The organism is Nonomuraea purpurea, assembly GCF_042650645.1.
GTDB classification, from domain to species: Bacteria; Actinomycetota; Actinomycetes; order Streptosporangiales; family Streptosporangiaceae; genus Nonomuraea; species Nonomuraea purpurea.
Genome location: NZ_JBHSBI010000014.1, coordinates 57,087 through 282,493, shown reverse-complemented (window position 1 = coordinate 282,493; position 225,407 = coordinate 57,087). Strand labels below are relative to the sequence as shown.

General features: G+C 68.9%; 227 protein-coding genes and 2 pseudogenes (1 of these 229 only partly in view). 81 read left to right on the top strand and 148 right to left on the bottom strand.

The window, feature by feature from the left end:
• The 6 genes in view from ACFOY2_RS27950 to ACFOY2_RS27925 are tightly spaced (each overlapping or abutting the next) and all read right to left on the bottom strand, a layout consistent with a single transcriptional unit that may run on beyond the window.
• Nucleotides 1–418 carry the 5' end (the start) of an NADH-quinone oxidoreductase subunit N gene (locus ACFOY2_RS27950; protein ID WP_379531041.1) on the bottom strand. 1,103 nt of this gene lie to the left of the window's left edge, so the window shows 418 of its 1,521 coding nt (coding positions 1–418); the start codon lies at nt 416–418; its stop codon lies off the left edge, out of view.
• The gene (locus ACFOY2_RS27945; protein ID WP_379531040.1) at nt 415–2,055 is read right to left on the bottom strand and encodes a complex I subunit 4 family protein; all 1,641 of its coding nucleotides are present in this window, start codon (nt 2,053–2,055) and stop codon (nt 415–417) included. The genes ACFOY2_RS27950 and ACFOY2_RS27945 overlap by 4 nt, the downstream gene beginning before the upstream one ends.
• On the bottom strand, nt 2,052–4,004 hold the full coding sequence (locus ACFOY2_RS27940; RefSeq protein WP_379531039.1) for an NADH-quinone oxidoreductase subunit 5 family protein: 1,953 nt from the start codon (nt 4,002–4,004) through the stop codon (nt 2,052–2,054). The genes ACFOY2_RS27945 and ACFOY2_RS27940 overlap by 4 nt, the downstream gene beginning before the upstream one ends.
• The gene (gene nuoK, locus ACFOY2_RS54755; RefSeq protein ID WP_449290144.1) at nt 4,001–4,810 is read right to left on the bottom strand and encodes an NADH-quinone oxidoreductase subunit NuoK; all 810 of its coding nucleotides are present in this window, start codon (nt 4,808–4,810) and stop codon (nt 4,001–4,003) included. Before nuoK (ACFOY2_RS54755) ends, ACFOY2_RS27940 begins: the two co-directional genes overlap by 4 nt.
• A complete protein-coding gene (locus tag ACFOY2_RS27930) occupies nt 4,810–5,514 on the bottom strand; it encodes an NADH-quinone oxidoreductase subunit J family protein (protein WP_379531038.1) in 705 nt (234 codons plus the stop codon). Before ACFOY2_RS27930 ends, nuoK (ACFOY2_RS54755) begins: the two co-directional genes overlap by 1 nt.
• A complete protein-coding gene (locus ACFOY2_RS27925) occupies nt 5,511–6,881 on the bottom strand; it encodes a NuoI/complex I 23 kDa subunit family protein (RefSeq protein ID WP_379531037.1) in 1,371 nt (456 codons plus the stop codon). Before ACFOY2_RS27925 ends, ACFOY2_RS27930 begins: the two co-directional genes overlap by 4 nt.
• Before the next feature lie 210 nt (nt 6,882–7,091).
• On the opposite strand from ACFOY2_RS27925, the gene ACFOY2_RS27920 reads away from it, so the two are divergent.
• Nucleotides 7,092–8,273: a serine/threonine-protein kinase gene (locus tag ACFOY2_RS27920; RefSeq protein ID WP_379531036.1), complete on the top strand. Its 1,182-nt coding sequence runs from the start codon at nt 7,092–7,094 to the stop codon at nt 8,271–8,273.
• A gap of 42 nt (nt 8,274–8,315) precedes the next feature.
• On the opposite strand, the gene ACFOY2_RS27915 is transcribed toward ACFOY2_RS27920, so the two are convergent.
• From ACFOY2_RS27915 to ACFOY2_RS27895, 5 genes are all read right to left on the bottom strand, one after another.
• Nucleotides 8,316–9,284 carry a hypothetical protein gene (locus ACFOY2_RS27915; protein WP_379531035.1) on the bottom strand — a complete coding sequence of 323 codons (969 nt, stop codon included), beginning with the start codon at nt 9,282–9,284 and terminating at the stop codon, nt 8,316–8,318.
• Between the two features lie 68 nt (nt 9,285–9,352).
• A complete protein-coding gene (gene nuoH / locus ACFOY2_RS27910; protein WP_379531034.1) occupies nt 9,353–10,297 on the bottom strand; it encodes an NADH-quinone oxidoreductase subunit NuoH in 945 nt (314 codons plus the stop codon).
• A gap of 411 nt (nt 10,298–10,708) precedes the next feature.
• Nucleotides 10,709–11,275: an NADH-quinone oxidoreductase subunit C gene (locus tag ACFOY2_RS27905; protein WP_379531033.1), complete on the bottom strand. Its 567-nt coding sequence runs from the start codon at nt 11,273–11,275 to the stop codon at nt 10,709–10,711.
• Nucleotides 11,272–11,736, bottom strand: coding sequence for an NADH-quinone oxidoreductase subunit B (locus ACFOY2_RS27900; RefSeq protein ID WP_449290143.1), 465 nt, complete (start codon nt 11,734–11,736; stop codon nt 11,272–11,274). The genes ACFOY2_RS27905 and ACFOY2_RS27900 overlap by 4 nt, the downstream gene beginning before the upstream one ends.
• Nucleotides 11,737–12,170: 434 nt before the next feature.
• Nucleotides 12,171–12,542, bottom strand: coding sequence for an NADH-quinone oxidoreductase subunit A (locus ACFOY2_RS27895; RefSeq protein ID WP_357819023.1), 372 nt, complete (start codon nt 12,540–12,542; stop codon nt 12,171–12,173).
• A 446-nt stretch (nt 12,543–12,988) separates the two neighbouring features.
• Here ACFOY2_RS27895 and ACFOY2_RS27890 point away from each other — a divergent pair, with 446 nt between their 5' ends.
• The 4 genes from ACFOY2_RS27890 to ACFOY2_RS27875 all read left to right on the top strand — a co-directional run bounded on the left by ACFOY2_RS27890 (nt 12,989) and on the right by ACFOY2_RS27875 (nt 17,593).
• Nucleotides 12,989–14,461, top strand: coding sequence for a polysaccharide deacetylase family protein (locus ACFOY2_RS27890; RefSeq protein WP_379531032.1), 1,473 nt, complete (start codon nt 12,989–12,991; stop codon nt 14,459–14,461).
• A gap of 33 nt (nt 14,462–14,494) precedes the next feature.
• Nucleotides 14,495–14,581: a putative leader peptide gene (locus ACFOY2_RS27885; protein ID WP_357819317.1), complete on the top strand. Its 87-nt coding sequence runs from the start codon at nt 14,495–14,497 to the stop codon at nt 14,579–14,581.
• 128 nt (nt 14,582–14,709) lie between these two features.
• Nucleotides 14,710–16,554, top strand: a complete 1,845-nt coding sequence (locus ACFOY2_RS27880) for a 2-oxoacid:acceptor oxidoreductase subunit alpha (protein WP_379531031.1) — start codon at nt 14,710–14,712, stop codon at nt 16,552–16,554.
• Nucleotides 16,547–17,593 (top strand): 2-oxoacid:ferredoxin oxidoreductase subunit beta, encoded by a 1,047-nt coding sequence (locus ACFOY2_RS27875; protein ID WP_379531030.1) that lies wholly within the window; start codon nt 16,547–16,549, stop codon nt 17,591–17,593. Before ACFOY2_RS27880 ends, ACFOY2_RS27875 begins: the two co-directional genes overlap by 8 nt.
• A 29-nt stretch (nt 17,594–17,622) precedes the next feature.
• On the opposite strand, the gene ACFOY2_RS27870 is transcribed toward ACFOY2_RS27875, so the two are convergent.
• Genes ACFOY2_RS27870 through ACFOY2_RS27830 form a run of 9 tightly spaced genes read right to left on the bottom strand, consistent with a single transcriptional unit; the run spans nt 17,623 to nt 27,845 of the window.
• On the bottom strand, nt 17,623–18,318 hold the full coding sequence (locus ACFOY2_RS27870) for a hypothetical protein (RefSeq protein ID WP_379531029.1): 696 nt from the start codon (nt 18,316–18,318) through the stop codon (nt 17,623–17,625).
• The gene (locus tag ACFOY2_RS27865) at nt 18,315–19,265 is read right to left on the bottom strand and encodes an NAD-dependent epimerase/dehydratase family protein (protein WP_379531028.1); all 951 of its coding nucleotides are present in this window, start codon (nt 19,263–19,265) and stop codon (nt 18,315–18,317) included. The genes ACFOY2_RS27870 and ACFOY2_RS27865 overlap by 4 nt, the downstream gene beginning before the upstream one ends.
• Nucleotides 19,262–20,560: a nucleotide sugar dehydrogenase gene (locus ACFOY2_RS27860; RefSeq protein ID WP_379531027.1), complete on the bottom strand. Its 1,299-nt coding sequence runs from the start codon at nt 20,558–20,560 to the stop codon at nt 19,262–19,264. The genes ACFOY2_RS27865 and ACFOY2_RS27860 overlap by 4 nt, the downstream gene beginning before the upstream one ends.
• Nucleotide 20,561: 1 nt before the next feature.
• A complete protein-coding gene (locus ACFOY2_RS27855; protein ID WP_379531026.1) occupies nt 20,562–21,446 on the bottom strand; it encodes an endo alpha-1,4 polygalactosaminidase in 885 nt (294 codons plus the stop codon).
• Nucleotides 21,443–22,306, bottom strand: a complete 864-nt coding sequence (locus ACFOY2_RS27850; protein ID WP_379531025.1) for an NAD-dependent epimerase/dehydratase family protein — start codon at nt 22,304–22,306, stop codon at nt 21,443–21,445. The genes ACFOY2_RS27855 and ACFOY2_RS27850 overlap by 4 nt, the downstream gene beginning before the upstream one ends.
• Before the next feature lie 8 nt (nt 22,307–22,314).
• Entirely contained in the window at nt 22,315–23,040 is a 726-nt protein-coding gene (locus ACFOY2_RS27845; RefSeq protein ID WP_379531024.1) for a sugar phosphate nucleotidyltransferase, read from the bottom strand.
• A gap of 22 nt (nt 23,041–23,062) precedes the next feature.
• Nucleotides 23,063–24,472, bottom strand: a complete 1,410-nt coding sequence (locus ACFOY2_RS27840) for a hypothetical protein (protein WP_379531023.1) — start codon at nt 24,470–24,472, stop codon at nt 23,063–23,065.
• Nucleotides 24,469–25,881 (bottom strand): GT4 family glycosyltransferase PelF, encoded by a 1,413-nt coding sequence (pelF, locus tag ACFOY2_RS27835; protein WP_379531022.1) that lies wholly within the window; start codon nt 25,879–25,881, stop codon nt 24,469–24,471. The genes ACFOY2_RS27840 and pelF overlap by 4 nt, the downstream gene beginning before the upstream one ends.
• Nucleotides 25,878–27,845: an Agd3-related carbohydrate deacetylase gene (locus ACFOY2_RS27830; protein WP_379531021.1), complete on the bottom strand. Its 1,968-nt coding sequence runs from the start codon at nt 27,843–27,845 to the stop codon at nt 25,878–25,880. Before ACFOY2_RS27830 ends, pelF begins: the two co-directional genes overlap by 4 nt.
• 432 nt (nt 27,846–28,277) lie before the next feature.
• On the opposite strand from ACFOY2_RS27830, the gene ACFOY2_RS27825 reads away from it, so the two are divergent.
• The 8 genes from ACFOY2_RS27825 (at nt 28,278) to ACFOY2_RS27790 (ending at nt 35,837) form a co-directional block, all read left to right on the top strand.
• On the top strand, nt 28,278–29,063 hold the full coding sequence (locus ACFOY2_RS27825) for an AfsR/SARP family transcriptional regulator (RefSeq protein WP_379531020.1): 786 nt from the start codon (nt 28,278–28,280) through the stop codon (nt 29,061–29,063).
• A 26-nt stretch (nt 29,064–29,089) separates the two neighbouring features.
• Complete coding sequence (locus ACFOY2_RS27820) at nt 29,090–29,968, top strand: NAD-dependent epimerase/dehydratase family protein (RefSeq protein WP_379531019.1); 879 nt, start codon at nt 29,090–29,092, stop codon at nt 29,966–29,968.
• 77 nt (nt 29,969–30,045) lie between these two features.
• Nucleotides 30,046–30,720 (top strand): polysaccharide deacetylase family protein, encoded by a 675-nt coding sequence (locus ACFOY2_RS27815; protein WP_379531018.1) that lies wholly within the window; start codon nt 30,046–30,048, stop codon nt 30,718–30,720.
• A gap of 6 nt (nt 30,721–30,726) precedes the next feature.
• Nucleotides 30,727–31,626 carry a glycosyltransferase family 2 protein gene (locus tag ACFOY2_RS27810; RefSeq protein ID WP_379531017.1) on the top strand — a complete coding sequence of 300 codons (900 nt, stop codon included), beginning with the start codon at nt 30,727–30,729 and terminating at the stop codon, nt 31,624–31,626.
• A complete protein-coding gene (locus ACFOY2_RS27805; protein ID WP_379531016.1) occupies nt 31,623–32,645 on the top strand; it encodes a GNAT family N-acetyltransferase in 1,023 nt (340 codons plus the stop codon). The genes ACFOY2_RS27810 and ACFOY2_RS27805 overlap by 4 nt, the downstream gene beginning before the upstream one ends.
• Nucleotides 32,646–32,735: 90 nt before the next feature.
• Entirely contained in the window at nt 32,736–34,043 is a 1,308-nt protein-coding gene (locus ACFOY2_RS27800) for a nucleotide sugar dehydrogenase (RefSeq protein WP_379531015.1), read from the top strand.
• Entirely contained in the window at nt 34,033–35,202 is a 1,170-nt protein-coding gene (locus tag ACFOY2_RS27795; RefSeq protein ID WP_379531014.1) for a glycosyltransferase family 4 protein, read from the top strand. Before ACFOY2_RS27800 ends, ACFOY2_RS27795 begins: the two co-directional genes overlap by 11 nt.
• On the top strand, nt 35,199–35,837 hold the full coding sequence (locus tag ACFOY2_RS27790) for a class I SAM-dependent methyltransferase (protein ID WP_379531013.1): 639 nt from the start codon (nt 35,199–35,201) through the stop codon (nt 35,835–35,837). The genes ACFOY2_RS27795 and ACFOY2_RS27790 overlap by 4 nt, the downstream gene beginning before the upstream one ends.
• Here the strand turns inward: ACFOY2_RS27790 and ACFOY2_RS27785 are convergent, their stop codons facing one another.
• Nucleotides 35,838–36,662 carry a glycosyltransferase gene (locus ACFOY2_RS27785; RefSeq protein ID WP_379531012.1) on the bottom strand — a complete coding sequence of 275 codons (825 nt, stop codon included), beginning with the start codon at nt 36,660–36,662 and terminating at the stop codon, nt 35,838–35,840.
• 29 nt (nt 36,663–36,691) lie between these two features.
• On the opposite strand from ACFOY2_RS27785, the gene ACFOY2_RS27780 reads away from it, so the two are divergent.
• Together ACFOY2_RS27780 and ACFOY2_RS27775 are read left to right on the top strand one after the other, a co-directional pair.
• The gene (locus ACFOY2_RS27780) at nt 36,692–37,237 is read left to right on the top strand and encodes a dTDP-4-dehydrorhamnose 3,5-epimerase family protein (protein ID WP_379531011.1); all 546 of its coding nucleotides are present in this window, start codon (nt 36,692–36,694) and stop codon (nt 37,235–37,237) included.
• Between the two features lie 13 nt (nt 37,238–37,250).
• Entirely contained in the window at nt 37,251–38,222 is a 972-nt protein-coding gene (locus ACFOY2_RS27775) for a hypothetical protein (RefSeq protein WP_379531010.1), read from the top strand.
• Here the strand turns inward: ACFOY2_RS27775 and ACFOY2_RS27770 are convergent.
• On the bottom strand, nt 38,174–39,511 hold the full coding sequence (locus ACFOY2_RS27770) for an O-antigen ligase family protein (RefSeq protein WP_379531009.1): 1,338 nt from the start codon (nt 39,509–39,511) through the stop codon (nt 38,174–38,176). The two genes, ACFOY2_RS27775 and ACFOY2_RS27770, sit on opposite strands and share 49 nt — an antisense overlap.
• Nucleotides 39,508–40,248, bottom strand: a complete 741-nt coding sequence (locus ACFOY2_RS27765) for a hypothetical protein (RefSeq protein WP_379531008.1) — start codon at nt 40,246–40,248, stop codon at nt 39,508–39,510. The genes ACFOY2_RS27770 and ACFOY2_RS27765 overlap by 4 nt, the downstream gene beginning before the upstream one ends.
• Nucleotides 40,249–40,336: 88 nt before the next feature.
• On the opposite strand from ACFOY2_RS27765, the gene ACFOY2_RS27760 reads away from it, so the two are divergent.
• Nucleotides 40,337–41,212, top strand: coding sequence for a DUF6492 family protein (locus ACFOY2_RS27760; protein WP_379531007.1), 876 nt, complete (start codon nt 40,337–40,339; stop codon nt 41,210–41,212).
• A 5-nt stretch (nt 41,213–41,217) separates the two neighbouring features.
• Here the strand turns inward: ACFOY2_RS27760 and ACFOY2_RS27755 are convergent, their stop codons facing one another.
• On the bottom strand, nt 41,218–41,937 hold the full coding sequence (locus ACFOY2_RS27755) for a hypothetical protein (RefSeq protein WP_379531006.1): 720 nt from the start codon (nt 41,935–41,937) through the stop codon (nt 41,218–41,220).
• A 188-nt stretch (nt 41,938–42,125) separates the two neighbouring features.
• Between ACFOY2_RS27755 and ACFOY2_RS27750 the strand changes: the two genes are divergently transcribed.
• Nucleotides 42,126–43,268, top strand: a complete 1,143-nt coding sequence (locus ACFOY2_RS27750; protein WP_379531005.1) for an acyltransferase family protein — start codon at nt 42,126–42,128, stop codon at nt 43,266–43,268.
• Nucleotides 43,269–43,326: 58 nt separating this feature from the next.
• Entirely contained in the window at nt 43,327–44,139 is an 813-nt protein-coding gene (locus ACFOY2_RS27745) for a 2OG-Fe(II) oxygenase (protein ID WP_379531004.1), read from the top strand.
• Here the strand turns inward: ACFOY2_RS27745 and ACFOY2_RS27740 are convergent, their stop codons facing one another.
• The 9 genes from ACFOY2_RS27740 to ACFOY2_RS27700 are packed head-to-tail and all read right to left on the bottom strand — an operon-like array spanning nt 44,140 to nt 53,244.
• Nucleotides 44,140–45,006 (bottom strand): glycosyltransferase family 2 protein, encoded by an 867-nt coding sequence (locus ACFOY2_RS27740; protein ID WP_379531003.1) that lies wholly within the window; start codon nt 45,004–45,006, stop codon nt 44,140–44,142.
• The gene (locus tag ACFOY2_RS27735; RefSeq protein ID WP_379531002.1) at nt 45,003–46,454 is read right to left on the bottom strand and encodes an oligosaccharide flippase family protein; all 1,452 of its coding nucleotides are present in this window, start codon (nt 46,452–46,454) and stop codon (nt 45,003–45,005) included. The genes ACFOY2_RS27740 and ACFOY2_RS27735 overlap by 4 nt, the downstream gene beginning before the upstream one ends.
• Nucleotides 46,455–46,466: 12 nt before the next feature.
• The gene (locus ACFOY2_RS27730; RefSeq protein ID WP_379531001.1) at nt 46,467–47,435 is read right to left on the bottom strand and encodes a hypothetical protein; all 969 of its coding nucleotides are present in this window, start codon (nt 47,433–47,435) and stop codon (nt 46,467–46,469) included.
• Nucleotides 47,435–48,697 carry a DUF4910 domain-containing protein gene (locus tag ACFOY2_RS27725; RefSeq protein ID WP_379531000.1) on the bottom strand — a complete coding sequence of 421 codons (1,263 nt, stop codon included), beginning with the start codon at nt 48,695–48,697 and terminating at the stop codon, nt 47,435–47,437. The genes ACFOY2_RS27730 and ACFOY2_RS27725 overlap by 1 nt, the downstream gene beginning before the upstream one ends.
• Nucleotides 48,694–49,713 (bottom strand): NAD-dependent epimerase/dehydratase family protein, encoded by a 1,020-nt coding sequence (locus ACFOY2_RS27720; RefSeq protein WP_379530999.1) that lies wholly within the window; start codon nt 49,711–49,713, stop codon nt 48,694–48,696. Before ACFOY2_RS27720 ends, ACFOY2_RS27725 begins: the two co-directional genes overlap by 4 nt.
• A 2-nt stretch (nt 49,714–49,715) precedes the next feature.
• Complete coding sequence (locus ACFOY2_RS27715) at nt 49,716–50,366, bottom strand: PIG-L deacetylase family protein (RefSeq protein WP_379530998.1); 651 nt, start codon at nt 50,364–50,366, stop codon at nt 49,716–49,718.
• A complete protein-coding gene (locus tag ACFOY2_RS27710) occupies nt 50,363–51,139 on the bottom strand; it encodes a glucose-1-phosphate cytidylyltransferase (protein ID WP_357818961.1) in 777 nt (258 codons plus the stop codon). The genes ACFOY2_RS27715 and ACFOY2_RS27710 overlap by 4 nt, the downstream gene beginning before the upstream one ends.
• Nucleotides 51,136–52,344: a methyltransferase domain-containing protein gene (locus ACFOY2_RS27705; RefSeq protein ID WP_379530997.1), complete on the bottom strand. Its 1,209-nt coding sequence runs from the start codon at nt 52,342–52,344 to the stop codon at nt 51,136–51,138. The genes ACFOY2_RS27710 and ACFOY2_RS27705 overlap by 4 nt, the downstream gene beginning before the upstream one ends.
• Nucleotides 52,345–53,244, bottom strand: coding sequence for a hypothetical protein (locus ACFOY2_RS27700; protein WP_379530996.1), 900 nt, complete (start codon nt 53,242–53,244; stop codon nt 52,345–52,347).
• Nucleotides 53,245–53,284: 40 nt separating this feature from the next.
• On the opposite strand from ACFOY2_RS27700, the gene ACFOY2_RS27695 reads away from it, so the two are divergent.
• Nucleotides 53,285–53,863 (top strand): dTDP-4-dehydrorhamnose 3,5-epimerase family protein, encoded by a 579-nt coding sequence (locus tag ACFOY2_RS27695; protein ID WP_379530995.1) that lies wholly within the window; start codon nt 53,285–53,287, stop codon nt 53,861–53,863.
• Here the strand turns inward: ACFOY2_RS27695 and rfbD are convergent.
• From rfbD to ACFOY2_RS27635, 12 genes are all read right to left on the bottom strand, one after another.
• Nucleotides 53,845–54,702, bottom strand: a complete 858-nt coding sequence (rfbD, locus tag ACFOY2_RS27690; RefSeq protein ID WP_379530994.1) for a dTDP-4-dehydrorhamnose reductase — start codon at nt 54,700–54,702, stop codon at nt 53,845–53,847. The genes ACFOY2_RS27695 and rfbD overlap by 19 nt on opposite strands.
• Nucleotides 54,703–54,727: 25 nt before the next feature.
• Nucleotides 54,728–55,681, bottom strand: a complete 954-nt coding sequence (rfbB, locus tag ACFOY2_RS27685; RefSeq protein WP_379530993.1) for a dTDP-glucose 4,6-dehydratase — start codon at nt 55,679–55,681, stop codon at nt 54,728–54,730.
• Nucleotides 55,678–56,745, bottom strand: a complete 1,068-nt coding sequence (locus tag ACFOY2_RS27680) for a glucose-1-phosphate thymidylyltransferase (protein WP_379530992.1) — start codon at nt 56,743–56,745, stop codon at nt 55,678–55,680. The genes rfbB and ACFOY2_RS27680 overlap by 4 nt, the downstream gene beginning before the upstream one ends.
• A gap of 2 nt (nt 56,746–56,747) precedes the next feature.
• Nucleotides 56,748–58,202: a sugar transferase gene (locus ACFOY2_RS27675; RefSeq protein WP_379530991.1), complete on the bottom strand. Its 1,455-nt coding sequence runs from the start codon at nt 58,200–58,202 to the stop codon at nt 56,748–56,750.
• Nucleotides 58,203–58,472: 270 nt separating this feature from the next.
• Complete coding sequence (locus tag ACFOY2_RS27670) at nt 58,473–58,823, bottom strand: hypothetical protein (protein WP_357818946.1); 351 nt, start codon at nt 58,821–58,823, stop codon at nt 58,473–58,475.
• 114 nt (nt 58,824–58,937) lie between these two features.
• Nucleotides 58,938–59,570, bottom strand: a complete 633-nt coding sequence (locus tag ACFOY2_RS27665) for a GntR family transcriptional regulator (RefSeq protein WP_379530990.1) — start codon at nt 59,568–59,570, stop codon at nt 58,938–58,940.
• Entirely contained in the window at nt 59,567–60,439 is an 873-nt protein-coding gene (locus tag ACFOY2_RS27660) for a DMT family transporter (RefSeq protein ID WP_379530989.1), read from the bottom strand. Before ACFOY2_RS27660 ends, ACFOY2_RS27665 begins: the two co-directional genes overlap by 4 nt.
• 37 nt (nt 60,440–60,476) lie before the next feature.
• Complete coding sequence (locus ACFOY2_RS27655) at nt 60,477–60,854, bottom strand: hypothetical protein (protein ID WP_379530988.1); 378 nt, start codon at nt 60,852–60,854, stop codon at nt 60,477–60,479.
• A gap of 65 nt (nt 60,855–60,919) precedes the next feature.
• Nucleotides 60,920–61,456 carry a GNAT family N-acetyltransferase gene (locus ACFOY2_RS27650; protein ID WP_379530987.1) on the bottom strand — a complete coding sequence of 179 codons (537 nt, stop codon included), beginning with the start codon at nt 61,454–61,456 and terminating at the stop codon, nt 60,920–60,922.
• Nucleotides 61,457–61,476: 20 nt separating this feature from the next.
• The gene (locus tag ACFOY2_RS27645; protein WP_379530986.1) at nt 61,477–61,845 is read right to left on the bottom strand and encodes an MmcQ/YjbR family DNA-binding protein; all 369 of its coding nucleotides are present in this window, start codon (nt 61,843–61,845) and stop codon (nt 61,477–61,479) included.
• Between the two features lie 68 nt (nt 61,846–61,913).
• Nucleotides 61,914–62,333, bottom strand: coding sequence for a VOC family protein (locus ACFOY2_RS27640; protein WP_379530985.1), 420 nt, complete (start codon nt 62,331–62,333; stop codon nt 61,914–61,916).
• A gap of 272 nt (nt 62,334–62,605) precedes the next feature.
• On the bottom strand, nt 62,606–63,541 hold the full coding sequence (locus ACFOY2_RS27635; protein ID WP_379530984.1) for a hypothetical protein: 936 nt from the start codon (nt 63,539–63,541) through the stop codon (nt 62,606–62,608).
• 203 nt (nt 63,542–63,744) lie between these two features.
• Between ACFOY2_RS27635 and uppS the strand changes: the two genes are divergently transcribed.
• Complete coding sequence (gene uppS / locus ACFOY2_RS27630) at nt 63,745–64,503, top strand: polyprenyl diphosphate synthase (protein ID WP_379530983.1); 759 nt, start codon at nt 63,745–63,747, stop codon at nt 64,501–64,503.
• Nucleotides 64,500–65,915, top strand: coding sequence for an oxygenase MpaB family protein (locus ACFOY2_RS27625; protein WP_379530982.1), 1,416 nt, complete (start codon nt 64,500–64,502; stop codon nt 65,913–65,915). Before uppS ends, ACFOY2_RS27625 begins: the two co-directional genes overlap by 4 nt.
• Nucleotides 65,916–66,057: 142 nt before the next feature.
• On the opposite strand, the gene ACFOY2_RS27620 is transcribed toward ACFOY2_RS27625, so the two are convergent.
• Complete coding sequence (locus ACFOY2_RS27620) at nt 66,058–66,477, bottom strand: VOC family protein (protein ID WP_379530981.1); 420 nt, start codon at nt 66,475–66,477, stop codon at nt 66,058–66,060.
• Between the two features lie 195 nt (nt 66,478–66,672).
• Here ACFOY2_RS27620 and ACFOY2_RS27615 point away from each other — a divergent pair, with 195 nt between their 5' ends.
• The gene (locus tag ACFOY2_RS27615; protein WP_379530980.1) at nt 66,673–68,169 is read left to right on the top strand and encodes a serine/threonine-protein kinase; all 1,497 of its coding nucleotides are present in this window, start codon (nt 66,673–66,675) and stop codon (nt 68,167–68,169) included.
• A 207-nt stretch (nt 68,170–68,376) separates the two neighbouring features.
• Here ACFOY2_RS27615 and ACFOY2_RS27610 read toward each other — a convergent pair whose 3' ends face one another.
• Nucleotides 68,377–69,336: a TetR/AcrR family transcriptional regulator C-terminal domain-containing protein gene (locus ACFOY2_RS27610; RefSeq protein WP_379530979.1), complete on the bottom strand. Its 960-nt coding sequence runs from the start codon at nt 69,334–69,336 to the stop codon at nt 68,377–68,379.
• A 168-nt stretch (nt 69,337–69,504) separates the two neighbouring features.
• Here ACFOY2_RS27610 and ACFOY2_RS27605 point away from each other — a divergent pair, with 168 nt between their 5' ends.
• From ACFOY2_RS27605 to ACFOY2_RS27590, 4 genes and pseudogenes are all read left to right on the top strand, one after another.
• Nucleotides 69,505–71,121 (top strand): carboxylesterase/lipase family protein, encoded by a 1,617-nt coding sequence (locus ACFOY2_RS27605; protein ID WP_379530978.1) that lies wholly within the window; start codon nt 69,505–69,507, stop codon nt 71,119–71,121.
• 169 nt (nt 71,122–71,290) lie between these two features.
• Nucleotides 71,291–72,214 (top strand): SGNH/GDSL hydrolase family protein, encoded by a 924-nt coding sequence (locus ACFOY2_RS27600; protein WP_379530977.1) that lies wholly within the window; start codon nt 71,291–71,293, stop codon nt 72,212–72,214.
• A 463-nt stretch (nt 72,215–72,677) separates the two neighbouring features.
• Nucleotides 72,678–72,851: pseudogene (locus ACFOY2_RS27595) on the top strand (hypothetical protein); the annotation flags it as partial.
• 214 nt (nt 72,852–73,065) lie between these two features.
• Nucleotides 73,066–73,290 carry a hypothetical protein gene (locus ACFOY2_RS27590; RefSeq protein ID WP_379531068.1) on the top strand — a complete coding sequence of 75 codons (225 nt, stop codon included), beginning with the start codon at nt 73,066–73,068 and terminating at the stop codon, nt 73,288–73,290.
• Between the two features lie 17 nt (nt 73,291–73,307).
• Here ACFOY2_RS27590 and ACFOY2_RS27585 read toward each other — a convergent pair whose 3' ends face one another.
• From ACFOY2_RS27585 to ACFOY2_RS27550, 8 genes are all read right to left on the bottom strand, one after another.
• The gene (locus ACFOY2_RS27585; protein ID WP_379530976.1) at nt 73,308–73,553 is read right to left on the bottom strand and encodes a hypothetical protein; all 246 of its coding nucleotides are present in this window, start codon (nt 73,551–73,553) and stop codon (nt 73,308–73,310) included.
• A gap of 194 nt (nt 73,554–73,747) precedes the next feature.
• On the bottom strand, nt 73,748–74,380 hold the full coding sequence (locus ACFOY2_RS27580) for a GNAT family N-acetyltransferase (protein ID WP_379530975.1): 633 nt from the start codon (nt 74,378–74,380) through the stop codon (nt 73,748–73,750).
• Nucleotides 74,381–74,699: 319 nt separating this feature from the next.
• Entirely contained in the window at nt 74,700–75,650 is a 951-nt protein-coding gene (locus ACFOY2_RS27575; protein WP_379530974.1) for a class I mannose-6-phosphate isomerase, read from the bottom strand.
• Nucleotides 75,647–76,843: an ADP-dependent glucokinase/phosphofructokinase gene (locus tag ACFOY2_RS27570; protein ID WP_379530973.1), complete on the bottom strand. Its 1,197-nt coding sequence runs from the start codon at nt 76,841–76,843 to the stop codon at nt 75,647–75,649. The genes ACFOY2_RS27575 and ACFOY2_RS27570 overlap by 4 nt, the downstream gene beginning before the upstream one ends.
• Nucleotide 76,844: 1 nt before the next feature.
• Nucleotides 76,845–77,708, bottom strand: coding sequence for a ketose-bisphosphate aldolase (locus ACFOY2_RS27565; RefSeq protein ID WP_379530972.1), 864 nt, complete (start codon nt 77,706–77,708; stop codon nt 76,845–76,847).
• Between the two features lie 33 nt (nt 77,709–77,741).
• Nucleotides 77,742–78,587, bottom strand: coding sequence for a carbohydrate ABC transporter permease (locus ACFOY2_RS27560; protein WP_379530971.1), 846 nt, complete (start codon nt 78,585–78,587; stop codon nt 77,742–77,744).
• Nucleotides 78,588–78,592: 5 nt separating this feature from the next.
• Nucleotides 78,593–79,534: a carbohydrate ABC transporter permease gene (locus ACFOY2_RS27555; protein ID WP_379530970.1), complete on the bottom strand. Its 942-nt coding sequence runs from the start codon at nt 79,532–79,534 to the stop codon at nt 78,593–78,595.
• A 55-nt stretch (nt 79,535–79,589) separates the two neighbouring features.
• Nucleotides 79,590–80,846 carry an ABC transporter substrate-binding protein gene (locus ACFOY2_RS27550; protein WP_379530969.1) on the bottom strand — a complete coding sequence of 419 codons (1,257 nt, stop codon included), beginning with the start codon at nt 80,844–80,846 and terminating at the stop codon, nt 79,590–79,592.
• Between the two features lie 330 nt (nt 80,847–81,176).
• On the opposite strand from ACFOY2_RS27550, the gene ACFOY2_RS27545 reads away from it, so the two are divergent.
• Nucleotides 81,177–81,995 (top strand): DeoR/GlpR family DNA-binding transcription regulator, encoded by an 819-nt coding sequence (locus ACFOY2_RS27545; RefSeq protein WP_379530968.1) that lies wholly within the window; start codon nt 81,177–81,179, stop codon nt 81,993–81,995.
• A 16-nt stretch (nt 81,996–82,011) separates the two neighbouring features.
• On the opposite strand, the gene msrA is transcribed toward ACFOY2_RS27545, so the two are convergent.
• Nucleotides 82,012–82,677, bottom strand: a complete 666-nt coding sequence (gene msrA, locus ACFOY2_RS27540; protein WP_379530967.1) for a peptide-methionine (S)-S-oxide reductase MsrA — start codon at nt 82,675–82,677, stop codon at nt 82,012–82,014.
• A gap of 124 nt (nt 82,678–82,801) precedes the next feature.
• Here msrA and rarD point away from each other — a divergent pair, with 124 nt between their 5' ends.
• Nucleotides 82,802–83,740: an EamA family transporter RarD gene (rarD, locus tag ACFOY2_RS27535; protein WP_379530966.1), complete on the top strand. Its 939-nt coding sequence runs from the start codon at nt 82,802–82,804 to the stop codon at nt 83,738–83,740.
• Here rarD and ACFOY2_RS27530 read toward each other — a convergent pair.
• From ACFOY2_RS27530 to ACFOY2_RS27445, 18 genes are all read right to left on the bottom strand, one after another.
• Nucleotides 83,716–84,705, bottom strand: a complete 990-nt coding sequence (locus ACFOY2_RS27530; RefSeq protein WP_379530965.1) for a polyprenyl synthetase family protein — start codon at nt 84,703–84,705, stop codon at nt 83,716–83,718. The genes rarD and ACFOY2_RS27530 overlap by 25 nt on opposite strands.
• Nucleotides 84,706–84,716: 11 nt before the next feature.
• Nucleotides 84,717–86,303, bottom strand: coding sequence for an NADH-quinone oxidoreductase subunit NuoN (gene nuoN / locus ACFOY2_RS27525; protein WP_379530964.1), 1,587 nt, complete (start codon nt 86,301–86,303; stop codon nt 84,717–84,719).
• Nucleotides 86,300–87,859 (bottom strand): NADH-quinone oxidoreductase subunit M, encoded by a 1,560-nt coding sequence (locus tag ACFOY2_RS27520; RefSeq protein ID WP_379530963.1) that lies wholly within the window; start codon nt 87,857–87,859, stop codon nt 86,300–86,302. The genes nuoN and ACFOY2_RS27520 overlap by 4 nt, the downstream gene beginning before the upstream one ends.
• On the bottom strand, nt 87,859–89,709 hold the full coding sequence (gene nuoL, locus ACFOY2_RS27515) for an NADH-quinone oxidoreductase subunit L (RefSeq protein WP_379531066.1): 1,851 nt from the start codon (nt 89,707–89,709) through the stop codon (nt 87,859–87,861). Before nuoL ends, ACFOY2_RS27520 begins: the two co-directional genes overlap by 1 nt.
• 72 nt (nt 89,710–89,781) lie before the next feature.
• Complete coding sequence (gene nuoK / locus ACFOY2_RS27510; protein WP_090931987.1) at nt 89,782–90,078, bottom strand: NADH-quinone oxidoreductase subunit NuoK; 297 nt, start codon at nt 90,076–90,078, stop codon at nt 89,782–89,784.
• Complete coding sequence (locus ACFOY2_RS27505) at nt 90,075–90,854, bottom strand: NADH-quinone oxidoreductase subunit J (protein WP_379530962.1); 780 nt, start codon at nt 90,852–90,854, stop codon at nt 90,075–90,077. The genes nuoK (ACFOY2_RS27510) and ACFOY2_RS27505 overlap by 4 nt, the downstream gene beginning before the upstream one ends.
• Complete coding sequence (gene nuoI / locus ACFOY2_RS27500; RefSeq protein WP_357827088.1) at nt 90,847–91,362, bottom strand: NADH-quinone oxidoreductase subunit NuoI; 516 nt, start codon at nt 91,360–91,362, stop codon at nt 90,847–90,849. Before nuoI ends, ACFOY2_RS27505 begins: the two co-directional genes overlap by 8 nt.
• Nucleotides 91,349–92,650, bottom strand: a complete 1,302-nt coding sequence (nuoH, locus tag ACFOY2_RS27495; RefSeq protein ID WP_379530961.1) for an NADH-quinone oxidoreductase subunit NuoH — start codon at nt 92,648–92,650, stop codon at nt 91,349–91,351. The genes nuoI and nuoH (ACFOY2_RS27495) overlap by 14 nt, the downstream gene beginning before the upstream one ends.
• Nucleotides 92,647–95,031: an NADH-quinone oxidoreductase subunit G gene (locus ACFOY2_RS27490; protein ID WP_379530960.1), complete on the bottom strand. Its 2,385-nt coding sequence runs from the start codon at nt 95,029–95,031 to the stop codon at nt 92,647–92,649. Before ACFOY2_RS27490 ends, nuoH (ACFOY2_RS27495) begins: the two co-directional genes overlap by 4 nt.
• On the bottom strand, nt 95,028–96,317 hold the full coding sequence (gene nuoF / locus ACFOY2_RS27485; RefSeq protein WP_379530959.1) for an NADH-quinone oxidoreductase subunit NuoF: 1,290 nt from the start codon (nt 96,315–96,317) through the stop codon (nt 95,028–95,030). The genes ACFOY2_RS27490 and nuoF overlap by 4 nt, the downstream gene beginning before the upstream one ends.
• Nucleotides 96,314–96,970 (bottom strand): NADH-quinone oxidoreductase subunit NuoE, encoded by a 657-nt coding sequence (gene nuoE, locus ACFOY2_RS27480; protein WP_379530958.1) that lies wholly within the window; start codon nt 96,968–96,970, stop codon nt 96,314–96,316. Before nuoE ends, nuoF begins: the two co-directional genes overlap by 4 nt.
• On the bottom strand, nt 96,967–98,292 hold the full coding sequence (locus ACFOY2_RS27475; protein WP_379530957.1) for an NADH-quinone oxidoreductase subunit D: 1,326 nt from the start codon (nt 98,290–98,292) through the stop codon (nt 96,967–96,969). The genes nuoE and ACFOY2_RS27475 overlap by 4 nt, the downstream gene beginning before the upstream one ends.
• A 46-nt stretch (nt 98,293–98,338) precedes the next feature.
• Nucleotides 98,339–99,034, bottom strand: coding sequence for an NADH-quinone oxidoreductase subunit C (locus tag ACFOY2_RS27470; protein WP_379530956.1), 696 nt, complete (start codon nt 99,032–99,034; stop codon nt 98,339–98,341).
• Entirely contained in the window at nt 99,031–99,582 is a 552-nt protein-coding gene (locus tag ACFOY2_RS27465; protein ID WP_132608802.1) for a NuoB/complex I 20 kDa subunit family protein, read from the bottom strand. The genes ACFOY2_RS27470 and ACFOY2_RS27465 overlap by 4 nt, the downstream gene beginning before the upstream one ends.
• A 2-nt stretch (nt 99,583–99,584) precedes the next feature.
• The gene (locus ACFOY2_RS27460; protein WP_379530955.1) at nt 99,585–99,980 is read right to left on the bottom strand and encodes an NADH-quinone oxidoreductase subunit A; all 396 of its coding nucleotides are present in this window, start codon (nt 99,978–99,980) and stop codon (nt 99,585–99,587) included.
• A 64-nt stretch (nt 99,981–100,044) separates the two neighbouring features.
• Nucleotides 100,045–101,283 (bottom strand): geranylgeranyl reductase family protein, encoded by a 1,239-nt coding sequence (locus ACFOY2_RS27455; RefSeq protein WP_379530954.1) that lies wholly within the window; start codon nt 101,281–101,283, stop codon nt 100,045–100,047.
• A 298-nt stretch (nt 101,284–101,581) separates the two neighbouring features.
• Complete coding sequence (locus ACFOY2_RS27450) at nt 101,582–102,457, bottom strand: helix-turn-helix domain-containing protein (RefSeq protein WP_379530953.1); 876 nt, start codon at nt 102,455–102,457, stop codon at nt 101,582–101,584.
• 201 nt (nt 102,458–102,658) lie between these two features.
• Nucleotides 102,659–103,375, bottom strand: coding sequence for a demethylmenaquinone methyltransferase (locus ACFOY2_RS27445; RefSeq protein WP_379530952.1), 717 nt, complete (start codon nt 103,373–103,375; stop codon nt 102,659–102,661).
• A gap of 121 nt (nt 103,376–103,496) precedes the next feature.
• On the opposite strand from ACFOY2_RS27445, the gene ACFOY2_RS27440 reads away from it, so the two are divergent.
• Entirely contained in the window at nt 103,497–104,702 is a 1,206-nt protein-coding gene (locus ACFOY2_RS27440) for a hypothetical protein (protein WP_379530951.1), read from the top strand.
• On the opposite strand, the gene ACFOY2_RS27435 is transcribed toward ACFOY2_RS27440, so the two are convergent.
• Nucleotides 104,699–104,917, bottom strand: coding sequence for a DUF4229 domain-containing protein (locus ACFOY2_RS27435; protein ID WP_379530950.1), 219 nt, complete (start codon nt 104,915–104,917; stop codon nt 104,699–104,701). The two genes, ACFOY2_RS27440 and ACFOY2_RS27435, sit on opposite strands and share 4 nt — an antisense overlap.
• 256 nt (nt 104,918–105,173) lie before the next feature.
• Between ACFOY2_RS27435 and ACFOY2_RS27430 the strand changes: the two genes are divergently transcribed.
• The gene (locus ACFOY2_RS27430; protein WP_026214226.1) at nt 105,174–105,395 is read left to right on the top strand and encodes a BldC family transcriptional regulator; all 222 of its coding nucleotides are present in this window, start codon (nt 105,174–105,176) and stop codon (nt 105,393–105,395) included.
• Nucleotides 105,396–105,572: 177 nt separating this feature from the next.
• Here ACFOY2_RS27430 and ACFOY2_RS27425 read toward each other — a convergent pair whose 3' ends face one another.
• Both ACFOY2_RS27425 and ACFOY2_RS27420 read right to left on the bottom strand, forming a co-directional pair.
• A complete protein-coding gene (locus ACFOY2_RS27425) occupies nt 105,573–105,815 on the bottom strand; it encodes a hypothetical protein (protein ID WP_357827054.1) in 243 nt (80 codons plus the stop codon).
• 10 nt (nt 105,816–105,825) lie between these two features.
• Complete coding sequence (locus ACFOY2_RS27420; RefSeq protein WP_379530949.1) at nt 105,826–106,803, bottom strand: hypothetical protein; 978 nt, start codon at nt 106,801–106,803, stop codon at nt 105,826–105,828.
• A gap of 138 nt (nt 106,804–106,941) precedes the next feature.
• Between ACFOY2_RS27420 and ACFOY2_RS27415 the strand changes: the two genes are divergently transcribed.
• Nucleotides 106,942–107,235 carry a PLD nuclease N-terminal domain-containing protein gene (locus ACFOY2_RS27415; protein ID WP_357827048.1) on the top strand — a complete coding sequence of 98 codons (294 nt, stop codon included), beginning with the start codon at nt 106,942–106,944 and terminating at the stop codon, nt 107,233–107,235.
• A 1-nt stretch (nt 107,236) separates the two neighbouring features.
• On the opposite strand, the gene ccsB is transcribed toward ACFOY2_RS27415, so the two are convergent.
• The 14 genes from ccsB to ACFOY2_RS27345 form a co-directional block, all read right to left on the bottom strand.
• Nucleotides 107,237–108,226: a c-type cytochrome biogenesis protein CcsB gene (gene ccsB / locus ACFOY2_RS27410; protein WP_379530948.1), complete on the bottom strand. Its 990-nt coding sequence runs from the start codon at nt 108,224–108,226 to the stop codon at nt 107,237–107,239.
• Nucleotides 108,216–109,775, bottom strand: a complete 1,560-nt coding sequence (gene resB, locus ACFOY2_RS27405; RefSeq protein ID WP_379530947.1) for a cytochrome c biogenesis protein ResB — start codon at nt 109,773–109,775, stop codon at nt 108,216–108,218. The genes ccsB and resB overlap by 11 nt, the downstream gene beginning before the upstream one ends.
• Nucleotide 109,776: 1 nt before the next feature.
• Nucleotides 109,777–110,499 (bottom strand): cytochrome c biogenesis CcdA family protein, encoded by a 723-nt coding sequence (locus ACFOY2_RS27400; protein ID WP_379530946.1) that lies wholly within the window; start codon nt 110,497–110,499, stop codon nt 109,777–109,779.
• Nucleotides 110,492–111,058 (bottom strand): TlpA family protein disulfide reductase, encoded by a 567-nt coding sequence (locus ACFOY2_RS27395; protein WP_379530945.1) that lies wholly within the window; start codon nt 111,056–111,058, stop codon nt 110,492–110,494. The genes ACFOY2_RS27400 and ACFOY2_RS27395 overlap by 8 nt, the downstream gene beginning before the upstream one ends.
• An 82-nt stretch (nt 111,059–111,140) precedes the next feature.
• Nucleotides 111,141–111,782 carry a histidine phosphatase family protein gene (locus ACFOY2_RS27390; protein WP_379530944.1) on the bottom strand — a complete coding sequence of 214 codons (642 nt, stop codon included), beginning with the start codon at nt 111,780–111,782 and terminating at the stop codon, nt 111,141–111,143.
• Between the two features lie 47 nt (nt 111,783–111,829).
• Nucleotides 111,830–112,750, bottom strand: a complete 921-nt coding sequence (locus tag ACFOY2_RS27385) for a LysR family transcriptional regulator (RefSeq protein WP_379530943.1) — start codon at nt 112,748–112,750, stop codon at nt 111,830–111,832.
• Nucleotides 112,751–112,941: 191 nt separating this feature from the next.
• Nucleotides 112,942–114,234 carry a glutamate-1-semialdehyde 2,1-aminomutase gene (gene hemL, locus ACFOY2_RS27380; protein ID WP_379530942.1) on the bottom strand — a complete coding sequence of 431 codons (1,293 nt, stop codon included), beginning with the start codon at nt 114,232–114,234 and terminating at the stop codon, nt 112,942–112,944.
• A 34-nt stretch (nt 114,235–114,268) separates the two neighbouring features.
• Nucleotides 114,269–114,898: a bifunctional DNA primase/polymerase gene (locus ACFOY2_RS27375; protein ID WP_379530941.1), complete on the bottom strand. Its 630-nt coding sequence runs from the start codon at nt 114,896–114,898 to the stop codon at nt 114,269–114,271.
• Between the two features lie 108 nt (nt 114,899–115,006).
• The gene (locus ACFOY2_RS27370; RefSeq protein WP_379530940.1) at nt 115,007–115,936 is read right to left on the bottom strand and encodes a hypothetical protein; all 930 of its coding nucleotides are present in this window, start codon (nt 115,934–115,936) and stop codon (nt 115,007–115,009) included.
• A 146-nt stretch (nt 115,937–116,082) separates the two neighbouring features.
• Nucleotides 116,083–117,066: a porphobilinogen synthase gene (gene hemB / locus ACFOY2_RS27365; RefSeq protein WP_379530939.1), complete on the bottom strand. Its 984-nt coding sequence runs from the start codon at nt 117,064–117,066 to the stop codon at nt 116,083–116,085.
• On the bottom strand, nt 117,063–118,637 hold the full coding sequence (locus ACFOY2_RS27360; protein WP_379530938.1) for a bifunctional uroporphyrinogen-III C-methyltransferase/uroporphyrinogen-III synthase: 1,575 nt from the start codon (nt 118,635–118,637) through the stop codon (nt 117,063–117,065). Before ACFOY2_RS27360 ends, hemB begins: the two co-directional genes overlap by 4 nt.
• Nucleotides 118,634–119,548: a hydroxymethylbilane synthase gene (hemC, locus tag ACFOY2_RS27355; protein ID WP_379530937.1), complete on the bottom strand. Its 915-nt coding sequence runs from the start codon at nt 119,546–119,548 to the stop codon at nt 118,634–118,636. Before hemC ends, ACFOY2_RS27360 begins: the two co-directional genes overlap by 4 nt.
• Nucleotides 119,545–120,801, bottom strand: coding sequence for a glutamyl-tRNA reductase (locus ACFOY2_RS27350; RefSeq protein ID WP_379530936.1), 1,257 nt, complete (start codon nt 120,799–120,801; stop codon nt 119,545–119,547). The genes hemC and ACFOY2_RS27350 overlap by 4 nt, the downstream gene beginning before the upstream one ends.
• A complete protein-coding gene (locus ACFOY2_RS27345) occupies nt 120,798–121,475 on the bottom strand; it encodes a redox-sensing transcriptional repressor Rex (protein ID WP_379530935.1) in 678 nt (225 codons plus the stop codon). The genes ACFOY2_RS27350 and ACFOY2_RS27345 overlap by 4 nt, the downstream gene beginning before the upstream one ends.
• A 115-nt stretch (nt 121,476–121,590) precedes the next feature.
• On the opposite strand from ACFOY2_RS27345, the gene ACFOY2_RS27340 reads away from it, so the two are divergent.
• The gene (locus tag ACFOY2_RS27340; RefSeq protein ID WP_379530934.1) at nt 121,591–121,827 is read left to right on the top strand and encodes a glutaredoxin family protein; all 237 of its coding nucleotides are present in this window, start codon (nt 121,591–121,593) and stop codon (nt 121,825–121,827) included.
• Between the two features lies 1 nt (nt 121,828).
• Here the strand turns inward: ACFOY2_RS27340 and ACFOY2_RS27335 are convergent, their stop codons facing one another.
• A complete protein-coding gene (locus ACFOY2_RS27335) occupies nt 121,829–123,325 on the bottom strand; it encodes a putative quinol monooxygenase (RefSeq protein ID WP_379530933.1) in 1,497 nt (498 codons plus the stop codon).
• A gap of 178 nt (nt 123,326–123,503) precedes the next feature.
• Here ACFOY2_RS27335 and ACFOY2_RS27330 point away from each other — a divergent pair, with 178 nt between their 5' ends.
• The 3 genes from ACFOY2_RS27330 to ACFOY2_RS27320 are packed head-to-tail and all read left to right on the top strand — an operon-like array spanning nt 123,504 to nt 125,759.
• Entirely contained in the window at nt 123,504–124,157 is a 654-nt protein-coding gene (locus ACFOY2_RS27330; protein ID WP_379530932.1) for a sigma-70 family RNA polymerase sigma factor, read from the top strand.
• 59 nt (nt 124,158–124,216) lie between these two features.
• The gene (locus ACFOY2_RS27325; protein WP_379530931.1) at nt 124,217–124,864 is read left to right on the top strand and encodes a DUF5667 domain-containing protein; all 648 of its coding nucleotides are present in this window, start codon (nt 124,217–124,219) and stop codon (nt 124,862–124,864) included.
• A gap of 22 nt (nt 124,865–124,886) precedes the next feature.
• Nucleotides 124,887–125,759, top strand: a complete 873-nt coding sequence (locus tag ACFOY2_RS27320) for an HAD family hydrolase (protein ID WP_379530930.1) — start codon at nt 124,887–124,889, stop codon at nt 125,757–125,759.
• A 3-nt stretch (nt 125,760–125,762) separates the two neighbouring features.
• Here ACFOY2_RS27320 and ACFOY2_RS27315 read toward each other — a convergent pair whose 3' ends face one another.
• From ACFOY2_RS27315 to ACFOY2_RS27275, 9 genes are all read right to left on the bottom strand, one after another.
• Nucleotides 125,763–126,767: an LCP family protein gene (locus ACFOY2_RS27315; protein WP_379530929.1), complete on the bottom strand. Its 1,005-nt coding sequence runs from the start codon at nt 126,765–126,767 to the stop codon at nt 125,763–125,765.
• Nucleotides 126,768–126,769: 2 nt separating this feature from the next.
• Nucleotides 126,770–127,348 carry an RNA polymerase sigma factor gene (locus ACFOY2_RS27310; protein WP_379530928.1) on the bottom strand — a complete coding sequence of 193 codons (579 nt, stop codon included), beginning with the start codon at nt 127,346–127,348 and terminating at the stop codon, nt 126,770–126,772.
• A gap of 58 nt (nt 127,349–127,406) precedes the next feature.
• Nucleotides 127,407–128,201, bottom strand: coding sequence for an SDR family NAD(P)-dependent oxidoreductase (locus ACFOY2_RS27305; protein WP_379530927.1), 795 nt, complete (start codon nt 128,199–128,201; stop codon nt 127,407–127,409).
• A 70-nt stretch (nt 128,202–128,271) separates the two neighbouring features.
• Nucleotides 128,272–129,174: a lysophospholipid acyltransferase family protein gene (locus ACFOY2_RS27300; protein WP_379530926.1), complete on the bottom strand. Its 903-nt coding sequence runs from the start codon at nt 129,172–129,174 to the stop codon at nt 128,272–128,274.
• On the bottom strand, nt 129,171–130,166 hold the full coding sequence (locus tag ACFOY2_RS27295; RefSeq protein WP_379530925.1) for an NAD-dependent epimerase/dehydratase family protein: 996 nt from the start codon (nt 130,164–130,166) through the stop codon (nt 129,171–129,173). Before ACFOY2_RS27295 ends, ACFOY2_RS27300 begins: the two co-directional genes overlap by 4 nt.
• A gap of 22 nt (nt 130,167–130,188) precedes the next feature.
• Complete coding sequence (locus ACFOY2_RS27290; protein ID WP_018654693.1) at nt 130,189–130,287, bottom strand: 30S ribosomal protein bS22; 99 nt, start codon at nt 130,285–130,287, stop codon at nt 130,189–130,191.
• Between the two features lie 175 nt (nt 130,288–130,462).
• Nucleotides 130,463–130,666, bottom strand: a complete 204-nt coding sequence (locus ACFOY2_RS27285) for a helix-turn-helix domain-containing protein (protein WP_026214222.1) — start codon at nt 130,664–130,666, stop codon at nt 130,463–130,465.
• A 312-nt stretch (nt 130,667–130,978) separates the two neighbouring features.
• Nucleotides 130,979–131,758, bottom strand: a complete 780-nt coding sequence (locus ACFOY2_RS27280) for a phosphatase (protein WP_379530924.1) — start codon at nt 131,756–131,758, stop codon at nt 130,979–130,981.
• Nucleotides 131,759–131,773: 15 nt separating this feature from the next.
• A complete protein-coding gene (locus tag ACFOY2_RS27275) occupies nt 131,774–132,937 on the bottom strand; it encodes an acetoin utilization protein AcuC (RefSeq protein WP_379530923.1) in 1,164 nt (387 codons plus the stop codon).
• A gap of 117 nt (nt 132,938–133,054) precedes the next feature.
• Here ACFOY2_RS27275 and ACFOY2_RS27270 point away from each other — a divergent pair, with 117 nt between their 5' ends.
• From ACFOY2_RS27270 to ACFOY2_RS27255, 4 genes are all read left to right on the top strand, one after another.
• Nucleotides 133,055–134,182: a sensor histidine kinase gene (locus tag ACFOY2_RS27270; protein WP_379530922.1), complete on the top strand. Its 1,128-nt coding sequence runs from the start codon at nt 133,055–133,057 to the stop codon at nt 134,180–134,182.
• Nucleotides 134,179–134,832 carry a response regulator gene (locus ACFOY2_RS27265; RefSeq protein ID WP_379530921.1) on the top strand — a complete coding sequence of 218 codons (654 nt, stop codon included), beginning with the start codon at nt 134,179–134,181 and terminating at the stop codon, nt 134,830–134,832. The genes ACFOY2_RS27270 and ACFOY2_RS27265 overlap by 4 nt, the downstream gene beginning before the upstream one ends.
• Nucleotides 134,833–134,912: 80 nt before the next feature.
• On the top strand, nt 134,913–135,803 hold the full coding sequence (locus ACFOY2_RS27260) for an ABC transporter ATP-binding protein (RefSeq protein WP_379530920.1): 891 nt from the start codon (nt 134,913–134,915) through the stop codon (nt 135,801–135,803).
• A complete protein-coding gene (locus ACFOY2_RS27255) occupies nt 135,800–136,540 on the top strand; it encodes an ABC transporter permease (RefSeq protein WP_379530919.1) in 741 nt (246 codons plus the stop codon). The genes ACFOY2_RS27260 and ACFOY2_RS27255 overlap by 4 nt, the downstream gene beginning before the upstream one ends.
• A 57-nt stretch (nt 136,541–136,597) precedes the next feature.
• On the opposite strand, the gene proC is transcribed toward ACFOY2_RS27255, so the two are convergent.
• On the bottom strand, nt 136,598–137,392 hold the full coding sequence (gene proC / locus ACFOY2_RS27250) for a pyrroline-5-carboxylate reductase (RefSeq protein ID WP_379530918.1): 795 nt from the start codon (nt 137,390–137,392) through the stop codon (nt 136,598–136,600).
• 16 nt (nt 137,393–137,408) lie between these two features.
• A complete protein-coding gene (locus ACFOY2_RS27245) occupies nt 137,409–138,290 on the bottom strand; it encodes a proline dehydrogenase family protein (protein WP_379530917.1) in 882 nt (293 codons plus the stop codon).
• 61 nt (nt 138,291–138,351) lie between these two features.
• On the opposite strand from ACFOY2_RS27245, the gene ACFOY2_RS27240 reads away from it, so the two are divergent.
• Together ACFOY2_RS27240 and ACFOY2_RS27235 are read left to right on the top strand one after the other, a co-directional pair.
• On the top strand, nt 138,352–138,813 hold the full coding sequence (locus ACFOY2_RS27240; protein ID WP_379530916.1) for a hypothetical protein: 462 nt from the start codon (nt 138,352–138,354) through the stop codon (nt 138,811–138,813).
• A 116-nt stretch (nt 138,814–138,929) separates the two neighbouring features.
• Complete coding sequence (locus tag ACFOY2_RS27235) at nt 138,930–141,800, top strand: LamG-like jellyroll fold domain-containing protein (protein WP_379530915.1); 2,871 nt, start codon at nt 138,930–138,932, stop codon at nt 141,798–141,800.
• Between the two features lie 56 nt (nt 141,801–141,856).
• Here ACFOY2_RS27235 and ACFOY2_RS27230 read toward each other — a convergent pair whose 3' ends face one another.
• Both ACFOY2_RS27230 and ACFOY2_RS27225 read right to left on the bottom strand, forming a co-directional pair.
• A complete protein-coding gene (locus tag ACFOY2_RS27230; RefSeq protein WP_379530914.1) occupies nt 141,857–142,966 on the bottom strand; it encodes a CU044_5270 family protein in 1,110 nt (369 codons plus the stop codon).
• Nucleotides 142,959–143,510 carry an RNA polymerase sigma factor gene (locus ACFOY2_RS27225; RefSeq protein ID WP_379530913.1) on the bottom strand — a complete coding sequence of 184 codons (552 nt, stop codon included), beginning with the start codon at nt 143,508–143,510 and terminating at the stop codon, nt 142,959–142,961. Before ACFOY2_RS27225 ends, ACFOY2_RS27230 begins: the two co-directional genes overlap by 8 nt.
• Before the next feature lie 138 nt (nt 143,511–143,648).
• Between ACFOY2_RS27225 and dnaK the strand changes: the two genes are divergently transcribed.
• From dnaK to ACFOY2_RS27195, 6 genes and pseudogenes are all read left to right on the top strand, one after another.
• Complete coding sequence (gene dnaK / locus ACFOY2_RS27220; protein WP_379530912.1) at nt 143,649–145,514, top strand: molecular chaperone DnaK; 1,866 nt, start codon at nt 143,649–143,651, stop codon at nt 145,512–145,514.
• The gene (grpE, locus tag ACFOY2_RS27215; RefSeq protein WP_379530911.1) at nt 145,514–146,110 is read left to right on the top strand and encodes a nucleotide exchange factor GrpE; all 597 of its coding nucleotides are present in this window, start codon (nt 145,514–145,516) and stop codon (nt 146,108–146,110) included. The genes dnaK and grpE overlap by 1 nt, the downstream gene beginning before the upstream one ends.
• A 15-nt stretch (nt 146,111–146,125) precedes the next feature.
• Entirely contained in the window at nt 146,126–147,295 is a 1,170-nt protein-coding gene (gene dnaJ / locus ACFOY2_RS27210) for a molecular chaperone DnaJ (RefSeq protein ID WP_379530910.1), read from the top strand.
• Nucleotides 147,296–147,298: 3 nt separating this feature from the next.
• Nucleotides 147,299–147,622, top strand: a pseudogene (locus tag ACFOY2_RS27205) (heat shock protein transcriptional repressor HspR); the annotation flags it as partial.
• A gap of 34 nt (nt 147,623–147,656) precedes the next feature.
• Complete coding sequence (gene clpB, locus ACFOY2_RS27200) at nt 147,657–150,227, top strand: ATP-dependent chaperone ClpB (protein WP_379530909.1); 2,571 nt, start codon at nt 147,657–147,659, stop codon at nt 150,225–150,227.
• A gap of 182 nt (nt 150,228–150,409) precedes the next feature.
• Complete coding sequence (locus tag ACFOY2_RS27195; protein WP_379530908.1) at nt 150,410–151,120, top strand: hypothetical protein; 711 nt, start codon at nt 150,410–150,412, stop codon at nt 151,118–151,120.
• 207 nt (nt 151,121–151,327) lie between these two features.
• Here the strand turns inward: ACFOY2_RS27195 and ACFOY2_RS27190 are convergent, their stop codons facing one another.
• Nucleotides 151,328–151,858 (bottom strand): tetratricopeptide repeat protein, encoded by a 531-nt coding sequence (locus tag ACFOY2_RS27190; RefSeq protein WP_379530907.1) that lies wholly within the window; start codon nt 151,856–151,858, stop codon nt 151,328–151,330.
• A gap of 172 nt (nt 151,859–152,030) precedes the next feature.
• Here ACFOY2_RS27190 and ACFOY2_RS27185 point away from each other — a divergent pair, with 172 nt between their 5' ends.
• Complete coding sequence (locus ACFOY2_RS27185; RefSeq protein ID WP_379530906.1) at nt 152,031–152,360, top strand: hypothetical protein; 330 nt, start codon at nt 152,031–152,033, stop codon at nt 152,358–152,360.
• Between the two features lie 15 nt (nt 152,361–152,375).
• On the opposite strand, the gene ACFOY2_RS27180 is transcribed toward ACFOY2_RS27185, so the two are convergent.
• The 4 genes from ACFOY2_RS27180 to ACFOY2_RS27165 all read right to left on the bottom strand — a co-directional run bounded on the left by ACFOY2_RS27180 (nt 152,376) and on the right by ACFOY2_RS27165 (nt 156,820).
• On the bottom strand, nt 152,376–152,942 hold the full coding sequence (locus ACFOY2_RS27180) for a TetR/AcrR family transcriptional regulator (RefSeq protein ID WP_379531065.1): 567 nt from the start codon (nt 152,940–152,942) through the stop codon (nt 152,376–152,378).
• A gap of 134 nt (nt 152,943–153,076) precedes the next feature.
• Nucleotides 153,077–154,783, bottom strand: a complete 1,707-nt coding sequence (locus tag ACFOY2_RS27175) for an SDR family oxidoreductase (RefSeq protein WP_379530905.1) — start codon at nt 154,781–154,783, stop codon at nt 153,077–153,079.
• 42 nt (nt 154,784–154,825) lie between these two features.
• Nucleotides 154,826–155,932, bottom strand: coding sequence for a CapA family protein (locus ACFOY2_RS27170; RefSeq protein ID WP_379530904.1), 1,107 nt, complete (start codon nt 155,930–155,932; stop codon nt 154,826–154,828).
• Nucleotides 155,933–155,992: 60 nt separating this feature from the next.
• Entirely contained in the window at nt 155,993–156,820 is an 828-nt protein-coding gene (locus tag ACFOY2_RS27165; RefSeq protein ID WP_379530903.1) for a helix-turn-helix transcriptional regulator, read from the bottom strand.
• Between the two features lie 162 nt (nt 156,821–156,982).
• On the opposite strand from ACFOY2_RS27165, the gene ACFOY2_RS27160 reads away from it, so the two are divergent.
• Nucleotides 156,983–158,317 (top strand): MFS transporter, encoded by a 1,335-nt coding sequence (locus ACFOY2_RS27160; protein ID WP_379530902.1) that lies wholly within the window; start codon nt 156,983–156,985, stop codon nt 158,315–158,317.
• 58 nt (nt 158,318–158,375) lie between these two features.
• Here the strand turns inward: ACFOY2_RS27160 and ACFOY2_RS27155 are convergent, their stop codons facing one another.
• The 3 genes from ACFOY2_RS27155 to ACFOY2_RS27145 all read right to left on the bottom strand — a co-directional run bounded on the left by ACFOY2_RS27155 (nt 158,376) and on the right by ACFOY2_RS27145 (nt 160,088).
• Nucleotides 158,376–158,570: a hypothetical protein gene (locus tag ACFOY2_RS27155; protein WP_379530901.1), complete on the bottom strand. Its 195-nt coding sequence runs from the start codon at nt 158,568–158,570 to the stop codon at nt 158,376–158,378.
• Nucleotides 158,571–158,946: 376 nt separating this feature from the next.
• Nucleotides 158,947–159,171 carry a DUF397 domain-containing protein gene (locus tag ACFOY2_RS27150; protein ID WP_379530900.1) on the bottom strand — a complete coding sequence of 75 codons (225 nt, stop codon included), beginning with the start codon at nt 159,169–159,171 and terminating at the stop codon, nt 158,947–158,949.
• A 53-nt stretch (nt 159,172–159,224) separates the two neighbouring features.
• Nucleotides 159,225–160,088, bottom strand: a complete 864-nt coding sequence (locus tag ACFOY2_RS27145) for a helix-turn-helix domain-containing protein (protein WP_379530899.1) — start codon at nt 160,086–160,088, stop codon at nt 159,225–159,227.
• Nucleotides 160,089–160,745: 657 nt separating this feature from the next.
• On the opposite strand from ACFOY2_RS27145, the gene ACFOY2_RS27140 reads away from it, so the two are divergent.
• The 5 genes from ACFOY2_RS27140 to ACFOY2_RS27120 all read left to right on the top strand — a co-directional run bounded on the left by ACFOY2_RS27140 (nt 160,746) and on the right by ACFOY2_RS27120 (nt 164,212).
• Nucleotides 160,746–160,961, top strand: coding sequence for a hypothetical protein (locus ACFOY2_RS27140; RefSeq protein WP_379530898.1), 216 nt, complete (start codon nt 160,746–160,748; stop codon nt 160,959–160,961).
• 1 nt (nt 160,962) lies between these two features.
• Entirely contained in the window at nt 160,963–161,613 is a 651-nt protein-coding gene (locus tag ACFOY2_RS27135) for a hypothetical protein (RefSeq protein ID WP_379530897.1), read from the top strand.
• Nucleotides 161,614–161,810: 197 nt separating this feature from the next.
• Nucleotides 161,811–162,422 (top strand): HD domain-containing protein, encoded by a 612-nt coding sequence (locus tag ACFOY2_RS27130; RefSeq protein WP_357826898.1) that lies wholly within the window; start codon nt 161,811–161,813, stop codon nt 162,420–162,422.
• 120 nt (nt 162,423–162,542) lie between these two features.
• Nucleotides 162,543–163,364, top strand: a complete 822-nt coding sequence (locus tag ACFOY2_RS27125) for a Rieske 2Fe-2S domain-containing protein (protein WP_379530896.1) — start codon at nt 162,543–162,545, stop codon at nt 163,362–163,364.
• Between the two features lie 29 nt (nt 163,365–163,393).
• Nucleotides 163,394–164,212, top strand: a complete 819-nt coding sequence (locus tag ACFOY2_RS27120; RefSeq protein ID WP_379530895.1) for an NAD(P)H-binding protein — start codon at nt 163,394–163,396, stop codon at nt 164,210–164,212.
• Here ACFOY2_RS27120 and ACFOY2_RS27115 read toward each other — a convergent pair.
• The 4 genes from ACFOY2_RS27115 to ACFOY2_RS27100 all read right to left on the bottom strand — a co-directional run bounded on the left by ACFOY2_RS27115 (nt 164,205) and on the right by ACFOY2_RS27100 (nt 167,006).
• Nucleotides 164,205–164,426 carry a hypothetical protein gene (locus tag ACFOY2_RS27115; protein WP_379530894.1) on the bottom strand — a complete coding sequence of 74 codons (222 nt, stop codon included), beginning with the start codon at nt 164,424–164,426 and terminating at the stop codon, nt 164,205–164,207. The two genes, ACFOY2_RS27120 and ACFOY2_RS27115, sit on opposite strands and share 8 nt — an antisense overlap.
• A 23-nt stretch (nt 164,427–164,449) precedes the next feature.
• A complete protein-coding gene (locus ACFOY2_RS27110) occupies nt 164,450–165,205 on the bottom strand; it encodes a sulfite exporter TauE/SafE family protein (RefSeq protein WP_379530893.1) in 756 nt (251 codons plus the stop codon).
• Between the two features lie 11 nt (nt 165,206–165,216).
• Complete coding sequence (locus ACFOY2_RS27105) at nt 165,217–166,137, bottom strand: SPFH domain-containing protein (RefSeq protein WP_379530892.1); 921 nt, start codon at nt 166,135–166,137, stop codon at nt 165,217–165,219.
• An 80-nt stretch (nt 166,138–166,217) separates the two neighbouring features.
• On the bottom strand, nt 166,218–167,006 hold the full coding sequence (locus ACFOY2_RS27100; RefSeq protein ID WP_357826882.1) for an ABC transporter ATP-binding protein: 789 nt from the start codon (nt 167,004–167,006) through the stop codon (nt 166,218–166,220).
• Between the two features lie 67 nt (nt 167,007–167,073).
• On the opposite strand from ACFOY2_RS27100, the gene ACFOY2_RS27095 reads away from it, so the two are divergent.
• Complete coding sequence (locus tag ACFOY2_RS27095) at nt 167,074–167,790, top strand: hypothetical protein (protein WP_379530891.1); 717 nt, start codon at nt 167,074–167,076, stop codon at nt 167,788–167,790.
• A 6-nt stretch (nt 167,791–167,796) separates the two neighbouring features.
• Here the strand turns inward: ACFOY2_RS27095 and ACFOY2_RS27090 are convergent, their stop codons facing one another.
• Nucleotides 167,797–168,411 carry a response regulator gene (locus ACFOY2_RS27090; RefSeq protein WP_379530890.1) on the bottom strand — a complete coding sequence of 205 codons (615 nt, stop codon included), beginning with the start codon at nt 168,409–168,411 and terminating at the stop codon, nt 167,797–167,799.
• A complete protein-coding gene (locus ACFOY2_RS27085) occupies nt 168,408–169,523 on the bottom strand; it encodes a GAF domain-containing sensor histidine kinase (RefSeq protein ID WP_379530889.1) in 1,116 nt (371 codons plus the stop codon). The genes ACFOY2_RS27090 and ACFOY2_RS27085 overlap by 4 nt, the downstream gene beginning before the upstream one ends.
• A gap of 104 nt (nt 169,524–169,627) precedes the next feature.
• Between ACFOY2_RS27085 and ACFOY2_RS27080 the strand changes: the two genes are divergently transcribed.
• The 3 genes from ACFOY2_RS27080 to serB all read left to right on the top strand — a co-directional run bounded on the left by ACFOY2_RS27080 (nt 169,628) and on the right by serB (nt 172,581).
• Entirely contained in the window at nt 169,628–170,284 is a 657-nt protein-coding gene (locus ACFOY2_RS27080; RefSeq protein WP_379530888.1) for an SDR family oxidoreductase, read from the top strand.
• Nucleotides 170,281–171,291, top strand: a complete 1,011-nt coding sequence (locus tag ACFOY2_RS27075; RefSeq protein WP_379530887.1) for an S-adenosylmethionine:tRNA ribosyltransferase-isomerase — start codon at nt 170,281–170,283, stop codon at nt 171,289–171,291. The genes ACFOY2_RS27080 and ACFOY2_RS27075 overlap by 4 nt, the downstream gene beginning before the upstream one ends.
• Nucleotides 171,292–171,360: 69 nt before the next feature.
• A complete protein-coding gene (gene serB, locus ACFOY2_RS27070) occupies nt 171,361–172,581 on the top strand; it encodes a phosphoserine phosphatase SerB (protein WP_379530886.1) in 1,221 nt (406 codons plus the stop codon).
• Between the two features lie 41 nt (nt 172,582–172,622).
• Here serB and ACFOY2_RS27065 read toward each other — a convergent pair whose 3' ends face one another.
• From ACFOY2_RS27065 to ACFOY2_RS27050, 4 genes are all read right to left on the bottom strand, one after another.
• Nucleotides 172,623–173,093, bottom strand: coding sequence for a SixA phosphatase family protein (locus ACFOY2_RS27065; RefSeq protein WP_379530885.1), 471 nt, complete (start codon nt 173,091–173,093; stop codon nt 172,623–172,625).
• A gap of 229 nt (nt 173,094–173,322) precedes the next feature.
• Nucleotides 173,323–175,641 (bottom strand): sodium-translocating pyrophosphatase, encoded by a 2,319-nt coding sequence (locus tag ACFOY2_RS27060; protein WP_379530884.1) that lies wholly within the window; start codon nt 175,639–175,641, stop codon nt 173,323–173,325.
• Between the two features lie 765 nt (nt 175,642–176,406).
• Nucleotides 176,407–176,832 carry an ATP-binding protein gene (locus tag ACFOY2_RS27055; RefSeq protein WP_379530883.1) on the bottom strand — a complete coding sequence of 142 codons (426 nt, stop codon included), beginning with the start codon at nt 176,830–176,832 and terminating at the stop codon, nt 176,407–176,409.
• Between the two features lies 1 nt (nt 176,833).
• On the bottom strand, nt 176,834–177,184 hold the full coding sequence (locus ACFOY2_RS27050; protein ID WP_043629845.1) for an STAS domain-containing protein: 351 nt from the start codon (nt 177,182–177,184) through the stop codon (nt 176,834–176,836).
• A 411-nt stretch (nt 177,185–177,595) separates the two neighbouring features.
• Between ACFOY2_RS27050 and ACFOY2_RS27045 the strand changes: the two genes are divergently transcribed.
• The 4 genes from ACFOY2_RS27045 to ACFOY2_RS27030 all read left to right on the top strand — a co-directional run bounded on the left by ACFOY2_RS27045 (nt 177,596) and on the right by ACFOY2_RS27030 (nt 183,671).
• The gene (locus ACFOY2_RS27045; RefSeq protein WP_379530882.1) at nt 177,596–180,262 is read left to right on the top strand and encodes a DEAD/DEAH box helicase; all 2,667 of its coding nucleotides are present in this window, start codon (nt 177,596–177,598) and stop codon (nt 180,260–180,262) included.
• Between the two features lie 725 nt (nt 180,263–180,987).
• Entirely contained in the window at nt 180,988–181,302 is a 315-nt protein-coding gene (locus ACFOY2_RS27040; protein WP_379530881.1) for a hypothetical protein, read from the top strand.
• Nucleotides 181,303–181,582: 280 nt separating this feature from the next.
• Entirely contained in the window at nt 181,583–182,053 is a 471-nt protein-coding gene (locus tag ACFOY2_RS27035) for a hypothetical protein (RefSeq protein ID WP_379530880.1), read from the top strand.
• Nucleotides 182,054–182,930: 877 nt separating this feature from the next.
• Nucleotides 182,931–183,671, top strand: a complete 741-nt coding sequence (locus tag ACFOY2_RS27030; protein ID WP_379530879.1) for a class I SAM-dependent methyltransferase — start codon at nt 182,931–182,933, stop codon at nt 183,669–183,671.
• Between the two features lie 180 nt (nt 183,672–183,851).
• On the opposite strand, the gene ACFOY2_RS27025 is transcribed toward ACFOY2_RS27030, so the two are convergent.
• From ACFOY2_RS27025 to ACFOY2_RS27015, 3 genes are read right to left on the bottom strand one after another with little or no spacing between them, the layout of a single operon-like run.
• Nucleotides 183,852–184,253: an Rv3654c family TadE-like protein gene (locus ACFOY2_RS27025; RefSeq protein WP_379531064.1), complete on the bottom strand. Its 402-nt coding sequence runs from the start codon at nt 184,251–184,253 to the stop codon at nt 183,852–183,854.
• 19 nt (nt 184,254–184,272) lie between these two features.
• Complete coding sequence (locus tag ACFOY2_RS27020) at nt 184,273–184,656, bottom strand: TadE family type IV pilus minor pilin (protein ID WP_379530878.1); 384 nt, start codon at nt 184,654–184,656, stop codon at nt 184,273–184,275.
• Entirely contained in the window at nt 184,653–184,928 is a 276-nt protein-coding gene (locus tag ACFOY2_RS27015; RefSeq protein ID WP_379531063.1) for a DUF4244 domain-containing protein, read from the bottom strand. The genes ACFOY2_RS27020 and ACFOY2_RS27015 overlap by 4 nt, the downstream gene beginning before the upstream one ends.
• 537 nt (nt 184,929–185,465) lie before the next feature.
• Between ACFOY2_RS27015 and ACFOY2_RS27010 the strand changes: the two genes are divergently transcribed.
• A complete protein-coding gene (locus ACFOY2_RS27010) occupies nt 185,466–185,789 on the top strand; it encodes a transposase (protein WP_379531062.1) in 324 nt (107 codons plus the stop codon).
• A 107-nt stretch (nt 185,790–185,896) separates the two neighbouring features.
• Here ACFOY2_RS27010 and ACFOY2_RS27005 read toward each other — a convergent pair whose 3' ends face one another.
• Entirely contained in the window at nt 185,897–186,517 is a 621-nt protein-coding gene (locus tag ACFOY2_RS27005; RefSeq protein ID WP_379530877.1) for a TetR/AcrR family transcriptional regulator, read from the bottom strand.
• 69 nt (nt 186,518–186,586) lie between these two features.
• Between ACFOY2_RS27005 and ACFOY2_RS27000 the strand changes: the two genes are divergently transcribed.
• Nucleotides 186,587–188,329 carry a protein-arginine deiminase family protein gene (locus tag ACFOY2_RS27000; RefSeq protein ID WP_379530876.1) on the top strand — a complete coding sequence of 581 codons (1,743 nt, stop codon included), beginning with the start codon at nt 186,587–186,589 and terminating at the stop codon, nt 188,327–188,329.
• Nucleotides 188,330–188,369: 40 nt separating this feature from the next.
• Here the strand turns inward: ACFOY2_RS27000 and ACFOY2_RS26995 are convergent, their stop codons facing one another.
• From ACFOY2_RS26995 to ACFOY2_RS26955, 9 genes are all read right to left on the bottom strand, one after another.
• The gene (locus tag ACFOY2_RS26995; protein WP_379530875.1) at nt 188,370–188,858 is read right to left on the bottom strand and encodes a type II secretion system F family protein; all 489 of its coding nucleotides are present in this window, start codon (nt 188,856–188,858) and stop codon (nt 188,370–188,372) included.
• A 541-nt stretch (nt 188,859–189,399) separates the two neighbouring features.
• Complete coding sequence (locus ACFOY2_RS26990; RefSeq protein ID WP_379530874.1) at nt 189,400–190,107, bottom strand: type II secretion system F family protein; 708 nt, start codon at nt 190,105–190,107, stop codon at nt 189,400–189,402.
• Between the two features lie 140 nt (nt 190,108–190,247).
• Complete coding sequence (locus ACFOY2_RS26985) at nt 190,248–191,396, bottom strand: TadA family conjugal transfer-associated ATPase (protein WP_379530873.1); 1,149 nt, start codon at nt 191,394–191,396, stop codon at nt 190,248–190,250.
• 224 nt (nt 191,397–191,620) lie between these two features.
• On the bottom strand, nt 191,621–192,661 hold the full coding sequence (gene ssd, locus ACFOY2_RS26980; protein WP_379530872.1) for a septum site-determining protein Ssd: 1,041 nt from the start codon (nt 192,659–192,661) through the stop codon (nt 191,621–191,623).
• 134 nt (nt 192,662–192,795) lie between these two features.
• Nucleotides 192,796–194,268 carry a site-specific integrase gene (locus ACFOY2_RS26975; protein ID WP_379530871.1) on the bottom strand — a complete coding sequence of 491 codons (1,473 nt, stop codon included), beginning with the start codon at nt 194,266–194,268 and terminating at the stop codon, nt 192,796–192,798.
• A gap of 1 nt (nt 194,269) precedes the next feature.
• A complete protein-coding gene (locus ACFOY2_RS26970; protein ID WP_379530870.1) occupies nt 194,270–194,464 on the bottom strand; it encodes a helix-turn-helix transcriptional regulator in 195 nt (64 codons plus the stop codon).
• Between the two features lie 409 nt (nt 194,465–194,873).
• The gene (locus ACFOY2_RS26965; protein ID WP_379530869.1) at nt 194,874–196,352 is read right to left on the bottom strand and encodes a replication initiator; all 1,479 of its coding nucleotides are present in this window, start codon (nt 196,350–196,352) and stop codon (nt 194,874–194,876) included.
• 1,482 nt (nt 196,353–197,834) lie between these two features.
• Complete coding sequence (locus ACFOY2_RS26960; protein ID WP_379530868.1) at nt 197,835–198,110, bottom strand: hypothetical protein; 276 nt, start codon at nt 198,108–198,110, stop codon at nt 197,835–197,837.
• 547 nt (nt 198,111–198,657) lie between these two features.
• The gene (locus tag ACFOY2_RS26955) at nt 198,658–198,801 is read right to left on the bottom strand and encodes a hypothetical protein (protein WP_379530867.1); all 144 of its coding nucleotides are present in this window, start codon (nt 198,799–198,801) and stop codon (nt 198,658–198,660) included.
• A 525-nt stretch (nt 198,802–199,326) separates the two neighbouring features.
• Between ACFOY2_RS26955 and ACFOY2_RS26950 the strand changes: the two genes are divergently transcribed.
• Both ACFOY2_RS26950 and ACFOY2_RS26945 read left to right on the top strand, forming a co-directional pair.
• Entirely contained in the window at nt 199,327–200,664 is a 1,338-nt protein-coding gene (locus ACFOY2_RS26950) for a helix-turn-helix domain-containing protein (protein WP_379530866.1), read from the top strand.
• Nucleotides 200,665–201,344: 680 nt separating this feature from the next.
• Entirely contained in the window at nt 201,345–201,872 is a 528-nt protein-coding gene (locus ACFOY2_RS26945; protein WP_379530865.1) for a DinB family protein, read from the top strand.
• Nucleotides 201,873–202,550: 678 nt separating this feature from the next.
• On the opposite strand, the gene ACFOY2_RS26940 is transcribed toward ACFOY2_RS26945, so the two are convergent.
• A complete protein-coding gene (locus ACFOY2_RS26940) occupies nt 202,551–203,369 on the bottom strand; it encodes an oxidoreductase (RefSeq protein WP_379530864.1) in 819 nt (272 codons plus the stop codon).
• 369 nt (nt 203,370–203,738) lie between these two features.
• Between ACFOY2_RS26940 and acs the strand changes: the two genes are divergently transcribed.
• From acs to ACFOY2_RS26915, 5 genes are all read left to right on the top strand, one after another.
• Nucleotides 203,739–205,712: an acetate--CoA ligase gene (gene acs, locus ACFOY2_RS26935; protein WP_379530863.1), complete on the top strand. Its 1,974-nt coding sequence runs from the start codon at nt 203,739–203,741 to the stop codon at nt 205,710–205,712.
• A gap of 345 nt (nt 205,713–206,057) precedes the next feature.
• Nucleotides 206,058–206,213 (top strand): Na+/H+ antiporter NhaA, encoded by a 156-nt coding sequence (locus tag ACFOY2_RS26930; RefSeq protein ID WP_379530862.1) that lies wholly within the window; start codon nt 206,058–206,060, stop codon nt 206,211–206,213.
• A 69-nt stretch (nt 206,214–206,282) separates the two neighbouring features.
• Nucleotides 206,283–206,723: a phage holin family protein gene (locus tag ACFOY2_RS26925; protein WP_379530861.1), complete on the top strand. Its 441-nt coding sequence runs from the start codon at nt 206,283–206,285 to the stop codon at nt 206,721–206,723.
• Complete coding sequence (locus tag ACFOY2_RS26920) at nt 206,713–207,633, top strand: alpha/beta fold hydrolase (RefSeq protein WP_379530860.1); 921 nt, start codon at nt 206,713–206,715, stop codon at nt 207,631–207,633. Before ACFOY2_RS26925 ends, ACFOY2_RS26920 begins: the two co-directional genes overlap by 11 nt.
• Nucleotides 207,630–208,100, top strand: a complete 471-nt coding sequence (locus tag ACFOY2_RS26915; RefSeq protein ID WP_379530859.1) for a DUF309 domain-containing protein — start codon at nt 207,630–207,632, stop codon at nt 208,098–208,100. The genes ACFOY2_RS26920 and ACFOY2_RS26915 overlap by 4 nt, the downstream gene beginning before the upstream one ends.
• On the opposite strand, the gene ACFOY2_RS26910 is transcribed toward ACFOY2_RS26915, so the two are convergent.
• Complete coding sequence (locus ACFOY2_RS26910; RefSeq protein WP_379530858.1) at nt 208,051–208,665, bottom strand: TetR/AcrR family transcriptional regulator; 615 nt, start codon at nt 208,663–208,665, stop codon at nt 208,051–208,053. The genes ACFOY2_RS26915 and ACFOY2_RS26910 overlap by 50 nt on opposite strands.
• 33 nt (nt 208,666–208,698) lie before the next feature.
• Nucleotides 208,699–209,697 (bottom strand): aldo/keto reductase, encoded by a 999-nt coding sequence (locus ACFOY2_RS26905; protein ID WP_379530857.1) that lies wholly within the window; start codon nt 209,695–209,697, stop codon nt 208,699–208,701.
• Nucleotides 209,698–209,743: 46 nt separating this feature from the next.
• On the opposite strand from ACFOY2_RS26905, the gene ACFOY2_RS26900 reads away from it, so the two are divergent.
• Nucleotides 209,744–210,205 (top strand): hypothetical protein, encoded by a 462-nt coding sequence (locus ACFOY2_RS26900; RefSeq protein ID WP_379530856.1) that lies wholly within the window; start codon nt 209,744–209,746, stop codon nt 210,203–210,205.
• Here ACFOY2_RS26900 and ACFOY2_RS26895 read toward each other — a convergent pair.
• Nucleotides 210,190–211,377: a MarP family serine protease gene (locus ACFOY2_RS26895; protein ID WP_379530855.1), complete on the bottom strand. Its 1,188-nt coding sequence runs from the start codon at nt 211,375–211,377 to the stop codon at nt 210,190–210,192. The genes ACFOY2_RS26900 and ACFOY2_RS26895 overlap by 16 nt on opposite strands.
• Before the next feature lie 81 nt (nt 211,378–211,458).
• Between ACFOY2_RS26895 and ACFOY2_RS26890 the strand changes: the two genes are divergently transcribed.
• Nucleotides 211,459–211,971, top strand: a complete 513-nt coding sequence (locus ACFOY2_RS26890) for a HEAT repeat domain-containing protein (RefSeq protein ID WP_379530854.1) — start codon at nt 211,459–211,461, stop codon at nt 211,969–211,971.
• 3 nt (nt 211,972–211,974) lie between these two features.
• On the opposite strand, the gene ACFOY2_RS26885 is transcribed toward ACFOY2_RS26890, so the two are convergent.
• Together ACFOY2_RS26885 and nth are read right to left on the bottom strand one after the other, a co-directional pair.
• Nucleotides 211,975–212,622, bottom strand: coding sequence for an NUDIX hydrolase (locus tag ACFOY2_RS26885; protein WP_379530853.1), 648 nt, complete (start codon nt 212,620–212,622; stop codon nt 211,975–211,977).
• 40 nt (nt 212,623–212,662) lie between these two features.
• Nucleotides 212,663–213,385 (bottom strand): endonuclease III, encoded by a 723-nt coding sequence (gene nth / locus ACFOY2_RS26880; protein WP_379530852.1) that lies wholly within the window; start codon nt 213,383–213,385, stop codon nt 212,663–212,665.
• 84 nt (nt 213,386–213,469) lie between these two features.
• On the opposite strand from nth, the gene ACFOY2_RS26875 reads away from it, so the two are divergent.
• Nucleotides 213,470–213,925: a hypothetical protein gene (locus ACFOY2_RS26875; RefSeq protein WP_379530851.1), complete on the top strand. Its 456-nt coding sequence runs from the start codon at nt 213,470–213,472 to the stop codon at nt 213,923–213,925.
• A 122-nt stretch (nt 213,926–214,047) separates the two neighbouring features.
• A complete protein-coding gene (locus ACFOY2_RS26870; RefSeq protein ID WP_379530850.1) occupies nt 214,048–214,728 on the top strand; it encodes a Crp/Fnr family transcriptional regulator in 681 nt (226 codons plus the stop codon).
• On the opposite strand, the gene ACFOY2_RS26865 is transcribed toward ACFOY2_RS26870, so the two are convergent.
• The 4 genes from ACFOY2_RS26865 to ACFOY2_RS26850 are packed head-to-tail and all read right to left on the bottom strand — an operon-like array spanning nt 214,710 to nt 216,967.
• Nucleotides 214,710–215,501 carry an MBL fold metallo-hydrolase gene (locus ACFOY2_RS26865; protein WP_379530849.1) on the bottom strand — a complete coding sequence of 264 codons (792 nt, stop codon included), beginning with the start codon at nt 215,499–215,501 and terminating at the stop codon, nt 214,710–214,712. The two genes, ACFOY2_RS26870 and ACFOY2_RS26865, sit on opposite strands and share 19 nt — an antisense overlap.
• Nucleotides 215,498–216,310, bottom strand: coding sequence for an NUDIX hydrolase (locus tag ACFOY2_RS26860; protein ID WP_379530848.1), 813 nt, complete (start codon nt 216,308–216,310; stop codon nt 215,498–215,500). Before ACFOY2_RS26860 ends, ACFOY2_RS26865 begins: the two co-directional genes overlap by 4 nt.
• Before the next feature lie 46 nt (nt 216,311–216,356).
• Complete coding sequence (locus ACFOY2_RS26855; RefSeq protein ID WP_379530847.1) at nt 216,357–216,815, bottom strand: RidA family protein; 459 nt, start codon at nt 216,813–216,815, stop codon at nt 216,357–216,359.
• Nucleotides 216,812–216,967, bottom strand: coding sequence for a hypothetical protein (locus tag ACFOY2_RS26850; protein ID WP_379530846.1), 156 nt, complete (start codon nt 216,965–216,967; stop codon nt 216,812–216,814). Before ACFOY2_RS26850 ends, ACFOY2_RS26855 begins: the two co-directional genes overlap by 4 nt.
• A gap of 76 nt (nt 216,968–217,043) precedes the next feature.
• Between ACFOY2_RS26850 and ACFOY2_RS26845 the strand changes: the two genes are divergently transcribed.
• Both ACFOY2_RS26845 and ACFOY2_RS26840 read left to right on the top strand, forming a co-directional pair.
• Nucleotides 217,044–218,045, top strand: coding sequence for an ArsA-related P-loop ATPase (locus tag ACFOY2_RS26845; protein ID WP_379530845.1), 1,002 nt, complete (start codon nt 217,044–217,046; stop codon nt 218,043–218,045).
• On the top strand, nt 218,042–219,169 hold the full coding sequence (locus ACFOY2_RS26840) for an ArsA family ATPase (protein WP_379530844.1): 1,128 nt from the start codon (nt 218,042–218,044) through the stop codon (nt 219,167–219,169). The genes ACFOY2_RS26845 and ACFOY2_RS26840 overlap by 4 nt, the downstream gene beginning before the upstream one ends.
• Before the next feature lie 55 nt (nt 219,170–219,224).
• Here ACFOY2_RS26840 and ACFOY2_RS26835 read toward each other — a convergent pair whose 3' ends face one another.
• Nucleotides 219,225–219,521 (bottom strand): WhiB family transcriptional regulator, encoded by a 297-nt coding sequence (locus ACFOY2_RS26835; RefSeq protein WP_090771382.1) that lies wholly within the window; start codon nt 219,519–219,521, stop codon nt 219,225–219,227.
• Between the two features lie 242 nt (nt 219,522–219,763).
• Here ACFOY2_RS26835 and ACFOY2_RS26830 point away from each other — a divergent pair, with 242 nt between their 5' ends.
• The 3 genes from ACFOY2_RS26830 to ACFOY2_RS26820 all read left to right on the top strand — a co-directional run bounded on the left by ACFOY2_RS26830 (nt 219,764) and on the right by ACFOY2_RS26820 (nt 223,812).
• The gene (locus tag ACFOY2_RS26830) at nt 219,764–222,025 is read left to right on the top strand and encodes a transglycosylase domain-containing protein (RefSeq protein ID WP_379530843.1); all 2,262 of its coding nucleotides are present in this window, start codon (nt 219,764–219,766) and stop codon (nt 222,023–222,025) included.
• Between the two features lie 168 nt (nt 222,026–222,193).
• Nucleotides 222,194–222,541 (top strand): YciI family protein, encoded by a 348-nt coding sequence (locus tag ACFOY2_RS26825; protein WP_379530842.1) that lies wholly within the window; start codon nt 222,194–222,196, stop codon nt 222,539–222,541.
• Nucleotides 222,538–223,812, top strand: coding sequence for an RNA polymerase sigma factor (locus ACFOY2_RS26820; RefSeq protein ID WP_379530841.1), 1,275 nt, complete (start codon nt 222,538–222,540; stop codon nt 223,810–223,812). The genes ACFOY2_RS26825 and ACFOY2_RS26820 overlap by 4 nt, the downstream gene beginning before the upstream one ends.
• Before the next feature lie 161 nt (nt 223,813–223,973).
• Here ACFOY2_RS26820 and ACFOY2_RS26815 read toward each other — a convergent pair whose 3' ends face one another.
• Nucleotides 223,974–224,429, bottom strand: a complete 456-nt coding sequence (locus tag ACFOY2_RS26815) for a GatB/YqeY domain-containing protein (protein WP_379530840.1) — start codon at nt 224,427–224,429, stop codon at nt 223,974–223,976.
• 96 nt (nt 224,430–224,525) lie between these two features.
• Here ACFOY2_RS26815 and ACFOY2_RS26810 point away from each other — a divergent pair, with 96 nt between their 5' ends.
• Nucleotides 224,526–225,389, top strand: coding sequence for a metallophosphoesterase (locus ACFOY2_RS26810; protein WP_379531061.1), 864 nt, complete (start codon nt 224,526–224,528; stop codon nt 225,387–225,389).
• Nucleotides 225,390–225,407 lie beyond the last annotated feature (18 nt).

Here is a 225,407-nt window from a genome sequence, read left to right as displayed (position 1 = left end):
GGTCTCGGGACGCGGGCAGGGTCACGGCGCCCACGAGGGTGCAGAGCAGGAGGAAGTACCACTCTCCTACCGGAATGCCGCCGCCCGCCAGTTCCGTCATCGACATCAGGACGACCACCACGGCCGCCACGAGCACCAGAACCCCGAACGTCAGCGTGAACCCGTCCACGACGAACGAGCACAGCCCGCTCGCCCGCTCGGGAGGGACGCAGAACGTGGACCTCGGCCCGCCGCCTCCTGTCGCCTGGGCGATGACGAAGCCCAGGGAGATCAGGATGCCTGCCATCGTGACCAGCCCCAGGGCAGGCTTGGTGCGCGGGCGGGCCGGGAGGAACACGTCGAGCAGGAGGACGAGCCCCGCCACCAGGGCCAGCACCAGGGGAGGCGCGATCACGAAGTAGTCGATCTGCTGGATCATGAGAGGGCTCCCAGCAGGGTCTGGACGGCCGGGGTGGTCAGTGACAGGAGGAGGGCGGGCCAGAGCCCGAACAGCAGGGTCAGGACGATGAGCGGCGTCCACGACCCGAGTTCGTGAGATCTGATGTCGTCCGGGGTCGGTTGGGTGGGGTGCTCCTGAGCGATCGTCGCGGTGCGTTGTTCTGAGGAGCCGAGAAGGAGAGGGGCGCCGGAGGTCTCCGGGGTGGGAGTTGGTCGGCCCTGGGGGACGGCAGGGGTCTCCGGTGTGTGGGTTGGGCGGCCGTGGGTGACGCGGGAGAGCATGACGATGAAGTAGGCGGCCGTCAGGACGGCGCCCAGGCCGCCGATCACCATGTACGTGAGGAACAGCGGGCGTGGCAGCCCGTTCGCCGGTTGGAAAGCCCCGAGCAGCGCCAGCATCTCGCCCCAGAACCCGGCCAGTCCCGGCAGCCCGAGCGAGGCGATCGACGCGAACGTGAGCACCGATCCCAGCCTCGGCAGCGTCGCCAGCATGCCACCGCCCAGGGACGGCATGTCGACCGTGTGGTAGCGGTCCTTGATCGCTCCGGCCAGGAAGAACAGCAGGCCGGTGATCAGGCCGTGGGCGACGTTCGCGAAGAGGGCGCCGTTGATGCCCACCGGGGTCAGCGTGGCGAAGCCCAGCAGGACGAAGCCCATGTGGCCCACGGAGGAGTAGGCGATCATGCGTTTGAGGTCGCGCTGGGCGAGGCAGGCCAGCGCGCCGTAGACGATCCCGACCACGGCGAACGCGCCCAGCCATGGCGCCACCGCCGTCGCCCCCTCCGGCAGGGCGGGGATGGCGATCCTGGCGAAGCCGTACGTGCCCATTTTCAGCAGTACGCCCGCCAGCAGCACCGACCCGACGGTGGGAGCCTCCGTGTGGGCGTCCGGCAGCCAGGTGTGCAGGGGCCACATCGGGCTCTTGACCGCCAGACCAATGCCTATCGCCACGAACGCCAGGATCTGCACGGATCTGGACATCCCCGCGCCGTGGGCCGCGTTCAGCGCCTCGATGTCGAGCGTGCCGGTCTGGGCCCAGATGAGGAGCAGGCCGAGCAGCATCACCACGGAGCCGAGCAGGGTGTACAGGATGAACTTGACCGACGCCGCCCTGCGCCGCTCGCCGCCCCAGATGCCGATCACGAAGTACATCGGGATGAGGACGATCTCGAAGAAGACGAAGAAGAGCAGCAGGTCGAGGGCGAGGAACGTACCGATCATGCCGACTTCGAGGACGAGCAGCGTGAACACGAGCGCCCTCGGCCTGTCCCTCGTGAACTGCTCGCGGGCCCGGCCGTCGCCCCAGCACAAATAGACGAAGCACAGGAACGTCAGCAGGGCCGTGAGCGCGATCAGTGGCAGCGAGATCCCGTCCACGCCGAGGTGGAAACGGAGCCCGAGCCCGGGGATCCACGGCCGGTCGACCTCGAACTGCGGCTCCGCGGCGCGGCCGTAGTCGAACGTCGCCACCAGCAGTGCGGCCAGCGCCAGGGTGAGGCCGGAAAGGATCAGTCCGTACGTGCGGAGCAGCGGGCGCAGCGCGTTCGGGGCGATGAGGAGCAGGAGCGCTCCGATGAGCGGCACGGCCAGGAGGGCGATGGGGAGCCAGCTCGTCATGCGAACACCACCGCCCCCACCGCGATCAGCAGGACGCCGGCGAGTACGCCGCTGACGTAGAGCTGGACGTTGCCGTTCTGCGCCAAACGCAGCACTCCGGACAATCCGCGCGCTGTTCTGCCCGAGCCGCGTACCGCCCCGTCCACAACCTGGTCGTCCATTCTGACGACGAGCCTGGCCAGGGCCAGGACCGGACGGACGAACAGCGCGGCGTACAGGGTGTCCACATGGAACGCGCGCTCGCAGGGCAACCTGAGCGGGCCGAGCATGCGCGCCGGGTCGGCGACGGGGTCGATGCGCCAGAACGCGTACACGGCCCCGGCCCCGAGCGCGGCGAGGACGACGCTGGTGGCGGCGACGCCGGGGTTCAGGTGCGGTTCGCCGGCGAAGCCCAGCAGGAGGGCGGGGATCGCCAGGAGGATGAGCGGTACGAGCATCGTCCTGGGGGCCTCTCTGACGTCCACGACGTGTGCCGTCCCCGGCTCCGGTTCAGGGAGCGCCACGGCCCTCGGCCGGCCGAAGAACGTTCGCAGCCAGGCTCTGGCCGCGTACGCGCCGGTGACGGCCACGGTCGCGAGCGCGCAGCCGTACAGGAGGAGCGCCGCCGCGTCCGTCAGGCCGCCTGTGGACAGCGCCTCGTCCATGGCCAGCAGGACGCCGTCCTTGCTGAAGAAGCCGCTGGCCGGAGGAAAGCCCATCAACGCGGCGAAACCAATGGTCATCGTGATGAACGTGACCGGCAGTTCGCGGCGCAGGCCGCCCATCTGGGCCATCAGGTTGGAGCCGACGTGGTGGATCACCGCACCCGCGCAGAGGAACAGCAGCGCCTTGAACGCGCCGTGCGTCAGCAAGTGGAAGATCGCCGCCGTGTCGGAGCCCGCGGCAAGGGCGCCCGCCATGTAGGCGAGTTGGCTGACCGTGGAGTAGGCGAGCACGCGTTTCAGGTCATCTTGGGCCAATGCCGCCAGTGCGGCGCCCAGCATGCCGAGGGCGGCTATGACGGCCAGCACGTCCATCGTGGGGCGGGCCGCCTGGAAGGCGGGGAACAGTCTGGCCACGATGAAGATGCCGGCGGCGACCATGGTGGCGGCGTGGATCAGGGCGCTGATCGGGGTCGGGCCCGCCATCGCGTCGGGGAGCCAGGTGTGGAGGGGGACTTGGGCGCTTTTGCCCGCTACACCGGCCAGCAGGAGCATGGTCGCGGTCACCAGGGTTACCGCGGGCATTTCTGGCACTTTCGCCAGTACGTCGGTGATGCGGAAGCTGCCCGCGGCCGTGCCCAGGGTGAAGATGCCGAACAGGAAGCCGACGTCGCCCAGGCGGGTGACCAGGAACGCCTTGATCGCGGCGCGTGAGTTGCTCCGATCCTCCCACCAGTGGCCTATGAGGAGGTAGGAGCACAGGCCCATGATCTCCCAGCCGACGTAGAGGACCAGGAGGTCGCCAGCGTAGACGACCAGGAGCATGGCGCTGGTGAACAGGCTGATGAAGGCGCTGTAGGAGGGGTAGCGCGGGTCGTCTTTGAGGTAGCCGATCGAGTAGATCTGTACGGCCAGGGCCACGAGGGTCACCAGGACTCCCAGGAGGCTCGACAGGGCGTCGGCCTGGAGGGTCAGCGAGATCGGGATGCCGCCGGTGACTATCGTGCCGTGGGTGTGGGTTGTTGGTGGGGTGGTGGTGGGGGTGCCGGCGAGGTAGGAGAAGCCGGGGCCGGTCCAGGCCAGCCAGGTTGCCAGGATGGCTGAGGTTGTTGTGGGGAGGACGGCGATCCAGGCTGCTCTGAGGGTGGTGCCTCCCCGAGCTGACATGCCCTGTGTGGTGGTGGCGGATGTCGTGCCAGGCTTGGTGTTGAGGGGTTGGCGGTGGTGGGGCCAGCGGGAAAGCAGGAGGCCGGCGAAGACTGCTGCGAAGGGCAGGGCGATGATCAGGAGCGGGATCGACGTCGTCATTGCGTGCCACCTCGCTTGACGGGCTGCTCGCCCTCACGTCCGCCGTTGTCATGCGCTGCGGTCTGCTCCGATGGCTCTTCCCGGTCTTCCGTCTCCTCTGCCCGATCTGATCGGCCTGCCCGGTCTTTCACCCCGCGCCGTCGCGCTGCCTGGTCCTCCGGCTGCTCAGCCCCGCGCCGTCGCGCTCCCTGGTCTTCTGTCTGCTCAGCCCCGCGCGGTCGGGCTCCCTGGTCCTCCGGTTGCTCAGACCTGCGCGGTCGGCGCTCCTGCGTATCCGGCTGCTCGGCTTGGTCCTGTTGTGCTTTCCCCGCCTGCTCGGCCAAGCTCTGTCGGCTTTCTGCTGCCTGCTCGGTCCAGGTCGGGCCGTCCTCATGATCTCTGTGGTGATCTGCTTGGGTTTGCCCGACCTTCGGCGCACCAGTCGGCTCGAGGTCGGGGGTGCGGATCTCGATGCGGGGCTGGGAGCGTTCGAAGGCTCGCGGACTGTGGGAGTCGTCGGTGGGTTCGGCCAGGGCCCGGAGGTGGTCGATGTCGACGGTGCTGCGGTTTCTGTAGAGGGCCAGCACGATCGCGAGGCCCAGTCCGACCTCGGCGGCGGCGATGACGATGACGAAGAGGGTGAGGACTTGGCCGCTGTGCAGGCGGTCGCCCAGCCACACGTCGAAGGCGACCAGGTTGAGGTTGACGGCGTTGAGCATGAGCTCGACCGACATCAGCACGAGGATCGTGTTGCGCCGGGCGAGCACGCCGTACACGCCTATGGAGAATAGGAGCGCGGAGACGACCGCCGGATAGACGATGTGCACTAGTTCCCCCCGCTCTGGTCGGGTGGACGGCTGCCGTCGGCAGTGTCGCTCGCGGTCTTGTCAGAGCCGTCGGGCGCGCGGGTGCCGTCTGTCTCTTGGGGCGGTGGATGGGCTGTGGTTCGGGTCTCGTCGGGGCTCGGTGATGGGCTGCCGTTCTGATCGGTTGGGGAGCCTGCGGAGATGTCTGTGCGGGAGATCACGATGGCGCCGATCAACGCCGCCAGCAGGAGCACCGAGAGGGCCTCGAAGGGCAGGACCCAGGTGGCGAACACGCTGGCACCCAGTTCCTTCGCGGCTCCCGAGCCGGGGGTCAGCGGTGTGTACGCCGTTCGGAAGCCGTCGATCACCACTGTGACCAGGATGGCCGCCGTCGCTATGGCCACCACGGCCGCGATCAGCCGGTTGCCGCTGTCGAGGTCCGCGGACCGGCCGATGGGCGCGCGGGTCAGCATGATGCCGAAGAGCATCAGCACGACGACCGCGCCCACGTAGATGAGCACCTGGACCCATGCCACGAACTCGGCGGTCAGTACCAGGTAACCGCCCGCCAGCGCGCCGAAGCAGACCACCAGCCAGAGGGCGGCGTGGACGAGTTGTTTGGTCGTGACGACAAGCAGCGCCGATCCAACCGCTACCGCGCCCAGCAGCAAGAAGACGATCTCTTGCCCGGTGGGTGACAGGTAGGAGGGCACCGCCTCGGTCACGACTCCTCCTCGGACTCCCTTGTTTCGTCGGGGCCGAGCCGCCCCGGCGGTCGGATGGATCGTGGATCGGCCATCCTGCGCCGGCGGGGGCTCGCGGGAGAAGTTTGCTCCTCCGGATCGGGTGCCGGTTGCGGTTGGCCTGAGGCTGTGGACAACTCTTCTGGCGGTGGTCGTCCTGTGGATGAAGCCGGATCTCGGGGTTGCTGTCCGGACGGGCCAGTGCCCTTACCTGGTGGTGTGGGGCGGCTGGGGTCGTCCGTCTCTTCTGTTGTGGCTGTGCTGTTGTCGGAGGCGTCTGTCTGGCTTTGCGTGCTGGACTTGTCGCCCTCTGCTGGGGGCGGGGTGCCGCCCTCTGGGAGTTCAGGTGTGCGGGCTGTGGCAGGTGCGTCGGGCTGAGGGCGGGACGGCAGGGCGCCTGGGGGGCGGATTCCGCGTACGTTCGCCATCGTTCTGCGAGGGCGGCCGGTTGGCGTGGGTGATTGCCCTTCGCCGGGCATGTCCTTGGTCGGCTCGGCGATCGATGCGCCGGGCGTGGACGGCGGTTCTGTGGCGCTTGGTGTTGGTTTCGGATCTGCGGCGCCACTCGTCGCGTCTGGCCTTCTGGTGCCCGTCGTCGGCTTTGGCTGCGCGGTACCCGCCACCTGGTCTGACCCTGCGACGTCCGGCGCCAGGTTCGGCTCTGCGGTGCCCGGCACCTGGTCCGGCGCTGCGACGCCCGGCGTCGAGTTCGGCTGCGCGGTGTCCGTCGCCTGGTCTGACCCTGCGGTGCCTGTCGTCGGGTTCGGCTCAGTGGCGTCCGTCGCCTGGTCTGGTTCTGGAGGGCTCGGCTTTGCCGTACTCGGTCTGGAGGGGCGTGCCGGGCCGCCTGCTGGGGGCGTTTCTCCTGGGGCGGCCTTCTGCGCGGCCGGTTTGCCGGCACGAGCGGGTGGGCGGCGGGCGGCCGTGAGCTCCTTCGGGGGCTCTGCGCCGGGGTCGTGGGCCGGAGGTGGTGGGACTGTGGGGGCCCACGTGGCCAGCTTGTCCTTCTCGTGCAGGAGGTTACGGATGTCGCCGTCCGCGTACTCGAACTCCGGCGACCAGAAGAGGGCGTCAAAGGGACACACCTCAATGCAGATGCCGCAGTACATGCACAGGGAGAAGTCGATGGCGAAGCGGTCGAGGACGTTGCGCTGACGGGGGCGGCCACCCTCGGGGGCCGGGATCGTCTCCTTGTGGGAGTCGATGTAGATGCACCAGTCGGGGCACTCTCGGGCACAGAGCATGCAAGAGGTGCAGTTTTCCTCAACTAGGGCGATAACGCCTCGGCTGCGCGGCGGGAGGGCGGGCTTGACCTCGGGATACTGCTGGGTGACCGACTTGCGCAGCATGTGGCGAAGGGTGATGGACAACCCTTTCGCCAGACCTACTCCCGGTATCCGCCCCATGCCTCAACATCATGACGTACTTGGCCGCACAGGTGAATGATACAGAGCCTTGTCCCCAGGTTTTCCACAGTCATCCACAGGTTGGCCGGAGGTTATCCACAGGCTGTGTGCATGGGCGGATACGAAGGACGGTAGGGCGATAGTCTCTCGGCCATGCAGCGTAGCCATACGGTCCGTCCCAGTGCCGGGGCGTGGGCGGCCGCCGTCGTGTGGGCCTGCCTACCCCTGTTCACCTGCGGTTTGGCGACCCCGTTCACGATCGGGTTCGCGGCTTTCTGGATGCAGAGCGTCTGGCAGGTTCTCGCCGCGTCAGGCTACCTGGTGAGCATCGGGTCGTTCGTGATCGCGGTACTGGCGTACGGCGAGGACATTCCTGACCCTTTGTCCATGTTGGTGTCGCTGGGGCTTGTGGTCAGTTGGATCGGCGGGGTCATCCATTCCGGGATTCTGGTGCCGTTCATGGTGCGGGCACGGCTCAAGGCACCCACGTACCAGAAGGCAGTTCCGTACCAGCCGACCGACCTGCACCAGCGGACCACTTCGCCCTCCCACCAGCGGCGTCCCGGGGAGCCGGACTGGATCGGGCACTATCGGGTGCTCCAGTCTCTCGGGCGGGGCGGGCAGGGCGCCGTTTACCTGGCCATGGCGCCCAACGGGTCGCGGGTGGCGGTGAAGGTGCTGCATGATCTGGTCGACGAGATGGCGCGGGCCAGGTTCGCGCGGGAAGTGGACGCGGCCCGTCGGGTGGCGACGTTTTCCACAGCCCGGGTGCTCGATGTGAACATCACGGGGCAGCACGCGTACATTGTCAGCGAGTACGTGGAGGGGCCCTCTCTCGAGCAACTCGTCAAGAAGCACGGGCCGCGCGACGAGGACAGTCTGACTCGGCTGGCGTTGTCCACAGCCGGGGCGTTGGCCGCCATCCACAAGGCCGGGATCGTGCATCGTGACTTCAAGCCGAGCAACGTGCTCATCGGGCACGACGGGCCTCGGGTGATCGACTTCGGAATCGCGCGAGCGCTGGATCAAGTGACCATGACGTCCGGGAAAATGGTGGGGACGCCACCTTATATGTCGCCCGAGCAGTTGACCGGGGCGACTGTGGGGCCGGCTTCCGATGTGTTCAGTTGGGCTGTGACGATGATGTTCGCGGCGACGGGACGGCCGGCGTTCGGGGAGGATACCGTGCCCGCGGTGTTCAACCGGGTGCTCACGTTCCATCCGGACTTATCGCCGTTGCCGCCTGCGTTACGTGGGATCGTGGGATCTTGCCTGAACAAGCAGTCGGAGAATCGGCCTTCGGCCTCTGATGTGATGTTGGCGATCGTTCACTGATCGGGTTGATGTACGAAGATCGCGCTGCCGAGGGCTGGCGTGTCAGGGCGTTGCTTCCTGGGTGTTCTTGGTGAGGGCGAGGTACTCGTCGCGGGTCAGGCGGTGTACGGCCAGGATGAGTTTGTTGCGTTTGGCGAAGGTGTTGGCGACTTCCGGGGACCAGGGGCCCGGAAGGTGGTGGAGGGCGCGACCGGGTCTGTCGAGGATGAAGAGGCCGGTCAGGTCCTCGTGATAGTAAAGCAGCAGGCTGAATGCCTGGCCTGGCGATTCGCCCGTGCGTAGTTCGGTTATCACGTGGCTGCCGTGGATGATGCGGATTTTGTCGTACGGTTCGGTGCGTAGGTTGAGGCCCCATGGCAGGCCCAGGACGAATCCCCGTTTTGTGCGCCAGCGGTGCAACCTTGCCCGGACGGGGCGAATGAACAGCAGGGCCGGGCTGAATGCTACTCCCAGCCATTTGACGTGGAGGAGATCCAGGAACATCGAGCCGACCGCGGACAGGCCGCGCCAGGCGCCCCATAAGCCGACAGAGACCAGGTAGGCCATGGTGATCAAGCCGACGGCTCCGGCGCCGATGGCTGCCGGTTTCTGCCACTTACGCAGGGCGCGGTCTGGGAGGCCACGTAAACGTTGCCAGCCGGGAGCGCGGCTCGCCAGCGTCGTGCGTACTTGGTGCGGGGGCTGTGAGCGGGCGTCCACCAGCGGGATGCCGGACTTCGCGATGAACCGCTCCACGTCCGTCTTGTACCACTCGCCCGGTAAGTCGAGCAGGACGAGGCCGTCGGCGTCCAAGGCGGCCATGCCTTTGACAGAGGGGAGCTTAGGATCATGGCCGGATTTCGTGGTGGACTGCTGGACGTATTTATAGGTGTAGAGGGCGGCCGGTGTCACGCGTAGCGAATGGCCCGAAGCGTTGTCGGTGACGGTCAGAGTTGCTCCGTCAGAGATCAGAACGGTTTTGGGGCGTCTACTGCCCTTTGTTGCGCCTGCGATGGGACGGAGCTGATTCATTGGCCATTTCCCCCATTAAGTCGCTGTTCATGTATGACGAAGGAGGGAGATGCGGAGTTTCCGCTCCGTTAGAAGGCGACCTTGATGATACCCGTGAGGGCGAGTTGGAGGAGGGCCAGCGGGACGAGGACGGCCCAGGCGAGCTTTTGGAGCTGGTCCTCGCGCAGCCGCGGGTACGTCACGCGGAGCCAGATCACGACGAACGACAGCAGGAACACCTTGATCAGCGTCCACATCCAGCCGGGCAGGAACGGGCCGTGCCAGCCGCCGAGGAACAGGACGGTGGTCAAGAAGGACAAGACGACGATGCCGGCGTACTCGGAGAGCATGAAGAGGGCGAAACGCATGCCGGTGTACTCGGTCATCGGGCCCATGATGATCTCGGACTCGGCGATCGGCATGTCGAACGGGGGGCGACGAAGCTCGGCCAGACCCGCGAGGAAGAAGACGACGCCGCCGATGGCCTGCCACGGCAGCCACCACCACTGCCACGCTTCGACGATGCCGGGAATCGACAGAGTGCCCGCGGCCATCGCCACGGAGGAGGCCGCCAGGACGAGAGGCAACTCGTACGACATGAGCTGAGCGGCCGAACGCATGCCGCCGAGAACCGAATATTTGTTGGCCGACGCCCAACCGGCCATGATCGAGCCGAGCACGCCGACGCCCATGACGGCCAGGACGAAGAAAAGGCCGAGATCGAGGTTGACGGCGACGCGGCCGCGATCGATGGGGATGGCGATCAGGACGACAAGATAAGGGACCAGAGCCACGCCGGGGGCGATCATGAAGATGCGGCGGTCGGCCGCGGCCGGGATGATGTCCTCCTTCTGGGCGAACTTCACCCCATCGGCGATGAGCTGCGCCCAGCCGTGGAAGCGACCCGCGTACATGGGGCCCAGGCGTGACTGCATGTGGGCCATGACCTTGTGTTCGGTCTGACCGATGATCAAGGGCAGAACCAGGAACACGATGAGGATGACGGCGAAGCTCAGCACCACTTCAAGAAACATTTGGGCGGCTCCTCGGCTCCTAGTCGGTTGGCGAGGCGTGGGTTTGCAGGCAAAGGGCTATTGGTTGAAGCGGGCCTGGGTTGGGGCGGGCCTGGGTTGGGGCGGGCCTGGGTTGGTTTGGTCGCGGTGTGCCAGGCCGGGAATCCTGGCCGGTCGGAGCGGGCCAATCGCGGTGCGCCGGTTGGAGTGGACCAGGTGGCTGGGCTGGACGGGCTGGGCTGGACGGGCCGGACGCGGTGAGCCGGACGCGGTGAGCCGGACGCGGTGAGCCGGACGCGGTGAGCCGGACGCGGTGAGCCGGTTGGAGATGATTGGGGTGGGTGGGTGAGCGGGGTGGGTGTGGAGCGAGGCCCTGTTGGTGCGGAGAGCTTCGGTGGGATTGGAGCTTGGCGGGTTTGGGGTGAGGGAGGGTTAGACATTGGGGGTGCCCCAGTCGGCGGGGACTCCTGGGGGGAGGGTTTTGCGGCGGCTGGGGGCGCCGTGGCCGGATTCGCCAGGCTCTTTGGCTCCGGGCCAGGGTTTGGCGACGCGCGCCGCAAGGATGAAGTCTTTGCGGAGGGGGTTGCCCTCGAAGCCGTCAGGGAGCAGCAATGGGACGAGATTGGGGTGGTTGTCGAAGATGATGCCGAACATCTCGTACGTTTCGCGTTCGTGCCAATTGGCGCCCCGGTAGATCTCTACGGCGCTCGGCAGGTGTGGGGCCGTGCGGGGGACGCGGGTGCGTAGCAGCAGGCGGGAACCGGTGGAGAGGCTGTAGACGTGGGCCACCACCAGGAACGCCTCTGGTGGGTCGTCCACGCCCGTCAGCCAGTCGAAGAACGCGTGGTCGAGGTCGTCTCGGGCGAACGTCAGGAGTTCGAGCCAGTCGGTTGGGGCGACGTCAACGGTGATGTCGCCGTACGACTCCGAGAGTTGGGCTCGGTCACCGAAGTGGGAGGCGAAGCGGTCGGCTACGGGGGGTGCGGTGCCCGCGTTCATGCCTGCTCTCCCGAGGACGGCGGGATGAAGCGGTCGGCGAGATTCTCCCCCGCGATCTTCTCCTGCAGCTTCATGATGCCGTAAAGGAGGGCCTCCGGGCGGGGCGGGCAGCCGGGCACGTAGACGTCCACCGGGATGATCTGGTCCACGCCGTTGGTGACGCAGTAGGAGTCCCAGTAGGGGCCGCCGGAGTTGGAGCAGGCGCCGAACGAGATGACGTACTTGGGGTCGGGCATCTGCTCGTAGAGGCGCTTCACTGCCGGGGCCATCTTGTCGGTGACCGTTCCTGAGACGATCATCAGGTCGGCCTGGCGGGGGCCGTTGGCGAACGGGATCACGCCGAACCTGATGAAGTCGTGCCTGCTGGTCGAGGCCGCGATGAACTCGATGGCGCAGCAGGCCAGCCCGAAGTTGAACACCCACAGTGAGTAGCGGCGGCCCCAGTTGAGCACAAAACGCATTGGTTTGGGCGCCAGCCTGGAAATTGGGCCCACCGTGGGCATCGGGAGATCCGTTGCTGCCATGGTGTCCATTCTTGCCGCGAATCGCAGGTCAGGCAAAGGTTGGGCTGTTGGGTTCGCTCGGGTTCGCTCGGGTTCAGCGGTGGGGCGGCCGGTGGAGGGCCTGGAGTGCGGTGGTAGAAAGCTTGCTGGAGCGTGGGATTGGGCGTGATGGAGCGGGCGCCGCACGTTCACCGGCCGCCACAGGATCGCGAATGCGCCATACCTTCACCGGGCGCCGCACGTTGAGCGGGCGCCGCACGTTGAGCGAGAAGTGGGTTTGGGTCGTTTTAGGGCTTTGGGGGCTCAGTGGCTTCGTGGGGTGTGTGGTGGCGGGTGGCCGTGGTCGATGATGGTGGGAGTGCGGCGGTTGCGGGTTTGGCTCGGGGTGGTGGTCAGGTCCAGGTGAGTACGCGTTTGCGCCAGGCGTACACGATCCCCAGGGCGATGAAGCCCAGGAACACGAACATCTCCACCAGGGTGGTCAGGCCGTAGCCGGGGGCGTCGAAGACGGTGGCCCAGGGGAAGAGGAAGACGGCGTCTACGGCGAACACCACGTACAGGTACGTGAACACGTAGTACCGCACCTGGGACTGCGCCCATCCTTCCCCAACCGGGTCCACGCCGCATTCGTACGTGGTCAGCTTTTCTGGGGTTGGGCGGGAGGGGCGGAGGAGGCGGTTGGCCAGCAGGGCGCCGGCCACGATGGCGATGCCGATGGCGAGCAGTGCGGCGACGAGTACGTAAGACCCGAAGTAGCCGTCCATGACGTGATCGTAACTCCAGGGGCTTGGGTGAGGCCATGGACGGTTCCGGCCAGCCCGGACGGGCCATGGGCGGCGGCCCAGGATGATGCCGTGGGGTGGGTACCTCAAGTCCTCAAGTTAGGTGCAGGGCGACGCTGAGGGCCCAACTTGGGCGAGGGCGGCGTCGGAGACCCGAATTCGGCGCGGGCGATGTCGGAGACCCGACTTGGGCACGGGCGACGGCAGGGGGCGGCTTGGGCTCGGCCGACTCTCGGTTGGGCGGTTGGCCTCAGAGGGCTTGGGTGAGGGAGCTACGGGGGTCGGAGTGGGGTTGCCGAAGCATGGCTCCCAAACTCCAGTGAGTGCCCCCTTGGGGCGAAAGGTAAAACAAAGAGTCGGTCAAAGCCTCGCACCCCTTACCCCTAAAAGGGTGCAAACCGTAAGATCTCCGCCATACCCTGACATCCATGCACAAAATGCGATTCTTCTCAGGAATCGCTCTGCTGGCTTTCTCGGCCGCAGGCTGCTCTCTGGCCGCCACCGATCCCGGGAAGGACGTCGTGGTCCCGGCAGAGCCGACGCTGATCGACTTTGTCGACCCGGCGACCGTCGTCGGCCTGTCCACCGTGACCCTGTCCGAAGGCCACGCCCCCGCCGACAGGTACGTGCACATCAACTATCCGAAGCTGGCCGACGCCCCGGCGCTCAACCGGGTGCTGCGCGCCCAGGCCGAGCGGCAGGTGCGTGATTTCAAGTCGAGCACCAACCGCAAGGTCGGGCCGGAGATGCTCAGTCCGGAGCTGAACGTGGACTGGCAGCTCGCCGCCTCCACCCCGGAGGCCGTCGGGGTACGGCTGCGCACCGGCGAGTTCCTCGGCGCGAACTGGAGCTACTCCACGCGAACCTTCTGGTTCGACCCGCGCAACGGCAGGGCCGTCGGCTCCACGGGGCTGCTCAACGGCCGGGACGGCCTCGGGAAGCTCGAGGTTCTGGTCAAGAACCACCTGAAGAAGAACCACCTGAAGAAGAATCAGTTGACCGACGACCTGTTCGATTCGATGGCGTTCAACCGGAACGGGGATCTGGTGGTGGAGTTCGACCACTGCCAGGTCGGGCCGTGTTCGCTGGGCAGGCAGGCGGTGGCGGTCCCGGCCGCCAAGGCGGGGCCGCTGCTGTCGGATCTGGGACGGCGGGCGCAGCGCTCGGTGCGCGAGCGGGCGCTCACCGCTCTGCGGGAGGCGCCCGAGATGACGACGCGTCCGACGAGCCCGGACGCGGTCAGCAACCGGGCGGGCAGCGTGGACTGCGCCAAGGCCAAGTGTGTCGCGTTGACGTTCGACGACGGGCCAGGGCCCTATACCGGCAGGCTGCTCGACATCCTGTTGAGGAACCGGGCGCGGGCCACGTTCTTCACGGTCGGGATGAACGCCGCCGCGCAGCCGGGGTTGCTGCGCAGGATGAGCGCGGAGGGCCATCTCGTCGGCAACCACAGTTGGGCGCACACGGATCTGTCGAAGCAGCCCAGCAGCAAGGTCGCCGATTCGATCGCGCGTACGGAGGACACGATCTCGGCGGCGATCGGGCAGCGGCCGCAGCTCGTGCGGCCGCCGTTCGGGGCCATAAGCCAGGAGTTGTATGAGGTGGCACGCGAGCGCGGGCTGTCGCTGGTCACCTGGGATGTGGACGCGGGGGACCAGGTCGACGGCAAATCCGGCGACATCACGGACCGGGCGGTGCGTAAGGCGCATCCAGGTGCGATCATTCTTATGCACGACATCCGTCGGGAAAGCGTTGATGCGGTCCCGGACATCCTCAAAAGGTTGCGTGGGAAGGGATACAGCTTCGTCACCGTTCCTGAGTTGTACGGTTCTGCCGATCTGCAGGCCGGACGCCTGTACAGGTCAGGGAACGAGCTGCGGGGTAGGCCTCCCCTGACGTAGCGCACGTGTTGGGGGGACGTATAGTTGGCGCTCGTGACCCGAACCGTCCTGTTCGCCCGCCTGCATGTAGACCTCTGCAGGCTGGCGTCCGGGCTGTGTCGTCGTTGTTCTCCGACCTAACCCTTGACTCCGACCGCGTTTACCCGCTCTTTGCGGGCGGCAAACGCGTGACCTTCCGAGGATCTAGCATGGAAACAGAGAACGCGCCCAAGGCAACCGCGCATTGGCGCGTCGAGGAGGACTGAGCTGTGGCAAAGCAGGTCCAGCAACTCGACCGCGTGATCATCAGGTTCGCTGGAGACTCCGGCGACGGCATGCAGCTCACCGGCGACCGCTTCACGGCGGGCACCGCGGAGTTCGGCAACGACCTGTCGACGCTCCCCAACTTCCCGGCCGAGATCCGCGCGCCCGCAGGCACCTTGCCGGGCGTGTCGAGCTTCCAGCTCCATTTCGCCGACCACGACATCCTCACGCCGGGCGACGCGCCGAACGTGCTCGTGGCCATGAACCCGGCCGCGCTCAAGGCCAACCTGGGCGACCTGCCCAAGGGTGCGGACATCATCGCGAACACCGACGAGTTCACCAAGCGCAACCTGCAGAAGGTCGGCTACGAGACCAGCCCGCTGGAGGACGATTCGCTCAGTGAGTGGCGCGTGCACGCGGTGCCGCTGACCTCGCTGACCGTCAAGGCTCTCGAAAATTTCGAGCTGTCCAAGAAGGACGCCGAGCGGTCGAAGAACATGTTCGCGCTCGGCCTGTTGAGCTGGCTCTACCACCGGCCGACCGAGCACACGATCAAGTTCCTTGAGCAGAAGTTCGCCAAGAAGCCCGAGATCGCCAAGGCCAACATCGCGGCCTTCCAGGCGGGCTGGAACTACGGCGAGACCACCGAGTCCTTCTCCGTTTCCTATGAGGTCAAGCCGGCGCGGCTGGATCCGGGTGTCTATCGCAACATCTCGGGCAACCAGGCGCTGGCCTACGGATTGATCGCCGCCAGTGTGCAGTCGAAGCTGCCGCTGTTCCTGGGCTCGTACCCGATCACCCCGGCCAGCGACATCCTGCACGAGTTGTCGAAGCACAAGCGGTTCGGCATCCGCACCTTCCAGGCGGAGGACGAGATCGCGGGCGTCGGCGCGGCGCTCGGGGCCGCGTTCGGCGGCGCGCTGGGCGTGACGACCACCTCGGGTCCCGGTGTGGCGTTGAAGGCCGAGACGGTGGGCCTGGCGGTCACCACCGAGCTGCCGCTGATCGTCGTGGACGTGCAGCGGGCCGGGCCCAGCACGGGCATGCCGACCAAGACCGAGCAGACCGACCTGCTGATGGCCATGTTCGGCCGCAACGGCGAGTCGCCGGTGCCGATCGTGGCGCCGATGTCGCCGAGCGACTGCTTCGACGCGGCCATCGAGGCGGCGCGGATCGCGGTCAAGTACCGCACTCCGGTCATGCTGCTCTCGGACGGCTACCTGGCCAACGGTTCGGAGCCCTGGCGCCTACCCGAAATTTCGGAATTGCCCGACATTTCGCAGGAATTCACCAGGGAGCCCAACGGCGCCGACGGCGAGTTCCTGCCGTTCAAGCGCGACACCGACACCCTGGCCCGGCCCTGGGCCATCCCCGGCACGCCCGGCCTCGAACACCGCATCGGCGGCATCGAGAAGGCCGACGGCACCGGCAACATCTCCTACGACCCGAACAACCACGACCTGATGGTCCGCACGCGCGCCGCCAAGATCGCCGGCATCGACGTGCCGCCGCTGGAGGTGGACGACCCCGACGGCGACGCCGGCGTGCTGGTCATCGGGTGGGGATCGACGTACGGGCCGATCGCCGCGGCCGTGCGGCGCATCAGGCGGGCCGGCGGCAAGGTCGCCCAGGCCCACCTGCGTCACCTCAACCCCCTGCCGGCCAACACCGGCGAGGTGCTCAAGCGCTACGACAAGGTGCTGCTGCCGGAGATCAACCTCGGCCAGCTCGCCATGCTGCTGCGGGCCCGCTACCTCGTTGACGTGATCAGCTACAACCGTGTGCGCGGGCTCCCGTTCAAGGCCGAGGAGCTGGCCGGAGTCATCCAGGACGTGATCGACAGTGACTGAGCTCGTGAACGGGAAGGGCCTGTCGCTCGTTCCCAAGACGGACGGCAAGCAGACCCTGAAGGACTTCAAGTCCGACCAGGAGGTGCGATGGTGCCCGGGTTGCGGCGACTACGCGATCCTGGCCGCGGTGCAGAGCTTCCTGCCGGAGCTGGGGCTCAAGCGCGAGAACATCGTGTTCGTGTCGGGCATCGGGTGCTCCTCGCGTTTCCCGTACTACCTCAACACCTACGGCTTCCACTCCATCCACGGCCGCGCGCCGGCGATCGCGACCGGGCTGGCCGCTTCCAGGCCCGACCTGAGCGTCTGGGTGATCACCGGTGACGGCGACGCGCTGTCGATCGGCGGCAACCACCTGATCCACGCGCTGCGCAGGAACGTCAACCTGAACATCCTGCTGTTCAACAACCGGATCTACGGCCTGACCAAGGGCCAGTACTCGCCGACGAGCGAAGTGGGCAAGATCACCAAGTCGACGCCCATGGGCTCGCTCGACAAGCCGTTCAACCCGATCTCGCTGGCCATCGGCGCCGAGGCGTCGTTCGTGGCCAGGACCATCGACTCCGACCGCAAGCACCTGCAGTCGGTGCTGCGCGAGGCCACCGCCCACCGCGGCACGTCGCTGGTCGAGATCTACCAGAACTGCAACATCTTCAACGACAACGCCTTCGAGCAGCTCAAGGACCCCGACGTCCGCGACGACGTCACGCTGCGGCTGGAGCACGACCAGCCGATCGTGAGCGCCTCCAAGGCCGTTGTGCGCGCCGCCAACGGCGGTATCGAGGTGGTGGCCCGCGATGGCGTGGCCGAGTCCGACATCCTCGTGCACGACGCGCACAACCCCGACCCGTCCGTGGCCTTCGCGCTCAGCAGGCTGGACGAGCCGGCGTTCGAGCACGTGCCGATCGGCATCTTCCGCAGCGTCGACCGTCCGTCCTACGAAGGGCTGATGGCCGAGCAGCTCGAAGAGGCCGTGGCCCAGAAGGGGCCTGGCGACCTGAGCGAGCTGCTGCTTGGCGGCGACACCTGGCGCATCAACTGACCGGCGCGACGTCCCGGATCTGACGCCGATCAGATCCGGGACAACACCCGGTCGCTGACGAAGCAGAGCATGCCGAACTCCCGGGCGCGCCGGTAGGCGTACTCGGTCAGCTCCTCGTCCTCCGCGTAGTCGAGGGCGTAGACGTCGATGTCGAGGCCGAGCAGCCGCTCGGCCACCTCGGCGTGCACCTCCAGGACGTCGTCGGGCCAGGGCGCGTACGAGCCGGTGTCAACCCAGCGGGCGGAGAACGACTCGAACAGGATGCCGTCGACCAGGTCGGCGAGCTGCGGCAGCAGCCCGAACCCACGGTTGGCCAGCAGGTATTCCGGCCGCGCCTCCTCTCTGATGGCCGCGATCAGGTAGAGCAGGTGCGGCAGGTCCTCGGGGTAGTTGAACTCGATGTTCAGCGTGTCGAGGAACAATCCGCTGAAGCCGCCGGCGATGGCCCTCCTGGCCTGGTCGACCACGTGCGCGACCCACCGGGGGTCGCCGGTGTGGACGAACGAGCCGCCCCAGTCGGGGTTGCGCTCCGGGCGCTGCCAGGGGGCTTCCGGCCCGACGTCCTCGGTCAGCGACAGGTAGCCCAGCGTCTGCACGCCGCGCTCGCGCAGCAGGTCGAGCTCCTCCCTGCGGTAGAAGTCGGCCTGGAGCACGACCTTGTCGAAGCGGGACAACCGGTCCAGCTCGCCGTCCCCGTAGTAGAACGCGATGGGTTGCTGCGTCATGCCGTCCATGATTCCCGGTACCAGGTGTAGGTCTTGCGCACGCCCTCCTCCAGGGCGACGCGGGGCTCGTACCCGGTCAGTTCGCGCAGCACCGTGAGGTCGGGGCAGCGGCGCGCGACCGAGCCCGCGGGGGCGGGCACGTGCTGGATCGCGGGGCTGACGCCGGCGACACGCAGGACGAGCTTGGCCAGGTCGCCGATGTTGGTCTCGGCGTCGTTGCCGATGTGCACGATCTTGCCCATGGCCTGCGGCTCGGCCATCAGGCGGACCATCGCCTCGACGGCGTCGTCGACGTAGCAGAACGCCCTGCTCTGGTCGGCGCCGTACAGGGTGAAGGGGTCCTCGCCGCGCGCGGCCCGCAGTGACAGCTCGGGGATGACGTGGTCGGCGCCCATGCGGGGGCCGTACACGTTGTGGAAGCGGCCGATGACGGCCTCGAACCCCTTGGCCCGCGCGGTGTGCAGCACGGCCGACTCGCCGAGCAGCTTGCTGATGGCGTAGGTGTAGCGCGGCGAGCCCACGTCCTCGACCACCAGCGGGACGGTCTCCGGCGTGGGGACGGGCGCCAGTCCGACGCTGACAGAGCCCGCGTACGCCTCGCTGGTGGAGGCGAAGAACAGCCGCTCCCCCGGCCGCAGCCAGTCGAGCAGGTGCATCAGCGCCAGCGTGTTGACCCTGATCACCCTGGCCGGGTCGGACTCGACGTTGCGCACGCCGACGACCGCGGCCAGCATGTAGATCTGGTCCCAGCCGGGCTCGATGCCGGCGTAAGCGGCCGGGTCCGTGAGGTCGGCCGAGCGCACCTCGACGTCCAGTTCGGCCAGCGCCTCGTCGCGGCGCCCCCGGGAGAAGTCGTCGACGACGGTGACGGCGTGGCCGTCCGCGCTCAGCCTGCGGGCCAGGTGCAGCCCGATGAACCCGGCCCCGCCGAGCAGCAGGACTCTCATACGACGTTCTCCTTAGCGGTGTAGCCGATGCCCGCGTAGCGGACGCCGTTCCTGGTGACCGCGGCCTCGTCCAGGATGCGCCACGAGTCGAAGAGCACCTTCAGCCCGGACGAGGCGAGCCTGGCCTCGACCTCCAGTCCTCGGTAGTCGGGGTGGTCGTTGATGACGAGCATGGCGTCGGCGTCGGCGAAGGCCTTGTCGAGGCTGACGGGCTCGCCTCCGTACTGGCGGATCACCTCGTCGGTGACCATCGGGTCGTGGCCGAACACTTCGAGCCCGGCGGCCCTGAACAGCGGCATCATGTCGGCGATGGGCGTGCCGCGCATGTCGTCGGTCGCCGGCCAGCCCTTGTAGGCCCAGCCGAGCACCGACAGCCTGGCGCCCTCCGTGCGGCCGATCGTCGCGCGGATCAGCTCGATCACGCGCTCGGCGACGTGCGCGGGCAGTCGCTCGTTGAGCTTCCTGGCCTGTCCCACCAGGAACGGCTGCCGTTCGGTGCTGGCGATCATCAGGTAGGGGTCCTTCGACAGGCACCCGCCGCCCACGTACCCGGGCTTGGCCAGGTCGGGCCGGGGATAGTCGACGTTGGTGGCCCTGATGACCTCCAGCGGGTCCAGCCCGTGCTGCTCGGCGATGAGCGCGAGCTCGTTGCCGAAGGCGTAGATCAGGTCGGTGTGGCAGTTGTTGGACAGTTTGACCATCTCGGCCGTCTCCAGGCTGGAGACGGGCACGATCTGGTTGGCCAGGCCGGCGAAGACCTCGGCACCGGCCTCCAGGCTCTCCTGATCGAGCCCGCCGATCACCTGGGGCAGCTCGACGAGTTCGCGCAGCGCCTGGCCCTGGATGGTGCGCTCGGGCGCCATCACGAGCCGCACGCCCTCGCCCCAGCGGGCGGTGAGCGCGGGCAGCACGACCTTGCGGCTGGTGCCGATGGGCACGGTGCTGCGCACCACGACCAGGGTCTGCGGACGGGCGGCGACGGCCTCGGCGGCGGCGGCCAGGTTGCGCAGGTCGGGCGTGCCCGTGGACAGGTCGACCGGGGTGGAGACGGACAGGATCGCGGCGTCGAGCGGCTGCTCGGGCAGCGTGCCGGAGATGAAGATGGTGCTGCCGAGGTGCTCGGCGAATGCCTCCTCGACGCCGGGCTCGTACACGTGGATCCGCCCGTTGGACAGCGCCTCGACCACGTGGGGGCTGCTGTCGACGCCGTACACGGTGTAGCCCTTGCGGGCCAGGGCGGCGGTCAGCGTCAGGCCCACGTAGCCCATGCCGATCACGCCGACTGTCTTCGGCATTTCACGATCCTCTCTTGGAACAAGGCGAACTGACGCGGTCGAGGTCGACCACGGTCACGTTTCCGGCTATGCCGTGGCGGCGGTAGCGGGCGCAGGCCGCGGCGATGTTCGCCGGCCGCCTGGCGTAGTCGGTGGCGAGCACGGCCTTGCCGAGCCTGCGCAGGGCCAGGGCGTGCTCAAGGTTCTCCCGGCACCAGTCCTCGGTGCACGGTTTGTCGGTGGCCTTGAAGAACAGCTCCTCCATGCCGATGCCGTCGATGGCCTCGACGTAGCCGCGCTGGAGTCTGAGCTCAGGGGAGTTCTGGGGGACGATGAGGAAGCCGGGGCGGGCGCGTTTGGCGTACCGGCTGATCTGGACGATCAGGTCACTCATCTTCCTGGCCAGGCCGGCGCGGGTCTCGCCGGGCACGCGCTTGAGGTCGATCTCCTCGTAGGCCAGCGGCGTGTCCAGGTAGACCCCGTCGAACCCGGCGCGGATCGCCTGGTCGATGCGGGGTTTGAGCACCGTGTGCCACCACCGGGGCTCCCAGTAGCGCACGAAGTGCTCGTCGGGCCAGTCCGGCCAGACGTTGAGCTTCAGGTCGCGGGCCAGGGGGCGGTACTCGGTGCGGAACTCCTCGATCGAGCCGATCTCGAAGTAGGCCAGCACCCGCTTGCCACTGGCCCGCACCCGGGCGATCTCCGCGGGGGTGAAGTAGCCCTTGGTGGTACCGTCGCGGGAGAGGTCGATGATGGCGAGCTGGTGCGGGGCGCGCTCGATGGCGTCCAGGCGGCCCCCCGGGTAGCCCTGGAGGACGTACGTGAACGTCCGGACGTCCCGCAGCGGGACCTGGGGCGCAGCCCCGGTCAACGTCGCCAGGAGCGCGACCATCACGACCCCCTTCACAACATCGCCTTGACCGAGTCGGCCAGTGAGACGCGCGGCCGCCAGCCCAGCACCTTCCTGGCGCGGGCGAGGTCGGCCCTGCTCCAGCTCACGGCGCGGGATTTGGCGGACTCTGCGGCGCTCTCGCGGATCTCGCCGGTGAAGCCCGATTCCGCTGCCAGCAGCGCGACCGCGTCGCGGACGGCGACGGCCTGGCCGCTGCCCACGTTGACGACCCGCTCGGTGAGGGCCGGCGCGGGCGCGAACGCGGCGCGCACCACCGCATCGGCCACATCGCGCACGTCGACGAAGTCGCGCATGGCGCCGAGCGGGCCCATGTCGATGTGCCCGCTCGCGGTCTTCAGCAGGTCGCGGGCCCGGCCGAGCACGTTGTCGGCGGAGATGCCGGGACCGACCGGGTTGAAGATCCGCAAGGACAGGGCGTCGACCTCGTGGGCCTGCTCGACCAGCAGCGTCCCGGCCAGGTGGCTGATGCCGTAGGGGCTGGTGGGCCGCGCCTGGTCGGACTCGCGCTGGTCGTGGCCGTGCGGCACGGGGCCGTACTCGGCGGCCGAGCCGAGCCGGACGAACCTGGCCGAGGGCGCGGCGGCGGCGACGGCCTCCAGCAGCACGGCGCTCACCCCGGCGTTGCCGCGCAGCAGTTCGTCGTAGCCGCCCGACATCCGGCCCACGCAGTTGAGCACGACCGTCGGGCGGACCTCGCGCAGCAGCTCCGCCACGTCGCCGGGCGTCGCGGCCAGCAGGTCGAGGTCGACGCGTCGCGGGCACAGCAACCACGACACCCTCGGGTCACCCGCCAGCAGGTCCCTGACCTGGCTGCCGAGGAACCCCGTGGAGCCGAACAGCAGGACTGTGCTCATCGAACCGCTCATCGCACGTGTTCCCGCGATGGCAGCAGCAGCGGCCTGATCTCGTCGAAGCGGGCGTTGGCCTCGTCGTAGTCGTCGGGGCGGCCGATGTCGAGCCAGTAGCCCTCGAACTCGTAGACGCCGGGCGGCGTGCCGCGCGCGAGCAGTTCGAGCACCAGTTCGTCGAAGCCGAAGGGCATGCCCTCCTGATAGTGCGCGATCGTCTCCAGGGACAGCGCGTAGACGCCCATGCTCACCAGGTAGCTGAGCAGCGGCTTCTCCCTGAAGCCGACGATGTGGCCGCCCTGCGCCTCCAGCACGCCGAAATCGATCTTCACCACTCGCGGCGAGGTGGCCACGGTCAGCGGCGCGCCCGTTCCGATGTGCTGGGCCAACAGATCCGCATAGTTGAGCGTGGTGAGCACGTCACCGTTCATCACCAGGAAGTTCTCGGGTAACCGGTCCCTGATCGGGAACAACGGCCCGATCGTCGACAGCGGTGTGACCTCTTCGGTGTAGTCGACCTCCATCCCCCAGCGGGAGCCGTCGCCCACGAACGCGCGGATGAGCGGGCTCAGGTGCCCGACCGCGAGCGTGGCCGTGGTGAAGCCCTGGCCGGCGAGCTGCTGCAGGATGATGTCCAGGATCGCGTACTCCTCCCCGATCGGCACCAGGGGCTTGGGCAACGCGGACGTGTACGGCCGCAGCCGCACTCCCTTGCCTCCCGCGAGGATGACGACGTGCATGAATTGCCTCCCGGTCAAAGGATCAGCGGTACTGTCTGACGTCCCTGAGGCCGTGGCTCATCAGGGCGAGCAGGATCAGCAGGAACAGCGTCGCGGCGGCGGTGAAGAGCAGGACGTCGGCCAGCGCGGGGTGTCCCTCGGGCAGGAAGAGCCGTCCGACGGGGTGGACGGCCAGCGCCGCGGCCTGGGCCACGCACAGGTGCACGACCTTGGCCTGGTTGGCCAGCAGGAACGCCACGAAGTAGGCCCCGCCGACGATCACGTGGGCCGCGGCCATGGCCATGCTGGCGGCGGTCAGGTCGCCGGTGACGTACAGAAAGGTCAGCGGCAGCGCGGACAGTGCGGACAGCGCGGCGACGCAGATCAGCACGCCCTTGGCCAGCAGCCAGCGGCTGCGCCGGGTGAAGTCCTGCGGGTAGCGGACCTCCCTGATCGCCGCCCTGGTCTGGTCCTCGAACGCGTGCGCCCGGTACTCCAGGATGCCCATGCCGAGGACGAGCCCGGCGCCGGCCACGGCGATGTCGGTCCTGTCGAGCACGTAGCGGCCCTCGGCCTGGAGCAGAAAGATCGCGGTCAGCCCGGCGTACAGGAGCGACGGGAGCAGCGCGCTCGCCTCCAGGCGGGCGAGTTCGCGCAGCGGCGGCTCGGCGGCAGGGGCGTCCGGGCCGTGCAGGAGGGTCAGTCTGAGCGCGCCCGCCACGGTGGCGGCGATGCACGCCACGCCGACGCACACGGTCAGCAGGCCCACCCAGCTGTCGCCGATGACGATGTAGGCGACGCCGGCCACGACCGCAGGCATCATGATCACGCCGAGCCAGCCCTCGCGCCGATAGAGCAGCAGGATCCCCGAGGCGATCTGGAAGGCCATCTGCATGACGCAGAGGGCGACGAGCGTGACGGGGCCGTTCCTGACCACGGCGATCACGCCGGCCAGCAGCATGGCGCCCACGACGCCGACCACCAGCCCCGAGCGGAGCACGCGGCCCGCCGAACGCGGGTAGCCGCGCCCGATCAGCGAGTACGCCACCCGCGCCGCCACGCTGCCGAGCACCCAGCCGAGCCCCGTGGTCAGGACCAGGCCCGGCATCAGCCACTGCGTGCCGACGAGCCCCGAGGCGGCAGGCAGCAGGGCCGCGGGCATGCCGTAGAGCAGCCCGTGCAGCATCTGGGCGGCCGGCCTGGCCCGCTTGAGCACCCCGCCGGCCTGGGGGCGCGGCGGGGTGTTCATGGCCTTGATGTGCGAGTAGGCGGCCTCGGCCAGCGAGAAGACGTCGTCGTGGCCGTACCGCTCACGGGCGATCTTGTCGTTGAGCCCTTGGGACTCCAGCATCGCCGCGACCTGGAGGGGTTCGACGGCGCGGAAGACGCCGGTGCCCATGGGCTCGATGAGGTCGTCGATGGAGCGCTGCGGGGACGGCTCGACGGCGGTCATGCACGGGCCCCAATGAGCTCCCGATAGACCGCGCGGTAGTCGTCGAGGGACTGCCGGAGCGTGAAGCGCTCAAGCACCCGGGCGCGGGCGAGGGTGCCGAGCCTGCGGCGCAGTCCGGCGTCGCGCAGCAGGCGCACCATGGCGTCCGCGGCGGCCACGTGGTCACGCGGCGGCACCACGAACCCGGCGTCGCCCACCGCCTCGGCCACACCGCCGACGTTGGTGACCACCGTGGGCCTGCCGCACGCCATGGCCTCGACGACGGTGTAGGGGAAGCCCTCGGAGATGCTGGTCAGGGCGACGACCTGGCCGGCGTGGTAGGCGTCGACCGGGGTCGAGACCCGGCCCTCGAACCGGGCCGCGCCCTCCAGCCCCAGCTCGGCGATGAGGTCCAGGCAGCTCTCGTGGTAGCTCTCGTTGCCGGCGGGGACGCCGCCGAAGATGCGCAGCCGGGCGTTGGGGATCTTGCCGCGGACGAGGTCGAACGCGCGGATCAGCGTGTGCAGGTCCTTCAGCGGGTCCACGCGGCCCATGAAGACCAGCGTGGGCTCGTCGGGGTCCGACTCGGCCAGGGGGAAGTCCTCCGGGTCGACGCCGTTGTACATGATCCGGATCCGGTCGGGGTCGGCGCCGTTGTGGATCTGCCAGCGCCGGTTGTAGGACGAGTGGGGCGCGATGCGGTCGGCCGCCACATACGCCGCACCGGCCAGCCGTCTGAAGAAGCTGAGCAGCAGCACCCGCACCGCGTGCGAGACCGGCTCGTCCACGTACTGCAGGTAGCGTTCGCGCAGGTAGACGCCGTGTTCGGAGAGCACGATCGGGGTGCCGTGCTGCCATTTGGCGGTCATCGCCATCAGCATGCTCAGCCCGTTCATGGCGACGTGCATCAGGTCGGTACGCGGCGCCGGCTCGGCCAGCGGGCGCAGCATGTGGCCCATCAGGTCGCCGGCCGTGATCGCGTCGGCCAGGTTGAGCCCGTCGGTCCTGTTCCAGTACCAGGCGTCCATGAGCTGCGCCAGCGACTCATTGGCGGTCAGCGCGCCCACGAGGTCGCCGCCCTCGTGGGCGAAGCGGTGCAGCGACTCCAGCACCGACAGGAACTCCTCACTGCCGTGCCCCATGACGGCAGGCGTGAGGACGATCTCCAGGAAGCGCCCGTAGATCTCGCTGAAGGAGTCGCCTGGCGGCCGCGAGGAGCGCCGTCGGCGCACCTTGCCCCACAGCGGCACGGGGATGACCTGCTCCAGGTTGGGCGGCAGGTCCCACACGGGACGCTCGCCGCCGTCGACCGTCATGGTGACGACGTCCCACTTGTAGTCGGGCATGCCCCTGATGAGCTGGTCCATCCAGACGCTCACCCCGCCCATGGCGAACGGGTAGGTCCCCTCCGACACCAGAGTCACCTTCACGGCCGCACGCTCGCGGTGACCGTGACGGGAACGCCGGCGGTGAGCGTCAGCCGCGCGATCGAGTCGGTGCCGTAGGCCGTCGCGCCGGGGGCGGCGGCGTTGGTGGCGAAGACGGCGGCGTCGCCGTCCGCGGTGAACGTGACCGTGCCGGCCGCCCGGTCGTAGACGGCGCTCACGCCGCCGAGCCCGGCGAAGTGCTTGGTCCTGTTCTCGACGTACTGGGCGAGATCACCCCAGTTGGGGGTGAGCAGCGGGACGTTGTAGTAGCCGTTGTACTTGGCCATGACGGCGTTCAGCCAGTCGAAGACCAGGTTCTGGCCCGAGCCGTAGTCGCGCAGGTTGCCCTGGTGGAAGGTGTGCGAGTAGACCGAGCCCGACATGACGTGCTGCATCGCCACGTCGCTCTCGTTGTCCAGGATCTGGGCGTAGGTCTGGTCGGTGGAGAAGAACGGGAACTTGCCGTTCGGCCCGTAGTAGGAGTTGTAGAACAGCGTCTCCTCGGCGGGCGCCGTGGTGTGGTAGGCGATGTTGGTCGGCCAGTCGGGCACCACGAGGAGCGACGGCTGGAGCGGGTGGTTGATGCCGCAGTTGAAGCAGGACGGCTGGTGGCTGCCGAACGACATGTTGCCGTGCAGGTACTTCACGCCCAGGTCCTTGGCGGCCTGCAGCAGGTTCGGGTTGGAGGCGCCGAGGCCGTTGTCGGTGGGCGGGTCGATGTCGTTGTTCGGGTCGGGGTGGTAGACGCCGAGGCCGGAGTACTCGCCGGTCTTGAGCACGGTCGCATCGACGCTGAAGCCCAGCGCGGCGGCCCTGGTGAGGTTCTCCTGGATCTCGGCGTAGCTCGTCGCGTAGTCCGTGAAGTTCATCTTCGGGTGCGAGAACGTGTGGTTGATCCAGGTGAAGTCGGCGGCGCGGCAGCGCGAGTAGCTGGTGAGCCCGTCGTCCCAGGGCCACGGGGTCCCGCACGTCGCCGAGGAGGTCGGGCTGGCGCCCTCGCCGTTGTAGGCGATGTTCAGCTTGAAGTTCGCGGCCAGCGGGTTGGCGGCGCGGAAGCTCTGCTGCCTGTTGTACGTGGTCACCGCGTCGGCCCTGCTCATCCGGTAGCCGGGGTCGGTCTCCAGGGTGCCGTCCGGGTACAGGTGGTCGGTGGAGTTGAACCAGTCGTCGACGTCGGCGTTGAGGTAGTGGCGCTGCTCGCCGAGGAACAGGCCCCTGGTCGCCCACCTGAACAGCCCGAACGTCAGCAGGTCGGCCTGCGGCAGGTACTGGTTGGAGGTGAACGTCAGCGCCATGCGCTCGCGGCCGTCGGCGGACGTGCTGCGCACGCCGAGCACGTCGGACCCGCTGGTCATGATCACATCGGCCGAGCAGTCAGGGGCGACGGTGCTGCGGTAGACGTAGGAGAGCGAGATCGGGACGTTGACGCCGGTCTTGAGGTAGTCGAACACGCCCGCGCCCGCCGCGGTCAGCTGGGTGCCGATCGGGGTGTCGCCGACGCCGCCCTCGCTGCCGGGGCGCAGGCAGTAGTCCTCGGGCCACGTGCCGTAGCCGGCGTACAGGGAGACCTGTCGCACTCCGTAATCACGCTCGTACGCCCATAGAACGTTCCACTCGCCGGCGTCGAGACCACTGACGTATTCCGAGCCGTCGAAGTAGAGCAGCGCGTTGTTGGTCAGCAGAATGGCGTTGTATCTGCCGGTCCCGTCGGGCTGGACGAGATTTGCGGCGCTGAGCGACTGGCTCCTGCTGAGCAGGACGTCATATTGGGCGCCGACCCGGTTGAGCACGGATCTCCAGGTCGCGATGCCCCAGTCGTCCTGGTCCACGGCGACGACGAGAACGCGCAGCCCGACCCGGTCGTCGGCCGCGGCGTCCAGTGCCTTCGCGGACGTGGCGACCTTGGTCGAGCGCTTGACCGGTACGGTCCCCTTCTTCGCCTTGGGCAGCGGCCCTAGTTTGTCCACTTTCGGACGATCAACCGGGGCGCGTAAGGGGGCAGCGTGGCCGTGCGACCCCTCAGGTCCGGTCGAGGCGGCGTCGGTCCTGGCGGCGGACAGGGCCGAGACCAGAATCAGGGCGCTGACAAGCGCAAACACCCGTCGCGATCGGGTTCGCGACGGGACACGGAACTTCAGAAAAGAACTCACCATATCCCCCCATTCGGTGCTAAATCCCCGAATGTCGTAAACGGCCGCGCACGAGCACCACTGGCCGCTCTGCGAGTGTGCGGATGCCCCGTTTCACTTGAGTTTCAGCGCAGTTTCCGCATGAACGTTTCCCACTGCGCAAGAACGACATATGCTCGATCAGCTAGAAAGTCGGACACATGCAGCAGGAGGACGGCCATGCGGTTCGGCATTTTGGGCGCGCTTGAAGTCACGGTTGGAGCGCACCAATTGCCCCTGCGGTCCATCAAGCAGCGCAGCCTGCTGGCACTGCTGCTCTGTCACCACGGCTCCGTCGCGCACAGTGACGTTCTGATCGACGCCCTGTGGGGCGCCGAGGCGGGCGACGCCGGCGGGCAGCGCCTGCGGCTGCAGTTGCACCGGCTCAGGCGAATGCTCGGCGACAACGCCCCCATCGCGCACCGCTCCACCGGCTACCAGCTCCACGTGCCCTCCGACACGGTGGACGCGTGGAGGTTCGAGGACCTCGTACGACAGGGCCGCCAGGCGATCATGGCCGGGAACGTTACAAAGGGCAGCGACCTGCTACGCTCCGGACTCGACATGTGGCGCGGCCCCGCGCTGTCCGGCCTGGACGACATCTCCCTCCTGCACCGCCAGGCCACCCGGCTGGAGGAGCAGCGACTGGCGGCGTTAGCCGACCGGATCGACGCCGACTTACGGCTGCGCCGGCACGCCGACCTCGTCGCCGAACTGTTCGCCCTGGTACGCGAGCACCCGCTGCGCGAGAAGTTCCGCGCCCAGCTCATGATCGCCCTCTACCGCAGCGGCCGGCAGCCCGAGGCCCTCGACGTCTACCGCGACGGGCGGCGCATCCTCAGCAAGGACCTCGGTCTCGAACCCTCGCCCGACCTGCGCAGGCTGCAGGTGGCGATCCTGACCAGCGACTCCTCCCTGGCCCTTGGGCGGCTCCCCCAGGTCAAACGGCCGGTCCACCTGCGCGCCGGGCCCCGGCACGCCCGCGGCTGCCCACACTGCGCCAAGCGTGTCCACTGACTTCTCCTTGGCGAGGGAGGGCGTACATGAGTGGGGTGCTCGTTACGGGCGCGGCGGGGTTCATCGGCTCGCACCTGGTGCGGCGGCTCGGTCCCGGCACGCATGCGGTCAGCAGGCGGCCCATGGAGTCGGCGCACGGCGAGGTCTGGCATCGGGCGGACCTGCGCGACGCCGAGACGGTGGCCCGGCTGTTCGCCGAGGTGCGCCCGGAGGTGGTCTATCACCTGGCGGGTGAGGTCAACGGGGCCAGGGACGTCTCGGTGGTGGGCCCGACGATGGAGGGCGTGCTGGCGGGCACGGTCAACGTGCTGACCTCGGCCGTCACGACCGGCTGCCGGGTGGTGCTGGCGGGGTCGAGCGAGGAGCCGAGGCCGGGCAACGGGCACAACGCGCCGCCGTCGCCGTACGCGATGGCCAAGACGGCGGCGACCGGCTACGCGGAGCTGTACCACCGGCTGTGGGACCTGCCGTACACGATCGTGCGGCCGACCATGGTGTACGGCCCGGCCCAGCGCGACACCGCCAAGATCGTCCCCTACGTGACGCTGGCCCTGCTGCGTGGGGACAAGCCCCGGCTGACCAGCGGCGCCAAGCTCGTGGACTGGGTCTACGTGGACGACGTGGTCGAGGCGTTCGTGCTGGCCGGGCGGAGCGAGCGCGCGGTCGGGAAGGCGTTCGACGTGGGCACGGGGACGCGGGTCTCCGTCCGGGAGGCCGTCGAACTGCTGTACAGGATCGCCGGGGAGGAGTCGGCGCCGCCGTTCGGGACGGTGGCCGACCGGCCGCTCGACGTGCCGCAGACGGCCGAGCTGGGGCCCGCCCTGGAGCTGATCGGCTGGCGCCCGCGCACGGGGCTGGAAGAGGGGCTGCGCAGGACCGTGGAGTGGTATGGCTCACGGCGTTGAACCTGGTCTGACGGCCCTTGTAACGGTCCGAGGGGATTGCCGGATACACAAGAGCTGAGCCGGACTGGGGAGACGGTATGACGCTGACGGGGTCGATCATCAACCTCACGGTTCACGGCATCGGCGACACCGATCGTCCCCTCGACCCGGGCGAGGACACGACCTGGGTCAGCGTCGAGCAGTTCGAGCGGGTGCTGGACGCGGTCGTGGACCGCGGCGACGTACGCATCACCTTCGACGACGGCAACGCCTCCGACGTGGAGATCGCCCTGCCCCGGCTGCTCGAACGCGGCCTGCGCGGCGAGTTCTTCCTGCTGGCCGGGTTGATCGACGAGCCCGGGAGGGTGACGACCGAGGGCGTCACCGAGCTGATCAGGTCGGGCATGCGGATCGGCTCGCACGGCTGGGGCCACCGCGACTGGCGGCAGCTGGACCCTGAGCAGGTCGACGAGGAGTTATCCGGCGCCCGCCGGATGATCGGGCGATTGTGCGGGCATCCGGTGACCAGGGTGGCGATCCCGTTCGGCTCCTATGACAGGCACGTGCTCGGCCGGCTCCGCGAGACGGGCGTGACCTGCGCGTACACCAGTGACGGCGGCCGGGCGACGCCGGGCGCCTGGCTCCAGGCCCGCAACAGCCTGCGGCACGACCTGGACGACGGGTGGATCCACCATGTGCTCGACGACCATCCGCCCCTGGCGCACCGGGCCAGGAAGGCCGCGGCGCGCTTCTACAAGCGGGCGCGGGGCTGAGCCCGGATGCGCGTCGCGGTGGTGATCGTCACCTACAACAGCGCCGACGTGCTGGAGGGCTGCCTGCGCAGCCTGGCGTCGGGCGCGCGCGGGGTGGAGCTGGCCGCGGTCGTCGTGGCCGACAACGCCTCGGCCGACGACTGTCTGACCGTCGCCAAGCGGGTCGCGGACCTGCCGGTGATCACGGTCCAGCTCGGCAGGAACGCGGGGTACGCCGCCGCGATCAACGCCGGGGTGGACGCGCTGGACCTGGACGAGCTGGACGCGATCTACGTGATCAATCCGGACTGCCGGCTGGCCTCCGGGTCGATCGTGCCGCTGGCCGAGTGCCTGAAGACGCCGGGCCGCGGCATCGCGGTCCCCTACATGGTCAACCCGGACGGCTCCCTGCAGCCGTCCCTGCGGCGCAGGCCGTCGGTGCGCAGGGCCGTGGTCGAGGCGGTGATCGGCGGCGACCTGGCCGGGAGACTGGGCAGGCTCGGCGAGCTGGTGACCAACCCCCGCGAGTACGAGCGGCCCGGCCCGTTCGCGTGGGCGACCGGGGCGGCGATGTTGTTGTCCGTGCCCATGATCCGCGAGATCGGGCCGTGGGACGAGTCGTTCTTCCTCTACAGCGAGGAGACCGAGTACTGCCTGCGGGCCGCCGACAGGGGCTGGCTGACCTGGTACGAGCCCGCGTCGGTGATCGAGCACATCGGCGGCGACTCGGGGACGAACCCGGCTCTGGCGGCGCTGCTGATCGTCAACAAGGTCAAGCTGTTCCGCAGGCGCAGGGGCCGGCCGGCGGGCGCCGCCTATTACCTGGCCGTGCTGCTCGGCGAGGGCGCGCGGGCGCTGGCGGGCAGGAAGATCTCCAAGGCGTCGTTCGCCGCGCTGCTGCGGCCGTCGGAGGTGTGGCTGCCGTGAAGTCCTTCGACGAACTCACGAGTCAGGAGCTGGACGCCTGGCACCGGCTGCGGGCGGCCAACCCTGCGCTGGACAGCCCGTACTTCCATCCGGGGTTCGCGGCGGCGGTGCACGAGTTCGAGCCGGTGCGGGTGGCCGTCTCCAGGGACGCGCGCGGCGAGGTCGCCTCGCTGCTGCCCTGTCACAGGGACGGGGCGCTGCTGCGGCCCGTGGGCTGGCCTGGGGCCGACTTCCAGGGGCCCGTGCGCGCGCCCGGCACCCCTTTCCGACCGGTGGAGCTGCTCGGGCGCGGGGTGCGCGGGCTGGAGTTCGACCACCTGCTTGAGGCGGAGGGGTTCGAGCCGTGGATCGTCTCTCGCCGGGCCTCCCCGTACGTGGACGTGTCCGGCGGGCTGGACGGCTACCTGGGCCGCGCTTCGCGGACGGGCAAGGACAACATGGGGCAGGCCAGGCGGCGTACGGCCAAGGCCGAGCGCGCGTACGGGCCCGTCCGCTTCGAGGCGGACACCGTGGACGCCGAGGCGTTGCGGGAGGTCGTCCGGCTCAAGCGCGCCCAGTACGCCGCCACGGGCGCCAAGGACTATTTCGCCGCCCCCGGCCGGCAGGAGCTGCTCACCAAGCTGCTGCACACCCGCGACCCCGCCTTCCGCGGTGTGCTGTCCACGTTGCGGGCGGGCCCGCACCTGCTGGCCGCCCACTTCGGGATGTGCTCGGGCGGCGTGCTGCACTGGTGGTTCCCGGTGTACGACCCGGAGTACGCCAAGCTGGCCCCCGGCTGGATTCTGCTGCGTGAGCTGGTGGCCGCGGCCCCCGCGCTCGGCATCAGCCGCATCGACCTGGGCCGGGGCGACGACGAGTACAAGCGGCGGGCCAAGACCGGCGAGAGCGTCGTCTGCCAGGGGCTGGTCACGCGCAGCCCGGCGCGGCTGGCCCTGCGCAGGGCCCGTGACTCGCTCGCCGCGACAGCCAGACGCTCGGGGCTCCTGCGGGACCTCGTACGCAAGGTCAAGAAAATGTAACGCTCCAACCGAACAAACAAGGGTGAGCCGGGTTAGGCATGACAAATGCCTTGGGCCCGGCTCCTGACGCGACGGGGGAGGGCCCGGACCGTGAGAATCAGTGTCTTCGGACTCGGTTACGTCGGTTGCGTGTCGGCCGCCTGCCTGGCCTCGATGGGTCATGAGGTCGTGGGCGTGGACGTCAGCCAGGTCAAGGTGGATCTCATCGCCTCCGGGCGCGCTCCCGTGGTCGAGGAGCGCATCGGCGAGCTGACCGAGCGGGTGGTGCGGGCGGGGGCGCTGCGGGCGACCCCGGACGCCGCCGAGGCGGTGCGGGCCACGGACGTGTCGCTGGTCTGCGTCGGCACGCCGTCGGCCCCGAACGGCAGCCTGTCCACGCTCTACCTGGAACGGGTGGCCGAGGAGATCGGGGGTGCGCTCAAGAGCGGGCACACGGTGGTGTTCAGGAGCACGATGTTACCGGGCACCTGCGAGGGGCTGCTGATCCCGATCCTGGAGTCGGCCTCGGGGCTGCGGGCCGGGCGGGACTTCGGGGTGGCGGTGAACCCGGAGTTCCTGCGCGAGGGCAGCAGCGTGCGGGACTTCTTCGAGCCGCCGAAGACGGTGATCGGCGAGAGCGATCGCGCCACGGGCGAACGGGTGGCCGCGCTGTATGAGGGCATTCCCGGCGAGGTGTTCAGGGTGCCGGTAGCCGTAGCCGAAATGACGAAATATGCGGACAACGCGTTTCATGGGCTCAAGATCAGCTTCGCCAACGAGCTGGGAGCCGTCTGCCAGGCGCTCGGGCTGGACTCGCACGCGGTCATGGACGTGTTCCTGGCCGACGACAAGCTGAACATCAGCCCCGCCTACCTGCGCCCCGGGTTCGCCTTCGGCGGCTCGTGCCTGCCCAAGGACCTGCGCGGCCTGGTCTACGCCGCCAGACGCGCCGACGTCTCCGTGCCGCTGCTCTCCCACGTCCTGCCCTCCAACGAGGCGCACCTGCAGCGGGCGTTCGAGCTGGTCGTGGCCGCCGACAGCCGCAAGGTCGGACTGTTCGGGCTGTCGTTCAAGCCGGGCACCGACGACCTGCGCGAGAGCCCGCTGGTCGAGCTGGCCGAGCGGCTCCTCGGCAAGGGCTACGACCTGCGCATCTACGACGAGAACGTGACGTTGTCGCGGCTGATGGGCGCCAACCGGCACTACATCGAGCAGCGCCTGCCCCACCTGGGCGATCTGCTGACCACTTCGGTGGACGACGTGCTGGCCCACGCCGAGGTGTGCGTGATCGGCTCGCGCGAGCCGGCCGTGCTCGCCGCCGTCGAACGCGCGGGCACCCGAACGATCATCGACCTCGTCCGCCTCCCCGACGCCGCCGAGCGCCGGGCGACACAGGGATACGTGGGCCTTGCCTGGTAAACGTGCGTTGATCCTCGTCGAGAACCTCTCCGTGCCGCTGGACCGGCGGGTGTGGCAGGAGAGCGTCACCCTGCGCGACGCGGGCTGGGAGGTGCACGTCATCTGCCCGCAGGGGGCCAAACAGGACACCGAGCCCGAGGCGGTGATCGACGGCATCGCGATCCACCGCTACCCGCTCACGGCCGCCACCGGCGGGCCGCTCGGCTACCTCAAGGAGTACGGCTCCGCGCTCTGGCACACCTTCAGGCTGGCCAGGAAGATCGGACCGGTCCACGTGGTGCACGGATGCAACCCGCCCGACCTGTTCTTCCTGGTGGCCAGGTGGCTGCGGCGCAGGGGCACCCGATTCGTCTTCGACCAGCACGACCTGGTGCCCGAGCTGTACCTGTCGCGGTTCAACCGGGGCGAGGACCTGCTCTACCGGGCCGTGTGCCGATTAGAGCGGCTCACCTATCGGGCCGCGCACGTGGTGATCGCGACCAACGAGAGCTATCGCCAGGTCGCGTTGACCAGGGGCGGCAAGCGTCCCGACGAGGTGTTCGTGGTACGCAGCGCGCCCGCGGTCGAGCGCTTCCACCAGGTGCCGCCGGACGAGTCGGTCAAACGCGGCAAGCCATACCTGCTGTGTTATCTCGGCGTCATGGGGCCGCAGGACGGCGTCGACTACGCGCTGCGGGCGCTGGCGAAGCTGCCGCGCGACGACTGGCACGCGGTGTTCGTCGGGGGCGGCGACACGTTCGAGGCGATGGTCGCGCTGTCGCGGGAGCTCGGGCTGGCCGACCGGGTCGAGTTCACCGGGCGCATCCCGGACGCGGACCTGATGCGCTACCTGTCCACGGCCGACGTGTGCCTGTCGCCCGACCCGCTCAACCCGCTCAACGACGTCTCCACGATGAACAAGGTCATGGAGTACATGGCCATGGCCAAGCCGATCGTCTCCTTCGAACTGCGCGAGGCGCGGGTGTCGGCGGGCGAGGCGGCCGTGTACGCGCCGGCCAATGACGAGGCGGAGTTCGCGAAGCTGATCGCGTACCTGCTGGACCATCCTGACGAGCGACGCAGGATGGGCGAGCTCGGCCAGGCGCGGGTACACGGGCCGCTGTCCTGGGACGAATCCCGCAAAGCCCTCATCGCCGCCTACGCGAAAGTGATCGCATGAGTGCATACAAGTGGTTGCGGCGCAACGTCGGCCAGCTCCTGTACGAACGCAGGTACGGCGTGCGCACGGCCGAGCGCGTCGACCTGGCCGACATCGGGCTCGACGGCGAGGACCGCGTCTACTACGCCGCGCTCAACTGGCGGGCGCTGCGCAAGGCGCTGCCCAAGACCGAGGTGAGCGAGCGCGACGTGTTCGTGGACTTCGGCTCCGGCATGGGCCGGGTCATCGTGCAGGCCAGCCAGTACCCGTTCGGCAGGGTCATCGGGGTCGAGTTGTCGCAGGAGCTCACCGAGATCGCCAGGCAGAACGTCAGGAACATGCGGGTGCGCCGGCGCTGCGGCGAGATCGAGCTGATCGCCTCCGACGTGCTCGACTACGCCATCCCCGACGACGTGAGCGTGGCGTTCTTCAACAACCCGTTCCGCGGCAGGATCTTCAGCGAGGTCGTGAACCGCCTGATCGCCTCGGTGGACCGCGCCCCGCGCCGGGTGCGGATGATCTACGGCAACCCGCTGGAGGAGCCGTACCTGATGAGCACGGGACGCTTCCGACACCTGCGGACGATCGCCCTCAAACCAGACCCGCTCGGCCCGCCGTTCGGGACGATCAGAACCTACGACCTGCTGCCGAAGTGATCATTTACGGGTCGTCCCCCACGAGGCCCGCGCGGGGCGCCGGAAGGCGGTCAGCGCCCGGTCGAGCACCAGCACCGTCAGGTAGCAGAGCGCGTCCAGCGGGCTCACCCGGCCTCGGCGCACCAGATCGCCCACGGCCGACAGTCGCAGGCCGGTCCGCGTCACCGGGCGGCCGAGGGCGGCCAGTTGCCGGTTGCCGAGCCGCACCCGGATCCTGCGGCGCAGGTAGGCGGCGACGGTCGGGGCCGGGCGCACGAGCGACGTGGCCTCCTGCACCGGGACCCGCTCGCCGCCGGCGAAGCTCGCGTGCACCCAGCCGTCGTCCGACAGCACGTCGGGCAGTGGAAAGGCCCTGACGTGGCCCAGCTCGCCGAGCGCGTAGACGCCCGCCCCCGCCAGCACCCTGGTCGGCCCGACCATCAGGTCGTGCACGCGGTGCACCCGCCTGGCCGCCCACCCGACCGCGCCGAGGTCGAGCACGGGCACTGGCGCGCAGGCCAGCACCCCGGGACGCGCCAGCGCGGCCACGAGCGCCCGCGCCGAGCCCGTGGTCAACTCGACGTCGGCGTCCAGGTAGATCCTCGGAAACGTGCGGCAGGCCGCGTCACCGAGCCGCAGCGCGTTCGCCTTGCCGCCGACCGGCGTCTCGATCACCCGCACACCCGCCGCTCTGGCGACGGCCGCGGTCCCGTCGGCGCAGGCGTTGGCCACCACCACGACGTCGAACTCGCCCGGCGCCGCCGCGCCGAGCAGGGCGGAAAGGCCCGCGCCGATGACCGTCTCCTCGTTGTGCGCGGGGATGACGACGCTCGCGATCGGATCCACCGTCCGGTCCCTTCGCAAAGGAGGTTTCGATGAGAGTGGAGCGGACCCCGCTCGACGGGGTGCTGCTGTTCGTGCCGTCGCCGCACCGCGACGAACGCGGCCTGTTCACCCGGACGTTCGACGCCGGGATCGCGGCCGGGCACGGGCTCGACCCGGCCGCGTTCGCGCAGGACAGCCAGTCGCGCTCGCGCAGGGGCACCGTGCGCGGCCTGCACGGCAGGTCCGGGCGCGGCGAGGCCAAGCTGGTGCGGTGCGCGCGCGGGGCCGTGCACGACGCGCTCGTGGACATCCGCCCCGGCTCCCCCACGTTCGGGCGGCAGTTCTCGGTGCGCCTCGACGACCGGGACTTCGTCACCCTGTACGTGCCCGCCGGGTTCCTGCACGGCTTCCAGGCGCTGACGGAGGAGGCCGACACCTGTTACCGCATCGACAGGGAGCACGATCCGTCGGAAGATCTGTCGGTACGCTACGACGACCCCGACCTCAAGATCGACTGGCCGCTGCCCGTCACGGCCATCAGCCCACGTGATCTCCAGGCCGGCTCGTGGGCGCGGCTCGTCGAGCGGCTGACGTAGGGGAGGGCGGTCCATGCGCAGGCTACTGGTGGCCGGGGTCCTGCTGGTGTCGGCCTGCGGCGCGGGGGCGACACAACCCCAGGCGCGCGTGACGGTCACGGTGACGGCCTCGCCCTCCCCCTCGCCCGCCGCGACGTTTCCGACGCGGACGCCGCCCCCGATCCCGAAGCTGACCCCCCGCCCGGTCGTCGCCCCCGACGGCCGCCGCTGCCCCGACCACCCCACGCCCGCCTGCACGGGCCTGCCGCCCGGCACCAAACTACGCACGCTGGAGGCCAACGACGGCCCGGCGCACCGGGTGGTCAAGCCGAACACGGTGCTGGACGGCGTGCACGTCACCGGCGACCTGTTCATCGCCGCCGACGACGTCACCATCGTCAACAGCCAGATCGACGGCGCCATCCAGGCCGAGTTCGACGGCAAGGACCACGCCTACACCATCACCGACAGCACGGTGGGCCCGACCGACGAGTGCCAGACCGCGCCGGCCATCGGCGTGGCCGACTACAAGGCCGAGCGGGTGCTGATCAGAGGGCACGCCGACGGGTTCCGCGACTCGGGCGACAACATCACGATCAAGGACTCCTACGCCAGGCTCTGCTCCGAGGGCACCGAGAACTACGCCGACGGCATCCAGACCTTCAACGCCGGCAAGGGCCTCCTCCTCGACCACAACACGCTCGACATGCGCGGCGTCGTCAACTACAACTCGCCGATCTTCTTCAACGACCGGCCGAACGGCACCCGCGACGTCACGATCACCAACAACCTGGTGATGGGCGGCACCTACACCGTGCAACTGCACAACATCCACGGCTCCCTGGTCGTCAAGAACAACCTGATCGTCGACAAGACGTGGGAGCACGCGCCCATGTCGGGAGACTGTCTCGACACGATCCAGTTCGAGAACAACAACATCGTCACCATCGACGACGATTACCGGGTCACCTCCATCGTCCGGCCGCTCACCTGCAACGGCAAGTGAGCGGGGCGGCGCTCGTCGTTCGCCATCCGCAGCAGCGCCCCCGTGGCCCCGACCAGCAGGAACGCCAGGCCGCTGACGATCGCGAACGACAGCAGGTCGAACGTGGCCGCGCCGAGCACCGGGGCCACCAGGCAGGCCGCCAGCGTCAGGCCCAGCTCCCTGACGCCGGGCTCGGCGCTGAGGTAGCGGGCACGCAGCGCGCACACGAACGCGCAGACGAACATGCCCAGGAAGATCGTCACGCCGATGAGGCCGGTGTCGATGGCCCCCTGGATGTACTGGTTGTCGAAGACCTGGTACTTGGGGGCGTACCAGGTGCCCATGCCCCGGCCCAGCCACAGGTGCTTGGCCATCTCCTGGCCGGCGAAGGCGTAGTCGTGGGTGCGGTAGCCGATGCTGCTGTCGTTGAAGAAGTTGCCGAACAGGCCGAAGATCGTGCCGAGCAGCCCCGGCGAGACCACCTTCATCACGGCCAGGAAACCCGCCAGCACCACCACGGCCTGGATCCGCCGCCGCGCCGGCCAGCCGAGCATCAGCACGATCCCGACCCCTGCCAGGCCCAGGATGGCCGAGCGCGACACCGAGAACATCAGCCCCATGCCGATCGCGCCCGCGCACAACCACCAGCGCAGCGCCGGCCTGCCCAGTTCGCGGGCGCGGAAACCGTAGTGGACGGCCAGCGGCACGATCATGGCGCAGATCACGCCGAACTCGATCGGGTGGCCGGCCGTGGCCGCCACCCGGCGCATCGCGTTCCTGTCGAAGATGAACTTGTCCTCGATCACGAACCGCAGCCCCGGGATCTGCATGTACTGCGTCAGGTCGAGGTTGAACAGGAACTGGCCCGCGCCGACCAGCGACATGAGCGCGCCGGCCACCACGATGGCCTTGAGCACGAAGTCCAGCCGCTCCCGCACCCGGATGCCGTCGCACACGGCAAGGGCGAGCCCCGCGTTGGCCAGCACCAGCACGATCGCGTGGTCGGCCAGGTTGAGCTCGTCGGAGGGCAGGTAGCCGTAGGTGCCGTAGCCGTAGGAGGCCGCGCAGGAGGCCACGTAGAGCGCCAGCGCCGTCCTGACCGGGTTGCGGCCCTTGGCCGCGCCCAGCGTCCTGGTGAGCTGCGCGCACAACCACATCAGCGCGGCGATGAGCGCCAGCACGTTGGCCACCGACAGGGCCAGCGGCAGCCCGCGGATGATCATGCGGGCCGGGATCAGCATGAGCGTGACCACGAACAGGCAGACCACGGTGGCCGCGTCGGCCCGGCGCGGCAGCAGGGCCTGGGTCACGTCTGCTTGCCGTTCACGTGAGGGTCGGCGGCGATCAGCACCCGTTCGTCCACCTGAACGGGCGGGCTCGGCGCGGCGTCCTCCTTGCGGCGCCGGCGCATGTCGGCGAGGCTGTCGACGGCGTAGGTGGCGAACAGGGCGGCCATGGCGCCCAGCGCCAGCGCCACCACGGCCGAGCGCAGCTTGCGCCCCGGCTCGGGCTCCGGCGGCGTCGGCGCGACCACCTGGCTCAGCGTCATGAACGTGGCCGGCGGCGCGTCGACGACCTGCTGGCTCTTGACCAGCTCCGCCTTGGCCCTGTCGACGACCCTGCGCACGATGTCCTGGGCGGCCTCGGGCGTGCGCGCCTCGCCCTCGACGAACACGAACGGCCCCGAGGCCAGCGCCTCGGCGTTCGTGCTGCCGTTGTGGACCTTGTAGGCGACCTCGCCGTTCGGCACGATCCCCAGGTCGGCCGCCGTGTCGGCGGTGGTGAGCCGGGCCGTCAGTATCGAGGCGGTCATGGTCAGCCCGCGGTCGAAGTTGAGCAGCGGGTTGACGGGGGCGTTGGTCGTGCCGGGGTGGATCGGGAGGCTGGCGCCCGTGCGCGGCGTGGTGAGGACCATGGCCGCGTTGGAGGTCCACAGGGTCGGCACGGTCGAGTAGACGCCTGCGGCCACGCCCAGGGCCAGCAGGAACGCCGGGACGGAGACGTACCAGCGGCGGAACAGAACCAGGACCGTGAGCCAGAAGTCCATGCGCCCTCCCCCGTGACACACGAGTATCGTTCCAACGGGCCGGAGATGTTACGTAACGACTGGCCCGCCCGATGGCGATATGCCTTCCGTGACCAAGTTGGCAGTGGTGACGCCAAGCTTCGGCCCCGACGCGGAGCTCTTCGCGCAGTTGCACGCCTCCGTGCTGGAGCACACCACGGACGACACCGTCCACCACGTGATCGTGCCGCCGCGCGACAGGGCGCTGTTCGGGCGGTACGCGGGCCCCCGCTGCCGGGTTTGGACCGAGCCAGAGCTGCTGCCGCGCCGCTACGTCCGCGTGCCGCGCTCCGGCCTGTGGGTCAACACGCTGCGGCCGTGGCCGCCGATCCGCGGCTGGGTGATCCAGCAGGCGCTCAAGCTCTCGGCCACGGCCATGATCGAGGCGGACGCCGTGCTGATCGCCGACTCCGACATCGTCCTGGTCAGGCCGGTGGAGGCGGCCGCGTTCCGCGCCGGCGGACGGCTGCCCCTGCACCGGGCGGAGGGCGCCGTGCACGCGGGCATGACCAGGCACGTCCGCTGGCACCAGGTGGCCCGCGACCTGCTGGGCCTGCCGGACGCTCCCCCGCCGCCGCTGCACGACTACGTCAGCTCGCTGACGTTCTGGGACCCCGTGGTGGTGCGGGCCATGCGGGCCAGGATCGGCCAGGCCACCAAACGCCACTGGCTGGACGCGTTCACCTCGCGCCTGCACATCTCGGAGTTCATCCTGTACGGCGTGTACGTCGATGAAATCCACTGCCTGGACGACCCGCCCTCGGCCAACACCGCGCTGTGCCACAACTACTGGGACAGGACACCGCTCGACCACGACGCCGCCCTGGCCTGGGCCGACAGGCTCAATCCCGAGGCGATCGGGATGATGATCTCCGCCAAGTCCGGCACGTCGCTGCCGGTCAGGCAGGCCGCGGTGCGGCGCTGCGCGGAGGTGGCCGAGCGCTGATGACGTCACTTGCTCGGCGTCTCGACCTGGGGGAAGGTCTGGGCGTCGGCGGCGTCCTCTTCCGGAGCGTCGGCGGCCGGGCGGCCGGCCTGTTTGAGCCTCCAGGCGTAGGCGGCGGCGAAGCCCGCGAACACCGTGAGCACGGCCGCGATCGCGCCCGTCTGCACCTTGTCGCTGAGCTGCGCCTCGGGCGTGGACGGCGGCGTGACGTTGACCAGCGAGATGTAGAGGATCTCCGGCGCGCCCAGCTTCTTCTGCGTGGCGTCCAGCTCGTTCTCGACGCGTTTCTGCGTCCTGACGACAAGGTCGCGCGCCGTGCGCTCGTCCGGGCTGTCGGCCGTGATCGACAGGAACGGTCCACCGCTGCCGAACAGCGCCTGGTTGCTGCTTCCGTCGTCGATGACGAGTTTGTGCGGGCCCTCCTTGGGCGCGCCCAGTTCCTTCAGCACCTCGGGGGTGCTGGTCGCCAGGATCAGCGCCGCCGCCGTGGTGCGCAGCCCCGCGCTGTCGACCAGCAGCGGGTTGGTCCGGCCCGCCGCCGACAGGGGCTCGCCCGGCGCCGGCTGCGTGTTGCCGGGGCCGGTGAGCAGCAGCACGACGCCGGCCGTGTAGTGAGCGGGAACGATGAGGAACCCTGCGATCCCCGCCACCGCGGCGAGCGCCAGGATCGGGGGGCCGATGAACTTGTGTCGCGCCAGGCCGAAGACGGTTTTCCAGAACTCCAAGACTTCTCCGCCCCCTGCGACAATATTCGACATGTTCGAATGTGCGAAAATTAACATTCCCCCGGCACCCTGTACAGGGTTCATGTCGCCTATGGCACAACTGTTCATCTGAAAAAACGACTTACCTGTTACGCCCGCGCGGACCCGGACGATAGAACTATGGGCCGCACACCGGGGGGTTCCAGGGGATGAAGTCGGCTGAAATGCTCCAGACGGCGACCACGGAACGCCGCAGGGTGGCGGGGCTGGACGGAATACGGGGTCTAGCTGCGCTTTTCGTGGTCTTCCACCACGTCTGGCTGCTGTCCTTTCCCGGCTTTCCCCGCGACACCGGGCCCGGCTGGGCGAGCTGGATGATCTACGGGCACTTCGCGGTGGTGGTGTTCATCGTGCTGTCCGGTTTCTCGCTGGCCCTGTCGCCGGCCCGCGACGGCTGGCGGCTCGGCTCGCTGAGCGGGTTCGCCCGGCGGCGCGCCTGGCGGATCCTGCCGCCGTACTGGGCGGCGGTGGCGTTCAGCCTGGTGATCGCCTGGACGTTGGTGCCGCAGCCGGAGCAGGGTGTGCCCACGGCCAAGTCCGTGCTCGTCTACGGCCTGCTCCTGCAGGACGTCTTCGGCAGCCCGAGCCCCAACGGCGCCCTGTGGTCGATCGCCGTGGAGGCGCAGCTCTACGTCGTCTTCCCGCTCCTGCTGCTGGTCCTGCGCAGGATGGGCGCGCTCGCCATGGTGGGCGCGGTGACCGCTGTCGTGGTGGCCGTCGGGCTGCTCGCGCCCGTGGTTCCCGCGGTGGGCGCGCTGATGCGGCTGACCCCGCAGTTCGCGGCGCTGTTCGCGCTGGGGATGGCGGGCGCGGGCGTGGTCAGGCTGCGGCGGCGCGTGCCCCTGCAGTGGCTCGCGCTCGCGGCCCTGCTGCCGGTGCTCGCGTTGATCGTGGTCAACGGCTCGGTGTGGACGATCGCCAACCTCTACTGGATCGACCTGATCATCGGGCCCGCGACCGTGCTGCTGCTGGCGGCGGTGGCGACGGGGCGGCCCGGGCCGCTGGTGTGGCTGCTGGACACCCCTCCGGTCAGGAGCCTGGGCTCCTTCTCCTACAGCCTCTACCTGATCCACGCACCGATCGTGGTGAACGTGCACGCGCTGCTGATCGCCCCCCGGATGGAACAGGGCATTCCCGCCTTCCTGGTCTGCCTCGCGGTGGCCGTGCCGGTGACGGTGGTGGCGGCGCGGCTGTTCGCGGCGGTGTTCGAGCTGCCGTTCACGCGCAACAGGACGCCCGCCGCGCTACGGGCACGTTTCTCAAGGAAACCGGCGAAAACTGATCGAAAATAGCGTTTTCCGGAACGCTCTCGCAAAAGGCGTATGGACCACACAACAGATGGAGTCGAAAATGCAGGAAGTTCAGCAGTTCACGTTCCGCCGTGACGAACTGTTCCCGCTCGCCGACAGCCTGCGTCCGGAGTTTCTGACCGCCTCGCCGTTCCGGCACGTGGTTATCGACGACTTCCTGCCGGAGAACGTGCTCGATCCCGTGCTTGATGAGTTTCCCGAACCGAAGGACGCGAGCTGGCAGCGGTTCGACAGCTCCAAAGAGGTGAAACTGGCCCTGCAGGACACCGAGCAGATGGGCCCGGCCACCCGGCGCCTGCTCGCGGAGTTCAACGGGCAGGTCTTCATCGAGTTCCTGGAAAGGCTGACCGGCATCGAACGGCTCGTGCCCGACCCCCACCTGGAGGGCGGCGGACTGCACCAGATCAGGTCGGGCGGCTTCCTGAAGGTGCACGCCGACTTCAACCGGCACCGCAGGCTCGACCTCGACCGCAGGCTCAACGGGCTGCTCTACCTCAACAAGGACTGGGAGGAGAGCTACGGCGGCCACCTGCAACTGTGGAACCAGGACATGAGCACGTGCGAGCACGCGGTGCTGCCGGTCTTCAACCGTTTCGTGCTCTTCGCCACCACCGACGACGCCAACCACGGGCACCCCGACCCGCTGACCTGCCCGCCCGAGCGGGCCCGCCGGTCGATGGCGCTCTACTACTACTCCAACGGGCGGCCCGACGAGGAGATCAACGCCGACCACACGACGCTGTTCAAGCAGCGGCCCGGCGAGCGGTACAAGAACAGCCTCCGCCAGGTGATCAAGCGCTGGACGCCCCCGGCGCTGGTCGATCTGGCCGGGCGCCGGGAACGTGCCAGATGATCAATGGGGCAGGCGGGCGAGGCGGGCGATCTTCCTCCCGCCTCTGGCCGCCAGGCGGCGCTGGCGGGCGAGATACAGTTTGAGAACCGCCGTGCGCGCCCGCCGCCGCTGGTCGGGTGTGAGGCCGGCCTCGTCGAGGATGGCGAGCAGGACGCGGACCTGGATGAGCGTGGCGAAGTAGCCCCGCCAGGCAGGCAGCGACAGCTTGCCGCTCATCTTCACCGGGTTCGCGCCCGCCCAGGTGCGGTGCGAGAGCACCTCGGGCACGTGGGCCCACGGTCCCGCCAGGGCGTGCCGGGCCGCGGCGATCTCGTCCTCGCGCACCAGGACCGGGCGCGGGACGGCCCTGGCGACCTCGGTGCGGTGCACGCCGTAGAGGGGGTCCATGAGGACGTAGCTCTCGGTGAGCAGGCGGAGCATCTCGGCGAAGCGCTCGGCGGGGTCGTCGGAGTTCAGCGCGGTACCCTCGTACGCGCCCGTCTCGGTGACGCCGCCGGCCGTGTACGCGGTCTGCGCGGTGACCAGCACGAGCCGCTCGTCCGCGGCGAACTCCGCCAGGGAACGCGAGATACAGTGCGGTTCGAGTGTGTCGTCGTCGCCGACCCAGCGGAAGAACTCCCCCTTGGCCAGCGCGAGCGCCGTGGTGAAGTTGCCGATGGGGCCGATGTTCTCCGGCTGGCGGCGGTAGACGATCCTGCTGTCGGAGGCCGCCAGGTCGCGGCAGACCTCCTCGGTGTCGTCCGTGGAGGCGTTGTCGGAGATGATCAGCTCCAGGTTCCGATGGTCCTGGGCCAGCACCGACAGCACGGTCTTCTCCAGGTGGCCGCCGCCGTTGTAGGTGGGCAGGCCGATCGAGACCAGCGTCAAGGGGCTTCCTTTCTTCTCAACTGCCGAAGTGGCACGGCCAGCAGGACGTAGACGATCAGGCCGGCGCCGCCGGCGAGCAGCAGTTCCAGCAGCACGTGGCCGCCGACCGCCCGGTCCACCAGCGCCGTCGCCCCGGCCGCGACGAGCGCGGCCAGCAGCGGACGCACCAGCGTGGGCGCCACCGGCGCCAGCCGCACGCCCGCCCGGTGCAGGAAGTACGCCGCCACAGGCAGCGCCACGAACAGGCTGGCCACCACCTGGCCGAGCGCGGCCCCGCGAATGCCCTGCAGGTTCGTGCCCACGATCAGCGCGGGGACGAGAGCCACCCCATAGGCCAGGTTCATCCAGACCGTGGCCCTGGTGTCGCCCTGGGCGGACAGGATGTCGAGGGCCAGCGAGAGCAGCATCCTGATCACCATGACGACCGCCAGCCAGCGCAGCACACCCGCCGACTGATCCCATTTGTCGCCGTAGAGGAACTCGACGAGCGGGTGCGCGAGCACGGACATCACGACCGCGACCGGCAGGATGGCCGTCAGCAGCAGCGGCGCCGACCTGCGCACGCCCTCCGACAGCGCCTCGGAGGTGTGCTCGGCCAGCCGCGAGAAGCCCGGGATGGTGACGTTGCGCACGGCCTGCCCGATCAGCCCGGGCACCCAGCTCGACACGTTGAACGCCAGCAGGTAGAAGCCGAGGTGGACGTGCCCGAGCACATCGCCGACGACGATGTAGCCGGCGTTGAGCAGCACGCTCTCCAGCCCTATCCCGGCGGCCGACGGCAGCCCGAACTTCAGCAGCTTGACCGCGACGGCCCGGTCCAGGCCCAGCCGCACCGGCAGCCGGGCCGCGAAGAACACGATCACGCCGGTCACCACGGACTGCGCGACCTGCCCGAAGGCGAAGCTGAACGGGCCCGCGCCGTTCACCGCCAGCACGATCGCGACCACCGCGTTGACGGCGAACCCGATCCCGATGGCCAGGGTCAGTTTGTCCTGCTCGAAGCGGCGGATCAGGGTCGCCGAGCGCACCGCGGTGAACCCCTCGACGATGATGACCGCGGTCAGCAGCCTGACCACGGGCGCGGCCTGGGGGGTGCCGGCCATCGCCGCGAAGGCCGGCGCGCCGGCCCAGAACACCGCGTACAGCCCCATGGCCGACAGGAACGACAACACCGTGGCCGTCGGCGCCATCTCCTCCAGCCTGCCCCGCCACTGCATGGTCGCGACCATGATGCCGAGGTCCTTGACCGACATGACGAACGCCGTGGCCGCCAGCGCGACGGCGTAGACGCCGAAGTCGCCGGGCGCGAGCAGCCTGGCCAGGATCAGCCCCATCACGAAGGAGCCCGCCTTCGTGGCCAGGTTGCCCAGCAGGCCCCAGCGCAGCCCCCGCCCGGCTAATTTGCCGACGGAGCCGATCCGCTGCTCGGCGTCCTCAACTCGGTCCATCCCGCACCTTTCTCAGGAGGCAGGCTCTTCGACGCGCTCCAGCCAGATCTCCCGCCAGAACGGGACGAACTCGCGCGGGCAGTTGACGCTGTAGGCGCCCTCGCAGTGCACCGACTCCAGGGCGATGCAGGGGTTCTTCATCTGCAGCAGTTCGCCGGTGCGCTCGTCCAGGCAGCGTTCGACGCGGGCCACGACCCTGGCGGTCCTGCCGCAGTACCTGGCCATCTCCTCCTCGAACCCGAGCCCCCTGTTGAGCCGCTCGTGGTTGAGCGTGGCGACGATCTCCTGCCTGGGCCTGATCCGCACCAGCTCGCCCGGCTGCAGGTCGAGCGTCCCCGTCGGCGTCGGGCCCGGCTTGCCCTTGGGCACCCAGCCCCAGTGCAGGCCGTCCCTGATCCGCAACCATCGGGGCAGCAGCCGGCGGCTGATCGACTGGTAGCGGTTGAAGACGGCGAAGAACAGGCCGCGCAGCGTCTTCAGCGTGCCCGCATTGCCGGAGCGCACGTCGGTGACGTACTGGCGGACGTCTTTCAGCGGCACGCACGTCGGCGCGGCGCGGTGCAGCTCGGTGGCCTGACAGACGAAGCGCTCCTCGCCCTCGGGCCCCGGCGGCCGGTGCGTGTTGACCTCCAGCAGCGGCAGCAGCCTGCGGTCCTTCTCCGGGGTCACCGGCGGCTCGGTGATCTTCCTGAGCCAGGCGTCCTTCCAGTACAACGAGCAGGCCGTCTGGCAGCCCCCGTGCGCGGCGCCGTCGCAGCGGGCCCCGGTCAGGTGCACGGCGCGTTCCATACGCCGCATGCGGCCGTGGCCGATCGTGTCGCACGCCTTGTGCGCGACCTTGTGCACCGTCATCCGCTGCCCGCAGAAGCGCACCATCTCCGGCATGAACGGCAGCCCGTCAAGCTCGCCGCGCTCGTCCAGCGTGGCCAGGATCTCGGCTTGCCCCCGCACTTCCACGACGTCTCCGACTTTGAGCCGCATCACGCCTTCTCCTTCACCAGTCCGGCTTCGAGCAGCGCGTCGGCCGCCCCCTTCACAGCGGCGAACGGCAGCCGCGACCGCTGGGCGATGTCGAGGAGGCTGTGCTCCCCGTCGGACAGGTTCAACACCCATAACATCGCCAGCTGGGCCGCTTTCGTGTCACTCCTGCCGCCGAGAGATTCGTAGAGTCCGCGCCTGCCGAGTTGCGGCTCGCCGTACGGGCTGAGGTTGAGACAGGTACGGTTGCCCTCCAGCACCTCGACGACCTCCGTCAGCGCGTCGAGGGTGTCGGCCATGGCCTCCGGTGTGACGAACCCCGGGTTGTCCCCCGAGGTGTGATATTCCGGGTATCCGGCGTACGGCGTCCTGGTCAGGCTCCCGAACGGCAGGTTGAACCCCGGCGAGCAGAACTGCCGCTCGTCGTAGCCGTACGGCGAGAAGTCCAGCACCTGGTGCGGCCGGTCCCGCAGCACGTGCGTGACCGCGCGGTCGATTTCCGCGTCGCCGCGCCTGCTCCGCTTGTACGTCAGCGCCCCCGGATCGCCCGCGCACGCCAGCGTCAGCCCGGCCGCGATCAGGTGGGCCCGCTCCCTGTTGAGCGCCAGCCAGGTGATCGCCCCGATCGTCCCCGGCATGAACAGGAACCGGTAGGTGTAACGCGGCTCCTTCAACCGGCGGGCCAGCGCCACGGCCACCGCGATACCCGCCAGGTTGTCGTTGGCCAGCGACGGATGGCACACGTGGCAGGACACGACGACCTCGTCGGGCAGCCGGCCCGGCACGACGTGCTCGGCGAAGGTCAGCGAGCCGTCGGCCAGCGTCGAGTCGATCAGCACCTCGTAGGGCCCCTCGTCCAGGGCGTCGAGCGCGTTCTGGCTGAGGCAGAAACCCCAGGTCTCGGCGTAGTAGCTGGTCCGGTACGGGACCAGGTCCGGCTGGTCGGGCAGCGTGTGCAGCCTCGGCCGCAGCTCCTCCAGCGAGTACGTCCCCGACACCGGCACGCTGTAGCCCACGACGTGCAGGTTCGAGGCCCGGAAGTCGATCACCCGGCGGCCCGAGGGGTCCTTGACGTAGGCGTCGCGGATGTTCCACTCCTTGGGCACGTTCCAGTCGAGCACCTCCGTCCCGGTCGGCACCTCGGTCACCGTCAGCGGCAGGTGCTCGCCGACGATCTCCAGCGTCCTGCGCACGCCGTCGCCGGTGATGCTGCGGCAGATCGGATACAGCCGCTCGACGAGGGCGTGCAGCTCCGCACCCGTCATGGCCGCAGCCCGGCGTCGACCGTGCCGGCCTCGCGCCGGTCGGCCAGGCGGGCCAGCCGGGTGTAGCGCCGTTCGAAGTCGTGCTGGGTCAGCCCATATGTCCGGTACGCCGCCACGAGCTCGTCGGCCCCGGCCTTGACCGTCCAGGCGGCGTCGTAGCCGGGCAGCGCGGCCCTGATCCTGGCGAAGTCCACCCGGTAGGAGCGCGGGTCGCTGCCGGTCTCGCCGGTGATCAGCAGTTCGGCTCCCGGCACGGCCGCGACGACCTCCTGCGCGATGTCGGCCACGGTCACGTTGTTGCGCTCGGCGCCCACGTTGAACGCCCTGGCGTGCACGGCCTCGCGCGGCGCCTCGATCGCCCGCAGGAACGCCTCGGCGATGTCCTCGGCGTGCACCAGCGGCCGCCACGGGGTGCCGTCGGACAGCACGCGCACCTGGCCCGACAGCACGGCGTGGCCCACCAGGTTGTTCAGCACGATGTCGGCCCTCGGCCTGGGCGAGAACCCGAACGCGGTCGCGTTGCGCATGAACACCGGCGAGAAGTCCTCATCGGCCAGCTTCACCAGGTCGTCCTCCACCCTGACCTTCGACTCCGCGTACGGCGTCACCGGCCGCAGCGGCGCGTCCTCGTCCACCAGGTCGTCGCCGCCGGAGGCGCCGTAGACCGAGCACGTCGAGGCGTAGACGAACCTGCGCGCCCCCGCGTCCCTGGCGAGCCTGGCCAGGCGCACCGAGGCGTGGTGGTTGATGTCGTAGGTCAGCTCCGGCGCGAGCGAGCCGAGCGGGTCGTTCGACAACGCGGCCAGGTGGGCGACGGCGTCGATGCCCCGCAGCGCCTCGGCCGGCACGTCCCGCAGGTCCACCCGGTGGCCCGGCGGATCGTCCGGCTCGGGGCCGAGCACGCAGTCGGCGAACAACCCGGAGTCGAGGCCGATCACCTCGTGCCCCGCGGCGGACAGCACAGGGGCCATGACACTGCCCAGGTAGCCCTGGTGGCCGGTCAGAAGGATCCGCAAGGTCAGCCTCCCAGATCGATAGTCAGCTTGTCGGTGTGGAAGGCCTCGGCGTACCTGGCGCCGCACTCGATGCCGCGGATGCGGGCGAGCCCGAGGAAGGCCTCCCTGTCGTACCAGGGGCGGTGCCGCTGTGAGGGGTAGTGCTCCGCCAGCAGCCGCACCTTGGCCTCGGCGACCTCCTCGGACAGCGGCTGGTGGAGCGCGGGGCGGCCGAGGTCGCCGTCCCACTTGACGATCTCGTAGCCGAGCGTGAGGTGGTCGCGCCAGACCGTCGGCACCAGTTCTGCCAGGCCGCGATGGTCCTGGTGGGCGTCGCCCCGCCAGGGCGCGAAGATCAGGTCGGGGTTCGCCGCCCGCCTGCGGAGGTCCTCCAGGGCGTTCTTGGCCTCGTCCCAGTGCGCGGGCAGCCGTCCGTCGGGGATCTTGAGCAGGGTGAGGCTGAGCTCCGCTCCCGGGCAGAACGCCGTCAGGGCCGCCCGTTCCTCCTGCTCGCGCTCGGTGCCGCCGCCGGAGAGCACCAGCGCGTCCACCCGCAGCCCCGGACGGGCCCGGCAGAGCGTCAGCAGGCTCGCTCCCGCGCCGATCGCGATGTCGTCGCAGTGGGCGCCGAGCGCGACCACCGTGTCCCGCCGTGCGGGCCGCAGGCCGATCATGCTTCCCACAGCGCCCAGGGCCGCTCGCCTCTCGCCCAGGAACGATCCAGCTCAAGGCGCTGGTTGACGGTGTCGCTCGGCCGCCAGTAGCCCCGGTGCGGGTAGGCCAGCAGCCGTCCTCGCTTGGCCAGTTCCGCGCAGCCGTCCGCGACCAGGTCGCCGTTCTCGGGGATGTGGTCGAAGACGTCCTGGCGCAGCACGAAGAAGCCGCCGTTGACCCAGAGCGGCATCTCGCTGACCGGGGTGATGCCGCCGACGAGCCCGCCCGCGCTGACGTCGATGACGTGGAAGGTGTTGGTCGGCGGGACCACCATCATCGAGGCGCCGGCGTCGGAGCCGGTGAAACGGTCGATGATCTGGGGCAGCGGGGCGTCGGTGAGCACGTCGGCGTAGTTGGCCAGGAACATCTCGTCGTCCCCCAGGTGCGGGCGAACGCGGCGTAAGCGCTCGCCGATCGGGGAGTCGAGCCCGGTGTCGATCAACGACACCTGCCAGTCGGAGATGTCGGTGGACAGCAGTTCGATCTGCCCGTTGCGGAGGATGAAGTCATTCGACCCCGTCTCCTGATAAGTCAGGAAAAAGTCTTTTATGTGCTGCGCGCCGTAGCCGAGACACAGGATGAACTCCTTGTGCCCGAAGTGCGCGTAGTAGCGCATGACATGCCATACCAGCGGACGCGGGCCGACGAGCTGCATCGGCTTGGGCATGTCCCCGCCCGGCAGGTCGCTGCGCATCCTGGTGCCGCGCCCGCCGCAGAAGAGGACGACCTTCACGCGACGACCTCCAGACTCGGTATCGGGAAGACCAACCGGCCACCCCACTCACGGACGTACGAGAGCTGCTCCACCAGTTCCTCGCGCAGGTTCCACGGCAGCACCAGCACGTAGTCGGGCCGGTCGGCGGCGATGCGCTCCGGCGGGTGGATCGGGATCCGCGCCCCCGGCGTGAACCTGCCGTGCTTGTACGGGTTGCGATCCACCGTGTACGCCAGCAGGTCCGGCCTGATCCCACAGTGGTTGAGCAGCGTGTTGCCCTTGCCAGGGGCCCCGTACCCGACCACGCTCTTGCCCGCGTCGGCCGCGTCGATGAGGAACCTCAGCAGGTCCCGCCGCACCCGCGCCACCCGCCTGGCGAAGTCCTGGTAGCCCGCGAGCTCGTGCAGCCCCGCGGCCTTCTCCCGCGACAGCAGGTCGAGGGCCCGCTGCGTCATCGGCGCCTCTTCCGGCTGCGCCCACAGGCGGATCGACCCGCCGTGCGTCGGCAGCGGCTCCACGTCCACCAGGTGCAGCCCTCCGCCGGCCAGCGCCCGCCGCGCCGAGGCCACCGTGTAGTACTGGAAGTGCTCGTGGTAGATCGTGTCGAACTGGTTGAGCTCCATCAGTGTCAGCAGGTGCTGCACCTCGATCGAGACCCGGCCGTCGTCGGCCACCAGCGCCCGCAGCCCCTTGGTGAAGCCGACGACGTCCGGGATGTGCGCGTAGACGTTGTTGGCCACCACCAGGTCGGCGGGCCCGTGCTCGGCCCGCACCCGCTGCCCCACCGCCGGCGACAGGAACTCCGTCAGCGTCGGCACGCCCTTGTCCCTGGCGGCCGCGCCGACGTTGGCGGACGGCTCGATGCCCAGGCAGCGCACGCCCCGCTCGACCACGTGCTGAAGCAGGTAGCCGTCGTTGCTGGCCACCTCGACCACGAACGAGTCCGGCCGCAGGCCCGCGCCGTCCACGAACCGCCGCGCGTGCTCGACCCAGGAGGTCGAGTAGGAGGAGAAGTAGGCGTACTCGGTGAACGTCTCCTCCGGCGTGATCAGCGGCGGCACCTGGGCCAGCCAGCACTCCGTGCAGACCCGCAGGTGCAGCGGGTAGGTCGGCTCGGGCGCGTCGAGCCGGTCCGCGGTCAGGAACAGCTCGCACGGCGGGGTCGCGCCGAGGTCCACGACACCGGCGAGATCACCGGAGCCGCACAGTCGGCAGGTGGTCATTCAGCTCACTCCAGCCAGGGCGGCGGCCTCGTACTCCAGCGCGAGATCTTCGGGCATCGGGGCGAGATCGTTACAGCGCACGAAGTCCCGCAGCGTCGTGCCGGTGCACTCGGCGTCGACGTTCGGGGCGCCGCGGCGGGCGCGTATGTCGCCGATGTGCACGGTGCGGAAGTCGATGCTGAACCTGGTCCTGCCCGAGGTGTTCGGCACGGTGGAGTGGAGCTGCGCGCCGGAGAACATGAGCGTCCCGCCCGCCTCCGGCACCACCCTGACCTGCGGCTCCAGCTCGATGGGTTCCTCCGGGCGAGGCTGCACGCGGGTGTCGCCGCGCACGTGCGCGGCGGCGTCGCGCCGGCTCGTCCTGCTCCACTCGGCGTAGTCGTAGAGCTTGCTGCCGTTGCGCACCGGCCGGTCGAAGTAGCGCGGGTGGAAGGCCATCACGTTCTCCGGCACCACGCCGAAGACCGGGATCCACCAGTTGACCTGGCTGAACGGCGCCGAATACCAGCAGTCGCGGTGCGGGTGGAAGGCGTAGGAGATGCCGGAGACCAGGTAGTCGTCGGAGGTCGAGGTACGCAGCCTGGGCACGTCGAAGTAGGTCTCGCCGAGGTCGCAGCCGCGTTCCTCGATGACTTCCGGCAATAATTCCTTGCACCGGGGATGGTGGATGAAACGGGGTTTGAGGTCGGCGAGTAATTTCGCGAAGTCCTCGACCGGCATTTCGTGCTGCGCGGTCTCCGGATCCATGGCGCCGAACGCCTCGGCGATCAGCTCCCTGGCGAAGCCGATCAGCGCCCTCGTGGCCGGTGAGGCCGCGTAGACGAACACCTCGCCCTGGAAGAGCAGCTCACGGCGGCGTTCGTCGGTCACCGCGCTATTGGAGAAAACCGAGGTCATCATCAATATCCCTCCTCAGGGAAATATCTGGCATGCTGCGATCGTGGATCGCCTTTCGATCGACGGCTCGTGGCTTTACACGCCACGCGTCGCCGCCGACCCCCGTGGCACCTTCCATGAAGCCTTCCGCGCGGCCGACCTGCCGCAGCGGCTGGACGTGGCCCAGGTCAACTGCTCCGTCTCCCGGGCGGGCGTGCTGCGCGGCGTGCACTTCGCCGACGTCCCGCCCAGCCAGGCGAAGTACGTGACCTGCGTGTCCGGGCGAGTCATGGACGTCGTCGTGGACCTCCGGGTGGGCTCGCCCACCTTCGGCCGCTGGGAGGCGGTGACGCTGGACGACTCGGCCCGCGCCGCCGTGCTCATCGCCGAAGGGCTCGGCCACGCGTTCATGGCGCTGAGCGAGCAGGCCACGGTCGTGTACCTGTGCTCCCAGCCGTTCAACCCGGAACGCGAGCACGGGGTCAACCCGCTCGATCCGGACCTCGCGATCGACTGGCCGGCCGGCCTGGAGCCCGTCCTGTCGGACAAGGACGCCAAGGCCCCCACCCTCGAAGAGGCCAGAGCGGCCGGGCTGCTGCCCGACTACCTGGCCTGCCAGGAGTTCTACGCCACGTTGCACTGAGGACCCGCCTTCGCGGTCATGACGGGCCAGGCCGCGTGCAGGGCCGCCCGCCAGTGCCTGATCGGCTCCCAGCGGGTGTGCGCGAGCACGCTGTTGGCGGGCCGCCTGGCGGGGCGGAGCACGGCGCTGGTCGGCACGGGGCGAACGAGGTCGGCGTCCTCCCCGAGGAGCGTGAAGATCTCCTTGGCGAACCCGCACCACGTCGTCTCGCCCGCGCTGGTGCCGTGGTAGACGCCCGCGGGCAGATCCGACTGCGCCAGCCGGACGATGAAGTCGGCCAGGTCCGCCGCCCACGTCGGCTGGCCGCGCTGGTCGTCGACGACGTCCACGGGCACCTGCTCGCGCGCCAGCCTGATCATGGTGCGTACGAAGTTGCCGCCGGCCGCGCCGTACAGCCAGGCGCTGCGCACCACGTAGTGCCCGTACTCCAGCGCCGCGCGCTCCCCCGCCAGCTTGGTCCTGCCGTAGGCGTTGAGCGGCCCCGGCGGCGAATCCTCCAGGTACGGCGTCGCGCCGGCCCCGTCGAAGACGTAGTCGGTGGAGACGTGCACCAGCCGCGCCCCCGCCCGGTCGCACGCCTCGGCCAGCCAGCGCACGGCATGACCGTTGATCGCCAGCGCCTCGTCCTCGTGGGTCTCGGCGGCGTCCACCGCGGTCCAGCCCGCGCAGTTGACCACGACCCTGGGCCGGTAGGCGGAGACGAAGTCGCGTACCGCGCGTTTGTCGCACAGATCCAGCTCCGAGCGGCCGAGCCCGAGCACCGACTCGCCGGTCAACGCGGTCCTGTCGAGGACGTCAGCGGCCAGCATGCCCCCCGCCCCCGTGATGAGCCACCTCATGGCGCCTCCTGGTAAAAGCGGACGATCACCAGCTCCACCAGTCGCGGTGCTCGGCGTACCAGGCGACGGTGTCCTTCAACCCCTGCTCGAACGGGACCTCGGGCCGGTACCCGAGCGCCCGCAGCCTGGAGTCGTCCAGCGAGTACCGGCGGTCGTGGCCCTTGCGGTCGCGGACGTGCTCGACGTGGTCCCAGCCCCGGCCGCAGGCTTCGAGCAGGCGCGCGGTGAGCTCCTTGTTGGTCAGCTCGGCCGTGCCCGCGATGTGGTAGACCTCGCCGGGCTCGCCCTTCTCCGCCACCAGCCTGATGCCCGCGCAGTGGTCCTCGACGTGGATCCAGTCGCGCACGTTGCCGCCGTCCCCGTACAGAGGGACATTCCTGCCGCGCAGCAGGTTCGTGACGAACAGCGGAATGATCTTCTCGGGGAACTGCCTCGGCCCGTAGTTGTTGCCGCACCGGGTGATCGACACGTTCAGCCCGTGGGTGATCGCGTACGCCTGGGCGATCAGGTCGCCGCCCGCCTTCGAGGCCGCGTACGGCGAGCGCGGGCGCAGCGGCGCGTCCTCCTCCCACGAGCCTGCGTCGATCGAGCCGTACACCTCGTCGGTCGACACCTGGACGACCTTCGGGATCTCCGCCTCCAGGCACGCCTGCATCAGCGTCTGGACGCCGAGCGTGTTGGTGCGCGTGAACTCGTCCGCACCCTCGATCGAGCGGTCGACGTGCGACTCGGCGGCGAAGTTGACCACGAGATCGTGGCCGGGCAGGACGGTGCGCAGCAGCTCGGCGTCGCAGATGTCGCCGTGCACGAACTCGTGCCTGACGCCGTCGAGGTTGGCGCGGTTGCCCGCGTACGTGAGCTTGTCCAGCACGGTGACACGGGCGCCGGACTCGGGCGCAATTGGACGCGCGCTGGACAGGCCGTGGACGAAGTGGGAGCCGATGAAGCCGGCGCCACCCGTCACGAGAATTCTCGTCATGAACTGATCTGTACCTTGCTGTGATCGCCCAGCACGAGGCGGTGGGCTTTGGGGGTGTTGGGTGCGGGAGTGACCTCGACGTCGTGCCCGATCAGCGACGACTCGATGCGTCCGACTCCGGCGATGGAGGCTCTGGGCAGCACGATCGAGTACTCGATCTCGCTGTCGGTGACGGCGCAGCCGGCGCCGATGGAGGTGAAGGGGCCGACGTAGCTGTCATGGACGCAGGCGTCCACGCCGATGATCGCCGGGCCGACGACGCGGGAGCGTTCGACCACCGCGCCCCGCTCGACGACGACCCGCCCGACCAGTTCGCTGGCTGCGTCGACGTGCCCCCGCACCCGGGGCTCGACCGATTCCAGGACCAGCCGGTTGACCTCCAGCATGTCGGTGACGTTCCCGGTGTCCTTCCAGTAGCCGGAGATCACCGAGGACTCCACGCGTAACCCGGCCTCGATGAGCCACTGGATCGCGTCGGTGATCTCCAGCTCGCCCCGCCACGACGGTTTGAGCTCCGCCACGGCCTCGTGGATGGCCGGGCTGAACAGGTAGACGCCGACCAGGGCCAGGTCGCTCTTGGGCCGCGTGGGCTTCTCCTCCAGGCCGACGACGCGCCCGTCGGCGTCGAGTTCGGCGACCCCGAACTGGCGCGGGTCGCCGACCTCGGTGAGCATGATCTGGGCGGCGGGCCGCTCGCGGGCGAACCTGTCCACCAGGTCGTTGATGCCGCCCACGACGAAGTTGTCGCCCAGGTACATGACGAAGTCCTCATCGCCCAGGAACTCCCTGGCGATCAGCACGCCGTGGGCGAGGCCGAGCGGCGCCTCCTGCCGCAGGTAGGTCACCTGCAGCCCGAACGCCGAGCCGTCTCCCACGGCCGACTCGATCTCCGCCTGGGTGTCGCCGACCACCAGCCCGAGCTCCCGAATCCCGGCCGCCGCGATCGCCTCCAGGCCGTAGAACAGGACCGGCTTGTTGGCGACCGGGACCAGTTGTTTGGCAGAGGTGTGCGTGATCGGCCGAAGCCGTGTGCCCGACCCTCCGGCGAGCACGAGTGCTTTCACCGCTAGTACGCCCCTTCTCCACGGGTGACGACGGACCAGGTCTTCCAGAGGATCTGCAGGTCGAGGATGAGCGACCAGTTCTCGACGTAGCGCAGGTCGAGTCGTACGGACTCTTCCCACGTCAGGTTGGAACGGCCGCTGACCTGCCACAGGCCGGTCATGCCCGGTTTGACCACGAGCCTGCGGCGGACGTCGGCGCCGTACTGGCCGACTTCTTCCGGCAGCGGTGGTCGCGGGCCGACCAGGGACATCTCTCCCCGGAGCACGTTCAGCAGTTGGGGCAGTTCGTCGAGCGAGTATTTCCGCAGGAAGGCGCCTACGCGGGTGATCCTTGGATCGTTCCGAATCTTGAACAGCACGCCGTCGAACTCGTTCGCTTCGAGGAGGGCGCCCTTGAGCCGCTCCGCGTCCACCACCATCGTGCGAAATTTCACGACCCGGAATTCTCTGCCGCTTTTGCCGACCCTCGTCTGGTGGAACAGCGCGGGGCCCGTACTGGTGAGGCGGATCACCAGGGCGATGGCCAGCAGCGGCACGGCCAGCAGAAGCAGCGCCGCGGCCGCGACCAACCGGTCGAACACGGTCTTGAGGACCTGCCTGGTGCCGTCGAACTCGGGATGCTCCACGTGGAGGAGCGGCATGCCGGCGACCGGCCTGATGCTGATACGCGGCCCCGCCACGTCCAGGAGGGCAGGGGCCACGAAGAGATCCGTGCGGGACGTCTCCAGGCTCCAGGCCAGGCGCCGCAGCGCGGCCCCGTCCAGTTCGGGACAGGCCAGCACGGCCACGGCGTCGGCGCGCTGGCGTTCGACCACACTGGCCACGTCCGCGAACGAGCCGAGCACGGGAACGCCGTCCAGATCGACGTCCATGGAGTTCTCGGGAAGGCAGGCTCCCACCACCTGCATTCCGTGATAAGGCTGCCGCCTGAACTGCACGACCAGGTCGAGAATGGATTCCCGGTGACCGACGGCGATCACCTGACGCATATAGTCGCCCACCGCTCTCCTACGGTGAAGACGTTTACGCATCCTGTAGCGGTAGTAAAGCGTGGCGAGCAGCGCCAGAGGCAGCATCGCCATCACGAAACTCCGCGCGATCGCGGTCTGCGTGGCATAAGCCAGGATGGCGACCGCGGCCATCAGGCCGACGCCGCCGTTGAATACGGACTTGAACTCCTCCGTTCCCTCGCCGTTGGCGCGCTGGCGATACGCGCCGCCCATCATGAGCGCGATGGGCCAGGCGATGACGAGGCCGAATCCGAGCACGAACTCGACCACGGGAATGAACGCGCCGGTGACCAGCCGGATGCCCAGCACACATAGGCATGCGAGCATCGCGCACACCGTGTCTCCGCATAACAGGAGCCGTAAGTACGCCCTGGTCCAGATACTGGACGCAGGGCGTGGCACGGCCTGCAGGAGCACGACGGCGGACTCCCCAGTCCCCACCCTCATAGCACCACCCTGTGACAACTCTGTGCACCGCGATAACTTGACGTTCCTTGAACCACATGGGTTGACAAGTCCCACGCACAATCAAGGGCGGCGGCCCCCACTAAAGAGTAAAGATCGATTCCAGCCCGGGGAATAACGTCAAATGTCCACAACCGGACGAATGTAGGGTGGCCCAGGGGCTTGACGGAACGATCCACAAGTGCAGCGTTCCGTTGGGGAAATTGTGAGGTTTACGGCGGTATTTCAGCAGGTTGCCGCTTTGTGACGCTGCTAGTCGTACTCCAGATCCGGCAATGCGGACGGCGGATCCGGGCTCCGCCACACGACCACAACCCCGTCACGCGTGGAATCTGCGGCCAACGTCAGCCGGTCGAGGTCGAAGTCCGGCAGGTAGCGCAGGCGGGCGAGAAAGGTGGCGTCCGTGGCGGAGCGCGGGACCACGCAGCCCTCGCCGTCGCGATCGAGCAGGATGTAGAGGACGTCCTCCCCGGATTCGGTCACGACACGGACCTCCACCACGTCCTCCCACGCGAGGGCTTCGACGCTACCGTCCGCGTAGTGACGAGTGACGCCCTCTTCCGTGACATACACGTAGGAGTCCGGCATCGGATTGCCGTGCATGGGCGCGATTCTTGCGAGTTCCAGGGCTGGTCCGCAAGGGTTCGCGCGCAAAGGTACACATCCCCGGTCTCGCCACTGCCTCCTCGGGCGGTTACCAGGCATTTGTCCGGAACGTTAGCTTTGGTGGTCGCCGCCCCAGGAATGACTCAGATGCGCCGCCACCGCCGCCCTGGCGACCTCCTCCGGCCCCTCCGCGATCGCGTCGAGCAACTCGCGGTGTTCGCGGACGAGCACCTCCCTGTCCTTGTAGACCGCGCGCAGCCGGACCAGCCCGAGCCTCGTCTCGGCCGCCAGGGCGCCGTAGAGCCGTTCGAGCCGCGGGCTGCCGACGGCCTCCACCAGCGCCTGGTGCAGCGCCATGTGCTCGCCCACGACATCGGACCACGGGGCCTCGGCGGGCAGGGCGGCCATCCGGTGCAGCGCCGCCTCCGCCCCCGGGACCCGCTGCCCGATCAGGGCCCGGGCCATCAGGTCCTCCAGGGGCCGCCGGACGTACATGAGGTCGGCGAGGTCCGAAAGCGTCACTTCAGGGACATAGGCGCTGCGGTTGCGTTCGCGCCTGAGCAGCCCCTCGTGGACCAGGAGCGCCAGCGCCTCGCGCACGGTCGGCCTGGCGACGCCGTACGCCGCGGCGATCTCCTGTTCGGGCAGCGCGGTGCCGGGCTCGATCTCGCCGGAGAGCACCCTCGCGCGCAGGGCGTCGGCGAGCGCGCCGACGGTTGAGACGGGTCTGAGCGGCAACGTCACGGCTGTGACTCTAGTGCGCTTTCCGGCGTTCGTTCGGGCACGGCCACCGCGACGAGACTCAGCGCCAGCAGCACGAGCCCGGCGATCGACACCGGGGCCAACCGCTCGTTCAGCACCACCAGGCCGAGCAGCGCCGCGACGGCCGGCTCGGCCAGGGCCAGGGTGGCGGCCGTGGCCACGGGGGTGGTGCGCAGGCCCCGGCCGTACAGGACATAGGACAGGGCGGTGGCGCCGAGGCCCAGATAGAGGACGGCGATCAGCCCGTTCGGCTGACCCAGCCACCCGATCCCGCCCGTCAGCAGGACCGGCAGCATGATCAGCGCCGCCCCGCCGAACAGCACCCCCATCACCGCGTCCGACCTGGCCCCCTTCTCGATCGCTTCAGCCGCCATGACGGCGTAGAAGGCGTACAGCAGGCCGCCGAGCAGCGCGAACAGGATCCCGGACACCACCTGCCCGCCTGCCTGCGCGCCCCCTCCCACGATCAGCGCCGCACAGCCGCAGATGGCCGCCGTGGTGGCCACGCTCCAGCGCCCGCTGGGCCGGCGGCCGTGCAGAGCCCAGGACAGCAGGCCCGTGAAGACGGGGCCGCTGCCGATCGCGACCACGGTCCCGACGGCCACCCCCGTGCGGCTGACGGCGGCGAAGAAGCAGAGCTGGTAGGCGGCCACGGCCACGGCGGCCAGCAGCAGCCCCGGCCTGACTACCCGCCTGATGCCCGTGCCCGCCAGCAGGGCCAGAGCCGTCCCGCCGACGACCAGCCGGGCGGCGGCCAGGGCCACGGAGTCGGCGGAGACCAGCAGCCCGGCCGTGCCCGCCGTCCCCCAGAGCACGGCGGCGCCGACGACGGCGAGCGGTCCTGTTCTCATAGTGGACATTGTCCGACAATCAGACAGTGTCTGCCAACTAGGCGATCTCCTCCAGGAGTTGATCGATCATCCGCGCCGCCGGGGCCGCCACCTCTCCCGCGTAATCGTCCAGCACGGCCAGGCCGTCCTCGATGCTCGCGACGGTCGCGCGCGGGAGCTCCAGCAGCGCGTCGTCCTCCGACGTGATGGCCCCCTCGACATGGAAGGCGTTGGAGGAGGCGGCGATGGACACCTCGAACCGGACCTCCCGGCCGTCGGGCAGCACGAAGACGGCACCCGTACGGGCGCCCGCGGGTGGGAGGAAATAGGAGAAGCGCTCACTTCTCACGAAAGGATGGTGTAACTCCGCGAGAATCTCCGACGCCCGGCTCAGGGCCGCCAGCAGCCCGGCCGCGGCCAGACTCTCGCTGTCCACCCAAGAAAGGGTAGATCACTCTGACCAGGAAAGCGACCGACTCGGGCACCGCTCCGACTGGAACGTCACGGAGTGCCCGGAACGCAGCGAAGCATGGAGCCAAGGTCGGCACCAGGGGGGTCGGTGGCCAGGCGGGCGTGCCGTTCGACGTCGTACCGGAGGCCGTCATGACGGACCTTCCCGCGCTCGATCCCCTCGGGCAGGAACCCGGCCTTGGTCGCCACCCGGCACGATGCCCGATTGTTCGTCCGATGCCCGAGCTCAAGCCGGAAGAGCCCGCGCTCCTCGAACGCCCACCGCGCCAGCAGTTCGGTGGCCGCCACGGCGACCCCCCGCCCTCTGGCCTCGGGCACGACCCAGTAGGACACCCATCCGTTGTCGTGCGCGTCGATCCCGACGACCGCGACGTTGCCCACCACGACGTCGTCGAGCGTCACGGCGAAGGCGTGCCCCACCCCCGCCCAGGAGGCGATCCACCCCTCGGCGTCCTTCAGCGTGACAACGGGCCAGGCCGCCTGCGTCCGCAGGTCGGGCGCCTCGAAGGCGCGCAACACGGCCGGGGCGTCCCGCACGCGCCACTCCCGCAACCGAACATCCCGCACACCGATCACGCTGCCCGAGATTACCCAGTATGTGCCTGCCCGATTGAGTGGGCCGCCTCGAACTCGGCCACCATCTGGCTGGGCGCCGTCAGACACCAGGCCTCGGCCACCAACTCGAACAGCTCATCAGCGTCGATCTTGTCGAGGTGGACCACCACCCACCCGAACCGCCCCGCCGTGAACTGCACCTCGAACACGTCGGGCCGCTCGCTCACGAGCGCGATCTGCTCCTCGATCGTGGCCTTGAGCCCGACGGTCTCGGTGGCCTCCCACAGATAGCCGAACCCCTTGCCGCGCACCTTGATGCCGACCCACTCGCCACCGTGGTTCAGCCGGACGTCGGGGAACCTGTCCAGCAACTCGAGGAACTCATCCACGCTCACACCCATGCCGCAAGGTGTACCAGAACGCGGTGACACTTCCCGAGCCCCGTTCCCGCACCCACGGGGCTCCGGCCTCACCCGTAGTAACGAACCTCCAGCACGTTGCCATCCGGGTCAGGGAAGTACACGACCTCCGGCGCCAGCCCCCGCGCACCGAAACTGTTGGTGCCCGTGCCCGTGATCGCCACCCCGTGCTGCTTCAGCCGCACCTGAAGGGCGTCGAACTCCTCCTTGCTCACGGCCAGGCACAGGTGGTTGACCGGGTGGCCGGCGCTGCCCCTGACCCCGGTGCCCTCGTCCACGCCCCTGGTCATGTCGTACGCCATCAGGTCGAGAACGGTCTCCTCGGAGATCCGCACACTGGGAAAACCGGCCTTGCCATCGACGAACTCCTCGCGCCGCACCCCTGGCAGTCCGACCACCTGCTCGTAGAAGCGGAGAGATTCGAGCTGGTCAGATACCCAAATGACGAGATGATCAAGGCGAACGCCCATGAAATCCTCCATTCTCCTCCCAATATCTGCCGCGCGCATGCCTCTGTCCACCTGCGACCGCGCCCGCCCAGGAATGGCCGCCTCGACGCAAGACCAGGTTCACGGGGAATTCGCGGTTCCAGTGCCACCGATGCCGCGTAAGCTCGGCGCCGCCGACCGTTCGGGAAATGCCCGCTCTCTGTTCGCGACGGAAAGAGACTATTTCCCGAACGTCAGGGACGGGCAGAGGTGATGGAAGAAAGGCAGCAGCCTCAGAACGCCGGACGTGGTCATCACCCCTGGTCGCGCATCCAAAGGTTGAGGAGTTCCTCGGTCTCCGCGGTGAGAGGGGCGATGCTCTTCTCCTGGTGGTCCACCTCGACTCCGACTGGCCGCAGGTCTGGGACCTGGCCGCCGGCGAGCGCGTCCCGCTCGGGTTGCTGCTCGTACGCGCCGGGACGCCACCAGTACAGTTGCGAGCTGATGGCGTTGTCGCCCTTCTCGACGTGGGTTCGGGCGAGTGCCTGCATGGCTTCCATCGCCGCGACCAGATGGGTGCCGCCGATTTCGTGGACGACCAGATACTCCGGCAGCGGGAAAGAGACCAGCGCGCCGTATGGGGCGGCCCCGAGGTAGCGGCCGAGCACGTGGACGTGGGAGCCGACGTAGCGGTGGGTCTCCCCGATGTGCGTGATCGGAACGCCCCAGATCTCCTCGGTCTGGGTGTAGTGGGGCTCCCGGTTGAGAGAGGCGTGAAGCGCGGCGCCGAAGACCTGGCTCTCGGGCCTGTCACCGATGTCCCTGCGGTTGAGAGGGATGATCGAGTCCGGCGTGTCGATGACCACCGTCTCGACCAGCCCCGCTGCGAGCGGACGGGTCAGCAGGGACTCTCGCAGGCCGGGCGGCTCTGCCAGTGCGGCCTCAGGATAGATGCGCACCCGCAGCGCCTCGGCGTCGAGCAGGCCCTCGATATCGGCCGTCACGGCCTGCGCCTGCGCGGCCTGTCGGCGGAATCCCCGTGCGAACCCGCCGGCGAACTCCGCGGCGGCGGCGGGCAGGTCGGCTCGTGGGATGCGACTGGCTTCTGCGTACCACTCTCCGATGTCGGCAGTGAAGTCACTGCCACCCGGGAGACTGATGCTGACGTTCGTAGGCCCGATGAACCTGACGGGGTAACCCTGATCCGCGAAAGCCTGGATCAGGGCTTGGCCAACAGCGTCCTGGGTCATCTGTTCTCCGCTCACCATCAAAACATGGCACAAGCGACATAACCCTTGCAGGTGTTCCCCGGTATGTCGGGCCGGCTCCGGCGAAAGACAGCGCCGCCGCCTCGGTGATCAGGGGCGGAATCATGCGGTCACCCTACCCAGATCGGATCCCGAGCACCCGGCCCGCATGACAGTTGCCACGACGCTCGACAACACTATTGGTAATGATAGAGTCACTCTCAGCTATGGAAATCGTCAGCGGATTGCCGTGTCACGTGGCTTGCGTGATGGATGGGAACGGGCGGTGGGCCGCGCAGCGATCGCTGCCGCGCACCGCAGGCCACGAGGCGGCAGAGGCCGCCGTGGTCGACGTCATCGAGGCGGCGCGCTCAGCCGGCATCAAGTGGTTGAGCCTGTACGCCTTCTCCACCGAGAACTGGCGCAGGCCGACGGCCGAGGTCGACATCCTGATGAGGCTCGTGCGCCGGGCCATCCGCAAGCACGCGCCGGCGTTGCACGCGCGGGGCGTCCGGTGCAGGTTCCTGGGCATGTCCGATCCGCGGATCCCGCCTTCTCTGGTCCAGGACATCACCGATCTGATGACGCTCACCAGCGACAACAGGCGAATGACGCTGACGGTCGCCTTCGATCACGGGGGACGCCGCGACATCGTGGAGGCCGCCCGTTCGCTGATCCACGCCGCCGTGCCGGCCGAGCAGGTCACCGAGGCCACCTTCGCCCGTCACCTCCCCTACTCCGACACGCCGGATGTGGACCTGGTCATCCGTACCTCCGGCGAGCAACGCATCTCCAACTTCATGCTCTGGCAGGTGGCCTACGCCGAATGGGTCTTCCCTCAGGTGCTGTGGCCCGACTTCCGCGCGACTCACCTGTGGGAATGCCTTGAGGCCTACCGATCGCGCCAGCGCCGGTTCGGCGGCCTCCGCCGGCCGGCCGCCACTACGGGAGAGGAATCTCGATGACCCAGACCGCCGCGGACGAGAGCGTCGACATCTTCGGGCCTGACTCGATGCTGCGCCACCTCGTCAACGACGCTCGGTGGGGCCTTGCGGTGGTCCGCGCCACGGTTCTGGAGGCCGCGCACCCGCAGATCGGCACCGCGTTGATCGAAAACTCGACCTTCGTGACACATCCGTGGCGGCGTCTGCGCAACACCTTGGTGAGCCTTCAGCGGATCCTCGACCTGGACCATCACGTTCGCGACCGGGAGGCGGCCCGCCTCAACCGCCTGCACGCCCGCATCTCGGGCACCGACCCGCAGGGCCGCCGCTACGACGCGATGGACGCCGATGCACGCGCCTGGGTGGTGGCGACCCTGTTCGAATCCACGGTGACGATGTACCGGCTGAGCGGCGACGCGCTCGACGGACCCGCGCTCGATCAGCTCTACGCCGAGTTCCGTGCGTTCCTGGCCCTGATCGAGGGCGACAGCGACCGGCTCCCCGCGACGGTGCGGGAGTTCTGGCCCTACTTCGACGACACGATCGAGCACCGCCTGGAAAGCACCGAGGCGGTGCGCGTCATCCTCTACCGGCTCTTCGCCGATGTGCCCGCACCGCCCCTGCTGCGCAGCCATCCCTCGGTGTGGGCCGCGGCCAGGGCCGTGGCAGGCCCGGCAGCCGCCGCGATCACCATCGCGTCGCTGCCGGAGTCCTTCTGCCGGCGTGTCGCCCTGCCGGACCTCCCAGGGTCGCGGGCGCTCATGCACGGGGCCTACCTGACCGCCGGGCTCGCCACCCGCCTGCTTCCAGCCAATTGGGTGGACGTCAACTCGTTCATGAGCCTGCTGGACCCCAGCCACTCCGGCGGTTCCGCACCCTGGGAGACCATACGCCGGAAGGCGGGCCAGGCCGCGGCCATGGTCAGACTCATCACCCCGGCTCCCGACGAGGTCAACCAAGCCACACTCTCGGCCGACCGGTTCTTCGCCGAGGTCCTCGACCAGACCGGCGACGGCCACCTCGCCTGGCCCGACCTGGCCGCCATGGCAAGAGAGCTCGCCACCCGGCTCGACCTGCACGAACACGACGAGGAGCGGCTCTACAACGCCTACTCCGCCTGGTGGCGGGAGCTGCAGACCAATCTCGACGCCGACGACGACGGACGCGTCACGCGACAGGAATACGCCGCCGCGGCGGTCTCTCTGCCCGGCTCCGGGCTGATCAAGGTTGCCGACGTGCTGTTCGACGTCACCGACGTCGACGACGACGAGACGATCGACGCGCAGGAATACCAGAAGTTGTTCCGCACGGCCTTCCACCGCGATCTGACCGGCAGAGCCGGCAGCTACTCGCGGGCTGCTTTTGTCAGGCAGTTCCTGTCCTTCATGTCCGGGCAGCAACACTCGGTCGCCTACGACTCCCTCCTGTCCTAATTGTTTTGCGAGGTGACAATTCCGCTGTCTTTGGAGAGGGCGCGAGTGTGCGGCCGCGAGCGCTTCGCGACCGTCACGCCCCTGCGCGAACTCCTCAGCCCGGGCCGCTCCCCGCACGCCCAGGAACGCGCGGAAGGCGCCGTCAGTCGTAGTAGCGGACCTCCAGCATGTTGCCGTCAGGGTCGGAGAAATAAATGGTCTCCGGGGCGAGGCCCCGCGCGCCGAAACTGTTGGTGCCGGTGCCCGTGATCGCCACCCCGTGTTGTTTCAGCCGTACCTGCAGGGCGTCGAACTCCTCCTTGTTCATGGCCAGGCACAGGTGGTTGACCGGGTGCCCGGCGCTGCCGCTGACCCCGGTACCCTCCTCCACGCCCCTGACCATGTCGTACGCCATCAGGTCGAGAACGGTCTCCTCGGAGATCCGCACACTGGGAAAACCGGCCTTGCCATCGGCGAATTCCTCGACCCGCACCCCTGACAGTCCGACCACCTGCTCGTAGAAGCGGACGGATTCGAGTTGGTCGGATACCCAGCAGACGAGATGGTCAAGGCGAACATCCATGTAAAACCTCCATTTTCTTCCAATATCCGCTGTGCCGCAGGTCGCTGTCCACCTGCGGCCGCACCCGCCCGAGAATGGCCGTCTCGATGTCGCGTTCGACGAGTCGTACGCCATCGCGCCCCTCTAGTATCAGAATCTTCCCTGACATACCAGGAGGCAACGGATGGCGGAGGCCGAACTCTGCGGGGCAGTGCGATGACCCTGCTCGTAGGGCGCTATCGGCTGTTATCGCAGCTCGGCCAAGGCGGTATGGGCACGGTCTGGCAGGCGATGGACGAACTGCTGCGCCAGGAGGTTGCCATCAAGGAGGTCCGGCTGCCCCCGGACCTCGACGAGGCATCGCGTACCGAACTGACCGAACGCACCCTCCGCGAGGCGAGGGCCGCGGCGCGGCTGCGTTCGCATCCGTCGATTGTCACTGTTCTCGACGTCGTCCTCGACGGCGGGCGGCCGTGGATCGTCATGGAGCTGGTACGTGGCCGTTCGCTGGACCAGGCGGTACGCGATGACGGCCCGCTGCCGGTGCCCCAGGTGGCCTGGATCGGCCTGCGCATGCTGGACGCTCTCGGGGCCGCGCACGCGTCGGGCATCCTGCACCGGGACGTCAAGCCGGCCAACGTCATGCTCACCGACGACGGGCGGGTGCTGCTGACCGACTTCGGCATCGCGACCGTCGCCGGGGATGCCGCGATCACCCAGACGGGGTTGCTGACCGGTTCGCCCGGCTATATCGCCCCTGAGCGCCTGCGTGGGGAGTCCGATGGGCCGCCGGCGGATCTGTGGTCGCTCGGCGCCACGTTGTTCACCGCGGTGGAGGGCAGCGCTCCGTTCGCCCGTGCGAACCCGTCCGCGATCATGGCCGCCGCCCTCATGCAGGAACCTGCGCCACCCCGGCTGGCGGGCCCGCTCAGCCCCGTGCTGGCCGCGATCCTGGAAAAGGACCCGGTACGCCGCTGCCCATCGGACCGGGCGGCCGAGTGGCTGAACGCCATCGCGCAAGGCGTCCCCATGACCGGCCCGACCTTGAACCGGGAGCATCTCGAGCACACCGCTCCCGGTCACCGGCACAAGCGCCGCCGGACACCGATCGTCGTGGGGGCCGCGATCGCCGTGGCGCTGGCCGTCACGGCGGGAGTGGTGGTCCTGGTACAGGTCCTGCCGGACCGTAGCGTCGCGATCGGCAGCCCGGTCACACCCCGTGCCGCCTCCTCGGCGTCCGGCTCGCCGAAGGCACCGGTCCTTTTCGAGCGCGACATCGAGGCGTGTGAGCTGCTGACCACGGCCAAGGTGCGCGCGTTGTCAGACCGTCCGATGAAGCGCGATGCGTTCGTGGTCACGACCGCCTGTAGCTGGGTCAACGCGGCGGACATGACACGTCTGAACATCCAGGTGCTTCGTCTGAACACCGTCTCATCGGCCCGCACCTTCCAGCAGGAAATGGTCAAGTCCCTGAAGGCCCGGAAGAAACACACCCCGGGGTCGAGCCTCCGCAAGGGGCCGGACGTGGGCGACGAGGCGCACACCTTCGCCAAGCAGGAGACCGCGTTCGGCGCGATGATGTACTCCACCGAAATCTACTTCCGCATGTCGAACATGTGGGTGACCATCATCAGCCAACGCCGCCAACCCGGAGCCACCACCACCAATCAGACGGCCAAACTCGTCGAGGCGGGCATCAACAGGCGCCGCTGACCCTCCCCCTCCCGCCGGCAAAGCGTCTTCCACCTGGGCGAGGGCACCAGCGTGCTCACCCTGGTCAAGGCCGGCTGAGGGCGAGGGGAGTTTCATGATCGCCATAGCAAGCGACGACAAGCGAACACCGACATGCTCCGCGTCGTGTTCGGTAAGCAGTCGTCGGGCTACTCGTGCCCCGCGCCCACGTGCGGCCAGGTCTCTGGACTAGCGCCTGTCTGCACAGAGCGGTGCGATGCCGTCGAGCATGCGCTGGAGCCCGAATTCGAAGAGTGTGTCGATGGACAGGTCCACGTCGTCACGGGCTGACAGTCGGGACATGAACGGAAAGGATCCGGCGCGCATTGCCACGGCCAGGGCGTTGCCCTGGCCGCGCAGCCACTCGTCGTCGGTCAGGCCGGTGTCCTGCTCGGCCTCGGCCTCCCGCTCCAGATTGGCGGCCGTGCCGCGGACGAAACCGGCCACCGTGGCGGCGATGTGGATCATCGTGGCGAGGTCGAGTCCCTGGTCGGAGACCGCGCGCATGGTCCACTCGGTATGAGCGATCACGTTCGGTGCGAGCAGCGGCCTGGTCAGCGACACCACGTGCGCGAGCCAGGGATGCCGCCTGTACATGGCCCACTGGACTCGGCACACCAGTTCCAGCTGGGCGCGCCAGTCGCCGGTCGGCCGGGCCGGGAGACGGTTCTCGGCGAACACCGCGTCCGCCATCTGCATCACGAGGTGGTTCTTGCCACGGACGTGGCGGTGCAGCGCCATCGTCGCCACGTCAAGGTCAGTGGCGATGCGGCGCATCGTGGCGGCGGCCAGGCCCTCGGCGTCGGCGATCGTGGTGGCGGTTCGCACGATGCGGTCAGTGAAGACCTCGGTGTCGCTCCGTCCGGCGGCCCGCTCCCCCGATCGGGCCGTCCGGCGCCGTTCGCCGGACGTGACCACCGTGCCGACGCCGGGCACGGGTTCAACCAGCCCCTCGTTCCGCAACGCGGCGAGGACCTTGGACGCGGTGGCCATCGCCACGCCCCGTTCCCGAACGATCTGCCGCGTGGACGGGACACGGTCGCCGGGTTTGAGCGCGCCGGTGGCGATCCGCCGGCGTAGCTCCGCGGTGATCCGCGCGGACGCGGGCTCCGCTACATCCCTTACCGCGCCCTCGTCATCGTCCGCCACGTGATCTCCCGATCGTCCTAGTGCACCGGATTGCCGTGCAGCCTAGTCCGCCAGGCGTGCCGCCGTCGCCGAGCACCGGTGCACTAGTGCCGTCCTTGGCTGGACCCGCGCCGGCCCGGAAGCTGACGACCGAACACGTACCGGGTTCACACAACGCAGGAGGCGAGAATGGGCAAGGCGAAGCGGAACTGGATCGGTGCCGGCGCGATTGCGGTCGGGCTGATGGCCGTTCCCCTGACCGCGGCTGCGGGCACGACCGGCCGGGACGGGGATCCGGCCGTGGTCCGCACGGCCCAGGGCGCAGTACGGGGAACGGTCGCCGCTGACCACCGCTCGTTCCAGGGCATTCCGTACGCGAAACCGCTGACCAAGAAGCTGCGCTGGCAGTCACCGCAGCCCGCGAAGCCGTGGAAGGGGGTTCATGACGCCACGAAGCCGGCTCCTGGGTGTGCTCAGCCGGAAGGGCTGCCGATGGACCAGCCCAGCGAGGCCGAGGACTGCCTGTACCTGAACGTCACCACCCCGTCAGGACGTCCGGACAAGCGGCTGAAGCCGGTGCTGGTATGGCTCCACGGTGGGCACTTCTTCCTCGGTCAGGGGGACACCTGGGGTGGACGCAAGATGGCTGTGGAGGGCGACGTCGTCGTGGTGACGGTGAACTACCGCCTCGGTCCGCTCGGGTTCCTGACCCACTCGGGTCTGGGGCGCGCTCCGGGCAACTTCGGTATCGAGGACCAGCAGGCCGCACTGCGCTGGGTGCGGGCCAACGTGGCGGCCTTCGGCGGCGACCCGAACAATGTGACGCTCGCCGGGCAGTCGGCCGGTGCGACCAGCGTCTGCGCCCAGCTCGCGGCGCCCGGTTCCAAGGGGCTGTTCCACCGCGCGGTCCTGCAGAGCAACTCCTGCACCACCCCGCTGCGCACCCGCGAGGAGGCGGAGGCCGCCGCCGAAGCCCTCATCAAGAAGACCAAGTGCGGCCAGGATGCCGCCGGTGTGGCCGCCTGCATGCGCGAACTGCCTGCCCGGAAGCTGATCCAGGTCGCCGGCTTCCCGGGCGAGTCGGCATGGGAGGCCGCTCCGGTCGCCGGTGGGCCGGTGCTCCCGGTCGACCCGGCCAAGGCTCTGGCCACGGGACGGTTCCACCGCGTGCCGATCCTCATCGGCGCCACCCGTGACGAGTACCGCGCACAGGTGTGGGGCATGGAACGCACCCACATGCTGTGCGCGCCCGATCAGAAGCGTCCTTGCGCTCTCACCGACGACCAGTACCGGGAGCAGATCCGGGCCGCCTTCGGCGCGCGGGCCGCCAGGGTACTCGCCCGTTACCCGCTGAAGGACTACAAGACTCCCTCCGAAGCGCTGTCAGCGGCCCTGACCGACTTCCAGTACGCGCGGCCGATCCTGGACACCGCGCGGGCGTTCAGCCGTTATGTGCCGACCTTCATGTACGAGTTCGCCGACCGGGACGCCCCGTTCTTCACCGAGGCGGCACCGGTGACTTTCGCGACCGGCGCGTACCACACGGCCGAGCTGCCGTACCTGTTCGCCGTCGGCTACTCCAAGCCCCCGACGGCTGCGCAGGACGACCTCTCCGACACCATGGTCGGCTACTGGACGGGGTTCGCGCACAAGGGCGACCCCAACGGCCGCGGGCTACCGTCCTGGCCGAGGTTCGACACCCGGGCCGGTCACGTGCAGCGCCTCGCCACGGGACCTGGCGCCATCAGGCGCGCCGACTTCGAACGCGAACACCGCAGCGACTTCTGGCGGTCCCTAATGGGCTGATCTACGCAACCAACTGTAGATCGGGCCATCCATCAAGAATTGCCAGGTGGGCTGGAGTCGAAGGCGTCGGCCCGAAGCCGGCGCCGACCGCAAAGAGAAAACGGGCGAACCAAAACGTTGAAATATGCCCATCAGCGCACATGCGACATCGCCGCCATACGATTGCGACATGAGATCATTCCTGGCGGCGTTCGCCATCGGCACGCTGAGTGTGTTATCCACTACGGGCACCGCGCATGCCGAATCCATCACGTCACTGAACGTGGTGGCGATGGGCGACTCCTACGGATCCGGCACCGGCGCCGGCGACTACGAACCGGGCACCGAAGGCAGCTGCTTTCGCAGCGCGAACTCCTATTCCGAAGTCACTGTCGGCAAACTCCGTGAGCAGGGTAAACGTGTGAAATTCACGAACGTCACCTGCAGCGGCTCGGCCATCACAACCCTGAAGGAGTCGTTCAAAGGCGAGCCCCCTCAGTTCGACGCACTGAAGCGTGACACCAACGTGGTGATGCTGAGCATCGGCACCAACGATATCGAGTTCGCGGCATTCGGCGGACTGTGCATCCAGGCCGACTGCTCGGGCGCGCCTGCCACGGCGATCAGGGAACTGCTGCCTGCCATGGGCGAGAACCTGAAGACCCTCCTGAGCGACATCAAGACCCGCAGCCCGCGCGCCACGATCGTGCTCACCGGATACGGCCAGCAGGTCGCCCCCGGCGAGAACGCCGGGGGCGTGCCGCTGGACCCGATCTGCGACAGCCAGGTGTTCACCCCGCAGGAGCGGGTGGACGGCAATCAGGTCTCCAAAGAACTCGACGCGACCCTGCGGAATGCCACGAAGGCAGCCCAGGCACGGGGAATCGACGTCCGGTTCTTCAGCCCCTATGTGAATTCGGTGGATCTCCGGCCCGAGTTCGAGGGCCATTCGCTGTGTCAGGCCGAGCCGCCCTTCTACCGGGGATTCGACGCGCTCGCTCCCGGCCAGGAGGGAAACGACGCGGTTCTGCACCTCAACAAGCAGGGCCAGGCCGCCCTGGCCGACCTCCTCCAACGTAAGGTCCCCGCCCTCTCCGTCCCGGCGAGCCTCTGAAAGTCGCAGATCGGAGCACCTGCGACCTTGGGGGGCGGGTTGAGATGGCATGCGGCTGCCAATGAGATCAGTGGGCTGAGCCGCGATCGGTCCCCCGAGAGACCTCGGAACTAGGATCCCGACCAACGACGCACGACATGAAACTCGACCGCCCCGAATCCCGATGGGGCTCTCACGGGGCGGTCGAGATGCCGTTACAGCATGCCGTTGAGACGACAAAGGGACCACGAACTCAGTGCCGAGTAGTGCGATGGGCCACTGCCCCAGCCCAGGACGGAGATCAGCGGCGCGCAGTGCCGACGCCTTGACCCAGCAGTGAAGATTGTCACCGGAGACGGCTCTGGCCCACGATCGACACCGGATGAGCCGGGCGATCAAGGGCAGGTACAGACACTGCCACAATGAGCGACGGATCAAGTGCGTTCAGTGGACGATTCGATAATCATGAAGATATATTCGGAACATGCGAAGTGTCATGCCACCCGCGCTTCCCATCTTCCGTACCGAGACCCAAGCACGACTCCTGGCAGCCCTATACCTTCGCCCCGATCGTAACTGGACACTGGCTGACCTCGCCCGCGAGCTAGGCATCGGGGCGTCGACCCTGCACCCGGAAGTCCGCCGCCTGGAAGAAGCCGGGCTCCTCGCCGCTACGACAATCGGCCGATCGCGAGTGCTGAGCATCGACCAAAGCCACCCCGTCGCGAGACCATTGACGGAAATCCTGAACTACCTCTACGGCCCGCATGTCGTTATTGCTGAAGAATTCGGTTCCATCCCGAAGACCGAACTGTTGTTCATTTTCGGTTCCTGGGCAGCCCGCCATCACGGGCAGGCAGGGCCTCCGCCACATGACATTGACGTACTGGTGGTCGGTGACGCGGATCGAGCCGGTGCGCCAGTTCGGCCCCGCCTTCGAACCCTTCGGCAGTATGCGCCGCCGGAGAAACGAACTCGAATACCCCATCTTTCCCGACGAGTCAGTGGACCAGGCGGAAGCAAACCAGGCTCTGACCACCGCCGAATCAATCATCGAAGCGGCCCACAGGGTGATCGACTATCTAGGCTTCTTCTGACCATCTGTAAGGTCGCTCTAGTCAAACTCCACTTGTAAAGCCTCGCAGTACTCCTCCAGACCATCCCGAATGGTCAACTCATTGAGGTACTCGTAGACCGGGTAAAAGTCCTGGCCAGGCCACCCCTCCATGTCGTGAATCAAGTCCTCCCACCACTTGAGTGAGGACAGAACGCCATAGATCGGTTCCTCGGTCTGCCCCATCCGTTCAGGCGCGCTCTCCTTCTCCAGAGCGAGGCGCTGAAGATCGAGAACCCTGATCATCTGACGTTCGTCGGGAGTGAGGCTTCCGGCTAGAGCCTCTGTCTCACTCCCACGCCGCGAACCGCGAATCATCGCTCTCCGTCGCTGGTTGTCAGACCCACGGGGCAGGGCAGCCGATCCCGCAGTACCCATTGGGCAATCTGTACAGATGTTGCTGGTGGTAGCGCTCCGCCCCCGGCTACAAGTCCTTAGGACTAGAGGTTGTTGGAGAGATTGATCCGGATCTCCGTGTTGCGGTATCCGGCGCGCAGGAACGCGGCCGCCATCGGCGCGTTGCCCACGTCGGTGGTGGCGGTGATGCGCGGCTCTCCGTTGGCCGCGTGCATGCGGGTGATCTCGGCGAGTATCTCGTCCACGTATCCGCGCCCCCGAAACTCCGGGACCACCCCGAGATACCCCACGTTCACGCTGTAAGGCGTCGCCGAGGGGATCGCCATACCTGCTACCTCGCCCTCGTGCGTGTAGGCGATCCGCCACCACTCCCGCTTGCCCGGCGCTCCGAGATAGAAGTCCATCTCTTCGCGCGCAGTCACGTCCACGCCCTTGGACGCCACGCTCGTTCGGGTCTGGAAGTCCAGGCTACCCTCGGCGATTGTCGTGAACACCGCCAGGAACTTCTCATCGGACGCCTCGGCGAACCGCAGCGCCCCGGCCGCCGGGGGTACCCCATCGGTCGGCGCCCACTCGAACTGCAGCCGCTCCACCTCCTGGGTGAGGCCGGCCGCGTGTGCTGCCGCTCGTCGCCATTCCACGGCCTCCGAGGTGGCCGGATCGTCACGCCAGCCGCCGGCCGCCTTGATCGCGTACTGCACCGGCCGCGGGAACACTGCCAGTGCGGCCCTCCATCAGGCCAGATCACGCGCACGGGGACCCTCCGCCGCCCGGCCTCGGCCACCACGTCAGCAGTGCCGCCATAGCCTCGGGCGGGCTGCCCGTCCCAGATGGCGAACAACACATCGGCGTCGTCCAGCATGCGCGCGCTGGCCGTCATGTGGGACTCCGAGGTGGACTCCACAAAGTCCAGCCTGTGAGTCCAGACCGCCCGGCCAAGCAACTCGGGCCGCGGCGAACGGTTCGGCCAGTTCAGCTACGAGCCGGTCCAGATGATTGCGCGAGATGCCGGTGAAGGCAGAAGCGCTGTGGCAGTCAGGCGGACGCCGAGAGACGGATCACCTCGACCTGGCCGTCCAGAAGGACCGGGCCGGCGGCGTACGGAACCAGCAGCGTGTCTCCCCGCCGAAGCGACAGGTCGTCCTTGTCACCGATCAGCCTGCCCTCTCCGGCCACCACGACCAGCACGCTGAAGCCACGTTCCAGGCGTTCGCCGCCATACAGGCGGCGAACGGCGAAGAACTCGTCCGCAGCCTCGGGCAGCAGTCGCGCTGGAGTACCGCGGAGTTCGTCGAGGCGTGATGGCGTCCAGGCGCCGCGGTCGACGCACTGCAGCGCCAGGTCGTAGCCGAGGCCGAGGTGGCCGCCGGCGAGGCCGAAGCCTTCGTACTCCAGCAGCACCGAGAAGTCGGTCGGCTCCTGGACCTCGACTAGCAGAATGCCGTCGCCGATCGCGTGCGGAAGCCCTGCCGGGCAGAGGATCGCGTCGCCGGCCGCAACCGGGATTTTGTTGGTGGCGGCGAGCATCGCCTCAGTCTTCTGCCCGTCCACCCAGCCGGCCAGCTCGGCGGCCTCCACGTCACGGGCAAAACCCAGATGGACGTACGCGCCGGGCCGCGCGGAGACAATCACCCATGCCTCGGTCTTCCCGTACGGCGAGGCGAGGTGCGCGGTGGCGAAGCGGCGGTCAGGGTGCACGTGCAATGGCAGCCGCTGGCCGGCGTCGAGCAGCTTCACCAGCACGCCGGTGTCGGCGCGTTCCGGGCCGAGCCACCAGCGCGGGTCCGCGGCGATCGCCTCGGCCAGCACGCGGCCGTCGGCCAGGGTGGACAGCCCGGATGGGGCGAGCCCGAACCTGGAGGTCACCGAGCCCACCCAGTCCTCCGGGCGGTCGGGCAGCCCCGGCACGTTGCGGAACTCGGCGATCCGGCCGGCGCCGCGATAGAACGTCTCGGGCTGGTTGGCAGGCAGTACCTCGACGGTCATCGGTGTCCCTTCAGGGCTAGCTCGGCGAGGAAGCCGCCGACGAACGTGTCGCCGAGCCCGACGGTGGTGGGATTCTGGACGTCGAGTGCGAAGCCGGGGACACAGTCGACAGTCGCCCCCATACGCGAGCGCAGCGCCGCCGCGAAGGCGACGGACTCGGGCCGCCGGGCCAGTCGGCGCACCCGCTCGACGTCCTCCTCGCTGAATTCGTCGCCGTGGCAGTAGCGGGTGGCGGCCATGACCGTGCCGGTGTCGAGGGCGTCGGCGTAAACGCCTGCGCCGAGCGCCGCAGCCCAGTACTTCGTGTGCAGCACCAGCGTCGGCACCGGGATGAGCGCATGCACCGCCGTGAGGGCCTGCGCGACGTCCTCGGCCGAGAGCAGGTCGACCGGGCGCCCGATGTGCGACTGCAGCTCGTCCTCGTTCAGTCCGTACACGTTGATCTCGTCGAGCAGCGCATCCCGGACCCGGCGGCTGAAGGCGGGCTCGTGGTATGCCGCGTCCTCGAAGTAGGCTACCGCCCCGTACGGCAGTTGCCGTATGTGCTCTTTCAGGGAGGCGAGCCTCTCGTCGAGCTCCGCCTTGTCGCGCATGGCGTTGAATCCAGAGATCAGAAAGATGTCCGCCTTCCGCAACCGGTCGCCGAGATCGTCGGTGAGCAGCATGGCAGCGTTCGCCGGGTCGTTGACGTAGATCAGGCGGTTCGGGAACGGCGCGACGATGTCGATGTTGCTTGCCCGGATCCGCAGGCCCTTGTCGTACTGGACGATCAGGTGTGGATAGAAGGTCTCCCCGACACCGCTGTTGATGTACTCGCAGTCCGCCGGCAGCAGCCGGCGGAAGGTGTCGTTGACGCTGACCAGGTGCAGCGTAGACGGCACGCCGAGCCGGCTCATCACGATCCCGGCCCGCACCGAGGTGCCGCCCAGAGTTTCCCGATGCGGGAACCGGTTCGCGAAGGTCGACAGCGCCGGGGCGGAGGCGACGAAGTGTTCGCCGCCTCCGCCCCGGGCAACGTACCCGAGGATCGACACCACGAGGTCCCGCTCACTGGTCACCGTGGCCGGCGACGTCAGTTCCGCGGCCACGATGCCGTACTCGGCTACAAGCTGTTCCAGGACACTGGTGGTCAGCTTCAACTCGTAGTCGACGCAACCGCCGAGGCCCAGGATTATCTGGGACGCGTCGGCCATGTCAGTAGAGCGAGCCCTTACCGGCAGCGCCGAACAGCTCGATCTTCTGGGCGGCGACCACCTTCATGGCCTCGATGCAGGCGGGCTGGATGGCGTTCGGCTCGCGCACCTTCCGGTCGTTGCCCAGCACCTCGCGCATCTTGTCGTGGTAAGCGACCTTGATATCGGTGGAGATGTTGATCTTGTTGATGCCAATTCGCGCCGCCTCGCGGATCTCGTCATCCGGGTTGCCGGAGCCGCCGTGCAGCACCAGGGGGATCTGCACCCGGCTCTTGATCTCCTTGAGCAGGTCGAGCTTCAGCTCCGGCTTGAGGTGGGCCGGGTAGAGGCCGTGGAACGTCCCGATCGCGACGGCGAGGCTGTCCACGCCGGTCTGCTCGATGAAGGTGACCGCGTCGTCAGGGTCGGTGTAGATGATCTCGGCGGCGCCCGCCTCGGCGTAGCTGTCGTTCCCGCCGATCGTGCCGAGCTCGCCCTCCACCGACACGCCGAGAGCGTGCGCCGAGTCGGTGACCTTCTTGGTGATCGCGATGTTCTCCTCGAACGGCTTCAGCGACCCGTCGATCATCACGGAGGTGAAGCCGTACTGGATCGCCTGCAGGATCTGCTCATAGGTGGCGCCGTGGTCCCAGTGGATCGCGATCGGGACGCTCGAGTTGTGCGACCGCTCGACCATGCCGGTGATCATCTCGCGGCCGATGTGCCGAACCTCGTCCGGGTGGATCCCGACGATCAGGGGGGCGTTCGTCTCCTCGCTGATCTCAACGATCCCCTTGAACATCGCCCAGTCGCTGATGTTGAAGGCGGGCACGGCGAAGCTGTGTTCGTTGGCGACGTCCAGGATCGCCTTGCCGGTCGTCAGCATTTGTGCGTTTTCTCCTTTTGTGTGCTGGGTGTGTCAGGCCTTGACGGCGCCGGCGGTGAGCCCGCCGATGAACCGTCGCTGGAACAGGAGGAAGAGGAGGAGGACCGGAATGGACCCAAGGATGCTCATCGCCATCATCTGATTCCACTCGTACGAGTGCTGGCCCATGAGCAGTTGGATGCCGATCGGCACGGTGCGCATGTCGTCGGTACGGGTCAGAGTGAGCGCGAACAGGTACTCGTTCCACGAGATCATGAACGTGTACACGCCGACCGCGATCAGACCGGGCACCGAGATCGGTACCAGGATCCGCCACAGCGCGGTCCAGTTGGTGCCGCCGTCGACCTTGACGGACTCGTCCAGCTCTCGTGGCAGCGTGTTCAGGTACGCGGTGATCATGATGATCGCGTACGGGAGGGTGAACACCATGTGCGTGAGGATCAGACCGGGATAGGTGTTGTACAGCCCGAGCGCGACGACGAGCCCGAAGTACGGAATGACGAGCGTGATCGGCGGCACCGCCTGGACGCTGACGATCACGGCGTTGATGGTCTTCTGGAACGGGAACGTGAAGCGGCTGAATGCGAACCCGGCCAGGACGGCCACCAGCAGCGTCAGGATGGTCACCGCGAAGGCGACGATGTAGCTGTTGAGGAAGAACTGCAGCTGGGCACCGTTGCCCAAGATCTCCCAGTAGGCGTCGAACGAGAAGCTGCCGGTGATGAGCTTCGGCGGATTCTGGAAGACTTCTCCGTTGCTCTTGAACGAGGTGGACAGCAGCCACAGGACTGGCAGGCCGGCGAACAGCCCGCCGATGACGAGGCCGGTGATGACGCCGGCCTTGGCGAGGGTGCGACGGGTCTTGATGGTGGTGGCCATGCGTCTCACCGCTCCCTTTGCTGGCGTACGTAGAAGAAGGCCAGGATCATCGTCAGCAGCAGCACGATCACGGCGGCGGCGGACGCGGTCGCGAACTCGTACTCGCTGAAGGCTTGCTTGTAGGTGTAGGTGCTGAGCATCTCGGTGGCGTGCAGCGGCCCGCCGCCGGTCGTCATCCAGATCAGTGCGAACTGCTGGGACGTCCAGATCAGGTCGAGCACTCCCATGCTGACCATCACCGGTCGCAGTTGGGGCAGCGTTACGTGAATAAATCGCCGAACCCAGTTCGTCCCGTCTACCGCGGCCGCTTCGTACAGGTCGTTGGGGATGCCCTGCAGCGCGGCGAGCAGGCTGATCATGAAGAACGGGTAGCCGGACCAGATGTTGACGAACGTGACCGCCCAGAGCGCCTTGCCCGGGTCGCCGAGCCAGTTCACGCCCTCCTGAATGAGACCCAACGTGTGCAGGACGTAGTTGACCACACCGGACGGGTCGAGCAGCAGCCGCCAGATGACGGCGATCACCGCGATCGTGAACAGCCAGGGCAGGATGTAGACGATTCGGAAAACGGCCTTGGTGACCCCGCCCAGCAACTGGGTGTTGAGCATCATCGCGAAGGCCAGGCCGAGGACCAGGTGGGCCACGGTGCTGACCGTGATGAAGATGGCGGTGTTCGTCAGCGCCGCCAGGAAGTTCGGGTCGGTGAGCACCTTGGTGTAGTTGGCGAACCCGGCGAACACCGGGTTCTCCTGGACGATCACGTTGTCCTGGAACGAGTAGCTGATCACCATGACGATGGGGACCACCATCAGGACCACGATCAAAAGCACCGTGGGGGACAGATAGCCGTACGGGATCAGGCGCCTGGCCAGGATGGAGCGGGTCCGGCCGGGTGTGACCCGTTCCTCGGTGGGCGCCGCCGGCTTGGGTGCCGTCACGGATGTCATCGCTTTCTCCTTGATCGCGCGCCGCGCCTGGGGACCGGCACGGCGCCCAGGCGGGCTACCCGATCACCGAGGACCAGGACTCCTGCGACTTGGCGAGGGCAGCGTCGACACTCGTCTTGCCGGTCAGCACGAGCTGGAGCTGCTCGTCGAAGCTGCGCATCAGGTCCTCGGACTTGGGCAGGCCGACGAACTCGTTGGCGGGGTAGCCCTGCTGGTAGATGTCGAAAGCGGTCTTGAACAGCGGGTCACTGTTGCTGAAGTCGGGCTGGGCATTCTTGTTACCCGGGAAGCCGTTCGCGATCGTGCTCAGCTTCGCGTTGGTCTCCTGGCTGAGCAGGTAGGACACGAACTTGAACGCCTCGGCCTTGTGCTCGGTGGAGCTGGAGATGCCGATACCCCACGACGCGTACGGGATGCCGCGCTTGCCGGTGTAGCCGTCCTCGGCCGGAAGGGCCGCCACCTCGAAGTTCAGATCCGGCTTGTTCTTCTTGATCAGGTTGATGTGCGCGAGCGAGTCGATCATCATGCCGATCTGGCCGTTGGTGAACTTCTCGACCTTGTCCTGTTCTTTCATGGTGAGCGAGCCGGGGGCGATGACGCCCGCGTCGTTCAGGCTCTTCACATACTCGACCGCGCTCTTGACCGGCGCGCTGGTCAGGTTGGGCTTGCCGTTGGTCAGCATGCTGCCGCCGGACGCCCAGAGCCAGGACATGACGTCGTTCTGGATGCCGTTGGGGACGGCGGTGTCGAGCGGGAGCGCCCAGCCCTTCACGTCACTGCCGGTTGCGCTGATCTTCTTGGCCGCGTCGAGGAACTGGGTGCGCGTGGTGGGCACCTTGGCGACGCCGGCCTTGGTGAGCAGGTCCTTGTTGACGAAGAGTGGGTAGACGAAGTTGACCACCGGGATCATGTTGGTCTTGCCCTTGACCTGCACCTGACTGGCGAGCTGGCTGGCGTCGTAGTTCGCGTCGGCCATCAGCTTGGACAGATCGGTGATTGCGCCCTGCTTGGCGAAGTCGTTGACCCAGGCGCCGTCGAGGCCCACCACGTCGGGCAGGGTCTTCGACGCGGCGCCGGTGATCAGCTGCTGCTTCGTCGAAGCGTACGGCGCGCTCAGCAGCTTGATCTTGATCTTCGGGTTCTGAGCGGTGAAATCGTTAACGATCTTGTCGAACTCCCCGGCCGGGAGCTCGGCCCCCCACCACTGGGCGAACTCCAGCGTCACGCTGCCGTCCGAGGCGGTGTCGCTTGAGGCGCCCGAGCCACACGCCGCCACGAGCGCGACCGTCGCAGCCGCTGTCGCTACCCCCATCACTCGCCTCATCCGGGTTGCACCAACCGCCATGACGGGCTCCTTCTACATCGAGATCTTTCCGTCCTCTGCCGAGTTGGCCGTCACGTTAGCAGCGTGTTACGGATGCCGACAAGAGAAGAACAGCAAAAAGATGCGAAGTACGGCATAATGTGGTGCCATGAAGCAAGATCCGGCGCCCCACTGCCGCCCTCCGATCTGTAGATTTCCCCGCCGCTACCGGCCTTCGGCCAGCCCTGCCCACCACTGCGGCTCTTGGCAGTTCTATGCGGCATTGTGCCCAGTAGGCGCGGACTTGTGGAATACTGCCGCACTGACAAGGGGGAATCAGTGAGCGTTGACAAGGACGAGCGGCAGCGCCACCTACCCGCCGGGCGCAAAGCTCAGCTGGCCGCGTACGTGGCCGACACCGGCCAGGTCACGGTGGGCGAGCTCGCCGAGCGCTTCGGCGTCTCCATCGACACCGTACGACGCGATCTCGATCAGCTGGCCGCCGAGGGCATCCTCGTGCGTACATACGGCGGCGCTGTCAGCCTGTCCATGGTCTCCCGCACCGACCGCGCCGTCGACCAGCGGCTTGCCGTGCAGGAGCAGGAGAAGGAGAAGATCGGGGCACTGGCCGCGACACTGGTCGACGACGGCTCGACTATCATGATCAACGGCGGGACGACCACCCTTGCGCTCGCCCGCAGTCTGGGCCAGCACCGCGACCTCACGGTGGCGACGAACAATCTGCTGGTGCCGAGCGCGCTCCCGCCTACGGCCATCCGCGACATCTACGTCTTCGGCGGCGCGGTGCGCGCGCTCACCCTCGCCACGATCGGCCCGGTCAGCTTCCGCGCCAACGCCGGCGCCGAGCTGGACATCAGCTGCGATCTGGCGCTGATCGGCGTCGGCGCGGTCGCCGCCGACGCCGGCTACACGACGAGCAACCTCGCCGAGGCCGCGATGATGCAGGAGATGATCTCCCGTGCGGCCCGCGTGGCGATCCTCGCCGACTCCTCCAAATTCGGCCGCCGCCTGTTCGCCCAAGTATCGGAACTAGGCGCTGCCGACTACCTGATCACCGATGCCGCACCGCCACCCGACCTGCGGGGCGCCCTTAAGGCGAGCGGCGTGGAGGTGCTCACCCCCGCGGCCAAGCCCTAGCGCTCAGAAGAGCTTGTCAGGCCTCACCGGACGTCAACCCGACCGGGCAGGCGACGCCGGTCCCGCCGATCCCGCAGTACCCGTTGGGCACTTTGTACAGGTACTGCTGGTGATAGTCCTCCGCGTAGTAGAAGGGCCCCGCGGGGGCGAGTTCCGTGGTGATCTCGCCGTACCCCGCCGCCTTCAGCACCCCCTGGTACGCCTCCCGCGACGCCTCCGCCGCCTTCTGCTGCTCCGGAGAGTGGTAGTAGATCGCCGACCGGTACTGGGTACCGACGTCGTTGCCCTGGCGCATGCCCTGGGTGGGGTCGTGGGCCTCCCAGAAGACCTTCAGCAGTTCCTCGTACGAGATCTTCGCGGGGTCGAAGACGACGCGGACGGCTTCGGTGTGGCCCGTGAGGCCGCTGCAGACTTCCTCGTAGGTCGGGTTGGGCGTGTAGCCGCCCTGGTAGCCGACCGCGGTCGTGAAGACGCCCGGGGTCTGCCAGAACTTGCGCTCGGCGCCCCAGAAGCAGCCCAGGCCGAAGTCGGCGACTTCCAGAGAGGGCGAGGGGTACGGCGGGGCCAGCGGTGCGTCGAGGACGGCGTGGCGTGCCGGCACGGGGATGGGCTCAGGACGTCCGGGGAGGGCGTCCTCGCGTCGCACCATCGATGTCTTGTTGCCGCCGAACAGCCAGCCCATGGCAGTACCTCCATACCGGTCTTACAACAGCGTACATAGCGGGCAACGCTTTAGGACCGCTTCACATTTCCGTGCAGAAGATGAAATTTGTGTTTAAAGGTGGTAATGCTTGAAAATTGGGTTCATGCCTGACCTACGGCGCGGTGTGTTGTTCGGGATCGCCGCCTACTCCATGTGGGGCCTGTTCCCCCTCTACTGGCCACTGCTCAAGCCCTCCGGGGCCGTCGAGATCCTCGCCCACCGCATGGTCTGGTCGCTGCTCGTCGTCGCCGTCGCACTGACCGTCCGCAGGCACTGGTCCTGGATCAAGGAGTTGGCCAGGCAGCCGAGGAAGCTGGCGCTGCTGACCCTGGCGGCCGTGTTCGTGACCGTGAACTGGGGCACCTACATCTACGCGGTCAACACCGGCCACGTGGTGGAGAGCGCGCTGGGGTACTTCATCAATCCTCTGGTCAGCGTGCTGTTCGGGGTGGTGCTGCTGCGCGAGCGGCTGCGGCCGTTGCAGTGGGTGGCGGTGGGGTTCGGCGCGCTGGCGGTGCTGGTGCTGACCCTCGACTACGGGCGTCTGCCGTGGATCGCGCTCACGCTGGCGATGTCCTTCGGCGTGTACGGCCTGGTCAAGAAGCAGGCGAACGTGGCGGCCACCGAGAGCCTGGCGGTGGAGACGCTGGTGCTGCTGCTCCCGGCCCTCGGTTACCTGCTCTTCCTGCAGGGGACGGGCACGGCCACGTTCGCGCACGAAGGGGCCTGGCACGCGGTGCTGCTCGTCGGGGCCGGGATCGTCACGGCGGTGCCGCTGCTCTGCTTCGGCGCGGCGGCCATCAGGGTGCCGCTCAGCACCATGGGCCTGCTGCAGTACATCGCGCCGATTCTGCAGTTCGCCTGCGGGGTGCTAGTCGCCAAGGAGGTCATGCCGCCGAGCCGGTGGATCGGGTTCTCGATCGTGTGGGTGGCGCTGGCGATCTTCACGTTCGACGGTTTCCGGACGGCGCGGGCCGCCGCCCGGGTCAGGAGGAACGCGCTCGACCAGGTGGCCGATCAGCCGGAACGCTCGACCACGTAGTCACATAGCGCCGAAAAGGCATCCCTAGCCGGAATGTCGGGCAAGCCGGAAATGTCGTCGCGGGCCCGGTCCACCCACGCTCCCAGCTCCTCCCGCGCCCGCGCCATCCCCGTGTGGGCGCGCAGCAGGGTCAGCGTCTCTTCCACGTCCTCCTCGGCCACCGGGCCCGACAGCAGCGTGGTCAGGCGCGACTGCTCACCGGAGGCCAGCGCGTACAGGACCGGAAGCGTCCTGACGCCCTCGCGCAGGTCCGTGCCGGGCGTCTTGCCCGACTGAGCACCGGTGGAGGCCACGTCCAGCAGGTCGTCCCCAAGCTGCCAGGCCACCCCGATCGCCTCGCACGCACGGCTCAGCCGCTCCTCCACGTCCGCGGGAGCGCCGGACAGCAGCGCCCCGAACCGGCCGGAGGCGGCGATCAGGGAGCCGGTCTTGTCGGCCAGCACGCTCAGGTAGTGGGCGACGGGGTCCTCACCGTCGCGCGGCCCGACGGTCTCGCGGATCTGCCCCTGGACGAGGCGGGAGAACGTCTGAGCCTGGATGCGGATCAGCTCGGGACCGAGGTCGGCGAGCAGGTCGGAGGCCTGGGCGAACAGGTAGTCGCCGGTCAGGATCGCCACGGTGTTGTCCCACCGGGCGTTCGCGGACGGCGAGCCCCGGCGTACCGGGGCCTCGTCCATGACGTCGTCATGGTAGAGCGAGCCCAGGTGGGTCAGCTCGATCACCACCGCGCCGGGCACCACACCCGGCGCGGACGGATCACCGAACTGCGCGGCCAGCAGCACCATCAGCGTACGAAAGCGCTTGCCACCGGCCTCGATGAGGTGCTTGGACGCCTCCGTGACGAAGGCGTCCTCACTCTCCACCGACGAGCGCAGGAGTTTCTCGACCGCGGCCAGTCCGTTGGCCACGTCCTGCGCCAACCGCTCGTCCTCGATGGGAAGGTCAACCACGGGAGGCGCAGACATACGAAATCCCCTTATCTGATGAACAGGCTGCGAGCAGCGTCGTTGGCAATGCCGAGCACGGACTCCGGGTAGAGCCCCACTCCTACGGTAACCAGCAACGAGACGGCGATGACGGCCACGGTGCCCGCGCTGGGCACCGCGATCGCCGGACCGTCCGCGGCGGGCTCGCTGAAGAACATCAGCACGATCACACGAACGTAGAAGAACGCCGCGATCGCCGAGGCGACGACACCCACGACGACCAGGCCGGCCATCCAGCCGCCCATCGAGTCGCCGGGCTGCGTGCCGCTGTTCAGCGCGGCGGCGAACACGGCGTACTTGCCGAAGAATCCGCTGGTCAGCGGGATACCGGCGAAGGCCAGCAGGAAGAAGGCGAACACCCCGGCCAGCATCGGGGCGCGCTTGCCGAGCCCGGCCCAGCGCGACAGGTGCCCCGCCTCGCCGCCCGGATCGCGCACCAGCGTGACCACGGCGAACGCGCCGACCGTGGTGATGCCGTAGACCGCCAGGTAGAACAGGATCGCCTTGAGCGAGACGGCGTTCTGCTCGGCGGTGCCGAACGTTGCCATCACACCCACGAGCAGGAAGCCCGCGTGGGCGATCGAGGAGTAGGCGAGCATCCGCTTGATCTCGGTCTGCGTGATCGCCAGGATCGAGCCGACGATCATCGTCAGGGCGGCGACGCCCCAGATGGCCGGCCGCCAGTTCCAGTCGAGGTTGCCCAGACCCACCCAGAACACCCTCAGCACGGCCCCGATGGCCGCGACGAGCGTGCCCGAGGCCATCAGCGCGGTGATCGGGGTCGGCGCGCCCTGGTAGACGTCAGGCTTCCAGGCGTGGAAGGGCGCCGCGCCGATCTTGAACAGCAGGCCCACGCCCACCAGTGAGAAGCCGAGCATCAGCAGCGGGTCGAGCTGCGCGTTGGAGGCCAGCGCCTGGTTGATCCCCGGCAGCGAGACGGTGCCCGCGAAGCCGTAGATCATCGCGATGCCGTACAGGAAGAACGCCGAGGAGAACGCGCCCAGCAGGAAGTACTTCATCGACGCCTCCTGCGACAGCAGGCGACGCCGGCGGGCCAGGCCGCACAGCAGGTACAGCGGCAGCGACATGACCTCAAGGGCCACGAACATCATCAGCAGGTCGTGCGAGGCGGGGAAGAGCAGCATGCCGCCGACCGCGAACAGGACCAGCGGGTACACCTCGGTGTGCCCGCCGCTCCCCTCGGCCTCGGCCTCCTCCTCGTCGGCGCTGCCGGGAACGGCCGCCGCCGAGGCGACGAAGTGGCCCTCGTCGTTGATGAGCAGCACGCAGACGAACGACAGGACGAGGATGACGCCCCAGATGAACAGCGCGGGGCCGTCCACCGCGACCGCGCCCATGGCGGAGGCCACCGTCGAGACCTGACCGCGCAGGACCTGCACGAGCACCAGCGCGAACGCGCCGAACAGGCTCAGCAGGGTGAGCGGCACATGGATGGACTTGCGCAGGTAACGCGGCGCGAAGGCCTCGACGAGCACGCCGATGACGGCCGCGCCGAAGACCACCAGGAGCGGCGCCAGCGTGCCGTACTCGATCGTCGGCGCTGGGATGGAGTTCACTGGCCTGTCCCCTTCTCAGCGATGGTGGAGGTGGGCACGTGCACGTTGGTCAGCGTGTGTTGCACCGACGGGTTGATCACATCGAGCAGCGGCTTGGGGAAGAAACCGAACCCGATGATGAGGGCGACCAGCGGAGCCAGCACCCAGACCTCGCGCGCGTTCAGGTCCTTGAAGGCCTTGACGGGCTCGGCCGTCGGCCCGTTCAGGACCCGCTGCACCATCCACAGGATGTAGACGGCCGCCAGGACCACGGCCACCGCGGAGATGATCGCGGCCACGGACAGCGCGCCGGAGCCGTGGGCGGTGCTCGAGTACGTCCCGATCATGACCATGAACTCGCTGACGAACGACGACAACCCCGGCAGCGACAGCCCGGCCAGGCCGGCGACCAGGAAGAAGCCCGCCAGCAGCGGGGCGACCTTCTGCACGCCGCCGTAGTCGCCGATGAACGGCGAGCCGCGCCTGGCGATGAGGAACCCTGCCGCCAGGAACAGCGCGCCGGTGGCGAAGCCGTGGTTGACCATGTAGAGGGCCGCGCCGGACGAGGCGATGTCGGACATGGCGAACACGCCGAGCACGATGAAGCCGAAGTGCGAGATCGACGTGTAGGCGATGAGCCGCTTCATGTCGGTCTGCCCGATGGCAACGATCGCGCCGTAGACGATGCTGATGATCGCCAGTACGACGATCGGCATCGTGAACGCCTTGGCCGCGTCGGGGAACAGCTCCAGGCAGAAGCGCAACATCCCGAACGTGCCGACCTTGTCCAGCACGCCGACCAGCAGCACGGCGGCCCCGGCCGGAGCCTGCGCGGCGGCGTCGGGCAGCCAGGTGTGCACCGGCCACAGCGGCGCCTTGATCGCGAAGGCGATGAAGAACCCGGCGAACAGCCACTTCTGCATGGCAGGGTCCTGGATGACCCCGATGAGCTCGGGGAACATGAACGTCTTGCTGCCGCCGACCACGTAGAGTCCGATGACCGCGACCAGCATGAGCAGGCCGCCGAACAGCGAGTACAGCAGGAACTTGACGGCCGCGTAGGACCGCTGGGCGCCGCCGTAGGAGCCGATCATGAAGTACATCGGGATCAGCATGGCTTCGAAGAAGACGTAGAACAGGAAGATGTCGGTCGCCGCGAAGACGCCGATCATCATCGTCTCCAGCACCAGCAGCAGCGAGAAGTACGTCTTCACCGACCGCTTCGGCGTGATCAGGGTGCCGTCGGCGGTCTTGACCCCGTCGGCGTCGTGCCAGGAGGCCAGCACCACGATCGGCACCAGCACCACCGACAGGGCGATCAGCACGAGCGCCACGCCGTCGACGCCGACCCCGAACTTGACCCCGAAGCTCGGGATCCAGTTGTACTCGGCCCTGAACTGGAACCGCTCGCCACCCGGGTTGAACCCGGCGGCCATGACGCCCGTCAGAACCAGCACCAGCAGCGAGACCAGCAGGGTGACCTGCTTGGCCAGCTTGTCACTGCCCTTGGGAAGCAGGGCCACCACGATGGCGCCCACCACGGGCACCGCCATGAGTATCGGAAGCCAGGGTGACATCAGATGTTCCCAACGAGGAGCAGGGCGCCGGTCAGCAGGGCGGCACCGATGAGGATGGACAGCGCGTACGTTCTGGCGAAGCCCGTCTGGACCCGCCGAAGGCGCCCGGAGCTGCCGCCGATGCCCGCCGCCAGACCGTTGACCAGCCCGTCGATGCCGCGGTTGTCGAAGAACACCGCGATGCGGGTCAGCCACTGGCCGGGGCGCATGAACAGCGACTCGTTGAGCGCGTCACCGTACAGGTCGCGCCGGGCGAACGTGGTGAGGAAGGAGCCGCGCGGCTGCACCGCGGGCACCTCGGCGCGGCCGTACCTCATCCAGGCGAAGGCCGCGCCCACGGCGACGAGCGCCAGGGTCGCCAGGCCGGGAGTGCTGACGAAGTGGAAGGCCGGCGGGGTCGGCTCGCCGCCCACCGCGGGACGCAGGAACGTGTAGAGCGTCCCGCCCAGCACCAGGTAGGCGCCCAGGCCGAGCGCGCCCAGCGACAGGATCATCAGCGGCACGGTCATGACCGCCGGCGACTCGTGCGGGTGGGCGTCCTCCGCCCAGCGCTTCTGGCCGAAGAAGGTCATGAAGACCATCCGCGACATGTAGAAGCCGGTGAGGCCCGCACCCAGAACGGCCAGCCAGCCGAGAACCGCGCTGTGCTCGATCGCGGTCTCGATGATGCCGTCCTTGGTGAAGTAGCCGGACAGCAGCGGGAACCCGATGATCGCCAGGTAGCCGATGAAGAACGTGACGAAGGTGATCGGCATGTACTTGCGGAGGCCGCCGTACTTGCGCATGTTCACTTCGTCGTTCATGCCGTGCATGACCGAGCCTGCGCCGAGGAACATGTCGGCCTTGAAGAAGCCGTGCGTGATCAGGTGGCCGATCGCGAAGGCGTACCCCGCGGGGCCGAGGCCCGCGCCGAGCATCATGTAGCCGATCTGCGACATCGTCGAACCGGCCAGGCCCTTCTTGATGTCGTCCTTCGCGCAACCGATGATCGCACCGGCGAGCAGCGTGGCCGCGCCGACGATGGAGACGGCGAGCGCGGCTCCGGATCCCTCGGGGAAGAAGAACGCCCCGGAGCGGACCACCAGGTAGACGCCGGCGGTGACCATGGTCGCGGCGTGGATCAGGGCCGACACGGGGGTCGGGCCCTCCATGGCGTCCAGAAGCCAGGACTGCAGCGGGAGCTGGGCGGACTTGCCGCACGCGCCGAGAAGCAGCAGCAGGCCGATGGCCAGCAGCACACCCTGGGACGGGACCGGCCCCGTGTACTCCCCGATGCCCTTGAACGACAGCGTCTGGTACGTCGTGAAGATCACGAACATGCCGACCAGCAGGCCGAAGTCGCCGACGCGGTTGACGACGAACGCCTTCTTGGCCGCGACCGCCGCCGACGGCTTGAACTGCCAGAACCCGATCAGCAGGTACGAGGCCAGACCGACGCCCTCCCAGCCGATGAACAGCCCGACGTAGTTGTCGGCCAGCACCAGCAGGAGCATCGCGGCGACGAACAGGTTCAGGTAGGCGAAGAACCGCCGCCGGTTCTCGTCATGGGACATGTAGCCGATCGAGTAGATGTGGATCAGCGAGCCCACACCGGTGATCAGCAGCGCGAAGCTGATCGACAGCGGGTCGATCAGCAGGCCCATGTCGATCTTCATCTGGGGGATGAACGAGTACAGCGGCACCGCCAGGCGGCGCTCGTTCTCCCCAAAGCTGATGAGCTCGAAGAATGCCAGCACCGCCACGACGAACGAGGCGAGGGACATGGCCACGCCCAGCAGATGGCCCCAGCGGTCAGTGCGTCGGCCGAACGTCAGCAGGATGAAAGCCCCCAGCAACGGGAGCGCGATCATCAGCCACGCAACGCCTATCACGCCGCCGGTGTGCTGGCTGATCTGAGCAATTCCAGATTCCACCAGTCACCTCTAGTACTTCAGCAGGTTCGCGTCGTCGACGGACGCGGACCTGCGAGTTCGGAAGATCGTTACGATGATGGCCAGGCCGACCACGACCTCGGCCGCGGCCACCACCATCACGAAGAACGCGATGACCTGGCCCTCCAGGTTGCCGACCTGCCTGGAGAAGGTGACGAAGGCCAGGTTGCAGGCGTTGAGCATGAGCTCCACGCACATGAACACCACGATCGCGTTCCGCCGGATCAGCACACCCAGGGCGCCGATGGCGAACAACAGGCCGGACAGTACGAGGTAGTGCGTCGTCATTTGGTGACCTCGTTGCTTTCCTCGGCTTCGTCCTCGGCCGTGTGCTTGATGGCCTCGGCGAGCTTGGGGTCCTCGGGCAGGTGCCCGTGCTCGACGTCGTAGCGCGCGATGTAGCGGTTGACCGAGGACTCCGCGACCGTGCCGTCGGGCAGCAGCGCCGGCATGTCGATGGCGTTGTGCCTGGCGTAGGTGCCGGGGCCGGGCAGCGGCGACGGGCGGTCACTGAGGAACCGGGCGCGGGACAGGTCCTTCTGCGTGGCCTTCTCGGTGAGCTTCTCGCGGTGCGCCAGCACCATCGCGCCGAGCGCCGCCGTGATCAGCAGCGCCGAGGTGATCTCGAACGCGAACACGTACTTGGTGAACAGCAGCGCCGCGATCGAGCGGACGTAGCCGCCCTGCGCGGTGGCCTGCGCCAGCCCCGCCTGGGGAGCGAAGATCGCGTTGCCGAACGCCAGCACGATCAGCGCCACGAACCCGATGGCCGCGATCGCGGCCCAGAAGCGCTGGCCCTTCAGCGTCTCGACGAAGGAGTCGGAGGAGTCGACGCCCACGAGCATGAGCACGAACAGGAACAGCATCATGATCGCGCCGGTGTAGACGATGATCTGCACCGCGGCCAGGAAGGGGGCGTCCTGCACGGCGTACAGGACGGCCAGGCAGAGCATCACCGTGCCGAGCATCAGCGCGGAGTACACGGCCTTCCGGTTGAAGACCATGCCGAGCGCGGCGCCGACGGACACGACGGCGAGCACCCAGAACGTGATGGTCTCACCCATTGGTCCGCCCCAGCCGGTAGTAGTCCTCTTCGGTCTCACCGAGCCGCATGGGGTGCGGCGGCTGTTCCATGCCCTGGGTCAACGGCGCGAGCAGCATCTCCTTGGTGAAGATGAGGCTCTCGCGGCTGGAGTCGGCGAGCTCGTACTCGTTGGTCATGGTGAGCGCTCGGGTCGGGCACGCCTCGATGCACAGGCCGCACAGGATGCAGCGCAGGTAGTTGATCTGGTACGTGCGCCCATACCGCTCACCCGGGGAGAAGCGCTCTTCCTCGGTGTTGTCCGCGCCCTCAACGTAGATCGCGTCGGCCGGACACGCCCAGGCGCACAGCTCGCACCCAATGCACTTCTCCAGCCCGTCAGGCCAGCGGTTGAGCTGGTGACGCCCGTGGAAGCGAGGAGCCGTCGGCTTCTTCTCCTCCGGGTAGTTCGTCGTGACGGGCTTCTTGAACATCGTATGGAAGGTGACCCCGAAGCCCTTGACGGGGTTCAGCCAATCAGTTAGTCCCACTGGGAATCTCCTTGTGCTGCACCCCGTGGTAGTGCGGCAGATCGAGCGGCGGCACCGGGAACCCGCCGGCCGTCGGATCGTTGGACAGTTCCTCGAACTCGGCCTCGATCTCGGCCTTCTTGTCTTCCTTGCGCCGCTGGTTCACCGTGTCGAACCGCATCCAGATCGCCAGCGCCCCGATCACGATCAGCACGCCGAGCCCGACCCCGAGCATCGTGTCGCCCTCGCCCACGACCACGTTGCGCACGGCCGCGACCAGCAGGATCCACGCCAGGTTGACCGGGATCAGCACCTTCCAGCCGAGCGACATGAGCTGGTCGTAGCGCACTCGCGGCAGCGAGGCCCTGACCCAGATGATGAAGCTGAAGGTCAGGATGAACTTGATGAGGAACCACAGCACCGGCCAGTAGCCCGTGTTGGCACCCTCCCACAGCGAGATCGGGAACGGCGCCCGCCAGCCTCCGAGGAACAGCGTCACGGCGATGCCGGTGGCGGTGAAGGTGTGCAGGTACTCGCCCATCATGATGAGCGCGAACTTCAGCGAGGAGGAGTACTCGGTCTGGAACCCGCCGACCAGCTCTCCTTCACCCTCGGGCAGGTCGAACGGGATGCGCGCGGCCTCGCCGAACATGCAGATCACGTAGATCAGGAACGACGGGATCAGCAGCACCGCGAACCAGGTCTGCTCCTGCGCCTTGACGATCTCGGAGGTGGACAGCGTCCCGGCGAACACGAAGATCGCCACGAACGACAACCCCATCGCGATCTCGTACGAGACCACCTGAGCCGCCGAGCGCAGACCGCCGAGCAGCGCGTACGGCGAGCGCGACGACCATCCGGCCAGCACCACGCCGTACACCGACACCGCGCCCATGGCCAGCATGAACAGCACCGCGACCGGCAGGTCGACGAGCTGCAGCGGCGTCTGCACGCCGAACAGGTTCACCATCGGCGCGAACGGCACGATCGAGAAGGCCAGGAAGGCGGGCACCACCATGATCACCGGTGCCAGCAGGTAGAGCACCTTGTCGACGGTGTTCGGGAAGAGGTCCTCCTTCAGACCCATCTTCAGACCGTCTGCCACCGACTGCAGCAGGCCGAACTTGCCGGCCCGGTTGGGGCCGTAGCGGTGCTGCATCCGCGAGATCAGCTTGCGCTCGAACCAGACGCCGAACAGGATGCCCAGCATCAGGAAGGCGAAGAGCATCACGGCCTTGACGATGGTGATCCACAGCGGGTCCTTGCCGAAGTCGGCAAGGGTGGGATCGGCCGCGAGAACGAGGGTCATGAGGCGCTCCCGATGGTGACGATGTCGCCGGCCACCGCGCGCAGGTCGCGGGTGACCGAGCAGCCGCCGGAGTTGGACGGCACCCAGACCACGCGGTCGGGCAGGTCGGCGACGCGCACGGGCAGGGTGACGGCCTCCGACTCCGGGTCGCCGATGACGAGCTTGTCGCCGTCGGTGATGCCCAGTTCGGCGGCCGTGCTCTCGGAGACCAGCGCTTCGGCGGCGCGGGCGGTGCCCGCGAGGTACGGCTCGCCGTCCTGCAGCCTGCCCTCGTCGAGCAGCAGGTGCCAGGTGGCCAGCAGCGCCTCGCCCGCCCCCGGCGGGTCCTGCGCGCGGGTGGCGGTGTGCGGCGCGGTGACGCGGCTGCCCCGCCAGGCGCCCAGGGCGGACAGTTCGCGCCGGGCGGCCTTGGCGTCCGGCAGGCCCAGGTGGACGTCCATCCGGTCGGCCAGGTTGCCGATCACGGCCAGGTCGCTCTGCAGTCCTGGCACCCTGAGCGGCGCCTCGAACGAGCGGCCTCGGCCCTCCCAGTTGACGAACGTGCCGCCCTTCTCCTGGACGGCGGCGACGGGCAGGACCACGTCCGCGCGGTCGGTGACGGCGCTGGCGCGGATCTCCAGGCTGACGATGAACGGCGTGCGCTCGAGCGCGTCGAGCGCCGCCGCCGGGTCGGCCAGGTCGTAGGGGTCGACGCCGCCGACGATCAGCGCGTCCAGTTCGCCGGCGCGGGCGGCGTCGAGGATGCCCGCGGTCTCCCTGCCGGGGGTGGCGGGCAGCGAGGACACGTTCCACACCCGGGCGACCTCGGCCCTGGCGCTCTCGTCGTCGACCGGGCGGCCGATCGGCAGCAGGTTGGGCAGCGCGCCGGCCTCGATCGCGCCACGCTCGCCGGCCCTGCGCGGGATCCAGGCGAGCCTGGCGCCTGCGGCGGCCAGGCGGACCAGGGCGGACAGCGCGCCGGGGACGGTGGCCAGCCGCTCGCCCGCGAGCACGATCGTGCCCTCGGCCAGCGTGCCGACCAGGTCGCCGATCGCGTCGGCCTCGGCGCCGGGGGCGGTGCGGACGAGCGTGCCGCCCATCTTCACCAGCCCAGGAGAGGCGAACGGCGCGATCGAGGTGACCTTGAGCCCCTTCTTCTTCCACGCCTTGCGCAGGCGCAGGAAGACGATCGGCGACTCGTCCTCGGGCTCGAACCCGACGAGCACCACGTGGGAGGCGTTCTCAAGGTCGGTGTAGTTGATCTCGATGCCCTTGCCGGCCACCGCGTGGGCCAGGAACTGCGACTCCTCGGCGGAGTGCGGCCTGGCGCGGAAGTCGACGTCGTTGGTGCCGAGGGCGAGCCTGGCGAACTTGGCGTAGGCGTAGGCGTCCTCGACCGTGACCCGGCCGCCGACCAGCACGCCGGCCTTGCCGCGGGCCTTGGCCAGGCCCTGGGCGGCCACCGTGAGCGCCTCGGGCCACGAGGCCGGCACGAGCACGCCTTCCTCGTTGCGGATCAGCGGCGTCTTGAGCCGGTCGGGCTGCGTGGCGTAGGTGAACGCCCAGCGGCCCTTGTCGCAGTTCCACTCCTCGTTCACCTGCGGGTCGTCGCCCGCCAGGCGGCGGGTGACCCGGCCGCGCCGGTGGTCGGTGCGCTGGGCGCAGCCGGAGGCGCAGTGTTCGCACGCGCTCGGCGTGGAGACCAGGTCGAACGGGCGGGCCCTGAACCGGTAGGCGGCCCCGGTGAGCGCGCCGACCGGGCAGATCTGCACCGTGTTGCCGGAGAAGTAGGAGTTGAACGGCTTGCCTTCCGCCGTGCGCACCTGCTCCTTGGCGCCGCGCTCGAAGAACTCGATGAGCGGGTCGCCGGCGATCTGGTCGGAGAAGCGGATGCAGCGCGCGCACTGGACGCAGCGCTCGCGGTCGAGCAGCACCTGCGTGGACAGCGGCAGCGGCTTGGGGAAGGTCCGCTTCTGCTCCTGGAACCTGGACTCGCCCTGACCGTTGGACATGGCCTGGTTCTGCAGGGGGCACTCACCGCCCTTGTCGCAGACCGGGCAGTCGAGCGGGTGGTTCATGAGCAGCAGCTCCATGGCCCCGCGCTGCGCCTTCTCGGCGACCGGCGAGGTGAGCTGGGTCTGCACGACCATGCCCTGCGCCACCTCGATCGCGCAGGACGGCTGCGGCTTGGGGAAGCCCCGCCCGTTGCCCGCGTCGGGGATGTCGACCAGGCACTGGCGGCAGTTGGCCGCCGGGTCGAGCAGCGGGTGGTCGCAGAACCTGGGGATCTGGATGCCCAGGAGCTCGGCGGCTCTGATGATCAATGTGCCCTTGGGCACGCTGACCTGGAACCCGTCGATGGTCAGGGTCACCAGGTTCACTTCGGTCTCTACGACGGTCACTGCTCACCCCAGAGAGTGGACTTCTTCGGGTCGAACGGGCAGCCGCCGATCTCGAAGTGCTTGAGGTACTCCTCGCGGAAGTACTTCACCGAGGAGTGGATCGGGCTGGTCGCGCCGTCACCCAGAGCGCAGAACGAACGTCCGAGGATGTTGTCCGCGATGTCGGTGATCGTGTCCAGGTCCTCCTCGGTGCCCTGGCCCTTCTCCAGGCGCTTGAGCACCTGCTTGAGCCAGTACGTGCCCTCGCGGCACGGCGTGCACTTGCCGCAGGACTCGTGGGCGTAGAACTCGGTCCAGCGCAGCACCGTGCGGACCACGCAGGTGGTCTCGTCGAAGATCTGCAGCGCCCGGGTGCCGAGCATGGAGCCCTTGGCGCCGACCGCCTCGAAGTCGAGCGGCACGTCGAGGTGCTCGTCGGTGAAGATCGGCGTGGAGGAGCCGCCGGGGGTCCAGAACTTGATCTCGTGTCCTGCGCGGACGCCGCCCGCCATGTCGAGCAGCTCGCGCAGCGTGATGCCGAGCGGCGCCTCGTACTGGCCCGGCCTGGTGACGTGGCCGCTCAGGGAGAAGATGCCGAAGCCCTTGGACTTCTCGGTGCCCATCCCCGCGAACCACTCGGCGCCGTTGGCGATGATCGAGGGAACACTCGCGATCGACTCCACGTTGTTCACCACAGTAGGCGAGGCGTACAGGCCCGCCACGGCCGGGAACGGGGGCTTGAGCCGCGGTTGTCCTCTGAAGCCTTCCAGCGAGTCGAGCAGGGCCGTCTCCTCGCCGCAGATGTACGCCCCGGCGCCGCTGTGCACGACCAGTTCGAGGTCGTAGCCGGAGCCGAAGACGTCGCTGCCGAGGTAGCCCTTCTCGTACGCCTCGCGCACGGCCGCGTGCAGCCGCCTGATCACGTGGAGGACCTCGCCGCGCACGTAGATGAAGGCGTGGTTGGCGCGGATCGCGTACGAGGTGATGATGATGCCCTCGACCAGCGCGTGCGGGTTGGCCATCATCAGCGGGATGTCCTTGCAGGTGCCCGGCTCCGACTCGTCGGCGTTGACGACGAGGTAGTGGGGCTTGCCGTCACCCTGGGGGATGAAACCCCACTTCATGCCGGTGGGGAAGCCCGCGCCGCCTCGGCCGCGCAGGCCGGAGTCCTTGACGGCCTGGATGACGGCGTCGGGGTCCATGCCCAGCGCCTTCTTGGCCGCCTCGTACTCGCCGTAGACGTCGAGGGTGAAGGAGTTGGCCTGGTCCCAGTTCGCTGTCAGGACGGGTGTCAAAGTGGTCGTCATGCCTCTGGGGCCTTCCATCCTCTGGCCTTGGCCACCTTCAGGCCCTCAAGCGAGGGGCCGGCCGCCGAGGGGCCGTCGCCCGCCAGCTCGTCGGGCAGGCCGGCGAGCACCCGCGAGGCCTCCTTGAAGGTGCACAGCTTCTTCGGGCCGCGCGTGGGCCGTACGTCCTTGCCGTCACGCAGGTCGTCGACGAGCTGCTTGGCCGACTCGGGCGTCTGGTTGTCGAAGAACTCCCAGTTGACCATCATCACGGGGGCGAAGTCGCAGGCCGCGTTGCACTCCAGGCGCTCCAGCGAGACCTTGCCGTCGGGGGTCGCCTCCTCGTGGCCGACGCCGACGTGCTCGGTCAGCTCGTCCCAGATCTGGTCGCCGCCCATGACCGCGCACAGCGCGTTGATGCACACGCCGACGTGGTAGTCGCCGGCGGGCTTGCGCTTGTACATGGTGTAGAAGGTCGCCACGCCCGTGACCTCGGCCTTGCTGACGCCCAGCATCTCGGCGCAGAACTCCTGCCCGTCGTCGGAGACGTAGCCGTCTTCGGACTGCACGAGGTGGAGCAGCGGCAGCAGGGCGGAGCGCGTCTTCGGGTAACGCCCGATGATCTCCTTGGCGTCTCGCTCCAGACGCTCGCGGATCTCCGGCGAATACGTCACCGGTCTACACCTCCCATGACGGGGTCGATAGAAGCCACCGCGGCGATCACGTCGGCGACCTGGCCGCCCTCGGCCATCGCGGGGAAGCCCTGCAGGTTGCAGAAGGACGGCTCGCGGAAGTGCACCCGGTAGGGCCGGGTGCCGCCGTCGCTGACGACGTGGGCGCCGAGCTCGCCCTTGGGGGACTCGATGCTGGCGTACGCCTGCCCGGCCGGCACCCTGAAGCCCTCGGTCACCAGCTTGAAGTGGTGGATGAGGGCCTCCATCGAGGTGCCCATGATGTGGGCGATGTGGTCGGGCGAGTTGCCGAACCCGTCGGGGCCGAGCGCGAGCTGCGCGGGCCAGCCGATCTTCTTGTCCTCGATCATCACGGGGTCGCCCTTGAGCGGCCCGGCGATCTTGTCGAGCGCCTGCTCGACGATCTTGAGGGACTCCTCCATCTCCTTCATGCGCACGAGATAGCGCGAGTAGACGTCGCAGCCGCGCTCGGTCGCGACGTTGAACTCGTAGTTCTCGTAGCCGCAGTAGGGCTGCGACTTGCGCAGGTCCCAGGGCAGACCGGCGGCGCGCAGGATGGGGCCCGTGATGCCCAGCGCCATGCAGCCGGTCAGGTCGAGGTAGGCCACGTCCTTGGTGCGGCGCACGTAGACCGGGTTCTCGTCGAGGAGCTTGCGGATGTCCTTGATCCGCTTGGGCATCTCCTTGAGGAACTCGCCGACCTTGTCGACCGCGCCGGCGGGCAGATCGACGCTCACACCGCCGGGGCGGATGTAGGCGTGGTTCATGCGCAGGCCGGTGATGTACTCGAACAGGTCCATGATCATTTCACGATCGCGGTACCCGAACAGGAACGGCGTGGTCGCGCCCAGCTCCATGCCGAAGGTGCCCATCGCCACCAGGTGCGAGGCGATGCGGTTGAGCTCCATCATCATCACGCGGATGGCCTGCGCCCGCTCGGGGATGCGGTCGGTGATGCCGAGCAGCTTCTCCACGCCCAGGCAGTAGGCGGTCTCGTTGAAGATCGGCGACAGGTAGTCCATGCGGGTCACGAACGTGGTCCCCTGGGTCCACGTCCGGTACTCCATGTTCTTCTCGATGCCGGTGTGCAGGTAGCCGATGACCCCGCGGGCCTCGGTGACCGTCTCGCCGTCGAGGGTCAGGACCAGGCGGAGCACACCGTGGGTGGACGGGTGCTGCGGGCCCATGTTGATGACCAGGCGCTCTTCCTCGGAGTCGCGCGCACCGGTGACGACCTCGTCCCAGTCGGCGCCGGTGACCGAGTAGACCTTGCCCTCGGTCGCCTCGTCATAAGCGGTGCTCATGAGTGATCCTCCCTGAGGTCGTCGACGCGTCGCTTCACAAGGTCGCTCACGCGTAAGACCTCCTCTGGTCCGGCGAGGGGATGGTGGCGCCTCGGTACTCGACCGGGATGCCGCCCAGCGGGTAGTCCTTGCGCTGCGGGTGACCGTCCCAGTCGTCCGGCATCATGATCCGCGTGAGCCCCGGGTGACCGTCGAAGACGATGCCGAAGAAGTCGTACGTCTCCCGCTCGTGCCAGTCATGACCAGGGTAAACGCCCACGGTGGATGGAATGTGCGGGTCGGAGTCCGGTGCGCTGACCTCCAGGCGTACACGCCTGTTGTGGGTGATCGAGCACAGGTGGTAGACCGCGCGCAGCTCCTCGCCCGTCATGTGGGGGTAGTGCACGCCTGAGACGCCGAGCGACAGCTCGAAGCGCAGGTTCGGGTCGTCGCGCAGCTTCTGGCAGACCTCGACGACGCGCTCGCGCTTGACGTGCAGGGTCAGCTCGCCGCGGTCGACGACCACGCGCTCGACGGCGTCCTCGAGGCCGAGGAAGTCGACGATCTCGTCGAAGTAGCTCCCGTACGGGCGCGGCGTCGAAAGCTGCGGCGCCCTGCGGACGACGAGGCCGCCGTAGCCGGAGGTGTCGCCGGAGTCCTGGGCGCCGAACATGCCCCGCCGGGCGACCGGCGGCTCCTGCGCCGCCGGCACCTCGGGGACCTGGGCGTCGGGGACCTCGGGGAGGTTGTCGGGCGAAGTCACTTCGCGGCCCCCTGATCGATCAGCGGCAGCGTACGCAGCGCCTGCAGTTCGAGCTCCTCGATCTGCTTGGCGCGGTGCGCGCCGAACTTCATGTTCTGGATCTTGTCGTGCAGCTTGACGATCGCGTCGATCAGCATCTCGGGCCGCGGCGGGCAGCCCGGCAGGTAGATGTCGACGGGCACGACGTGGTCGACGCCCTGCACGATGGCGTAGTTGTTGAACATGCCGCCGCTGGAGGCGCACACGCCCATGGAGATGACCCACTTGGGCTCGGCCATCTGGTCGTAGATCTGCCGCAGGACGGGCGCCATCTTCTGCGACACGCGCCCGGCGACGATCATGAGGTCGGCCTGCCGGGGAGACGCCGAAGCGCGCTCCATGCCGAAGCGCGCCAGGTCGTAGTGGGGGCCGCCGGTGGCCATCAGCTCGATGGCGCAACAGGCCAGGCCGAACGTGGCCGGCCATACGGAGTTCTTCCGCGCCCATCCGGCGGCCGCTTCGACCGTGCTGAGGATGAACCCGCTGGGGAGTTTTTCTTCAAGTCCCATTTTCAGTCCCAGTCCAGACCCTTGCGGCGCCAGACGTACGCGTAGGCGACCAGCACCGTGATGATGAACAGCAACATCTCCACGAGGCCGAACAGCCCGAGCCCCGAGAAGATCGTCCGGCCGACGTCGTCCGTCTCCGGCGCGAACGAGACGGCCCACGGATAGAGGAAGATGATCTCGATGTCGAACACGATGAAGAGCATCGCGGTGATCATGTATTTGAGTGGGAACCGTCCACCACCGACAGGCTGGGGCGTCGGCTCGATGCCGCATTCGTAGGCGTCAAGCTTGGCGCGGTTCCAGCGCTTGGGGCCGGTGAAGGGAGCAATGGCGACCGAGAAGATCGCGAAGCCCCCCGCGAGAACGGCGAGCACCAGGATGGGCACGTAAAGGTCCATCGCTACGCCTCCTCCGGAGTCGCCGCGCGCGCGGGCGCGCAGCCGGATCTGTTAGTTGCGGGATTCATGCTGGTGGGGCGACCTTCGAGAGTGCGTTAATGATCATGTCCGACGCATCGCCTCGCCGGTCGGTGAGATTACCAAGGAGTTTGAGCGCGAAGCGCATCAGCCTCGGGTGCGGGAGCCCGTGCCTGGTGCCGAAGCGCATCACACCCGGCTTCCCGATCGCCTCGACGAACAGCCTCCCAAGTGTGAAATATCCGCCATAGGCGTCTTTCAGCACTTGAGGATAGGTCCGCAGGGTCCGCTCCCGCTGCGCGGGGGTGGCACCCACGAGGGCCCTGGCGATGATCTCCGCGGCGATCTCACCGGTTTCCATGGCGTAGGCGATGCCCTCGCCGTTGAACGGGTTGATCGCCCCGCCGGAGTCTCCCACGAGTACGAGGCCGCGTGTGTAGTGGGGCTGCCTGTTGAAGGCCATCGGGAGCGCGGCGCCGCGGATGGGCCCCGTCATGTTCTCCTCGGTGAAGCCCCACTCGGCCGGCATCGACCGGCACCAGCGCCTGAGCAGGTCGCGGTAGTCGATGTTGCCGAACTGCGCGCTGGTGTTGAGCAGGCCCAGGCCCACGTTGGCGGTGCCGTCGCCGACGCCGAAGACCCAGCCGTAGCCGGGCAGCAGCGTGTCGCCGTCCCACAGCTCCAGCCACGTCTCCAGGTAGTCGTCGTCGTGGCGCGGGCTCTCGAAGTAGGTGCGCACGGCCACGCCCATCGGGCGGTCCTCGCGCTTGTGCAGGCCCATGCCCAGGGCCAGGCGGGTGCTGTTGCCGTCGGCGGCCACGACCACGCGGCTGCGGTACTCGGCGCCGTCCTTGGTCTTCACGCCGACGATGTGGCCGCTGCGGTCGTCGAGCACGGGGCCCGTGACGGTGACGCCCTCCTTGAGGCGTACGCCGTTCTTGACCGCGTTGGCCGCGACGATCTGGTCGAAGTCCTGCCGGGTGCGGACAAGCCCGAAGTCGGGGAAGCGCTCAAGCTGCGGCCAGTCGAGCTCGAATCGCAGGCCGCCGCCCACGACGCGCAGGCCCTTGTTCCTGATCCAGCCGGGCGCGTCGACGTCGACGCCCATGTTGAGCAACTGCTTGACCGCACGCGGGGTCAGGCCGTCGCCGCAGACCTTCTCACGGGGGAACCTGGTCTTCTCCAGGAGCAGAACGTCGAACCCGGCGTGCGCGAGGTAGAAGGCGGTCGCGGAACCGGCGGGACCGGCACCGACCACGATGACGTCGGCGTCAATTGTGCTCATGGTCGCGCCCGCCTCGCCACTCGTCGGCTCCTACGTCGCTCTCTTGCGGCGAGCTCCTGCGCTCGGAGGGTGGCTGTTGGCACGGTCACTGGACCTGTCCTGTCCTACACACGCGAAGGCTTCGGGGTGTGGCGCCTTCGTTCCTTTGTGAACCCCTTCACAAACTTGTCGGCCCGCAGTCTACTGCTTTTCCTGTACATAGTGGCAGTCGGGGTGCTGTTCTGTGATCCAAGTGGACGGCGTGTCGCCTGTGGCCGCGCAGTCATGATCGTCACGCTAGCAGCCGGGCTCCGGTCGCTCAGAGCCCGCCCAGCGAGGCGATGCAGTCTCGAGACGATTCCTCGTCGAGAGCGGCCTGACACAGAAGATCGAACAGCAGCGAGTAGCGGTAGACCCGCTCCTCGGCCTCGACGAGCGCGACCGCCTGATACTCCTCGGAGACGGCGATGTCGGCGGAGATCGGCCCCAGCACCGGCAGTGAGGGAAAGCCGAGGAGCACGAAGCCGGAGAAATCGAGGGGGTGCGCGTGTTCCAGGAGCAGGACGCGAATGGAGATGTTCGGCAGCTCACCCACCTTCAGCAGGTGGCGGAGCTGCTCGCGCATCATCGCGGCGTCGCCGTCGCCGAACCGGCGGCGCAGCACCGCCTCGTCGAGGACGACCGTGCAGGACGGGGGCGGCTCGCGGGTGAGCACCTGCTGCCTGAGCAGGCGGGCGTGGGCGCGGCGCTCGATGCGGCTCGGCGGGGCCGGGTCGAGGCGCTGGTTGATCTTGGCAAGTTCGGTGGCGTAGGCCCTGGTCTGCAGCAGCCCGGGCAGGACGTTGGCGTTCCACGACCTGATCGAGCTCGCGCCGTGCTCCAGCCCGATGTACTCGCGCAGGACCTCCGGCAACACGTCGGAGTAGCCCTCCCACCAGCCTTTGGGGGCGTCGTTCTCGGCAAGCTGGAGCAGCAGCTCGCCCCGCTCGCCGTCGGTGTGGTAGAGCGTCAGCAGCTTGGCCACGTCGTCTGCCGAGGGCGCGACCTGCCCGGTCTCCATCCTGGAGAGCTTGGAGGTGGACCAGCGCAGGGAGCCCGCCACCCGCACGCCGTTGAGCCCTGCCTCTTCGCGTAGCCGTCGTAGTTCGGTGGCCACCTTCCGGCGGCGGAGTGTCGGATTGACCTCCCCGATCACCCAGTCTCCTTTCTGGATATTCGCTGCATATGCCCGCAAACGCCTGCGCAATCGTCGCCGAGAAGCCCTGAATACGTTTTCGGGAAAGGGCCGTTCGCGTCGTCCCGGCGGGAATTGCACGGGGCCGCCCGCCGGCACACCCTGAGGCTAACCGGTTGCGAGAAAACGGGCGCGGTGAAAATCAGCGACGCCGCCATTGGCTCAGGCGGGCTTGAACCCCCTGTGCATGGCGACGATCCCCATGGAGAGATTGCGCCAGGCGACCCGTTCCCAGCCCGCGGCCAGGATCGTCCTGGCCAGCGTCGGCTGGTCGGGCCAGTCTCTGATCGACTCGGCCAGATATTCGTAGGAGTCGTCGTTGGACCCGAACACCTTGGCCACCTTCGGCAGCAACCTCATCAGGTATTCGCGGTAGACCAGATCGAACGCGCCGACCGTGACGTGGGAGAACTCCAGGACCACCAGGCGGCCGCCCGGCCTGGTCACCCGCGACATCTCCCTCAGCGCCTGGGAGGTGTCGTGCACGTTGCGCAGCGCGACCGAGATCGTCACCGCGTCGAAGGCCCCGTCGGCGAACGGCAGCCGCAGCGCGTCGCCCGCGACGAACGGCACCCCCGCCCCGCTCAGCGCGTTGCCGCCGTGACGCGCCACGCCGGTGCGGAGCATGCCGAGCGAGAAGTCGGAGGCGATCGCCCGCGCGCCCAGCGTGGTGAAGGCGTCGGTGGACGTGCCGGTGCCGGCCCCCAGGTCAAGAACGATCTCCCCGGGCCCCGCGTCGACGGCGGCGGCCACCGCCTTGCGCCAGTTCCTGACCTGCCCGAGGGAGATCACGTCGTTGACCAGGTCGTAGCGCCGGGCGGTGCGATCGAACATCGCGGCGACCTCGTCCGGCTGTTTGTCCAACTGAGCGCGCGTCATGCGTAAAGACTATGGCTATCGCGGCCGTCGCCGCGGTCGTGACCAGCCACGACAGCACGCCCCCCGCACAGTGGACGGAAAGTAGCCACGCAATTACGATACGTGTGCTAGAAGTTGGTGAATGCTTGCCCGTGTCGCCCTTGCGGCGATCATCGCCTCGGCCCCCTACGCGCATTCGCGCGTGGTGTCGGCCGACCCGATAGACAGCACCCCCCACGTCCTCGACGGCATCGTCAACGCCATCGCGGTCGTGGGCGGCACCGTCGTCGTCGGCGGCTCGTTCACCGAAGTGAGCGACGCCGCCCGCACCACGACCTATCCGCGCGACAACCTCTTCGCCTACGACCTGACCACCGGCAAGATCCTGCCGGGCTTCGCGCCGCGCGTGTCCGGCCCGGTGTTCGGCCTGGCCGCCGGCGAGTTCGGCACCGTCTACGTCGGCGGCGAATTCTTCGGGATCGACGACCAGCGCTCCAGAGCCCTGGCCAGGCTGCGGGTCTCCGACGGCGCGCAGGTGCCGGGGTTCGCCCCCCGCATCGGCGGCGGCCTGGTCACCACGCTGGCCAGGCAGGGCACGAAACTCTACGTCGGCGGCGACTTCACCAGCCCGCGCACCGCGCTGGCCAGGCTGGACGCCACCACGGGGGCGCCCGACCCGGGCTTCGCCATCACGCCGGACGCGCCGCTGACGTCGCAGGTGAAGGTCTACGCCCTGGCCCTCTCGCGCGACCGGCTCGTGGTGGACGGCTCGTTCACCACGCTCGACGGCCAGTCCAGGCCGCAGCTCGGGCTGATCGACATCGGCGGCCCCAAGGCCAGGGTCGCCGCGTGGCGGACCGAGGCGTACGCGCCCAAATGCGCGCCCGCCTTCCCCTCGTACGTGCGCGGCCTCGACTTCTCCCCCGACGGCGGCTATTTCGCGGTCGTCACCACGGGCGGCCCCAGGGGCGGAATGTGCGACACGGCCGCCAGATTCGAGACCTACGCCAAAGGCGCGCGAATCCGGCCCACCTGGGTCAACAGCACCGGAGGCGACTCGCTGTACGCGGTGTCGGTGACGGGCGCGGCGGTGTACGTCGGCGGGCATCAGCGCTGGTTGGACAATCCGCAGGGCCGCGACTCGGCCGGCAGGGGGGCCGTCTCACGCCCCGGGATCGGCGCCATTCATCCGCGTACCGGAAAGGCGCTGGCGTGGAATCCCACACGGGAGCGCGGGATCGGCGTGAAGGCGTTTTACGCGCATCCGCGCGGACTACTTGTCGGTAGTGACACCACGAGACTCGGACGGGAGTACCATGCCCGGATTGGCATGTTCCCCCTGCCCTAGTCGTCTTGTGTCTTCGGCCGGTCGAGCCTGTCGCTGATGCGCGCGCTCATGGCATCACGCTGCTTGGACAGCAGGACGTAGCTCGCTATGCCGCTGATCAAGAACGAGGCGAGGATCAGCAACAGCGGGTTTTGCAGACCGGCGAGGAACAGGACAAGCAAGGTCACGAGAAACAGGCCGATCCGCGACAGTGTGTAAACGAGAACAGGAGGCACAGGTCCGAGGTTACTCGGCCCGGTGCCACGGTCGCTCTTCGCATCGGACGCGAGCACTGCTACTGTTCCCAGTCAGGGAGTTTCGTAAAGAAACACCCACGAGAGCCCCAAAGAGGCTCTATCATATAACAATCGGGCAGTCAGCCGATAACAACCCGTGATCTTTGTCGAAAACCACGGATAAATCAGGCTTCGCTCGACACACTGGTACCTGTCCGCCCGCTGGCAGGAAGCGGGATGCGAGGGGGAGAGATTGGTGGAGAGTAGCAGCGAGCGTCTGCTGACCCCAGGAGAGGTTGCCGCCCTCTTCCGGGTAGACCCAAAGACGGTTACGCGCTGGGCTGCGGCAGGCCGCATCAGCAGTATCCGCACCCCCGGAGGGCACCGGCGCTTCCGCGAATCGGAAGTGCACGCCCTTCTCCGAGGCGAGGACGTTCTAACGGCCGACAGGCCGGCAGGTGAGTCCCCGCGCGTATGACGTTCCGCGCAGACGGTGATCCTGTTTCACCAGGATCACCGCCGGCGGAGCCACTGTTCGCGTGCTTCCCGGCCACACTTCCGTACGGCAAGCACGGGGCGGCGCCAACCGCCGACCGTGGCTGGCGCCTGTCCGCCTGTTCCGACCGAGCCTTTTCCTCCTCAGCCCGGATCGATGTCAGGCCTCTTCCTGTTCGGCCTTGAAGGCCAGGAACTCACGTTCCAGATCGTCGTTCTCCTCTTCCCAACGCCGGCGGCGCAGCAGTGCCTCCTCCTCCGTCAAAGACTCGGGCAGATACTCGTCATAGCCGGGTTCGCCGGGTTGCACGTCCACGTACGCGTTGCCGATGAGACGCCCGTCTTCGCTGGTCAGGCTCTGCGGCACGCGCAGGGTCCCGTCCGCGAGCCGGATGACGTACATGGCCGATCACCTAGATTCCGTAGCGCCGGTTGAAGAAGAGCATGACGTCCAGCGCCAACCGCGTGTCGCCCCCGAGCATGTCCACGAGAGCGGGACGCTGGCGGGCGGCGATGGCGGCGAAGGCGTCGGCGAAGAACTCCTTGCGGCCGAGCCCGCCCCCCTGACGGTGGAAGGTCGAGGCCAGCAGTGGCATGGCCTTGTCGTAGAGGTGCATGAACTCTGGCGAATCGGATACCCAATCGCCGTAGGCCGAATCGATGTCGTCGATGGCGTGGCCCACTTCATGCATCATCACGTCCGGCGTGGGCGACGGGCGGTCACCCACCACGATCTTGCGGTCGCCGTAGGCGCCCGCGCAGATGTCCCACGTGGCGCGGCCCGACGGGAGCGGGGCGCCACGTAAGTAGCCCATGTCGTCCAGGTCGGGGACGCCTCCGCCGCCGACGTAAATGCCCTCCAGACCGGCCGCGAGCCGCTCCTTCAGCCGTTCCGGCAGCCTGGCCAGGCTCTCCACGGCGCGTACGACGTCCGCCGACGGCGGGCCCTGCCTGGCGTCCCACTGGCGGTGCAGGATGGACTCCAGCTTGCCGCAGTGCCGCAGGCCGTCGCCCATCGAGGGCACGTCCGGCCTGTTCGGCTGGGCTCTGGGGGGCCGGTCGTCGAGTTCGAAGTCGTACCAGGTGTAGCGGGGACGCTCCTCGACCACGGCCGCGGGCAGTCGCTCGTGCCGCGCGAACCCGTCCACGGGGCGCTTGTCCGCGACGGCCTGTCTGCCCGTCTCAGGCGCTCGCGGGCCGCGTCTGGCTCCGTTGAGCCCCTTGCCCTTCGTGAGGGGCTCCTCGTGCCTCTCACGCGCGTTGAACCAGAACGAGCGGTCGGCTTCGGCCGGCGCCTCCGTGCGACGCGAGAACAGGTACGACCCGCGTCGCCACCAACGACCGCGCCGATGCCGGCCCTTGTCGCCGGAAAAGGCCGCAGAAAAGGCCATCGCACCTCTCAACGCCCGTGGAGCCCTGTGGGCACCGCCGCATCGGGGTTCCACCGTACGACGCAGATCTTCCACTAGTCACCCGAAATGGGACATCGGGCAGCGCGATCACAACGCGGTATGGCTTACAGTTCGGGCATGGCAGGTGTTCTGATCGGCCTTGCGCTGCTGGCCTTCTGGCTCTTCTCGCTCTTCGACGTGGTCACCACACCCGAAGATGAGGTCAGGAACGTACCAAAGCCGCTGTGGATCCTGATAGTCGTGCTGATCCCCTTGCTCGGCGGCCTGGTGTGGATGGCGCGAGGCCGTCCTCGGGCCCCGCGCGCGCCGTGGCCCGTGCCCCCCGGCCCGGGTCCGGGCATGCCGAAGGGGCCCGACGACGACCCCGACTTCCTGCGCGACCTCGACCGCCGCATGCGCGGCGACGACTGAGTCAGTTGCTCACGTCGGCGTAGCTGTGCAGCCCGCCGATGAAGATGTTGACGCCGATCAGGTTGAACAGCAGGCAGGCGAACCCCACGAGCTGCACGATCGTCGCCGCCCTGCCCCGCCAGCCGGCGGTCGCCTTGGCGTGCAGGTAGGCCGCGTAGACGACCCACGTGATGAAGGACCAGACCTCCTTGGGGTCCCAGCCCCAGTAACGGCCCCAGGCCCGGTCCGCCCAGAGCGCGCCCGCGATGACGGCGAACGTCCACAGCGGGAAGGCGAACACGATGGCCCTGTGGGCCACCCGCTCCAGGTCCGCGCGCGCCGGCAGGCGCGACATCCCCTCGCCGCGCATCAGGTAGAGCACGCCTGCCACGCCCGCCAGCGTCAACAGGCCGCTGGCGACGATGGCCGCGGTGACGTGGATGGCGATCCAGTACGAGTCCAGCGCCGGTACGACGGGGCCCGCCTCGGTGTAGAAGTACCTGACCGCAGCCCCGAGGCCGAGCGCGGACACGACCATGACGAAGGCGCCGAGGAAGCGCACGTTGTAGCGGAGCTGGGTGCCGAGGAAGGCGGTCACGGCGGCGAAGCAGATGGCCACCACGAACTCGTACATGTTGCCCCACGGCCACCGGTCGACGGCCAGGCCGCGGCTGAGGATGGCGGCGAAGTTGGCCGCCCAGCCCACCCAGGCCAGCGCGAGCGCGACCGTGCCGGCCCGGTGCGCCCCGGTGGAGCGCCCAGGCCGGCGCGAGAGCGACCGTGCTGGCCCCTGGTGCGCCACGACGGGGGTTTCCGCGGTGGGGGGCACCTCCTCGGCGCCCGCCGCTCCGACGGCGACCGGTTGCTTGATCGCGACGGGTTTCTCGGCCTTGCCGGAACGGGCTCTGCCGAAGGCGAGCTCGATCGCGAAGCCGACCATGCTGAAAACGTAGAGCAGGACGGCGGCGACGACGAAAAGGTCGCTTAGCTCGGCGAGTTGCTCAGCGGTCATCCTTTTCTCCTGCTGATAGAACCTTGACGATGTCGGCGAACTCCTCGGCGAAGCCCGCCGCGGAGCCCTCGGTGCGGGTCAGCCCGCCCACGTTGACCGTGCCGTCCTTGACGCGCACGAACACCCGGCGGCGCCGGATCATGAGCGACATCGCGATGGCGATCACGGCCGTGCCGGCCGACACCAGGGCGGGCACGCGCCCGGGGTCGTAAGCAGTTTGGAGCGTGATCCACTCCTTGACCCCGGTGAACTCAAGTTTGCCCGCCCCGCCCGGCAGGTCGACCGCCTGGCCGACCGCGAGCGGCTTGGGCACGTTCGTCCCCATGACGAGCGGGGTGAGCTTCTTCATGGCCTCGGGCGGCGCGAGCTCGTAGACCGACTGCGGCCGGCCTGAGCGCATGCCGAGGTCGCCGGTGAACGCCCCGATGAGCTGCACCTCGGGGTTGAGCACGCCGGGGAAGGCCGAGGCGTAGGTGCCGTCGGTCAGCGGCACGCTGGTGGGCAGGAAGCGCAGCAGGAACCCGAGCTGCGACGGCTGCGCGTCGGGCGCCTTGACCACGCATCCTGAGGTCATCGTGGCCTTGGCCTCGATGAGGCAGGGCACGGGCCCCTCGAAGGCCACCTGCCCCTTGCCGTCGGTGACCTTGAAGACGGGGGCGTAGCCGTTGCCGATGAGGTAGGTCTGCGTGCCGTTGACTTCCAGCGGGGTGTTGACCTTGAGCGGGAAGTTTCTGGCGGGAGCGCCAGGGGTGTCGCTGACCTTCAGGTTGGCCGTGTAGTCGAGCGCCTGCCCCCGTTTGTCGCCCGTGACCTGGTAGGCGACGTTGAAGTCGGCGAGCTGGAAGGAGAACGGCTCAAGCGACTCGGCCGAGACCTGGCTGCCGGGCATGTAGCGGTCGTAGGCGGCCACGGTGTTGGCGAACCCGTCACCCTCCACGACCAGGACGTTGCCCCGGTAGCCGAACAGGGAGCCGATGCCGATCGCGAGCAGCACGCCCATCAGGGCGACGTGGAAGAACAGGTTGCCGGTCTCGCGCAGGTAGCCCTTCTCGGCCGAGACCCAGCCGTCGCCCGTCACGACGCGGAAGCGCAGCTTACGCAGCCGCCTGGCAACCTCGTCGGCCGTCATGTCGGCCTCGAAGGAGGCGGTGTGGGGCAGGCGGGAAAGGTTCTTCGGCGCGGCGGGCGGCTTGCGGCGCAGTTCGCGCAGGTAGGTCGCGGTGCGCGGGATGATGCAGCCGATCAGCGAGGTGAACAGCAGCAGGTAGACGGCCGCGAACCAGACCGAGCTGAAGACCTCGAAGAGCTGGAAGCGGTCATACCACTCGGCCAGGGTCGGATTCTGCTCGTAGAGCTGGGCGACCTTGTCGGGCTCCACGCCGCGCTGCGGCACCAGAGAGCCGGGCACCGAGCCGAGCGCGAGCAGGAACAGCAGGATCAGCGCCGTCTTCATCGAGGTGAGCGTGCGCCAGCCCCATCGCAGCCAGGCGACCAGGCCGAACCCGCCCGCCTTGGACTCCTGTTCTTTCTTCAGCTCTGTGACAGTCATCTCAGATCACCGGTTGGAAAGCGCCGATCATTCCCTGCATGGCCGCGATCATCTGCCCCCACAGCCCGCTCACGAGAAGCACTCCGACGGCCACCATCATGCCGCCGCCGATCCTGGTGATCAGGCGCGAGTGTTTGCGGATGGCCTGGAACGTCCGCAGGGCTCTGCTGTAGGCCAGGGCCGCGACCACGAACGGCAGCCCGAGCCCCAGAGCGTACATGACGGCCAGGAGGGCGCCACGGCCCGCACTGCCCTCGTTGTAGCCGAGCGTCAGCACGACGGCCAGGGTGGGGCCGATGCACGGCGTCCAGCCCAGCCCGAACACCACTCCGAGCAGCGGCGCCCCCGCCAGCCCCGCGGAGGGCAGTTTGTGGATGCGCACGTCGCGCATCAGCCCGGGGATGACGCCCAGAAACGCCAGCCCGAGCAGGATGGTCAGCACGCCGAGCACCCGCGTGATGATTTCGGCGTTGCCCAGCATGACGGAGCCGAGCCCGCCGAACAGCGCCCCGCTGAGCACGAACACCACGGCGAACCCGGCCACGAACAGCACCGCGCCCAGCACGAGCCGCCCCCGCCTGGGGTCGGCGCTCATGCCGGTCACGTACGACAGGTAGCCCGGCACCAGCGGCAGCACGCACGGCGACAGGAACGACACGATCCCGGCCAGGACCGCGATCGGCACCGCGAGCAGCAGCGAGCCGGACGCGACGAGGTCACTCATCGCGCACCTTGGTCACCGCGTTCATCAGGTCGCTGTACTTGACCGCGCCCAGAGCCCTGGCGGCGATCCTGCCCTGCTTGTCGATGATCAGCGTGGACGGGATGGCCGCGGGCGGCACCGTGCCCTGGAAGGCCAGCGCCACCTTGCCCGGCTGGTCGAAGATCGAGGGGTAGCCGGTCTGCTCGGTGCGCTCGAACGCCAGCGCGTCGGCCTGGCGGTCCTTGAAGTCGACACCGAGGAAGCGCACGCCGCTGTCCTTGGTCTTGGCCGCGATCTCCTTGAGCACCGGCGCCTCGGCCCGGCACGGGCCGCACCACGACGCCCAGAAGTTGATCACGACGACCTTGCCCTTGTGCTCGGCCAGCGAGGCCGTTCCGCCTTCGAGCGTCGGCCCCTCGACGGCGGGCGCGGCCTTGCGTTCGCCCGCCTCGAACACCTGCATCTTGCCGTCGCCGGCGACGAAGCGGGTGTCACCCGTCTGCGGCTGACCGCTCTGGCTGCCCGCGCAGCCCGTGACCAAGGCAGCCAGCAGAATGAGGGAGAGAGACGTCGCGCGCACGGAGGAGATCTCCTTGTACTACAACCGGTAGAGCTTGCAACTCTACCGGCGGGGTCGGGCGCCCAGGACATCGGGGAGCGCCTCACGCCCCCGGGACGGAAGGCCCTGCGTCGATCGATCCTGCGGGCTCGCTGTATCCGATGCTGACCAGGCGGTCGCCGTCGAAGGTGAGCGTGGTGAGGCTGGCCAGCGCGCACTGGCGGCGCCGCGGATCGTGCCACAGCCTGCGACGGCCCTCCGCGGCCATCCTGATCGCCCAGATCGGGAGCTGGTGGCTGACGAGCACCGTCTCGTGCCCTCGGGCCTCGGCCCTGGCCTCGTCGATCACCGACTTCATGCGCTGGACGATCACCGGGTAGGCCTCGCCCCAGGACGGGCGGAGCGGGTTGTAGAAGTAGCGGTAGTTGCGCGGATCGCGCAGCACCCCGAGACCCTGGCCGACCTTGCGGCCCTGCAGGAGGTTCTCCGCCTCGATCAGGCGGACGTCCTGGACGATGTCGAGGCCGAGCTTGTCGGCCAACGGGGCCGAGGTCTCCAGCGCGCGTTCGAGCGGCGAGCTGAACAGGGCGACGATGTCTCGACCGCCGACCGCCTTGGCGACCGTCTCGGCCATGAGCCGACCCGTCTCCGACAGGTGGTAGCCGGGGAGCCTGCCGTACAGGACACGGGCGGGGTTGTCCACCTCACCGTGGCGCAGCAGGTGGACGACGGTGGTTTCAGCCATGGTGGGCACAGCCTATCCGCTCATCCCCGCGCGGCGGCGGGAGCCCGTCAGCTCACGGCCCAGGCGTTCTCATGTGTCCTGCTCGCCTGGGTCAGCGCGTCCACCAGGGCCCTGATCGCGGGGCGGCGGGCGGCGTCGGTGCGCCACACGGCGTAGATGCGCCGTGACAGGCGCGGCCTGAGCGGGATCAGCTTCACGCCGGCGGGCACGCAGTCGCGGCCGAGCCTGGGCACGATCCCGCAGCCCAGGCCGGCCGCCACCAGGGCGAGCTGGGTCGGGTACTCGTCGGCCATGCAGGCGATCACCGGCTCGATCGAGGCGTTGCGCAGTGTGAAGACCAGCCAGTCGTGGCAGACGGTGCCCGGCGAGGAGCTGACCCACTGGTTGCCGCGCATGTCGGCCAGCTCCAGCTCCTTCTTGCCGGCCAGCGGATGGCCGGCGGGCACGGCCGCGTCGGCGATGTCGTCGATCAGCGTGGCCTTGGACAGGCCGTCGGGCATGGCCATGGGCCGGTTGAGCCAGTCCTGGATGACGCCCAGGTCCAGCTCTCCCCTGGCGACCTCGCGCATGACCCGTTCCGGCTCGCGTTCGTTGAGCTGGATCCACAGGTCGGGGTGGCGTTCGCGGAGCGCGACCAGCGCGCCCGGCATGAGGCCGCGGGCGGCGGTGGGGAAGGCGCCGATGTTGAGGCGGCCGACGACCTCGCCGCGCAGCGCCTCGAAGTCCGCCTCGGCGGTCTCGACCAGGGCGAGGATGCGCTCGGCGTGCTCGGCGAGCAGCCCGGCGGCGTCGGTCAGCCGGATGCCTCGGCCGTTGCGCTCCATGAGCCTGGCCCCGGTCTCGCGTTCCAGCTTGGCGATCTGCTGCGACACGGCCGACGGGGTGACCATGAGCGCGTCGGCCGCGGCGCCGACCGACCCGTAGACGTGCACGGCGTGAAGTGCCTTGAGCCGGTTCAGGTCCAACATGTAAGCAAGTCTAAACCGTTTAGCGTAGAAAGTCTCGCTTGTGCTTGATTGTGTAGCGGAAGAAAATAAATGCATGCGAATCATCAAGGCGAAGAAGCAGCAGCCCGAGTCCACCTCCTACCTCAAGGTGCTGGCCGAGCAGGCGCGCGAGCAGCGCATCCGCTACCAGAAGCCCACCCGCTGAGCCAGACTCAACCGAGAGCGGCGGCAGCGGCCTTCGCCGCCGCGGGAAGCGCCTCCGCGACCCGGCTCAACGCCTCGTCGTCGTGCGCCGCGGACAGGAACCACGCCTCGTAGGCCGAGGGCGGCAGATAGACGCCCTGGTCGAGCATGGCGTGGAAGAACGCGGTGAACGCGGCCGTGTTCTGCGACTTGGCCTCGGCGAAGTTCGTCACCTCCGCGTCCGTGAAGAAGATCGAGAACAGGTTCCCCGCCCGCTGCAGCCGGTGCGGCACGCCCGCCGCGGTCAACGCCTCGGTGGCGGCCCGCCCCACGGCCAGCGCGGCGGCGTCGACCCGCCCGTAGGCGGCGGCGTCGAGAGCGCGCAGCGTGGCCAGGCCGCCCGCGCAGGCCAGCGGGTTGCCCGACAGCGTGCCCGCCTGGTAGACGGGACCCTCCGGCGCCAGGAACGCCATGACGTCGGCACGGCCGCCGAACGCGGCCGTCGGCATCCCGCCGCCCATGACCTTGCCGAACGTCATCAGGTCGGCCTCGACCGGGTCGAGGCCGAACCAGCCGGCCGGGGAGACCCTGAAGCCGGTCAGGACCTCGTCCACGATGAGCAGCGCCCCATTGGCCGTGCACAACTCGCGCAGGCGCCTGTTGAAGCCGTCGCGCGGCGGCACGACCCCCATGTTGGCCGGGCACGCCTCGGTGATGACGCAGGCGATCTCCGCCGAGGCGAACGCCTCCTCGACGGCCTCGACCGAGTTGTACGGCAACACGATCGTGTCGGCCGCCGACGCCCCCGTGACGCCCGGCGTGTCGGGCAGCCCGAACGTCACCACCCCCGACCCCGCCGAGGCCAGCAGCGCGTCCACGTGCCCGTGGTAGCAACCGGCGAACTTGATCACCTTGGACCGCCCGGTGAACCCCCTGGCCAGGCGCACGGCGCTCATGGTCGCCTCGGTGCCGGAACTGACCAGCCGCACCTTCTCGACCGGCGCCACCCGGGAGACGATCTCCTCGGCCAGCTCGACCTCGCCAGGGGTGGCGGTGCCGTAGGAGAACCCGTGGGCCATCGCCTCGGAGACGGCCTCGACGACCGCGGGGTGACGGTGGCCGAGGATCATCGGACCCCAGGAGCAGACCAGGTCGACGTAGGTGTTGCCGTCCACGTCGGTGATGTAGGGGCCCTGGCCGGAAGCCATGAAACGCGGCGTGCCGCCCACCGCGCCGAACGCGCGGACCGGGGAGTTGACACCGCCTGGGACGACCTGGCGGGCACGGGCGAACAGGGCCTCGGAGTTCTGTGTACGGCTCACCGGTCCAGGTTAGCCGCGAACAGGCCCGCCCCCCTCAGTCGGCCAGCCACTCCAGGATGCGCAGCGGATCGGGCAGCGGCCGACCGTCCGGGGGCCGCAGCCACGACACGGGCTGCCCCGTGGGCAGCGTCGAGGGCGGCGCCAGGACATAGCTGTCACGGCAGTGCCAGCGCAGCCCAGGCGTGTCATCGATGGTCGCGGGGTCGCAGTCGAGCTGGCACGACCACCACTCGTCCTCGTCCTCCGGATTGCCTCGGGTGGCCACGTAAAACAGAACCCGGTCGCCGTTGGCGGCGACCGGGCCAGGGTGAGCTCCGGCGGAGTCGATGCGGGTCAGGGCCGACAGGCCGGCGGCGAGCGGTACGTCGAAGACGTCGAACACGCGGCCCGTGGGCAGAATCACATTGGCCTCAGGCTCGACCTGCCACCAGCGCGTGAGCAGATTGGCGTCCGTCGTGGCCTGCATGTGCCAGGCGGGCGAGAGCGGATGCGCGCCCGGGTTGGGACAGCCGAGGCGGTCACAGGAGCAGGAGCGCCGCCCGTGACGCAGCGGGTACGCGCCGGGCACGGTGGGCCACCCCAGTGCGGCGTATTCGAGCACGGAGCCGATGCGCGTCGGCCGCGACCGCTTTTTGGTACGCCGAGCCAGTGGTACCCCCACCATGGTGTCTCCCGTCGAGTCCCAGTGCCTGAGGAGGTCCCGGCTCCCGGGCGGAACGCACGCACACGCGGGACACACCAGCACTTGTTATCGCACTCTAACGCACACGCCTCACGAGTTAACGGGAAACCGTTCCTCAATCAGGTCCAGGGGGTGGGTCGTGGACTCCACGTCCCTGGCACTGCGCGCATCCCGAACGGTTTTGGGTGCGCTGGTCGCCCGCGTTCCTTGGGGGTTCCCTGCCCGGGGGCGTGCATCGTGTGCACGTTCCGTGACGGGGCGGCGGGTTTCCTCACACCCTCGGTCACCTGGTCCGGCCTGGGCGGTCCGATGCCCGCGACGATCGCTCTGGTCGTCGCGGGGCGGTGCCGTCCGTCGCCGGATCGGGTGGCCGAGGGCGCGTCGTGCGATGGCGATGCTCGCCGCATCGTGCCGGGTGACGGTGCGGCGCAGCGTGTCAAGGGGCTGCTGCCAGTGCTGGGCGCCCCACTTCGAGGTGTAGGCCGGATCGACGGCCACGATGGACACGCCCGACACTGCGGCCATCGACACGAGCCGAGCTTTGAGTTTGCCGGAGATCAGCTGCCGGAACCGCTTCCTGCGGCCGTGCTTTTCGCGAGTCTTTTCGGCGGTGAAGTCGAGGTCTTCGATGGCGATGGCGGTCACGCCGGCGTGTTTGGCCCAGTGCAGCAGGCGGGTAATGGCATGCCGGAGTTGCGCGTCGCGATGAGCAGCCGTACCGGACAGGTCGTAGCGAAAGCGGTGCGGATCGCCGACCGGGTTGCCGTGCCGGTCCAGCCGGTAGGCGGCGAGATGGTCGGCGTTGGTGTCCACGCCAATCACGCCATTGGCCAGCGCCGTCTCCAGCGGGACCGCCTGGACGGCGGGCCGTTGCCAGGAGGCGGTCAGATGCCAGCGGCCACGCCGCACGTCGTGGTGGATGCGGTAAGCCACAGCCCGGTTCGCGCTGACCCGGTCACGCCACTCCTCACCCCGGTGGGCGAACGTGCCCGGCCCCACCCGTTCCGGAGGGACCGGCAACGTGCCCGCCCATGAAACTGGCCGTAGATGGGGCGATCCCCTGCGCGCGGGCCCTATCCGTCAGGTTCACGAGACGAGATCTTGCAGCACTCGCGGCAGCAACACTCGCGGACACTCAATCAGCAGCAGTTGACTCCCCCCTGGGTTCAGAGCCTGCGTGCCACTTCCGTGGCCCAGTACGTGAGGATCAGGTCGGCTCCCGCGCGCTTGATCGCCACGAGGGATTCCATGATCAGGCGGTCGCGGTCCACCCAGCCGTTGGCCGCCGCCGCCTCGATCATCGCGTACTCGCCGCTGACCTGGTAGGCCGCGACCGGCACCTCGACCTCGTCGCGAACGCGGGTGATGACGTCGAGGTAGGCCATCGCGGGCTTGACCATGACCGCGTCCGCGCCCTCGGCGAGGTCGAGACGGATCTCGCGCAGCGCCTCGCCCAGCGGGCCCGCCGGGTCCTGCTGGTGGGTGCTGCGGTCGCCGAACTGCGGCGCGCACTCGGCGGCGTCGCGGAAGGGCCCGTAGAAGGCGGAGGCGTACTTGACGGCGTAGGACAGGATCGGGGTGTTGCCGTAGCCGGCGTCGTCGAGCGCGGCCCTGATCGCCCCGACCTGGCCGTCCATCATCCCGCTCGGCGCCACCATCTGCGAGCCCGCGCTCGCCTGCGCCACCGCGATCGAGGCGTAGCGCTCCAGCGTGGCGTCGTTGTCGACGTCGCCCGACGGCGTCAGGATCCCGCAGTGGCCGTGGTCGGTGAACTCGTCGAGGCAGGTGTCGGCCATCACCACGAGGGAATCGCCCACCTCGGCGCTCACGTCACGCAGCGCCACCTGCAGGATCCCGTCGGGGTCGTCGGCGGCCGAGCCTCGGGCGTCCTTGACCGCGGGGATGCCGAACAGGATCAGCCCGCCCACGCCCGCCTCCGCCGCCTCGTGGGCGGCCTTGCGCACCGAGTCGCGGGTGTGCTGCACCACGCCCGGCATCGACGCCACCGGCTGCGGCTCGGCGATGCCCTCCTTGACGAAGAGGGGCAGGATCAGGTCGGCGGCGTGCAGGCGTGTGCCGGCCACCATCCGCCGCAGCGCGGGGGTGCGGCGCAGCCGCCGGGGGCGGGCGACGGGATACTGAGCGCTCATCTGGCTCTCCTTCTGGCGCCCCGGCGGTTCTGCGAGGGCCTGCGAGGGGTGTCGCCCACGGCCAGGGCCGCCTGGCGCTGCTTGGCACCGTACTCGGCCAGCGCGGCGGCCAGGGCGGTCGCGGACGGTCTGTCGGCCATGACGTCGACCCGGAGCCCGAACTCCTCGGCCGTCTTGGCCGTCTGCGGCCCGATGACCGCGATCACCGTGACGTTGTGGGGCTTGCCGGCGATGCCGACGAGGTTGCGCACCGTGGAGGAGGAGGTGAAGAGCACGGCGTCGAAGCCGCCGCCCTTGATCGCCTCGCGGATGGGCGCGGGCGGCGGCGCGGCCCGCACGGTGCGGTAGGCGGTGACGTCGTCGCACTCCCACCCGAGCTCGGTGAGCCCGGCCACCAGCGTGTCGGTGGAGATGTCGGCCCTGGGCAGCAGCACGCGGTTGATCGGGTCGAGCATGGAGTCGTAGGGCGGCCACTCGGCCACCAGCCCCTCCGAGGACTGCTCGCCCGAGGGCAGCAGGTCGGGCTTGACCCCGAACTCGACCAGGGCCCGCGCGGTGGCCTCGCCCACGGCGGCCACCTTGAGCCCGGCGAAGGCCCGCGCGTCGAGGCCGTACTCCTCGAACTTCTCGCGCACCGCCTTGACGGCGTTGGCGCTGGTGAAGGCCACCCACTCGTAGCGGCCCGTGACCAGGCCCTTGATCGCGCGGTCCATCTGCTGCGGCGTGCGGGGCGGCTCGACCGAGATGGTCGGCACCTCCTCCGGCACCGCGCCGTAGGCGACGATCTGCTCGGACAGGCTGCGGGACTGCTCTTTGGTACGCGGCACCAGCACCCGCCACCCGAACAGCGGCTTGGTCTCGAACCACGACAGCTTGTCGCGCTGGGTCACGGCCTCGCCGACCACGATCAGCGCGGGCTCGGTGAACCCGGCGTGCTTGAGGTCGGCCTGGAGCCGGCCGAGCGTGGAGACCACGGTGTACTGCTCGGTCGTGGTGCCGCCGCTGCTGACCGCGACGGGCGTGGTGTCGGGCTTGCCACCGGCGATGAGGGCCCTGCCGATGGGCACGGCCTCGCCGATGCCGTTGTAGATCACCAGCGTGCCGCGGCAGGCGGCGTGGGAGGCCCAGTCCTGCTCCTGGGCGGCGTCGACGACCCGGAACTCGGGCACCGCCGTCGCCGCGGGGATGCCGGCGTAGGTGAGCACCCCGGTCGCGGGCGGCACACCGGGCACGATCTCGAAGTCCACCTCCGCCGCGGTGCAGGCCGCGACCTCCTCGTCGATCGAGGAGAACAACATCGGGTCGCCCTCGCACACGCGCACCACGAGCAGGCCGCCCTTGGCGAGCTTGACGTATTGTCCGCTGCGCGGCAGCGCGTCGTCGTTGACGACTTCGAGGACTTCGACGCCTTCACGGCAGTGACGCAGCAGCGCGCCCTGCGTTTCGACGTCGATCACCACCGCGTCCGCCCTGGCGAGCAGCTCGGCGGCGCGGAGCGTGAGCAGGTTGGGATCGCCAGGTCCCGCGCCCACGAACGCGACGAATCCGGAGGTTGGACTATCGGAGCTCAATGGGAATGCTCCCCCATCAATCTGTCGGCTCCTTCGGCGATCATCTCGGCCGCCAGGCGGCGGCCCAGGTTCGCAGCCTCCGAAGGAGAGCCGGCGGTGGACTTGCGGACCGCCTCGTGGCCGTCGATGGCGACGACCACAGCGGTCAGGTTCAGAGTGTGCCCGTCATCGACCGCGAAAGCACCCACCGGAGCGGAGCATCCGGCCTCAAGAGCGGACAGCACGGCGCGTTCCGCGGTCACCGCCGACCGTGTGCGCGGGTCGTCGAGCACGCTCAGGAATTTGACCAGGTCAGGACGGTCAGAGCGGCACTCAACGGCCAGCGCGCCCTGGCCAGGGGCGGGCAGCAGCTCCTCGATCTCGAAAATCTGGGAGATGTCGGCGCTGCGGCCGATCCTGGTCAGGCCCGCCGAGGCGAGCACGACCGCGTCGAGCTCTCCTGAGGTTACCTTGCCGATGCGGGTGTCCGCGTTGCCGCGGATCGGGACATACTCCAGGTCAGGGCGCAGAGCGCTGAGCATGGCGACCCTGCGGGGGGAGCCGGTGCCGACCCGGGAGCCGGGCGCGAGGTCGGCGAACTTGCAGGAGCCGACGAGCGCGTCGCGGTGGTCGTGGCGGGCGGGGATCGCGGCCAGCGTGAAGCGCGGGTCCTGCGTGGTCGGCAGGTCCTTCAGCGAGTGGACGGCGAAGTCGATCTCGTCCTCGATGAGTTTGTCGCGCAGCGCGTTGACGAACACGCCCGTGCCGCCGAGCTGCGCCAGGTGGGCCTTGGTCACGTCACCGAAGGTCGTGACGCCGACCAGCTCGACCGGCCGGCCTGTGCGCTCGGTGTAGGCGTCGGCCACCATCTGCGACTGCGTGGTCGCCATCAGACTGCGGCGGGTTCCCAGCCGCAGAGTCCCGGACGTCACAGCTCCACCTCCCTCACGGCCTCGGGCATCTTCGGATCCAGATTGAACAGCTCACGCAGCGCTTCCGCATAATGATCGCCTCCTGGGGAGGTGGCGAGCTGCTTGACACGCACAGTTGGCTCGTGAAGCAGTTTGTCGACGACTCGCCGCACGGTCATGGCGACCTCGTCCCTGGCCCGCTCGTCGAGGTCGGGCACCCGCATCAGCAGGCGGCCCAGCTCGGACTCGACCACGCCGGCCGCCTTGCTGCGCAGCGCCACCACGGTCGGGGTGACCTTGGCGGCCCGCTCGGAGTCGAGGTAGGCCCGCAGCTCCTCGGCGACCAGCTCGCGTACGGTCTGTACCGCGTCGCCTTCGCGGGAGCCGATGCCCGACTCCTGGATCGTCTCCAGGTCGACGAGCGTGATGCCGGGCACCTCGCGCACGGCCGGGTCGATGTCGTGGGGCAGCGCCAGGTCCAGCAGGAACGCCCTGCGGGTCAGCATGCCGGGGGTGATGAGGTGGCGGCCCGCGCCCGTGCAGGTGATCACGATGTCGGCGCCGGCCAGCTCGTCGGCCACGGCGGCGAACCCCACGGCCCGGCCCCCGACCGACTCGGCCAGCCGGACGCCCCTGTCGTAGGTGCGGTTGGCCACCACGATGTCGGTGACGCCGGCGCGCACCAGCGTGACGGCGGCCAGCGAGCTCATCGAGCCCGCGCCGACCACCAGGGCCCGCCGCCCGGTCAGCTCGCCCGCCAGCGCGAGCCCGGCGGAGACGAGGGAGGCGCCGTGCTTGTCGATGCCGGTGTCGTGATGGGCCCGCTTGCCGACGCGCAGCGCCTGCTGGACCAGCTCGTTGAGCACGGCCCCGACGGTGCCCTGGCGCTGGCCCAGCTTGAGCGCCTGGCGGACCTGGCCGAGGATCTGGCCCTCTCCGACGACCATGGAGTCGAGCCCGCACACCATGGAGAACAGGTGCTCGACGGCCCGCTCCTCGTAGTGCACGTACAGGTGGGGCGTCAGCTCCTCGACGGGGACGTCGGAGTGCACCCCGAGCAGGCGGCTGACCGCGGTGACGGCCGCGTGAAAGCGGTCGACCGTGACGTAGACCTCGACCCGGTTGCAGGTCGAGACCACCATGGCCTCCGCGACAGAGGGATCTTCCCGCACGTCGTGCAGGAGTTTGACGAGCGCGTCACCCGTCACCGAGACGCGCTCGAGCAGAGCCACCGGAGCGGTCCGGTGGCTGAGTCCAATAGCCAGAACACTCATTGACTTTCCACCGCCATGAGTGGCCCCCCAGCCTTGCGTTGCTCGTGGAACGCGAGAATCTGCAGTTCAATTGATAGGTCGACCTTACGGACATCGACACCGTCCGGGACGGAAAGTACAACTGGGGCGAAGTTCAGGATGCTGGTCACGCCCACGGCTATCACGCGATCGCACACTTCCTGCGCCGCTGCCGCCGGTGTCGCCAGAACCACGATCGAGACTCCACGCCGTTTGATGACGGCTTCCAGTTCGTCGATGTGCTCCACATTCAATCCCGCGATGGTGTCGCCCACGACTTCGGGGTCGGCGTCGATGAGGGTCGCCACCCTGAAGCCTCTGGAGACGAAACCGCCGTAATTGGCCAGCGCGCGGCCAAGGTTGCCGACTCCGACGATCGCCACCGCCCAGTCTTGGGTCAGACCGAGCTCGCGGGAGATCTGGTAGACGAGGTACTCGACGTCATAGCCTACGCCCCGGGTGCCGTAGGAACCCAGGTGCGAAAGGTCTTTGCGGAGCTTGGCCGAATTGACGCCCGCGGCCACGGCCAGGTCTTCTGAGCTGACGGTCGCGATGCCCCGCTCGCCCATCCCGAGCAGCGCCCGCAGGTACAACGGAAGCCTGGCGACCGTCGCCTCGGGGATACCGCGGTCGCGGGGCTGGGACGGGCTCTTCACGTGCCGGAGCTCCAGGGGACGGGCGGCTTGGGGACCGCGTGAACGGAATCGAACCGTCTTTCAGGTTAATCCCTTTGTGAACCGATGCACAAAGTCACGGCGGTACGGTTGCGCTATGCATCGCATCACGTTGCTCGGCAAGCCCGGCTGCCATCTGTGTGAGGACGCGCGAGAGATCATCGCCAGGGTGGCGGGCGAGCTGGGCGTGCCGTGGGAGGAGGTCAGCATCGAGTCCTCCCAGGAGCTCCAGGACAAGTACTGGGAGATGATCCCGGTCACGCTGATCGACGGGGTGCAGCACGACTTCTGGCGGGTCGACGAGGGCCGCCTGCGGGCCGCGCTGGACGCGTAGCTCAGAACATGACCGTCGGCAGCGGCACCACCTTGGCGGCGTTGACGTTCAGCTCGATGACGTTGGTGGCCAGCACCATGGGCTGACGCTCGTTGAGGAAGCGCTCGACGTGCGGCTGGCGCTGGTGGTCGCGGTAGGCGACCTCGTCGCGGTAGAGCTCGTAGACGATGCGCTGCAGGGGGGCCGACTTGACCGCGTGGCAGGCGTAGACGAGCGTGTCGGGCTCGCCGCGGCGCACGGCCTCGACGGTCGCCTCGGCCAGCCGGTCGAACGCCTCTCCCGCGCCGTCCACGATCGTGAAGACGGTGAGCATGCCGTAGATGCTCGGTGAGAGCTTGCCCGAGCCTTGCTGGGACTGGGCCTGTACCTGGGGCTGCGGCTGGGAGGGCGAGAACAGCTCGGCGCCGGGGTAGACGGCGCCGGTACCCGGCATGGCGTAGTCGGGCCGCTGGGGCGGCGCCTGCGCGGGCCCGCCCTGGGGTGGGGCGGCCTGCGGCGGGGCGCCGTTCATGATGTAGCCGGTCGAGGGGCCGGCGTCGGGCGGCGGCGCCATGCGGGCGGCGTAGTCGACCTCCCTGTCGCCCGCGCGGTACTCGGCGACGAGGTCGCCCAGCCCCGAGGCCCGGCGCTGCGGCGCGGGCGGGAGGTCGGCGGCGGGCCCCGGCTCGGCCCTGTGCCCCGCGGGCATCGGCGACTGCTGCCGCTCGTCGCGGTACATCGGCCGCTCGTCGCGGTGCCGCAGGGGCTCCTCGCGGCCCTGAGAGCGATCCTCACGGCGCGAAGGCCGCTGGTCGCGGTCCGGAGCGAAGTCGTCCTCGTCTTCGTCGTCATACGGCGCCAGCGGCCGCAGCACGGTGTACCAGACGGCCGCCGCGGCCACGGCGAGCAGCGCCGTGGTGAAGAACGGCGGCACCGCGAAGCGCATCGCGCCCACGAGCGCCATCCCCGACGGCACGACGACCACGACCGCGTGCAGGTTGTCGGTGTCGTACTCGTCGCCGCTGCGCCACTTGACCACCGCCACCGCGAGCATCGCCAGCATGACGAGCACGGCGATCACGTGCACGCCGATCAGCAGGTAGTTGGGGATGATCCCCCAGAAGACCGAGCCGGCGGGCAGGACCTTGGTCATCTCCGACGACTTGAGCGGGTCGAAGATCATGATGGCCGCGGAGACGATGGTCAGCGCGATGCCGAACAGCCACGACAGGAACCTGGGCGGCGCCTTCTCCGCCAGCAACTGCACCAGGCCGACGGCCAGCCAGAGCGGCGCCAGCAGCGACCCCGTCACCTGGTAGATCCGGAACGTGACGGTGCCGAACCCCATGAGGTAGCCGATGCCGATCACGGCGAGTGAAAGGCAGAGGGAGGCGACTGCAACGGTCCAGGCGATCAACCACCCCTCCGGCTCGTCGCGAAGGCGTTTGATCAGGGCCCCGGCCGCGACAGCGGCCAGAAGCGCACCGGCAAGAGCAAGGACAGCAACGAGGATCTCCATGGTGACTCCAATGCTGCCGGACGATGCGTCCCAGTTGGTAGCCGAAGGGGGAACGGGTAGGTCCAAACGGTATCTGCCGATTACACCTAGTCATGCAAGCAAGCGGTGGATTGTGGAATTTCCGGTTGATTTCTAGAGTGTTCGAGCACGCCGCACCCCTTACCCCTAGGGATACCGGATGCCTGACTCGTCGCCGTTCGCCGGGCTACTCGCGCCAGCGGTCGCTGGACCCGCCCGGGCGGGCGAGCTTGCCGTGCGCGAAGCCGGGCGCGAAGACGTGCCCGACGACGACATCCGCATGCTGGTGCTGCATGCCAAGAACGGATGCTCGGAATCCTTTGGCACGCTCTACGACCGCTACGTGGACCTCGTCTACCGCTACATCTACTTCAGAGTCGGCTCACACCCGCTCGCCGAGGACCTCACCAGCGAGACGTTCCTGCGCGCGCTGCGCAGGATCGCCGACTTCACCTGGCAGGGCAGGGACTTCGGCGCCTGGCTGGTGACGATCGCGAGAAACCTGGTGGCCGACCACTTCAAGTCCGGGCGCTACCGCCTGGAGGTCCCGACGGGCGAGGTGATCGATGTTCCGCTGGACGGCCCGCACATCCCGGAGAACGCCGTGGTCACGGCCATCATCAACGACCGGGTGCTGCGGGCCGTACGAGATCTCAATCCCGAACAACAGGAATGCGTGGTCCTGCGCTTCCTGCACGGACTCTCGCTCGCGGAAACCGCGCTGATCATGGGGAAGAAGAGTGGAGCGATCAAAGCGCTGCAATTTAGGGCCGTCCGCGCGCTGGCCAGGGCTCTCAAGCACGACCTGGCGTAACCTCCCCCATCAGCCCCTCGTTAGTCAGGTGTCACGTCCTGACCGTCAGGGAGCTGTCCATGAGTAGGGCGCGCATTCGGCGGGAGCGCGTGCTCGAGCACCTCACGGAGCTGCGGCGCCTGCCGCTCGGCGGCGCGCCGGAGCCGGCCTTCCGCGAGAAGCTGCGCGCGGAGCTGGTCTCCGGTCAGCTCACAGAGGTTATGGAGGCGCGTGAGACGCCCCCCGTACGCGGCCGTCGCCGTGCTCCTCGCAGGCGGCGGCCGCTGGTGTCCCAGCTCGCCACGTTCGGGCTGGCGGCGGGAATGATGATCTCGGCGTTCGCCACCTACCAGTCGGTGCCGGGAGACTCGCTCTACCCGCTCAAGCGCGCCGCGGAGAGCACACTCGTCCACCTGAGCACCGGCGACGCCGAACGCGGCCGGCGCGAGCTCGAATCGGCCAAGACCCGCGCCAAGGAGGTCGCCAGCCTGCTCGGCTCCTCCGACGACGGCCCGCTGGTCAGCGAGACGCTGAAGGAGATGGAGGAGTCGACGCGCGCGGGGATCAGCAAGCTGGAGCGGGCCGAACCCCGATCGCCGAAGATCGAGACTTTCGCGCACGACCAGAAGGAAGCCGTCAAACCCATGCTCAAAGAACTCACCGAGGACCAGCTCGCTCAGGCCGAGGGCTACCTGAGCTACATCGAGGGTCTGGTCGTACCCAAGTAAGCTGAGCCCCATGTGGCGGCTAATGCGACGACGACACGAGGTGGAGCCCCAGGCCGCCGGCGAGGCCGCGGCGCAGGCGGCGGCCACCGTCGCGCCGGCCAAGCCGGTCGATCCGGACATCGGGGCCGCGGCCTTCTTCGACGTCGACAACACGATGATGCGCGGAGCCTCGATCTATCACTTCGCCAGGGGGCTGGCCACGCGTGGCCTGTTCACGACCTCCGACCTGTTCAAGTTCGCCGTGGGGCAGGCGGTGTTCCGGCTGCGCGGCAACGAGAACCCCGAGCACATCGCGGTGGCCAGGGAGACCGCGCTGGCTTTCGTGGCGGGGGCCAAGGTCGACCACGTCGTCCGCCTCGGCGAGGAGATCTACGACGAGGTCATGGCCGACCGCATCTGGGGCGGCACCAGAGCGCTCGCGCAGGGCCACCTCGACGCCGGCCAGCGCGTCTGGCTGGTCACGGCCACGCCCATCGAGCTGGCCAGGGTCATCGCCCAGCGGCTCGGCCTGACCGGCGCGCTCGGCACGGTCGCCGAGACCAGCAACGGCGTCTACACCGGCAGGCTGGTCGGCGACCTGCTCCACGGGCCCGCCAAGGCCGAGGCCGTGCGGGCGCTGGCCCGCCGCGAGGGCCTCGACCTGACCAGGTGCACCGCCTACAGCGACTCGGCCAACGACCTGCCGCTGCTGTCGCTGGTCGGGCAGGCCGTGGCGATCAACCCCGACAGCGAGCTGCGCGAGCACGCCAGAAAGCACGACTGGCCGATCAAGGACTTCCGCACCGGGCGCAAGGCCACGATGGCGGCGCTGCCCATCGCCGCCGCGGTGGGTGCCGTGGCCGGCAGCGTCGCCGCGGGCATCGCCCTGCGGCGGCACTACCGCTCGCCCCAGTAGGGGCTACTTCAGCGTCGCGAAGAGCTTGTCCGCCTCGGGCTGCTTCCACTGGACCCGGTTGGGGTCCTCCGTGTAGGGCTCCCAGGGGACGATCACCAGTTTCGGGTTGACCTTCGACGTCTGCGTGGCCAGCTCGAAAATCGCCTCCAGGTCCAGATCCGTCCTGACCGACCTGCGTACCTCCGACAGGAGCGCCCTGAGCTTGCCGGGCTCGGCCCCCATGGTCCTGACCTTCTTCAACATCGCCTTCACGAGCACCTGCTGCCGCTTCATCCTGTCGATGTCGGAGCCGTCTCCGTAGTAGCGCAAACGGGCGTAGCCGAGCGCCGCCTCTCCGTCGAGATGGTTCTTGCCCGCGGGCAGCTTCAGCTTCGACATCCGGTCGTCCACCGCCTTCGGCAGCGTGATCTCCACGCCTCCGAGCGCGTCGACGATGCCCTTGAAGCCCGTGAAGTCGACCTCGACCGAGTGCTGGATGTTCAGGCCGGTCAGCTTCTCCAGGGTCTTCTTCAGGCAGGCCGCGCCCCCGCTGTTGTAGGCGGAGTTGATCAGGTCGGTCCTGGCCGGCGAGGAGGCCGAGCAGCGCGGAACGGAGACCATCGAGTCTCGTGGGATGCCGAGCACCGTGGCCTTGGTCCTGTCGGCGGGCAGGTGGACGATGACGATGGTGTCGGACCGGGCGTCGCCGTTCACCGTGCTGGCGCCGTACTTTTTGTTGCCCTCACCCTGCCGCGTGTCGGAGCCGATCAGCAGCACGTTGCGCGTGCCGCTCACGTCCACGCGCGTGCTGGCCGCGGGCGGCGCCGCCGTGGGGCGATCCTTGATCAGCACGGTCGGCACGGCGACCGCGGCGGCGGTGGCGACGGCCACGAGCCCCGCCGTCCACCAGGTGTTCCAGCGGCGCCGCGGACGGGCGCTCAGCATCCGCTCGCGCTGGCGGACGAGTGTCGCGGGCGGCTCGTGCTCGAGTTCCCTTCCGAGGTCCCTGAGCAGCTTCAGGTCGTCCATCGTCACTCCTCCTCCATGGGGTTGGCATCGCCGAGTGCGGCCCGCACCTTCCGCCTGCCCCTGTTGAGGCGGGAGCGGACGGTACCGATCGGAATGCCGAGCGCCTGGGCGACCTCCTCGTAGGTGAGATCGCCCCAGGCGATCAGCAGCAGCACGTCGCGGTCCTTGGCGGGCAGCGCCGCCAGCGCGCCGGCCAGCTCGGCCCGCACGGCCTGGGCGCTCACCCCCGCGGCCACCCGGTCGGCGGGCGATTCCACGTCGGAGTCGACGGGGGCGCGCAGGAGGGCCCGGTAGCGGGCCGCCTCCTTGCGGTGGTGCCGGGACATGAGCTTGGTCAGGATGCCGAACAGCCACGGCCTGGCGTCCGGGTAGGCCAGGTCGTAGCTCCTGCGCCGGGAGAAGGCGATCAGGAACGTCTCGCCGACGAGGTCCTCGGCGGGCTCGGGACCGAGGCGTTTGGAGACGTACCTGTAGAGCATGGCGGAGTAGCGGTCGAAGAGCTGGGCGAACGCCTCGGGATCAGTCCACGAGGCGCTCACCAGCTCCGAGTCCGCACCCCTGGTGGCGGGTTGCGTGATCATCTCCGCCCTTCTGTGGGGGATCGGTCACGTATGTCTTGCCGCAACCCGCCCGCCGGGTTCACAGCTCCTTGAGCGAGCCTCCGTCGACCGCGAAGTCGGCCCCGGTCGTGCTGCCGGAACGCGGCGAGGCGAGCAGGACGATCGCGTCGGCGACCTCCTGTGGGTGGATGAGCCGCCCGGTGGTGAGCTTCATCATGGTGGGGGCGACCTCGGTGATCACGCTGTCCCTGTCGGAGCCCACCATGCCCGCGAAGACCTCGGCCGCGCCGCCGTCCTTGGTCCACCAGTCGGTGAGCACCGGGCCGGGCGTCACCGTGTTGACCCTGACGCCCTGGGGGCCGAACTCCTCGGCGACGGCCTTGCCGACCTGGTTGACGGCCGCCTTGGCGGCGCCGTAGTCGACGTTGATGGCGCCGGGCTGGCGGGCGATGGTGGAGGAGACGTTGACGATCGAGCCGCCGCCCCGCTCGACCATGATCGGCACGGCGGCGCGGATCATGCGGACGAGCGAGAACAGGTTGAACTCGAACATCGCCCCCCAGTCCGCGTCGTCCGGCGTCATGAACCCGGCCCTCGGCAGCGTCACGCCGGGCGGCGGGCCGCCGGCGTTGTTGACCAGGATGTCCAGCCCGCCGAACTCCTCGACGGCCCGCGCCACGACCTCGGCGGGCGCCTGCGGGTCCATCAGGTCGACGGCCACGTGCACGACCTTGCCGGGCCACTCGGCCGAGGCGGTGCGCGAGGCCGCCACGACGTGGGCGCCCTCCTCGGCCAGGGTGCGGGCGACGGCCAGGCCGATGCCCTTGGACGCGCCGGTGACGACGGCGACGCGGCCGGAAAGCTGAAGATCCATGGGTTTCCCCTTCGGTGTTCCGCCAATTCTCACGGAGAACACCGGCGCGACCCCATGGGTTGCGCCCCGGTCACAGGAACGGCGGGAAGGCGTGCCCCCTGCGCAGCCGCAGCTCGTTGAGCATCTGCTGGATGACCTCGCGCACGTGGTCGGTCAGGTTGAACACCAGCATCGGATCGTCGGCCGCCGACGGCTCGTAGTCGTCGGTGCGGATCGGCTCCCCGAACTCGATCATCCACTTGGACGGCAGCGGCACCAGGCCGAGCGGCCCGAGCAGCGGGAAGAACGGCGTGATCGGCAGGTAGGGCAGGCCGAGCAGCCGGGCGAAAGACTTCAGATCGCCGATCTTGGGATAGATCTCCTCGGCGCCCACGATGGCGGTCGGCACGATCGGCACCCCCGCGCGGATGGCCGAGGCCACGAAGCCGCCGCGGCCGAAGCGCTGCAGCTGGTAGCGCTCGGAGAACGACTTGCCCACGCCCTTGAACCCCTCGGGGAACACCCCGACCAGCTCGCCCTTGCGCAGCAGCCGGTCGGCGTCCTCGGGGCAGGCCAGCGTGTGGCCGGTCTTACGCGCCAGGTGGCCGAGCACGGGAAGCTGGTACACCAGGTCGGCGCCGAGCAGCCGCAGCGCCCTGTGCGCCTCGTCGTGCAGGGCCACCTGCAGCATCAACGCGTCGAGCGGGAGCGTGCCCGCGTGGTTGGCGACGATGAGCGCGCCGCCCTCGTCGGGGATGTTCTTCAGCTCGACGGCCTCGGCCCGGAACCACTGGTTGTAGAGCGGCCTGATCAGCTCCAGCATCACCTTGTCGGTCAGCTCGGCGTCGTAGCCGAACTCGTCGACCTCGTAGTCGCCGGTGACGCGCCTGCGGACGAAGGCCAGAAGCTTGGCCAGGGGTTCGGGCTCCTGCTCGGCGAAGGAGGGCGCCGAGCTGATCGGGATCACGCGGGGCCGCGATTGGGGAAGACTCAACTCCGCACACCTCCGACCGGGCTCAGGCTCCTCGAACGCAGGTAGTCGTCGAAGGCCGCCCCCGTCGTGAACTTGGGCTTCCAGCCGAGCGCGGCCTCCAGCCTGCCGGTGTCGACGACACGGCCGTGGCTCATCAGCCTGAGCTGCTCGGGTGAGTACTCGACCAGCCCGGTCCTGCGCGCGGCGCCGCCCAGCACCTTGAAAGCGGGCGAGATCAGCGGCAGTGACAGCCGCCCCGCCCTGCGCACGCACTGCGACAGCAGCAGCACGCCTGCCCCGGCCACGTTGAACGTGCCGGGGTGGTCCTCGGTCGCCATCCGGCGCAGCACCTCGACCGCGTCGTCCTCGTGGACGAACTGCAGCCTGGGGTCGAAGCCGAACACGGTCGGCAGCACCGGCTGGGTGAAGTAACGCGTCAGCGGCGAATCGACGCCTGGGCCCATGAAGTTGGCGAAGCGCAGCAGCGACACCGTCACGTCGGGACGGCGCCGGCCGAAGCCGCGCACGTAGCCCTCCACCTCGACCGCGTCTTTCGCGTAGCCGTGGCTGGGGCTGTCGTGCGGCTCCAGGTCTTCGGTGAAGACCGCGGGGTCTCGTGGGGACGAACCGTAGACGGCGGTGGTGGAGCGCACCACCACACGTCGCACGGTCGCCGACCGCTGGCAGGCACCGAGCAGTTGCATGGTGCCGATGACGTTGTGCTCCTTCATCGCCGACCTGCCCGCGCTCCGTGAAGGGGCGCTGACCAGACTCATGTGCACAACGGTGTCGATGTCCGCCGCCGCGAGCACCTGGGCGATGTCAGGGCTGCGCAGATCGACCCGGACGAACTCTGTCCGTCCCATGGAGATGCCGCCGTCTCGCGTCAGCGAGGGGGGCGGCATGGTGTCGACTCCGATGACTCGGCTGATGTCCGGGTCGGAAGCCAGAACGCTCGCCACCCGGGCGCCGATGTGGCGCGAGACCCCGGTGACAAGCACGGTGTGGGTCATCAGCGCCTCGCAGCCGCGTTGGTTACTTCTTGTTACGCCGCTGGATGCGCGTCTTCTTGAGCAGCTTGCGGTGCTTCTTCTTCGCCATCCGCTTGCGACGCTTCTTGATGACAGAGCCCACGGGACCCCCAGGTACTGATAGCACGACTGAACCGGAGTGCGAGCGCACACCGGCTCACAGACTACCGGCGATCGACGGTAGATCGCCCCTTGGGGGGTGAGAGCCCGGTCGCGCCTCACGGCGGCCGGGCCCCTCCCTCGACCGAATTCACGACACGACCTCGCGTGTCGCTACTTCAACCTGCCTCGATGTAGGCCTCCCGCAGATAGTCGTGCACCGCCTGCTCGGGCACTCTGAACGACCGGCCTACTCGGATGGCCGGCAACTCGCCAGAGTGGACGAGCCGGTACACCGTCATCTTGGACACCCTCATGACCGTCGCGACTTCTGCCACGGTCAGGAACTTCACCTCACTGAGAGGTCTTTCGCCTGCACCCATCGGACGCCTCTTCCGCACGTGTTTCCGGGTTATCCCCACTGGTGCCATTGCTCACGCACGTGTACTGCCGTCAGCGTAAGTCGGGACTCCGAGTGCGCAAACCCCCTATTTTCTCAGTCGACGGAGCCACCTGTCAGCCGAACCAGCGAAATCGCTGGCCAGCAGCCGGGCCGAGCACCTCACCTGGACGTTGGAACTGTCCAAGTTGCCACACATAAGAGTCTCCGGAGCCCCATCAAAAGTTGGCAAAGGGACAGCGAGCCCCTTGGAATGCAGGCGCGAAAAGACAGTATGGGGATGACCGAATTCGACTCAAAGGGCTCGTGAGACTTGAGTGACCAATCTGTCGGTCAGCGGAGCGTAATAACGCGGTAGCACATTGTCGTCAAGTGGCACGACCACGTCAATCTTGCCTTCCGCCTCCCCGACGAACAGCCCGGGGTCGTTGCTGTCGGCGAAGGCGACCGTCGGCGCGCCCGCCTCACCGGCCGCTCCCGCCCAGCCGTGGTCGGCGATCACGAGGTCGGGCAGCCCCCCGTCGAGCGCGCCGAGCATCTGCCGCATCGGGGCGGCGTCGTGGGTGTGCACGAAGCCGCCCCGATCGTCGAGCATGGCGATGTCCTGGAGATAGCGGATCTTGCGCGGGCGGCTGAACCCCTCGGTGTAGGTCCAGTCCTCCGCCGGCGTCAGCAGCACCGCGCCGTGGCGGGCGCACAGGGCGGCCAGCGGCAGGTGGATGGCGAGCAGGCCGGTCGGGTGCCCGGTCGCGAACAGCACGCGCGGGCTCCGCCGCGTCAGCACCCCGGCGACGCGCTCGGCCATGGCGTCGATCGCGTCGATCGTCAGGTCGGGGTCGATGGTGTCCTGGCCCCAGCGGTGGCCGGGGTCGGCGACCACGCCCGCGGACTTGGCCATCAGCGCCAGGATGTCGCGGTAGGACCACGGCTGGTCGAAGGTCAGCCCCAGCCGGTAGTAGGCGTCGCCGTTGGCCAGCGAGCTGTAGTGGTCGAGGTTGTTCTCGCGGGAGGTCGCGACGTCGCCGGCGATGCGGCTGTGGACAAGGTGCTCACGGAGTTGGTCGCGGCTCAGCACTGCTTCTTCCTCGGACTAGGGCATCGGGTCGAGGCCGTGCAGGGGGAACACCGCGTTTCGGGTCGCCATGACCGCACGGTCAATGGGGTCCGCTGGGTCATAACCACCGGATAGGTCCTGAAATTCCGGATTTCGACCGTCCGTCATGCTGAGCGGCGGCGCCTCGCCCGTCCGCTCCCTGACGAACCGCCGCCACTCCTCGGTCGTCGGCGTGGCCGGATCGACGGGATGCCCGGACAGCTCGGCGATGAGGTGCGTCCAGGCCCTCGGCACCACCTGCACCAGCTCGTAACCGCCGCCGCCCGTGGCGATCCACCGGCCGCCCGCCGTCTCGTGGGCCAGGCGGTGCAGGGCGGCGTAGGCGGCCCGCTGGCCGTCGAGGCTGAGCATCAGGTTGGCGAGAGGGTCGAGCGCGTGGCTGTCGCAGCCATGCTGGGTCACCAGGATCTCGGGCTCGAACTCGCGCAGCAGCGGCGGCACGACCGCGTGGAAGGCCCGCAGCCAGCCGGCGTCGCCGGTGCCCGCGGGCAGCGCGACGTTGACGGACGTGCCCTCGGCCCCCGTCTCCTCGGGGAAGCCGGTGCCGGGGAAGAGCGTGCGCGGGCTCTCGTGCAGGCTGATCGTCAGCACCCGGGGGTCGTCGTAGAACACCGTCTGCACGCCGTCGCCGTGGTGCACGTCGACGTCCACGTACGCGATGCGCCCGGCGCCCTGACGCAGCAGCCAGGCGATGGCCAGCGCCGGATCGTTGTAGACGCAGAAGCCGCTGGCCGAGGCGGGCATCGCGTGGTGCAGCCCGCCCGCGACGTTGACCGCGTGCTCGGCCGCGCCCTCCCACACCGCGCGGGCGGCGGCCAGCGAGGCGCCGGCGATCAGCGCGGAGGCCTCGTGGACGCCCGCGAAGGCGGGGTTGTCGGCCGTGCCGAGCCCCGCGGAGAGGTCGGGCAGACCGGAGGCGGACACGCGTTTGACGGCCTCGACGTAGTCGCGCTCGTGCACCATGGCCAGCTCGTCGTCGGTGGCGGGATCGCAGCCGGCCACCTCGACCTTGTCGAGGACGCCGAGCTCGCGGGCCAGCGCCATCGTCAGCTCCACCCTGACGGGGGCGAGCGGATGGCTCGGGCCGAAGTTGTACGAGGTCAGAGCGTCGTCCCAGATCACCCGTGCCGACCGGCTCATGCCCATCCCTTCGCGCGCTGGCTCGCCTTGCGCCGACGTTACCGCAGCGCAGACCCCTCGTTGTAGCCCGGGTTCCACGCACCCAGTCCCGATATTTCGTGGCTTATGGTTTCTAGCGTGCGCGTGGCGCGAACCTTTCTCAAGATCGTGCGTTACTTCCGACGCCCCAGGGTCTTCGACACGGCGCTGGTGATCGTCCTGGCCGTCCCCGCCGTCGTCGCGTTGATCATCATGTTCGCCGGCGACGGTGTCCAGACGGTGCCGGCGATGGCGTACTACCTGGCCGCGACGGCGGTCCTGCTCGCCCGGCGCAGGTGGCCGACCGCGGTCGCCGTCGTGGTCTCCGCGCTCTACCTGGTGAGCGACCTGGCGGGGCTGACCGTGTCCGTCAACATCCTCGCCTTCATCGCCCACTACAGCCTGGGCCGCTACACGGCGGGGCGCAGGACCGCGCTCGTCACGGGGGCGCTGGTCATCGCCTACGGGTTGGAGCTGGAGCTGACCCAGCAGGGTACGGGCAGCGGGGTGATGGGGCTGTTCGCCGTCGGCGTCCCCGTGGGCGCCGGCCTGATCGTCCGGCTCAGGGCCGAGCTCGACGAACGCGGCAAACGCGACGCGGCCGACGCCGCCGTACAGGCCGAGCGCAGGCGCATCGCCAGAGAGCTGCACGATGTCGTCGCCCACCACATCACGGTGATCAACGCCCTGGTCGGCGGCGCGCGGGCCACGCTCCCGCCGGAACAGGAGGTCACCAGGAACGCGCTGGAGAGCGCCGAGCAGACCGCCCGCCAGGCCATGACGGAGATGCGCCGCCTGCTCCAGGTGCTGCGCGCCGACGGCAACGAGGGGCCCGACGCGGCGACGGGCGTGGGCGCGGACCGCCTGCCCGCGCTGATCCAGGAGGCCAGGTCCGCCGGGCTGCCCGCCAGCCTGAAGGTCACCGGGGAGCCGGTCGAGCTGCCCGCCGCCGTGGACCACGCCGTCTACCGGATCGTCCAGGAGGCGCTGACCAACACGCGCAAGCACGCGGTCAGCGCCAGGGCCAGCGTCCGCCTGGCCTACGAGCCCGCCGCCGTCGAGGTCGAGGTGGTCGACGACGGGCTGGCCGAGCAGAGCGCGGCGCCGGGGTTCGGGCTCGGCGGCATGGCAGAACGAGTGGCGCTCTGCGGCGGCCAGCTGTCTACTGGTCCCCGTCCAGAAGGAGGTTTCCGCGTGCACGCCCGTCTCCCCTTGGAGCAACCATGATCAGGGTTCTGCTGGCCGACGACCACGCGCTGGTCCGCAAGGGCTTCCGGCTGATGCTCGACGCCCAGCCCGACCTGGAGGTGGCCGGCGAGGCCGGTGACGGCGAGCAGGCGGTGACCATGAGCAGGCGGCTGCGCCCCGACGTGGTGCTCATGGACCTGCACATGCCGGTCATGGACGGCGTGCGCGCGACCGAGCTGATCACCGCCGAACTGCCGAAGGTGCGGGTGCTCGCGCTGAGCACGTTCGACCTGGACGAGAACGTGGTCGCGGCGCTGCGGGCGGGCGCCGACGGGTTCCTGCCCAAGGACGTCTCGCCCGAGGAACTGATCGAGGGCGTGCGCGTGGTGCACCGCGGCGAGTCGGCCGTCGCGCCGCGCCTGCTGACCCGGCTCATCGGCACCTTCGTCCGCGCCTCCCGCGCGCGGGCGGTGCCCGCCGAGCTGAGCGGGCTGACCGAGCGCGAGCGGGAGATCCTCGTGCTGATCGCGCGCGGCCGCTCCAACACCGAGATCGCCGCCGACCTGGGCGTCTCCCCCTCGACCGTCAAGAACCACGTGACGAGCCTGTTCGCCAAGATCGGCGTCAGGGACCGCGCCCAGGCCGTGATCGTCGCCTACGAGGCGGCGCTGATCCAACCTGGAGCGTAGGACCAGGCTCCCAGAGCCTCGCGGGGAAAACGGTTCTCCAGCAGGAAGAGACCCGGCTCCCGCGACGGCAGGCTTGGCCCATGACCGCGATTCGGGCAATGAACCTGAGCAAACGCTACGGCTCCACCACGGCCGTCGCGGACCTGTCGTTCGACGTCGAGCCTGGTCAGGTGACCGGCTTCCTCGGCCCGAACGGGGCGGGAAAATCCACGACCATGCGGATGATCCTCGGGCTCGACCGGCCGTCGGGCGGCTCGGTGCTCGTGGACGGGCGTCCGTACCACGAACTGAAGCACCCCCTGCGTAAAGTGGGCGCGCTGCTGGACGCCAAGGCCGTGCACGGCGGGCGCAGCGCCCGCAACCACCTGCTGGCCATCGCCCAGAGCAACGGCATCCCCGCCGGCCGGGTGGAGGAGTCGCTGGAGGCCGTAGGCCTGCGGGAGGTGGCCAGGCGGCGGATCGGCGGGTTCTCACTCGGCATGTCGCAGCGGCTGGGCATCGCCGCCGCGCTGCTCGGCGACCCGGAGATCCTGATCTTCGACGAGCCGGTCAACGGGCTCGACCCGGACGGCATCCTGTGGATCCGCACGTTCATGCGCGACCTGGCCGCGGAAGGACGCGCGGTCTTCGTCTCCAGCCACCTGATGAGCGAGATGGCTCAGACCGCCGACCACCTGGTCGTGATCGGCAAGGGCAGCCTCATCGCCGACACGAGCGTGGAGGAGTTCATCGGGCGCAGCTCCCAGGGGTACGTGCGGGTGCGCTCGCCCCGGCTGGCCGAGGTGGCCGACCTGGTCAAGGTGGGCGACCTGCGCACCGACCACCTGCGGGTGACCGCGATGAGCACGCTGGAGATCGGCACCCTGACCGCGCGGGCCGGGATCCCGCTGGAGGAGCTGACGTTCGTGCAGCCCTCGCTCGAAGCGGCCTACATGGAGCTCACCAAGGACAGCCTGGAGTACACCTCATGATCGACATCCTCAGGTCCGAATGGACCAAGATCCGCTCGGTTCGCTCGACGGTGTGGACGCTGGCCGTCACGGCCCTGCTGATGGCAGGCATGGGCGCGCTGGCCGCCACGGCGTCCGCGGACTCCATGCCCCGGCCCGTCCCCGGAGCCCAGGCCGTCATGATGAGCCTGACCGGCGTCATGCTCGCGTCGTTGCCCATGGCGACGCTGGGCGTGCTGGTGATCTCCGGCGAGTACCGCACGGGCGGCATCCGCACCTCGCTGATGGCCGTGCCGCAGCGGCTGCGCCTGCTCACAGGCAAGGTCGCGGTGTTCACCGCCACGGCGCTGGTCGTCTCCACGATCGCCGCAGCCTCCTCGGTCCTCATCGGCCTGCTGATCATCGGCCCGGCCTCGGTCGAGCCGGGCGCGGTGGCGCAGGGGGTGGCCGGCGCGAGCCTCTATCTGACCGCGTGCGGGCTGTTCGGGCTGGGGCTGGGCACGCTGATCAGGCACACGCCCGGCGCGCTCGTGTCGGCCATCGCGCTGATCCTGGTGCTGCCCACGATGGCGAGCCAGCTCCCTGGCCGGTGGGGCGCGAGCGTGGCCGAGTACTTCACCACGAACGCCGGCCTGCTCGTCGTGTCCGGCCGCAGCAGCGCCACCCTGGGGCCGTGGAGCGGGTTCGCCGTCTACCTCGCCTGGGTGGCCGTGGCCATGGTGGCGGGGGCCGTGCTGCTGCGCCGCCGCGACGCCTGACGCGCCCCGCCTCGACGGCCTCGGGGGGCACGCGTCCGGCTGGGCGACGCGGGGGCGTCAGCCGGAGGCGAGCTGCCTGCCGCGGTCGCGGGCGGCCTCGATGGCGGCCAGGAACGCCGCGCGTACGCTGTGGCGTTCCAGCTCCGCGATGGCGGCGATGGTCGTGCCGCCCGGCGAGGTCACGGCCTCGCGCAGGATCACCGGGTGCTCGCCCGAGTCGCGCAGCATCACCGCGGCCCCGACGATGGACTGGGTGACCATGTCGAGCGCGGCGGCGCGCGGCATGCCGAGCAGGATGCCGGCATCGACCATGGCCTCGACCAGGTAGAAGAAGTAGGCGGGGCCGCTGCCGGAGAGCGCGGTGGCGGCGTCCTGCTGCGACTCGGGGATGCGCAGCACCTTGCCGACGGGCTTGAGCAGGCCCTCGGTGAGCTTGAGATGCTCCTCGTCGGCGTGCGCGCCCGCCGAGATGACGCTCATCGCCTCGTCGAACCTGATCGGCGTGTTGGACATCACCCTGACCACCGGCACCTCGACCCCGAGCCGCTGCTCCACGAACGACGTCGTGATGCCGGCGGCGGCGGTGATCACCAGGCGGTCGGCCGGCACGTAGGGGGCGATCTCGGCCAGGAGCGTGGCCATGTCCTGCGGCTTGACGGCCAGGACGAGGGTGTCGGCCACCTTGGCCGCCTCAGCGTTGGAGACGGTGCGCACGCCGTAGGTCTCGCGCAACGCCTGCGCCCGCTCGGCCCTGCGGGCGGTCGCCATGATGTCGTCCGGCTTGAACCCGGCGCGCAGCAGCCCGGACAGCAGGGCCTCTCCCATCTTGCCCGTGCCCAGAATCGCAATCATCCTGGCAGCTTATCCGCTAGCCGCGCGAGGCCAGCGACCTGAGGAAGAAGGCCAGGTTGCCGGGGCGTTCGGCCAGGCGGCGCATGAGGTAGGCGTACCAGTCGGAGCCGTAGGGGACGTAGACGCGCACGCGGGAGCCGAGCCCGGCCAGGCGGACCTGCTCGTCGGGGCGCACGCCGTGGAGCATCTGGTACTCGAAGCCGGTCGCGTCGCGCCCGTCGAGCACGGCCAGGGTGGAGGCGATGCGCAGCAGCCTGGGGTCGTGGGTGGCCACCATGGGGTAGCCGGTGCCGGCCATGAGGATCTTCAGGCATCGTACGAACGACAGATCGATGTCGGACGCCCTGCGATAGGCCCCAGGGGCGGTGTAGGCCCCCTTGCACAGGCGCACGCGGGCCCCGCCGAGCTTCTCGCAGCGCTCCAGCGAGTCGGGCAGGTAGGCCTGCACCACCACGCCCACGTCGGGGTGGTCTCTGCGCAGCGCGGTGTGCACGGAGTGGAGCCCGGCGATCGTGTCGTGCTCTTCGGCGTCGAGCGTCACCGTGACGTCCTTGGCCGCGGCGGCCCGGCAGATGGCGGCGGCGTGGTCGTGGGCGACCTGCTCGGACAGCCGCAGCCCGAGCGCGGTGAGCTTGACCGACACGTCGGCGCCCGGAGGCAGCAGGTCGAGCAGCGCCAGGTAGTCGGCGACGGCCCGCTCGGTCTGCGCCCTCTCGGTCACCTCCTCACCGAGGTGGGCGGCGCTGACGAGCAGGCCCACACGGGTCAGCCCGGCGACCGCGGCGCCGATGTCGTCGGCGACGTACCGCCTGACCACGTCCGCGGTCAGCGGCGAGGTGGTGACGAGCCGTTCGGCGTGTCGGCTCTTGGAAATGGCGAGCAGGGCCTGACGGAGCACGTGCACCACACTAGCCCGGCGCAGCGCTGAACCGCGGGCCTGGTTGATCCGTCGTATGGGTATGCGGACAACGACAGCGACTCTTCTGGCCGGATGTCTGGCGCTCGTGACGAGTTGCGGCACGGCCCAGCCATCCGAGCGCCTGGCCGCCCCTCCGGCCCCTGCCCAGCCCCCGGCCGTGGCCAACCCTGTCACCACCACACCCACGCCCTCGAACGAGCCCAAGCCGGTCAAGCCGGTGGGCGACGCGATCAACGTTCACAAGGTCCGCTGGACCAAGGCCAAGGCGCTGGACAAGGGCAAGAAGATCCAGCTCACCTGGTGGTCCGGCGTCGAGCCGTGCACGGTTCTCGACCGCGTCAAGGTCAAGGAGAGCGCCAAGAAGGTCACGATCACGCTCTACGAGGGCACTGCGCCCAAGGCCAAGAACGTGTCCTGCATCATGATCGCGATCCAGAAGAGCACCACGGTCAAGCTCAGGAAGCCTCTCGGCAAGCGCACCCTTGTGGATGGTTCTAAATAGAAATGTCCAACATCGGACACCTCTGATGACAACTGATCGATTTGTTGCGATACATCGATCAGGCACCGGAGGCGTGGGGGCGTCGATGGTGATGCCGCGCTTCCCAGGGGGTCCCGGTGGAACGGCTTGGTCGCGCCCTGTCCTCGCTCCTGCTCGTCTTCGTGTGTTCGATCGTGCTGACGAGCGGGCCCGCTCAGGCACTGCCCGCCGCCTTCCAGCGGCAGATCGTCTTCAGCGGGCTGAACCATCCGTCGAACATCGAGTTCTCCCCGGACGGGCGCGTGTTCGTGGCGGAGAAGAGCGGGCTGATCAAGGTCTTCGACTCACTCACCGACACGACGCCGGCGACGTACGCGGACCTGCGCACCCGCGTGCACAACTTCTGGGACCGCGGCCTGCTCGGGATGGCCCTGCACCCGAACTTCCCCGCCGACCCGCGCCTGTACGTCCTGTACTCCTATGACGCCGTCCCCGGCGGCACGGCCCCGCGCTGGGGCGCACCGGGCGGCACCGACGACCCCTGCCCCAGCCCGCCCGGCGCCACGAACGACGGCTGCCTCATCACCGGCCGTCTGTCGGTGATCTCGCCGACGGGCGCCGAGACCCCGCTGATCACCGACTGGTGCCAGCAGCATCCCAGCCACTCCGTCGGCGACCTCCAGTTCGGCCCCGACGGCATGCTGTACGCCACCGGCGGCGACGGCGCCAGCTTCAACTTCGCCGACTACGGCCAGGACAACCTGGTCAGCTCCGACATCACCCCCGACAACCCGTGCGGCGACCCGCCCTCACCGGTCGGCACCGCGCTGTCGCCGCCCGGCGCGGAGGGCGGCGCACTGCGCTCGCAGGATCTGCGCACCAACGGCGACCCGACCGGCCTCGACGGCTCCCTGATCCGGATAAATCCGAACACGGGGGCGGCGGCCACCGGCAACCCCAACGCCGGCAGCCCCGACCCGAACACCGCCAGGATCGTCGCCACCGGCCTGCGCAACCCGTTCCGCATCACCAACAGGCCCGGCACACCGGAGATCTGGCTCGGCGAGGTCGGCTGGAACAGCTTCGAGGAGATCAACCGCGTCACCGACCCGACCTCCGGCGTGGCGAACTTCGGCTGGCCCTGCTACGAGGGCGCCGGCAGGCAGGGCGGCTACGACAACCTCAACCTGACCCTGTGCGAGAACCTCTACGCCGCCGGGCCCTCCGCGCACACGCAGCCGTACTTCGCCTGGAACCACGCCACCAGGCCCGCCCCGAACGACCCGTGCCCGCAGGGCGGCTCGTCGGCCAGCGGCGTGGCTTTCTACGACGGTGGCCACTACCCGGGCACCTATGACGGCGCGCTGTTCCTGTCCGACTACAGCCGCCAGTGCGTGTGGGTGATGACCAAGGGCGCCGACGGCCTGCCCGACCCGGCCGCCATCCGCACCTTCGACTCCGGCATGCCCACGGTCGAGCTGGAGATCGGCCCCGGCGGCGACCTGTTCGCCGTGGACTACGACCACGGCACGATCGTGCGCTACATCTACGACAACACCCCGCCCACGGCCGTGATCAACGCGAGCGCCACGTCGGGCCCGGCCCCGCTGGCCGTGTCCTTCTCCGGCGCCTCGTCCACGGACGCCGACGGCGACCCGCTGACCTACGCCTGGGACCTGGACGGGGACGGCGAACTCGACGACTCCACCTCGGCCGCGCCGTCGTTCACCTACGCCCGGCCCGGCTCCTACGTCGTGCGCCTGCGCGTCAGCGACGGCAGGGGCGGCCAGGGCGACGCCTCGGTCACCGTGAACGTCGACAACACCCCGCCCACCGCCGCGATCAACACCCCCACGCCGGCCACGACCTGGGCGGTCGGCCAGACGATCGGCTTCTCCGGCACCGGCGCCGACGCCCAGGACGGCACGATCCCCGGCTCCCGCATGCGCTGGACGCTCATCCTGCACCACTGCCCGGGCACCTGCCATGAGCACGAGATCACCACGTTCACCGGCGCGAGCGGCTCCTTCCAGGCCCCCGACCACGACTACCCCTCCCATCTGGAGCTGCGGCTGACGGTCACCGACGCCCAGGGCCTGACGGACACCAAGAGCGTGCTGCTGCAGCCTCGGACGGTGAACCTGACGTTCCAGACGTCTCCGGCGGGCCTGCGGGTCGGGTTCAACAGCGAACAGGCGACGACGCCGTTCACCCGCACGGTCATCGTCGGGTCGGGCAACTCGATCTCGGCGCCGTCGCCGCAGTCGCACGCGGGCGAGAGCCTCTCGTTCGGCTCGTGGTCGGACGGGGGCGCGGCGAGCCACAACATCGCGGCACCCGCGACGGCGACCACGTACACGGCGGCCTTCGCGCCGACGCCGCCGGACACGGGCCTGGTGGCGGCGTACGGCATGAACGAGGGCGCCGGCGCCACCATCGGCGACGCCTCCGGCAACGCCAACACCGGCACCCTGTCCGGCACGACCTGGTCCGCGTCCGGCAGATACGGGCGGGCGCTGTCGTTCAACGGCTCGGGCGCCTACGTCAACGTCCCCGACTCACCGACCCTGCGCCTGACCACCGGCATGACCCTGGAGGCATGGCTCAACCCGGCGAGCCTGTCCGGCTACCGCACCGCCCTGCTCAAGCAGCACGCCAGCGGCCTGGCCTACGGTCTGTGGGCCGGCGCCGACGGCAACCGGCCGTACGCCGAGATCGCCACCGGCACCGACCAGGGCCTTCTCGGCACTGCCACCCTCCCGCTGAACACCTGGACCCACGTCACCGCCACCTACGACGGCACCACCCTTCGCCTGTACACCAACGGCACCCAAGTCGCGCAGAGAGCGGCCTCCGGCGTCATCCGCGCCGACGCCCAGCCCCTGCGCATCGGCGGCAGCAGCCTCTGGGGCGAGTACTTCGCCGGCCTCATCGACGACGTCCGCGTCTACAACCGGGCCCTGACCCCGGCGGAGATCCAGAACGACATGAACACGCCGCTCAGCTGAGCCATCACGGAAAGCGGACCCCGGCAGCGCACCCACCGCGCCGGGGTCCGCACAGCTCACTTCTCCCTGCACCCCTTCGGCCGGCCCGGCCGCTCCTGGGTCCAGCCGGACTCGTTCGCGTTGAAGGCCATGGCTTCTCCCTCGGTCACCCGCCAATCCTTGTCCTCTCGGGCCGCGTAGGAGACCTCGGCGAGCTTGGTCCCGGTGGCCGGGTCGAGGATCGACCGGTTGTAGACGGGCAGGTCCTTGGACGGTTTGCCGGAGTGCGTCATCGTCCCCCCTGGCACGCCCAGATCCACGGACAGTCCCTTCCTGCCCAGCGGGTCCGTCACCGGGCCCACGACCTTGGTGGTCGGCAGCGCGGCCAGCATTCGAATGATCGCGGCGCGCTGGGCGGGGCCGATGGGCGCACCCAGCAGGTTCGCGGCGGTCGGGAGGAACTCCTCGAAGGAGTTCTTGGAACCTCTGGCCACCCACGCCTTGTGGTAGGCGCCCAAGCGCTCCGTGAGCTCGGCCGGATCGGCGGGAAGCGCCGCCAGCTCGGCCATCGTGAAGTCGCCGACTGTCCTGTTCGGATAACGCCCTTCGTGGTCGGACCGCCAGTACACGCAGCCGCGCGGCCCTTCGCCGACCGGCACGGGCTTGCAGTCCTTGGAACCGCTGTCGCCACAGTGGCCCTTGAACTGGTCGGGAGCTCCGGCGGCCTTCCACGCGCGTCTGTCGGCGGCCGTGGCAGGTTGCGCGCTGTAAACCCACGTCCGCGTGAGCACACGGTCGGCGGCGTCGCGTGGCACCCAGGTCTCCCTGCCCGCGCTCAACGCAAGGGTGTAGCCGCCGCCGGACATGTACTGACCGTTGACGATCGACTCGCGCCAGTACCGGCCGCTCCGCACGGGCAGCTTCTCGATCCGGTCGGCCAGGTCGAAGAGCTCCTGGTTGCGCCTGGGCGGCTTGGCGGCCTCCGGGACCGGGGCCAGGCTCGTCACCAGGGAGAACACCAGGGCCACGACCGCCGCCGTGGCCAGCGGCGCCCACATCATCCACGGACGACGGCGCGGGCGAGGCCGGGGCGCGCCGTCGAGGCGGGCGCGGGCCCGCGCCACGACCTCGGGCGACGGCGGCGGCGCGTCGGGCAGGGCGCGCGCGAGCAGGTCGAGCTCATCCATCGGAGTCCTCCTTGAACGGGTTGACGTCGCCGAGCGCCCGGCGCAGTTGTCTGCGGGCCCGGCTCAGCCGGGAGGCGACGGTGCCGAAGGGGATGCCCAGGGCCTGCGCCACCTCGGCGTGGGTCAGCCCGGCCAGCGCGATCAGCAGCACCACGTCGCGGTCGCGCTGCTTCAGCCCGGCCAGCGCCCCCGCGAGCGGGCCGGTGAGGCGGGCGGCGTCCACGCGGTCGAGGACCTCGTCCTCGGTGGTCCCGCCGTCGCGCTCCCCTGTCCTGCTGATCGCCTTCCACCGTCTGATCTCGGTTCGGCGGTGCCGTGCGACGAGGTTGGTGGCGATGCCGTACAGCCAGGGTCTGACCGCACCGGCGGAGGCGTCGTATCCGCCGTTCAGTGCCACCAGGAAGACGTCGGCGGCCAGGTCGTCGGCCACGTCGGCAGACAGCCGCCGCGCGATGTAACGGTGGATCTCGGCGAAGTGGGACTCGAAGAGATCGGGTGGAACCCGTAAGCGCTCAGTCCCGTTACGCGTGTTGTGCGGTATCACGCCCGTTCTTTCCCGTTCGCCGGGAATGCTTTCACGCTCATAGGGGTTGAGTCGAGTAGGCTCAAGTCGTTTGACAAAGACAACTCCCAACCGTAGCTTGAGCCCAACAGACTCAACTTTGACTACAAGGACGTACTCATGGCACGTGCGGTAGGTATCGACCTTGGGACGACCAACTCCGTCGTCTCGATCCTCGAGGGCGGTGAGCCCACCGTCATCGCAAATGCGCAGGGCTCGCGGACCACGCCGTCCGTGGTCGCCTTCGCGAAGAACGGCGAGGTCCTGGTCGGCGAGGTCGCCAAGCGACAGGCCGTCACCAACGTCGACCGGACGATCCGTTCGGTCAAGCGGGAGATGGGCACCAACTGGTCCCAGGAGATCGACGGCAAGAAGTTCTCGCCCCAGCAGATCAGCGCCTTCGTGCTGCAGAAGCTGAAGCAGGACGCGGAGGCGTACCTGGGCGAGAAGATCACCGACGCGGTGGTCACGGTCCCGGCCTACTTCAACGACTCCCAGCGCCAGGCCACCAAGGAAGCCGGCACGGTGGCGGGCCTCAATGTGCTCCGCATCATCAACGAGCCGACCGCGGCGGCCCTCGCCTACGGGCTCGACAAGGACCAGGACCAGACGATCCTGGTCTTCGACCTCGGCGGCGGCACGTTCGACGTGTCCCTGCTCGACGTCGGCCAGGAGGACGGCCACGGCTTCGTCGAGGTCAAGGCCACCTCCGGTGACAACCACCTGGGCGGCGACGACTGGGACCAGCGCGTGGTCGACGAGCTGGTCAAGCGCTTCCAGAACGCCCACGGCGTCGACCTGGCCAAGGACAAGATGGCGCTCCAGCGTCTGCGCGAGGCGGCCGAGAAGGCCAAGATCGAGCTGTCCAGCCAGTCCGAGACCAACATCAACCTCCCCTACATCACGGCCTCCTCCGAGGGCCCGCTGCACCTCGACGAGAAGCTCACGCGCAGCGAGTTCCAGCGGATGACGGCCGACCTGCTCGAGCGGACCAAGGGCCCGTTCCACCAGGTCATCAAGGACGCCGGCATCAAGGTCGCCGACATCGCGCACGTGGTGCTCGTCGGCGGCTCGACCCGCATGCCCGCCGTCTCCGAGCTCGTCAAGGAGCTGACCGGCGGCAAGGAGCCCAACAAGGGCGTCAACCCGGACGAGGTCGTCGCCATCGGCGCCGCCCTGCAGGCCGGTGTGCTCAAGGGTGAGGTCAAGGACGTCCTGCTGCTCGATGTGACCCCGCTGTCGCTGGGCATCGAGACCAAGGGCGGCATCTTCACCAAGATCATCGAGCGCAACACGACGATCCCGACCAAGCGCTCCGAGGTCTTCACCACGGCCGAGGACAACCAGCCGTCGGTGCAGATCCAGGTCTACCAGGGCGAGCGCGAGATCGCCTCGTACAACAAGAAGCTGGCGACCTTCGAGCTGACCGGCATCGCGCCGGCGCCGCGCGGCATCCCGCAGATCGAGGTCACCTTCGACATCGACGCCAACGGCATCGTCAACGTCTCCGCCAAGGACCTGGGCACGGGCAAGGAGCAGACGATGACGATCACCGGCGGCTCCGCGCTGCCGAAGGACGACATCGAGCGGATGATGCGCGAGGCCGAGTCGTACGCCGAGGACGACAAGAAGCGCCGCGAGGAGGCCGAGGTCCGCAACAACGCCGACGGGCTGGCCTACCAGACGGAGAAGTTCCTCCGCGAGAACGACGACAAGGTCCCCGGCGACATCAAGTCCGAGGTCAACGACGCCCTGTCGGAGCTGAAGAAGGCGCTGGAGGGCACCGACACCGACGTCATCCGCACCTCGGCCGAGAAGCTCGCCACCGTCAGCCAGAAGATGGGCTCGGCGATCTACGCTCAGAGCCAGGGCCAGCAGGGCGGTGAGGGCGCTCCCCAGGACGCCTCCGCCGGCCAGGGCCAGAAGGCCGACGAGGACGTGGTCGAGGCCGAGATCGTTGACGACGAGCCGAAGAAGGACAAGTGATGCCGCCGCGTGAAAACGGGCACGAGGAGCCGGTGATCCGCGACAACCGCAAGATCGACCCGCAGACGGGCCAGGTGCGCGAGGCCGCGGAGGCCCCGCAGGAGGCGCCTGCCCCGGCGCCCGAGGCGCTGGCCGACGGCGAGCTGGTCGCCCAGCTCGCCGAGCGGACCGCCGACCTGCAACGCCTCCAGGCGGAGTACACCAACTACCGCAGGAGGGTCGAGCGCGACCGCGGCGCGGTGCGCGAGCAGGCCGCCGCCGGAGTGCTCACCGAGTTGCTGCCCGTCCTGGACGACATCGGCCGCGCCCGTGATCATGGCGAGCTCACCGGAGGCTTCGCGAAGGTGGCGGAGTCGCTGGAGGCGGCCCTGACGAAGCTGGGCCTCAACGCCTTCGGTCAGAAGGGCGACCCGTTCGACCCGATGGTCCACGAGGCTCTGATGCACAGTTATTCGCCCGAAGTGAGCGAGCCGACCGCGATCGAAGTGTTGCAGCCTGGATACCGGATGGGTGACAGGGTGCTGCGTCCGGCGCGGGTGGCCGTCGCCGAGCCCGGGGACGCACCTGCCGCGTCCGATGACGAAGACGAAAACTGAGACGAAGGGCCGTAGATGAGCACCAAGGACTACCTGGAGAAGGACTACTACGCCGTCCTTGGTGTGCCCAAGTCCGCCACCGCCGACGAGATCAAAAAGGCCTACAGGAAGCTGGCCAGGCAGTACCACCCCGACAGCAACCAGGGCGACCCGAGCAAAGAGGCCAAGTTCAAAGAGGTCTCCGAGGCTTACGACGTCCTGTCCGACAGCAAGCGCCGCAAGGAGTACGACGAGGCGCGCACGCTGTTCGGCTCCGGGGTGGGCGGCCAGCGGCCCGGCGGTGGCGGTTTCCCGTTCGACTTCGGTGACCTGTTCGGCGGCAGCCAGCAGGGTCACGGCGGAGGTGCGGGCGAGCGGCTCGGCGACCTGTTCGGCGGGCTGTTCAACCGAGGGACCACCCGCACCACCACCACGACGCGGCCGCGGCGTGGCCAGGACGTCGAGTCCGAGGTCACGCTGACGTTCACCGAGGCGGCCGAGGGCACCACGGTGTCACTCAGGCTGACCAGCTCGGCCGCCTGCACCGCGTGCAGCGGCACCGGCGCCAAGGCGGGCACGACCCCCAGGGTCTGTCCCACCTGCGAGGGCACGGGCGCGGCCAGCCGCAATCTGGGCAACTTCGCCTTCTCCGAGCCCTGCCGCGACTGCAAGGGCCGCGGGCTGATCGTGGACGACCCCTGCCCTGTGTGCGAGGGCAACGGCCGGGCCAAGAGCACCCGCACCATCCAGGCCCGCATCCCCGCCGGCGTGGCCGACGGGCAGCGGGTCAAGCTCAAGGCCAAGGGCGCGCCGGGTGAGAACGGCGGCCCGGCGGGAGACCTCTACATCCTGACGCACGTCAAGCCGCACGCCGTCTTCGGCAGGTCGGGCGACAACCTGACGATCACCGTTCCCGTGACGTTCACGGAGGCCGCTCTCGGCGCCGAGATCAAGGTGCCGATCCTCAAGGGCATGCCGGTCACGCTGCGCATCCCCACGGGCACGCCCAACGGGCGCACGTTCCGCGTGCGCGGCAGGGGCGTCGCCCGCAAAGACGGCACCAAGGGCGACCTGCTCGCCACCGTCGAGGTGATCGTGCCGAAGACGCTCGACGACAAGTCACGTGAGCTTCTCAACGAGTTCAACACCGCTACCGCGGCCGAGGACCCACGTGCGGAGCTCATTCAGCGAGCCAGAAGCGAGTAGCCGATGGACGCCAATTATTTCGACCTGTCAGACGACACACCCGTCTACGTGATCTCGGTGGCCGCGCAGCTCTCCGGGCTTCATCCGCAGACGCTGCGCCAGTACGACCGGCTCGGGCTGGTCTGTCCTGGGCGCACGGCAGGGCGCGGCCGCCTCTACTCCACAAGAGACATCATCCAGCTCCGCGAGGTGCAGCGGCTCTCCCAAGAGGAGGGCATCAACCTCGCGGGCATCAAGCGGATCCTCGAACTCGAGAACGAAGCCCTGCGGCTGCGTGAAGAGGTTCACCGCCTGCGTGCCGAGATGCGGATGGTCCGAGCGCTGATCCGCTACGAGCTGCCACCGGGGGCCTGAGAACGACATGGACTACAAGCTCACCCAGAAGAGCCAGGAAGCTCTCTCGGGTGCCATGCGGCGTGCCGCCGCGGAGGGCAACCCGGAGATCTCCCCGGCTCACCTGCTGACCACGCTGCTCTCCCAGACGGGCGGCACCGCCGTCCCGCTGCTGGAGGCCGTCGGCGCCGACTGGCGCACGCTGCGGGCGCGGGTGGAGGAGCAGCTCGCCGCGCTGCCGAAGGCGCAGGGCGCGACGGTGGGGGCGCCGTCGAGCTCGCGTCACCTGCTGACGGTGCTGAACACCGCCGCCCAGCACGCCAACCGCCTCGAAGACCTCTATGTCTCCACCGAGCACCTGCTGGTGGGCCTGGCCGCCGACGGCGGGCAGGTGGCCGAGCTGCTCAAGTCCCAGGGCGCCACGCCGCAGGCCCTGCTCGACGCCTTCGAGAAGGTACGCGGCCACGCCCGCGTCACCAGCGAGACCCCCGAGGACACCTACCAGGCACTGGAGAAGTACGGCGTCGACCTGACCGAGCGCGCCAGGGGCGGCAAGCTCGACCCGGTCATCGGCCGCGACTCCGAGATCCGCCGCGTCGTGCAGGTCCTCAGCCGCCGCACCAAGAACAACCCCGTGCTCATCGGCGAGCCCGGCGTCGGCAAGACGGCCGTCGTCGAGGGCCTGGCCCAGCGCATCGTGGCCGGTGACGTGCCCGAGTCGCTGCGCAACAAGCGGCTCATCGGGCTCGACCTGGGCGCGATGGTGGCCGGCGCCAAATACCGGGGCGAGTTCGAGGAGCGGCTCAAGGCCGTGCTCTCCGAGATCAAGGAGAGCAACGGGCAGATCGTTACGTTCATCGACGAGCTGCACACCGTCGTCGGGGCGGGGGCCGCCGAGGGCGCGATGGACGCCGGCAACATGCTCAAGCCGATGCTGGCCCGCGGCGAGCTGCGCATGATCGGCGCGACCACGCTCGACGAATACCGCGAGCGCATCGAGAAGGACCCGGCGCTGGAGCGCCGCTTCCAGCAGGTCTACGTGGGCGAGCCCACGGTCGAGGACACCATCGCCATCCTGCGCGGGCTGAAGGGCCGCTACGAGGCCCACCACCAGGTGCAGATCGCCGACGGCGCCCTGGTGGCCGCCGCGGCGCTGTCCGACCGCTACATCACCAACCGGTTCCTGCCCGACAAGGCCATCGACCTGGTCGACGAGGCCGCCTCGCGGCTGCGCATGGAGATCGACTCCCGTCCCGTGGAGATCGACCAGCTCCAGCGCAACGTCGACCGGATGAAGATGGAGGAGCTGGCGCTGTCCAAGGAGACCGACGAGGCCTCCGTCCAGCGGCTCGAACGCCTGCGCCAGGAGCTGGCCGACCGCCAGGAGGAGCTCAACGCCCTCGTCGGCCGCTGGGAGCACGAGAAGGCCGGGCTCAACAAGGTCGGCGAGTTGAAGAAGCAGCTCGACGAGGCGCGCGGCGCGGCCGAGCGGGCCCAGCGCGACGGCGACTTCGAGGCCGCCTCCCGGCTCATGTACGCCGAGGTGCCCCGCCTGGAGCAGGCGCTGAAGTCCGCCTCCGAGGCCGCTCCGCCTGACAACGCGATGGTCAAGGAGGAGGTCGGGGCCGACGACATCGCCGAGGTGATCTCGTCATGGACCGGCATCCCGGCGGGGCGGCTCCTGGAGGCGGAGACGGCCAAGCTGCTGCGGATGGAGGAGGAGCTGGGCAGGCGGCTCATCGGGCAGGGGGAGGCCGTGCTCGCCGTCTCCGACGCCGTACGCCGCAGCCGGGCCGGGATCGCCGACCCCGACCGTCCGACGGGCTCGTTCCTGTTCCTCGGGCCCACGGGTGTGGGCAAGACCGAGCTGGCCAAGGCGCTGGCGGAGTTCCTGTTCGACGACGAGCGGGCGATGACCCGCATCGACATGAGCGAGTACTCCGAGAAGCACAGCGTGGCCAGGCTCGTCGGCGCGCCCCCCGGCTACGTCGGCTACGAGGAGGGCGGGCAGCTCACCGAGGCCGTCAGGCGGCGGCCATACACTGTGGTGCTGCTCGACGAGGTCGAAAAGGCCCATCCTGAGGTCTTCGACATCCTCCTGCAGGTGCTCGACGACGGGCGGCTGACCGACGGCCAGGGCCGCACGGTCGACTTCCGCAACACGATCCTGATCCTCACCTCCAACATCGGCTCGCAGTTCCTCGTCGATCCCAAGCTGGACAACGGCGCCAAACGCGAGGCCGTCATGGGGGCGGTGCGCGGCTCGTTCAAGCCGGAGTTCCTCAACCGGCTCGACGACGTGATCCTCTTCGACGCGCTCGGCTCCGAAGAGCTGGCGCAGATCGTCGACCTGCAGGTCGATCGCCTGGCACGGCGCCTGGCCGACCGCAGGCTGACGCTGGAGGTCACGCCCGCGGCCCGCGAGTGGCTGGCGCTGACGGGCTACGACCCGATGTACGGCGCCCGGCCGCTGCGCCGCCTGGTCCAGTCGGCGATCGGCGACAAGCTGGCCAAGGCCGTGTTGTCGGGCGAGGTCGTCGACGGCGACAAGGTTCTGGTCGAACTCGGCGACGACGAGCTGATCGTCAAGCGCGCCTGAACCCGGCCGAGCCCGGAGATCGACAGCGGTCTCCGGGCTCGCGCACGTCATGGGGCGGTCATTCCCGGCGCCTCTCGGGTAAGGTTCCCTCCACTCTTCGGACAAGCCACAGGCCCACGGCCGGTGGGGTGACTACGTTCAGCGTTCGTCAGATCACCGACATCGATCGTTGGGGACGTCCTGTGTCATCTCAGAAGATCCGAAACGTCATCGCGGTGGCCGCCCTCATCGCCGGCGTGAGCTGGCTGACCGCGAGCCCCGCCGCGGCGGCCCCGTGTCACAACGCCGAGCCCTCCCTGCTCACCTCCACCTCGATCGCCTCATACTGCAGCGACGAGGCCAGACTCCACCTGAACGACGGCAGCCCGGCCAGCAGCAGGATGGTCGCCGAGGAGAGCAACAAGCTCGCCCAGGCCGCCGGGAACATGGCCAGGCAGATGGGCCTGACGGGGCTGGCGACCGCGAGGTCGGCCCTCGGAACCTCCGACCTCGGCGGGGTCGCGGCGATGTGGGGCATGCCCGCGCTGACCTCCGCCTCGCCCGCCTTCTTCCCCGCGCTGCCCGGCCCCGTCAGCATGAAGGACGTCGCGACCATGGCCGGGGTGCCGGCCCTGCCCGCTCTGCCCACCCTCCCGAGCCTGCCTCAGGAGCCGCTGGGGGGACTCGTGCGGAGCGACGTGCCGGGCGGGCGCGCCTCGCACCACAACACCATCGCGGGCTCCGGCATCGAGTCGCCGATGGACCTGGAGAAGCCCGTGCGCCAGGTGGGGTCCGACGTGATCAACGTCCTGCTGCCCAAGGCCGTGGAGAGCGTGGAGGGCACCTCCATGCTGACGGGCGACTCCGCGCTGGGCGGCTTCACGGAGCTGGTGCAGAAGCTGGGGCTGCGGTAGGGCGTCCGTACGACCTCGGCCGGGTGCGGACGTGCCTGCCGCACCGGGCCCTCCCTGACGAAGAGGCCGCGGCCGGCCGGCTGCGGCCTCTTCGCCCCCTCTTCGGGACGAGCGCCCGCGATTGCGGGCAGGCGTTCGCCACGCCACGGACTCGGGCCGGGCGTGATGGCCCGCCTTCGGCCTCAGGAGACCGAAGGGGAAGGGCCGTCAGTGGACGAGGGCGTCCAGTTCGTCCTCAGGGAGCCCCAGATCCACCCGGATCCGATACCGGGTACGCAACAACGCCCCCTGCTCGGGGTCGTTCTCGTCGCATCCCAGAACGGCCTGGGTGGCCCATTCGAGCCCTCCTTGAAGATCACCGTAGGCGACCAGCGTCTCGGCGATCGTGTGAGCGGTCGCCGTGGAGACGCCGCCCTCTGCGCGAATGGTCTCGATGACCTCCCTTGCCTCATCGGTCCTGTCGAGCTCGAAGAGCGTGTCGGCGATGCCGGCACGCGGGTCGAACCCCGCCTCGCCGCCGTCCTCGACGGCGCGCTGGAAACACTCCATCGCGCGCGCGGGCTGGCCCGCCGCTCGCCACTCCTCGGCGGCGAGGACCAGGATGGATGCCCTGGAGACGTCGCCGGAGGAGTAGTCGAGCGCGGCGTCGTAGAGCCGACTGGCCAGGGAACTGTGGTCATCGGCAAGGAGGGCCTGCTCAAGCAGACGATCAAGGTGCTCACGGGTCACATGCGCCACACCGCGAGACTACCGAGCCGCTCGGGCCTTTGCCCGGTCAATGCACATCGCCGGTCAGTCACAAATTCGGCAACGGTCTACCCAAGAGCCCTTCCGTTCAGCGTGTCCAGGCAGGTCAGAGGGCATATAGGAGTCACTTTGCTGCCACGCGAGCGAAGGGGCTGTTATGGGCATGTCCAAGCAGGTGACCTTCACGCTGGCCAGCGCCGTCGTTCTGTCGGCGCTCGTTCCCGGCGTGGCCGGCTATCTGTCGGCCCGGTTGGAGGCCATCGAAAGCGCCGAGCGCAACCTCCAGGCGCTGGAGACCAGGCTGGATATCAGGCAGGCCAGGGACGCGCGCCCGGTCTCGTTCCCCGCGCCCTGTCTGCGAACTCCGGCCACGCCGCGACAACAGGTGCCCGCCACCGCGCTCGGCGGGGGCGAGCACCGCGAGCGCTGGTTGCGTGACATGCCGGCCTGGCTCCCCAGCGGTCTCATACAGGAACTCAAGACCCTGAGCTGAAGCCCCGAACCGGGCTCAGGAGCGCGGCGACCAGGCTCTGAGTTGGCGTGACAGGAAGGCGCGGATGAGGAGTTTGGCCGCCTCGACGATCTCGGGCGAGCCGTCGGGGTCGCGGCGGAAGGCCAGTTTCAACACCGCGTCGCCCGCCTCCACCGCCACCAGCACGGCCAGGTCGAGCTCCGCGCTGTCGGCCAGCCCGAACTCTTTGAGCAGCAGCCCACGCAGCCGCCCCGCGATCACGGAGTTGTTGTCGGAGTCGGAGTCGAGCAGGTTGAGGTCCACGACGTCGCCGAAGTGGAGGCTCTTGAAGCCGGAGACGGTCCTGTGCATGTCGACGTACTCGTCGATGATCGCGTCGACCGCCTCCCACCAGCCTCGGTAGTCCTCTTCGAGGAAGCGGCGGTCGACCCGCCGGACGAACTCCTCGACGTTACGCCGGGTGAGTTCCTGGGTGATGGCCCGTTTGTCGGGGAAGAACTGGTAGACGGACCCGATCGCGACCTCCGCCCGCTCGGCTATGCGAGTGGTGGACAGGGCCTCGTAGCCGGCCTCGTCGAGCAGTTCGGCGCAGGCGTCGAGCATCCGCTCGACCCTTCGGGCGCTGCGGCGCTGCGCGGGCTGCCGTCGCAGGGCCTTGGACTGAGCGCAATCATCATCAATGTGCGGGGAAGACACGGATTCATCTTCTCCCCTACGAGCGATCGTTACCCGCTGATTTATGGATTTCGCACGGGCCCGGCCCATCGCGCCACCCTGCGCATCACCGCCGGCGAAATCCTGGACAGGGCGTAACCGATTTTCCCTTCGAGGTTGACCGGAACGACGGCCTGATTTCTGTGGACCGCCCGCAGAATGTGCGCGGCCACCCGCTCGGGCGGATATCCGCGCCCGGCCAGCCCCCGCACGGCTCGCTCGCGCAGGTCGCCCCCGACGTATGTGGAGTTTCCCGCGATGGCTGTGGAGACGAAACCCGGGCAGATGACGCTGACGCCGATGCCCTGCCCGGCCAGTTCGGCTCTGAGGCAGTCGCTGAGCATCTTCACCGCGGCCTTCGACGCGGAGTACGCGGGCAGCAAACGCGACGGCGCGAACGCGGCCAGGGAGGCGACGTTGACGATGTGCCCGCCCTCGCCCCGCTCCACCATGGCCGCGCCGAACAGCCGGCAGCCGTGAATGACGCCCCACAGGTTGACGTCGATCGTCGCGCGCCAGTCGTCCACGGTGTGATCGAGGAAAGACCCCACGACGGCGATCCCAGCGTTATTCACGACAATGTCCGGCACACCATATTGAAAGATGATATTTCGAGAAAAATCCTCCATTTGATCTAGATTTCCCACATCGACCTGCACCGCGTGCGCCGTCCCCCCGACCTCCTTCACGATGCCCCCGGCCGCCCGCGCCGCCGCGTCGGGATCGATGTCCGCGCACACCACCTCGGCCCCGTGGGCCGCGAACGCCCGCGCGGTCGCCAGCCCGATCCCCGACCCGGCCCCGGTGACCACGACGAGCCGATCGCCGAACGCCTTGCGCTCCTCGCCCGCCCGCGCCCGGCGCAGCCCCCTGCCGGCGGGCGCGCCGTCCACGTGCGCGGCGAACTCGGCGATCATGCCGGCGACGGCCTCCGGCCGGCTGCGCTGCGCCCAGTGACCGGCCGCGACCTTCCTGCGCCACAACACCGGCGCCCACATGGCCAGCGAGTCCAGCAGCGCAGGGGACACGAACGGGTCGCGCGTGGGCTCGATGAGCTGCACGGGCACGTCGACGCGCGGATCGAGCCCCGACTCGCCCAGGAGGTTGTTCCGCCGGTAGAGCCACAGCCCGTTGCGCCCGTCCTCGGCCAGGGTCGGCGCGGGATGGCCGGGCCGGGGGTGGACGCCCTCGCCCAGACGCAGCATGCGCGAGACGAGCCGGGGCATGATCGACCGCCAGGCCAGCTCGGGCAGCACCGGGAGCCGGAAGGCCCCGATGTAGAAGGATCTGGCCCGCTGGCGGGCGATCTCGCGCGGCCGCCCGTACTGGAAGAAGTGGCCGATCTGGCGCGGGCCAGGCCCGCCGAAGCCGGTGAAGGAGGCGATGCGCGCGCGGACGTCGGGCCGCCCGATCGCCTCCCAGCCCTGCAGCGAGCCCCAATCATGTCCGACGAGGTGCACCTGGGGCTTGCCGACGGCGTCGAGCACCGCCCCGAGGTCGGCGATCAGGTCGTCGAAGGTGTAAGCCCGCCGGTCGCGCGGCGCCGTGGACTCCCCCGCCCCGCGCACGTCGTAGCGGACGACGTGGAACCGGTCGCGCAGCAGCCCGGCGACCTCGTCCCAGACGCGATGGGTGTCCGGATAGCCGTGCAGGAGCAGCACCGTCGGGTGGGCGGGGTCGCCGTCCTCGAAGAGCGCCAGCCGTACGTCACCGGACTCGACCCATCGCATGGCGACCCCCTATTAGATATTCAGTCCAGTAGTATAAGTTGATCAGGGGCGCGCGACCAGACCGGCGCAGGAGCGCAGCGCCTTCCAGTCCTCGACCGCCTGCGTCCCGGCCGTCCCCGTCATCGGCACGGGGACTCCGCCCTCGATGGTGGCCGGGGTCCAGTCGTCCTTCAGCACCTTCCGCCCCTTGATGGTCAGCGTCAGAACGCCGGTCCGGCCGGTGGTGTCCGGTTTGGAGTTGTAGAAGATGAAGTTGCCCAGGCCGTAGTTGACGTAGGCGTCGTCCAGATACCCCGATCCCTGCAGGAGGTGCGCGTGCCCGCCGACCACCACGTCGGCGCCGGCGTCAACCAACTTGGGCGCGAGCGACCGCTGAGCGGCGTTCGGGCACTTCTGCATCTCGGTACCCCAGTGCAGGTGGACGATGACGGTGTCGGAGTTCTTGCGCGCCTTCCTCACGGCCTGCAGCAGGCTCACCTCGTCCCTGGCCGAGGCCAGCCCGCCCTTGTCCGCGGTGGCCGTCCACGCCTGGACGAACTCCTCATCGAGCACCTGCGTGGCCCCGATCACGGCCACCCGGTTGCCGTTGACGGTCTTCCTGAACGGCTTGTACGCCTGCGCCGCGTCCTTGCCGATCCCCACCACGGGGAACCCGCTCTGCTTGATCGCCGCCAGCGTGTCGGCCAGCCCGGTCTCCATGTAGTCCATGCCGTGGTTGTTCGCCATGGAGGCGACGTCGACCCCGGCGGCCTTCAGCGCGGTGAACGCGGTCGGGGGCGCTCTGAAGGTGTACTCCTTGTCCGGCGCCGGCGTCCCCCCTGTGGTGATCGCCGTCTCCAGGTTCACCATCGCCATGTCGGCCTCGCTCAGCACGTCCGCGATCGGCCCGAGCGCCGTGTCCGGGTTCTCGAGCCTTCCCCGCAGGCCGCCCTCGAAGTGCACGTCCCCGCCGAAGGAGATCGTGAACGGCTGCCGCTTCTGTTTCTTCTTCGGCTTCTCAGTCGGGGTCGGGGTCGGGGTCGGGGTCAAGGGCGCGACCGCCCGCTGCCGCTCCACCTGCCTGGTCGGGGGCGCCTGCTCAGGCACCGCCGAGCAGGCCGCCAGCACGGCGACGACGGCCAGCGACGGGAGGGCGAGGGGGAATCTCATCTGCTGACGCTTCCGCTCGAATCACGACTTACATGGATCGAGCCTGCCATGCAGGGTTGATTACCGCGCAGCCCCCAGCAAATTGCCCATTGCCGTACGAGTCGCCTCGTCCGTGGGCGTGTAGACGATCAGCCGGATCTCCGCCACAGCCGTCAGGCTGGTCGTGCTGAAACGCAGCACCCCCTGGCTCACGTGCTTGAACGCCTTCTCCCTCGGCCCCGGGTCGGCCACGTCCTGCCGGGCCCACAGCCGCGCGAACTCGGCGCTCTCCGAGCTGAGGCGGCGCACGAAGTCCTGCCAGCAGGGGTCGTCCGAGTGGCGGCTGTAGGCGCCCCTGAAGACCGCGACGGCCCGCGCCAGCTCGTGGTCGCGGTCGAGCAGCATCGTGGAGGGAGCAGGGTTGAGGCAGGTGTGCCAGAGCGAGTTGCGCTCGGCCTCGGGCAGGGCGACCAGTTCAGGGAAGACCGCGGCGTAGGCGTCGTTCCAGGCCAGCAGGTCGCAACGACTGTTGGTCACGGCCGAGGGCATGTCGGCGAGCCGGTCGAGTATCTGCCGCATCTCGGGCGTCACCTGGCCGGTGTCCACGTCGACCGGCGTCTCGGCGTGCCCGGCCAGCCGGTAGAGGTGCTGCCGCTCGGCGCCGTCGAGCCGGAGCGTACGGGCGATCGCGTCGAGCACCTGGGCGCTGGCGTTGATCGGACGTCCCTGCTCCAGCCACGTGTACCAGGTCACGCCGACCCCGGCGAGCTGGGCGACCTCCTCGCGCCGCAGGCCGGGCGTGCGCCTGCGCGGCCCTGGCGCGAGTTCGACCATCTCCGGGGTGATCCGCTCGCGACGAGTGCGCAGGAACGCCGACAGGTCGGAGCGCCTTACTTCTGCCACGGTCATATCTCCACTATGGGGGCAGTTAGCCAGGTAGCGCCAGTACCAGTATAAATTGGCTCTCGTTACTGGTACCAGATCCCCGGCAGACTGGCGAGCATGTCGCAAACTGCCGCCCTTACCTCCGCTGTGCCCAAAAGGCCCGAAAGCGGAGCCGGAGCCAGTGGCTTGCTCCTGACGATCATCCTCGTGGGGCAGTTCCTGGCCATCCTGAACGTCAACATCGTCAACGTGGCCACTCCGACCATCGAGGCCGACCTGGGTTCGTCGGGCGCCGGGCTGCAGATGATCGTCGCCGGCTACACCATCGTCTACGCCGTCCTGTTGATCACGGGAGCCAGGATCGGCGATCTGTTCGGCTATCGCAACGCGTTTCTTGGCGGACTGGCGGTTTTCACGCTCACCACGCTCGGCGCGGGACTGGCGCCGTCGACGGGCTGGCTGGTGGCCGCCCGCCTGCTGCAGGGCGCCGGGGCGGCGCTGATGATGCCGCAGGTGCTGACCCTGATCCAGCGCAACTACCAGGGCGCGGCCAGGGGCCGGGCGATCGGCCTGTGGTCGCTGGTGATCAGCGGCGGCATCGTGGTCGGCCAGGCGCTCGGCGGCATCCTGCTGGGCTTCGGCGCGGGCTGGCGGATCGTGTTCCTGGTGCTGGTCCCCGTCGGGGCGCTGCTGCTGGTCGCGGGGCTCAAGGTGCTGCCCGCCGACCAGGGCGGCGGCAGGGCGGGGCTCGACCCGCTGGGCCTGCTGAGCCTGTCGGCCGCCGTGCTGCTGCTGGTCGTGCCGATGGTCCTGGGCCGCGAGCTGGGCTGGCCGGTGTGGGGCTGGATCTCGATGGGGTTGAGCGTGGTGATGTTCGCGGGGTTCGTCCGCATCGAGCGGTGGGTGACCGCGCGCGGCGGCCGTCCCCTCGTGGACGCGCGGGTGCTGCGCGCGCCCGGCATGCGGCCGGGGCTGGCGATCCTGCTGTTCGGCCCGGCGACCTGGGGCGCGTTCCTGTTCACCTCCGCCCTGCACCTGCAGGGCGAGCTGCACCTGTCGCCGCTGGCCTCGGGCATGATGCTGGTGCCGTGCGCGCTGGCCTTCGGCCTGGTCGGGCTCGGCTGGCCGCGCCTTCCCGCCCGCCTGCAGCGGTCGCTGGTGCCCTTCGGCTACGTGGTGGCCGCCCCCGCCTACCTGGGGCTCGGGCTCGCCGCCGGCGGCGGCCTCCCTTACGCGATCATGAGCGCACTCGTCGGCGCCGGGCTCGGCGTGCAGGTCGCCGTGACGAACATGGCCACCGAGCAGGTGGACGGCGCCTACGCGGCCGACGCCAGCGGCGCGCTGCTCACCGTGATGCAACTCGGCCAGGTCATCGGCGTCTCCACGGTGGGGACGCTGTTCATCACACTGAGCCAGGGCCACGGGACGATGTCGGCCTCACTGGTGTCGTCCTTCGCGATGGCCGGACTCGCCGTCGTCGCGGGCCTGAGCTCGCTCTTCCTCATCCGCCGCCCGACATGAACAGTCAGGAGGCGCAGAAACGCCGTTCAATCGGTTCGGCCGGCGAATCCCGGCCTACTCATGGCTTGCTGCCCACGAGACCAGTCACGGCCAAGATCGTCACCCCCAGCCCGGACACACCGATGAACGCGGCTCCGAACCAGGCGAACGCGGCCACCAGGCCCGCGCCGAGGGCGTAGGCGGTTATGCCCGCGACCAGAGCCGCGATGAGACCAATGCAGAGAACCAGGGCAACGTAGACGCCATTACGCATGGGGAGTCCTCCTGACGAGTGCTGTTGAACTCTGCCTGACCCCGCGAAGAGAGCCCGCCGAAGCGCCGCATCAGAACACCACGCTCAGCTCGCGGGGATCCGCCCTGTGCGGGACGCGGCCACAGCCATGACAAGGGCATCCGGTCCGCGGGGGTACCGACCGTCACGCTCTTGCCCACACCCTTGGCCGTTCGGCAACGACCATGATCAATTGCTGTCTCAACGACATTGAGGCGCAGAACGGCCCGCGTCCCTTCTTTTCCGGGGCGCGGGCCGTTCGCGTCACGAGAACAAACGATTTCCTCGATAAATTCTCAATCCGCGAAATATTCCTGAGCCGGCCTGCCGCGCTCGAAAAAGCTGCGGCGATGGGCTTTCAGGCGCCGGCTATGAGCGCAGCCGGATCAAACTCGCCTTCGCGCACCCCGGCCGTGAAAGCAGCCCACTCCTCCGGGGTGAAGACCAGGACGGGACCGTCCTGCTCCTTGCTGTCCCTGAGCGCGACGTTGCCGTCGGCCAGGGGGGCAACCTCGACGCAGGCGGATGCGCCGTTGCAGAAGGTGCTCTTCCGCCAGGCCGCCGACTTAGTGTGGATGAACATTTTCTCCCCAAATGCGTAAAGGGGCATCGTTGCCCCCTCCTGAGGTTTCGCCGTCATCGCCGCCAGAGCATGGCCTTGCGCTGGATGAGCACGCGGGATTCGTCCTCGTCCAGAGCCTCCGACCTGATGTGGTCGAAGGCCGCTTCGTATCCGGCCACCTTCTGAAGATCATCGACGAAGTGAGCAGAATACAACTGCTCCAGATAGACAACATCATCAAAGCCGGAGAACTTTAGATGAATGAACGCGCCGGTGTTGACCGGATGCAGTGAGTCCAGGGTCAGGACATGGATGCTGACGTGCGGCAACAGGGAGATCTCCAGGAGATGCTCCATCTGCTCACGCATCACCGAGAGCTCGCCGAAGCCCCGCATCAGCGCGGACTCGTCGAGCACGACGCTCAGCTCGCAGGGATCCGTCCTGTGCAGGACGCGCTGCTGCCTGTCGAGGCGGGCCTCGACCCGGCTCCTGACACCGCTGTGCGTGATACGCGCGATGCCGCGGGTGGCCAGGATGACTTCTCTGGCGTAATCCTCGGTCTGCAGGATGCCAGGCACCAACTGGGGTTCCCAGTTGCGCTGGAACGTCGCCTCGGCCTCGAGCCCGAGGAATTTTGTGTACTCCTCAGGTAGTGAGTCCTCGTAATCTTCCCACCACCCACGCTGCTCCGCGTCCCGCAACAGGCCGAAGAGTTCGTCAAGCTTGTCCCCGTCAACGCGGTAGAGCTTCGCCATGACCTTGATGTCGTCGGCGCTGGGCATGGTCTTGGCCGCCTCGATGCGGCTGACCTTGCTCGGCGACCAGCCGAGCTCCGTGGCCGCCTTGGCCCCGGTGAGCTTTCTCCGTTCCCGGTGGAGACGCAGCTCCTGACCGAGCCGGAGCCTGCGAACTGTTGGACTGCCCTGCTTCGATGGCACCGTCCACTCTCCTTGTCGGGAATGAAGGTGTGGCGGGAGAGGTCGTTGGGCCCCGGCTTTCTGGGCCGTTCGATCAATCTTACACTGCAAGTTGCACGTGCAGTGCCGCACGGCATTGCCAGAAGGCTTTCACGGGGAGAGCGTAGGAGCAATACGAGTTTGCGAAGACGCCCCCTGCTGGACGCCCCTCTTGCCGAGGATCGCCCGACACATCTCGTGCAAGTTGCACGGCAATCGAACCGGCAAGCTGCGAAAAAAATTGAATCTTCCCTTGCTCAAAGTATTGCGGCATCGGGAACCTCGGGGGACGATCGATACCAGGAGGGACCTCGAGTGGTGAGGAGGCCGGACATGACGAAACGGCCGTACGCATCGAGCCTTCCCCTCATGGTCGCGCGCCCGCACGGGGCCCGCATCACCGGCAACGTCGCCGTCCCGGAAACGAGACACAAACCCAGGGAGGCCGATTGCCGGAAGGATTACAGCTTCGTCTGAAAGCTCAGCGACCGTCCGCTCATTCGAGCATGAGAAATACCGGACCGAGGCTGACCACCGAACCGTCGCAAACGGGCTGCCACCCTGCGGCGAGACCGGTCAATCAGCCGTCGGACCGGCGAAGAAGCCACCTCTGGAAAATGCCGCGAAAGGGGTCTTCTCATGTACTCACAAGGTACCAAGGGACTCAGTCGAATCAAGTCCCGGATCCGGGAACTCGTCGCGTTGGCCGACCGGGAGATCTGCATGGAGCCCGACGAGTTCGCCTACCGGATCGGCTGGACCGTGACAAGGACGGGTTTCGGCGCCCGTTGCTATCGCGACCCACGCTTCGACCAGCTCAGCGTGCCACGCAGGGTGCCGGAGGAGGTGTCCTGACGTGCCGAGGAACCCACGCAAACAGATCTATCCGGCGCGCGAGGCCCTCCCCGCCGCCAGGGGCGGGGGGCCGCTGGTCAGGCTCTGGCGCATCCGCACCGAACTGCTGCTGGTGGCAGGGCTGGCGCTGTTCACCCTGACCCTGCTCGGCGCCGCCCAGCACGGCCGGTGGCTGCCCTTCGTCCTGCTGACCAGTGCGATCTCGGTACCGGCCGCGACCAGGTTCGGACGCGGCTGGATCGCCGCCCACTTCTGGTGCGTGGTCTCCAGGCACCGCATCCAACGCGTCTGCCTGGAGACGACGATGCACACCAGGGCAGGCCGGATCCCGCTGGTGTTGTGGATCACACCGACCTCGACGGGCGAGAAGGCCCTGCTCCTGACCAGGGCGGGCATCAGCGCCGAGGAGTTCGAGGCGTACGCCGAAGAGATCGCCGCAGCCTGCTGGGCCAGGAGCGCGAAGGTCTTCCGGCACCGCACGCGATCGCAGTTCGTGATCGTCGAGATCGTCCGCCGCGACGAGGTCCCCGGAGCCGCCTCTCCGGGGTTGGACAGGCTCTTCGGCCGACAGCCTGTGTGGACGTCACTGAGACCCGACCTTGAGGAGCCGCCTGATCTGCGCACCGAGCTCGTGTTGCCGCAGGTCGGCTGAGGACCTGGGGAAAGGGGGGCCTTCCCCAGGGGAGGAAGCCCCGGGGACCGCGGGGGCTCCGGGGCTTCCTCACGTACACGTGACGTCTGGCGCGTGGCGGCCGGACACCTCCGCAGCCGGTACACCCAGTGGTAACGCAGTGTTCAACGGAGTTCCGGTCACGATTTCACCAACCGGGGTGATCACCGCACAATAGGGTGTCGCGCGTGACTATCGCGCCAGAAGAGGACCGCCTGAACGCCCAGATCGCCTTCGCCATCGAAATCGACAAGTTGAAGCGGGTCATACGCCGCAACCATCTGATCGACGGTTCGCGGCGGGAGAACTCCGCAGAGCACTCCTGGTATGTGGGCACGCTGGCGATGGTCCTCGGCGAGCACGCCCCGCCGGGGACCGACCTGCAACGGGTGGTGGCCTTGTTGCTGGTGCACGATCTGGTGGAGATCGACGCCGGTGACACGTTCATCTATGACCCCGTGGAGGTGGCCGCTCAGGCTGATGCCGAGAAGGCCGCCGCCGAGCGTATTTTCGGTTTGTTGCCCGGTGACCAGGGCGAGCGATTGCGGGAGTTGTGGGAGGAGTTCGAGGCCAGGCAGACGCCGGAGGCGAGGTTCGCCAAGGCGCTTGACCGTTTCGCGCCGATCCTGGCCAACCACCACACCGAGGGCGGCACGTGGCCGCTGTTCAAGGTAAAAGCGAGCCAGGTCAGGGAGAAGGTCCGGATCATCGAGGAGGGGTCGCCGTCGCTCGGCGCGTACGCCTTGGAGCTGGTCGAACTCTCCGTGGCCAGAGGGCATCTGTCCGAGTGATCCCCTCATGGGCGGGGTAGGGGACTTTTCGTGAAAGAGGAAGTACGAGCGAAGCGTCGGCAATTGCGGCGTTTTGCCGGGCCGGTTGCCCTCGCTGATCGGCTCGAAAAGTCGAAGGCGATGGACAAGCCGGTCAGGGTGCTGGCCAAGGCCGTACGGCAGCGCGTCCGCCCCGGGCGGCTACGCGACCTGCTGCACGGCGTGCCCACGGGCAAGCCGCTGCACCCGCCGCTGGCCACGGTCAGCCTGGGCTGCTGGTTGTCGGCCACCGTGCTCGACCTCGCCGACGCCGACCCGCGGGCCACGCGCCTGCTGCTGGCCACGGGCATCGCCAACGCGCTGCCGACGGCCGCGGCCGGGCTGACCGACTGGTCCTCACTCCACCGCGAGCAGCAGCGGGTGGGCTTCGTCCACATGTTGTCGAACCTGACGGCGCTCGGCCTGTTCTCCGCCTCCCTGCTGGCCCGCCTGCGGGGGATGGAGCGGCCGGGCAGACTGCTGTCCTACGCCGGGCTCGGCTTCGCGGGGCTCGGCGGCTACCTGGGCGGCCATCTGGCCTACAGGCAGGCGGCAGGCGCCAACCACGCGCCGCAGGTCACACACCTGGTGCCGCTGGGCTGGCACGACCTCTGCCTCATCAGGGACCTGCCCGAGGGCCGGCCCGTGGCGCGGCGGCTCGGCTACATCCAGCTCTTCGTGCTGCGCCAGGGCGAGGGCGTGACCGTCCTGGCCGACCGCTGCCCGCACCTGGCCGGCCCGCTGCACCAGGGCAGGCTGGTCATGGAGGACGGGGACGCCTGCGTGGTGTGCCCGTGGCACGGCAGCACGTTCAGGCTGGCCGACGGCTCGGTCAAGCACGGCCCCGCGACCGCCCCCGCCCCCATGTTCGAGACGCGGATCCGGCGCGACGGCACGATCCAGGTGCGCCCGGGCTTGACCTGAACTCAACTTGAGGTTCTACGGTCGGGGCCATGGGCAAGATTCTGGTGACCGGCGCGACCGGCAACGTCGGCAGGCATGTGGTCTCGCAGCTCGCGGAGGCGGGGCTGGAGGTGAGGGCGCTCGCCAGGGCCCCCGAGCGGGCCGGGCTGCCGGTGGAGACCGTACGCGGCGACCTGACCGCGCCCGAGACGCTTGAGCCCGCTCTGGAGGACGTGGAGAGCGTCTTCCTGCTCTGGCCCGGCTTCACGGCCGACGGAGCCGAGGCGGTGGTCACGGCGATCTCCAAGCACGCGCGGCGCGTGGTGTACCTGTCGGCGAACGGCGCGGAGGACCCCGCCTCGCACTATCACGCGGTCGAGCGGATCATCCGGGGTTCCGGGCTCGGCTGGACGTTCCTGCGGCCGGGCGGGTTCGCGGCCAACACCCTCGGCTGGGCCGCGCTGATCAGGCAGGGCGTCGTGCGCTGGCCGTACGGGCAGGCCGCCAGGTCGCTGATCCACGAGAAGGACATCGCGGCGGCGGCCGTGCACGTGCTGACCTCTGGGGGTCATCACGGGGCCGCGTACGTGCTCACCGGCCCCGAGCAACTCACCCAGGAGGAGCAGGTGCGCGTGATCGGCGAGGCGACCGGGCGCGAGGTGCGCTGGGAGGAACAGCCCCAGGAGGAGGCCCGTGAGCAGCTCATGGCGGCCTGGGGCGAGGCGGCGTTCGTGGACGGCGCGCTGCGGACATGGGAGAGCTTCGTGACCCGGCCGGAGGAGGTCACCGGCACCGTGGAGAAGCTGCTCGGCCGGCCCGCGCTGACCTTCCGCGAGTGGGCGCGCGACCACGCCGCCGACTTCAGGTGATCTCGTCGGCGGGGTGCTCCACGAGGGCGAGGATGCGGCTGGACATGAACCTGGCCGTCCGCACCGGCGTGCCGCTGCGGGTGACCTCGCTGACCTCGACGAGCCCCCGCCGCGTGGCCACCTCGACCCGCCTGCCTGCGCGGGTGGCCACAATCTCGTAAGTGCGCGGGGTTCCGCCCGCATCGATGACGATCTCCACCCGATCACCCTTCATGTACGGTTCATACCCGCAGACGATTATCCGTACACCAGTACGACAATTGCCGCGACTCCCACGCACACGATGACCGCCCGCAACACCGGAGCGGGGATCCGCCGCCCGAGCCTGGCCCCGGCGAACCCGCCCGCCACCGACCCCAGCGCCACCCCGAGCACGGCCTGCCAGTCGACGTGCGCGACCACGATGAACAGCCCGGCGGCCACGGCGTTGACGATCAGCGCGAGCACGTTCTTGGCGGCGTTCACCCGCTGGAGGTGGTCGTCGAGGAAGATGCCGAGCAGCCCGATCAGCAGCACGCCCTGGGCGGCGCCGAAGTAGCCGCCGTAGACCCCCGCGGCCAGCACGCCGAGCCACAGCTCCACGCCCCCGTGCGGGTGCCGGTGCTCGCGGCGCTCGGCCAGCCACCGGTTGAGCCTGGGCTGCGTCACCACCAGCACGCAGGCCAGCGCGATCAGCACGATGACGACGACCTGGAACACCCCGGGGTCGAGGAACAGCAGCAGGATCCCGCCGGCCAGCGCGCCGATCGCCGAGGCCGCGCCCAGGCGCAGCAGGCGCTCACGCTGGCCCTGGAGTTCGGTGCGGTAGCCGTAGGCGGCGGTGAAGGAGCCGGGGACCAGGCCGATGGTGTTGGAGACGTTCGCCGTGACGGGGTCGACGCCGATCGCCAGCAGCGTGGGGAACGTGATCAGCGACCCTGACCCGACGACCGCGTTGATGGCGCCCGCCACCGCTCCGGCCGCGCACACCACGGCCAGCTCCCACCCCGTCACGAACCCTCCCTTTAGGTGTCTGGGCTCTTAGGGGGTGTGAACAGGCCGCCCAGGCTCTCGATGACCTTGCCCATCTCCGATGGGACGATCCAGATCTTATTGGCATCGCCCTTGGCGATCTCCGGCAGCGTCTGCAGGTACTGGTAGGCGAGCAGTTGCTGGCTCGGGTTGCCCTCGTGGATGGCCTTGAAGACCATGCCGATCGCGTCCGCCTGGCCCTTGGCGCGCATGGCCTGGGACTCCGCCTCGGCCTGGGCGCGCAGCACGGACGCCTCCGCCTCGCCGCGCGCCCGCAGCACGGACGCCTGCTTCTCGCCCTCGGCCGCCAGGATCGCCGCCTGGCGCTGTCCCTCGGCGGTCAGCACGGCCGCGCGCTTGTCGCGGTCGGCGCGCATCTGCTTCTCCATCGAGTCCTGGATGGAGGCCGGGGGGTCGATGGCCTTGAGCTCGACCCTGTTGACGCGGATGCCCCACTTGCCCGTCGCCTCGTCGAGCACGCCGCGCAGCGCGGTGTTGATGTCCTCGCGCGAGGTCAGCGTGCGCTCCAGGTCCATGCCGCCGACCACGTTGCGCAGCGTCGTGACGGTGAGCTGCTCGACGCCGATCAGGAAGTTCGCGATCTCGTACGTGGCCGCCTTCGGATTCGTGACCTGGAAGTAGATCACGGTGTCGATGGAGACGACCAGGTTGTCAGAGGTGATCACCGGCTGCGGCGGGAAGGACACCACCTGTTCGCGCAGGTCGATCATGTCCTTGACGCGGTCGATGAACGGCACCACCAGATTCAGGCCCGGGTTGAGGGTCCGGTGGTAGCGGCCGAGGCGCTCGATGATGGCGGCCGTGGCCTGGGGGATGATGCGGATCGTACGGGCCACCGCGAAGCCCACCGCCGCGACCACGACAAGGGCGACGATGAGCTGCTCGACGGACATAGCAACGCTCCGAAGTCGGGGGAACCGGCTCCGTTGATCCTATTTCAGTCAGTCACGGTTTTATCCGCATAAATGGTGATCTAGTGAGCACGGGCGTACCAGCGTCCCTCAGAGCCCCTCTCCAGCGACAACGGCACCCCGAACGTCTGGGACAGGTTGTCGGCCGTCATCACGTGCTCCAGCGGCCCCTGGGCCACCACCGAGCCGTGCCGTAGCAGCAGCCCGTGGGTGAACCCGTTGGGCACCTCCTCCACGTGATGCGTCACCAGCACCAGCGTCGGCGAGCGGTAGTCGCCCGCCAGCACCGACAGCCGGCGCACGAGGTCTTCCCTGCCGCCCAGGTCGAGGCCGGCGGCCGGCTCGTCGAGCAGGAGCATCTCGGGGTCGGGCATGAGCGCGCGGGCGATCTGGACCCGCTTGCGCTCCCCCTCCGACAGGGTGCCGAACCGCCGCCTGATCAGATGGGCCGCGCCCATCATGTCGATCAGCTCCACGGCCCTGGTGACGTCGTTGGAGTCGTATTCTTCCGTCCAGCGGCCCATGATCGCGTACGAGGCGGTGAGCACGAGGTCGATGACCTTCTCCTCCGGCGGGATACGCTCGGCCAGCGCGGCGCTCGCCAGCCCGATCCTCGGCCGCAGATCGAAGACGTCGGCCTGCCCGAGCCGTTCGCCGAGCACCTCGACCAGGCCCTCACTCGGATAGAGCAACGTGGCCGCGACCTGCAGCAACGTCGTCTTGCCCGCGCCGTTGGGGCCGACGACCACCCACCGCTCGTCCTCGTTGACCGTCCAGTCGATGCCGCGCAGGAGGGCCGCTCCGTCGCGCCTGACGGCGACATCCTGGAGCCGCAGCACCTGACCACCCATCCCCGAACCTCCTTAGGAGTCACCCTCGGGACAAACCTATTGCAGGGCGAGCGCTTATCGTGGACCGGTGCGCCCTGAATCGCCTGTCTGCCCCTCCCTCGTCGCCTGGGGCAACGCGTGGCTGGCCGGTCACGTGGGCCTCGACGAGGCGGCTGACCACGTGGAATCCATCGCCGGGCCCGCTGTCGCGGGCGAGGTTCCGCTGCGTAAATACCTCGCAAACCTGCGCTCGGGCGGGCTGCGCGGGTTCCGGCTCGCCCTGCCCGCGCCGGGAGACCCGCTCGGACTGTCCGGCCCCGCGTCGTTCAACTCGGCGGCGGTCGACGTCGGCCAGGCCGTGATCGCCGTGCTCGACGACCGCAACATCGGGCTGGTGCCGGCGCAGGACCTGCGCGGGTCGTCGTATGTCGGGATCCGCCTGGACGTCCACGACTCCGGCCCCATCCGCCACGACCTGCCCTCGCTGTCGGAGGCCGAGCGCGACCTGTCCGACGCGATCCGCTCGGCCACCGACGCGCTGACCACCGTCGACGGCCCCGCGCAGGCCCGCCCGCCGGTGGGAAGCCTCGGCGGCGAGCTCGCGCCCGGCTATCCCGCGCGCGCCCACCGCGTCTCCACCCTCGCCACGCGGCTGGCCCTCGCCCTGCGGGCCGCCGACGAGCGCGGGCTCACCTCGGGGCAGATCGCCGCGCGCGGGGCGGCCCTGCGCGAGCTCGACCGCGCGGTACGGCGTGCGCTCGTGGCCGCCCACCACGCCATCTTCGAACCGCTCGCAAGCCCCTGACCCGGCTCACGCCAGGCCGTGGCGGACCGCGTAGAGCGCCGCCTGGGTGCGGTCCTGCACCCCCAGCTTCATCAGCACGTTGGAGACGTGGGTCTTGACCGTCTTCTCGGCCACGGCCAGGCTCCTGGCGATCTCCCTGTTGGACCGGCCGGCCGCGATGAGCGCGAGCACCTCGCGTTCGCGCTCGGTCAGCGGCACCGGCCCTGGCGGCCCTCCTGACGTGGTCAGCACCGCCTCGGCCGCCTCCGGCGCCAGCAGCACCTGCCCCCCGTGCACCGCCCGCACGGCCTGGACCAGCGCGGGCGGGTCGATGTCCTTGTAGAGGAAGCCGGCCGCCCCCGCCCGCATCGCAGGGCTCACGTCGGACCGCTCGCTCACCGAGGTCAGCACGACGATCCTGGTCGCGGAGCCGTTCAGCCGTTCGAGCGCGCCGAGCCCGTCGAGCACCGGCATCTTCAGATCCAGCAGCAGCACGTCGGGAGACAGCTCCCCGACCAGCTCGACGGCCTGCGCCCCGTCGCCAGCCTCGCCGACGACCGTGATGTCGTCCTGCAGGTCGAGGAACGTCCGCAGCCCCTGACGCACCACTGGGTGATCGTCGGCGATCAGCACCCGGATCACACGTCCACCTCCACACGGACCGTCGTCCCGTTGCCCGGCGCCGAGTCGACGGCCATGACGCCCCCGACGGACTCGGCCCTGTCGCGCATCGACACCATGCCGAGGCCGCGCGACTCCCCCTGGTCGAACCCTTCGCCGTCGTCGTGGACGGTCAGCGCCAGCCGCTTGCCCTCGAACGCCAGCCGCACGGTGACCTGATCGGCTCCCGAATGCCGCAGCGCGTTGTGCAGCGCCTCCTGGGCCACCCGCAGCACCGCCACCTCCATCGCCGGATCGAGCGGCGGCAGCTCGTCGCACTCGAACGCGACCCGCGCCGGGTGCAGCCGGTCGAGCAGGCGCACGTGCTTGCGCAGCGTCTCGGCCAGCCCGTGCCGGTCGAGCTCGGCCGGGCGCAGCTCCACGATGATCGCCCGCAGCTCGGACAGCGCCTCGCCGGCCAGCCGCTGGACGCGTTCGAGCTCGGCGCCCGCCTTGCCGGGCGCCTTGTCCAGCATCGACGAGGCCGCCTGGGCGGTCAGCCGCAGCGAGAACAACTTCTGCGTGACCGCGTCGTGCAGCTCGCGGGCCATACGGTTGCGCTCTTCGAGCATGGCCAGCTCGCGGCCGTTCTCGTAGAGCCTGGCGTTGGTCAGCGCGATCGCGGCGTGCGCGGCGAACAGCGTCAGCAGATCCTGGTCCGCCTGCGTGAACCCGCCCGGCGTGCGCTTGTTGGCCAGGAAGATGATCCCGAGCACCTCGTCGCCGTCGCTGATCGGGACGCCGAGGAAGTCCTTCATCACCGGGTGCGCCTTCGGCCACCACTCGAATCTCGGATCGCCGCGCAGGTCGGGGAGCCTGACCGGGGTGGCCTCGCGGAGCATCGCGCCGAGCATGCCATGCTGGCGGGGCAGCGGCCCGATCGCGTCCCACTGCTTGTCGGTGATGCCCTCGGCGACGAACTCGGCGAACGACCCGTCGTCGTCGGGCACGCCGAGCGCGGCGTAGCGGGCGTCGAGGAGGCGTTGCGCCGAGCGTACGATGACCTGCAGCACCTCGCGGACCGACAGGTGGCGGGTGACGGCGAGCACCGCGGAGCTCACCGCATGCAGGATCTCGTCTCGGTCGGAGCTCACGAAACCCAGCTTAGGGTCCGGTGCGGTCCTAGGACGATGTGCCCAGACCCTGGCGGACCTTGCGCCCGATGTGCGCGGCTCGTCGTGTTTCTAGCGTCGGGCACATGACGAACACCGCACTCATCACCGGCGCCTCCCGCGGTCTCGGCCTCGCCCTGGCCCGGTCCCTGGCCGAGGCGGGATGGAACCTCGTACTCACCGCCCGCGGCGCGGACGCCCTGCAGCGGGTGGCCGCCGAGCTCGGGGCCGTCGCGATCGCGGGGGACGTGACGGACCCGGCCCACGTCGAACGGCTGGCGCGCGCGGCCCCAGAACTGGACCTGCTGGTCAACAACGCAAGTGATCTGGGCGCGACGCCGCTGCCACCGCTGGCCGGGTACCCGCTGGAGGCGTTCAGGGTGCTGCTGGAGACGAACGTGACCGCGCCCCTGGCCCTGATCCAGGCCACGCTGCCGGCGCTGCGCGCGTCCGGCGGAGCCGTGGTGAACATCACCTCGGACGCCGCCACCGGCGCGTACGAGGGCTGGGGCGGCTACGGCGCCACCAAGGCCGCTCTGGAGCAGTTGTCCAACGTGTTGTCGGCCGAGGAGCCCGCACTGCGGGTCTGGTGGGTCGATCCGGGCGAGATGAACACCCGCATGCTCGCCGACGCCATCGGCGCCGACGAGGCCGCGGCCGCCACCGACCCGGCCAAGGTCGCCGCGGCACTGCGCGACCTGGTCAAGTCTCGCCCCGCCGGCGGCAAAGTGAGCCTCCAATGAGCCTGGCACTCGACTTCGACCTGCCCTCCCACCTGTCGGCCCACGAGCCGCCCGAGGCCAGAGGGCTGTCCAGGGACGCCGTGCGCCTGATGGTCTCGCACGGCGACCTGGCCCCCGCCCACCACCGCTTCAGCGACCTTCCCGGCCTGCTCGACCCGGGGGACCTGATCGTGGTGAACAACTCGGCGACGCTGCCCGCGGCCGTCCGCCTGGACCGGCTGGCCGTGCACTTCTCCACCGCCAACGAGGACGGCACGTGGCTGGTCGAGCTGCGCCGCCGTACCGTCAAGTCCTCCGAGCCCTACGGCGGCGGGGCGCCCGGCGAATGGCTGCCGCTGCCGGGGCGGGCCACGCTGCGGCTGCTCGGGCGCGAGACGCCGCGGCTGTGGCGGGCCCGCCTGGATCGCGACGTGAAGGGCTATCTGCGTCGGTTCGGGGTGCCGATCCGCTACTCGTACGTGGACGCGGACTGGCCGATCGAGACGTACCAGACCGTGTTCGCGACCGTGCCGGGCAGCGCGGAGATGCCGAGCGCGGCCAGGCCGTTCACCGCCTCCCTGGTGACGGCGCTGGTGGCGCGGGGCGTGCACATCGCGCCGATCACCCTGCACACCGGGGTGGCCTCGCCCGAGAAGGACGAGCCCCCTTACGCCGAACGTTACGCGGTGCCCTCGGCCACGGCGCGGCTGGTGAACCTGGCGCGTGAGAACGGGAACCGGGTGGTGGCGGCCGGGACGACCGTCGTACGGGCCCTGGAGACCGCCGTGGACGCGGACGGCCGGGTGTCGGCCGCGACCGGGTGGACCAGGCACGTCGTCACGCCCGAGAACGGCGTGCGGGCCGTCACCGGGTTGATCACCGGCCTGCACGAGCCGCGCTCCAGCCATCTGCTCATGCTGACGGCGATCGCGGGCGAGGCGGCGCTGGCGCGGGCCTACGAGGCGGCGTTGCGCGAGGGATACCTCTGGCACGAGTTCGGCGACACACACCTGATTCTGAGACACTGACCCGCGCGGCGCGCCTGGGGTGCCCCCTGCTTCACGAGCACCCGCCCCGGCGCAGTACCGTGGCTGGATGTGGACCAGCGCACCCTCCTGATCACCCTGACCGGCCCCGACCGGCCAGGCGTCACCTCGCGGCTCTTCTCCGTCCTTTCCAACTTCCCCGTGACGGTCGCCGACATCGAGCAGGTCGTCATCCGAGGCCGGCTCACGCTCGGCGTGCTCGTCGCGTACGCGGGCGGCCCGTCCACGGGCACCGGCACCACCCTCGGCGCCATGTGGACCGCCGTCGAACGAGTGGCGGAAGACCTCGGCATGGAGGTGGAGCTCTCCACCGGATCCCAGGCCAAGGAGCAGCGCCGGCGCGGCCGCCTGTCGGTCAGCGTGCTCGGCACGACGCTGCAGCCGGCCGCCATCGCCGGCATCGCCGGACGCATCGCCGCCGCCGGCGCGAACATCGACCGCATCGAACGCCTCGCCCAATGGCCCGTCACCTGCATCGAACTGTCCGTGTCCGGGGCCGACCCCATGTCGCTGCGGGTCGAGCTGGCCGCCGAGGCCGCGGCCCAAGAGGTCGACGTGGCCGTCCAGCGCACCGGTCTGTCCCGGCGCGCCAAGCGGCTCATCGTCATGGACGTCGACTCGACGCTCATCCAGGGCGAGGTCATCGAGCTGCTGGCGGCCCACGCGGGCTGCCTCGACGAGGTCGCCCGGGTCACGGAACAGGCCATGCGCGGCGAACTGGACTTCGCCGAGTCGCTGCGGCGCCGGGTGGCGCTGCTGGAGGGGCTGCCCGCGGAGGTGTTCGAGGAGGTGCGCAAGGAGGTCGTGCTCACGCCCGGCGCCCGTACGCTGGTCCGCACGCTCAAGCGGCTCGACTACCGCTTCGCGATCGTCAGCGGCGGCTTCACGCAGATCACCGACGGGCTCGTGGAGGAACTGGGCATCGACTACTCGGCGGCGAACGTCCTGGAGGTCATCGACGGGCGGCTGACCGGGCGGGTCGTCGGCGAGATCGTGGACCGGCCGGGGAAGGCGCGGGCGCTGGAGAGGTTCGCGAAGGAGGCCCACCTGCCGATCTCCCAGACGGTGGCCATCGGCGACGGGGCCAACGACCTGGACATGATCGCCGCCGCCGGGCTGGGGATCGCCTTCAACGCCAAGCCGGTGGTACGGCAGGCGGCCGACACGGCCGTGAACACGCCGTACCTCGACGCCATCCTCTACCTGCTGGGGATCTCACGGGACGAGGTCGAGGCAGCGGACGCCGAGGACGGCGTCCTGACGACCGGCTGACCGATTCGAGCCCCTGTCGACGTCTTGGGACCCCGACGCCTTCACTGGGCCTCTTTGGGGTCCCATCGGTTGATCAGCCGCCCTTCGCCCGGACCAAGCTCTTCCCATGACGAATCCACCTGGATCACCGCAAAGGACCCCGGCCGGAACACGTAATCGCCACCAGCCAGCCCCAGGGCCAACTCATGCACCCCCGGGTTGTGCCCGCACAGCACGACGGTGCTCATCTCGGGGTCGGCCCGCCGCACCAACTCCAGCAGTTCGTCGGGATACGCCTCGTAGATGTCGCGCTCGTAGCTGATCTCAGCCTCGGGAAAGGCGATCTCGGCGGTGCGCTTGGTCCTGAGGGCCGGTGAGCACAGGATCGTGTCCGGGCTGAGGCCCGCCGCCCTGATCTCGTCACCCGCCCGCTTGGCGTCCCGCTCCCCGCGCCCGGTCAACGGCCGCTCCCGATCGGCCAGACCGGGCACATGGGCGGCCTTCGCATGACGCAGCACAATCAAGGTCCGCACCGGATCATCCCGTCCTCGTGGCCCAGATGGCCAGCCCGACAAGCACGCCCAGGATGACGAGCATCGCCAGCAGAATCATGCCCAGGGTCTTGCCGCCGCTGGGCTGCCTGTCATCATCTTTCATCCGCCCAGTTTCCCATCGCGCCCCTGAGCCCCCGCGCCCGCCTTCCCCAGAGAATGTGAGACGCCCGCCCCCGCAGCGCGCGGGAGCGGGCGTTCAGTCGGGTTGTCAGGACGGGACGGGCGCCTCCTGCCGGTTGTGGTCGTTGTTGGCCGACTCGTTGGTGACCGACCGCCGCTTGGACACCACGATGGCCCCCACGACCACGGCCACGGCCACCACCGTGACCCCGATGCGCAGAACCGGGTTGCCCGCGTACAGGACCACCGCGGGCGCGACCAGCAGCGCCACCAGGTTCATCACCTTGATCAGGGGGTTGATGGCAGGACCGGCCGTGTCCTTGAACGGGTCGCCGACCGTGTCACCGATGACCGTCGCCGCGTGCGCCTCGGACCCCTTGCCGCCGTGGTGCCCGTCCTCGACGAGCTTCTTGGCGTTGTCCCAGGCGCCGCCGGAGTTGGCCAGGAAGACCGCCATCAGGGTGCCGCAGGCGATGGCCCCGGCCAGGAAGGCGCCCAGCGGCGCGTACCCCAGCGCGAACCCGACCGCGATCGGCGTCATGACGGCCAGCAGACCAGGCGTGGCCAGTTCGCGGAGCGAGTCGCGGGTGCAGATGTCCACGACGCGGCCGTACTCGGGCGTCTCCGAGTAGTCCATGATGCCCGGCTTGTTGCGGAACTGGTCGCGTACCTCGAAAACCACCCGCATCGCGGCCCGGCCGACGGCCATGATCGCCAACCCCGAGAACAGGAACACGACCGCGGCGCCGATGATGAGCCCGACCAGGACGTTCGGCTGGTCGATGCCCAGGCTGAAGGTGGAGAACGGGCCGAGCGCCGACTTGATCGACGTGGTGGCCGCCGCCAGCTCGGTCTCCACGGCGGTGCGGAAGGCCCCGAACAGCGCGGTCGCGGCCAGCACGGCCGTGGCGATGGCGATGCCCTTGGTGATGGCCTTGGTGGTGTTGCCGACGGCGTCGAGGCTGGTCAGGACGCGGGCGCCCTCACCCTCGACGTCGCCCGACATCTCGGCGATGCCCTGGGCGTTGTCGGAGACCGGGCCGAAGGTGTCCATGGACACGATGACGCCGACCGTGGTCAGCAGGCCGGTGCCCGCCAGGGCCACCGCGAACAGCGCGATCGTCACGTTCCCGAAGCCGAGCAGGAACGCGCCGTAGACCGCGCCGCCGATGATCAGGGCGGAGTAGACGGCCGACTCCAGGCCGACGCTGATGCCGGCCAGGATGACGGTGGCGGGGCCGGTGGCCGAGCTCTCGCCGATCTCGCGCACGGGACGGCGGTTCGTCTCGGTGAAGTAGCCGGTCAGCAACTGGATGGCGCTGGCCAGGACCAGGCCGATGAGGACGGCCCCGATGGCGATCAGCCGGGGGTCGGCGTCGGACTGCACGCTCGAACCGGTCAGGCCGCTGAAGCTGTCGGGCAGGTACCAGAACGCGGCCCCCGCGACCAGCACGGCCGAGATCCCGGCCGAGATGAAGAAGCTGCGGTTGATCGCGGCCATGCCGCTGCGGTCGCTGTCGCGCATGCCGGTGACGAAGATGCCGATGATCGCGGTGATCACCCCGATCATCGGGACGATCAGGGGGAAGACCAGCCCCTGCTCGCCGAAGGCCACCTTGCCCAGGATGAGGCTGGCGACCAGCATGACCGCGTACGACTCGAACAGGTCGGCCGCCATGCCCGCGCAGTCGCCGACGTTGTCGCCCACGTTGTCGGCGATGGTGGCGGCGTTACGCGGGTCGTCTTCAGGGATGCCCTGCTCGACCTTGCCGACCAGGTCGGCGCCGACGTCGGCGGCCTTGGTGAAGATGCCGCCGCCGACTCGCATGAACATCGCCAGCAGCGCCGCCCCGAACCCGAACCCTTCGAGCACGCCGGGCGCGTTGCCCTGGTAGATGAACACGACCACGGCCGCGCCCAGCAGGCCGAGGCCCACCGTGAACATGCCGGCCACGCCGCCGGTCCTGAAGGCGATGCGCATGGCGCGCTTCTCGCCCGAGTCATTGGCGGCGGCGGCGACGCGGACGTTCCCCCGCACGGCCAGCCACATGCCCATGAATCCGGTCAGCGCGGAGAACACCGCACCGACGACGAAGAAGATCGAACGTCCGATGCGAACGTCGGTTTCTCCAGGTAGGAGTAGCAACAGGAAGGGAATCACGACGACGAAGATCGCCAACGTGCGGAACTGACGCGCGAGATAGGCCGCGGCGCCTTCTTGTACGGCACGGGCGATGTTCTGCATGCGCTCGGTGCCCTGGCCGGCGGACAGCACTTCGCGCACCAGTCCGCCGGCGACGGCTAGCGCGATCAGTGCGACCGCGGCGACCACGATCACGATGGTGAGATTGTTTGCGCTCAGGGCCAGATTGGTCGCTGGCTCGGCTGCCAGCATGTGCCTGCTCATCGTTCTCCTCGGCAAGACCGGTCGTCCTGCCCGGGCGGTGCTGCAGTTTTCCTCGGCGGGTGTTGCGGCACCATCCGGGTTGTAGGGTGCCGCTTCCGGTTGAATCCGCGTTCCGCCGGATCACCTTGGCCGGTGCCGGGAGTCTACGCAGGCACTCAGCGGATATGAAGGCTCTCGCCGTCGCTAATTGTGCACGCGTCTAGTAATCCCCTGACAGCCACCCGGTTTGTCGTTTGACAGATGAAATTTTCCCGGGTTTACGGTCATGACAACCCCCAAATAAGGTCAGGCCAAAACCTAGGATCCGACTCGCCCGAACTGTCCGCGCCCAGACCCCTCGCGACGATGGGCAAACGGCACAGGATCGCGCGCATCAACAGGCACGCCGCACAGCAACCGGCAGGGCCTGTCATCACCCCAGAGCCCACGCATCGGGCAACACCCGACACAAACGCCAGGCAAGCCCACAGCACGCCAAAGTCACCGCTATGGGACCAAACCCCACCCTTGACTACTGAAGCGCTCTCAAGCCATCTCAGGCCCGCCCAGAGGGCAACCAGCGGTCGCCGGGAACGCGCTTTCCAAGGACGCGTCCCCGGGCCGGGGAAACGGAAGCCATGGTGCCCGTGCGCCGTAACGGCGACCAGCCCTGTGCGGGTCAGAGGGCGTCTCCCTGGAGGCGCCCGATCATGGTCGGCGGGTGGGGGCGGGTTGGCTTGCCGTACAGAAAGAAAAATGATCTAACGGAAAGAGATCGCGGCGAAATCAGCCCGTGGTCCCGTTGGAGGCGGGCCAGCTCATGCGGATGTTCGTCCCCTTGGGGCTGGGGAAGACCTGGACGTCGTCCGCCAGCCCTTCGATGACCGCGATGCCGAATCCTGACATGAACGAGTCAGACAGCATGCCCAGATCGAGGGGTTGTTCCTGCTTGATCTCATCCCCGGGGGCCTGGTCACTGACCGTGACCTCGAACCGCCCGGAGTCGTCACGCAGCTCGATGCGGATGGGCTCGCCCGGACAGTGCACGCGATGCGCCTCGACTGCCCGGGAGCACGCCTCACCCACGGCGAGCCTGACCTCATCCAGCAGGGACTCCTCGACGCCCGTACGGCGAGCGATCGCCGTCGCCACCAACCGGGCGGTCCGCACATGTGCGGGGAGTGCGCTGAACGTCAGCTCGACGGTAGCCATGCTACTTGTCTTTGCCGTGAGCTTCCTTGGCCTCGTCGACCGAAGCGTAGATCCCGAAGACCTTGGTCAGACCGGTGATCCGGAAGATCTTGAGGATGCGCTCCTGGGTGCAGACCAGCTCAAGGGAGCCGTCGTGCGCACGAACCCGCTTAAGCCCCCCGACCAGGACACCGAGGCCGGTGGAGTCCAGGAAGTCCACCTTCTCCATGTTGACGAGAAGGTGGAAGTTGCCCTTGTTCACCAGGTCGATGAGGAGCTCACGCAATCTCGGCGCCGTGTAGACATCGATCTCACCCTCGACCTCCACGATGGTGAGTCGGTCTTCGGTGCGGTGATCCAACTTCAGATCCACAGATCCTCCAGCGCCTTTCGCCTGCGAAAGTACTCTCTTGGGACTGGCAGTCTGGAGCGTAGCCCCAGATCGTCCGACCCTGACGCGCGGCATTCAACCACGCGTCCGGCTTGTGTCTATACGAAATCACGATTCCCGGCGACTTTGCCCATCGATGCAAGACTGGAAACAGTGACTTCCTCCGCATCCTCCCCACAACAAGCAGGTCCACTCCTCCGCCACCTGCTTGGTGTTCCCGCACGTCATGAGCGCGTCACCCATGTGGAGCATGTTCCAGCACGTCAGGCCGGTCAAGTCAGTTGGCCCAAATGGACCCCCGAACTCCTTGTTACGCGCTTGGCGAACCGCGGGGTAACGGGACTCTGGCCCCACCAGTACGAAGCCGCCGACCTGGCATTTCGTGGCCGAAACGTGATCATTTCGACGGGCACCGCGTCCGGGAAGTCGCTGGCCTACCTCACCCCCGCGATCACCTCGTGTCTCGACGGAGGCACGGTCCTGTACCTCACACCCACCAAGGCCCTGGCCGCCGACCAGCTCCGCGGGCTGCGCGAACTGCGCCTCACCCAGGTGCGCGCCGCCTGCTTCGACGGCGACACGCCGTTCGAGGAACGCACCTGGGTACGCCAGCACGCCAACTACGTCCTCACCAACCCCGACATGCTCCACCGCGGCGTCCTCCCCCGCCACGCCCAGTGGTCGTCCTTCTTCCGCCGCCTGCGCATGGTCGTCGTGGACGAATGCCACGGCTACCGCGGCGTCTTCGGCTCCCACGTCGCCCAAATCCTGCGCCGCCTGCGCCGCGTCTGCTCCCGCTACGGCTCACGCCCCACCTTCCTGCTCGCCTCGGCCACCGCGAGCGAGCCGGGGGCGTTCGCCATGAGGCTGACGGGGCTTGAGATGGACGAGGTGACCGTGGACACCTCACCCAAGGGTTCGACCACCGTCGCGCTGTGGGAGCCGCCTCTGACGGAGCTAAGGGGCGAGGGAGGGGCGCCTGTGCGGCGCACGGCCACGGCGGAGGCGGCGGATCTGCTCGCGGACCTCGTCCTCGCCGACGTACGCACGCTCGCCTTCGTCCGCTCCCGCCGCGGCGCCGAAACCGTCGCCCTGACGGCCCGCGCCAAACTGGCCGACGTCGCCTTCTCCCTCCCCTACACCCCACCCCCTTCAGACCCCACCCCACACCCATCGGAGCGGACCCCACACCCCGCGCAACCCACCCCGCACCCCTCAGACCCCACCCCACATCCCACGCAACCCACTCTGCACTTCGTGGAGCCCACCCCGAACCCCTCAGAGTCGCTCCACCGAACCGGCATCCCCGCCGACGGCCCAACGCAACACCTACCGCTCCCCGTCACCGGCGACTCACCGCCTCCCGCCATCACCCGGCCGACCAGCCCGCCCACCGACGAGTCCCCCACTGATGGGCCGCCGAACCTCACCACCGCCAGCCCTGACGAGCCCCCCGACCTCACCACCGCCAACCCGACCGGCCGGCCGGTCAACTCCACCACTGACGGGCCGCTGGACACCCTCGACGGGACCAGCACGGCCACCGCCATGGGAACCGGCACCGCCCCCGACTCCTCCTTTGACCCCAGTTCCGACACCACCCCTGGGCCCAATCCCGCCGCCGACTCCCGCTCCGGCACCGGACCCGGCTACGCAGCGGCGGCGGCACCGACCGAAGCACGTCCCCCCAGCCCTCTCACCTGGGCGCTCCCGGACCCCTCCGACTTGGCCGCCCTCCCCGACAAGGTCGCCGCCTATCGCGCCGGTTACCTGGCCGAAGACCGCCGTGTGCTGGAAAAGGCCCTCCGCGACGGCACCCTCATGGGCCTGGCCACCACCAACGCCCTCGAACTCGGCGTGGACGTCTCGGGCCTCGACGCCGTCCTGATCGCAGGCTGGCCGGGCACCCGAGCCTCCCTCTGGCAGCAGGCAGGGCGGGCGGGCCGCGACAGCCAGGACGCGCTGGCCGTTCTGATCGCCAGAGACGACCCCCTGGACACCTACCTCGTCCACCACCCGCAGGCCCTGTTCGGCCAACCGGTCGAGGCGATCGTCCTGGACCCCGGCAACCCGTACGTCCTGGGCCCCCACCTCTGCGCCGCAGCCGCCGAGATCCCGCTGACTGAAGACGACCTCCCGATCTTCGGCCCCACCACCTCGGACGTCCTGGCGAGCCTGGTCGCCGACGGGCTGCTCAGGAGGCGTCCGGCGGGTTGGTTCTGGACCAGGCGCGAGCGCGCCACCGACCTGGCCGACATCCGAGGCGGCGGAGGCGCTCCCATCCAGGTCGTGGAGTCGTCGACGGGCCGCCTGCTGGGCAGCGTGGACGAGCCCTCCGCCCACACCACGGTGCACACCGGGGCCATCTACCTCCATCAGGGCGAAACTTTCCTGGTCGAGCTCCTGGACCTGGAGGCAGGAGTCGCCCTGGTCTCCAGCGCCAACCCGGACTACTCGACGTTCGCGCGCGACATCACCGACATCTCCATCCTCGCCACCCAGCGCTCCACCTCCCTGGGCCCCGGCACCCTCCACTTCGGAGAGGTCGAGGTGACCCGGCAGGTGGTCTCCTACCTCAAACGCCGCCTCCAATCAGGCGAAATGCTCGGCGACGAGCCCCTCGACCTGCCACCGCGCACCCTCCGAACCCGCGCCGTCTGGTGGACTCTTCCCGCCTCGGCCGTGGCCCCTCTCGCCGAAGCGGACATCGACCTCGGCGGAGCCGCCCACGCCGCCGAACACGCCTCCATCGGCCTGCTCCCCCTGTTCGCCACCTGCGACCGCTGGGACATCGGCGGCGTCTCCACCGAACTCCACGCCGACACGGGCCTGCTCACGGTCTTCGTGTACGACGGCCACGAGGGCGGCGCCGGCTTCGCGGAACGCGGCTACGCCCGCGCCGTGGACTGGCTGACGGCCACCCGCGAAGCGATCATGTCCTGCGAATGCGAACGCGGCTGCCCTTCCTGCATTCAGTCCCCGAAGTGCGGAAACGGCAACAACCCACTGGACAAGCGCGGCGCCATCCGCCTCCTGGACACCCTGCTAACCCAGCACTAGCCACGCCCTACCTGCGAAAAAACCAGCAAGTCAGACCATCATCCTCCCCAACGCAAACGTCGACGAGCTTCTTGACGAATCACCTAACTCTCGCCACCCAGGTGCCGCCGCCCGGCATTCACACCTCCGCCATCGACGTCATCAGCCTCATCGTCAGGAGCCCAGAAATCAGCGGCCCAAGGCTGCGGCCGTTCCCAGAACCCGCTGTCCTCCATGGACCGGGGCGACGGCGGCAGATAGTCGTCCCACCGATCCTCGATCCGTCCGGCCGGCGGAGTCACACGTGCAGCGGCCTCCGGCACATCCGTCACCGCTGAACTCGGCAGAGCGATCCGGACCGGCCCCTGCCGCCCCCCATCCGTCCCTTCCGTCACAGACGGCTGCCCCACTTCCACGGACGGCCGATCCGCAACCGCGCGCGAAGACTGCTGACTCATAAACGCAGAGGGCCGACGCACGTCCACGTACGGCTGCCGCCCCACATCAGCAGACCGCTGCTGCCCCGCGCCCAAAGACCGCCCCTGCCCCACATCCGCCGAACCCTCCTGCCCCGCATCCAGCGACCGCCCCTGCCCCACATCCACAGACGACTGCCGGCCCACGTCCACAGATCGCCGCTGACCCGCACTCACGGACCGCCCCTGACCCGCATCCACCGAACCCTCCCGCCCCACCGCATCCGCAGACCGCCGCCGACCTGTGCCTACGGACCGCTGCTGATCCGCGTGCAGAGACCGCTGCTGATCCGTGTGCAGGGACCGCTGCTGACCTGCGGGCGCCGCAGCATCCACTTCCCTACGCGCCCGACCAAGACCGCCAGACGCCTGCGGCCGTTCCCCGTCCACGGCATCCGCCCGTCGATCATGCGACTGGCCAGGAACGCGGGTCCTGGCCACAGCCAGAATCACAGCAGGCCGCCGCCGCACCGCGACAGGCGTCCCCTCATCGACCTGCTGCACTCCACCGCCCGACGAGGACGGCGCGGCAATACCCGCGTCCGCACCCGCGCCCCCAGCGCTCGACATCCCACCCGAGGCTGAGCCCGCAGGACCACCGCTCCCGCCGGGGATTCCCGCAGCCGCGACCGCCCGACGACGGGCCCAAGCCCCGGCATGCGCACCCAGCAACAGCAGAAGCAGCCCGCCCGCAAGGTACAGCCCGTACTGCCCGATTTCCCCGATAGACGACTCGTTCGACTGGGCCTTCACCCCACCCGCCTGGACGGGTTCGGAATCCGTGCCCTCTTTCGCATCGGCCGGAACCACGCCGTCCGGCTCCGCCCGTCCATCCCCCGACGGCTCGGCAGACGGGATCGGGAGGTTGCCCTTCGCATCCGTGTCGGGCAGGTCCGGCAGCTTGGAGGTCTTCGGTTTGCCGGCCGTCGGCTTGCTCACCGGTGCCACCTGCTTCTTGGCGGGCAGCGTGGGCAATGGATCGACGTTCCTGACCCCTTCGCGCGCCTTCGCCGTCGGCCTGCTGCTGGGCGCCGTCGTCTTCTTGGGCTTCGCCGAGGGCGGGGCGGGGAAGGTGACGTACGCGGCGGACGACTCCCCGGACCCGATCGACCCGCCTTCGCCGTCACCCCTGAACGCCTTGACCGTGAACCCCACCTTCTGCCCCGCCGCCTTCGCCGGCACCGAGAGCACCGCCCTGCATGAGGAGCCCGAGCAGGCACTGTCGGCGGTCATCCTCCCGACAATGCCGGACTGGCTGGTGGAAACCTCATACGACTGCAGGTCGGGCTCCGACCCCTTGCTCCAGGTCACGAGCACTTTGGCGGTGCCGTGCTGACTGGCGTTCACATTGCCGGGTGTCTCGGCCGGCCGCCGCAGCTTGAACGTGCTGCTCGCGTACCTGGTCCCGGTGATCTCTCCCTTGAGGGTGACGGTGAAGGCCCCGTTCGGGGCACTGCCGACGTCCAACGTTCCGGAAATCGTCTGATTCGCCCCACCATCTGCGACTTTCTGGGTGGGCGTGGAGGGCCCTTCCACGTACAGACCCATGCGCAACTGCATTAACCCCGTACGGGCAGAAACAGTGACAGACGACCCCGAAACCACCTCACCATCGGGCGGCGCCGTAATCTGCCCAGAGGCATCAGCCTCCCGCACCACCAGGGACTCCCGCATCGTCACAGCCGCCTGAGCGGTTCCGCCGAGCACGATGGATCCCGCCACGATCGTCCCAGCGACCACCACTCTGCCGACTACCGTCACGACGCTTCCCTCCATCGAGAGCTTCGCGCCGCCTGACCACCCTGGGGCGTCCATGCGACGACCGGAAGTGCAGTCCGCCCGGCCGATACGGTCACCGACCGTCCCAGGACCCGCACCCAAGCGACTTCATCCGAGCTCTCCCAGACGCCTTGTCGCATTCGGCATGGACCGAGGGTAAGCGGAACCTTACGGGAAATATCCAACTCTTGGACACCGCGTCCAAGAAGTCGTAACGCGATCGCGACCTAGCCCCGCCAGCCCCAACCGCCCATGCGGCATCAACACTCTGGACGTTCACAACCTCGCGTGCGTTCCCGATCACGTCTTGCACACCGCTCCGCAACAAGCAGCATCAGATGAATCACCACAACTCGCATATCAACTGACTCTCAAACCAGAAGCCAAGACATATCCTCACGGCTGCCGCCGTCACCGGATCTACACTTCGCGTCGTGACAAATCCCGGACGTGGCGGCTCCTTCTACGACGAGCCCCAAATCGTCGATCGATACCTCGACCACCGACACAGCCGCACCTCAAGCCCCAACTACGTGATGGAGGAACCAGCCCTCCTGTCCGAGTTGGGCACCGTCACCGGACTTCGCGTCCTGGACCTCGGCTGCGGAGACGCCGCCATCGGCCAAACCCTGCTGAACGCCGGATGCCTCAGCTACTTGGGTTTGGACGGTTCGACCGCGATGGTAAAAGCAGGCAGCACAGCGCTACAAGGCACAGCCGGCCGCGTCGAACTGACGGATATAGAAAATTTCTCAGCTCCCCCATCATCCTTCGATCTCATTCTTTCCCGCCTCGCATTCCACTACGTCGAGGACATCGAATCGGCGCTGGCAGCCTGCCACGCCTGCCTCTCACCGGGCGGTCGCCTCATTTTCACCGTCGTCCACCCCGTCCTGACTTCGTACGACGCCGAAACGCAAGGCAAACGCACCAACTGGATCGTGGACGACTACTTCCTCAAAGGACCGCGGCAGCGGAACTGGTTCGGCGGCACCGTCACCTGGTTCCACCGCACCATCGAGGACTACGTACGCGCTCTGACGACCACCGGCTTCACCCTCACCTCCCTCCGTGAATGCGCACCAAGCGAAGAGCGCCTCAACGGAGCCGCAGCAGAACTGGCTCGCCGCCGCCGCGTCCCCCTGTTCCTCCTCCTCACCGGCACACGCCCCTGACGACTCCACCCACCACAGCCCGGCTCCATCAACCGCTCAAGAAGCAAGTCGATCCCCTACGAGGGACACACCGCAGACGAGACCACGGACCCCTGGGAGCGCAGCCATTCTGGATCTGGCGAAGTGGCCAGCCTTAGCTGATCCCGGTGGTGATTGTCAGGCGGGCTCAAGCACGTTCATTCATCGGCCTGGGTCGTAATCGGGCTCGTCCGCTGGGATCGCTTCCACAGGGGCCGCTTCCGCCGGGCCGGCGCGTGCTCGGCCGACGAGCGTGCGGGTGCCCACTGCTGGGAGCGAGATCGGCAACGAGGTCCAGATGTCGGCGATTTCGTGGGTGATCTTGCATTGTGTGAGGTGCACACCATTCTGTGTAGCCAGCGCTGTGGCTTTGTCGCAGGCGCCCTGCGGGTCGATCAACGCGAGCTTGGCCGCCGCCAGTGCGCTGAGGTCCGCGGCGTTGTTGACGCGGTGGCGGGCCACGCGAACGGAACCGACCGTGGCGAACGCCGTGGCAACTGCCATCAGAAGCCCCATGAGGCTCACGCCCCACAGCGTCGACGAGCCTCGTTCTTTGGAATTGATGGTGACCCTCCTCCACGTTTCAGGGCTCGGTGTCGGCGATGGCCGTGGCGGATACGCGAACCGCGGGGAGAGATCGGCCCCATGCCGGTCGTACCTGCACGGTGATCTGCACTTTTGTGGTTTCTTCGTCGCGGGCTATGTCGACTTGGGCCTCCGGGTGGGTCACCGCGCGAGCTACGTCGCGAACCTGGTCCAACGGCTCGCCTCTGGCCGCTGCCCGGGCGGCCGCGCGGGCCGCGTCCACGCATTCGAGTTGTACGCCGACGGCCTGGATGGCCCACAGAGCGGCTGCCAGGACGACCATGAGGGCGGGCAGCATCGCGGCGGTCTCGGCCGTCACCGAGCCCCGCGATGCCGACCGTCGTTCGTTGCCCTTGGGGATCCGCACGTGGCGGAGGGTCATTTGCCGATGCTGGTGTTGAGTGCCTTGTCGATGAGGGACGTGAGCAACTCCTGGACCTCTGGGCTGCTTACCACTTTGAAGAGGAGCGCGGCGAAGGCACAGGCCGCGATGGTTCCCACCGCATACTCGGCCGTGGACATGCCTCGCTCCCGATTGGTGCCGGCGTAGTGAAGCCACTTGTTGGAATGCCGTCTTGGGGTGGTGGCCTGCGAGGACGTGTGCGCTGCAGATTGCGGGAATCCGAGTTGGGGTTCGGGTTGGCTGCTCGACATGTGGGCGCATTTGGAAGCTTCGCCGACTGTCCGGGCTACTGGCGCGAGGGCTTCGGAGGGTTCGCGGGTTGCTGTTGCGGCGTCTTGAGTCGCGTACGTGCTGCGACTGATGGTTGGACGGGTGCTGCCACCCATCCCGAGCTTGTTGCTCGGGAACGTACTCTTCGTAGGCATCGAAATGGGACTTACGAGGGCTTTGGCATCCCTGCTTGGCGTGGAGGCGAAATCTGGGGCGGCTTTGATGCCGTCTGGTGTGATGGCGGGACTATGCATCGTTGCCTCCAGGGGGTGTTGGGAACCGGGGGTTTGCCCGGCGGGATCCAGGGTCGCCGAAGCGGGGTAGCGACCGGCGGACCGAACGACGTTCTGTGGAGAACGATCGCTTATCCACAATCAGGGGGTTGACCTGGGACTTTACTCGCTCGTCCTGTTCGCCGCCGTCATACCGGACCCGGCACCGTAGCCCGGTCCCGCGGCACCTCGGCTGGGCCAGAGCCAGCAGAACACGAAGCCGCACCTGCTCGCGAAGCCCGCGGCCTGCCGCTGGTCCTGCATCTGACCAGCGGCAACACCGTCGACTGCACCGCCTTCGACGCCGTGCCGGCCAAGCTCCGGCTGCGCCGCCCGAACGGCGGCCGACCCCGCACCCGCACCGGCACCCTGATCGGCGGCAAGGGCTACTCCACCCGCAAGATCCGCCTCGACCTGCGCCGCCGCGGCATCAAGGCAGTCATCCCCGAACGCCGCGACCAGATCGCCAGCCGCAAGGGCAGCCGCGGCGGCCGCCCCCACGCCTTCGACGCCCTCACCTACATGCAACGCAACCTGATCGAACGCTGGATCGGCAAGCTCAAGCAATGACGCGCCATCGTCACCCACTTCGACAAGCTCGCCAGCCGCTACCTGGCAGGCGTCACCATCGCCTCGCTCATGCTCTGGCTTCGGCACGCGGAATTGCCAGACACTCCCTAGGGACAGGCCAGCGCGCCGAGGTGGGCGCGCAAGGTGTCCAGACAGTCGCTTGCGCTCACCAGCTCCGGGTGCAGCACGGCGTTCATCCCGAGCCCGTCGACAAGCGAGGCCAGTCGCTCGGTCTCCACGTCGATCCGCACCCCGGGACGCAGCGCCTCCCGCGACTCCAGGCGTTCGAGCACGAGGCGGACGAACCCGCGCATGCCCACCGCGGCCCGCTCAGCCAGGTCTCGCAGCGCGGGGTCGGTCCTGGATGCGGCGGCGAAGTCGAGGAACACCGTCACCTCGGCCCGCCGCGACTCGTCGATGGGCAGCAGCTCACCCAGCAGCCGGACGGCCAGCTCCAGCAGGTCCGCCGGAGGTAGCGCCGCCAGATCGCCCACCTCGTCGACGGAGGCCCGCAACCGCCCCCCGACCCGCTCGATCATCGACGCCATCGCGAAGCGCTTCAGCTCCTCGTGCGTGGCGAAGTAGTGACGCAGCGAGCCGATGTTGAGCTGGGCCTCGGCGGCGACGGTGCGCAGCGAGGCCCGCTGCAGCCCGTCGCGCACCACGACCCGGAACAGGGCGTCCACCACCGCGTGACGGCGTTCGACGGGATCGACCACTTTCGGCATGGCACTTTTGTATCACAGCCGTGATATCTTGGATTTATCTCGCATGTGATAAATCCGAGAGGGGCCGCCATGACGAAAATGATCACAGCCGTCTGTACCGTGCTGGCCGCGCTGACCGGGGCCAGCGCCGCGCAGCACACCGCCCCCATCACGGCAGTACTGCTGGCCGACACCGACCACGACGGCGAGGTCGACGCCAGACCGGGGGCCGGGGAGGCGATCTTCCTGCCCAACCTCGACGACAGCGAGCGCCGGTGCGAGGTGAGCGACGCCGACCTGGACGCTTCCGGCAGCGAGCCCGACATACGGCTGGCCGCCTGCAACGACGCCGCCGACGCCCGCGTGAACGGCGAGCATGATTCCGCAGACCTGGCGCGGCTGCGGCTGCCCGCCGTACGCGGTATCGGCGAGGCTGCCACGGGACGGCTGAGCGTCGACGCCCAGGACAAGGTGCGGATCTTCGCCCGGCAGGGCGCCGGGTTCCGGCCCGTGCTGCCGGAGGGCGATGGCCTGCTCACCGCCGCGGAGCTGCGGTCCGGGCTGGAGTTCGGGGTGGAAGGGCGCGACGCCGTACGCGACATCGGCACGTGGGACGGGCTGGTGACGATCACGCTCACCGTGACCGACGGCGCGCGGCGCTCCACGTCCCGCGTCCGCCTGCGCGAGGCTCCCCTGCTGCTCCAGAACGACCTGCAACCGGCCGTCGAGGTTCTGGCCGGCAAGCCGGGCACCGGGCCGGGCGCGCCGCCCGCGCTGCCGTTCCCCGACGGGCTACCCGGCGGATGGGACGAGTTCTCCCGTGACCTGCGCGCGGCCACGAGCGCGGCCGGGGTGCGCTCGTCCAGGTTCGTCGCGGGCACGTCCCAGTGGTGGAAGGACACCTGGTGGCAGGACATCTTCGAGCCGACCACCGCCTCGATGCCGGTGCCCGGCGGCGTCAGGGCCATGCGCGTGCTGGTCAGGTCGGGCAACGTGCTGGACCTGGGCGGTGATGCCGCGCCCACACCGCGGCCCCTGGGCCGGCTGCTCTTCCGCGACCTGCGCGGGCCCGGGGTCGGCGTGGTGCAGCAGCTCACCCTCACCCGCCGCGACCACTTGACCGACCTGCGCAACGCCACGGGCAACGTCGAGTCGCTTCCGCCCGACGCCGATCATCCGCAGGGGCGGCTGGTGTACGGCACCGGCCGTATCCGGCGACCCGACCCCGCCTTCATCCAGCTGCTGACCAGCATGGGACAGGGCCTGCAGCCGCCCGTGGTGCTCGACACCGACTGGCTGATGGTCGGCCATGTCGACGAGACCATGCATGTCGTACGCGCCGGCAACCCGCGCGGTTGGACCCTCATGGTCGCCGACCCCCGCCTGGCCACCCGGCTGGTCCGCCGGGCCGGGGACGAGAAGCTGCTGGGCGACCGGGCGCTAATGTCCGCCAACGCCAGGGCCGCCGAGCACATCGACGGTCAGATCGACACAATGCTGGCCGCGACGGGGCTGCGGCGCTCGGAGATCGTCCAGGTACCGGTGCTGTTCAGCGCGAGCGAGGTCGATCCGTCGCTGCTGAAGGCGTACACGCCCGGCATCCCCAACGGGCTGTCGCTGACGGCTCACGAGTTCGCCGCGCCCGACCCGCACGGCCCGGTGGCCGGTGGGCGCGACCTGTTCCGGGAAGCCACGCGGAAGGCACTGGCCTCGCAGGGCGTACACGTGCGATGGGTGGAGGACCTGAAATGGGCGCACCTGCTCGGCGGTGAGGTCCACTGCGCCACCAACGCGCTACGCGACACCCGCTCGACGGCTCGCTGGTGGATGTGACTCACGGCTCGGGACTGCGATCGCGCAGGGCGGCGAGAGCCTAAGGGAGGATGATCGTGGAGGCGAGGCCGGCTACTACAGGGATGATGCCGAGCAGGACGAACGCCGGCAGGAAGCACAAACCCAGTGGCGCCACGGCTTTGATGCCGACGCTTCTGGCTGATGCGACGGAGGCGGCTCTGGCTTTCTCGCGGGCGTCGTCGGCCAGGCGGGTGAGGACGTCCGCAACGGGGGCGCCGCTTTGGGCCGCTCGGCTCATGGCTCGGGACAGTTGGGCTGTGGCGGGGTCCTTGGCGAGGTGAGACCAGGTGGGGTCCGGGTCGGCCCCCAGGCGTAGTTGGCTGCTCACCCAGGTCAGGCGGTCGCCGAGAGGGCCGCCGACCGCGTTGGCGGCGATCTCCGTGGCGGCGCTCACCGGGCGGCCGGCCAGCAGGCATGCGGTCATCAGATCGGCGGCGAACGGCAGGTCGGTGGCTATGCGGTGGCGGTCCTGATGTGCCTGCTGGGGTGCCTGTCGGTGAAGGATCATTGCGACTGCTGGGGCCACCACGAGGCCCGTGATGACGCCGACGGTGCCGCCGATCAGGAGGGCGACGATCAGGGCCGTGGCAATGGCGCTAATGATCGTTTTGGTGGTGATTGACCTTTGTGGGTCGGGGGTTGGGTGCAGCCAGGGTGCGTGGTGTGGGGGTTCTGGCGTAGGTAGTCGGTGTGGGTGGACGTTGGGGTGATGGAGAGTTCCCTGGGGGTGATGGACGTTGGGACGGGAGTTTTGGAGATGTGGGTGAGCGCCTCCGGGGTGGGGGCGACGGTGGGATTTGGGGATGGGGTCGTCTGGCGGGCGTAGTCGGGTCAGGCGGTCCGTTGGCGTTCTTGGGGAGAACCACAGCCAGGCTGCGGCTGAGCCGGCGCACAGGGCGAATAGCAGTTGGAGCATCGATGGTCCTGTCCAGCGGGGTCCTGCCGCGAGCGACGGGGTCGGTCCGAGCGACGGGGTCGGTCCGAGCGACGGGGTCGAAGCGGCACGGCGTGAGCGGCATGGGTTTGGGCGGCATGGAGGAGAGTTGGAGTTAGTTCTGGGCCTTGGTTGCCATGTGGTTGGTCCACCAGAGGCCGCAGGCGTCTAGGGCGATTCCGGCTATTAGGCACAAGAGGCCTGGGATGCTCCCGAACAGGAAGTCCAGTGGGTGCATGTTCAGGGCGGCGGCCATGAGGAGGCCCAGGGCCGGGAGTACGGCGAGCATTCTTGCTGTGGTGCGGGGGCCCGCCAGTTGGGCGGCTACGTCCTGGCGGTGGGCCTGGGCTGTGCGTAACGTGCTGGCCACTCTGTCGACCAAAGGTGCCAGACCCGCCCCTACGGTGATGCTTACCTCCCAACAGGCTGCCAGTTGACGTAAGCCTTCCCCTCCCTGGTTCGGGGCTGCTGCGAGTAGGGCTGCAGGGACGTCGCCGCCGTCTCTTGCCGCTGCTATGACCGGGCGGAGAAGCTCAGGGGTGGGGAAGTCCACTGCCGTCAGGGCCCTGGTCAGGGCGTTTCCGGGGGTGTGGCCTACCGATAGTTCTGCTGATAGGGCCTGGCATAGCTCTATCGAGGCGTGGCGCCAGGTGTCGGCCCGGCGGGCGGGGCTGGGACGGGTGAGTCGGCTGCGCAAGGATTGCCACTGAGGTCTTTCATGGGTTGAGGTCAGTTTGTTCAGGCGGATTGTGGCTACGGGTGGGCCTGTCCACAGCCATACGGCGCAGGCTGTGGACAACGCCGCCAGCAGGGCGTGGGTCATGGCGTTGGCTCCGGTTGGAATCGTCGTGGAGTCGTGGGGGCGTGCGACGTCGGGTCTCGTGATGTTTTGCGGCTCGGTCGCTGGTGCTGGTGCCTGGGCTGTTGGGGGTCTGGGGGAACGGTTCTCAACGGTGTGGATCGTTAGGGGTGTGATCTTTGGGTTAGGGAGTCGTAGCCGGGGCCGAGTTGGGGGTCGCCCGTGGCGGTGAAGGTGAGGGCGGGGACTGATTCGACGTAGCCGGTTGAGGTTCGGGAGAGCAGGCAGATTTCCGCAATGTGCCTGCGGCCGTCCGGGCGGGTGCGAGTCAGGTGGATGACCGCGTCGAGCGCTGCGGCCAGTTGGCTGTGTACGGCTTCGCGGCTCAGGCCCGCTGCGCAGCCCAAAGCCTCCAGGCGGGGTGGTACGTCGGCCGCGGTGTTGGCGTGCAGGGTGCCGCAGCCGCCCTCGTGGCCGGTGTTCAAGGCGGCCAGCAGGTCCACTACTTCCGGGCCGCGTACCTCTCCCACCACCAGGCGATCGGGGCGCATTCTCAGTGCTTGGCGGACCAGGTCACGGAGCCCTACGCCGCCGGCGCCCTCCAGGTTGGCCGGGCGTGTTTCCAGGCGCACCACGTGGGGGTGGAGCGGGCGGAGTTCGGCTGAGTCTTCCACCAGCAGGAGGCGTTCGCGGGGGTCGGCGAGGGAGAGCAGCGCTGACAGGAGTGTCGTCTTGCCCGTTCCCGTGCCGCCCGTCACCAGGAAAGCCAGCCTGGCGGTCACCATGGCGGTCAGCACCGGCAGCGCGGATGGGGCGACCGTGCCGGCTGCGACCAGGTCTTCCAGGGTGAACGTGCGGCGTGGGGGCAGGCGTAGCGAGATGCAGGTGCCGCCCGATGCCACAGGTGGGAGCACGGCATGGAGACGGACGCCTCCGGCCAGTCTGGCGTCCACGTAGGGGCATGCGTCGTCCAGTCGTCTGCCTGCTGCGGCGGCGAGGCGCTGGGCCAGCCTGCGGACGGCTCCGTCGTCGGTGAAGGTGATCTGGGTACGGCGCAGGCCGCTGCCGTCGTCTACCCACACCTCGCGAGGGCCGTTGACCAGGACGTCTGTTACGTCTGGTTGGGCCAGGAGCGGTTCCAGAGGGCCTGCGCCTATCAGGTCGGCGCAGAGGGCTCTGGCCACCGCGAGGATCTCTGCGTCGCCGTATACGGATTTTTCGGCTCTCAGGGCTACTGCTACCTGGGCGGCGCTGGGTTCGACGCCTGTTCGAGCCAGGCGGACGCGGACGGCTTCCACCAGCTCGGGCGACACCTGCGTTTGGCGTGGGGGTTTCGGCGGGGCGGGGCTCAGCGACGGGGATGTGGGTCGTCGCGGTGGAAGGGGAGGCCGGGGTTGGGCGGTGGACGTGGTGGGGTTCGGGCGGTGGAGGTCGCTGGGTGTCGCGGCTCCGTGGAGTGGATGAGTGGGGTGGTCCGCGAGAGGTGGGGGTGGCTGGGCCGGGCAGTCCGTGGGTGAGGTTGTTTGGGCTGAGGGCTTCATGGGGCCAGGAGGTCTTGTAGGAGGGTGGCGCAGAGGGCGCCGAGGTCGGTGCGGGGGCCGAGGTTGGGGAGTTCGCCGCGGTTGAGGGTGGCGGTGAGTCTTGGCTGGTCTGGGAAAACGCCGGCCGAGGGTATGCCCAGGGATTCTGCGGCGCTTTCGCCGCCCAGGACTCCTGGACGGAGGATGGCGCGCAGGTCCGAGGTGTGCTTGCGGGCCTCGTTCAGCACTTGAACGGTCGACAGGACGCTGCGGACGTCGGCTGTGGCCACCACCAACGTCGTTTTCGCCCTCGTGAGGGCTTCGATCGAGGCCGGGGCGAAGTGTCGGGGGAGGTCGACGACTATGAGGTCGAAGCCGCGTTGGCCTGCTTCCAGGACCGAGCGCATGGCCTGGGGCGGGATCGCCGCCACCTCGCCTCTGTGGAAGGAGAGGACTGCCAGGTCTCCGAAGGAGGGGAGGGCGGCTTGAAGTGCGCTCGAATTGATACGGCCCTCTCGTGCCACCAGGTCTCCCCAGCGGGAGCCTGAGGCCTCCTCCTGGCCTAGCAGGGCGTCTATGCCTCCGCCCAGCGGGTCGGCGTCCACCAGGAGGGTACGGAGGTGATCTCCTGAGGCTCGCAGCGCCAGGCATGCCGAGAGCACGCTCGCGCCTGCGCCGCCTCGGCCTCCTATGACGCAGATCACGGAACCTGAGCGGGGGTCCGGCTCCATGGCCTCCGCGAACCGCTCTACCAGGTGGCGTTCGTCGTTGGGGAGGGTGAGGACGGCTTGGGCTCCCACTGCCACGCATTTTCGCCAGGTGTCCGGGTCTTCGACGTCTCTGGTTACGAGGAGGACCTGGTCGCGGGTGGGGGGTGAGGTCGCGGCCATGGCGTCTGCTTGGTCGGCGCCTACTGCGATGAGAGGGGCGAGGTTCCAGAACGGGCGGGCGTGAGCTGGGGTGTGGGCCACATCCAGTTGGGATCCGGCTGCGGCGGCTATGCGGACCAGGTCGTCCAGCAGGGCCGGGTCCTCGGTGATGGTCAAGGGGCGGTGCATGTCGGCCTCCTGGGGCGGGTGCGGGGTGGGAGGCCAACCTTGCTGGAGAGGGGTGAGGTGAGGAGGAGGTGAACGTGGTTCTGGGGAGAACGATGGGTTATCCACAATCAGGGGGTTGACCTGGGGTTTTGCGGCTACGCTGCCCCGTATTCGCCCGGTTGGCCCGTAGCTGGCCCGTCGTTTCCGTTTTCGCAGGTCAGGACGCTATCGGTGATCGTTGTGGCGGAGAGTGCCGCTTCTATCCGGGCGTTGGCCGCGTCTTCGCCGCCCCGGATCCAGTGGGCGTATGTGGTCAGCAGGGTGCGGATGGAGTGGCCCAGCCGCCGGGCGATCTCGGCTGTGTCCACGCCCGCCGCTATCAACGTGCTGGCGTTGGCGTGGCGCAGGTCGTAGGGCCGTCTGGCGACGTCCGAGGCGCGCTCAGCGGGGGTGAGAGCGGCTTTGCGGGCACGTCGCCAGACCGACCGGTATACCTGGCCGGGCACCTTGGCTTGGTCGGGGCCGTCGTAGAACAGCCGTCCGTCGGGGGCCGGGGGGAAGGTCAGCAGGTGAAGCCGCAGGATCACGACGAGTTCCGGGGGGATGGGAACCGGGCGGACCGTCTTGCGACTGCGGTGTTTGAGCCCGCGCGTGTCGTGGCGTTCGCCGTCGTCGGTCCACAGTTCGCCGACGTCGGGGCAGGCCCCCTCCAGGGTGATGCTGCCCCAGGTGCCGCCCATGGGCAGGTGGCATTGGTGGGCCTTCAGCTCAAGGCCCTCTGACGGGCGGATCCCGGCGAAGAACATGAGGCAGAACAGCGCGAACAGGTGGGGTCCCCGGTCGCGGTAGGGGCCGTAGCCGCGCAGTTCGCGCACCGCCCACAGCAGCCGTCGCGCTTGCGCCAGGTTCGGCACGGCCAGCGGAGAGACCGCGTCATCCATGTGGTTACGCCGCGTCCTGATCGCGGGAAGCGGGTTTGTGCCGATCAGCTTGGCCGTCACGGCGCGGTCCAGGCACTTGTACAGGATGGCGCGTCGGGTGCGCGCGGTGGTGGCCGCCGCCTGTGTGCCGTTCTGGAGTTTCTTGATCGCTGCGAGCAGGTTGCGCAGGTTCTCGTCATCGGCCAGTTCGGCCACCGGCCGGGTGTGCTGGCCGAGCCAGGCCAGCGCGGCGGCAATGTCGTCGGGCACGGGTTCGGAGGCGATCCGGCCGGGCCGGTAGGCCCACTGTTTGAGCGCCTTGCGCAGGATCTCGTCAGAGGGCCGGGTACGCCGAGCCTTGAGGGAGTCATCCAGCATGGCCATGGTGATCTCGGCCAGCGATTCGGCGAGACGCTTGCGGCTACCGGCCGCCGCGCCGTCCCATTCGGCCGATGCCACGTCGCAGGAGTGATCGAACCAGGTGCGTTGCTGGCGGGTCCAGGAGACCGGTTGCCCGGTGCGCAGGTCCCACTCTTCGCCCACGGTCTCGGCCGCCCGGGTGAGCTGAGATTGGAATTTCTGGGCTAGAACTTTGGTGAGGAAGGACAGAGAATAGGTGTCCGCGTTGATCCTCCACCGTAATTCCCACGGCTTCTTGCGCCCCTCCCGCTTGCGGATCTTCCAGAATTGAATGTCGATTGCCGTCACGCTAACCGCCTCCTGTCTCCGTTTTTTGACTCTCTAACCATTTTATCCAATCTTCGTGCTTTATCCGTCTTTCTCCATTAGGGATCCGATATGTTTCAGGCCCGCGCCCGGTGGCCAGCCACCGGTAGAACGTCGAGCGGGGAACCCGCAGGATACGGCGGGCATCAGCGACCGTCAGGAAATCATCGTGCCTCATATCCATTCACCTTTCTCCACGACCCTCACGGGCCAGCCACGGGCCAAGCGACACCCTTCACGACGCACACCAAGCGCCACTCTCAACTCATTCAAGAGCCATTCCCGGCACCGCCTTTATCGGCATTCTCTCGGAAATGTGCAAGGAATGGCGTAGTGCCATTAGGCGGAAACATCGCCTCATTATCGGGTAAGGCGTCTTTCCGTATTCGGGCCGTGCCGACACAGGAGGGCCGACCGGCGCGGGCCCACCCACCCACCCGTGGTGCCGGTGACGCACCGCAGGACGAGCACCAGGGCAGATGCCGGGGGACGAGCCAACCCCAACAGCCACGATCCTTCATGGTGCCTTCGGCGCGTCCTGCCAGGCAGCGACCCTCGCCACAGCCGCCCGCCAGCGTCGCGCCGAACTACTCGATCAGCCCATCTCGCCAGGCTTGACGAGCCTGACGATGCTCACGGCCGAGCTGTTCGGCCAGCACCCGATCGCCCACGGAGCGATAGCCGATCCCGGCCAGCCGCCAGTCGCCCACCAGCAGCCTCGCCGACCCCTGCTCGCCTTCCTCCGCCCACGGGTCACCCTCCCGCGCCCGCTGCGCTACCCGCCAGGCCCGCCGCGCCTCACGCAAAGCGGCGAACGTGGTGGAGTAGCGGCGGCTCTTGGAGGTGACGTGCCCCCGGAACCCGAGCGTGTGCACGTGGCGGGCCAGGCGTAGCACCCGGCAGGTGCCCAGCCGTGCCAGCCTGCGCACCGTCGCTGTGAGCGCCGCCACGTGTACCGGTACCGCGCGGCCCTGTTCGAGGTCCAGTTCGCCGGTACGCGGCCGGGACGCCGACAGGCCACTGACGGTGTCGGAGACGGTCTTGGTGGCGTACTTGGCCAGATAGCCCGCGACCCGTGCCCGGTCGATCTCGCGGGGTTGGATCGGCCGCACGTCGAGCTGAGCGCCCCACCGGGCCACGGCCGCCGCATGAGCGTCCACGACGGGCATGGGGACGCTCACCCGGTGCGCCGCGTGTGCGAGTGCCGCCGTCAGCAGGTTCACATCCGCCCACGCCGGAGGCGGGATCACCTGGTCCGGATCATCGGGATTGACGCCGTCCAGGCGTGCCAGCACATGCAGGTGCACCACGCCCCGCTTCTGGAATTCGGCCACCTTGGCATAGGAGACACGCAGCAGCTCCCGGACCCGCCGCACCGTCACCGGCCGCCCATTCAGAGCGGGAGCCAGCGCCGCCAAAGCGCGATACACGTAGATCACCGTGCGCCGCCACAACTCCCCCACGTGGGCGTTCCACAGCACCAGCCCGGCCAGGTCCGCGCAGTCCTCACACAACGGAGCCCCCACCAGGCCATCACCGGCGTCGTGACGTGCCGGGCACCCCAGCGGCCTGCCGTGCTCACACGTCCTCTTGCCGCGCCGGACCGTCCGGCACACCCCGCCATCGCGGGCAGCGTGCACCCGCCCGAAGCTGGGCGCGGTGAAGGTGGCCAGCACCAGCGGATGCGTCACCCGCCCGTCATCATCGAAGCCGCCGCCGTCATCCCCGCCGTCGCCGTCGTCATCGGCCGCGATGCTGTCAGCGTGGCCATGGTCACGTGGGGCACTGTCGCCGGGGGTGACGCCACCAGCGAACACGTGCCAGGCATCGGCCCGGTAACGTGCCGCGCACGGCGGGCAGACGCTCTCGCGGCGATCCTTGCACGCCACCAGCAGCACCCCGCCCGGCTCATCCTCGCTGCGGTAGGTGGCCTCAACCTCTCCCGTCGCCGCGTTGACCGTCATCGCCGAGCCCGACAGCCGCACAGGGCGCACGCAGTGCCCGGCCCGTTCCACCTGAGCCGACCACCGCCGGTATCCCTCGTCATCGGCAACCCGTTCGATCATCTGTTCAAGCACCGGCCCGGCGTGCATCCGTCCACCTCCCAGCATCGGGCGCGTCCCTCACACCCACCATGCCAAGCCGTACTCGAACACAGATTCTAATAGTTCACTGCGATGCCATCACGGCATACCAGCCCACACCCCGACCCCGCGCATGCTAGAACCCCCGACCGCAGACGGCACCGCCCCCTCACGGCCTGCGCATTTACCCACCGCGCCCAGAGAGCTACCTTGGCCTCATGGCGCGCAGACGCAAGCGACGCAAGCTCGGCAAATGTGCCGATCGAGGCTGCAACAATCCCGCCAGCGTATGGATCATGGGCAACATAAGCGTGTGCCTCGACCACAGCGGCCCACTACAGAACGGGTCGTGGCCAACGGGGACAGGACTTCCCTCCAACTGGCAAGAACGCTGGGATTGCTGACCTGCACAGCGACCAGCGCGACCAGCGTGTGATGAGTTTCCCTACTACATCAAGCCCGCCCGGCCGAGCCGGACGGCACCCCGCCGAAACGATCTTGGTGCGCTGCCCCAGGCGCGCGGAAGTCCTCCACCCCTCCAGGGACGGCACGTGCCTTATCAGTCGTGCCGCCCCTGGTCGGGGCTCATCCTCGGACTACCCAAGGACCCGGCGGGCTGTAATCGCCGGGCGGCCACATGTGAACAGCATGAAGGCCGTACACCGCATCATGTGGGACGCACCCCTGCATGCACGTCAACCCCAGCGCATTTCCGACGAAGGTTGGCCCACTCTTGACCAGCCTGATAGCCCGCCACCCACCCCCCTCACCCTCCCGCGTTGCCGCCCCCATCAATGGGAGTGGAGACACGCCACACCACATCTGTGGTCACCCAACACGCCCGCGTGATTGCGGCCCCCGCCGCTCCCGCCGCCGGGGAGGGTTCCCCTCCCCGGTCCCCTCCCTGGGGGAGGGGTTGCACCCCTCCCCTTGCCCCCTCCCCGCTCGCGCATCGCTTCGCTCGCGCGGAGACCGCATTGCTCCGCTCGCGGTCAACCCCACACCCTCACGGCCCCGCACGACCGCATCAGACCATCGCCGACACCCCGGTACCGCGCCCAGGCGGCCACGGCCACGGGACGCGCCGGCGGGCCGGACATCGGGACTGCGCGCGGCGCTGACGCGCCGTGCTCGCCCTCGCCACCCCGACGGCACGCCCTCGCCGCGACCGCCGACGCCCCCAGCAACCCGCACGACCCTGGCGGGCGCGTCACCCTCACCAGCTTCAGCACCGCCCACGCCGCATGCCGCATGTCCGGCCCACTGGTCAGCGACACACGCACCCACCACACCGGTACCCACGCGCGAACCCTGCGCACAGCCCGGTACCCCACACAACGGCGGAGCCCTTGGCCAACTCACCACGGCAACTACGAGGTGAGCGGCCAAGGGCTCCCAGCCCCCACGGCGGCCAAAGCCACCGGAGGCTCTTCAACCCGGCACGTGGCCAGGACATCCCACGAATCAGCCGTCGCTGACCACCTCCTCCGCCGCAAGCCGGTACTTCAGCCGCCCCATCGGCGCAGGCCCAGAATTTCCTACGCAGCCGCCCGTCGCCTCCGGATCGATTCTTACTATCAGCCCCTCGCCAACCAGCTTCCGCAACCAATGCCGCATGTAATCAGGGCTACGGACGTAATCGAAATACGCGCATACCTCAGCTACGGTCGCGCCCTTGGGGAAGCCAGCCAGACATTCAAGAATCTCTTCCCGCCTGCTCTTCTGTCCGGTCTTTACCATTCCGGCTCCCCTTCCCTATAAGTCGGCTGCTGAAACGACTGGCGCAAGCGGATACCACCGCGTTCTGCCAGCACATTCACGAATCACCGAGGTCCCAGCCATCACACGGGGGTGGGTGTGGTCGGTGATGGCTGGGACCCCACCCCGGCGAGTCCGGCAGGCGGCAGCCGGACATCAGCCAGGGCCATCCCCAGACGCCTCCCGGACCTCACACCGGGCAGCCATTGGCCATGCGTCTGGAGGCTCTTGTAAGGGCCTTGAATTTACGGCTGTGGCTCATCATCGGGCCACGGTGGTCTCCAGCGAACCCGCACACGCGCCCACGCACTTGGACCTTTGGCGATGATCTCGTCTTTCCGGCGGTGCCACTCCGGCTGAGAGTTCAGGTAATGGTCGATCACCTCTCGCCCCTTCGGGCTACTCTGCGCCGCATCCCACGACCCGTACCAGTGCCAGAGGCAATCGAACACGTAATCCGGTGATGGCAAATTCCCCCGTGGCCGACCCACTATCAACGAGACCGGCTCTCCGCTCACGCCGCCCGCCGTCACTGGAAACCCCTTGGGGCGACCCCGTGAATGGCCAGGTACCGATCCCGGTAAAGCCGTTCGATCCGCAGCGCCGCTGTCTCCACCGCCGTGGCCGGGCACGAGGTGTACCGCCACTGCGACGCCTCATCGAGGCTGTTCATGCACCATCGGAAACGCCACCCGTCCGGGCCCCACTCACACCACACCGCAATCCCAACCGCCCAGATCCCCACCAGTGCGATCCCCTCGCGCGCTGAGACTCGGGACTCGATACCGAGATGACGCAGTTGATCGGCCACCTTTTCGGCCAGGCTTAGCGCCGGGCATGGGGTGTCTGCGGTTACCGGAATTGCAGAAGGCGGTCGATGCCGCAGAAGATCAGCGTCACGTGGCGTCTCTTGCCTCCCGGCAGAGCCGACGCTCGTCATCTCGGGGCTTCCGGCGCGATTTGAACGCCTCTCGCTGTCGTTCCCGGTTGCCGGATTGGCTCTATCATGTTCCATAGGTCAGGACCTCATTTCCTGATCCAGGGAGCCGTACGGCGTGTCAGCGCGCCTGCGGCTCCCGCTATTTCCCTGTGCGTTTCTCCTTTGCAGTGCCATGATGAAGACATCTGGGGGACATTAGAAGCGATCACGCGTGGCACGCGCGTGGTTGCCACGCCTACCACGCTTGCGAGGGGTGTCGTGAACGGTCGAGTTGCTACCGAGAAGGCCGGGATTCCTCTTTGGGCCGTATTCGGCAAACTTCTCCGCCTTTGGCGCGATAAGTCCGGCATGGGCCTCCGTGCGGTGGCGGACGGCATTCATGTCGATTACTCCGCGCTCGCCAGATGGGAGCGAGGAGAACACCGCCCCAACTCAGACGCGATCCCTGCCCTTGACGCCCTTCTTGAGGCAGGCGGGCAACTTGTTGCGTTCCATGCCGCTATCGCCGAGCTTGACCGGTTGCACGGGAGTAGGCTGGTCCCTTCAGAATCAGCAGCCTCAGCCCAGGACGAGGATGGCGATATGGAACGCCGTGCAGCTATTCAGCTCCTCTCCGCGCTCAGTGCCGGAGCCGCGATACCAGCGGGAACCCTGGAGACGGTCTTGTCGGGCGTTGAGCGCGCCCTTGGTGTCCGTGACGATCTTCGCCTTGACGACTGGGAGCAAACCGTCCGCACGTACGGTCAGCTCTACTACGCCAAGCCTCCGCAAGCCCTTGTCAGCGACCTGACCGCAGACCTGATTGAGGTTAGCCGTGCCCTCACCCGTGAGAACGCCTTGTCGGTTCGCACAGGCTTAACGCGAGTGTCCGCCCAGTTGTCGGCCCTGATCGCCACAGACTTCAGCGACGCTGGAAATCAGAGGGCTGCACGCCTCGCCTGGCAGACAGCGCGTCGCACTGCCGACGCGTCAGGAGATCGGGACCTGTCAGTATGGGTACGCGCGAGGCACGCTGACAGCGCGTTCTGGCAGGGCCACCCACACAGCGTCGTTACTGATCTCCTGGACGATGCAACTCACCGTTCGCAAGGCATGCCCAGCGTTGGACTTGCTCTCGCATGGGAGGTTCGAGCAAAGCTCCTTGCCACACAGCGAGCAACCGCCGACGCCAACGCTGCTCTCAACGGTCTATCCGAGACCTTTAACCGTCTCCCTCACCATGTCACCACCGAACGGGCTATTGGTAGCTCCATCGGCACCAGCTACCCCGAGGCAGCCGTACACCGCACCAGAGCCTACGTCTACGCCTTCCTAGCCGACACGCGGAACGCACCCAGCGCTGTGGAGCAGGCACTTTCCACATACCCGCAGGGCTTGGCGGGAGGGAACCTCCGTCTCATTCAAGCTCTCACCCTCATTCACGGCGGACGCTTGGACGAAGGACTTCAGCAGGCACTTCCCATCGCAGGCAGCGTGCCTCGATTGACTCCCATGCGTCACTTGATCATTGGGCAGATCCTTGACGCGGTGCCCACGCAGTCACGGAACTTGCCTGCCGCTCAAGATCTCCGCGCGATGGTAGCCCGCACAGTGTAGTGAAGTGCATTTTTGGGAACCCCCTCGGGCCAGTCGCCGCAATGCGTGCCTCTGGCCCGCTGGACTCGCCGTAGACGCTGTCAAGCCCAAGGATATGAAGGACCCCGCCTCCGGCGGGGGCTCAGACTCCGGGATGGCGGGCAAGATCGCTCGGTCCGGGTACGTGAGGGGTTGCTGTGGGGTCGCCTCCCCGCCTGCCATCACCCAGGACAAGCCGAGCATGTCATGGTCAGGGGGTCAAGATCGTTCTTCCAGCGGGGAGCTCCATCTTGCCCCCCTGACCATGACATGCTTCCCTGACGGTGGGCGACGACAGACGGGAAGGCTTGGAGCACGACCCCTGCCGCGAGGGAAACCCCCAGCGTACGACCCGGAAGCTTGGCCCGTGTATGGCCCGCGAACAGTCAGCGACAGTGAGCACCGGTGAGACTCTACGGGACACCCCGACTCCACCTCTTTCGCCTTTCCGCAGGTCAGACAATCGTCAACCCCCTGACCAGGGCCGCAACGATCTCTCCCTGGAATCCACAGCCGAGCTATGTTCTTCTGGGGATTATGGGAGTGGGGTGTGGTGGAGGCTGTGGATAACCGTGTGTCGGGTGTCCGGATTGCGGGGGTGTGCTCGTGCCATCAGGCAAATGAGGACGGTAAATGGCCTAAATTGTCCCTACGGTCGTCCCATGACCACTTCGTCGCAGACCCCGGCCCCGTTTCTTCCAGGCGAGCGCGGTGAACTGCTGCATGCACTCGCGGAACAGCGGGCGCTGCTGCTGATCACCGTGCGCGGCATCACCGACGCCCAGGCCGCGGAGCGCACGACCGTGAGCGAGCTCACTCTGGGCGGCATTCTCAAGCACCTCACCCGGGGCGAGCAGGTGTGGACGCAGATCATGGCCAAGGGGGACGGAGAACTACCGGACGGCATGCTCGACATGGAGCAGTACCGCATGGTCGAAGGCGAGGCCCTCGCCGAGCTGCTGGAACAGTACACCGCTGCCGCTCAGAGAACCGAGGAGTTCGTGGCCACCCTGCCGGGCCTCGACCAGAGCGTTCCCCTTCCCAAGACTCCATGGTCCCCACCAGAGACCGTCTACTGGTCCGCGCGCCGGATCCTGCTGCACTTGATCAGGGAGACAGCCCAGCATGCCGGACACGCGGACATCATCCGGGAAGCACTCGATGGGGCCAGCACCACCGCTCAACGGTGACCGCGCGGCGTTCAGGAGGAAAGCCCATGGAGGGTAGAAGGGCCGACGGTGGGGTGGGCCTCGGGTGAAGAAGTTGGGGAAAAGGGGCGACCCCCGCCGGGGGGGAGAGCGGGGGTCGCCTGATCGGTCCGGCTCCGGGGGGGTAGAGCCGGTCCCGTTTCAGAAGAAAGCTTTCATCACTTCACCGGAGCCTGGCAAGGGACTTGCAAACCTATCCCTTGCAAGATCGCTCCAGTTTCTGGCGATACCACCGTATGCTGCCCGATCGACTCGAGTTTCGTCGAGGAGCAATCTCGCATTTTCGCCAAGTTTTTTCGTGGACCGATAACGATCACATAAAGACGATCACTCTCTGTGATCGTCACGGCTTGGCAACCGGGGCCGCGGGGTGGAAGGGGCTCGAATGTTCGAAGGTGCGGGTCGGCGGGCGGGTAAAGGTCTTGGTCCAAGGGGTTCCCATCAGCGCGGATCCGTCATAGAAAGGGGTTACGGACCACTTGTCCGGGTGCATCAGCCGGGTACCCACGCGCGACCAGCCGCGGGAGGCGCGTCGTGACGGGCTTGACCCGTTCCGACGAATACAGGTGCACGCTTGGTAACCCGGTGTGATGCACCGGCAGACGGCGTCTCTTGACTGAGACGCCGTCAGCTATGTCAGATCGGCCGGATCGCGCCGACTCAGCCCCTCTGCATGGCCTCGCAGATGGCGGTCGCCTCACGTACGCCGAGGGTCACCGCGGAGGCACACTGTTGTACCCAGCGGGCCACACCCTCAGGGGTCCCGCTCAGGTACGCACGCAGCCCGTCCGCGTACGGCAGCTCAAGGTGCCCCACCTCGACGGCGACCAGGGACTTCGGGTCCAGCCCGTACTCCACCAAGGTCAGGCGCTCGGCCGCGCGGGCCACGACGCCGTCGGCCACCCCGAACGGACGCAGTACGGCCAGTTCCGCGTGCACCACGGCGGCCAGCACGAGCGCGGGGGCCTTCGTGGGCTGTTCCAGCAGGCCGAACAGGCCCTCCATGCGCGCCGCGGCCTCTTTGGCGCTCGGCGCGGCCCCCAGATTCGGCGGGCCGGCGGCCTCGCCCTCCGTCTCGGGACGGCCCAGAACGGTCTCATCCCCCGACCGTGGGCGGCCCAGGGCGGCGTCGGGGACGAGGCCGACAGCGGCCACGCTGTGCAGGCGGGCAAGTACCTGCCTGGGCGCGTTACGCCAGGTCGAGCCCAGACGGCCTATCTCCGCCGAGACCCGCAGAGCTCCCTGGACCAGCGGGTCGTGGATCTCGTCTCGTCGCAGGGCGTCCAGAGGGACGTCCACGCCCTCGATGGCGGCCGACGCCCTGGCGCCGCGCAGGGACGACTCCGTGGACACCGCCGGGCTGGCGCGGCGCAGGACGCGGTGGCGGTACAGCTTGTCGACGGCTTGTCTGGCCTCGTCCACCGCCTCGGGGACGCCGGGGAACTGCGCGATGACGGCCAGCGGGTCAGAGGCGTTCACGAAAACTGACCTTACCGGCGAGTACGACCCCGCCCATGTGACGGGCCCATCCCACGACACAAAGTGAGGGGAGCTCATGAGTACGGCGGTCTGTGGCGGGTAAGCATGGGCCTCGTGACAAGGAGTACGGCGACGCCAGATGCGGGGAGTGAGCGAGCCCGAAGGAACCCGAGGGGGCCCATAAAGCCACCCCCCGAATATCCCGATTTCAAGATGACAACATTTCAATAGCATTTGTCATGGGCCCTAAGATAAAACCCCGCCCCCAAGCCCGACGGTACAGACCTGTCTAGACCTCTTGTGTGGGACGGCCGTGAGCTGGTGAAGTGGGACACGACCTATCCAACCTGGCCATAGAAGGAGCACGAGGTGGCCCCGGAGACCCCCGGTAACGAGACCCAGGCGCTGTCCAACCTGCTGCAGGAGAACCGCCGGTTCGCACCACCGGCTGACCTGGCGGCGGCCGCGAACGTGACCCTCGCCTCATACGGCGAGGCCGCCGCCGACCGTCTCGCCTTCTGGGAGAACGCGGCCGACCGGCTGACCTGGGCCAGGCGATGGGACACGACGCTGGAGTGGAACGCCCCGTTCGCGAAGTGGTTCGTGGGCGGGCAGCTCAACGTCGCCTACAACTGCGTCGACCGCCACGTCGAGGAGGGCCGCGGCGACAAGGTCGCCTACCACTGGGAGGGCGAGCCCGAGGGCGACACCCGCACGCTCACCTACAACGACCTGAAGACCGAGGTGAGCAAGGCCGCCAACGCGCTGATCGAGCTGGGAGTGGGCAAGGGCGACCGCGTCGCGATCTACATGCCGATGATCCCCGAGCTGCCGATCGCGATGCTGGCCTGCGCCCGCATCGGGGCGATCCACTCGGTGGTGTTCGGCGGGTTCTCGGCGAGCGCGCTGAAGAGCAGGATCGACGACGCCGACGCCAAGCTGGTGATCACGGCCGACGGCGGCTACCGCAGGGGCAAGCCGAGCGCGCTCAAGCCGACCGTGGACGAGGCCGTGGCCGAGTGCCCGCAGGTCGACAACGTCCTCGTGGTACGCCGTACCGGCCAGGAGGTCGCCGCCGGCGACAAGGACGTGTGGTGGCACGACCTGGTCGAGCGCCAGAGCGACGAGCACACCGCCGAGCCCCACGACGCCGAGGATCCGCTGTACATCCTCTACACCAGCGGCACCACCGGTAAGCCCAAGGGCATCCTGCACACGACCGGCGGCTACCTGACCCAGACCGCCTGGACGCACCACGCCGTCTTCGACCTCAAGCCGGAGACCGACATCTACTGGTGCACGGCCGATATCGGCTGGGTGACCGGCCACTCCTACATCGTGTACGGCCCGCTCGCCAACGGCGCCACCAGCGTCATCTACGAGGGCACCCCCGACACCCCGCACCGCGGCCGGTTCTGGGAGATCGTGCAGAAGTACAAGATCACGATCCTGTACACGGCGCCGACGGCGATCAGGACGTTCATGAAGTGGGGCGACGACATCCCCGCCAAGTACGACATGTCCAGCCTGCGCATCCTGGGCTCCGTCGGCGAGCCGATCAACCCCGAGGCCTACGTCTGGTACCGCGAGCACATCGGCGGCGAGCACTGCCCCGTCGTCGACACCTGGTGGCAGACCGAGACGGGCGCCATCATGATCAGTCCGCTCCCCGGCATCACCTCGGGCAAGCCGGGCGCCGCGATGCGCCCGCTCCCGGGTGTCACCGCCGACGTGGTCGACGACCAGGGCAACAGCGTCCCCAACGGGGGTGGCGGCTTCCTGGTGGTGCGCGAGCCGTGGCCGGCGATGCTCCGGACGATCTGGGGCGACGACCAGCGCTACATCGACACCTACTGGAGCAGGTTCGAGGGGATGTACTTCCCCGGAGACGGCGCCAAGAAGGACGAGGACGGCGACCTGTGGCTGCTCGGCCGCGTTGACGACGTCATGCTGGTCTCCGGCCACAACATCTCCACCACCGAGGTGGAGAGCGCGCTGGTCAGCCACCCGAAGGTGGCCGAGGCGGCCGTGGTGGGCGCGACCGACCCGGTGACCGGTCAGGCCATCGTGTCGTTCGTGATCCTGCGCGGCACGGCGGAGGAGAGCGACGACATCGCCTCCGACCTGCGTGACCACGTGGCCAAGACGCTCGGCCCGATCGCCAAGCCGCGCCAGATCCTGGTGGTGCCCGAGCTGCCGAAGACGCGTTCCGGCAAGATCATGCGCCGCCTCCTGCGCGACGTGGCCGAGAACCGCAGCGTCGGCGACGTCACCACCCTGGCCGACAGCACGGTGATGAACCTGATCGCGGACAAGCTCCCCTCCGCCAAGTCCGAAGACTGACCCCATTGGGGCGCATGTCCGCATATATGGACATGCGCCCCCAGCAACAGAGCTCTACGAGTGGACGGGGGCGGGGGTCAAGAAGGAGTTCATCCACGGCGACCGGCGCAGTCGCGCAGAGCGGTCCTGCCGATCAGCGCCCCTCGGCCTGCTGACCCGACTCATGCCCTGCGCGGTGCCAGTATCAGCGGGGGTGAAGCCGGACGGATCCAGCGTGGGCACTATCTTGTCCGATCGGGTAGTTCTTGGAGTGATAGCGGAACTCGTCCTCGGGAACTTCGGCGGCGCCTGGCTGTCAGTACAGCTCGGCCTGGCGAAACTGTCGGATGAGCTCCACTGGGGGACATGGCGGCCGTATCGTTGCTGGCCGTGATCGGGTTCATGATGTCACTGCTGATCGGCGATCTGGCGCACGGCGACGACCGGCAGCGCGCGGAGGCCGTCACCACCGGGATCCTCGCGTCGTCGCGTCGATCCCGGCGGCGGTGCTGCCTCACGTGAGGGTGCGCAAGCGCCGTATTGCGCTGGATGATGTTTGACAGGGCCATCAGGCCTCGATAGGAGACGTTCATGCCGCAGACTCCCGAGGAAGAATCCCTGGGCTCGCTGGTCGCCCAGGCGAGCAGTCACATCTCGTCCCTGGTCCGCTCGGAGATCGAGCTGGCCAAGGCCGAGTTCAGGTTCGACGCCAAGCGGGTCGGCACGGCCGGTGGCCTGTTCGCCGCCGCCGCCTTCATGGCTCACCTGTGTCTGATCCTCGCCTCTTTCACGATCGCGTTGGTGCTGGCCCAGTGGCTGCCGATGTGGGCTGCCTTCCTCATCGTGACCGTCTTCTACCTGGTGGTCGCGGGTCTGCTGGTGTTCATCGGGGTCCGGCGGCTGAAGGGCCTGGCGGGGATGAAGCGTACGGCCCAGTCGATCAGGGATCTCAAGGAGATCGCCACCCCCGACGAGCCTGCGCTGCCCGCGGTCCGTCCTGACGGCGAGCCGGTGACCCGCGATGGCACCTGACGAGTCCGTCGTCCGGATCGAGGGCCCCTGGACGCACCGAGCGGTCCACGCGGGCGGCACCCGCTTCCACGTGGTCGAGGCCGGGCAGGGCCCGCTGGTCCTGCTGCTGCACGGGTTCCCGCAGTTCTGGTGGACCTGGCGTCACCAGCTCGCGTCGCTGCCGAAGGCCGGATACCGGGCGGTCGCCGTCGATCTGCGCGGCTACGGCGGCAGCGACAAGCCGCCGCGCGGCTACGACCTGCCCACGCTGGCCGCCGACGCGACCGGGCTGATCAGGGCGCTGGGCGAGACAGGGGCGATCGTGGTGGGCCACGACTGGGGCGGGCTGCTGGCCTGGACGATGGCCGTGCTCGATCCCAAGTGCGTACGCCGGCTGGTCCCTGTCTCGGCCCCTCACCCGCTGCGGCTGCGCAGCGCGTTGATGACGGACCTGGCGGGCCAGTTCAGGGCCAGCCGCCCCGCGCTCGGCTACCAGGTGCCGCTGCTGCCCGAATACCGCCTCACCCGTCGCGACGCGGCGCTGGTCGGCAGGATGCTCGAGGAATGGTCGGTGCCCGGCTGGCCCGACGCCGAGACGGCGCGGACCTACCGCCAGGCGTTCGGCATCCCGACCGTGGCGCACTGCGCGCTGGAGTACCATCGCTGGTTCGGCCGCTCCCAGCTCCGTCCGGACGGCCGCCGCTTCGCCAGGGCGATGCGTACCGAGGTCGAGGCCCCGACGCTGCACCTGCACGGCGCGCTCGACCCGAGGGTCCTGCCGCGTACGGCGCAGGGTTCGAGCCGCTACGTGGCGGCCCCCTACCGGTGGCGGCTTCTTGAAGGGGCCGGCCACTTCCCCCACGAGGAGATTCCCGACGTGTTCGACACCGAACTGCTCGGTTGGCTGGACGATCCGGAGCCCGACCGATGAGAGACCGCGACCCCGAGGGCAGGCCGCGCAACGCCAGGCCGCGCGACGCGTACGGCAGGCCGCTCCCCTACGGCTCGCCCGGCGTGCCCAGAGTGCCCGACGACTACGCGCCCACCACCGAGCAGGCCCTGGCCGACGGCCGCCGCTTCCTGCGTGAGGGGCTGCCGTTCAACGCCCACGAGGTGTTCGAGGGCCGCTGGAAGTGCGCGCCCGAGGACGAGCGGGAGCTGTGGCAGGGGCTGGCGCAGATCTGCGTCGGGCTCACGCACCTCCAGCGCGGCAACGGGCGCGGCGCGCTGACCCTCTTCAGCAGGGGCGCGGCCAAGGCGCAGGGGTACGGCGGCGCGTACGACGCCGTCGGCAAGGCGGCCTGCGGGCTCACCCAGGACAGCGACCCCGATCAGGCGATCGCCCTGATCATGGAGCGGCTTCCAGGCTGGCGCGGCCCGCGATCAACGCCCGTGTGACACCGGCCGCGCGCCGGACCGCGATCTCCACGGCCTCCTCCCCCGCGCCGAACATCCCCAGGCGCAGCAGCCCGGCGTGCCCGTGGGCGCTGGCGGCCACGGCCATGCCGAGCGCCTCGGCGGCCGTCATGTCGCCGTCCGACAGCTCTGTGGCGGCCGTGCGGAAGGCGTCCTTGACGGGCCGGGTGGCGCGCTCCAGCTCCGGATCACCCATCGGCGACAGCGTGCCGAACAGCGCCTCGAACAGCGTCGGGTGCCTGGCGGCGAAGCGCACGTAGCCCCTGGCCACCGCCGTCAGCCGCGCCTCGGGCGAGTCGCCGCCCTCCTCGGCCAGCACGGCCGCGACCAGCAGCTCGCCCGCGCGCAGCCCGACGGCCAGCAGCAGCTCGTCGCGGTCGGCGAAGTGGCGGTAGGGGGCGCTGACCGCGACCCCGAGCCGCCTGCTGGCCTCCGCCAGCGAGAACCCCTGGACGCCCTGCTCGGAGATCAGCTCAAGCGCCGTGTCGATGAGCGCGGCGCGCAGGTCGCCGTGGTGGTAGCGGTCACGTCTGGTCGTCCGGGGCACCGCCTCAGGTTAGCGAGTCATCCGGGGCTCCCATTAGCGGGAGGCGTCCGCCGATGCCGACAGCTCGTTCAGCCTGGCGACCTCGTCCTCGGTCAGCCTGAACGCCATCGCGGCCGCCGCCTTCGTGGCCTGCTCCGGCCTGGACGCCCCGCTGATGGCCACGACGGTGTCGCCGTAGCGGGTGATCAGCCAGTTCAGCGCCACCTGGGAGACCGAGGCCCCGTACCCCTGCCCGATCTCCCGCATGGCCTCGACGAGCGGCGCGGTGCGCGCGAGCCCCGCCGCGCTCAGCTCGCGCCGTCCGAAGAACCTGCGGGCCGGTGGCGCCGACCTGGCCAGCGTGGGGTTCTCGTGGTAGCGCCCGGTGAGCAGCCCGCCTTCCAGCGGCGAGTACGCGATCAGCGTGACGCCCAGCGACCGCGCGGTCGCAAGGACGCCGTCGCGTTCGACGTCCCTGTGCAGGAGGCTGATCCTGACCTGGTTGGCGGCCAGCGTGACCCCCTCCGAGGCCAGCACGCGGTGGGCGAGTTCGAGCTGGCGGGCGGAGAAGTTGCTCACGCCGACCGATCTGATCCTGCCCGACCTGAGCAGCCCCGCCATGGCCCTGAGCTGGTCCGGGATGCCGGACAGGCTACCGGTGGGCATGTGGATCTGGTGCAGGTCCAGGGGGTAGCCGCCCAGGTGGGCCAGGCGGTCGCCGATGGTTTTCGTGATGCTGGCCGAGGTCCGCAGGTGCGGCCGCCACTTGCTGGCGATGACGACCTCGCCGGGGGCGACGCCGCACTCCTTCAGGGCACCGGCCAGGGCCCGTTCTGACCTGCCGTTGCCGTACATCTCGGCGGTGTCGAACCAGGTCATGCCGCCGTCGAGGGCGGCGCGCACGATGGAGGCGACCGCCTCCTGGCCGATGGGGTTGATGATCAGGCGCGTGTAGTTGGCGGTGCCGGCGAACTGCATGCAGCCCAGTCCGATGGGGCTGATCTCGATGTCCGTTCCGCCCAGTCGCCGCATCTCCATGTGATTGGCTTTCACATTGTGAGAAGCTATCACATCAAAGGAACCATGGGACGATCTGAGTGTGGCCCGCTATGAGCGTTTCGTGGAGGAGCTGCTTGACTTCCTGCTGATGCGGCTTGACGAGTCGGGTTTCGCGCAACTCCTCGCCCATGAACCGAGACTCATGGCCGTCAGCTACTGGGACTCGACGCCCGGTAACCGTTGGGGACCGCACCTCGTGCAGTTCACCGGCTGCGCAACCTGCTCGCAGATTCCCCCGCGCGTCGTGGTCAACCCGGTGACCGGCGCCGAGCTGGTGCTGTGGCGGGTCATCGACGTGCGGGCCTACCTGGAGCGGCACGACCGTGCGAACCACGAGCTGGAGTCATGGGGCCGTTACCTCGACCTCAGCGTCGAAGCCTGGCCGTGCCGGCAGGTCCGGTCCCTGACGCTGCCTTTCGCCGACGACCCCGGCCACCATGACAAGTGGCGGCCCGAGTACGCCGCGTTCGCCTCAGGGCAGCTCGTTCAGTCGCACTCTTGAGTGTCGGCGGGCGTGGTGTCGGTACGGCCGGCGACGGCGTCGGGGGCGACCTCGGCGGCCGTCAGGACGTAGCCGGTGTCCTCCTCGTTGAGCGCGGCGGCGAAGATCACGCCGTAGACGCGGCCGTCCACCGTGAGCAGTGGGCCGCCGGAGTTGCCCGGCAGCACCACGCCGCGGATCGCGTACACCTTGCGGGTCACGGTCTTCTCGCGGTAGATGTCGGGGCCCTCGGCCTTGAGCTGGCCGCCGATCCTGGCCGGCTCGGCGGTGAACCCCTTCTTCTGGGGGAAGCCGGCGATGATCGCGTTGTCGCCCCTGCTGCCGTCGCCGTCGAAGTTGAGCTGTGGCAGGCCGAGCCCCGGCACGTACAGGACGGCGATGTCACGCTGCGGGTTGTAGCGCACGACCGTGGCGTCGTGGCGGGTGTTGTTGTGGTCGATGATCTGCAGGTCGCGGCTGACGCCCGCGACCACGTGGGCGTTGGTCATGATCCGGCCGGGCGCGTAGACGAAGCCGGTGCCCTCGATGTGCTTGTTGCAGCTCTCGGCGTTGCCCTGCACCTTGACGATCGCTTCCCTGGCCCTGGTCAGCTTCGCGCCCTGCAGCACGCTCTGGTCGGGCGGCGGGATGTCGATGAACTGGCCGGAGGCGATGGCGTCGAAGACCGGCGGGAACTCCGAGCGGTCGATGAACTTCTTGAACGGCTGCTGCCAGTTGCGCGCGGCCTGCGGGATCACGTCGTCGACCGTGGACAGCAGCGCGGAGTTCTTCACCTGGTCGACCAGCGTGGTGAAGGTGGTCGAGACGATCAGCGACCCGATGAGCCAGGCGATGACCAGCACCGACAGCGCGCTGGCGAAGGTGCCGCCGACCGCGTCGGCGACCTTGGCCGGCTCCCACGTGACGTGGCTGCGCACGACCGCCCCGAGGGTCGAGGAGGCGAACTGCCCGATGGTGGCCGACAGGAAGACGATCACGATCGCCAGCAGCGCCTGCGGCGTGTCGCCGTCGACCACGGCCTTGGAGACGGGTGGCGCGATGAACACGCCCAGCACGGCGCCGCCCACGAACCCCACGAAGCTCATCGCTCCGATGATGAAGCCCTGGCGGTAGCCCGAGATGCCGAAAGCGATCACGAGGGCGATCAGGATGACGTCAAGCAGATCGGGCACGTTTCAAAGGTAACCAGAGAGACGGTCAAGTGTGCACGTCTTCCGCCAGGACGGCGTCACTCGCCTGGCAACGTTGGCATCATGCCGCCGTCCGAGGGAACCGCGCGTGATCTCATCGAGGCAGCTCTGGGCGACACCGATCCGGATGGACCGCTGCGCTGGCACGTGATCTCCGTGCTGTGTCAGCGGGGCGATCTGGAGTCGTTCATCGAGGCACGGCGGCTGTGCGCCGCGGACACCGTCGAGGAGCGGATGCTCGGCGTGGACATCATGGGGATGCTTCGGCCGTTTGTGGACCGTACGCTGCCGGTGCTGCGCTTCCTGGCCGCCAGCGAGGACGACGCCATGGTCCTGTACGCGGTGCTGATCGCCTTCGGCCATCTGGGCGATCCGCGGTCGCTGCCGTCGGTGATCGATCTGGCCGCCCACATGGACGCCAGGGTCAGGTACGGCGCCGCGTACGCCCTGCAGCACGTGCTCGGCGACCCCCCTGACAGGGCCGGGCTGGAGGCGCTGCGCAGGCTGGCGGCCGACAGCGACGCGGACGTGGCGGGCTGGGCCTCGCTCGGCGTCTCTCTCCGGTTCCTGCGGTAGGCGTCAGCCTCTGGAGGCCAGGTTCACCACGTCGGGCGGCAGGTCCTCCACCCGCGCCGGGTCCCACGGCAGTTCCAGCCCGCCCTCGCGCAGCACCGAGTCCAGCACCATGGCGGTGAACCCCCACACCAGCATCCCCCGCACCCGGAACGCCGGCCCCGCCATGCCGCTGGGGTGGCGCAGCATGACGCGGTTGGCCGGATCGACGAGTTCGGCGATCGGCACACGTTCGACGGAGTCGACCTCGTCGGGCGAGGCCGCGTGGACCGCGCACGGCTCGCGCCACCAGGCCAGCACGGGCGTGACCCGGTTGTCGCTGTATCGCAGGTAGAGCTCCTGCATCGTGCCCAGCACGTGGACGCCACCGGGATCGACCCCGGTCTCCTCCTCGGCCTCCCGCAGCGCTGCCGCGACGGGCCCGCCGTCGTCGGGGTCGACGCCGCCGCCGGGGAAGGCGGGCTGTCCCGCGTGCCTGCGCCCGCGGGTGCTGCGCTGGATGAGCAGCACGTCGGGGCCGAAGGGTCCCTCGCCGAACAACATCAGCACCGCCGCGGCCCTGCCGCGCCCGGCGGGCGGCCTCATGTACGGGGGGATCTTGCTCTGCTGGGCCTGCGCCGCCAGTCTGTCGAGCCAGTCGGGCACTTGGGTCACGCAACCTCCAACACGCCGCGGCGTCGATGACTTCCCATGATCAGGAGAAGGGGCCGGACTTGACGAGCTTGGCGGCCGTCTCGGCGTCGGCGGGGCCGGTGCCGAACGAGGGGCAGAGCGCGGCCAGCGGGCACACGCCGCAGGCGGGGCGGCGGGAGTGGCAGATGCGGCGGCCGTGCCAGATCACCCGGTGCGAGAAGATCGTCCAGTCGCGTTTGGGCAGCAACTCGCCCACGATGTGCTCGATCTTGACCGGGTCGGTCTCCTCGGTCCAGCCGAAACGGCGTACCAGCCGCTGGAAGTGGGTGTCGACGGTCAGCCCCGGCACGCCGAAGGCGTTGCCGAGGACCACGTTGGCCGTCTTGCGGCCCACGCCGGGCAGTTTCACCAGGTCTTTCAGCTTGCCGGGCACCTCGCCGCCGTGACGCTCGCAGATCGCCTGCGCCATGCCGATGATGCTGTTGGTCTTCGCGCGGAAGAAGCCGGTCGAGCGGATGATCTCCTCCATCTCGGACCGGTCGGCGGCGGCGTAGCCTTCCGCCGCCGGGTACTTCGCGAACAGGACGGGGGTCACCATGTTGACCCGCTTGTCCGTGCACTGCGCGGACAGGATCGTCGCCACCAGGAGCTCAAGGGGGTTGCCGAAGTCGAGCTCGCAGTGGGCGTCCGGGTAGGTCTCCGCGAGGACCCTGTTCATCTTGCGCGCCCGCCGCACCAGTGCGAGCTGGGTCTCCGGCTTGCGCCCCGCCGCGTTCGTGGCCATGTCGCAAGGGTAGAAGCTTCGGAGAACGGTTGAACCCCAGACGGCCGGATCGCGTACAACCTGGCGACGTGAGAGGCGGTCACCATGGGCGGTCAGGGCGCGGCACTGTCGGACTTCATTCGTCTCGGAGGGCCGCTGCGCGGCCAGGCGCTGCATCGTCTCGCCGTGAGCTGCCTGGCGGCGCTGTCCAGACTGCACGCGCACGGAACCGCGGGCGTGCGGCTCAGCCCGGAGAGCGTGGCGCTGGGCGCCAGGGGCCAGGTGCTCATCGGCTGGCAGACGGGCTACGAGGGCGCGCAGGCGGAGGACGTACGGGCCTGGGCCGATCTGGTGGTGTTCGCGGCCACCGGCGTCAAGGACGGCGACCCGTCCGTCCTGCCTCCCGCGCTGCGGATCGCGGTGGACCGGTGCAGGCAGCCGGATCCGGCCGACCGCCCCGAGGCGGTGGACGTCCTCCGTGTCCTGCTCAACCGGTCTGTGGCGGCCGCTGTGGCCTCTGTGGACGGCCTGCTGTCGGGGGCTTACCGGAACGTCGGGTAACTTTCCCCCTGCATACCACTCATTCCTGCCAACCAGGACGAGGGCGGAGCACTCCGGCATTCCCATAACCTGTGTGTGCCGCTCAGAGTGGGGTGAGTCACAATGGCAGCAGAGGAGGCAGAGTGAACACCGAAGATGTGCTGGGCAAGGCCCCCCTGTTCGCCGCGCTGGATCGCGAGAGCGCAGCGGCGCTGCGCACGAGCATCACCGAGGTCCAGCTCTCCAAGGGACAGACGCTCTTCCACGAGAACGAGACCGGCGACAGGCTCTATGTCGTGCTTGAGGGCAAGATCAAGCTCTCCCGCACCTCCCCGGACGGCCGGGAGAACCTGCTGAGCGTCCTGGGGCCGAGCGAGATGTTCGGCGAATTGTCGTTGTTCGACCCCCGGCCCCGCACGGCCACCGCGACCGCGCTGACCGAGGTGCGGCTGGCCGGGCTCGGCCACGACGACCTGCGGCCCTGGCTGACCGGCCGCCCCGAGGTGGCGCTCCACCTGCTGCGCGCGCTCGCGCAGCGGCTGCGCCGCACCAACGACGTGCTGGCCGACCTGGTCTTCACCGACGTGCCTGGACGAGTGGCCAAGCAGCTCCTCGACCTGGCCGAGCGGTTCGGCACCAAGGCCGACGACGGCCTGCGCGTCCACCACGACCTCACCCAGGAGGAGCTGGCCCAGCTCGTCGGCGCCTCCCGTGAGACGGTCAACAAGGCCCTGGCCGACTTCGCCCAGCGCGGCTGGCTGCGCATCGAGGCCAAGGCCGTGGTGATCCTCGACATGGACCGCCTCTACAACCGGTCCAGATAGTCGAGTTGCGCCAGCACCGACATCTCGGCGGCCGGCCAGAGAGACCTGTCGACGTCGGCGTACACGATGCGGACGATCTCGCGCGGCGTGCGTGCTCCCTGCTCGCGCGCCGCCCTGATCTGGTCGAGCCGCTGACGCCGGTGGGCGATGTAGCCGTCGAGCGCGCCGATCGGGTCGGGCAGCACCGGGCCGTGGCCCGGCAGCAGCGCCCGCGCCTCCAGGCCCTCCGCGGCCGCTCTGAGCCGGTCAAGGCTACGCAGGTAGTCGGCCAGGCCGCCGTCGCGGGCGATGATCGTGGTGCCACGACCGAGCACGGTGTCGCCGGTCAGCATCGCGCGGTCCTGCGGCAGCCAGAAGCACAGCGAGTCGAACGAGTGTCCTGGCGTGCCGTACACGTGGATCTCCAGGCCGTTCACGGTCACCACGTCGCCGTCGGCTAGCCCTTCTTCGCCGAGCCTGTGGCGCGGGTCCAGGGCCCGCACGGGGGCGCGCGTCATGGCGGCGAAGCGCCGGGCGCCGCCGCTGTGGTCGAAATGGCCGTGGGTGAGCAGGATCTCGGTGACGCGGCGGTCGCCGAGGTGATCGTGTACGCGGCGCAAATGTCCCTCGTCCTCCGGCCCGGGATCGACGACGACCACCTGGTCACCCGCGCCGATCACCCACGTGTTGGTGCCGTCGAGGGTCATGAGCGACGGGTTGGGGGCGAGCAGGTTCTCGGCGTGTTCCGTACGCGATCCGTCGGGCGTGTCGATCGGGATATGGAGTCCGCTCATGCGGTCACCAGCCGCATCTCGCCCTCGATCTCCACGGCCCTGGGCATGATGGTCACGATCTCCCTGGGGGCGGCCAGCACCTCGCGTACGCCGTCATAGGCCGCCAGCTCGGTCAGCGTCTGGAACGTCGGCGGCATCAGGAAGATCTCCCCCTTGCGCGCCAGGTCGAGCGTCTCGGCGGGCCGCTGCCACACGACCTGGTCGGCCTCGCCGCCGACGTCGCGCGGGCGCTGGCCCTCGGGCAGCACGGCGGCGAAGAACCGGGTGTCGAAGCGCCGGTGCTCGATCTCGGGGGTGATCCAGTGGGCCCACGGCTTGAGCAGGTCGGCGCGGAGCACCAGGCCGCGCCCGGCCAGGAAGCCGGCCAGGGCCAGGCTCCTGTCGATCAGGGCGAGCCTGTCGGCCTCCCAGCCGTCGCCCGTCGTGTCGGAGACCACAGAACGCGGGTCGGCGCCGGCGAGCAGCACGCCGGACTCCTCGAACGTCTCGCGCACGGCCGCGCACACCAGGGCGCGCGCCAGCCGTTCTTCCGCGGCGAAGACGGCGCCCCACTCCGCCGGGGACGGCCCCGCCCACGCCGTGGCCTGATCCGTGTCACGGGGGTCCACGGAGCCGCCGGGGAAGACATACGCTCCCGCGGCGAAGGCCATCGTGGACTTGCGCCGCAGCAGATAGACCTCAGGCCCCCGCGGGCCCTCACGCAGCAGCACGACGGTGGCGGCGTCGCGCGCGGGCACCGGCGCCACGAGTCCGGCGTTGATGTCCCGTGCCCGCGCGGCGAGCTCAGCTGGAAGCGGAAAACCGGTCACATGACCTCCTCTAGGACATCACTCGGTCATGGTGACATATCCCCGCTCAGGCGACTTCGGCGATCAGCTCCACTTCCACGGGCGCGTCCAGTGGGAGCGCGGCCACGCCGACGGCGCTGCGCGCGTGCCTGCCCGCCTCGCCGAACACCTGCGCCAGCAACTCGCTGGCGCCGTTGCCGACCTTGGGCTGGTCGGTGAAGGTGGGCTCGCCGGCCACGAACACCACGACCTTGACGATCCGCGTGACCTTGCTCAGGTCGCCGACCTCCGACCTGAGCGCGGCCAGCGCGTTGAGCGCGCAGACGGCGGCCATCTCGGCGCCCTGCTCGGTGGTCAGCTCGGCGCCCAGCTTGCCCGTCATGAGCAACTTGCCGTGGGCGAAGGGCACCTGCCCCGAGGTGTAGACGAGGTTGCCCGTGCGGACGGCGGGCACGTAGGCGGCGACCGGCGCGGGCACCTCGGGGAGCTCCAGGCCGAGATCGGCCAGCTTCTGCTCGGGCGTCACTGCTTCTCCCGCTTGAAGTAGGCGACGAGGTTCTCGGGCGTTGGGCCCGGCACGATCTGGACCAGCTCCCAGCCGTCGACGCCGAAGTTGTCCAGGATCATCTTGGTGTTGTGGATCAGCACGGGGGCTGTGAGGTACTCCCACTTCTTCATGGGGCCACCTTATTGTGAGCAATCTCAAACACTGGTCGTCGGCATCCGGCAAATGGCCGTTCGGTAGCCTCGAAACGTGGACTCTCCGGACACGGATTGGACCGACGTGCGACTGCACGTCGTCACCGGCAAGGGCGGCACCGGCAAGACGACCGTGGCCGCGGCCCTGGCCCTGGCCCTGGCCTCGGGAGGCCGCAAGGTTCTCCTGGTCGAGGTGGAGGGCAGGCAGGGCATCGCGCAGATCTTCGACCTGCCGCCGCTCCCCTACGAGGAGCGCAAGATCGCGGTGGCGCCGGCGGGCGGCGACGTGTACGCGCTGGCCATCGACCCCGAGGAGGCCATGCTCGAGTACATGGAGATGTTCTACGGGATGCGCAGGGCGGGCCGGGCGCTGACCAAGATGGGCGTCGTCGACTTCGCCACCACCGTGGCCCCCGGCTTCCGCGACGTGCTCGTCACCGGCAAGACGACCGAGGCCGTGCGCAGGCGGGGCAGGAACGGGCGCAGGGTCTACGACGCGGTCGTGCTGGACGCGCCGCCCACGGGCCGCATCACGCGCTTCCTGAACGTCACCCAGGAGGTCGCGGGCCTGGCCAAGGTCGGGCCGATCAAGAACCACTCCGATCTGGTCAACGGCGTCGTGAAGTCCCGCGAGACCGCGGTGCACTTCGTGACCCTGCTGGAGGAGATGCCCGTCCAGGAGACGCTCGACGGCATCGCCGAATTGCGTTCCGCCGGGCTTCCCCCCGGCGGGATTTTCGTCAATATGGTGCGCGAATCGCAGCTCCCGCAGGCCGCTCTTGACACGGCTGTCAAGGGCCGCTTCGACGCCGCGGAGCTCGTCCTCGGGCTCAAGGCGGCCGGGCTGGCCGACGGCGCGCAGGCCACGGCGATGGCCGAGGCGCTCGCCGAGGAGGTCGTCGAGCACGCCCGCCGCACCGAGTTGGAGCGCGTCGAGCGCGAGTCGCTGGCCGGGGCGGGGCTCAAGGGCTACGACCTGCCGCTGCTGGCCGACGGAGTGGACCTGGCCGGGCTGTACGAGCTGGCCGAGAGCATGCGCACCCAGGGAGCAGCGTGAAGAAGCCGGCCAAGCTCGACATCGACGCCATACTCGACGACTCCGGCACCAGGATCGTGGTCTGCTGCGGCGCCGGCGGCGTGGGCAAGACCACGACCGCGGCCGCGCTCGGCCTGCGTGCCGCGGAACGCGGCAGGCGCGCGGTGGTGCTGACCGTCGACCCCGCCAGGCGGCTGGCCCAGTCGATGGGGCTGACCGAGCTCGACAACACTCCGCGCCTGGTCAGCTCGCCCGAGGGCGGCGGCGAGTTGTTCGCGATGATGCTCGACATGAAGCGCACCTTCGACGAGATCATCGAGGCGCACGCCGACCCCGTACGGGCCCGCCAGATCCTGTCGAACCCCTTCTACCAGTCCCTGTCCTCCAGCTTCGCGGGCACGCAGGAGTACATGGCCATGGAGAAGCTCGGCCAGCTCCGCCGCTCGGACGAGTGGGACCTGATCATCGTGGACACGCCGCCGTCGCGCTCCGCGCTCGACTTCCTCGACGCCCCGGAGCGGCTCGGGCGCTTCCTCGACGGGCGGTTCATCCGCCTGCTGACGGCGCCCGCCAAGGCCGGAGGACGCAGCGCGTTCCGGCTGCTCAACGCCGGGTTCGGGATCATGGCGGGAGCCATGACGAAGCTGCTGGGCGCCCAGGTGATCAAGGACCTGCAGACGTTCGTGTCCGCGCTCGACGCCGTCTTCGGCGGCTTCAGGCAGCGCGCCGAGATGACCTACAAGCTGCTCCAGGCCCCCGGCACGGCCTTCCTCGTGGTGGCCGCGCCTGAGCGCGACGCCATGCGCGAGGCGTCCTACTTCGTCGAGCGGCTCGCCGAAGAGCGCATGCCACTGGCCGGACTGGTGGTCAACCGGGTCCACGTGTCGCCCGCCCCTAAGCTCTCAGCGGCACGCAGCGCCGCCGCGGCCGAGGACCTGGGGTCCAGGGGCGAACATGAGCTGACCGCCGCCGTGCTGCGGCTGCACGCCGGGCGGATGCAACTCACTGCCCGCGAGAAGCGCGAGCAGGAACATTTCGTCTCGGCTCATCCGACCGTGCCGGTGACACAGGTCCGCGCCATGTCCGATGACGTCCACGATCTGGCCGGTCTGCGGCAGATCGGGCAGTTGCTGGCGAGCGTGTGAAAGAAAGTACGGCCGACGGACGGCGCCGGCCGTACTTTCGCTCGCCGGGCTTGGGTCAGCCCGCGATCAGCTCGTTGGTTCGTTCGTACTCTTCCTTGGCGGACTCGAGCAGGTCACGCCACGAGTCCACATCGGGACGCCGTCGAAGCAGCGCACGCCGTTCCCGTTCGGTCATACCGCCCCACACCCCGAACTCGATGCGGTTGTCCAGCGCATCGGCGAGGCACTCGGTACGAACCGGGCAACCCCGGCAGATGAGCTTCGCCCTGTTCTGCGCGGCGCCCTGCACGAACAGGGCATCCGGATCCGCACCTTTACAGGCGGCACGGGAGGTCCAATCCGTGATCCACATTGTTCGACCCCACTCCCCTTAGGTGGTCAGTCGTCATTTGGGGCCGACGGGCGCGGGCGCCGAGCCTCCGTATTCAGTTGCCGCAGGGAGAACGTACGCAACTACCCGTTCGGGCCGACAGACCCCAGAGGACCAATTTCTCGGCGCGCTCTTGACCGGGAATGACTAGTCACCCCCGCCAGTCAAGGCGAAATGGTGTCGCGCTACCGATTAGGTCAGTCTTTCGACGTACTCTTGGTAGCGTGCAAGCGCAGCGCAAAGATCGCTCCAACCCCGCCCTGAACGTCCTGCGACTGGTGATCGCGGGCACCGTGGCCGGGGTCCTCGCGGCTGCCGTGGCCCTACCCGCGGTCGGCGGGGCCGGAGTGTCGGCGAAGAGCGCGATGGAAGGTCTCAACCTCAAGCCCGAAGAACTCGACGAACCCCCCCTGCCCGAACGCACGATCCTCCAGGACTCCAAGGGCAAGGAGATCGGCCGCTTCTACTACGAGAACCGCCAGTCCGTGCCGCTCGGCCAGGTCGCCCCGATCATGCGAACCGCACTGATCGCGATCGAGGACTTCCGTTTCTACCAGCACGGGCCGATCGATGTGGAGGGAACGGCCAGAGCGCTGCTGAAGAATCTCTCCAGCGGCGGCGTGATGCAGGGCGGGTCGTCGATCACCCAGCAGTACGTCAAACAGGTGTTGGTCAACAAGGCCGAGACCCCTGAGGAGCAGCAGGCGGCCATCGCCCCCACGATCTCCCGCAAACTGGCCGAGTTGCGCAACGCGATGGCGATCGAGAGCAAGTACACCAAAGACCAGATTCTCGAAAAATATCTAAACATCGCCTACTTCGGCGCGGGCGCGCACGGCATCCAGGCCGCCTCCAAGCGCTTCTTCGACAAGCCGGCCTCCAAACTCACCCTCGTCGAGGCCGCCACGCTGGCCGGCGCCGTCCAGAACCCCGCCAGGACCGACCCCAACGTCGGCCCCGAGGCGCGGACGCGGCTGCAGGAGCGGCGCAACATCGTGCTGGACCGGATGGCCGAGATCGGCAAGATCACCGTCCAGGAGGCCGCCGAGGCGAAGGCGAAGAAGCTGGGGTACAAGGACGTCAAGTTCCCCGGCGGCTGCGAGGCCAGCAAATATCCGTACTTCTGCCTCTACGTCCAGTACGAGATCCTCAGCAACGACGAATTCGGCAAGAACCCCGACGAGCGCCGCAAGCTGCTCCAGCGGGGCGGCCTGACGATCAAGACCACGATCGACCCCGGCATGCAGGCCGCCGCCGACAAGGCCATCAAGAAGTACGTCTCCAAGAAGGACAAGCCCGTGGCCTCGCAGGCCATGGTCGTGCCCGGCACCGGCGAGATCAAGGCGATGGCGGCCTCGCGCACGTTCGGCCAGAGCAAGAAGAAGAACGAGATGAGCTACAACATCGTGGCCGACGGGGCCCACGGTGGCGGGCGCGGGTTCCAGCAGGGCTCGACGGCCAAGGTCTACACGCTGGCCGCGGCGCTGGAGGACGGCCTGAAGTACGGCGACGGCTTCCCCGCCCCCGCGGGCTACACCGCCAGCGGCTACAACTCGTTCAAGAACTGCAAGGGCGAGAACGTCGGCGACCCGTCCCACACCGTCCGCAACTCCAGCGAGGGCGGGGGCGGCTTCAAGACGCTGGAGAGCGGCACGTGGGGCTCGGTGAACACGTTCTTCATCAAGCTCCAGGAGAAGGTCGGGCTCTGCGACGTCGTCAAGATGGCCAAGAAGCTCGGGGTCAAGCGGGCCGACGGGGCCAAGCTGTCGGAGGTCGAGACGTTCACGCTGGGGGTCAACGAGGTCGATCCCGTGACGATCGCCAACTCCTACGCCGTGTTCGCCTCGCGGGGGCAGTACTGCAAGCCGCTGGCCATCACCGAGATCAAGGACAGGAACGGCAAGGCCAAGCAGTACAAGCCCAAGTGCTCCCAGGTCATGGAAGAAGAGGTCGCCGACGCCGTCAACGGCATCCTGTCCGGGGTGTTCACCAAGGGCACGATGCAGGAGGTCGGCGGCGTCGGACGGGACGCGGCCGGCAAGACCGGCACGACCGACAACTACATGTCGGCCTGGTTCGCCGGCTACACCCCCAACCTGTCCTCCGCCGTCAGCCTCGGCGACCCGCGCGGCACCTCGGCGCACAAGCTCATCGGGATCACGATCGGCGGGCGGTACTACCCGTACGTGTACGGGGCCACCATTTCCGGGCGAGTCTGGAAAGACTCAATGCTCTCGGCGCTGAAGGGGGTCGAGCCAACCGATTTCACGTCGGTCGACCGCTCGCGCTTCGGCGGGTGCACCGACAACTGCGCGCCCAAGCCGCCCAAGGAGAAGAAGGGCGACGACGACGGCAACCCGTTCGACGTCTTCGACCCGCGGGCGGGCGACGACAACGGCGGCTGGCCGTTCGGAGGGGACAGACAGAACAACGGCAACGGGCGCGGGCGTGGCGGGGACACCGGGCCGATCACTCCCGGGCGCTGAGAGACGTTCTGAGGCCCTTGGGCTTGGCGCTGTGACCCTGGGAGACCGTCCCGGCCGCCGCTCCCCGCAGAAGACCCTCTGAGCCTTCTGCGGGGCCGCTGTCGAATCCGGCCGTTCCCGTTCGTCGGGTGGTAGAGAGAACGACCACCGAGAAAAGAGGAGGGCCTGATGCCCCAGTACGCAGTCCTGGTCTACCAGCCGGCGCCTGGCGACCCGATGAAGATCTCCCCTGAGTACGCTGCGGCGCTCGAACACTACCCGGCCCAGGTCGAGGAGCTCGGCGGGCGCGGCGTCGCGGGATACGCGCTGCAGCCCAGCACCACGGCCACGTCCGTACGCGGCGGCGACATCGTCACCGACGGCCCGTTCACCGAGGCCAAAGAGGTCGTCGCCGGATTCTTCATCCTGGAGGCGCCCGACCTGGACGTCGCCCTGAAGATCGCCAAGCTCAACCCCGTCTACCTGGACGGCGGCGGCGTGGAGGTCCGGCCCCTGTTCACCCCGCCGGCGGAGTGAACGACGGCAACAGGGCCGCGGCCGAACACGCCGTGGCGGACGCGCACCGTCGCGAGTGGGCCTTCGTGCTCGCCGCGACGGCGCGCGTCGCCGGCGACCTCGACCTCGCCGAGGAATGCGTCCAGGACGCCTACCTCACCGCGCTGGAGACCTGGACCCGCGACGGCGTGCCCCGCAAGCCCGGCGCCTGGCTCACCACCACCGCCAAACGCAAAGCCCTGGACGTACTCCGCCGGGACCAGGTGTTCCGGACGAAAATGCCACTACTCGCAGAACCGGACGAGGTCGGCATGGACGAACCCGACGACGAGACGATCCAGGACGACCGGCTGCGGCTGATCTTCACCTGCTGCCATCCCGCGCTGGCCAGGGAGGCGCAGGTGGCGCTGACCCTGCGCCTGGTGTGCGGGGTCGGCACCGGCGACATCGCCAAGGCGTTCCTGGTCTCCGAGCCGACCATGGCGGCGCGGGTCACCCGGGCCAAGAAGAAGATCTCCGCGGCGGCGATCCCGTACCGGGTGCCGGACGCCGGCGAGCTGCCCGAACGGCTGGACACGGTGCTGACCGTCATCCACCTGCTCTACACCACCGGGCACACCGCCTCCACAGGCGCCGACCTGGTCCGCGCCGACCTGGTGGAGCGCGCGCTGGCCCTGACCCGCATGCTCGTGGCCCTGATGCCCGACGAGGCCGAGGTACGCGGGCTGCTGGCGCTGCTGCTGCTCACCGACGCCCGCAGGGCCACCCGCACCGACGCCCGGGGCCGTCTGCTGCTCCTGGAAGACCAGGACCGCTCCGCCTGGGACCGCGCCGCCATCGACGAAGGCCGCCACCTGGTCCAGAGCGCCTTCCGCACCGGCCCCGCCGGGCGATACGCGCTGCAGGCCGGCATCGCCTGCCTGCACGCCACCGCCGCCGACTACGCCGCCACCGACTGGCCCCAGATCCTGTGGCTCTACGACGAACTGCTGAAGCTCTGGCCGTCCCCGGTCGTCGCGCTCAACCGGGCGGTGGCGACCTCGATGGTGCACGGCCCCCAGGCCGCCCTCGACGAGATCGACGCCCTGGCGCGAGACGACCGGCTCGCCGCCTACCACTACCTTCCCGCCATCCGAGCCGACCTGCTGCGCCGGCTCGGCCGCCGTCGCGAGGCCGCGGTCGCCTACCGTGCGGCGTTGGACCTCGCCGGCAACGAGGCCGAACGGGAATTCCTCACCACCCGCCTCGCCGAGACCGTCAATCCCGGATCCGGCCGCCCCCCGGAGCGGTAGACGGCCCTCCCCATGGACACGGCCGCCGACGGGGCTTGGGAGCTCTGAGACGAGTCGTCATCTCGGCCACCTTGGAGGCTCGGGAGCCCAATGGGGCGGGTCGTCATCCCGACCGCTTCATCCCGGCCGGCTTCAGCCTCTGAACGAGACTCGGCGGCCTATCAGGCGGTGAGACGGGCCCGGACGGCGGCGGCCACACGCCCACCCTCGGCCCTGCCCGCGACCTTCGGATTGACGACCTTCATCACCTGCCCCATCGCCTGCGGCCCGGAAGCCCCCGTCTCGGCGATGGCGGCGTCGACGAGCGCGCCCAGTTCCTCGTCGGAGAGCTGCGCGGGAAGGTACTCCTCCAGCACCGCCTGCTCGTCCAGCTCCGCCTGCGCCTGCTCGGCCCGCCCCGCGTTGCCGAACGCCTCGGCCGCCTCGCGCCGCTTCTTGGCCTCCTTGGTCAGCACCTTGACGACCTCGTCGTCGGTCAGCTCCCTGGCCTCCTTGCCGGCGACCTCCTCGACGTTCACGGCCGCCAGGGCCATGCGGATCGTCCGGAGGCGTACCTCGTCCCGGCTCTTCAGCGAGGCCGTCAGATCGGCCTTCAGCTTGTCCTTCAATGCGCTCATGCGGTCCATCTTGCCGTCTGCGCGGACTGCGCGAACGCAGCGCCGGATGTCGGGCATCATGAAGAGGTGAGGAAAGCCGTCGCAGTGCCACTGTCCATGCTCGGTCTCGGCCTGGCCGGGCTGGGTTACGCCTCCGTGGTGGAGCGCAACTGGTTCCGGCTGCGCCGTTTCGACGTACCCGTCCTGGAGCGCGGCCAGCGTCCTGTGCGCATCCTGCACCTGTCCGACCTGCACCTGACGCCGCGCAGGACCATGCTGATCAACTGGGTCCGCTCACTGGGCGATCTCAAGCCCGACCTGGTCGTCAACACCGGCGACTCCATCGCGCACCCGGAGGCCGTCCCGTCCCTCCTGCACGCCCTGGAACCCCTGCTCTCCCGCCCGGGCCTGTTCGTCTACGGCTCCAACGACCTCTACGCCCCCAAGCCCAAGAACCCGGCACGCTACCTCTGGCGCACCTCCAAGAACGAACGCCGCCAGCACATCCCCACGCTGCCCTGGGAAGAGCTCGGAGCCGGCATGGCGGCCGAGGGCTGGCTCGACATGAACAACACCACGGCCCGCATCAAGGTCGGCGACCTCGACGTGGCCGTGGCCGGCATCCACGACTCCCACATCTCCCGCGACCGCTACGACCTCGTAGCCGGCCCGGCCCCCGCCGACGCCGACCTCCGCCTCGGCGTCATGCACTCCCCCGAGCCCCGCAACATGTCCCTCTTCGCCCAGGACGGCTACCAACTCCTGCTCGCCGGCCACACTCACGGGGGCCAGCTCTGCATCCCGTTCTACGGCGCCCTTGTCACCAATTGCGGCATCGACCGAGCCCGCGTCAAAGGCCTCAACCGCCACGAAAACGCCTGGCTCCACGTCTCCGCCGGCCTCGGCACCTCGCCATACGCCCCCGCCCGCTTCGCCTGCTTCCCCGAAGCCTCCCTCCTGACGCTCGTTCCCCGCCGTTGACCCTGTCACAACTACCTT

Coding starts and splice junctions, on each gene's coding strand:
- ACFOY2_RS27325 (WP_379530931.1), top strand. CDS start 124,217: ATGAGTAGGGCGCGCATTCGGCGGGAGCGCGTGCTCGAGCACCTCACG.
- ACFOY2_RS26970 (WP_379530870.1), bottom strand. CDS start 194,464: ATGAGGCACGATGATTTCCTGACGGTCGCTGATGCCCGCCGTATCCTG.
- ACFOY2_RS27320 (WP_379530930.1), top strand. CDS start 124,887: ATGCGACGACGACACGAGGTGGAGCCCCAGGCCGCCGGCGAGGCCGCG.
- ACFOY2_RS27165 (WP_379530903.1), bottom strand. CDS start 156,820: ATGACCGTGGCAGAAGTAAGGCGCTCCGACCTGTCGGCGTTCCTGCGC.
- ACFOY2_RS27100 (WP_357826882.1), bottom strand. CDS start 167,006: ATGGGTGGTCAGGTGCTGCGGCTCCAGGATGTCGCCGTCAGGCGCGAC.
- ACFOY2_RS26965 (WP_379530869.1), bottom strand. CDS start 196,352: ATGATCGAACGGGTTGCCGATGACGAGGGATACCGGCGGTGGTCGGCT.
- ACFOY2_RS27420 (WP_379530949.1), bottom strand. CDS start 106,803: ATGGCCTTTTCTGCGGCCTTTTCCGGCGACAAGGGCCGGCATCGGCGC.
- ACFOY2_RS26925 (WP_379530861.1), top strand. CDS start 206,283: ATGCCGCAGACTCCCGAGGAAGAATCCCTGGGCTCGCTGGTCGCCCAG.
- ACFOY2_RS27115 (WP_379530894.1), bottom strand. CDS start 164,426: ATGAAGGGTGATCGGGTGGAGATCGTCATCGATGCGGGCGGAACCCCG.
- ACFOY2_RS27615 (WP_379530980.1), top strand. CDS start 66,673: ATGACCCTGCTCGTAGGGCGCTATCGGCTGTTATCGCAGCTCGGCCAA.
- grpE (WP_379530911.1), top strand. CDS start 145,514: ATGCCGCCGCGTGAAAACGGGCACGAGGAGCCGGTGATCCGCGACAAC.
- ACFOY2_RS26810 (WP_379531061.1), top strand. CDS start 224,526: ATGCTCGGTCTCGGCCTGGCCGGGCTGGGTTACGCCTCCGTGGTGGAG.
- ACFOY2_RS27020 (WP_379530878.1), bottom strand. CDS start 184,656: ATGACCCTCCGCCACGTGCGGATCCCCAAGGGCAACGAACGACGGTCG.
- ACFOY2_RS27625 (WP_379530982.1), top strand. CDS start 64,500: ATGACCCAGACCGCCGCGGACGAGAGCGTCGACATCTTCGGGCCTGAC.
- ACFOY2_RS27180 (WP_379531065.1), bottom strand. CDS start 152,942: ATGCTCGACGCCTGCGCCGAACTGCTCGACGAGGCCGGCTACGAGGCC.
- ACFOY2_RS27920 (WP_379531036.1), top strand. CDS start 7,092: ATGCAGCGTAGCCATACGGTCCGTCCCAGTGCCGGGGCGTGGGCGGCC.
- ACFOY2_RS27310 (WP_379530928.1), bottom strand. CDS start 127,348: ATGATCACGCAACCCGCCACCAGGGGTGCGGACTCGGAGCTGGTGAGC.
- nuoK (WP_090931987.1), bottom strand. CDS start 90,078: ATGACGACGCACTACCTCGTACTGTCCGGCCTGTTGTTCGCCATCGGC.
- ACFOY2_RS27585 (WP_379530976.1), bottom strand. CDS start 73,553: ATGATCAGGGTTCTCGATCTTCAGCGCCTCGCTCTGGAGAAGGAGAGC.
- ACFOY2_RS27790 (WP_379531013.1), top strand. CDS start 35,199: ATGAGTGCATACAAGTGGTTGCGGCGCAACGTCGGCCAGCTCCTGTAC.
- ACFOY2_RS27660 (WP_379530989.1), bottom strand. CDS start 60,439: ATGAGAACAGGACCGCTCGCCGTCGTCGGCGCCGCCGTGCTCTGGGGG.
- ACFOY2_RS27635 (WP_379530984.1), bottom strand. CDS start 63,541: ATGACCCAGGACGCTGTTGGCCAAGCCCTGATCCAGGCTTTCGCGGAT.
- ssd (WP_379530872.1), bottom strand. CDS start 192,661: ATGCACCGCCCCTTGACCATCACCGAGGACCCGGCCCTGCTGGACGAC.
- ACFOY2_RS27140 (WP_379530898.1), top strand. CDS start 160,746: ATGTACTCACAAGGTACCAAGGGACTCAGTCGAATCAAGTCCCGGATC.
- nuoL (WP_379531066.1), bottom strand. CDS start 89,709: ATGATCGCGCTCCCGTTGCTGGGGGCTTTCATCCTGCTGACGTTCGGC.
- ACFOY2_RS26835 (WP_090771382.1), bottom strand. CDS start 219,521: ATGTGGATCACGGATTGGACCTCCCGTGCCGCCTGTAAAGGTGCGGAT.
- ACFOY2_RS27820 (WP_379531019.1), top strand. CDS start 29,090: ATGAGTGGGGTGCTCGTTACGGGCGCGGCGGGGTTCATCGGCTCGCAC.
- ACFOY2_RS27600 (WP_379530977.1), top strand. CDS start 71,291: ATGAGATCATTCCTGGCGGCGTTCGCCATCGGCACGCTGAGTGTGTTA.
- ACFOY2_RS27260 (WP_379530920.1), top strand. CDS start 134,913: ATGACCGCGATTCGGGCAATGAACCTGAGCAAACGCTACGGCTCCACC.
- ACFOY2_RS27240 (WP_379530916.1), top strand. CDS start 138,352: ATGCGGACAACGACAGCGACTCTTCTGGCCGGATGTCTGGCGCTCGTG.
- ACFOY2_RS27860 (WP_379531027.1), bottom strand. CDS start 20,560: ATGCCGAAGACAGTCGGCGTGATCGGCATGGGCTACGTGGGCCTGACG.
- ACFOY2_RS27275 (WP_379530923.1), bottom strand. CDS start 132,937: ATGAGCCGGTCGGCACGGGTGATCTGGGACGACGCTCTGACCTCGTAC.
- ACFOY2_RS27810 (WP_379531017.1), top strand. CDS start 30,727: ATGCGCGTCGCGGTGGTGATCGTCACCTACAACAGCGCCGACGTGCTG.
- ACFOY2_RS27555 (WP_379530970.1), bottom strand. CDS start 79,534: ATGACATCCGTGACGGCACCCAAGCCGGCGGCGCCCACCGAGGAACGG.
- ACFOY2_RS27905 (WP_379531033.1), bottom strand. CDS start 11,275: ATGAACGCGGGCACCGCACCCCCCGTAGCCGACCGCTTCGCCTCCCAC.
- ACFOY2_RS27005 (WP_379530877.1), bottom strand. CDS start 186,517: ATGCCGAAAGTGGTCGATCCCGTCGAACGCCGTCACGCGGTGGTGGAC.
- ACFOY2_RS27865 (WP_379531028.1), bottom strand. CDS start 19,265: ATGAGAGTCCTGCTGCTCGGCGGGGCCGGGTTCATCGGGCTGCACCTG.
- ACFOY2_RS27055 (WP_379530883.1), bottom strand. CDS start 176,832: ATGGCTACCGTCGAGCTGACGTTCAGCGCACTCCCCGCACATGTGCGG.
- ACFOY2_RS27550 (WP_379530969.1), bottom strand. CDS start 80,846: ATGGGGGTAGCGACAGCGGCTGCGACGGTCGCGCTCGTGGCGGCGTGT.
- nuoH (WP_379531034.1), bottom strand. CDS start 10,297: ATGTTTCTTGAAGTGGTGCTGAGCTTCGCCGTCATCCTCATCGTGTTC.
- ACFOY2_RS27565 (WP_379530972.1), bottom strand. CDS start 77,708: ATGCTGACGACCGGCAAGGCGATCCTGGACGTCGCCAACGAACACAGC.
- ACFOY2_RS27000 (WP_379530876.1), top strand. CDS start 186,587: ATGACGAAAATGATCACAGCCGTCTGTACCGTGCTGGCCGCGCTGACC.
- ACFOY2_RS27725 (WP_379531000.1), bottom strand. CDS start 48,697: ATGACGGGTGCGGAGCTGCACGCCCTCGTCGAGCGGCTGTATCCGATC.
- ACFOY2_RS27295 (WP_379530925.1), bottom strand. CDS start 130,166: ATGACCCACACCGTGCTTGTCACCGGGGTCTCGCGCCACATCGGCGCC.
- ACFOY2_RS27890 (WP_379531032.1), top strand. CDS start 12,989: ATGCACAAAATGCGATTCTTCTCAGGAATCGCTCTGCTGGCTTTCTCG.
- ACFOY2_RS27530 (WP_379530965.1), bottom strand. CDS start 84,705: ATGTCTGCGCCTCCCGTGGTTGACCTTCCCATCGAGGACGAGCGGTTG.
- ACFOY2_RS26945 (WP_379530865.1), top strand. CDS start 201,345: ATGACCACTTCGTCGCAGACCCCGGCCCCGTTTCTTCCAGGCGAGCGC.
- ACFOY2_RS27350 (WP_379530936.1), bottom strand. CDS start 120,801: ATGAGTGTTCTGGCTATTGGACTCAGCCACCGGACCGCTCCGGTGGCT.
- ACFOY2_RS27120 (WP_379530895.1), top strand. CDS start 163,394: ATGGGCAAGATTCTGGTGACCGGCGCGACCGGCAACGTCGGCAGGCAT.
- ACFOY2_RS27080 (WP_379530888.1), top strand. CDS start 169,628: ATGACGAACACCGCACTCATCACCGGCGCCTCCCGCGGTCTCGGCCTC.
- ACFOY2_RS27705 (WP_379530997.1), bottom strand. CDS start 52,344: ATGACCACCTGCCGACTGTGCGGCTCCGGTGATCTCGCCGGTGTCGTG.
- ACFOY2_RS27170 (WP_379530904.1), bottom strand. CDS start 155,932: ATGAGATTCCCCCTCGCCCTCCCGTCGCTGGCCGTCGTCGCCGTGCTG.
- ACFOY2_RS27060 (WP_379530884.1), bottom strand. CDS start 175,641: ATGAGCAGGCACATGCTGGCAGCCGAGCCAGCGACCAATCTGGCCCTG.
- ACFOY2_RS27305 (WP_379530927.1), bottom strand. CDS start 128,201: ATGGATCTTCAGCTTTCCGGCCGCGTCGCCGTCGTCACCGGCGCGTCC.
- ACFOY2_RS27185 (WP_379530906.1), top strand. CDS start 152,031: ATGTCCAAGCAGGTGACCTTCACGCTGGCCAGCGCCGTCGTTCTGTCG.
- ACFOY2_RS27850 (WP_379531025.1), bottom strand. CDS start 22,306: ATGAGCACAGTCCTGCTGTTCGGCTCCACGGGGTTCCTCGGCAGCCAG.
- nuoH (WP_379530961.1), bottom strand. CDS start 92,650: ATGACCCTCGTTCTCGCGGCCGATCCCACCCTTGCCGACTTCGGCAAG.
- rarD (WP_379530966.1), top strand. CDS start 82,802: ATGCCTGACCTACGGCGCGGTGTGTTGTTCGGGATCGCCGCCTACTCC.
- ACFOY2_RS27715 (WP_379530998.1), bottom strand. CDS start 50,366: ATGATCGGCCTGCGGCCCGCACGGCGGGACACGGTGGTCGCGCTCGGC.
- ACFOY2_RS27385 (WP_379530943.1), bottom strand. CDS start 112,750: ATGTTGGACCTGAACCGGCTCAAGGCACTTCACGCCGTGCACGTCTAC.
- ACFOY2_RS27570 (WP_379530973.1), bottom strand. CDS start 76,843: ATGGCCGACGCGTCCCAGATAATCCTGGGCCTCGGCGGTTGCGTCGAC.
- ACFOY2_RS27255 (WP_379530919.1), top strand. CDS start 135,800: ATGATCGACATCCTCAGGTCCGAATGGACCAAGATCCGCTCGGTTCGC.
- ACFOY2_RS26875 (WP_379530851.1), top strand. CDS start 213,470: ATGGGCGGTCAGGGCGCGGCACTGTCGGACTTCATTCGTCTCGGAGGG.
- ACFOY2_RS27815 (WP_379531018.1), top strand. CDS start 30,046: ATGACGCTGACGGGGTCGATCATCAACCTCACGGTTCACGGCATCGGC.
- ACFOY2_RS27700 (WP_379530996.1), bottom strand. CDS start 53,244: ATGATGACCTCGGTTTTCTCCAATAGCGCGGTGACCGACGAACGCCGC.
- ACFOY2_RS27520 (WP_379530963.1), bottom strand. CDS start 87,859: ATGTCACCCTGGCTTCCGATACTCATGGCGGTGCCCGTGGTGGGCGCC.
- ACFOY2_RS26995 (WP_379530875.1), bottom strand. CDS start 188,858: ATGATCCTTCACCGACAGGCACCCCAGCAGGCACATCAGGACCGCCAC.
- ACFOY2_RS26825 (WP_379530842.1), top strand. CDS start 222,194: ATGCCCCAGTACGCAGTCCTGGTCTACCAGCCGGCGCCTGGCGACCCG.
- ACFOY2_RS27730 (WP_379531001.1), bottom strand. CDS start 47,435: ATGCGGCTCAAAGTCGGAGACGTCGTGGAAGTGCGGGGGCAAGCCGAG.
- nuoF (WP_379530959.1), bottom strand. CDS start 96,317: ATGACGACCACTTTGACACCCGTCCTGACAGCGAACTGGGACCAGGCC.
- ACFOY2_RS27460 (WP_379530955.1), bottom strand. CDS start 99,980: ATGGACCTTTACGTGCCCATCCTGGTGCTCGCCGTTCTCGCGGGGGGC.
- ACFOY2_RS27015 (WP_379531063.1), bottom strand. CDS start 184,928: ATGTCGAGCAGCCAACCCGAACCCCAACTCGGATTCCCGCAATCTGCA.
- rfbD (WP_379530994.1), bottom strand. CDS start 54,702: ATGAGGTGGCTCATCACGGGGGCGGGGGGCATGCTGGCCGCTGACGTC.
- ACFOY2_RS27375 (WP_379530941.1), bottom strand. CDS start 114,898: ATGGTGGGGGTACCACTGGCTCGGCGTACCAAAAAGCGGTCGCGGCCG.
- ACFOY2_RS27640 (WP_379530985.1), bottom strand. CDS start 62,333: ATGGGCGTTCGCCTTGATCATCTCGTCATTTGGGTATCTGACCAGCTC.
- ACFOY2_RS27590 (WP_379531068.1), top strand. CDS start 73,066: ATGACATTGACGTACTGGTGGTCGGTGACGCGGATCGAGCCGGTGCGC.
- ACFOY2_RS27775 (WP_379531010.1), top strand. CDS start 37,251: ATGCGCAGGCTACTGGTGGCCGGGGTCCTGCTGGTGTCGGCCTGCGGC.
- ACFOY2_RS27315 (WP_379530929.1), bottom strand. CDS start 126,767: ATGGACGACCTGAAGCTGCTCAGGGACCTCGGAAGGGAACTCGAGCAC.
- ACFOY2_RS27895 (WP_357819023.1), bottom strand. CDS start 12,542: ATGGACGGCTACTTCGGGTCTTACGTACTCGTCGCCGCACTGCTCGCC.
- ACFOY2_RS27330 (WP_379530932.1), top strand. CDS start 123,504: ATGCCTGACTCGTCGCCGTTCGCCGGGCTACTCGCGCCAGCGGTCGCT.
- dnaK (WP_379530912.1), top strand. CDS start 143,649: ATGGCACGTGCGGTAGGTATCGACCTTGGGACGACCAACTCCGTCGTC.
- ACFOY2_RS27840 (WP_379531023.1), bottom strand. CDS start 24,472: ATGACCGCCGTCGAGCCGTCCCCGCAGCGCTCCATCGACGACCTCATC.
- ACFOY2_RS27340 (WP_379530934.1), top strand. CDS start 121,591: ATGCATCGCATCACGTTGCTCGGCAAGCCCGGCTGCCATCTGTGTGAG.
- ACFOY2_RS27465 (WP_132608802.1), bottom strand. CDS start 99,582: ATGGGACTTGAAGAAAAACTCCCCAGCGGGTTCATCCTCAGCACGGTC.
- ACFOY2_RS27230 (WP_379530914.1), bottom strand. CDS start 142,966: ATGGATGAGCTCGACCTGCTCGCGCGCGCCCTGCCCGACGCGCCGCCG.
- ACFOY2_RS27915 (WP_379531035.1), bottom strand. CDS start 9,284: ATGAATCAGCTCCGTCCCATCGCAGGCGCAACAAAGGGCAGTAGACGC.
- ACFOY2_RS27440 (WP_379530951.1), top strand. CDS start 103,497: ATGCTTGCCCGTGTCGCCCTTGCGGCGATCATCGCCTCGGCCCCCTAC.
- ACFOY2_RS27505 (WP_379530962.1), bottom strand. CDS start 90,854: ATGGGTGAGACCATCACGTTCTGGGTGCTCGCCGTCGTGTCCGTCGGC.
- ACFOY2_RS27335 (WP_379530933.1), bottom strand. CDS start 123,325: ATGGAGATCCTCGTTGCTGTCCTTGCTCTTGCCGGTGCGCTTCTGGCC.
- ACFOY2_RS27455 (WP_379530954.1), bottom strand. CDS start 101,283: ATGAGCACAATTGACGCCGACGTCATCGTGGTCGGTGCCGGTCCCGCC.
- ACFOY2_RS27075 (WP_379530887.1), top strand. CDS start 170,281: ATGAGCCTGGCACTCGACTTCGACCTGCCCTCCCACCTGTCGGCCCAC.
- ACFOY2_RS27475 (WP_379530957.1), bottom strand. CDS start 98,292: ATGAGCACCGCTTATGACGAGGCGACCGAGGGCAAGGTCTACTCGGTC.
- ACFOY2_RS26990 (WP_379530874.1), bottom strand. CDS start 190,107: ATGACCCACGCCCTGCTGGCGGCGTTGTCCACAGCCTGCGCCGTATGG.
- ACFOY2_RS27400 (WP_379530946.1), bottom strand. CDS start 110,499: ATGAGTGACCTCGTCGCGTCCGGCTCGCTGCTGCTCGCGGTGCCGATC.
- ACFOY2_RS27445 (WP_379530952.1), bottom strand. CDS start 103,375: ATGACGCGCGCTCAGTTGGACAAACAGCCGGACGAGGTCGCCGCGATG.
- ACFOY2_RS26960 (WP_379530868.1), bottom strand. CDS start 198,110: ATGGTAAAGACCGGACAGAAGAGCAGGCGGGAAGAGATTCTTGAATGT.
- ACFOY2_RS27900 (WP_449290143.1), bottom strand. CDS start 11,736: ATGCGTTTTGTGCTCAACTGGGGCCGCCGCTACTCACTGTGGGTGTTC.
- resB (WP_379530947.1), bottom strand. CDS start 109,775: ATGACTGTCACAGAGCTGAAGAAAGAACAGGAGTCCAAGGCGGGCGGG.
- ACFOY2_RS27175 (WP_379530905.1), bottom strand. CDS start 154,783: ATGCGATGGGTCGAGTCCGGTGACGTACGGCTGGCGCTCTTCGAGGAC.
- ACFOY2_RS27765 (WP_379531008.1), bottom strand. CDS start 40,248: ATGGACTTCTGGCTCACGGTCCTGGTTCTGTTCCGCCGCTGGTACGTC.
- ACFOY2_RS27105 (WP_379530892.1), bottom strand. CDS start 166,137: ATGTCCGTCGAGCAGCTCATCGTCGCCCTTGTCGTGGTCGCGGCGGTG.
- ACFOY2_RS27390 (WP_379530944.1), bottom strand. CDS start 111,782: ATGGCTGAAACCACCGTCGTCCACCTGCTGCGCCACGGTGAGGTGGAC.
- ACFOY2_RS26955 (WP_379530867.1), bottom strand. CDS start 198,801: ATGAACAGCCTCGATGAGGCGTCGCAGTGGCGGTACACCTCGTGCCCG.
- nth (WP_379530852.1), bottom strand. CDS start 213,385: ATGGCCACGAACGCGGCGGGGCGCAAGCCGGAGACCCAGCTCGCACTG.
- ACFOY2_RS27945 (WP_379531040.1), bottom strand. CDS start 2,055: ATGACGAGCTGGCTCCCCATCGCCCTCCTGGCCGTGCCGCTCATCGGA.
- ACFOY2_RS27575 (WP_379530974.1), bottom strand. CDS start 75,650: ATGACCGTCGAGGTACTGCCTGCCAACCAGCCCGAGACGTTCTATCGC.
- ACFOY2_RS27605 (WP_379530978.1), top strand. CDS start 69,505: ATGGGCAAGGCGAAGCGGAACTGGATCGGTGCCGGCGCGATTGCGGTC.
- ACFOY2_RS27620 (WP_379530981.1), bottom strand. CDS start 66,477: ATGGATGTTCGCCTTGACCATCTCGTCTGCTGGGTATCCGACCAACTC.
- hemB (WP_379530939.1), bottom strand. CDS start 117,066: ATGAGCGCTCAGTATCCCGTCGCCCGCCCCCGGCGGCTGCGCCGCACC.
- ACFOY2_RS26850 (WP_379530846.1), bottom strand. CDS start 216,967: ATGAAGAAGTGGGAGTACCTCACAGCCCCCGTGCTGATCCACAACACC.
- ACFOY2_RS27925 (WP_379531037.1), bottom strand. CDS start 6,881: ATGCTGCGCAAGTCGGTCACCCAGCAGTATCCCGAGGTCAAGCCCGCC.
- rfbB (WP_379530993.1), bottom strand. CDS start 55,681: ATGACGAGAATTCTCGTGACGGGTGGCGCCGGCTTCATCGGCTCCCAC.
- ACFOY2_RS27560 (WP_379530971.1), bottom strand. CDS start 78,587: ATGGCCACCACCATCAAGACCCGTCGCACCCTCGCCAAGGCCGGCGTC.
- clpB (WP_379530909.1), top strand. CDS start 147,657: ATGGACTACAAGCTCACCCAGAAGAGCCAGGAAGCTCTCTCGGGTGCC.
- ACFOY2_RS27745 (WP_379531004.1), top strand. CDS start 43,327: ATGCAGGAAGTTCAGCAGTTCACGTTCCGCCGTGACGAACTGTTCCCG.
- ACFOY2_RS26815 (WP_379530840.1), bottom strand. CDS start 224,429: ATGAGCGCATTGAAGGACAAGCTGAAGGCCGATCTGACGGCCTCGCTG.
- ACFOY2_RS27940 (WP_379531039.1), bottom strand. CDS start 4,004: ATGACGACGTCGATCCCGCTCCTGATCATCGCCCTGCCCTTCGCAGCA.
- ACFOY2_RS27845 (WP_379531024.1), bottom strand. CDS start 23,040: ATGCACGTCGTCATCCTCGCGGGAGGCAAGGGAGTGCGGCTGCGGCCG.
- ACFOY2_RS27675 (WP_379530991.1), bottom strand. CDS start 58,202: ATGAGGGTGGGGACTGGGGAGTCCGCCGTCGTGCTCCTGCAGGCCGTG.
- ACFOY2_RS27150 (WP_379530900.1), bottom strand. CDS start 159,171: ATGTTCATCCACACTAAGTCGGCGGCCTGGCGGAAGAGCACCTTCTGC.
- ACFOY2_RS27870 (WP_379531029.1), bottom strand. CDS start 18,318: ATGACGCAGCAACCCATCGCGTTCTACTACGGGGACGGCGAGCTGGAC.
- ACFOY2_RS26890 (WP_379530854.1), top strand. CDS start 211,459: ATGCCGCCGTCCGAGGGAACCGCGCGTGATCTCATCGAGGCAGCTCTG.
- ccsB (WP_379530948.1), bottom strand. CDS start 108,226: ATGACCGCTGAGCAACTCGCCGAGCTAAGCGACCTTTTCGTCGTCGCC.
- ACFOY2_RS27645 (WP_379530986.1), bottom strand. CDS start 61,845: ATGGGTGTGAGCGTGGATGAGTTCCTCGAGTTGCTGGACAGGTTCCCC.
- msrA (WP_379530967.1), bottom strand. CDS start 82,677: ATGGGCTGGCTGTTCGGCGGCAACAAGACATCGATGGTGCGACGCGAG.
- ACFOY2_RS27780 (WP_379531011.1), top strand. CDS start 36,692: ATGAGAGTGGAGCGGACCCCGCTCGACGGGGTGCTGCTGTTCGTGCCG.
- ACFOY2_RS26915 (WP_379530859.1), top strand. CDS start 207,630: ATGAGAGACCGCGACCCCGAGGGCAGGCCGCGCAACGCCAGGCCGCGC.
- ACFOY2_RS26865 (WP_379530849.1), bottom strand. CDS start 215,501: ATGAGCGGACTCCATATCCCGATCGACACGCCCGACGGATCGCGTACG.
- ACFOY2_RS27285 (WP_026214222.1), bottom strand. CDS start 130,666: ATGGGTGCAGGCGAAAGACCTCTCAGTGAGGTGAAGTTCCTGACCGTG.
- ACFOY2_RS26930 (WP_379530862.1), top strand. CDS start 206,058: ATGGCGGCCGTATCGTTGCTGGCCGTGATCGGGTTCATGATGTCACTG.
- uppS (WP_379530983.1), top strand. CDS start 63,745: ATGATAGAGTCACTCTCAGCTATGGAAATCGTCAGCGGATTGCCGTGT.
- proC (WP_379530918.1), bottom strand. CDS start 137,392: ATGATTGCGATTCTGGGCACGGGCAAGATGGGAGAGGCCCTGCTGTCC.
- ACFOY2_RS26920 (WP_379530860.1), top strand. CDS start 206,713: ATGGCACCTGACGAGTCCGTCGTCCGGATCGAGGGCCCCTGGACGCAC.
- ACFOY2_RS27125 (WP_379530896.1), top strand. CDS start 162,543: ATGGACAAGCCGGTCAGGGTGCTGGCCAAGGCCGTACGGCAGCGCGTC.
- dnaJ (WP_379530910.1), top strand. CDS start 146,126: ATGAGCACCAAGGACTACCTGGAGAAGGACTACTACGCCGTCCTTGGT.
- ACFOY2_RS27670 (WP_357818946.1), bottom strand. CDS start 58,823: ATGCACGGCAATCCGATGCCGGACTCCTACGTGTATGTCACGGAAGAG.
- ACFOY2_RS27425 (WP_357827054.1), bottom strand. CDS start 105,815: ATGTACGTCATCCGGCTCGCGGACGGGACCCTGCGCGTGCCGCAGAGC.
- ACFOY2_RS27735 (WP_379531002.1), bottom strand. CDS start 46,454: ATGGACCGAGTTGAGGACGCCGAGCAGCGGATCGGCTCCGTCGGCAAA.
- ACFOY2_RS27155 (WP_379530901.1), bottom strand. CDS start 158,570: ATGCGTAATGGCGTCTACGTTGCCCTGGTTCTCTGCATTGGTCTCATC.
- ACFOY2_RS27265 (WP_379530921.1), top strand. CDS start 134,179: ATGATCAGGGTTCTGCTGGCCGACGACCACGCGCTGGTCCGCAAGGGC.
- ACFOY2_RS27415 (WP_357827048.1), top strand. CDS start 106,942: ATGGCAGGTGTTCTGATCGGCCTTGCGCTGCTGGCCTTCTGGCTCTTC.
- ACFOY2_RS27750 (WP_379531005.1), top strand. CDS start 42,126: ATGAAGTCGGCTGAAATGCTCCAGACGGCGACCACGGAACGCCGCAGG.